At 35.8% G+C, this 230686-nt stretch carries 240 protein-coding genes, 2 pseudogenes, 1 riboswitch and 2 other annotated features (1 of these 245 cut by a window edge); of the genes and pseudogenes, 47 read left to right on the forward strand and 195 right to left on the reverse strand.

Translation table 11 applies throughout. The features are described from left to right. Positions 1–165: 165 nt before the first annotated feature. Positions 166–528 (reverse strand): group I truncated hemoglobin, encoded by a 363-nt coding sequence (locus tag GKP30_RS00005; protein ID WP_216827336.1) that lies wholly within the window; start codon positions 526–528, stop codon positions 166–168. A 189-nt stretch (positions 529–717) separates the two neighbouring features. On the opposite strand from GKP30_RS00005, the gene GKP30_RS00010 reads away from it, so the two are divergent. After that, complete coding sequence (locus tag GKP30_RS00010) at positions 718–1362, forward strand: SDR family oxidoreductase (protein WP_216827337.1); 645 nt, start codon at positions 718–720, stop codon at positions 1360–1362. Between the two features lie 78 nt (positions 1363–1440). Here the strand turns inward: GKP30_RS00010 and GKP30_RS00015 are convergent, their stop codons facing one another. The 12 genes from GKP30_RS00015 to GKP30_RS00070 form a co-directional block, all read right to left on the reverse strand. Then, the gene (locus GKP30_RS00015; protein ID WP_216827338.1) at positions 1441–1953 is read right to left on the reverse strand and encodes a hypothetical protein; all 513 of its coding nucleotides are present in this window, start codon (positions 1951–1953) and stop codon (positions 1441–1443) included. A gap of 178 nt (positions 1954–2131) precedes the next feature. Then, entirely contained in the window at positions 2132–2746 is a 615-nt protein-coding gene (gene lepB, locus GKP30_RS00020) for a signal peptidase I (protein ID WP_236034833.1), read from the reverse strand. A gap of 220 nt (positions 2747–2966) precedes the next feature. Next, positions 2967–3332 carry a hypothetical protein gene (locus tag GKP30_RS00025; protein ID WP_216827339.1) on the reverse strand — a complete coding sequence of 122 codons (366 nt, stop codon included), beginning with the start codon at positions 3330–3332 and terminating at the stop codon, positions 2967–2969. A gap of 142 nt (positions 3333–3474) precedes the next feature. Continuing rightward, on the reverse strand, positions 3475–4044 hold the full coding sequence (locus GKP30_RS00030; protein WP_216827340.1) for a hypothetical protein: 570 nt from the start codon (positions 4042–4044) through the stop codon (positions 3475–3477). 114 nt (positions 4045–4158) lie between these two features. Further along, positions 4159–4806: a hypothetical protein gene (locus GKP30_RS00035; RefSeq protein ID WP_216827341.1), complete on the reverse strand. Its 648-nt coding sequence runs from the start codon at positions 4804–4806 to the stop codon at positions 4159–4161. 90 nt (positions 4807–4896) lie between these two features. After that, the gene (locus GKP30_RS00040) at positions 4897–5670 is read right to left on the reverse strand and encodes an alpha/beta fold hydrolase (protein WP_216827342.1); all 774 of its coding nucleotides are present in this window, start codon (positions 5668–5670) and stop codon (positions 4897–4899) included. A gap of 74 nt (positions 5671–5744) precedes the next feature. Further along, on the reverse strand, positions 5745–6044 hold the full coding sequence (locus GKP30_RS00045; RefSeq protein WP_216827343.1) for a DUF2283 domain-containing protein: 300 nt from the start codon (positions 6042–6044) through the stop codon (positions 5745–5747). Between the two features lie 145 nt (positions 6045–6189). Then, positions 6190–6405, reverse strand: coding sequence for a DUF6366 family protein (locus tag GKP30_RS00050; protein WP_216827344.1), 216 nt, complete (start codon positions 6403–6405; stop codon positions 6190–6192). 71 nt (positions 6406–6476) lie between these two features. Continuing rightward, a complete protein-coding gene (locus GKP30_RS00055; protein ID WP_216827345.1) occupies positions 6477–7037 on the reverse strand; it encodes a cysteine hydrolase family protein in 561 nt (186 codons plus the stop codon). A gap of 117 nt (positions 7038–7154) precedes the next feature. Beyond that, on the reverse strand, positions 7155–8033 hold the full coding sequence (locus tag GKP30_RS00060) for a GNAT family N-acetyltransferase (RefSeq protein WP_216827346.1): 879 nt from the start codon (positions 8031–8033) through the stop codon (positions 7155–7157). Between the two features lie 81 nt (positions 8034–8114). Beyond that, on the reverse strand, positions 8115–8657 hold the full coding sequence (locus tag GKP30_RS00065; protein WP_216827347.1) for a GNAT family N-acetyltransferase: 543 nt from the start codon (positions 8655–8657) through the stop codon (positions 8115–8117). Between the two features lie 24 nt (positions 8658–8681). Beyond that, positions 8682–9110, reverse strand: a complete 429-nt coding sequence (locus tag GKP30_RS00070) for a hypothetical protein (protein WP_216827348.1) — start codon at positions 9108–9110, stop codon at positions 8682–8684. 221 nt (positions 9111–9331) lie between these two features. Here GKP30_RS00070 and GKP30_RS00075 point away from each other — a divergent pair, with 221 nt between their 5' ends. Beyond that, positions 9332–10501 (forward strand): Ger(x)C family spore germination protein, encoded by a 1170-nt coding sequence (locus GKP30_RS00075; RefSeq protein WP_216827349.1) that lies wholly within the window; start codon positions 9332–9334, stop codon positions 10499–10501. A gap of 48 nt (positions 10502–10549) precedes the next feature. Here the strand turns inward: GKP30_RS00075 and GKP30_RS00080 are convergent, their stop codons facing one another. The 5 genes from GKP30_RS00080 to GKP30_RS00100 form a co-directional block, all read right to left on the reverse strand. After that, positions 10550–10930: a nuclear transport factor 2 family protein gene (locus GKP30_RS00080; protein WP_216828051.1), complete on the reverse strand. Its 381-nt coding sequence runs from the start codon at positions 10928–10930 to the stop codon at positions 10550–10552. Positions 10931–10961: 31 nt separating this feature from the next. Next, a complete protein-coding gene (locus GKP30_RS00085; protein ID WP_216827350.1) occupies positions 10962–11627 on the reverse strand; it encodes an HAD family hydrolase in 666 nt (221 codons plus the stop codon). A 19-nt stretch (positions 11628–11646) separates the two neighbouring features. Then, entirely contained in the window at positions 11647–12333 is a 687-nt protein-coding gene (locus tag GKP30_RS00090; RefSeq protein WP_216827351.1) for an HAD family hydrolase, read from the reverse strand. Positions 12334–12552: 219 nt separating this feature from the next. Further along, complete coding sequence (locus GKP30_RS00095; protein ID WP_216827352.1) at positions 12553–13044, reverse strand: OsmC family protein; 492 nt, start codon at positions 13042–13044, stop codon at positions 12553–12555. 75 nt (positions 13045–13119) lie between these two features. Next, positions 13120–13782 (reverse strand): Crp/Fnr family transcriptional regulator, encoded by a 663-nt coding sequence (locus tag GKP30_RS00100; RefSeq protein WP_216827353.1) that lies wholly within the window; start codon positions 13780–13782, stop codon positions 13120–13122. 113 nt (positions 13783–13895) lie between these two features. Here GKP30_RS00100 and GKP30_RS00105 point away from each other — a divergent pair, with 113 nt between their 5' ends. Next, positions 13896–14120: a sulfurtransferase TusA family protein gene (locus tag GKP30_RS00105; RefSeq protein ID WP_216827354.1), complete on the forward strand. Its 225-nt coding sequence runs from the start codon at positions 13896–13898 to the stop codon at positions 14118–14120. A gap of 325 nt (positions 14121–14445) precedes the next feature. Here the strand turns inward: GKP30_RS00105 and nagB are convergent, their stop codons facing one another. Together nagB and nagA are read right to left on the reverse strand one after the other, a co-directional pair. Next, a complete protein-coding gene (gene nagB, locus GKP30_RS00110; protein WP_216827355.1) occupies positions 14446–15168 on the reverse strand; it encodes a glucosamine-6-phosphate deaminase in 723 nt (240 codons plus the stop codon). Continuing rightward, on the reverse strand, positions 15169–16344 hold the full coding sequence (gene nagA / locus GKP30_RS00115) for an N-acetylglucosamine-6-phosphate deacetylase (protein ID WP_216827356.1): 1176 nt from the start codon (positions 16342–16344) through the stop codon (positions 15169–15171). 211 nt (positions 16345–16555) lie between these two features. On the opposite strand from nagA, the gene GKP30_RS00120 reads away from it, so the two are divergent. Further along, entirely contained in the window at positions 16556–16720 is a 165-nt protein-coding gene (locus GKP30_RS00120; RefSeq protein WP_216827357.1) for a hypothetical protein, read from the forward strand. A 94-nt stretch (positions 16721–16814) separates the two neighbouring features. Here the strand turns inward: GKP30_RS00120 and GKP30_RS00125 are convergent, their stop codons facing one another. From GKP30_RS00125 to GKP30_RS00135, 3 genes are all read right to left on the reverse strand, one after another. Beyond that, positions 16815–17555 (reverse strand): NERD domain-containing protein, encoded by a 741-nt coding sequence (locus GKP30_RS00125; protein ID WP_407928572.1) that lies wholly within the window; start codon positions 17553–17555, stop codon positions 16815–16817. Positions 17556–17833: 278 nt separating this feature from the next. Beyond that, complete coding sequence (locus GKP30_RS00130; protein WP_216827359.1) at positions 17834–18241, reverse strand: DoxX family protein; 408 nt, start codon at positions 18239–18241, stop codon at positions 17834–17836. A 40-nt stretch (positions 18242–18281) separates the two neighbouring features. Beyond that, on the reverse strand, positions 18282–19064 hold the full coding sequence (locus GKP30_RS00135) for a dioxygenase family protein (RefSeq protein ID WP_216827360.1): 783 nt from the start codon (positions 19062–19064) through the stop codon (positions 18282–18284). Between the two features lie 397 nt (positions 19065–19461). Here GKP30_RS00135 and GKP30_RS00140 point away from each other — a divergent pair, with 397 nt between their 5' ends. Next, positions 19462–20001 (forward strand): helix-turn-helix domain-containing protein, encoded by a 540-nt coding sequence (locus GKP30_RS00140; RefSeq protein ID WP_216827361.1) that lies wholly within the window; start codon positions 19462–19464, stop codon positions 19999–20001. A 167-nt stretch (positions 20002–20168) separates the two neighbouring features. On the opposite strand, the gene GKP30_RS00145 is transcribed toward GKP30_RS00140, so the two are convergent. The 19 genes from GKP30_RS00145 to GKP30_RS00235 form a co-directional block, all read right to left on the reverse strand. After that, positions 20169–20351 (reverse strand): PspC domain-containing protein, encoded by a 183-nt coding sequence (locus GKP30_RS00145; RefSeq protein WP_216827362.1) that lies wholly within the window; start codon positions 20349–20351, stop codon positions 20169–20171. 220 nt (positions 20352–20571) lie between these two features. Further along, positions 20572–20784, reverse strand: coding sequence for a DUF2651 family protein (locus tag GKP30_RS00150; protein ID WP_216827363.1), 213 nt, complete (start codon positions 20782–20784; stop codon positions 20572–20574). 99 nt (positions 20785–20883) lie between these two features. After that, complete coding sequence (locus GKP30_RS00155) at positions 20884–21633, reverse strand: SDR family NAD(P)-dependent oxidoreductase (protein WP_216827364.1); 750 nt, start codon at positions 21631–21633, stop codon at positions 20884–20886. Positions 21634–21919: 286 nt separating this feature from the next. Then, complete coding sequence (locus GKP30_RS00160) at positions 21920–23317, reverse strand: M20/M25/M40 family metallo-hydrolase (protein WP_216827365.1); 1398 nt, start codon at positions 23315–23317, stop codon at positions 21920–21922. A gap of 329 nt (positions 23318–23646) precedes the next feature. Further along, entirely contained in the window at positions 23647–23952 is a 306-nt protein-coding gene (locus GKP30_RS00165; RefSeq protein WP_216827366.1) for a hypothetical protein, read from the reverse strand. Positions 23953–23974: 22 nt separating this feature from the next. Further along, entirely contained in the window at positions 23975–24439 is a 465-nt protein-coding gene (locus tag GKP30_RS00170; protein WP_216827367.1) for an NUDIX hydrolase, read from the reverse strand. Between the two features lie 102 nt (positions 24440–24541). Continuing rightward, complete coding sequence (locus tag GKP30_RS00175; protein ID WP_216827368.1) at positions 24542–25576, reverse strand: hypothetical protein; 1035 nt, start codon at positions 25574–25576, stop codon at positions 24542–24544. Next, the gene (locus GKP30_RS00180) at positions 25573–26088 is read right to left on the reverse strand and encodes an RNA polymerase sigma factor (RefSeq protein WP_236034834.1); all 516 of its coding nucleotides are present in this window, start codon (positions 26086–26088) and stop codon (positions 25573–25575) included. Before GKP30_RS00180 ends, GKP30_RS00175 begins: the two co-directional genes overlap by 4 nt. Before the next feature lie 221 nt (positions 26089–26309). Continuing rightward, positions 26310–27221, reverse strand: a complete 912-nt coding sequence (locus GKP30_RS00185) for a cupin domain-containing protein (protein WP_216827369.1) — start codon at positions 27219–27221, stop codon at positions 26310–26312. A 235-nt stretch (positions 27222–27456) separates the two neighbouring features. Continuing rightward, positions 27457–28146 carry an OmpA family protein gene (locus GKP30_RS00190; protein WP_216827370.1) on the reverse strand — a complete coding sequence of 230 codons (690 nt, stop codon included), beginning with the start codon at positions 28144–28146 and terminating at the stop codon, positions 27457–27459. A 14-nt stretch (positions 28147–28160) separates the two neighbouring features. Next, positions 28161–28820 carry a hypothetical protein gene (locus GKP30_RS00195; protein ID WP_216827371.1) on the reverse strand — a complete coding sequence of 220 codons (660 nt, stop codon included), beginning with the start codon at positions 28818–28820 and terminating at the stop codon, positions 28161–28163. A 264-nt stretch (positions 28821–29084) separates the two neighbouring features. Further along, complete coding sequence (locus GKP30_RS00200) at positions 29085–29387, reverse strand: anti-sigma factor family protein (RefSeq protein WP_216827372.1); 303 nt, start codon at positions 29385–29387, stop codon at positions 29085–29087. After that, entirely contained in the window at positions 29377–29901 is a 525-nt protein-coding gene (locus tag GKP30_RS00205) for an RNA polymerase sigma factor (RefSeq protein WP_216827373.1), read from the reverse strand. Before GKP30_RS00205 ends, GKP30_RS00200 begins: the two co-directional genes overlap by 11 nt. Beyond that, positions 29902–30168, reverse strand: a complete 267-nt coding sequence (locus GKP30_RS00210; RefSeq protein WP_216827374.1) for a zf-HC2 domain-containing protein — start codon at positions 30166–30168, stop codon at positions 29902–29904. It abuts the gene before it with no gap. Beyond that, positions 30161–32095 carry a hypothetical protein gene (locus tag GKP30_RS00215; protein WP_216827375.1) on the reverse strand — a complete coding sequence of 645 codons (1935 nt, stop codon included), beginning with the start codon at positions 32093–32095 and terminating at the stop codon, positions 30161–30163. The genes GKP30_RS00210 and GKP30_RS00215 overlap by 8 nt, the downstream gene beginning before the upstream one ends. Before the next feature lie 227 nt (positions 32096–32322). Then, on the reverse strand, positions 32323–33048 hold the full coding sequence (locus GKP30_RS00220; RefSeq protein WP_216827376.1) for a DUF421 domain-containing protein: 726 nt from the start codon (positions 33046–33048) through the stop codon (positions 32323–32325). Positions 33049–33608: 560 nt separating this feature from the next. Next, the gene (locus tag GKP30_RS00225) at positions 33609–34154 is read right to left on the reverse strand and encodes a DUF3231 family protein (RefSeq protein WP_216827377.1); all 546 of its coding nucleotides are present in this window, start codon (positions 34152–34154) and stop codon (positions 33609–33611) included. Positions 34155–34473: 319 nt separating this feature from the next. After that, positions 34474–35163: an SDR family oxidoreductase gene (locus tag GKP30_RS00230; protein ID WP_216827378.1), complete on the reverse strand. Its 690-nt coding sequence runs from the start codon at positions 35161–35163 to the stop codon at positions 34474–34476. 251 nt (positions 35164–35414) lie between these two features. Next, positions 35415–35597, reverse strand: a complete 183-nt coding sequence (locus GKP30_RS00235) for a DUF4177 domain-containing protein (RefSeq protein ID WP_216827379.1) — start codon at positions 35595–35597, stop codon at positions 35415–35417. A gap of 746 nt (positions 35598–36343) precedes the next feature. Between GKP30_RS00235 and GKP30_RS00240 the strand changes: the two genes are divergently transcribed. Next, a complete protein-coding gene (locus tag GKP30_RS00240) occupies positions 36344–37798 on the forward strand; it encodes a serine hydrolase domain-containing protein (RefSeq protein ID WP_216827380.1) in 1455 nt (484 codons plus the stop codon). 37 nt (positions 37799–37835) lie between these two features. On the opposite strand, the gene GKP30_RS00245 is transcribed toward GKP30_RS00240, so the two are convergent. The 5 genes from GKP30_RS00245 to GKP30_RS00265 form a co-directional block, all read right to left on the reverse strand. Continuing rightward, positions 37836–38060: a spore coat protein gene (locus GKP30_RS00245; protein WP_328703111.1), complete on the reverse strand. Its 225-nt coding sequence runs from the start codon at positions 38058–38060 to the stop codon at positions 37836–37838. A 203-nt stretch (positions 38061–38263) separates the two neighbouring features. Then, a complete protein-coding gene (locus GKP30_RS00250) occupies positions 38264–38707 on the reverse strand; it encodes a VOC family protein (RefSeq protein ID WP_216827382.1) in 444 nt (147 codons plus the stop codon). Between the two features lie 334 nt (positions 38708–39041). After that, complete coding sequence (locus tag GKP30_RS00255) at positions 39042–40910, reverse strand: LTA synthase family protein (RefSeq protein ID WP_216827383.1); 1869 nt, start codon at positions 40908–40910, stop codon at positions 39042–39044. A 286-nt stretch (positions 40911–41196) separates the two neighbouring features. Further along, positions 41197–41859, reverse strand: a complete 663-nt coding sequence (locus tag GKP30_RS00260) for an oxidoreductase (RefSeq protein WP_216827384.1) — start codon at positions 41857–41859, stop codon at positions 41197–41199. A 311-nt stretch (positions 41860–42170) separates the two neighbouring features. Beyond that, complete coding sequence (locus GKP30_RS00265) at positions 42171–42656, reverse strand: GNAT family N-acetyltransferase (RefSeq protein ID WP_216827385.1); 486 nt, start codon at positions 42654–42656, stop codon at positions 42171–42173. 49 nt (positions 42657–42705) lie between these two features. Then, positions 42706–42922 (reverse strand) — a binding site (T-box leader). Between the two features lie 466 nt (positions 42923–43388). On the opposite strand from GKP30_RS00265, the gene GKP30_RS00270 reads away from it, so the two are divergent. Next, positions 43389–44513, forward strand: coding sequence for an NADH:flavin oxidoreductase (locus tag GKP30_RS00270; RefSeq protein WP_268884640.1), 1125 nt, complete (start codon positions 43389–43391; stop codon positions 44511–44513). Between the two features lie 306 nt (positions 44514–44819). On the opposite strand, the gene GKP30_RS00275 is transcribed toward GKP30_RS00270, so the two are convergent. Then, positions 44820–45392 (reverse strand): HMG-box domain-containing protein, encoded by a 573-nt coding sequence (locus GKP30_RS00275; protein WP_216827386.1) that lies wholly within the window; start codon positions 45390–45392, stop codon positions 44820–44822. A 118-nt stretch (positions 45393–45510) separates the two neighbouring features. After that, complete coding sequence (locus GKP30_RS00280) at positions 45511–46047, reverse strand: hypothetical protein (RefSeq protein ID WP_216827387.1); 537 nt, start codon at positions 46045–46047, stop codon at positions 45511–45513. Between the two features lie 754 nt (positions 46048–46801). Between GKP30_RS00280 and GKP30_RS00285 the strand changes: the two genes are divergently transcribed. After that, complete coding sequence (locus GKP30_RS00285; RefSeq protein WP_216827388.1) at positions 46802–48187, forward strand: LVIVD repeat-containing protein; 1386 nt, start codon at positions 46802–46804, stop codon at positions 48185–48187. Between the two features lie 175 nt (positions 48188–48362). Here GKP30_RS00285 and GKP30_RS00290 read toward each other — a convergent pair whose 3' ends face one another. From GKP30_RS00290 to GKP30_RS00385, 20 genes are all read right to left on the reverse strand, one after another. Further along, complete coding sequence (locus GKP30_RS00290; RefSeq protein ID WP_216827389.1) at positions 48363–49133, reverse strand: DUF975 family protein; 771 nt, start codon at positions 49131–49133, stop codon at positions 48363–48365. A gap of 204 nt (positions 49134–49337) precedes the next feature. Beyond that, positions 49338–49520: a hypothetical protein gene (locus GKP30_RS00295; RefSeq protein WP_216827390.1), complete on the reverse strand. Its 183-nt coding sequence runs from the start codon at positions 49518–49520 to the stop codon at positions 49338–49340. A gap of 128 nt (positions 49521–49648) precedes the next feature. Continuing rightward, complete coding sequence (locus GKP30_RS00300; protein WP_216827391.1) at positions 49649–50227, reverse strand: maltose acetyltransferase domain-containing protein; 579 nt, start codon at positions 50225–50227, stop codon at positions 49649–49651. A 63-nt stretch (positions 50228–50290) separates the two neighbouring features. Beyond that, positions 50291–51736, reverse strand: coding sequence for a hypothetical protein (locus GKP30_RS00305; protein WP_216827392.1), 1446 nt, complete (start codon positions 51734–51736; stop codon positions 50291–50293). Further along, complete coding sequence (locus GKP30_RS00310) at positions 51733–52287, reverse strand: RNA polymerase sigma factor (RefSeq protein ID WP_216827393.1); 555 nt, start codon at positions 52285–52287, stop codon at positions 51733–51735. The genes GKP30_RS00305 and GKP30_RS00310 overlap by 4 nt, the downstream gene beginning before the upstream one ends. 210 nt (positions 52288–52497) lie before the next feature. Continuing rightward, positions 52498–53784 carry a hypothetical protein gene (locus GKP30_RS00315; RefSeq protein WP_216827394.1) on the reverse strand — a complete coding sequence of 429 codons (1287 nt, stop codon included), beginning with the start codon at positions 53782–53784 and terminating at the stop codon, positions 52498–52500. A gap of 147 nt (positions 53785–53931) precedes the next feature. Next, positions 53932–55134 carry a phosphoglycerate dehydrogenase gene (locus GKP30_RS00320; protein WP_216827395.1) on the reverse strand — a complete coding sequence of 401 codons (1203 nt, stop codon included), beginning with the start codon at positions 55132–55134 and terminating at the stop codon, positions 53932–53934. A 175-nt stretch (positions 55135–55309) separates the two neighbouring features. Next, positions 55310–55388, reverse strand: a riboswitch (ZMP/ZTP riboswitch). Positions 55389–55643: 255 nt separating this feature from the next. Then, positions 55644–55859: a DUF1540 domain-containing protein gene (locus GKP30_RS00325; protein ID WP_216827396.1), complete on the reverse strand. Its 216-nt coding sequence runs from the start codon at positions 55857–55859 to the stop codon at positions 55644–55646. A gap of 212 nt (positions 55860–56071) precedes the next feature. Next, positions 56072–57217, reverse strand: coding sequence for a hypothetical protein (locus GKP30_RS00330; RefSeq protein WP_216827397.1), 1146 nt, complete (start codon positions 57215–57217; stop codon positions 56072–56074). 314 nt (positions 57218–57531) lie between these two features. Then, positions 57532–59007, reverse strand: a complete 1476-nt coding sequence (locus GKP30_RS00335; protein ID WP_216827398.1) for an aldehyde dehydrogenase — start codon at positions 59005–59007, stop codon at positions 57532–57534. Between the two features lie 5 nt (positions 59008–59012). Further along, positions 59013–59219 carry a 4-oxalocrotonate tautomerase gene (locus tag GKP30_RS00340; RefSeq protein WP_216827399.1) on the reverse strand — a complete coding sequence of 69 codons (207 nt, stop codon included), beginning with the start codon at positions 59217–59219 and terminating at the stop codon, positions 59013–59015. Between the two features lie 27 nt (positions 59220–59246). Beyond that, the gene (locus tag GKP30_RS00345) at positions 59247–60038 is read right to left on the reverse strand and encodes a 2-keto-4-pentenoate hydratase (protein WP_216827400.1); all 792 of its coding nucleotides are present in this window, start codon (positions 60036–60038) and stop codon (positions 59247–59249) included. Positions 60039–60061: 23 nt separating this feature from the next. Then, complete coding sequence (dmpG, locus tag GKP30_RS00350) at positions 60062–61078, reverse strand: 4-hydroxy-2-oxovalerate aldolase (RefSeq protein ID WP_216827401.1); 1017 nt, start codon at positions 61076–61078, stop codon at positions 60062–60064. 69 nt (positions 61079–61147) lie between these two features. Continuing rightward, positions 61148–62035: an acetaldehyde dehydrogenase (acetylating) gene (locus GKP30_RS00355; RefSeq protein ID WP_216827402.1), complete on the reverse strand. Its 888-nt coding sequence runs from the start codon at positions 62033–62035 to the stop codon at positions 61148–61150. Next, on the reverse strand, positions 62022–62825 hold the full coding sequence (locus tag GKP30_RS00360) for a 2-keto-4-pentenoate hydratase (RefSeq protein ID WP_216827403.1): 804 nt from the start codon (positions 62823–62825) through the stop codon (positions 62022–62024). Before GKP30_RS00360 ends, GKP30_RS00355 begins: the two co-directional genes overlap by 14 nt. Positions 62826–62855: 30 nt before the next feature. Continuing rightward, positions 62856–63332, reverse strand: coding sequence for a flavin reductase family protein (locus GKP30_RS00365; RefSeq protein WP_216827404.1), 477 nt, complete (start codon positions 63330–63332; stop codon positions 62856–62858). 108 nt (positions 63333–63440) lie between these two features. Then, positions 63441–63974 (reverse strand): FAD synthetase family protein, encoded by a 534-nt coding sequence (locus GKP30_RS00370; protein ID WP_216828054.1) that lies wholly within the window; start codon positions 63972–63974, stop codon positions 63441–63443. Between the two features lie 110 nt (positions 63975–64084). Beyond that, positions 64085–65044: a catechol 2,3-dioxygenase gene (locus GKP30_RS00375; RefSeq protein WP_216827405.1), complete on the reverse strand. Its 960-nt coding sequence runs from the start codon at positions 65042–65044 to the stop codon at positions 64085–64087. Positions 65045–65137: 93 nt separating this feature from the next. Beyond that, positions 65138–66694, reverse strand: a complete 1557-nt coding sequence (locus tag GKP30_RS00380; protein ID WP_216827406.1) for a 4-hydroxyphenylacetate 3-hydroxylase N-terminal domain-containing protein — start codon at positions 66692–66694, stop codon at positions 65138–65140. A gap of 465 nt (positions 66695–67159) precedes the next feature. Then, positions 67160–68953: a XylR N-terminal domain-containing protein gene (locus GKP30_RS00385; RefSeq protein ID WP_216827407.1), complete on the reverse strand. Its 1794-nt coding sequence runs from the start codon at positions 68951–68953 to the stop codon at positions 67160–67162. A 335-nt stretch (positions 68954–69288) separates the two neighbouring features. Between GKP30_RS00385 and GKP30_RS00390 the strand changes: the two genes are divergently transcribed. Then, on the forward strand, positions 69289–70365 hold the full coding sequence (locus GKP30_RS00390; protein WP_216827408.1) for a Gfo/Idh/MocA family protein: 1077 nt from the start codon (positions 69289–69291) through the stop codon (positions 70363–70365). A gap of 297 nt (positions 70366–70662) precedes the next feature. Here the strand turns inward: GKP30_RS00390 and GKP30_RS00395 are convergent, their stop codons facing one another. The 5 genes from GKP30_RS00395 to GKP30_RS00415 form a co-directional block, all read right to left on the reverse strand. Then, a complete protein-coding gene (locus GKP30_RS00395; protein WP_216827409.1) occupies positions 70663–70866 on the reverse strand; it encodes a cold-shock protein in 204 nt (67 codons plus the stop codon). A gap of 167 nt (positions 70867–71033) precedes the next feature. Then, on the reverse strand, positions 71034–71846 hold the full coding sequence (locus tag GKP30_RS00400; RefSeq protein ID WP_216827410.1) for a protein phosphatase 2C domain-containing protein: 813 nt from the start codon (positions 71844–71846) through the stop codon (positions 71034–71036). Beyond that, positions 71839–72294, reverse strand: a complete 456-nt coding sequence (locus tag GKP30_RS00405) for an HIT family protein (RefSeq protein WP_216827411.1) — start codon at positions 72292–72294, stop codon at positions 71839–71841. The genes GKP30_RS00400 and GKP30_RS00405 overlap by 8 nt, the downstream gene beginning before the upstream one ends. Before the next feature lie 46 nt (positions 72295–72340). Next, positions 72341–72566, reverse strand: a binding site (T-box leader). Positions 72567–72769: 203 nt separating this feature from the next. Beyond that, entirely contained in the window at positions 72770–74188 is a 1419-nt protein-coding gene (locus GKP30_RS00410) for a Na+/H+ antiporter NhaC family protein (RefSeq protein ID WP_216827412.1), read from the reverse strand. Positions 74189–74728: 540 nt separating this feature from the next. Beyond that, positions 74729–74911: a response regulator gene (locus tag GKP30_RS00415; RefSeq protein WP_268884642.1), complete on the reverse strand. Its 183-nt coding sequence runs from the start codon at positions 74909–74911 to the stop codon at positions 74729–74731. 566 nt (positions 74912–75477) lie between these two features. Here GKP30_RS00415 and GKP30_RS00420 point away from each other — a divergent pair. After that, positions 75478–76023: a helix-turn-helix domain-containing protein gene (locus tag GKP30_RS00420; RefSeq protein ID WP_216827414.1), complete on the forward strand. Its 546-nt coding sequence runs from the start codon at positions 75478–75480 to the stop codon at positions 76021–76023. 225 nt (positions 76024–76248) lie between these two features. Here GKP30_RS00420 and cuyA read toward each other — a convergent pair whose 3' ends face one another. The 4 genes from cuyA to GKP30_RS00440 form a co-directional block, all read right to left on the reverse strand. Continuing rightward, positions 76249–77253 carry a D-cysteate sulfo-lyase gene (cuyA, locus tag GKP30_RS00425; protein WP_216828055.1) on the reverse strand — a complete coding sequence of 335 codons (1005 nt, stop codon included), beginning with the start codon at positions 77251–77253 and terminating at the stop codon, positions 76249–76251. A gap of 200 nt (positions 77254–77453) precedes the next feature. Beyond that, on the reverse strand, positions 77454–77939 hold the full coding sequence (locus GKP30_RS00430; RefSeq protein WP_216827415.1) for a hypothetical protein: 486 nt from the start codon (positions 77937–77939) through the stop codon (positions 77454–77456). A gap of 511 nt (positions 77940–78450) precedes the next feature. After that, positions 78451–78879 (reverse strand): hypothetical protein, encoded by a 429-nt coding sequence (locus tag GKP30_RS00435; protein WP_216827416.1) that lies wholly within the window; start codon positions 78877–78879, stop codon positions 78451–78453. 138 nt (positions 78880–79017) lie between these two features. After that, positions 79018–79434, reverse strand: coding sequence for a hypothetical protein (locus tag GKP30_RS00440; protein WP_216827417.1), 417 nt, complete (start codon positions 79432–79434; stop codon positions 79018–79020). Between the two features lie 330 nt (positions 79435–79764). On the opposite strand from GKP30_RS00440, the gene GKP30_RS00445 reads away from it, so the two are divergent. Further along, entirely contained in the window at positions 79765–80085 is a 321-nt protein-coding gene (locus GKP30_RS00445) for a DUF3592 domain-containing protein (RefSeq protein WP_456237149.1), read from the forward strand. 70 nt (positions 80086–80155) lie between these two features. On the opposite strand, the gene GKP30_RS00450 is transcribed toward GKP30_RS00445, so the two are convergent. After that, the gene (locus tag GKP30_RS00450; RefSeq protein WP_216827418.1) at positions 80156–80527 is read right to left on the reverse strand and encodes a hypothetical protein; all 372 of its coding nucleotides are present in this window, start codon (positions 80525–80527) and stop codon (positions 80156–80158) included. A gap of 227 nt (positions 80528–80754) precedes the next feature. On the opposite strand from GKP30_RS00450, the gene GKP30_RS00455 reads away from it, so the two are divergent. After that, a complete protein-coding gene (locus GKP30_RS00455; RefSeq protein ID WP_216827419.1) occupies positions 80755–81060 on the forward strand; it encodes a DUF3784 domain-containing protein in 306 nt (101 codons plus the stop codon). A 120-nt stretch (positions 81061–81180) separates the two neighbouring features. Then, positions 81181–81459: a PAS domain-containing protein gene (locus GKP30_RS00460; protein ID WP_216827420.1), complete on the forward strand. Its 279-nt coding sequence runs from the start codon at positions 81181–81183 to the stop codon at positions 81457–81459. A 223-nt stretch (positions 81460–81682) separates the two neighbouring features. On the opposite strand, the gene GKP30_RS00465 is transcribed toward GKP30_RS00460, so the two are convergent. The 7 genes from GKP30_RS00465 to GKP30_RS00495 form a co-directional block, all read right to left on the reverse strand. Then, positions 81683–82177 (reverse strand): fasciclin domain-containing protein, encoded by a 495-nt coding sequence (locus GKP30_RS00465; protein ID WP_216827421.1) that lies wholly within the window; start codon positions 82175–82177, stop codon positions 81683–81685. Between the two features lie 346 nt (positions 82178–82523). Continuing rightward, entirely contained in the window at positions 82524–83924 is a 1401-nt protein-coding gene (locus GKP30_RS00470; protein ID WP_216827422.1) for an SLC13 family permease, read from the reverse strand. A 287-nt stretch (positions 83925–84211) separates the two neighbouring features. Next, entirely contained in the window at positions 84212–85120 is a 909-nt protein-coding gene (locus GKP30_RS00475) for a DMT family transporter (RefSeq protein WP_216827423.1), read from the reverse strand. 114 nt (positions 85121–85234) lie between these two features. Next, positions 85235–85435: a hypothetical protein gene (locus GKP30_RS00480; protein WP_216827424.1), complete on the reverse strand. Its 201-nt coding sequence runs from the start codon at positions 85433–85435 to the stop codon at positions 85235–85237. Between the two features lie 101 nt (positions 85436–85536). Beyond that, positions 85537–86445 carry a cation diffusion facilitator family transporter gene (locus GKP30_RS00485; protein ID WP_216827425.1) on the reverse strand — a complete coding sequence of 303 codons (909 nt, stop codon included), beginning with the start codon at positions 86443–86445 and terminating at the stop codon, positions 85537–85539. Between the two features lie 13 nt (positions 86446–86458). Beyond that, the gene (locus GKP30_RS00490) at positions 86459–87055 is read right to left on the reverse strand and encodes a TetR family transcriptional regulator (protein WP_216827426.1); all 597 of its coding nucleotides are present in this window, start codon (positions 87053–87055) and stop codon (positions 86459–86461) included. Between the two features lie 328 nt (positions 87056–87383). Beyond that, on the reverse strand, positions 87384–88076 hold the full coding sequence (locus GKP30_RS00495) for a peroxiredoxin (protein WP_216828057.1): 693 nt from the start codon (positions 88074–88076) through the stop codon (positions 87384–87386). A gap of 298 nt (positions 88077–88374) precedes the next feature. Here GKP30_RS00495 and trhA point away from each other — a divergent pair, with 298 nt between their 5' ends. Then, complete coding sequence (trhA, locus tag GKP30_RS00500) at positions 88375–89013, forward strand: PAQR family membrane homeostasis protein TrhA (protein WP_216827427.1); 639 nt, start codon at positions 88375–88377, stop codon at positions 89011–89013. A gap of 197 nt (positions 89014–89210) precedes the next feature. Here the strand turns inward: trhA and GKP30_RS00505 are convergent, their stop codons facing one another. From GKP30_RS00505 to GKP30_RS00580, 17 genes are all read right to left on the reverse strand, one after another. Next, on the reverse strand, positions 89211–89552 hold the full coding sequence (locus GKP30_RS00505; RefSeq protein ID WP_216827428.1) for a hypothetical protein: 342 nt from the start codon (positions 89550–89552) through the stop codon (positions 89211–89213). A 359-nt stretch (positions 89553–89911) separates the two neighbouring features. Continuing rightward, positions 89912–90547 carry an FMN-dependent NADH-azoreductase gene (locus tag GKP30_RS00510; protein WP_216827429.1) on the reverse strand — a complete coding sequence of 212 codons (636 nt, stop codon included), beginning with the start codon at positions 90545–90547 and terminating at the stop codon, positions 89912–89914. A gap of 152 nt (positions 90548–90699) precedes the next feature. Continuing rightward, a complete protein-coding gene (locus GKP30_RS00515) occupies positions 90700–90846 on the reverse strand; it encodes a hypothetical protein (protein ID WP_216827430.1) in 147 nt (48 codons plus the stop codon). A 121-nt stretch (positions 90847–90967) separates the two neighbouring features. Continuing rightward, the gene (locus tag GKP30_RS00520; protein ID WP_216827431.1) at positions 90968–91342 is read right to left on the reverse strand and encodes a hypothetical protein; all 375 of its coding nucleotides are present in this window, start codon (positions 91340–91342) and stop codon (positions 90968–90970) included. Positions 91343–91425: 83 nt separating this feature from the next. Beyond that, entirely contained in the window at positions 91426–92103 is a 678-nt protein-coding gene (locus GKP30_RS00525) for a hypothetical protein (RefSeq protein WP_216827432.1), read from the reverse strand. A 168-nt stretch (positions 92104–92271) separates the two neighbouring features. Further along, positions 92272–92397, reverse strand: a complete 126-nt coding sequence (locus tag GKP30_RS23665; RefSeq protein ID WP_268884643.1) for a hypothetical protein — start codon at positions 92395–92397, stop codon at positions 92272–92274. A gap of 80 nt (positions 92398–92477) precedes the next feature. Beyond that, the gene (locus GKP30_RS00530) at positions 92478–92948 is read right to left on the reverse strand and encodes a CBO0543 family protein (RefSeq protein WP_216827433.1); all 471 of its coding nucleotides are present in this window, start codon (positions 92946–92948) and stop codon (positions 92478–92480) included. A gap of 36 nt (positions 92949–92984) precedes the next feature. After that, positions 92985–93476, reverse strand: a complete 492-nt coding sequence (locus tag GKP30_RS00535) for a MarR family transcriptional regulator (RefSeq protein WP_216827434.1) — start codon at positions 93474–93476, stop codon at positions 92985–92987. A 239-nt stretch (positions 93477–93715) separates the two neighbouring features. Further along, a complete protein-coding gene (locus tag GKP30_RS00540; protein WP_216827435.1) occupies positions 93716–93874 on the reverse strand; it encodes a Ger(x)C family spore germination C-terminal domain-containing protein in 159 nt (52 codons plus the stop codon). A gap of 246 nt (positions 93875–94120) precedes the next feature. After that, the gene (locus GKP30_RS23670; RefSeq protein ID WP_216828058.1) at positions 94121–94576 is read right to left on the reverse strand and encodes a spore germination protein; all 456 of its coding nucleotides are present in this window, start codon (positions 94574–94576) and stop codon (positions 94121–94123) included. 16 nt (positions 94577–94592) lie between these two features. Next, positions 94593–94823: a spore germination protein gene (locus GKP30_RS23675; RefSeq protein ID WP_216827436.1), complete on the reverse strand. Its 231-nt coding sequence runs from the start codon at positions 94821–94823 to the stop codon at positions 94593–94595. Further along, complete coding sequence (locus GKP30_RS00555; protein ID WP_216827437.1) at positions 94824–95126, reverse strand: hypothetical protein; 303 nt, start codon at positions 95124–95126, stop codon at positions 94824–94826. Positions 95127–95409: 283 nt separating this feature from the next. After that, positions 95410–95829: a DUF1801 domain-containing protein gene (locus tag GKP30_RS00560; protein ID WP_216827438.1), complete on the reverse strand. Its 420-nt coding sequence runs from the start codon at positions 95827–95829 to the stop codon at positions 95410–95412. 474 nt (positions 95830–96303) lie between these two features. Next, complete coding sequence (locus GKP30_RS00565; protein ID WP_216827439.1) at positions 96304–97491, reverse strand: ATP-binding protein; 1188 nt, start codon at positions 97489–97491, stop codon at positions 96304–96306. A 453-nt stretch (positions 97492–97944) separates the two neighbouring features. Next, a complete protein-coding gene (locus tag GKP30_RS00570; protein WP_216827440.1) occupies positions 97945–99159 on the reverse strand; it encodes a M50 family metallopeptidase in 1215 nt (404 codons plus the stop codon). Between the two features lie 273 nt (positions 99160–99432). Then, the gene (locus tag GKP30_RS00575; RefSeq protein ID WP_328703098.1) at positions 99433–100446 is read right to left on the reverse strand and encodes an alpha/beta fold hydrolase; all 1014 of its coding nucleotides are present in this window, start codon (positions 100444–100446) and stop codon (positions 99433–99435) included. Continuing rightward, on the reverse strand, positions 100443–100922 hold the full coding sequence (locus tag GKP30_RS00580) for a hypothetical protein (RefSeq protein ID WP_216827441.1): 480 nt from the start codon (positions 100920–100922) through the stop codon (positions 100443–100445). Before GKP30_RS00580 ends, GKP30_RS00575 begins: the two co-directional genes overlap by 4 nt. Before the next feature lie 249 nt (positions 100923–101171). Between GKP30_RS00580 and GKP30_RS00585 the strand changes: the two genes are divergently transcribed. Next, positions 101172–102524 carry a cytochrome P450 gene (locus GKP30_RS00585; protein ID WP_216827442.1) on the forward strand — a complete coding sequence of 451 codons (1353 nt, stop codon included), beginning with the start codon at positions 101172–101174 and terminating at the stop codon, positions 102522–102524. A 210-nt stretch (positions 102525–102734) separates the two neighbouring features. Here the strand turns inward: GKP30_RS00585 and GKP30_RS23855 are convergent, their stop codons facing one another. Together GKP30_RS23855 and GKP30_RS00595 are read right to left on the reverse strand one after the other, a co-directional pair. Next, the gene (locus tag GKP30_RS23855; RefSeq protein WP_328703099.1) at positions 102735–103847 is read right to left on the reverse strand and encodes an NAD-dependent deacylase; all 1113 of its coding nucleotides are present in this window, start codon (positions 103845–103847) and stop codon (positions 102735–102737) included. A gap of 45 nt (positions 103848–103892) precedes the next feature. Further along, the gene (locus tag GKP30_RS00595) at positions 103893–104552 is read right to left on the reverse strand and encodes a hypothetical protein (RefSeq protein WP_216827443.1); all 660 of its coding nucleotides are present in this window, start codon (positions 104550–104552) and stop codon (positions 103893–103895) included. 423 nt (positions 104553–104975) lie between these two features. Between GKP30_RS00595 and GKP30_RS00600 the strand changes: the two genes are divergently transcribed. The 3 genes from GKP30_RS00600 to GKP30_RS00610 all read left to right on the forward strand — a co-directional run bounded on the left by GKP30_RS00600 (position 104976) and on the right by GKP30_RS00610 (position 108970). Next, positions 104976–105296 carry a hypothetical protein gene (locus tag GKP30_RS00600; RefSeq protein ID WP_216827444.1) on the forward strand — a complete coding sequence of 107 codons (321 nt, stop codon included), beginning with the start codon at positions 104976–104978 and terminating at the stop codon, positions 105294–105296. 219 nt (positions 105297–105515) lie between these two features. Continuing rightward, on the forward strand, positions 105516–106766 hold the full coding sequence (locus tag GKP30_RS00605; RefSeq protein ID WP_216827445.1) for an erythromycin esterase family protein: 1251 nt from the start codon (positions 105516–105518) through the stop codon (positions 106764–106766). A 515-nt stretch (positions 106767–107281) separates the two neighbouring features. Then, the gene (locus GKP30_RS00610; protein ID WP_216827446.1) at positions 107282–108970 is read left to right on the forward strand and encodes a formate--tetrahydrofolate ligase; all 1689 of its coding nucleotides are present in this window, start codon (positions 107282–107284) and stop codon (positions 108968–108970) included. A gap of 253 nt (positions 108971–109223) precedes the next feature. Here GKP30_RS00610 and GKP30_RS00615 read toward each other — a convergent pair whose 3' ends face one another. The 12 genes from GKP30_RS00615 to GKP30_RS00670 form a co-directional block, all read right to left on the reverse strand. After that, positions 109224–109721 carry a nucleoside deaminase gene (locus tag GKP30_RS00615; RefSeq protein ID WP_216827447.1) on the reverse strand — a complete coding sequence of 166 codons (498 nt, stop codon included), beginning with the start codon at positions 109719–109721 and terminating at the stop codon, positions 109224–109226. Positions 109722–109998: 277 nt separating this feature from the next. Further along, positions 109999–110394, reverse strand: coding sequence for a rhodanese-like domain-containing protein (locus GKP30_RS00620; protein WP_216827448.1), 396 nt, complete (start codon positions 110392–110394; stop codon positions 109999–110001). Positions 110395–110471: 77 nt separating this feature from the next. Beyond that, positions 110472–112421 (reverse strand): IucA/IucC family protein, encoded by a 1950-nt coding sequence (locus GKP30_RS00625; RefSeq protein ID WP_216827449.1) that lies wholly within the window; start codon positions 112419–112421, stop codon positions 110472–110474. Between the two features lie 173 nt (positions 112422–112594). After that, positions 112595–113386 (reverse strand): IucA/IucC family C-terminal-domain containing protein, encoded by a 792-nt coding sequence (locus GKP30_RS00630; RefSeq protein ID WP_216827450.1) that lies wholly within the window; start codon positions 113384–113386, stop codon positions 112595–112597. A 474-nt stretch (positions 113387–113860) separates the two neighbouring features. After that, the gene (locus tag GKP30_RS00635) at positions 113861–114202 is read right to left on the reverse strand and encodes a hypothetical protein (protein WP_216827451.1); all 342 of its coding nucleotides are present in this window, start codon (positions 114200–114202) and stop codon (positions 113861–113863) included. Between the two features lie 117 nt (positions 114203–114319). Then, positions 114320–114919, reverse strand: coding sequence for a class I SAM-dependent methyltransferase (locus GKP30_RS00640; RefSeq protein WP_216827452.1), 600 nt, complete (start codon positions 114917–114919; stop codon positions 114320–114322). 268 nt (positions 114920–115187) lie between these two features. Continuing rightward, positions 115188–115934, reverse strand: a complete 747-nt coding sequence (locus tag GKP30_RS00645) for a class I SAM-dependent methyltransferase (protein ID WP_216827453.1) — start codon at positions 115932–115934, stop codon at positions 115188–115190. Positions 115935–116097: 163 nt separating this feature from the next. Then, entirely contained in the window at positions 116098–116904 is an 807-nt protein-coding gene (locus GKP30_RS00650; protein WP_216827454.1) for an SMI1/KNR4 family protein, read from the reverse strand. Between the two features lie 64 nt (positions 116905–116968). Beyond that, the gene (locus tag GKP30_RS00655) at positions 116969–117763 is read right to left on the reverse strand and encodes an HAD family hydrolase (protein ID WP_216827455.1); all 795 of its coding nucleotides are present in this window, start codon (positions 117761–117763) and stop codon (positions 116969–116971) included. Between the two features lie 349 nt (positions 117764–118112). Continuing rightward, a complete protein-coding gene (locus GKP30_RS00660) occupies positions 118113–119084 on the reverse strand; it encodes an aldo/keto reductase (protein ID WP_216827456.1) in 972 nt (323 codons plus the stop codon). A 116-nt stretch (positions 119085–119200) separates the two neighbouring features. After that, on the reverse strand, positions 119201–119764 hold the full coding sequence (locus tag GKP30_RS00665; protein WP_216827457.1) for a hypothetical protein: 564 nt from the start codon (positions 119762–119764) through the stop codon (positions 119201–119203). Positions 119765–120176: 412 nt separating this feature from the next. After that, positions 120177–120413 (reverse strand): DUF3953 domain-containing protein, encoded by a 237-nt coding sequence (locus tag GKP30_RS00670; protein ID WP_216827458.1) that lies wholly within the window; start codon positions 120411–120413, stop codon positions 120177–120179. A 435-nt stretch (positions 120414–120848) separates the two neighbouring features. Here GKP30_RS00670 and GKP30_RS00675 point away from each other — a divergent pair, with 435 nt between their 5' ends. Further along, positions 120849–122090 (forward strand): S8 family serine peptidase, encoded by a 1242-nt coding sequence (locus GKP30_RS00675; RefSeq protein ID WP_216827459.1) that lies wholly within the window; start codon positions 120849–120851, stop codon positions 122088–122090. Between the two features lie 160 nt (positions 122091–122250). On the opposite strand, the gene GKP30_RS00680 is transcribed toward GKP30_RS00675, so the two are convergent. Continuing rightward, positions 122251–122745, reverse strand: coding sequence for a COG2426 family protein (locus tag GKP30_RS00680; RefSeq protein WP_328703100.1), 495 nt, complete (start codon positions 122743–122745; stop codon positions 122251–122253). A 284-nt stretch (positions 122746–123029) separates the two neighbouring features. Here GKP30_RS00680 and GKP30_RS00685 point away from each other — a divergent pair, with 284 nt between their 5' ends. Both GKP30_RS00685 and GKP30_RS00690 read left to right on the forward strand, forming a co-directional pair. After that, a complete protein-coding gene (locus tag GKP30_RS00685) occupies positions 123030–123569 on the forward strand; it encodes an RNA polymerase sigma factor (RefSeq protein ID WP_216827460.1) in 540 nt (179 codons plus the stop codon). Then, complete coding sequence (locus GKP30_RS00690) at positions 123545–124849, forward strand: DUF4179 domain-containing protein (protein ID WP_216827461.1); 1305 nt, start codon at positions 123545–123547, stop codon at positions 124847–124849. The genes GKP30_RS00685 and GKP30_RS00690 overlap by 25 nt, the downstream gene beginning before the upstream one ends. Before the next feature lie 90 nt (positions 124850–124939). On the opposite strand, the gene GKP30_RS00695 is transcribed toward GKP30_RS00690, so the two are convergent. The 5 genes from GKP30_RS00695 to GKP30_RS00715 form a co-directional block, all read right to left on the reverse strand. Continuing rightward, complete coding sequence (locus tag GKP30_RS00695; RefSeq protein ID WP_216827462.1) at positions 124940–126889, reverse strand: FtsX-like permease family protein; 1950 nt, start codon at positions 126887–126889, stop codon at positions 124940–124942. Beyond that, positions 126886–127644, reverse strand: coding sequence for an ABC transporter ATP-binding protein (locus GKP30_RS00700; RefSeq protein WP_216827463.1), 759 nt, complete (start codon positions 127642–127644; stop codon positions 126886–126888). Before GKP30_RS00700 ends, GKP30_RS00695 begins: the two co-directional genes overlap by 4 nt. Before the next feature lie 92 nt (positions 127645–127736). Beyond that, positions 127737–128765, reverse strand: a complete 1029-nt coding sequence (locus GKP30_RS00705) for a sensor histidine kinase (RefSeq protein WP_216827464.1) — start codon at positions 128763–128765, stop codon at positions 127737–127739. After that, complete coding sequence (locus GKP30_RS00710) at positions 128762–129436, reverse strand: response regulator transcription factor (protein WP_216827465.1); 675 nt, start codon at positions 129434–129436, stop codon at positions 128762–128764. The genes GKP30_RS00705 and GKP30_RS00710 overlap by 4 nt, the downstream gene beginning before the upstream one ends. Positions 129437–129730: 294 nt before the next feature. Then, a complete protein-coding gene (locus tag GKP30_RS00715) occupies positions 129731–129886 on the reverse strand; it encodes a hypothetical protein (protein ID WP_216827466.1) in 156 nt (51 codons plus the stop codon). A 281-nt stretch (positions 129887–130167) separates the two neighbouring features. Here GKP30_RS00715 and GKP30_RS00720 point away from each other — a divergent pair, with 281 nt between their 5' ends. Beyond that, positions 130168–130395 (forward strand): hypothetical protein, encoded by a 228-nt coding sequence (locus tag GKP30_RS00720; protein ID WP_216827467.1) that lies wholly within the window; start codon positions 130168–130170, stop codon positions 130393–130395. Positions 130396–130415: 20 nt separating this feature from the next. On the opposite strand, the gene GKP30_RS00725 is transcribed toward GKP30_RS00720, so the two are convergent. Further along, a complete protein-coding gene (locus GKP30_RS00725) occupies positions 130416–130778 on the reverse strand; it encodes an HIT family protein (RefSeq protein ID WP_216827468.1) in 363 nt (120 codons plus the stop codon). 172 nt (positions 130779–130950) lie between these two features. Here GKP30_RS00725 and GKP30_RS00730 point away from each other — a divergent pair, with 172 nt between their 5' ends. Together GKP30_RS00730 and GKP30_RS00735 are read left to right on the forward strand one after the other, a co-directional pair. Next, a complete protein-coding gene (locus tag GKP30_RS00730) occupies positions 130951–131394 on the forward strand; it encodes a DUF2512 family protein (protein WP_216827469.1) in 444 nt (147 codons plus the stop codon). A 290-nt stretch (positions 131395–131684) separates the two neighbouring features. After that, a complete protein-coding gene (locus GKP30_RS00735; protein ID WP_216827470.1) occupies positions 131685–132155 on the forward strand; it encodes an immunoglobulin-like domain-containing protein in 471 nt (156 codons plus the stop codon). 78 nt (positions 132156–132233) lie between these two features. Here GKP30_RS00735 and GKP30_RS00740 read toward each other — a convergent pair whose 3' ends face one another. Both GKP30_RS00740 and GKP30_RS00745 read right to left on the reverse strand, forming a co-directional pair. Further along, positions 132234–133625, reverse strand: coding sequence for a protoporphyrinogen oxidase (locus GKP30_RS00740; RefSeq protein WP_216828062.1), 1392 nt, complete (start codon positions 133623–133625; stop codon positions 132234–132236). Between the two features lie 504 nt (positions 133626–134129). Further along, positions 134130–134504: a hypothetical protein gene (locus GKP30_RS00745; protein ID WP_216827471.1), complete on the reverse strand. Its 375-nt coding sequence runs from the start codon at positions 134502–134504 to the stop codon at positions 134130–134132. A gap of 335 nt (positions 134505–134839) precedes the next feature. Between GKP30_RS00745 and GKP30_RS00750 the strand changes: the two genes are divergently transcribed. After that, on the forward strand, positions 134840–135403 hold the full coding sequence (locus tag GKP30_RS00750) for a DUF7010 family protein (protein WP_216827472.1): 564 nt from the start codon (positions 134840–134842) through the stop codon (positions 135401–135403). 76 nt (positions 135404–135479) lie between these two features. On the opposite strand, the gene GKP30_RS00755 is transcribed toward GKP30_RS00750, so the two are convergent. Beyond that, entirely contained in the window at positions 135480–136043 is a 564-nt protein-coding gene (locus GKP30_RS00755) for a hypothetical protein (RefSeq protein ID WP_216827473.1), read from the reverse strand. 4 nt (positions 136044–136047) lie between these two features. After that, positions 136048–136371, reverse strand: a complete 324-nt coding sequence (locus GKP30_RS00760) for an RNA polymerase sigma factor (protein WP_216827474.1) — start codon at positions 136369–136371, stop codon at positions 136048–136050. 311 nt (positions 136372–136682) lie between these two features. Between GKP30_RS00760 and GKP30_RS00765 the strand changes: the two genes are divergently transcribed. From GKP30_RS00765 to GKP30_RS00775, 3 genes are all read left to right on the forward strand, one after another. Further along, positions 136683–137378, forward strand: a complete 696-nt coding sequence (locus GKP30_RS00765) for a response regulator transcription factor (protein ID WP_216827475.1) — start codon at positions 136683–136685, stop codon at positions 137376–137378. After that, positions 137378–138853, forward strand: a complete 1476-nt coding sequence (locus tag GKP30_RS00770; RefSeq protein WP_216827476.1) for a HAMP domain-containing sensor histidine kinase — start codon at positions 137378–137380, stop codon at positions 138851–138853. Before GKP30_RS00765 ends, GKP30_RS00770 begins: the two co-directional genes overlap by 1 nt. Positions 138854–138931: 78 nt before the next feature. Further along, positions 138932–140080, forward strand: coding sequence for a hypothetical protein (locus GKP30_RS00775; RefSeq protein ID WP_216827477.1), 1149 nt, complete (start codon positions 138932–138934; stop codon positions 140078–140080). A 98-nt stretch (positions 140081–140178) separates the two neighbouring features. Here GKP30_RS00775 and GKP30_RS00780 read toward each other — a convergent pair whose 3' ends face one another. From GKP30_RS00780 to GKP30_RS00795, 4 genes are all read right to left on the reverse strand, one after another. Next, positions 140179–141888, reverse strand: a complete 1710-nt coding sequence (locus tag GKP30_RS00780) for a class I adenylate-forming enzyme family protein (protein WP_216827478.1) — start codon at positions 141886–141888, stop codon at positions 140179–140181. Continuing rightward, a complete protein-coding gene (locus tag GKP30_RS00785) occupies positions 141888–142778 on the reverse strand; it encodes a MaoC/PaaZ C-terminal domain-containing protein (protein ID WP_216827479.1) in 891 nt (296 codons plus the stop codon). Before GKP30_RS00785 ends, GKP30_RS00780 begins: the two co-directional genes overlap by 1 nt. 74 nt (positions 142779–142852) lie before the next feature. Then, entirely contained in the window at positions 142853–143443 is a 591-nt protein-coding gene (locus GKP30_RS00790) for a TetR/AcrR family transcriptional regulator (RefSeq protein ID WP_216827480.1), read from the reverse strand. 417 nt (positions 143444–143860) lie between these two features. Further along, positions 143861–145192 (reverse strand): sensor domain-containing diguanylate cyclase, encoded by a 1332-nt coding sequence (locus GKP30_RS00795; protein WP_216827481.1) that lies wholly within the window; start codon positions 145190–145192, stop codon positions 143861–143863. A gap of 479 nt (positions 145193–145671) precedes the next feature. Here GKP30_RS00795 and GKP30_RS00800 point away from each other — a divergent pair, with 479 nt between their 5' ends. Together GKP30_RS00800 and GKP30_RS00805 are read left to right on the forward strand one after the other, a co-directional pair. Then, entirely contained in the window at positions 145672–146517 is an 846-nt protein-coding gene (locus GKP30_RS00800) for a protein-glutamine gamma-glutamyltransferase (RefSeq protein ID WP_216827482.1), read from the forward strand. 274 nt (positions 146518–146791) lie between these two features. Next, positions 146792–146902, forward strand: a pseudogene (locus GKP30_RS00805) (YjcZ family sporulation protein); the annotation flags it as partial. 179 nt (positions 146903–147081) lie between these two features. Here the strand turns inward: GKP30_RS00805 and GKP30_RS00810 are convergent. The 3 genes from GKP30_RS00810 to GKP30_RS00820 all read right to left on the reverse strand — a co-directional run bounded on the left by GKP30_RS00810 (position 147082) and on the right by GKP30_RS00820 (position 150257). Next, on the reverse strand, positions 147082–148671 hold the full coding sequence (locus tag GKP30_RS00810) for a M3 family metallopeptidase (RefSeq protein ID WP_216827483.1): 1590 nt from the start codon (positions 148669–148671) through the stop codon (positions 147082–147084). A 302-nt stretch (positions 148672–148973) separates the two neighbouring features. Beyond that, the gene (locus GKP30_RS00815) at positions 148974–149357 is read right to left on the reverse strand and encodes a hypothetical protein (RefSeq protein ID WP_216827484.1); all 384 of its coding nucleotides are present in this window, start codon (positions 149355–149357) and stop codon (positions 148974–148976) included. Positions 149358–149408: 51 nt separating this feature from the next. Next, positions 149409–150257: a hypothetical protein gene (locus GKP30_RS00820; protein ID WP_216827485.1), complete on the reverse strand. Its 849-nt coding sequence runs from the start codon at positions 150255–150257 to the stop codon at positions 149409–149411. Between the two features lie 266 nt (positions 150258–150523). On the opposite strand from GKP30_RS00820, the gene GKP30_RS00825 reads away from it, so the two are divergent. Continuing rightward, on the forward strand, positions 150524–151183 hold the full coding sequence (locus GKP30_RS00825) for a YpjP family protein (protein ID WP_216827486.1): 660 nt from the start codon (positions 150524–150526) through the stop codon (positions 151181–151183). A 228-nt stretch (positions 151184–151411) separates the two neighbouring features. On the opposite strand, the gene GKP30_RS00830 is transcribed toward GKP30_RS00825, so the two are convergent. The 26 genes from GKP30_RS00830 to GKP30_RS00955 form a co-directional block, all read right to left on the reverse strand. After that, the gene (locus GKP30_RS00830) at positions 151412–152341 is read right to left on the reverse strand and encodes a bile acid:sodium symporter family protein (protein ID WP_236034836.1); all 930 of its coding nucleotides are present in this window, start codon (positions 152339–152341) and stop codon (positions 151412–151414) included. 112 nt (positions 152342–152453) lie between these two features. Further along, a complete protein-coding gene (locus GKP30_RS00835; protein WP_216827487.1) occupies positions 152454–152771 on the reverse strand; it encodes a Zn-ribbon domain-containing OB-fold protein in 318 nt (105 codons plus the stop codon). Between the two features lie 3 nt (positions 152772–152774). Continuing rightward, entirely contained in the window at positions 152775–153911 is a 1137-nt protein-coding gene (locus GKP30_RS00840) for a thiolase domain-containing protein (protein WP_216827488.1), read from the reverse strand. Between the two features lie 5 nt (positions 153912–153916). After that, on the reverse strand, positions 153917–155398 hold the full coding sequence (locus GKP30_RS00845) for a class I adenylate-forming enzyme family protein (protein WP_216827489.1): 1482 nt from the start codon (positions 155396–155398) through the stop codon (positions 153917–153919). A gap of 18 nt (positions 155399–155416) precedes the next feature. Beyond that, positions 155417–155881, reverse strand: a complete 465-nt coding sequence (locus GKP30_RS00850; RefSeq protein ID WP_216827490.1) for a PPC domain-containing DNA-binding protein — start codon at positions 155879–155881, stop codon at positions 155417–155419. A gap of 73 nt (positions 155882–155954) precedes the next feature. Continuing rightward, positions 155955–156725: an SDR family NAD(P)-dependent oxidoreductase gene (locus tag GKP30_RS00855; RefSeq protein WP_328703101.1), complete on the reverse strand. Its 771-nt coding sequence runs from the start codon at positions 156723–156725 to the stop codon at positions 155955–155957. Between the two features lie 43 nt (positions 156726–156768). After that, a complete protein-coding gene (locus tag GKP30_RS00860) occupies positions 156769–158109 on the reverse strand; it encodes a TRAP transporter large permease (protein ID WP_216827492.1) in 1341 nt (446 codons plus the stop codon). Next, on the reverse strand, positions 158106–158597 hold the full coding sequence (locus GKP30_RS00865; RefSeq protein ID WP_216827493.1) for a TRAP transporter small permease: 492 nt from the start codon (positions 158595–158597) through the stop codon (positions 158106–158108). Before GKP30_RS00865 ends, GKP30_RS00860 begins: the two co-directional genes overlap by 4 nt. Before the next feature lie 252 nt (positions 158598–158849). After that, positions 158850–159887: a DctP family TRAP transporter solute-binding subunit gene (locus GKP30_RS00870; RefSeq protein ID WP_216827494.1), complete on the reverse strand. Its 1038-nt coding sequence runs from the start codon at positions 159885–159887 to the stop codon at positions 158850–158852. A gap of 27 nt (positions 159888–159914) precedes the next feature. After that, a complete protein-coding gene (locus tag GKP30_RS00875) occupies positions 159915–160697 on the reverse strand; it encodes an IclR family transcriptional regulator (protein ID WP_216827495.1) in 783 nt (260 codons plus the stop codon). Between the two features lie 524 nt (positions 160698–161221). Further along, positions 161222–162616: a dihydropyrimidinase gene (hydA, locus tag GKP30_RS00880; protein WP_216827496.1), complete on the reverse strand. Its 1395-nt coding sequence runs from the start codon at positions 162614–162616 to the stop codon at positions 161222–161224. A 16-nt stretch (positions 162617–162632) separates the two neighbouring features. Beyond that, complete coding sequence (locus tag GKP30_RS00885) at positions 162633–163868, reverse strand: M20 family metallo-hydrolase (RefSeq protein ID WP_216827497.1); 1236 nt, start codon at positions 163866–163868, stop codon at positions 162633–162635. A gap of 105 nt (positions 163869–163973) precedes the next feature. Beyond that, positions 163974–164708 carry an aspartate/glutamate racemase family protein gene (locus GKP30_RS00890; RefSeq protein WP_216827498.1) on the reverse strand — a complete coding sequence of 245 codons (735 nt, stop codon included), beginning with the start codon at positions 164706–164708 and terminating at the stop codon, positions 163974–163976. Beyond that, positions 164708–166132: a cytosine permease gene (locus tag GKP30_RS00895; protein WP_216827499.1), complete on the reverse strand. Its 1425-nt coding sequence runs from the start codon at positions 166130–166132 to the stop codon at positions 164708–164710. Before GKP30_RS00895 ends, GKP30_RS00890 begins: the two co-directional genes overlap by 1 nt. A gap of 14 nt (positions 166133–166146) precedes the next feature. Next, positions 166147–167397, reverse strand: a complete 1251-nt coding sequence (locus GKP30_RS00900) for a M20 family metallo-hydrolase (RefSeq protein WP_216827500.1) — start codon at positions 167395–167397, stop codon at positions 166147–166149. A 68-nt stretch (positions 167398–167465) separates the two neighbouring features. Continuing rightward, positions 167466–169229, reverse strand: coding sequence for a hydantoinase B/oxoprolinase family protein (locus GKP30_RS00905; protein WP_216827501.1), 1764 nt, complete (start codon positions 169227–169229; stop codon positions 167466–167468). Next, a complete protein-coding gene (locus tag GKP30_RS00910) occupies positions 169229–171307 on the reverse strand; it encodes a hydantoinase/oxoprolinase family protein (RefSeq protein WP_216827502.1) in 2079 nt (692 codons plus the stop codon). Before GKP30_RS00910 ends, GKP30_RS00905 begins: the two co-directional genes overlap by 1 nt. Before the next feature lie 328 nt (positions 171308–171635). Beyond that, a complete protein-coding gene (locus GKP30_RS00915; RefSeq protein WP_216827503.1) occupies positions 171636–173336 on the reverse strand; it encodes a sigma 54-interacting transcriptional regulator in 1701 nt (566 codons plus the stop codon). 126 nt (positions 173337–173462) lie between these two features. Then, entirely contained in the window at positions 173463–174062 is a 600-nt protein-coding gene (locus GKP30_RS00920; protein WP_216827504.1) for an MSMEG_1061 family FMN-dependent PPOX-type flavoprotein, read from the reverse strand. A gap of 208 nt (positions 174063–174270) precedes the next feature. Then, complete coding sequence (locus GKP30_RS23945; protein WP_216827505.1) at positions 174271–174561, reverse strand: TIGR04104 family putative zinc finger protein; 291 nt, start codon at positions 174559–174561, stop codon at positions 174271–174273. Positions 174562–174638: 77 nt separating this feature from the next. Continuing rightward, a complete protein-coding gene (locus GKP30_RS00930; RefSeq protein ID WP_216827506.1) occupies positions 174639–175265 on the reverse strand; it encodes an NUDIX hydrolase in 627 nt (208 codons plus the stop codon). A 244-nt stretch (positions 175266–175509) separates the two neighbouring features. Next, positions 175510–176808 (reverse strand): voltage-gated chloride channel family protein, encoded by a 1299-nt coding sequence (locus GKP30_RS00935; protein ID WP_216827507.1) that lies wholly within the window; start codon positions 176806–176808, stop codon positions 175510–175512. Between the two features lie 288 nt (positions 176809–177096). Beyond that, positions 177097–179970, reverse strand: coding sequence for an EAL domain-containing protein (locus GKP30_RS00940; RefSeq protein ID WP_216827508.1), 2874 nt, complete (start codon positions 179968–179970; stop codon positions 177097–177099). A 305-nt stretch (positions 179971–180275) separates the two neighbouring features. Further along, the gene (locus tag GKP30_RS00945) at positions 180276–181274 is read right to left on the reverse strand and encodes an LLM class flavin-dependent oxidoreductase (protein WP_216827509.1); all 999 of its coding nucleotides are present in this window, start codon (positions 181272–181274) and stop codon (positions 180276–180278) included. After that, positions 181271–182140, reverse strand: coding sequence for a nitroreductase family protein (locus tag GKP30_RS00950; protein WP_216827510.1), 870 nt, complete (start codon positions 182138–182140; stop codon positions 181271–181273). Before GKP30_RS00950 ends, GKP30_RS00945 begins: the two co-directional genes overlap by 4 nt. Before the next feature lie 12 nt (positions 182141–182152). Beyond that, positions 182153–183253: a CapA family protein gene (locus GKP30_RS00955; RefSeq protein WP_328703102.1), complete on the reverse strand. Its 1101-nt coding sequence runs from the start codon at positions 183251–183253 to the stop codon at positions 182153–182155. Between the two features lie 429 nt (positions 183254–183682). Here GKP30_RS00955 and GKP30_RS00960 point away from each other — a divergent pair, with 429 nt between their 5' ends. Next, complete coding sequence (locus GKP30_RS00960; RefSeq protein WP_216827511.1) at positions 183683–183862, forward strand: H-type small acid-soluble spore protein; 180 nt, start codon at positions 183683–183685, stop codon at positions 183860–183862. An 86-nt stretch (positions 183863–183948) separates the two neighbouring features. On the opposite strand, the gene GKP30_RS00965 is transcribed toward GKP30_RS00960, so the two are convergent. Continuing rightward, positions 183949–184155: a hypothetical protein gene (locus GKP30_RS00965; protein ID WP_216827512.1), complete on the reverse strand. Its 207-nt coding sequence runs from the start codon at positions 184153–184155 to the stop codon at positions 183949–183951. A 361-nt stretch (positions 184156–184516) separates the two neighbouring features. Between GKP30_RS00965 and GKP30_RS00970 the strand changes: the two genes are divergently transcribed. Then, positions 184517–184915 (forward strand): hypothetical protein, encoded by a 399-nt coding sequence (locus GKP30_RS00970; RefSeq protein ID WP_216827513.1) that lies wholly within the window; start codon positions 184517–184519, stop codon positions 184913–184915. Between the two features lie 89 nt (positions 184916–185004). Here GKP30_RS00970 and GKP30_RS00975 read toward each other — a convergent pair whose 3' ends face one another. From GKP30_RS00975 to GKP30_RS01000, 6 genes are all read right to left on the reverse strand, one after another. Beyond that, on the reverse strand, positions 185005–185550 hold the full coding sequence (locus GKP30_RS00975; protein ID WP_216827514.1) for a hypothetical protein: 546 nt from the start codon (positions 185548–185550) through the stop codon (positions 185005–185007). Positions 185551–185781: 231 nt separating this feature from the next. After that, positions 185782–186234, reverse strand: a complete 453-nt coding sequence (locus GKP30_RS00980; protein ID WP_216827515.1) for a BsuPI-related putative proteinase inhibitor — start codon at positions 186232–186234, stop codon at positions 185782–185784. Between the two features lie 192 nt (positions 186235–186426). After that, positions 186427–187338 carry an SDR family oxidoreductase gene (locus tag GKP30_RS00985; RefSeq protein ID WP_216827516.1) on the reverse strand — a complete coding sequence of 304 codons (912 nt, stop codon included), beginning with the start codon at positions 187336–187338 and terminating at the stop codon, positions 186427–186429. Between the two features lie 210 nt (positions 187339–187548). Further along, positions 187549–187707 carry a YycC family protein gene (locus tag GKP30_RS00990; protein ID WP_216828066.1) on the reverse strand — a complete coding sequence of 53 codons (159 nt, stop codon included), beginning with the start codon at positions 187705–187707 and terminating at the stop codon, positions 187549–187551. Between the two features lie 131 nt (positions 187708–187838). Next, positions 187839–188321 carry a PaaI family thioesterase gene (locus GKP30_RS00995; protein ID WP_216827517.1) on the reverse strand — a complete coding sequence of 161 codons (483 nt, stop codon included), beginning with the start codon at positions 188319–188321 and terminating at the stop codon, positions 187839–187841. A gap of 50 nt (positions 188322–188371) precedes the next feature. After that, a complete protein-coding gene (locus GKP30_RS01000) occupies positions 188372–189277 on the reverse strand; it encodes a LysR family transcriptional regulator (protein WP_216827518.1) in 906 nt (301 codons plus the stop codon). Positions 189278–189463: 186 nt separating this feature from the next. Between GKP30_RS01000 and gdhA the strand changes: the two genes are divergently transcribed. Next, positions 189464–190846 (forward strand): NADP-specific glutamate dehydrogenase, encoded by a 1383-nt coding sequence (gene gdhA, locus GKP30_RS01005; RefSeq protein ID WP_216827519.1) that lies wholly within the window; start codon positions 189464–189466, stop codon positions 190844–190846. Between the two features lie 64 nt (positions 190847–190910). Here gdhA and GKP30_RS01010 read toward each other — a convergent pair. Both GKP30_RS01010 and GKP30_RS01015 read right to left on the reverse strand, forming a co-directional pair. Then, positions 190911–192055, reverse strand: a pseudogene (locus GKP30_RS01010) (IS3 family transposase). Between the two features lie 202 nt (positions 192056–192257). Next, a complete protein-coding gene (locus GKP30_RS01015; RefSeq protein ID WP_216827520.1) occupies positions 192258–192476 on the reverse strand; it encodes a hypothetical protein in 219 nt (72 codons plus the stop codon). 241 nt (positions 192477–192717) lie between these two features. Between GKP30_RS01015 and GKP30_RS01020 the strand changes: the two genes are divergently transcribed. Next, positions 192718–192861: a YjcZ family sporulation protein gene (locus GKP30_RS01020; RefSeq protein WP_216827521.1), complete on the forward strand. Its 144-nt coding sequence runs from the start codon at positions 192718–192720 to the stop codon at positions 192859–192861. A gap of 272 nt (positions 192862–193133) precedes the next feature. Beyond that, a complete protein-coding gene (locus tag GKP30_RS01025; RefSeq protein WP_216827522.1) occupies positions 193134–194333 on the forward strand; it encodes a two-component system sensor histidine kinase NtrB in 1200 nt (399 codons plus the stop codon). Between the two features lie 77 nt (positions 194334–194410). Here the strand turns inward: GKP30_RS01025 and gltD are convergent, their stop codons facing one another. Then, the gene (gltD, locus tag GKP30_RS01030) at positions 194411–195889 is read right to left on the reverse strand and encodes a glutamate synthase small subunit (protein WP_216827523.1); all 1479 of its coding nucleotides are present in this window, start codon (positions 195887–195889) and stop codon (positions 194411–194413) included. A 15-nt stretch (positions 195890–195904) separates the two neighbouring features. Next, a complete protein-coding gene (gene gltB, locus GKP30_RS01035; protein ID WP_216827524.1) occupies positions 195905–200467 on the reverse strand; it encodes a glutamate synthase large subunit in 4563 nt (1520 codons plus the stop codon). A gap of 135 nt (positions 200468–200602) precedes the next feature. Between gltB and GKP30_RS01040 the strand changes: the two genes are divergently transcribed. Beyond that, on the forward strand, positions 200603–201505 hold the full coding sequence (locus GKP30_RS01040) for a LysR family transcriptional regulator (protein ID WP_216827525.1): 903 nt from the start codon (positions 200603–200605) through the stop codon (positions 201503–201505). An 89-nt stretch (positions 201506–201594) separates the two neighbouring features. Here GKP30_RS01040 and GKP30_RS01045 read toward each other — a convergent pair whose 3' ends face one another. The 10 genes from GKP30_RS01045 to GKP30_RS01090 all read right to left on the reverse strand — a co-directional run bounded on the left by GKP30_RS01045 (position 201595) and on the right by GKP30_RS01090 (position 208610). Next, entirely contained in the window at positions 201595–202149 is a 555-nt protein-coding gene (locus tag GKP30_RS01045; RefSeq protein ID WP_216827526.1) for a hypothetical protein, read from the reverse strand. 109 nt (positions 202150–202258) lie between these two features. Beyond that, on the reverse strand, positions 202259–202669 hold the full coding sequence (locus GKP30_RS01050) for an acyl-CoA thioesterase (RefSeq protein ID WP_216827527.1): 411 nt from the start codon (positions 202667–202669) through the stop codon (positions 202259–202261). A 129-nt stretch (positions 202670–202798) separates the two neighbouring features. Next, a complete protein-coding gene (rbsK, locus tag GKP30_RS01055) occupies positions 202799–203707 on the reverse strand; it encodes a ribokinase (protein WP_216827528.1) in 909 nt (302 codons plus the stop codon). Between the two features lie 51 nt (positions 203708–203758). After that, positions 203759–204319, reverse strand: a complete 561-nt coding sequence (locus GKP30_RS01060; RefSeq protein WP_216827529.1) for an aspartyl-tRNA synthetase — start codon at positions 204317–204319, stop codon at positions 203759–203761. Positions 204320–204539: 220 nt separating this feature from the next. Then, entirely contained in the window at positions 204540–204788 is a 249-nt protein-coding gene (locus GKP30_RS01065) for a hypothetical protein (protein WP_216827530.1), read from the reverse strand. Positions 204789–205185: 397 nt separating this feature from the next. After that, complete coding sequence (crcB, locus tag GKP30_RS01070; protein ID WP_216827531.1) at positions 205186–205572, reverse strand: fluoride efflux transporter CrcB; 387 nt, start codon at positions 205570–205572, stop codon at positions 205186–205188. Next, positions 205569–205973, reverse strand: a complete 405-nt coding sequence (locus GKP30_RS01075) for a fluoride efflux transporter FluC (protein ID WP_216827532.1) — start codon at positions 205971–205973, stop codon at positions 205569–205571. The genes crcB and GKP30_RS01075 overlap by 4 nt, the downstream gene beginning before the upstream one ends. A gap of 195 nt (positions 205974–206168) precedes the next feature. Beyond that, entirely contained in the window at positions 206169–206615 is a 447-nt protein-coding gene (locus tag GKP30_RS01080; protein ID WP_216827533.1) for a GNAT family N-acetyltransferase, read from the reverse strand. A gap of 263 nt (positions 206616–206878) precedes the next feature. Beyond that, a complete protein-coding gene (locus GKP30_RS01085) occupies positions 206879–207373 on the reverse strand; it encodes a GyrI-like domain-containing protein (RefSeq protein WP_328703103.1) in 495 nt (164 codons plus the stop codon). A gap of 286 nt (positions 207374–207659) precedes the next feature. Next, positions 207660–208610: an SDR family NAD(P)-dependent oxidoreductase gene (locus tag GKP30_RS01090; protein WP_216827535.1), complete on the reverse strand. Its 951-nt coding sequence runs from the start codon at positions 208608–208610 to the stop codon at positions 207660–207662. A gap of 352 nt (positions 208611–208962) precedes the next feature. Between GKP30_RS01090 and GKP30_RS01100 the strand changes: the two genes are divergently transcribed. Both GKP30_RS01100 and GKP30_RS01105 read left to right on the forward strand, forming a co-directional pair. Then, the gene (locus tag GKP30_RS01100; RefSeq protein WP_216827537.1) at positions 208963–209421 is read left to right on the forward strand and encodes a YtxH domain-containing protein; all 459 of its coding nucleotides are present in this window, start codon (positions 208963–208965) and stop codon (positions 209419–209421) included. A 254-nt stretch (positions 209422–209675) separates the two neighbouring features. Further along, entirely contained in the window at positions 209676–211241 is a 1566-nt protein-coding gene (locus GKP30_RS01105) for a catalase (RefSeq protein ID WP_216827538.1), read from the forward strand. 145 nt (positions 211242–211386) lie between these two features. On the opposite strand, the gene GKP30_RS01110 is transcribed toward GKP30_RS01105, so the two are convergent. Continuing rightward, a complete protein-coding gene (locus tag GKP30_RS01110) occupies positions 211387–212148 on the reverse strand; it encodes a carbon-nitrogen hydrolase family protein (protein WP_216827539.1) in 762 nt (253 codons plus the stop codon). Between the two features lie 116 nt (positions 212149–212264). Next, a complete protein-coding gene (locus GKP30_RS01115) occupies positions 212265–212900 on the reverse strand; it encodes a hypothetical protein (protein ID WP_216827540.1) in 636 nt (211 codons plus the stop codon). 318 nt (positions 212901–213218) lie between these two features. Between GKP30_RS01115 and hpaB the strand changes: the two genes are divergently transcribed. Beyond that, a complete protein-coding gene (gene hpaB / locus GKP30_RS01120; RefSeq protein ID WP_216827541.1) occupies positions 213219–214661 on the forward strand; it encodes a 4-hydroxyphenylacetate 3-monooxygenase, oxygenase component in 1443 nt (480 codons plus the stop codon). A 110-nt stretch (positions 214662–214771) separates the two neighbouring features. On the opposite strand, the gene GKP30_RS01125 is transcribed toward hpaB, so the two are convergent. Then, the gene (locus tag GKP30_RS01125; RefSeq protein ID WP_216827542.1) at positions 214772–214993 is read right to left on the reverse strand and encodes a hypothetical protein; all 222 of its coding nucleotides are present in this window, start codon (positions 214991–214993) and stop codon (positions 214772–214774) included. Positions 214994–215126: 133 nt separating this feature from the next. Beyond that, positions 215127–215624, reverse strand: a complete 498-nt coding sequence (locus GKP30_RS01130) for a tetratricopeptide repeat protein (protein ID WP_216827543.1) — start codon at positions 215622–215624, stop codon at positions 215127–215129. Positions 215625–215849: 225 nt separating this feature from the next. Between GKP30_RS01130 and GKP30_RS01135 the strand changes: the two genes are divergently transcribed. Next, positions 215850–216548: a DUF1287 domain-containing protein gene (locus tag GKP30_RS01135; protein ID WP_216827544.1), complete on the forward strand. Its 699-nt coding sequence runs from the start codon at positions 215850–215852 to the stop codon at positions 216546–216548. Positions 216549–216602: 54 nt separating this feature from the next. On the opposite strand, the gene GKP30_RS01140 is transcribed toward GKP30_RS01135, so the two are convergent. The 3 genes from GKP30_RS01140 to GKP30_RS01150 form a co-directional block, all read right to left on the reverse strand. Then, positions 216603–217370, reverse strand: a complete 768-nt coding sequence (locus tag GKP30_RS01140; RefSeq protein WP_216827545.1) for an AAA family ATPase — start codon at positions 217368–217370, stop codon at positions 216603–216605. Between the two features lie 151 nt (positions 217371–217521). After that, entirely contained in the window at positions 217522–218310 is a 789-nt protein-coding gene (locus GKP30_RS01145) for a CPBP family intramembrane glutamic endopeptidase (protein ID WP_216827546.1), read from the reverse strand. Positions 218311–218347: 37 nt separating this feature from the next. Beyond that, positions 218348–218800: a hypothetical protein gene (locus tag GKP30_RS01150; protein ID WP_216827547.1), complete on the reverse strand. Its 453-nt coding sequence runs from the start codon at positions 218798–218800 to the stop codon at positions 218348–218350. Positions 218801–219141: 341 nt separating this feature from the next. Between GKP30_RS01150 and modA the strand changes: the two genes are divergently transcribed. From modA to GKP30_RS01165, 3 genes are read left to right on the forward strand one after another with little or no spacing between them, the layout of a single operon-like run. Next, positions 219142–219921 carry a molybdate ABC transporter substrate-binding protein gene (modA, locus tag GKP30_RS01155; protein ID WP_216827548.1) on the forward strand — a complete coding sequence of 260 codons (780 nt, stop codon included), beginning with the start codon at positions 219142–219144 and terminating at the stop codon, positions 219919–219921. Between the two features lie 13 nt (positions 219922–219934). Next, positions 219935–220606 carry a molybdate ABC transporter permease subunit gene (modB, locus tag GKP30_RS01160; protein WP_216827549.1) on the forward strand — a complete coding sequence of 224 codons (672 nt, stop codon included), beginning with the start codon at positions 219935–219937 and terminating at the stop codon, positions 220604–220606. Positions 220607–220613: 7 nt separating this feature from the next. Then, entirely contained in the window at positions 220614–221666 is a 1053-nt protein-coding gene (locus tag GKP30_RS01165; protein WP_216827550.1) for a sulfate/molybdate ABC transporter ATP-binding protein, read from the forward strand. 57 nt (positions 221667–221723) lie between these two features. On the opposite strand, the gene GKP30_RS01170 is transcribed toward GKP30_RS01165, so the two are convergent. The 6 genes from GKP30_RS01170 to GKP30_RS23680 all read right to left on the reverse strand — a co-directional run bounded on the left by GKP30_RS01170 (position 221724) and on the right by GKP30_RS23680 (position 228885). Continuing rightward, positions 221724–223400 (reverse strand): glycerol-3-phosphate dehydrogenase/oxidase, encoded by a 1677-nt coding sequence (locus GKP30_RS01170; protein ID WP_328703104.1) that lies wholly within the window; start codon positions 223398–223400, stop codon positions 221724–221726. Between the two features lie 172 nt (positions 223401–223572). Beyond that, the gene (gene glpK, locus GKP30_RS01175) at positions 223573–225066 is read right to left on the reverse strand and encodes a glycerol kinase GlpK (protein WP_216827552.1); all 1494 of its coding nucleotides are present in this window, start codon (positions 225064–225066) and stop codon (positions 223573–223575) included. Positions 225067–225126: 60 nt separating this feature from the next. Next, positions 225127–225936, reverse strand: a complete 810-nt coding sequence (locus GKP30_RS01180; RefSeq protein ID WP_236034864.1) for an MIP/aquaporin family protein — start codon at positions 225934–225936, stop codon at positions 225127–225129. A 268-nt stretch (positions 225937–226204) separates the two neighbouring features. Further along, positions 226205–228085 (reverse strand): molecular chaperone HtpG, encoded by a 1881-nt coding sequence (gene htpG, locus GKP30_RS01185; protein WP_216827554.1) that lies wholly within the window; start codon positions 228083–228085, stop codon positions 226205–226207. A gap of 193 nt (positions 228086–228278) precedes the next feature. Then, the gene (locus GKP30_RS01190) at positions 228279–228707 is read right to left on the reverse strand and encodes a PH domain-containing protein (protein WP_216827555.1); all 429 of its coding nucleotides are present in this window, start codon (positions 228705–228707) and stop codon (positions 228279–228281) included. A gap of 52 nt (positions 228708–228759) precedes the next feature. Continuing rightward, positions 228760–228885, reverse strand: a complete 126-nt coding sequence (locus GKP30_RS23680) for a hypothetical protein (protein WP_268884645.1) — start codon at positions 228883–228885, stop codon at positions 228760–228762. Between the two features lie 104 nt (positions 228886–228989). Between GKP30_RS23680 and GKP30_RS01195 the strand changes: the two genes are divergently transcribed. The 3 genes from GKP30_RS01195 to GKP30_RS01205 form a co-directional block, all read left to right on the forward strand. Beyond that, on the forward strand, positions 228990–229202 hold the full coding sequence (locus GKP30_RS01195; RefSeq protein ID WP_216827556.1) for a hypothetical protein: 213 nt from the start codon (positions 228990–228992) through the stop codon (positions 229200–229202). Between the two features lie 13 nt (positions 229203–229215). After that, positions 229216–230346, forward strand: coding sequence for a GerAB/ArcD/ProY family transporter (locus GKP30_RS01200; RefSeq protein ID WP_216827557.1), 1131 nt, complete (start codon positions 229216–229218; stop codon positions 230344–230346). A 90-nt stretch (positions 230347–230436) separates the two neighbouring features. After that, positions 230437–230686, forward strand: partial view of a Ger(x)C family spore germination protein gene (locus tag GKP30_RS01205; RefSeq protein ID WP_216827558.1) — the start only. The gene runs 974 nt beyond the window's last position; 250 of the gene's 1224 nt are visible here — the first part of the coding sequence; the start codon lies at positions 230437–230439; the stop codon falls past the right edge of the window.

The following is a 230686-nucleotide window of genomic DNA, read 5'->3' on the forward strand; positions in this document are numbered from 1 at the left end:
CTATTTCCACTAATAATACATATGGAAAAAAGTTTCATATATTCAAAATACATACTATCGTGCAACGCCAATGGGTCAGACCCCACACCCCATATAAAAATATAGAAAAACAGCACGTTGTGAAAATCAATCAAAAACGTGCTGTTTATTAATAGCTTAAAATATTTACTTATACATTATATCGTCTCTCAGTGAAGCCACTTTACTTAAAGCCTCATCAATATCAGCCTCACTTACTCCAAAGTGTGCTAAGGCATCATGAAGATGTTTTGCAATGGCATTAAAATGCTCAGGTTGTATGTTCATTCCCTCATGAGCTTTTGCCATTGATTGACCAGAATATGTATTAGGACCTCCAAGGGCATAACTAATAAATTTTGTCTGGTGAAGGCGTTGCTTTTCCATATCAGTATCTTTGAAAAAGTGATTAACCGTATCGTCTTTAAGAACCAATTCATTGTAAAAATAATCTACTACTTTTGCGATGGTATCTTCGCCACCAACTTTTTCATATAATGTTTGTCCCAATTATTTACACCTCTTTTTTAGTTTTTTCATAATTATTGTTTTCAGATTGGTTAATTTTTAACCATAAAGAAGAAGGGGGTCTGTCCCCCATCGCATTAATGCGATGGGGGACAGACCCCAAAACCAAAAACATGGTAGAATAAACCAATAGCGCTTTATAATAAAAGATGTTTAGGAGGGATTGATCTTATGAAAGTGTTTGTCGTTGGATCAAATGGACAAATTGGAAAACATCTTATACATTTTTTAAGTGAAAGTAACGAACATACTGTCAAAGCGATGGTTCGCAAGGAAGAACAAGCAGCAGCTTTTGAAAAACAGGGTGTGGAAACAGCACTGACAGATTTAGAAGGTAGTGTAGATGAAATTGCCAAAGCAGCCAAAGGTTGTGACGCCATCGTTTTTACCGCGGGATCTGGAGGACACACAGGTGCAGAAAAAACGCTTTTAGTTGACCTTGATGGAGCTGCAAAAACGATAGAAGCCGCTGAAAAAATAGGAATTAAAAGGTTTATTATGGTTAGTGCCTTGCAGGCTCACAGAAGAGAAAACTGGAATGAAAAGATAAAACCTTACTATGTCGCCAAGCATTATGCAGACAAAATTCTTGAACAAAGTACTTTAGCGCACACCATCATCCGACCCGGTCTCCTTTTAAATGAACCAGCAATAGGAAAAGTCTCTGCTGCGGAGAATTTAGAACGAGGATCTATCACTCGCGAAGACGTAGCCCATACCATTATGGTAGCTTTACATGAGGATCATACAATTAATCGCTCATTTGATCTCGTGACTGGTGAAGATTTAATTGTTGATGCGTTAAGAAAGATCTAACCATTACATTTAAAGCCTACATGTTCAAAAACATTGTAGGCTTTTGTTCGCTCCTTACTTTCTATTCCAATATGAAGACTAATAGGATTGTAATGACTCATGTGAGTTTGTTCGCATATTACTAGTGGGTTGTCGTCTAATTTTCTCAACCAAATACTGTACAAGATATAATAAATAGGCTTTGTAATGGATATACATAAAGAACTGAAATTGATTTAACCGGTTGAGACGTACAATTTTTAACTTCTTAAAGACATCCATCATAACAAAGGCAAAAATCCCATCTGCAATACCATTTAGGAGCACAAACTTTTTGAAGTTTCCATACGAATATTTTAGGATCCACATACAAAGCGGCATATAAGGTCCCACACTAAAAGGAAGTTCATCCCTTAAAAATGACTTTTTCTTTTCGTAAAATTTCCACCACTTCCGCTTGTTCCCATACATATGATTGATGACCTCAAAAATAACAATAAATACACCAGCTATCGAATATCGCTTAAAACTACGTTTACCAATGAAAATTAACGATAACCACGGTATCATTACCAACCCTAAATTAAATAAAAAATGTCTTCTTGTGATCATAAGTCACCTCACCTCATTTTTACTTTTTTTTAAATTGTCCATTATCACAAAAAAAAACCGCCACTGTTAGCAAAAGGGCAGATTTGAGGGGGAAAATATGAAATTTTACTTACCCCATTAATTGTTCTTGTTGCTCAACCCTCGCCCCTTTATTTCAAGATATAATTCACTCTTTATCTTAAAAGTTAGTCATGTTATCAAATGGATAATATCTAAATAAAACTTTTCCTAGTACATTTTCAATTGGAATAGGGCCTATATCTCTACTGTCATGACTACCATTTCTATTATCGCCCATTACGAAAACATGGTTTTCTGGCACAACAATTGTTTCAAATGGAAACTGCATCCCATCTTTTAAGTAGTCCTCATCTAATTCCTTTCCGTTACGATGGACTTTACCATCTATATACTCTAATAAATCACCTGGTTCTCCGATAATTCTTTTAATCCAATAATTTGTTTCATTATAATTCCTGTTCAAAACCTTACTGACAATGGGACTCTCTAATAAGTTGTCCTTCATAGTCCTCTCTTTGCTTATACGACTATCAATAATCACTATATCGTTATACTTTGGCTCTCCACCCAAAGTGTAGCTACTTTTTGACACTATAACACGGTCTCCACTATCTCTGTCTTTGAATGGGTCTTTTCCATCTAACGTTGGTTCCATGGAACTACCCATTACCGAAAAAGGTTGAATAACAAATGCGCTTATAATAATTGATAACGTTATTGTAAACAAAAGAATTTTACTCCAATTAACAACCTCTGAAACTAATCTAATCAACTCTTTCACTCCTATTAAAATAATTTTCAAATGTTTTGAAATTTTTCCCCTGAATAAACATTTTAAAAATTATATTTATTACTAATTTCCCCTCATCTATACTGTTTCTATTAGTTTAACACAATTTCCCAATAAAGATGAACATAAATAAAGGGCTGCATCAACTACAGCCCTTTATTTTACTAATGCAACCATTTATTCAATAATCAAAACTATATAATTAACCTTCATATTTTTCTTGCCAACCTTCTAACCACTTCTGATAATCTCCCTGTATCTCTTCTGGTGTTTTCCCATCTAACGAAGGCGGTGCTCCACCTACATCGTTGTCTTTTGAAATTGGATAAGAACTGCCTCCAATTACTTCTCCTTCAAATAACCAAACAGTTACGATTGTTTTTCCGATATCAAATTGTTCATCTAAAGGTTGATTCTTAATAATGAAGGTCACAGTATCAATTCGTTTATTAAAGTATTCATCTGGCTCATTATATTGAACGGCCCAAACTTGTTCGTTAAAAAACTTCAGTAAGTCAAACTTTGAAAAACTCTTGCCAGCCGTCTCTTTCGTGTGAAATAACCTCAAATCCTTCATTACTTAAATAGTTCTTTGCAATTGTTGCATTTTCACTTAATTCATTGCAGCCCACTAAGAAAAAGAATGAAAATAAAGACAAAACCAAATAGGGGTCTGATCCCCACTTTGTTAACGCATAACGCAATGGGGGTCAGACCCCATAAGAACGATAGAGATTAAACAAACCTTTATGCTTCATCTTGAGTTTTTCATTATCTTTATATTTCAACATAGTCTCATAATAGGTGCAGGCAGCTTTCAGAAGTGCTACGGTAAATGCATCTTTAGGTAAGCTAAATTCTTTAATTAGACTATTAGACAGTTCTGGAGCTCCTTTGTCTTCTCGAACAAATGAGAGTTGTAAAACTAAACGTGTTTCATCATATGTTTGTAATGTAATCATTTTATAGTAGAAGTCAAAATATTCTATTGCTCTCCCTTCTTTTAGATAAGCAGTTAATAACGTAATATAGGTTTCCCATAATTCATTTAGGTTGCCAAATTCGTTTTCACCTATGATTTCTTGCTCATTTAATGTTATTCTAATAAATCCTTTTGGAGAGAAATCTAAATTATCGTTCAAGTATCTCAATGCTACCTTAATTTCCTTTTCTTTTTCCATGTCCTCAAAATCTATATATTGTTTTTCAAAATCTGTTTCACTTAATTTTTCATTAAACCATATGTTGTTTTTACTAATAAAGGTACGAATTTCAATCATTCCATCGCCTCTTTTTTATTGGCTTTTTTTCTGAACTTCAATAAGCAATAGGAGCTGCCTTGACGACAACTCCTGCAATTAAACTCAAACTCCCTTTACATGAACGATCTTACTTCACTTTTTTATGAATAATGCTTTTAAAATAGTTTTTACTACCGAATCAGATTCTTTATGTATGCTGACTTTATCTAAAAATGGAAAATCGTTAGGACTAACGGACAATCTCGCAATTGGTTTCACTTTATCTTCATAAACCCATTCGTCTCCAATCCCGCCTTGTTTAAATAGAGACTTTGGGAAAAAGTAGATGGTTCCATCTCTCCACTGGTCTGGTTCATCATTATTATTGATCGAAAAGTAATAATAACGTTTTTTTCCTTTATTCGTAGTAACCGATAAGCAAAGGTTTCTAATCGAACCAACATGCCTACTCCTATTTAAAACTGCAAAAAATAAAGACCATACTCCGTCGGATGAAGCGAACACTGCTTTAATCGGCTTACCATTAAAGAGTGAACTATTTTGGGGCTCAAATTCAGTGATCGAGGGATTATTAGATCCGTGTACTAAGACATTTTTATTTTCAATTACATAATTTAAAAACAAATATAATGGGTATTTACTGTTATATGAAATTAGACTACCATCACCTGTTGATAAATACCTCGTGGAAATTTCTTCAAACTCAGTTATCGCTTGCTCTGGCAATTTCAACTCATCTATTTTTAATAATTGGGATTTATCTAGAATGAATTTTTTCATTAGATTTATCATTCTTTTTCTTATAATCTATGACACCTCCTGAAGCAAAAAAATCGCTTCTTTAATGATGGCACTTATTTGGATAACTCATCACAATTTTTTGAGCCAGTCCCTTATAAGGAACTGCACGGTTACTCTTTTTTCAATCTGCAGTAAGTGACCTGAATGGAGAATAGCAAATGTTGAATTTGGAAGCTTATCGTAAAGCCTGTAATAGTCCTTGTAACCACAGATTGAATCTAACTTCCCAGCAATTAGTAGAGATTTTCCAATGTATGGTTTAGCTAAAGGATCTGCATTAAAAAAGTAGCCAGAGTCTCTCCAGTTTGATGCTAGAAACGCCCGATCCGCAAGAAGGCGGCCTGGTTGAATTTCATCTAAGAATAATTGAAGATTTTCAGCAGATTGATAAACCATTAAAGTTTCAAAAGCGTTCCGAATCTCGAAATCTACTTTAGTTAAAGCGGTCTCATCGCGATCATATACCGTTTTTCTTGGGACAGTTCTCTCTTTCTGGTGGATAACTGGAGCCAATAAACATAGTCCTTCGAGTTTATCGCTAATAAAACCTTGAGCGATATAGCCCCCAAAGGAATGCCCTATTATTGATAACGTTTGATTTCCGAGGAATTTAGAGATAAAAGCGGAAAGTAATAGTCGGATTCCTTCAGTTGATTCGATGTCTTTACAAATGCTTTGCCCATGCCATGGAAGGTCCACATAAACACGCTGAAATCCTTGCTTTTCTTTAAAGACAGGTTCTAGCCATTTCTTCATTGACCTATGGTCGGTTCCCATCGCATGAAGTATTAGAATGGGGTGCCCGCTTCCTTCAATTTCGTAATATAAACAGTTATGATCCATGCAATATCTCACTAAGATTCCAACTTTCTTCACTCTATAAGATAATTTGTTTACGTTTTGTAAAGAAAAAAGTTTCAAAGTCCAATCGAAATCAATAGAAATATCAACAATATGTAATAAACTTCTCCGTTCTCGTTTGTTTTCGTTATGAACTGCTTTTCCTCACACCTTAAAGAACTTAGTTTTATTGCAGAGGTACCACCTAACTCTATTCCGACAATCGGGACTTCACTTCCTAAGTCTAAGTTCAAATCTGGATTTACTGGTAATTCCTCTGTATATGTCACTTCAAACTTAAAAGGCTCGCTTAAATATATATAACCCATGCCAGCAACCTTATCGTATGTAATTTGTTCAATAAAATCTTCAGCCAATTAAAGACAGACCCTTCACTTTTTCTGGTGCAACACAGCTATCTATTATTATTAAAGAATTATTAAAGGTTTATTGATTGAATTCCTCTTTAAATTCCGCCTTTGCTCAATGAAAAAGAGAGAATTCAGTTAAAACGATTGCACATTAGTTCAAGAAAAAGGATGCTAGTATAAAACCTATTATGATTACAAGAATAAGTATCCCTGTTCCTTTCCAACCTAAACTGCCAACTAAATCAACAAGACCTCCACTGTTTGCTCTATTATAAGCATCACCCATATTACCAGTTGCATTTCTTCTTAATTCCTCTTGTCTTAATCTTTCTCTTAGCCTCTCTGAAGTTTCCTTCTCTTCACTCACTTAAAAACCTTCACTTTTTCGATTTTATTTGCACTTACCAACTCGCCTTACGCACTACCCTCCACTTTAGTTCAATCAGCTTTAGTGATTTTCTCTATTAGTTGTTCTGTTGAAAGAATTGTAGCAAATTCATCATGTAAGGTTGCTAGTGATATTTCATGTACAGTTTCAGCGTCATAGAATTTATTATTGTGACCAATCATCCCAAACGCAGCTGTTGCATCAGAAATTAAGTATGTATCGAAACCTAAATTACCGCTCATTCTTGTAGTAGTCGATATACAATGAGGTGTAGTCAGTCCAGTAATTACAACTGTTGTTATTTTCTTTCCCTTCAAAAACTCCTCTAAATTCGTATCAATAAAACTACTATTTACTTTCTTTGTTATAATGCATTCTCCATCTATTGGCTTTACTATTTCTTTTATGGCAAACCCCTTATTATTAGGGTGCAATACTGAAGAAGGTGTGTCCGACGTATGTTTTATATATATAACCTGCCAATTTTTTTCTCTCCATACTTTTAAGATCTTACTAATATTCTCTTCTGCGTTAGGATTATTACGTACTCCCCATTTCTTATCATCAAATGCTTTTTGAACATCTACTATAATTAAAGCCTTTTTCACCATATAAAATAAGACCTCCAGGAAATATAATTCTTACAATCTAAAAATTGAACATTCCTATTGAAAGTTATGACCAGAGATACCTAATCTCTAACAAAAAATGCACATTTATAATACCCTTTAACAAAGCTGCTTAGTAAAAAAACATAGATCATGGCTATGTAGAAATCCAACTTTCTTATATAAATGAATAGCGTTTTTATTACTCAAATTAACACATAGAGTAATAGACTCAATACTCTCATAAGTAAATATCCATTTAAGGGCCACATTTAATAATTGACACCCTATTCCTTTTCCCCGTTCACTTTCTTTTACGGCAAAAAATTCAATACTTGCTTCCCCATAAGTAGGTTCTACTTCAACATAAATATAGCCGCATAATTGATGGTTAGTCTCGATAATAAAAGCTTTACGATCTTCATTAAGTCGGTCTAAAATTTGTTGACCACTGTAATATGTATTAGGAAAAGCTGTATCATGTATATCAACCATTTCAGCAATATATTCTTCTGTTAACTCGACAAGAGGAACCTCTTCTAGATCTTCTTGTCTGTTTCGGTCAAACGTCAATATCGTTTGGTCACTATGTTTAACAAACGAAAGCTTATTAGCGAGCTCAAGGACGTTTTTATTTTGTTTATTGGGAAACATATGGATTGAATTTATTTCATTTGGAAGTAATTCCAACATTTTTTCCCACATACTATTAACAACGTCCCATTTATTCTCCTTAATAAATGGTCCCCATATTTCAGCACTTTTGCTCTCAAGGTCCGCATCAAATCCTAATACACCGATCAAGTTACCATCCTCAAGAAGAGTTAAAAAGCTGTTATTGTATGTGATATCTGTTATGTCTTCTTTTAATGAATGAGCGATTTCAGAGCTATCTTTACCACAATATCCAATATGAGCTTCTTCTCCTTGATTGAACTCTGAAATGAAATTAGCGACCATTTCGACCTCGTCTTTTCTCATCAATTTTATAATTGCCACTTTAATCTCCTCATATCCATTAATCTTTTCGTTGAATAACTCTTGGTAGCAACATCCAATATCTAAAAATCTAAAATACTACTACTGCTGAATAATCCCATAATAAACTAAATCTTCATAACGATTTTCTTTTTTTACATGATCAATCAATACGCCTTCTTTTTTCATCCCTAATTTTTGTAAAACTCTTCCTGAAGCTGGATTGGATTGAAAGTAACGAGCAAATACTTTATGGTATTGTTTTTCTTCAAATGCAAATTGCAATATTGCCTGGGCTGCCTCTGTCGCATATCCATTTCCCCAATATTCTTCACCAATCCAATAGGCGATTTCACCATGATTAAACTTTTGGTTATTAGATAACGCCATCGCCCCATATAATTCTCCATTTTCTTTATCTGTGATAGCAAATTCATAGGATTTATTTGCAGTGAAATGATCAAGATGATGTTCAATCCAAGCTAAAGCATCCTCTATAGTGTATGGGTACGGTAAGTACAATGTATTTTTATAAATATTATAATTATTACATAGTTTAGTAACCGCTGCTGCATCAGATTTTTGAAAAAGTCTAAGTACGAGCCTATTAGTTGTAATTGTTTTATTTTGAGTATCATAGATCATAAAATATCCTCCAACCTATATTTTTTAATTAGTATCAGGAAGCATCCGTAAAAATTCAGCAGCCTCGTACATATCAGTAGTAGCTAATACAATTCCCGTATTATCAAGGATAATACAAGTAGGAAATTCATTAATGTTTAAAAAGTCAATTTGCTCCTGATTTTCGCTAGCATTTCGTACACCAAACAGATCTGTCTTTAGATCTGCATTTAATATTGGCATCATCTTCTCGTATATCTCGTATTGCATTTGTAAATACTCATCCACTTCCTCTAACCAAGACGGATCTGGAACTTCATGATGAGGAAAATCAAAAAATACAAACATATGATATTGATCTTCTTCAGTTGGCTTTAATTGAGTGATTGTATCTATTTTTTTAGCTTCATATTTTCCAAATGAACAACCAATTAACAATAATGAAAATAGTATGGATACAGTAAATATTCTCAATGGATTTATCTCCCTACTTCGTGCTTTGAGACTTATAGTTTATAAAATATTTTAACATTATTTTCCTCTCTTTTGTTAATAAAGTATCCTCCCTGTTTAATTCATATGAAAAACTGGAAATTTGCTGGATATTTAATGCAAGGATGTGGGAAAATATGTTTTATATTAATGGGAATTTAAAGTAACTTAAATATTGAATTGAACATAAGGATGAGCTATCTATGAAAAAAGCTCTTATCAGCTTATTAATCTGCAGTTTACTCACTGGTTGTTGGAGTTCTAAAGAACTTGGAGAATCTTCATTTGTTGCAGCAGTAGCGATCGAAAAAGAAGGACATCTATTTACACCGAAGCTTCAATTCCTCCAACCTGTCAAATTGGAACAAGGGGCAACCGACGCCCATATGATGATTGCTTCGGAAGGTCTAACACACTTTGAAGCAGGACGGGTAGCGATTAAAGGGCTGCATCGAAGACTTTTCTTTTCACATGCCCGGACTTTTATCGTAAGTACTGATATTGCCAAAGAAGGCATATTTCCTTCGCTCGATATTGTATTTCGAGATCAAATGTTCCGCCTGACTAGTCATTTATTTATTGCTGACCAACCTTCAACTTTACTTGCCTTACCTGCCCCATTAGATCCGTTGTCAGGGATAAGCCTAGCTAAGGGAATAGAAGCCGCTGAAGACAGTCATCAAAGAGCTATAACACCTACATTAAAAGAGTTTATGGAAATGAGTTATGAACCTGGCCGCTGTGCTTATGTTATCCGATTAAAGAAACATTCTGATGAAGATCAAAAAGAACCACATGTTGATTTAGATGGAACTGCAATTATCAAAGAAGGAGTCTATGTTAAGGATATCAATGATATGTTAGCAGATGCCCTTCGTATATATCGAAATGAAGCAGGAAATGACACTTTTACATTTCAGGTTCCAGACCAAGAGGAATGGTTTGCATTAGAGCGTTTACGAGCAAAAGCTTCGGTTCAGCCAAAGATACAAGATAATCGGTTAGTTGTAGATATTTCCGTAAGTACATACGCCAACATCAATGAATGGCACTCAACTACTGATTTGGATGAACGTATGTTTGATAAAATACAAAAAGGGTACGCTGATGAGGTTAAAGCTAGAATGGAGAAGTTACTGGTAAAAATGAAGGAAGAGCCTGTCACCGATATACTCGGGATTGGTACAGAAGTTCGCCGCAGACTTCCTGTATATTGGGAAAAAGTTCAAAACGATTGGGATCAAGCTTTTAAAGAAGCAAAAGTAAATATTAAAGTAGAAACAAATATTGAAAACTATAACTTAATTGAAAACACAGTCATAGAACCAAACCAAGGTCTGTCTGAACGATTTCAATTTCCATGGGTTAAATAATGGAGGTGATTTGTTCTTCCCGTTCTTTGGGTTATTGCCTGTAAACTTTTAAGTGATATCTTTAATCGCATCACTTAATTGCATTGGTGTTATCGTACCTTGATGAAAATATAATTGCCATCTACCATCAATCCTTTTCCAAATCGAACTACGAAGTGTATTTCGATTTCTCGTGATATCAGCTATATAATAGGTAGATAAAACTATATCAGATGATAATGGATAAATTTCATAATTATGTAATGACATTTCCGTTAATACAACTCCAGATTCAATGCATTCTTTTTTATTTGAAAAATAACCTGAACTACCTATTTCAAAGAAATCATCTGCAAGTAGTTGATCTAGTTCCTCACGACTTTTACGAACGTCAAGTGCTGTGTGCCGTTCTTCTAACTTCTGCAAATGTTTTTTTAAATCTAAATCCATAATTTTAACCTCCACATTTAATATCTTTTTGTTAGTTGCTTGTTTGTTTAATTATTAATGGGACCTCTGCTAAATCCTCAACTATGTAATCTGCATCAACATGCTTCCATTGAATGTCTTTTTTCCAGATGGCCTTAAACCCAGCACTTTGAGCTGCTTTCACGTCATTTACTGGATGGTCCCCCACAAAAATGCTTTCATAAGGTGATACATCAAGTTTCTTTACGGCTCTATCAAATATTTCTCGTTCTGGTTTTTTAATACCTTCCCATTCTGATACTAGGATAACATCAAAATAATTTTTAATGCCTAAAGCCTCTATATTATCCATTTGGAAACGTCCATAACCATTTGTTATTATCCCTAAAAGAAAATTACTACTCTTTAATTCTTCCAACATTTGTATGAGATTAGTAAAAGGTACACAGCTGTGCTTAAACTCGCCGATGTAATCTTGAAGCAGTTCTTCCCAGCTTAGTCTAGCAATATTAAATTCATCAACTAACTGTTGATATACTTTGTCTTTCCAAACATACCCTCTCTTGTCCAACTCTATAAATCGTGTCACATACTTATCTTTAGGGATATGTCCTAACTTTTTATTTAGCCTATCGTATTGCCTATTTATAAAAATTTTTACTGACTCATCTCGATTTAATAAAGTGCCATCTAAGTCAAATATCGCTGCTTTAATCACTTTAACCCAGCTCTCTTCTCTATTCGCTTTTAGTAGAAAGGATGCAATTCGTGACGCCCATTAGAATGTCTTTTAGACCCTTAACACTGCTAACTATATATGTAGGATTGGCATCATTTATTTCTGTAACTGAACCGTATCCATAAGTAACTCCAATAGAGTTAATTCCAGTATTATTAGCTCCAATAATATCGTGCTTTCTGTCCCCGATCATAATAAATTCATTAAGTTCATACTCATTATACTTTTCTAATATGTATTGAATAATTTCAGTTTTTGAAGCCCGTGTTCCATCAAGATTACTTCCTACAATAAGTTCAAAATACTGATCAATATTAAAAAACTTTAATATTTGCTCGGCGAAAACAGTTGGTTTTGAAGTGGCAACAACTAAGATCAGCCCTTTTTCTTTTATAGTTTTTAACAGCGAAGAAATATTCGGATATAATTCATTTTCATACATTCCCTTTTCCTTAAATCTCTCTCTATATAAATCTATTGCTATATTTATTTGGTTATCATCAAAATTATAATATTCAGCAAATGAAACTTGTAATGGTGGCCCAATAAAACATTCAAGATTATTAATATTGGGTTCATCAATTCCCATTCTCTTTAATGCATATTGAACAGATTTAGTGATCCCTTCTTTTGGGTCTGATAGTGTTCCGTCTAAATCAAATAAAATCACTTTATATTTCTCCATCTTTAGCTCCCTTTCATAATAGGTTAAAACCTTACTTGACTAAAAATTTCATTTAATCTTCTGCTTCGTTCGCTAAACCATGGTCTATTTCTATTTATAGTTTAACACCATTTAATTGGTATAAAAAACAATCTACCTTACCACAGCTTTACAAGAAAAAAATACACCACCTTGTAAGTGATGTATTAAGTAAGTAAGATCTATTAATTTTTTATTGATTTAAACCACTTTTACATTAATTTCGGTACTTAAGCTAGCAAGAACTGGTGATTTAACTAACGCAACTTTCGCAATTTCCTCTACTTTTTCTATAGGTGCAGATGTTTCTGCCTTTAATGAAATCACTGGATTTATAATCCCACCGTCACCTTCTTCAAGACCTAAAAATACAGCTGCATTCAAACCTGCTTCAATATCAACCGTTACAGCTTCTATCGTGATTCCATTCTGACTTGCTAGCACCTCAAATGTAATAGCGAAACAGCTTGCTGCTGATCCAATTAACATTTCAACTGGATTTGGCCCTTCATCTGTTCCACCTAATGTTTCAGGTTCATCCATTACGATATTTTCAAAGTCTCGAATTTTTACTAGATTTTTTACACCATTTTCCCATTTAACCTGTGCTGCCCAGTTTCTCATTTTTAGGGTCGGGTCATTTTGAATCGCTTCTACTGTTTGTTCTAATGCTTTTACATTAATTCCATTCATTTTTTATTCCCTCCAAGTATTATGATTTACACCAATATAATACCCCGAGGGGTTAGTCTTTGTATGTAAGGATCCTTACATTTCTACCGATTTTTTTGAAATCCACAGTCTACTGTTTTCATTACGTATCACTTCATTTTGAGACAGCTTATTAATTAAAAAGGTAACGGTTTCTCTTGTTGAGGCAATCATTCCAGCGATATCCTTATGAGTAATAAAGGGTGGTAAAGGTAGCCATCCATCTACTTCATTTTCTGGGTCCATTAATTTTTTAAATAAGTTGATGAGTCTTTCTTCGACCTTTTCATAGGCAACTTGCTCTAAGATATACACAACATCTCTTAAGCGATTTGAAAAATGATGTAACAAAGCTAATGCTAAATTAGGTGTTTGGATAACCTCTTCTCTAATTTCTTTTATTGGTATCTTAACTACCGTAACTTCTGTTAATGCTATCGAATAAGCATCACTTTCTTTATCCATAAAAGCACTCGATAAATCTATAAAATCACCTGTACTAAGAAGGCCCAACACACACTCTTTCCCATCAGGATGCACATGAAAAACACGAGCATTTCCATCCACAATTAAATATATTTCGTCTGTTAATTTACCTGGATAAGTAATTTGTTCACCTTTTTTAAAATGATACGGTTTATTATTCTTCCATTCTTCAACACGGGCTTTATTAAATAAATGAATGACACCCGAAGGATAAAGCTGATTCGTTTCTACCATATTGAACACCTCTGACTTAAAATACGTATGTGATGTAAGCATCCTTACATCACATACCCTATAGCCTACATTATAATATAAGGGAATTAACTTTCGAAGGAGGAACATATATCATGGAAAATAATATATTAGATATTAAGGGCTTTTCTTGTACAATGCTTATTGTTAAAACAAAGAAGGCAATGGATAAATTAAATTCAGGAGACGTTTTAGAAATTCATTCGACTGATAAAGGGTCTGTCAATGATCTCAAAGGCTGGGCAGCCGCGACTGGTAACGAATTTGTAGGTTATAAAGAAGAAGATAATTCATTAAAATTCTGGATTAAAAAAGGATAATAGTAATTACTTAGTCCTTAGACTCTGGAAAAGATAGCTATTCTCTAATCTATCGTAAGGGTTATTCTTCACATCTATATTAGAAGCGAATGCGATGCTTGAACATCAAGCATCGTATCTGTTAGATCAGTATATATTTCTAACTTGATTGCTTATAAAAACCAGTTGCTTTTCCTTGGAAACTTCTACGAATACAATACTGGTAAGCTTTAAACACGTTTAATTAACATCTATCATTTTAAAGGCTACCTGTAATTTGTTTTACTAATTTATGCTGTGATCGATTAAATTTCAAACATTTAAATATGCCATTTTGCACATATCCTTATAGCTGTAATGCTGCTTCATCCGCAATAATCGTGACGTCATGATGGCGTTTCAGCACTGATGCTGGAAAGTCTTCGGACACTTCCCCATTCAACAGTCTGTGCAATGCTTTGGCTTTTTGTTCTCCAGACACTAATAAAATAATTTGTTTACTTTGTAAAATAGTCTCGATCCCCATTGTAATCGCTTGAGTAGGCACTTCTTTTATACTTTCAAAAAAGCGAGCGTTCGCCTCACGAGTTGAACGTTCCAAATCAACTACATGTGTTCTCGTGGAAAATGAGGTGCCTGGTTCATTAAAACCGATATGTCCATTATGACCTAGCCCTAAAATTTGTAAATCAATATGGCAAGCGTCTGCAATCAATTGCTCATAGCGTTGACATTCCTGCTCTAAATGACTTGCCATCCCATTTGGAATATGATTTTGTCCTTTTGTAAAATTCACCTGACTGAACAAATGATGATTCATATAATATCGATAACTTTTCGTATCATTTTCGCTTAAACCAACATACTCATCCAAATTAAACGTTTTTACATGTGAAAAGGAGACTACTTTCTGGTTGTATTTATCAATCATCATCTCATATAAACGTTCAGGCGTTGATCCAGTTGCAAGTCCAAGAACAGGAGAAGACAATGAATTCACTTTATTTATAATTAGTTCACATGCATGTTTGCTCAGTTCTTCGTGGTTTTTCATAACTACCAATTTCATTCATCTAACCTCCTTGTACACTATTTGTCCTTGACAGATCGTATAATGAATATTTAAATCATCATCTACTAATAAAATGTCTGCATCCTTACCTATATTTAAGCTTCCCTTGCGATTATCAAGGTTTAGTTGTTTAGCAGGATTGTAACTTGCCATTTTTATTAAGTCCTCGATCGCCGCACCTGTCATTTGACGAATATTTTTAATTGCATCAATCATTTTTAACACACTGCCAGCTAATGTTCCATCTGCTAATTTAGCTCTATTTTTATTAACCGTGACTCTTTGTCCACCTAAATCATATTGGCCTGGTTCAAGACCTTTTGCCCTGATAGCATCTGTAATCAGTATTAATCTGTCTGGTCCGATATTTTGATAAATGACTTTAATCATCTCTGGAGAAACATGAATTCCATCGGCAATTAATTCACTTCGTAACTCCTGCAGTAAAAATGCCGCACCAACTAGTCCAATATCTCGATGATGAAGTCCAGTCATCGCATTACATAGATGAGTCACTTGATTTACGCCAGCCTCGACGGCTTTTTTCATTATATTGAACCCTGCGTTTGTATGCCCTGCGGATATTTTTATTCCTTGATTAGATATAGTTTTTATAAAGATATGATCCTCGTCCTTCTCTGGTGCAAGCGTGATCGTTTTAATCTTATTTCCCGAAATGGATTGCCACTTGTTAAATAAATCTATTGACGGAGAAATTACAAACTCTTTTGGTTGAGCTCCTGCTTTACTTTTTTCAATAAAAGGCCCTTCTAAATGTACTCCTAGTAATTCAGCACTGTTCGGTCTATTATTATAAACTGCAATATTCGCTAAAGCTTTTTCAATGTTCTCTGGTGATTGTGTTATCGTTGTCGCCAAGAAGCTGGTTGTACCTTCTTCTGGTAATTTTTTTGCTATTTTCTCAAGTGAATCTTGTGTAGCATCCATCACATCGGCTCCGTGGGTTCCATGAATATGTCCGTCTATGAACCCTGGAATGGCTTGTAAACCGTTTCCATTTAATGTAAGTTCCTTTGGAATTTCCTCTTGAAGCTTGTTTCCTTTCTCAATCGCTTCAATTGTTTTTCCTTTTACGAGCAAACAGCCCTTTTCTATAACACCTGTTTCTGTATATAGTCGAACATTTTTGATGAGAAGGGTATGATCATTCAAGTCCTTCACTCCTTAATTGTTTTCTACTATTACCTTATAACATTTATTATCATTTCATTAAACAATAAAGACATTTAACAATTTCGTTATAGTAAGCAAGTAATTTTATAGTGTATATTTCTTACAAAAGAAAAAAAAGGCCTAACTCTAACCTTTGAATAGTTGTTAAGCCATCGTGGTAATAATAGTAAAAAACAAAAGGAGGAATACAGTGTTATATCCAACTTTTTTCTGCAGGGAATGCGGTAGAGACTTAACTGAAACGATCGAGAATACCAACCATAACGAGGATACTTGTGAAAGTTGTAAAGCGACTGAACACCCAGATCAATTCAAAGGGATAATGGGTCAGTCTGATTTATGGGGACGCGAATAATGCGTCTTTTTTATCGCTCTAACTCTAATAAAACTTGGAACTTACCTATCACTACAAACTATTTCTTACTGCATTAAGATGTGCTTTAGTTAACCTAAGCACTTGCCGTAAATCTGCACTTCGGAAAACTGCTACAACCTTTAAATGAACCTGCTTTCCCCATTCTTTCTACTAATGCACTCCCGCATTTAGGACAGATGTTATTTTGCACTTGGTGTTGAATTGTTTTTTGAGTGTCTTTAATCATTTTCACATGTTCCTTCTTTAACGCTCTGTCTTTATTGTTATTAAGTGCATTGAGTTGGTTTGTAATTTGTTGTTTTTGATAGTTTGAGAGGGTTTCTTCGTCGTACTTCCTAATTGTTTTTAGTAAATTGACGCTATAGACGACATCAGATGTAACGTTTACCTTTAAGGTAGCGTTAACCGAGAATACAACAATCGGTATGTAAGTAAGTTGACCAAAGTTGATCAGTGCATTTTCGAGTGCTTTAATATGACCGTAATTTTGCCGAAGTGGATTATAAAAGCGCTCCTTTCTTTTATAGATCACTTGTGTCCAATACTGGCTCTTTTCATCACCAAAAATCCAGCCTTTATAATTTTTCGTTTCAATGACAAATATCCCATAGTTTGAAACTATGACATGGTCTATCTGTGATGTTTTCCCTGCCACATTAAGGACGACATCATTGATCACCGTATATTTGTCTCGGTCCAATTGCGATAGAAAAGTAGCTATCGTCCTTTCGCCAAGGTATCCTTTAATTTGTGGTTTAAAGATAGCGTATAAAATGATTGCAAGGATTAGTACAGGAGCAAAAAATAATTCCAATTTCATCAACCCTTCATATTATTAAAATATAATCTAGTAAATTTAGATTAGTATAATTATACTAGTAATTAACTGTAATAAAAAGGTACTCTATGAAATATTATCCTTGTTTTCTCTCTCTGGATGGTTAATTAAGGAAAAAATAAAAACACCCCGTTATTCGATTTAGTGAACTTGTGAGCCCACATAACGAAACAGAGGTGTATCCTAAAATTTTGCTAAATGAGTAAGTTAAAATGATTTCTAACTTTTTATTTCCTTCCTGTTACCTATGGTGATTATGCAACCTTCTTACCTTCACCTCGACCATCGAATAATAATTGGTCCATTGAGTATAACTTACTTCCATTCAATGATAGATGAGCTGCAATGGCAAGTAGGACGAGATCATACGCATAACCATCGAGAAAACCAGCTGCTAGTTTTACTTTTATAATGGCGCCAAGCATGATTAATACGAAAATGGCTCCTACCAGACGCGTTCCTAATCCTAATATTAACGCAATTCCACCTGCAAATTCTGAGATTGCTACCACATAAGCAAGGAATCCTGGTAATCCAATACTATCAAACCACACTGCGGTATTTGCTATGCCACCTTGAATTTTTCCTGCACCATGGGCTAAAAAGACCACCCCTAAAATTACACGCAATATGAGTCCACCAATTTCCTGTTTATTTATCATATAAAGTCCTCCATATAAACTTATAATTTATATAGCACGATTACCCGAATTGCCATACACTGTGACTAAGATTTCCGTATCGATAACTTCGGTGTAATAAGCTCGCGGTTTGTTGTGAGTCAGCTGCACCCATCGCGTAAAAGATTGGGATGAAGTGTTCATTACCATAGGTCGGTACGGCCAGTTCGGCACCAGGTGCTACCGTTTCGTAGTCAAAGAGCGATTTTAGGTCCCATTTTTTCAAGTTATCTTCTAACCACTGGTCAAAACGAAGGGCCCATTCATCAGCTTCCCCATTATCTTTTCCGAAGTTTACTGCTCGTAAATTATGCACTGTTCCTCCGCTAGCGATAATTAACACGTCCTTCTCCCTAAGGCTAGCCAATGCTTTACCTACCTGATACTGTTCTTCAGGTGATAACTTTGGGTTTACTGACATTGAAATGACAGGGACATCTGCATTTGGGTACAGCAGCCTCAATACCACCCAAGCTCCATGATCTAATCCCCGATTAGTATCAACCTGAAAGGAAATTCCTTGTTTCTCAAACAACTCCTGTATATCTTTTGCTAATTCTGCATTACCCTTTGCTGGATATTGAATCCGATATATCTCTTCTGAAAATCCTCCAAAATCATAAATCGTACTATACGTATTAACATTACCCACCATTTGAACATTGGACTCCCAGTGTGCGGAAAATAATACAATCGCTGTTGGCCTTGGCAATGCGTCTCCTAACTCCTTTAAAAATTTCGTATATTCATTATTCTCAATCGCTAATAATGGTGCTCCGTGCGCAACAAATAAAGATGGTAACATAATTTTTTCCCCTTTCACTATTAACTATTAATATTTAATAGAATTTAGACTTGCTGATGCAATCTTTTAAATTTTTACTTGCCCCTTTAAACCCACCAAAGCTAAAGTAAACAAATAGAGATAAAATATTCATATAAGAAAACTTTTAGATAAAATAAAAAGCTCTTTTCTAAAAGAGTGTTGCTTTTAGCTATTGGACCGTAAACCAAGCGAAAGCTTGGTTCTTCACGCTTTCGTTTGTCAGAACAGCCAAATAAAAAGACCCGCTGATCATTTACAGTTTCCTAATATGGAAATTATTTATTTATAAGATAACAAGTTATTGTGTAGAATGTCAAACATAAATTTGCTAAGATAGAACTATATTTCCTATTTGAAAACTTTAGAGGTGAATAGATTGGATATAGGAACCAAAATTCGAGCGATACGAAATAGAAAAAAAATAACAATTGCACAAATGTGTGAAGGTACAGGGCTTTCAAAAGGTTTTATTAGTAATGTAGAAAATAACAATACATCACCATCCATCAATACATTATCAACGATAGCCGATTTTCTTAATGTTCCGTTACCTTATTTATTATTAGAAAAAAAGCAACATATGAAAGTAGTTAAAAAGGCAGAAAGGACGTACTCTACATACAATGACTTGAATATTCAGCATTTAACAAATAAAGGTGGCTTAAGAATGATGCTTGTAGAACTACCTCCTGGAACATCTATAGGTGAAGCGAATGCACATGAAGGAGAAGAATGTCATCTAGTATTGGAAGGAAAAGTACTCGCCGAACAAGGGGAAGACTCTATGGTCATTGAAGAAGGAGATACTTTCAGCTGGAACGCTAGTGTACCACATTTTGTTAAAAATGTGGGTGACGGAAAGGCAGTTATATTAATTGCAATCTATTCTGATACCGCCCTCAATGATCTATTGTAAATACCTACTATTACACATTTTGCAACTAACAAAGGCTCAATATAAAAAGAGCGCCAAATTTGTAAGGTTTGGCGCTCTTTTTTGTGCACTTTTGATGTCATTTTTAAATCTTACCCGGCTCTCCGTCCATTTACAACTTAATCAAGTTAAAATTTGTGTAAGTGATTTTAATATAATGTTGACTTATCGTCTGGTAAATAAGCTGCAAGAAATACATAAATAAGAAGATTAGCTGGGAGAAAAATAAAGATGAGTCTTATTGCAAAAGGTGATATCCCAAAATACTCTGCAATTCCACCACATACACCGAACAATACATTTTCTCTTGATGACTTTGTTAACCGACTCATTGCTGACCTCCTTAAAGACATTTAGAAAGACCTCTGTCACAAGAACATACTATCCTTACTTTGGAACGACAAAATTCGATATTAATCTGCTATCAAATTAATAGCACCCATTAGCAGTTTGATAGCAAAATGAAAAAGAAGTAAAATACTCTCTAACATTGTCACTTAATGTTTCATTGAGTATCTAATTGTTGACTGTAGGACATTACAGAACAATAAGTTACTTTTTCTTAAGGAATTGTATTCCTAAGCTAACAACCAAAACGATAACCGTATAAACAACTACCCAATTTATCAATGGAATATTCATAAAAATCATTAGTCCAAAGGAAATAACGAGAGTAACTAAAGGTGGTAAAAACCACTTTTTGAATAAGAATAATCCAATTATCGAAGTAACCAAAACAATCAAATGAAAGGTTAATGCATACATCTTTATTCCTCCTTAGTTAAAGGCAAAGCAAGTACAATTCCTAGTAAACAAGCAGACAACTTTTGTTGTCTGCTCGTTGTTCAGCCATATTGAAGTTATTTATTGAGCCGTATAACCGCCATCAACCATTAAGTTTTCACCTGTAATAAAGCTAGCATCATCTGACGCTAAAAATACAACAGCTTTAGCGATTTCTTCTGGTTTTCCTAATCTTCCTAGAGGATGGAGTGAGATTAAATGTTTTTTCATAGCGTCATCTACTTGATTTAACATCGGTGTATCAATATACCCTGGGCAGACTGAATTTACGCGAATATTGTTCTTTGCGTATTCAACAGCTAATCCTCTTGTTAAATTAACAACCCCACCTTTAGCTGCATTATAAGCAGCTGTTGAAGCCTGACCAACGTGACCAAGGATTGAAGCAGTATTGATAATACTTCCTCCGCCACCGTTTTCCTTCATCGCTCGGATTGCATGCTTAGCTGACAAGAACACACCATCTAAATTAATGGAAATTGTACGGTTCCAATCTTCCATTGACAGTTCATGAGATTTTCCCATGGAGCCAATTCCCGCATTACAGAACATAATATCTAATTTACCGAATTCATCGACTGCTCGTTTTACTACGGCTGCTACATGATCTTCATTGGTAACATCGACATGGTGATAAACGACTTTAGTTTCATCGTTAGTAAGTTCTTTTGCAAGTGTATTTCCTAATTCATCATTGATATCAGCAATCACTACAGAAGCTCCTTCGTTGACCATTTCTCTAACTGTATATTCGCCAATTCCACTTGAGCCACCTGTTACTATTGCCACTTTTCCAGTTAATCTGTTCATATCAATTTCCCCTCCTGAAATAAAGCTGTGCATCGTGTTTTTGTTAGTACTTTATCATTATAGTAAACCAAAATTTAGTTTTATGCCCTAATTATTGAAAACCTTTTCAAATTGTTAATATTTGCAATGTTTTTCCTCAAAATTCTTTTCATAAACTATAGTTTAAAGCGGTATTTTATATGTATAAGAAGACCAACCATTTTAATAGCTAATTTCTAAATACAGAAAGGTGGACAAAGTACCTTGTACTATGTTCCACCTTATCTACTAAATATTTTTTTAATACCTACTTATTTTTCTTTTCTAGTGCTGGAACTTCTTTTCTGACAACATCAAATAATCCTGAACCGATAATATCAAGGGCGGACTGCATTCGCTCAGTTGAGATATTATCAGCAATCGTGTCTTGCGGTGTGTGGTACACTTTTTCAATGTGGTATATAAGAGGGTCCCAGCTATCAATTCCCATCCAGATAAATAATGCTGCTGGAATACCTGCATTGTGGAATGGAACATGGTCACTTGATCCAAATCTACCTGGTAATATATCTGAGTTTCCTAGACGTGCCCCTGCTGCAACAGTAGAATCGGTAACCGTGTTTCTGCTACCATCAACCGTCATTGCGTAAAGATTTTCTGCTTTTTCATAACTCGTTGCTACCATATCAGGTACAAACACTGCTTCAATTTGATCCCTTTCTTCTTGAGAAAGTTGATTTACATAGTGTCTAGATCCAAGTAATCCACGCTCTTCAGATCCAAAAGCAATAAAGCGAACATCCTTATCTGTATTATAACCTTGATACACACGAGCTAGTTCTAGCATCAACCCTACACCTGAAGCATTATCATTTGCACCAGGTGCGCCTACAACACTATCGTGGTGAGCCCCTAAAATAACCGTCTTACCGTCATTGTTTCTATTTTTGGCTTTTTTTGTTGCAATAACATTTACGGATTGTAGGTTTGAATGGTGTTTGGCTGTTAAACTTACTTCTACGGGGCCGTTTGCTAATTTTTCTTTTAGCCATTCACCGTGGATATATGATGCACCGTATACTGGAACATCAACTGGTGTAGTTAAATTAGGATTGAACGTTTGTCCAAAGTTTCCGCGACTTCCAACCAAACTCTGAAGAATTACACCAACTGCTCCCTCTGCAACAGCATCATTAACTTGAGTTCTGTAGTCAGCTACCGTTGATGCTCTAGGTAATAATGCAATCTTTCCGTCTACATTTGAGAAGTCATTGTTTTCGACAGAAACAACTTCTGCAGTAACTGCTTCATCACTGATTTTTCCATTTGGGGCAGCCGCCAATTCCCATACTGTTCCATTATCAAATGAAACATTTGCAATAAACTGATCCCCTACTGGAAAATACTGATAGTCAACGTCGTAGCCAAAACTCTTAAACTCCTTTGCAATATAGTCAGCAGCTATATGTTCAGCCTCTAAACCACCTGGACGTGTTCCAATTTCCTCTGATAAGTAACGAACATGTTCAATAGCACGTTCCGCATTTACTCTAGCAACTACTTTTTGGTCTTGTGAATACCCCGATTTACCATTTGCCAAAACGTTTTCAAACCCTGCCGCATACCCTAATGACCCAAATGCAATGGAAACTGCCAACGTCGTACTTACAATACGTTTAACCAATTTTTTGTTTTTTACAACCATCTCAAGATCCCTCTCTTCACAAATAATAAAAATAATAAAATCTATTATTTCTCTATAAAACTACCATTCACCCCTTATGTATAAACTCACTCCTATTTTTTATATTACTAGAATTAATTTGGAAAATAAAGTTATTTATTTACAAATATTTCTACATAATTCTACTATCAGTTGAATGGAAAATTTCAGGGGAACAAACTTAGCAGCGTAAAAAGATGAGGAGTGGCTAGCCACTCCTCATCTTTTTACAAATAATAATAGATTAGTGCTAAGAAAGGGGGTGTAACTGAAGTTTAAATGTAGATAGTTCTAAGAACCAATACCCTGTATTAACCTTCGCCGTAAAACTCAACAACGTAAAAAAAGCCAAACTTTTTAACAAGATAATTTCTAAGCTCTCCTTGTGTAGCTTTTTCGATTGGCGGCTTCGTTAACGTGTATGCTCTAGCATTCATTTCATCATACTTTTCCTTATCGACTGTGTTATGATACTCATCATCAATAATTTCAGTAGTGAGGGCTGAGATTGGGTAACCTGTAACAAATACATACGTTCTTAAAGCTAAATTCGGAGTAGAATGTAATAAATAGATGAATGATATTATTACCATTCCGATTACGATCTTTTTTCTCATACTCATTCTCCTTAATGTTCTCTCACTTAAAATTCATCAGTTGTTGATTGAAAATCGTAATTGGGTGTAACTCCTTTTGTAGTAGATTGTGAGCGATTTGTTTTATTACTTTTGGTTCCCTTAATGCTTCTTCATGAAAGTTGCCAAGATCATTCACCTTAATCCATTGACTACCTGTGATCTCATCTTCTTCTAGTTCAAGAGAGCCACCTGTAATTTCTCCAGTAAAGTGAACTAAACAGACTTGATGGTTTGTAGCACTGATAAAATAATAAACACCTGTTGAAGCAGTCAAATTGACTTCAAAACCTGTTTCTTCTTTAACTTCCCTTCGTGCAGCATCCAGAGCATCCTCACCATTTTCAATACGCCCACCAGGAAAGTTCCATTTGCCAACAGCAGTCGGTTTATTTTCTTTAATAAGTAAAACTTCGTCATCTCTAAAGATGGTTACACTAACAGCTAAAACCTTTTCATTTTGCGACATCGATTTGCCCCTTAAATCTTTCATATAAAAATTTTAATCGAGATGTTATAGAAACTTAATACGATTAGTGGTGGCCTGCGTTTACTTAATTACTTAGACCAGTTAGTCAGCTTCTTTAATTTTTGATACCATTTCTTCTAATTCATCTTTGTTCAGTCCAACGTCTATGATGAGGTCATTAATTCTCATCGGCTCTCTAATTATTGGGGAGGAAATTAATTCTCCATCCACATAAAAATGAGTTTCTTCACCGAGGTGTGCTTTTGTAAAACGATAGACAAAATCTTTTTCGATAAAACGAACAGCCAGCGCATAGCGATCATTATCAGTTGGTACAACCTCAATTGACTCTATTTTAATATCATTTATATCAGCAATTAGTTTTCCGTCCTCACTACGAATTTCAAGGATCGCCGCTTCTTTCTTAGTTTCATCTTTGTATTCAAAATCAGATTTATCATTTTCAATAAGATTTTGCTCCCTGTCCTTTTCGTTTTCAACGATACGAGAAACCATAACGTAGAAATCTTCGTTTCCTTCGCTTTTGAAAAAATCAGGTATCTCTCCGTTCGCATACCGGTTCCAAATATATATAGTTCCGTTGTTATCTACTCTTAGGGTCGTATATATATTTTCAATCGAGTCATGAACAATCCCTAGTAAGTAACTGTTCGGTTCCCCAACCCCTATGTCGACCTGATTTTGATCACTCGGCACTACTTTCATTTCTTTTAAATCATTAATTAATCGGATCATGTCATCTTCATCAAAATAAAGGCTAAAACCTCCCACCCACGCATCAGGATGTTGATACCAATTAAACACAGTAAATTCTGCATCCTCAAGATCATTTATTTCACTAAAAATAAGGGGATCCTTTGAAGGTAAGGCTTGATTTGTATCCTGATTAAAGATTTTATTGAATGTAGGAACGAAAAGTATAAGCAAAAGTACGGCAACGGCCGCAAATGAGACATAGTATGCATACGGTTTGTTTTTGACAGGTTTCTTCTCTCGTTCATCAAGCTTTTCATTCATTTCGGTGTAAATAAGCTGCTGTTCTTTTTCAGAAAGATTCAGCTTTTTTTCTAACCCATCAAATCCCTTGTCCCACTCGTTCTCGTCGGAATGTTTCATCGTACATAACCCTCCTTTTCCAGTTGTTCTCTTAGACCTTTTAGGCCTCTCAATAAAGTGCTTTTTACTTTACTTTCGGGCCATTGCAAAACGCTGGCGGTTTCCTGTATAGAAAAGCCTTTTATTTTTCTTAAGATAATGACATCGCGATAGGATCTTTTCAAATGGCTTAATGCACGGTACAACTCTTGTTCTGCTTCATTTAACGTTACAATTTTTTCTGGTGATGCTTCATCTATCGTTATGTATGGGTTCTTATCAAATAAGTACGCAATCGGTTTGTCTTTTCGTATAAAATCGATCGTTATATTTCTGGCAATTCGGAACAGCCACCCCTTTGCGCTTCCCCCTTGAAACGAAGAATATTTATCAAAAGCTTGCAAAAATGTATCTTGCATAAAGTCCTTGGCTCGTTCATGATCACCGATCATGAATAACACATATTGATATATATCATTGTTGTAAGCAAGGTACCATTCATTCACTTGTTGTCTTATTTTTACATTCTCCAAAACTCCCTTTCCTTTCTAAGAGAAAATAACCTACACTCTATCAACGGATAACTTATAAAAAAGTTGCATTTTTTTGAAAAAAAGTTAAAAAAGCAAAAAACTTTGAAGTGTAGTTAGGATAAAATAAACCCAGCGCTCGAATTAGCGCTGGGAATAATGCTCACAGGAAATGCATGGGCTCCGTAACTTACAATACTTTGAACTACTCTTCATCTGATGTATTAATGATGATGATGTTCCTCAGCTGCCATCGCAATCTCTTTCGTTTCATGAACCGTGCCAAATGGATGCTGTGGCGGTGCATAAATCGAGTAAAGTTTTAGTGGAACATCCCCTGTATTTGTTAAATTATGCCATTTTCCTGCAGGTACAAAGATCGCATAGTCGGCAAATGCTCTTTGCTCAAAGTTTAAATTAAATTGGCTGTCACCCATTTGAACAAGCCCTTCACCTTGTTCAATTCGGATGAATTGGTCTAGGTCTGGATGCCTCTCTAACCCGATATCTTCCCCGACCGCAATGCTCATTAACGTAAGCTGCAGGTGCTTTCCAGTCCATAAAGCGGTACGGAACGTATTGTTTTGTGTTGTCACTTCTTCAATATCCACTACAAATGGTTGTGAACCGTAGTCTTTCAATTGACTTAGACTAGAACTAAAGCGTGAAACATTTTCACTAGTACATGCCTGCAAAAACGATTGACGAACTAGTGGGTGTTGTGTAAGTAAACTACTATTTTGGTATTCTTGATATCCGTCGACCTCTGCTGCATAAGCCTTTTGTAAACCTTCTCTATAGCTATTGAATGTCATTTTTTCAATTTGGTACACAGGCTGTGTTCCTGTAAGGTTCGTATAGATATTCGAGAACTGATTTAAATGACTTTTCTTTACTTCTAGAGCATGGAGCATCTCGTTTTTAAGTTCTTGATTTGGAGCCTCATGCGCTAATCGACTATAAAGGTCAATGGCAGAAGCTTCTCGTTTAATTCCAGAAAGAATGGCCTCAACGACTTGTTGATCATTTGCTTGATTGTTTGCTTGACCATTTCGAGACATATATCCTGCGTGATAACTTGGAGTACCAACATTAACGTAATAAGGATATGGATACATTTGCGGAACATAATACATGTTTTTCAATCCCTTCACAGTTTCTAACATCATCATATGTCTATGTTCAAAGAAGGTACTTCGTTCCACGTAATCCTTTTTATAAAATTACGGCTATTTTATTCAAGAACTATAGTTTGTGGAAAAATAGTTTCTTAAGCTACTATTACTACTACCTATAAAAATAAGGAGTTGTTCCTAAATAGAGAAACAACTCCTTGCATCATTTCATGCAATAAAAGTTAACCTTACCGATTTATTCCCGAAATAATCCTTGGACTGTAATTTCGACGCGACGGTTTTTCTGTCTTCCTTCTTCGTAATCAGAACCGTCAGGACGCGTATTACTGACCACTGGCTTTTCTTCACCAAAGCCTTCAGCAACGAAACGTGACTCGTCTAGGCCTTTATTAACAAATGCCTGTAAAACCGATTGGGCTCTTTGTTCAGATAATTGCTTGTTAAACGATGCTTCTCCAATGTGATCGGTATGACCGGCAATGTGCACTTCACCTTCTGAAGCTTCTATTACTTGTATCAGTTGTTCAATAACTTCATTCGCCTCATCTCGAAGTTGATGTGAACCAAAATCAAAGAGGATATTATCAGGCAACGTTAATGTGGTTAACTGGTCTTCAACGATTGCTTCAAATTCCGTCAATGTATCTAAAATTTCTTTTTCAACTTGTGATAGTTGAATTTCTCTTACAATGACTCTGCTCCTTGGCACTTGAGAAACATAGACTTTTGAATGTACGTTAGGTTCTGTGCTGTCTATTGAAGTGAAATCTTCTAGTGAATGAGTAGTGGTCTCTGCCTGTTCATCCTGAATGCTGGCGTTGACTGGCTCATCTTCTGAATGAACTGTTTGGTCATTGGAGCAGGAAATCATGAGTAAAATTAAAAGAAACAACCCTAAAATATGATAATTCGTTATTGTTTTCATAAATTTAACCACCTCTAGTCTTGGAGGTTATTATATTCGAAGGTAAAAGATGGAAAATCGGTCGAGTCTCTATCCTCATAACCATTTGGATTAATGATTAGTTTAAGAGATGTCGCTTGCTCTTTAATTCTGCCACCAAAAATAAGTGAGCCTGATAATCGTTCTCCAATTTTTATTTCTAAATTATAATTGTCTTCAGGCGGCAAGAAAGGATAGGTTACTCCTGTGTCATCTTGTAAAACTAGAGCATTCTTTCCTCCCCATGACAGGTAAACATTATTATTTGCCCCGTTAATAGCTTGTATATCAATTGTTATGAATTCTTCTCCCAAATGAATGCTTTCTATTGTCAAGACCGTACCGTTATTATGTATAAATTGTTCATCGATCTCAATCGTTCTAGGTAGTTCTGATTTTACAGGATCTACTTTTTCTTCAATTTCTATGTCTTCATTATGAGACTCTTCATTCGTAGGTTCTACATTACTAGGTTCTTCATCAGAAATGACCTCTTGTTCAACCGATGTCTCATTCTCAGTTGCCGTAACTTCTTCTTGTGGGGATGAATTGCTGCAAGCTGAAAGGAATGCTATGGATGCTAAACAGACAACCATGTTTTTTTGAAATCTCTTGCTTAGTACCTTTTTACCTACTCTTGATGATTTTTTCTTCACGTTATTTGCTCCTTTTTCTTTACATTACAATACGTTAGTTTTACATCACTTTTCCCTATTTTTGATAATTTCACCATAAAATTATAGTGTTAAAGTCTAACAGATAAAAGGGTAAAAAGGTATAGTGCTTTACACATGTTAACTCTTTAACAGTGCTATAAAAAAAGGATCACTAGGTCTTTTATCTAGTGAACTCTTCTTTTTTTTAATACTATTAATATTCTTGAAGGTTCCGCTATTTTAAACTCCTTAACCTTGCCACAACTAACTCATGTTTAAAATTAACATAATAACTACTACAATTGCATAAACAACGAAGAACCATCCAGCCCCTTTTAAAATAAGGCGGCCGTAATACTTTTTCCAAAACTCATTAGATCTAGTATGGGTCTCGGTCGTCACTGGTTGAGCCATCGCTTTTACATCAATCGGTGATTTCATTAGTTCATATAACTCACGGCATTCAGAACAGCTACCTAGGTGTTCCCTTACTACTTTATTAGTTTCTGGGCAGCAGTCACCTTCTACATAAAGTGGCAATAGATCTCTAATTAAGCTACACTTCATTTATATCATCCTTTGGTCTACATAAGTGCTTACGAAGCTCCAGCTTTGCACGGTGTATGTTTGTTTTTACCTTTGAAAGCTTCCATCCAACAATTTCTGCAATTTCATCATATGACAGTTCCTGGTATTCTCGTAAAATCAACACAGTCTGATAATCTTCTTTTAAAGAATAGATGGCTGATAATAGTTGCGCTTGCTCTGCTTTTGCGGTAACGACATCTTCTGGATTTTTGTATGTTTTTTGTTCTAAAGAGAATGTTTCCTCAATGGGATGCTGGCTATATTTTGTTTCACGTCGATACCAGTTTATGAAGGTATGATGCGCTATGGTGTACAGCCAAGTTCGTACACTTGATTTTTCTTTAAAAGAAGCTAACCCATTAAATGCTTTTAAAAAAGTATCTTGAGCAAGATCTTGGGCTAACTCTTTTTGTCTCGTACGTTGATATAGGTAACGAAAGATTTCTTCGTAATAAAGAGCATATAAGTCCTCTAATGTTCTCCAGTCACTCATTTACCACAAGTACCAAATGGACATCCAAATGGCGAGAAGGAGGAAAAGGCTGTATAGCAGCATCGTCATTACGCGAATTCCCCAAATTTTCTCGCTGTCCTCTTGAAGGACTGGACTTCCTTCGTTTTCCTTTCCTATTTTTTGACGACAATCGGCACAGACTGCCTTGTGCTCCATCATCCATTGTTTCGTTTCATCCTCCACTTCCTCTTCGATATACAAATCATACAAATCTTGAAATATAGCACACGCATCCTTTTTATTCATAAAGAGAGACCCACTCTTTCGTTTCAATATCTACTAAGTAGAGACGATGCTCTGCTTTTTTATACGGCTGGATCACTAGTAACCAAGCCACTCTTATTTGATCATTTTCATCAATAACATGGGTTAATCTTGCTCTTGTTGCATAAGGTGTATAATCGATAGAAGTTGCAACAGCGTCATAAGCTTGTTGTCTAGAGGCCACTTTAACACTCGTATTCGGTTGGTTAAAATAATCGATGTTCTTGGAATAAGTAAAAAGAGGTTCACCATCTGTATAGCCAAATTGATGAACAAAAGCAAGTTTCATACCCTCTTGTTCTTGTTCTCTCCATTCCCAAAAATTCGAGATGGGCTCTCGCTTCCAGTCATCGATTTGAACTTCCTTCCAAGCTAAGACTTTATATTCGAGTTCATTAAAGTCGATGTTTTCGTAGTCAGCTAAGTCTCCACCAAAATACAAAATTTCTCCCGTACGACCATCCAGTTGAATCGTATGGTGATTAATAGTCGAAATGTTAATATCGATCGTTCGGTTACTATATCCATACACTACATTATCGACTACGTATTGAGGTATCTCTTCACCTAACAGTTCGTACCATTCTTGTAAAACTAACTCAACTTCCGCAGACGTTATTAATACATCTTTTAACGTTTCAACGGGATATAAGTTTAAACGTTCATGAAATTGTACGAGAGATTCCTTTTCCCACGTAAAAGTAGTTGTCATCCAAACATCCAAGATGGACCCATCATCATACTTGGGAACCATTTCCACATGAACACGGTTTTCTTCTTCTGTAACAGTGGTGTGAATTTGATCATCATCTAGCAATGTTCTCCCCATTCGTTCTAGCAGTTGTTTGGAGCGAACAACATACTCTTGGGCAGAAAGCATCTCGCCATCAGGTTCGGTGTGACGATGAACATTCATGACCTCTCCTGACACCCCGTCAATATCAACAAGATAGTTTTTTGACCTTAACCAATAACGATTATGAAAATCTTGGGTTTCAGGTTGACGAAATGAAAATTGCTCTTCATTCGTAATTTTCATCGCTAACGCCTTCGCTTCTTCGATTTGAATTAAATTAGTAGTTTCAAAATATCGTAACCTTAATTCCGCATCGGTCGAAGCAAGCGCCACATCTGCCGCATTATAAAGTGGGTTACTTAAGACAAGGAACAAAATAGCCATCGTCACTATAAAGGGCTGTTTCAACCTTTCAAGTACCTGTAACGAACTTCTATTTATAAGATGATATGTCATTAATAGTCCTAAGAAAATTATAAGATTGGATACTTCCATCATATCTATAAAACCAAACAAGTAAAACATTAACGAGCAGGTAGCGACAATTGCATAAAAGGGAATTAGTGTTTTCCAGCGAAACTCCCAATAATTAAGAAAAAATAAATATAGGCTTGCAACAATAATTGATAGGATGATAGTAAATCCAACTATATCAATAAGAACTACTTCTCCTTTGATAGCATAAACGAAAAAGCTAGTTAAGAGCTGCAATGGAGGTAGCGTCAGAACGGCGATATCAAAGGTGTAAAAAACGCCCTTGTTCATCTTTTGCTTCAGTGTAATCATATAATAAAACCCGACAACTATAATGTAACCGAAAAATAAAAAGTGTAGAAACTGCCGTAAAGATGGCTGCCGATCGTAAAAAACAGTCGTAATTTCCGTTATACTAACTTGATGAAGCATTTCGATTGATAATCCGATTAGTAAAACAAAGCGCACAATAAACCCTACGTAGATTGCTGCCTTTTCACCATTCCATTTTCCTAGAAAAAACGTCACTATACCATAAACGGCTAATGCTGTTAGCGTCCATTGGATGATAAATTTGCTAAAATGACTTAATAGAAAATAATTTTCAATATGCAAAACAAACCTGCTAATGATCTCCATTACTAAACACCTTCTTTAATTTTCTATGAGCTCACACTGTATAGACAATCGAAAAGGAGTAAAGTTTCAAAACGTGGAGATATTTTTTAAAAATCTCCAAAATAAAAAGCAAATTAAATTCGTTAAAACACAAAAAAACTTGCCTTGACAAAAAAAGAAAGTCAAAACAAGTGCTTAATTCGAGTATAAGAGAATGACAACGCTTATCATCTTAATACCTATAACAATTACGTTTCAATATCAACAAGGGAATGAATTTTATCATTATATAAGTCAAAATATAGCTGATTATTCGTACCACGTACACAATAAGAAACTTCTTCTAACTTTAATCCACGATTAGCTAATTCTGTATTCAACCACTCCATAGTCAGAAGGTTTTGAGTGAAGTTTTTTTCAATAATTTGACCATCCATGATCAGTTCTATCGGGAAAAAAGCTTGATTTGGAGTAAATATCCCGATATCTTTTTTGACTGTATTACGGTAAGGAAGCTTTTTGAGTACTGAAATATGCCCATCCGTTTCCATTATCGCATACTCTACTTCATCGATATCAAATACATCCTTTTCTCTTAAAGCTTGATTTAGAGAATCCATCGTAAATTTTAATTTCTTTAAATTTTGTTCAAGAATTTTTCCATCTTGAATAACAACTGTTGGTTCACCTGAAAGTAATGCTCGTATATTTCTATTTTTTAATGAAATAAAAGTCGAAAGATAAAGTATTCCAGAAAAAGTAACCAGGGCAACAATAATATATTTTGTACTAAAAGAAGTGTTAAATGTTAAATTCCCTGCAACAGCACCTAACACAATAGTTGCGATAAAATCATGGTATGTCATTTGACTTATCGTCTGTTTTCCAAGTAAATGAGCTATTGATATTAGTAAGATAAATGCTAAAAAACAGCGAAAAATAATATCAATCGATTGAGTCAGAAAATCAAGCATAATACAGACCCCTTGCAGTTAATAAGCTTTAGTTTAATGCAATCTAGAAAAATTATTCCTTTATTTCATGAACGACCTTTAATAAAATTTCTTAATCGTTTAAGGATTACGATCATTCTAAAATAGAGTGTCATCTATACCAGTGAGTAATACTTTTAAAAAACATTAATATAGAGATGGTGATGCTGAAGTCCGTTCTCATCAACTTATTGTTATGTATTAATAAATCATTGCATTGAAAAAAGCTTAGAGTTTTTCCCTAAGCACTAATTATTTATTGACTATAATTACTCAAAATCTATACGGTTGGCTTGAGCTTAACTAGTTATAGTTATTTACCTTAAATAATTTAAGGCCAGCTTTGACTTACTTCTCTATTGGTGTTCCATGAATATAACCAGGGGCAGGAGCTAGTTCTGGCGCTTGACCTGAAGCGTTTACATCTTTAAAACCCAACTACGCAAGCCTAGTTTAAATCCAAATTATGTAATTCAAAATAGAATAGCCAATGTTTCAGTAAACTAACTACGAATTTAAGGCTAATCAACCCGTTAGTCTGGCTAGTTTCTAGCACCTGGAGGATGATATGCTGGCGGTAGTTTCGCCCAACCTCTTTTTCTCATTTTAGTTTTTAGCGTCGCACCAAATATTACTGCTTCATTAAAAAATTGTACCCACATAGCCCCAACATCTGTTCGAACACATTCTGCTGCCCCTAAAGACGATTTTGTAGTCATGGCAAGAACTTTCATCGCTAATCCATTGGTAATCTCTTCATCCGTCAACTTAACGCCTGGAGGTATATCCTTTTGATCACTATAAGGCTTTGGTTCTGATACAGGCGGTAAAGTGACTCCTTCTTTTCTCATGAATTGTTCTATTTGGTTAGCTTGACGTGAGCACATTTTTACAGCGTCATTAAGGATCCCCTTTAATTCATCGTCATTTGTAGTATTTAATCCCGCTTCTTCAAAAGCAATTGATTCTTTAACAATTCCATAATAGAGCCAACAGTAAGAAGCTTCAATTATATTTAGTTGTAACTTTGGTTCATCATCAACTATTGTGTTGAATGCACTACTTAACATTTCAAATATATTAGGCATGTATTAATCCTCCTTAAGCTTTTTGTTAATTTACCCAATATTATCTTGTTAATTACTCGTTTCCAGGAAAATGACAATTTCTCTTGGTCGAAATTGCACAATTTTCCTTTAAGAACAAAGGCTGTTAAAGTTGGGTGTGCATTATGGGCTCATTATAGTAAAAATGTAATGAAATTTTGTGATAACATGCATCTTCCCGGCTACCCACAACAACGGATATCAACAATTTTCATTAACACAGCCTTGAACAAAAAAGTAGACTACTCACTTAATCCCTACCACTCATTTTGGTAAAATTAAAATCATTGAGTCACTATAATCATGGTCTAATGATCACGTCAATTTCCCCAGCATCTTTCCCTACTTTTATTACAGATACGACTTGTTCAGCTACCGTTTCCACCGTTAAGCCCGATGTCTTTTTCGCAGCCGAAACACCTCCGAAATCAGTTTGAACAAGACCTGGAGATACGGATGTTACACGAATACCATATTTCTTTCCTTCTTTATTCATTGTGTGAGAAAGTCCCAACAGTCCCCATTTACTTGCGCAGTAGGCAGACGCCTTCTCTGTCGTATTGTAGGCAAGGTCTGAAGCAATATTAACAATTTGGCCACCTTGTCCATTCATCATTCTCTTATAGACAGCTTGGCTACATAGGAACGCACCCTTTAAGTTCGTATTTATTTGGCTATCCCAATCTTCCTCGGTCATTTCTTCCAATGGCTTCCACACACCTACACCTGCGTTATTGACTAACGTATCAATTCTCCCGTACTTTGCAAAGATAGCATCAATGACATTTGAGACTTGTTCACCCGATGTAATGTCGCATTGATAAGCATCTACTTCTCCACTGTCCCCTATTGTTTCATGAAGAGCAGTAATAGAATTTTGATTTTTCGCTAAAACGATAGTTTTTGCTCCTTCATTTACTAGAAGCTTCACGATGCCTGCTCCAATTCCTCTCGTCCCGCCTGTTACAATAATAATTTGATTTTCTAACATATTTGCTCTCCTTTACTATCTTGGTTATTTGGATCTTTTTACATTTAAGTTGGTTACTTAATGCTAATACGTTTCCGACAAGAAAAAAAACTATCCTAAACCCTGTCTTTTTCACCTATTTCTTCTTACTTTTGGAAATAGTAGTGCGCTTTCCTCTCATTTCAGCTTATATATACCTATTCCTGGAAAAATTAGCGTACTTTCTTCTCTTCCTCACCTGTTCCTTCCTACTATTGAAAATAAATTTTACCTTACCTTTTTATTTCACGCTTGAAATAAAAAGTAGTACCACTGACACCCGCTAATTCCCAGCCTTCTTTTCCAAGAGCGTTTAACTTTTGGACTTTTAGTTCATTCAGAGTATTTTGGTCTGATGTGAAGACATTCTTCACTTGGATGCGTATGTCTTCGATTTTATATTCATATTGTTTCATTTCATACTCCTCCTCCGTTTTTAAAATACTAGGGTTAAGTACTTGATATTCCAACCTATTATTCTATTTACGAAATAGATGAAGATAAGTTCCATCATAGTCAACATTTTAGTGCCTGCTCCTTCTATTTTTCTAACAGCAAGGGAACTATTCCTGCTCTTTAGTTACCTCTCCCTTGTTCTTAATTAAAGACCTAATGGGAACAATTCAGCTTCTATAGCGCCTGCTCCCTGTACTTTTAAACTTGTACTGATACTCAAAGATACTGATATATGATCCAATTTTACCGTTAGATAGTTTAACATCCATACGCTTGTCTTTCTTCATGAATATCTTGTTAGTATGGGAGGTGAGTAGGTATGTCAAAAAAGAGAAATGATGAAAAAAAATGCTGTTCTTGCTGTTGCTCCCCTCGGATATTTCTTCCAAAATTCCTTCGGCGTCGTCGACGTAGAAAAATAATACTTCCTACTTTTGGTCCTAGATTAGGTTACTGTTCCTGTGAAATCGTTTGTGATGAGGAAGGTAATTGTTACATCACAAATTGTCAGTGCAACTAATTAATATCCCCTTGAGCGTGACTAATACACGCATAAGGGGATATTCGTTTATTCAGGTCAGTCTTCTAAACTTCCATTATTCATAAAGAATACATAATAAAAAGTTAAAGGAATATATGACCAATATTATAATAAAGTGAGGAGTATTATGTAATTGTTTGTAAAAACGAGAAGGGATCTGTCTTTATGAAAAATAATATATTAACGAAGGTTTTATGCGGATTACTAATTTTAAGCTTCCTACCTTTCTATTCTTATACTGCCAAAGCTGCCTCTAGCAAACAATTCATCGAGGAGCAGTTGGACGAATACATTCAGGAGACAGTCAACATATTGGCTATTCCTGGAATGTCCATTGCTATTTCTCATAGAGGTGATGTGATTTATAGTAGGGTATTTGGTGAGGATATAGATACAAACACACGTTTTTATATTGGATCTACCACTAAGACTTTTACTGCTTTAGCTATAATGCAGCTCGTTGAAAAAGGAAGGATTGATCTTGATCAAAGTGTTTCTGCGTATTTAGAAGAATTTACTGTATCCGATAAAATTACCGTCCGACAGCTTCTGCATCATGTTAGTGGAATGACTGAATTTGATTACATGGGAAATCTTTCGCCACAATCACAATTTCCAGACTTGATCGAAGACATGAATACAATGTCGTTAACCTACGAGCCTGGAGAGCTATTCTCTTATTTCAATCCAAATTATAGCTTGCTAGGTGCTATTGTTGAAAGAGTTAGTGGGCAAAGCTATACCGAATATATAATGGAGCATATCATTCATCCACTTAATCTAGACCACACATCTGTAACTGGAGAGGTTGATACACCAGGTCATCTGTCTTTTTTTGGTTTCTCTATTAAGCGAACAGAGCCTCATCTCAAATACGATCTTCCTGCAGGTTTTATTACCTCAACCTCTGAAGATTTAGTGCGTTTTCTTGAAGCTCTAAGGATGAAAAAGCCCGCTGTAGGAGTTTCTCCAGGAGGAATTGAGCAAATGATGTTTAGCGGTTCCTTCTATGGAATGGGCCTTATGAAAAATGATATTTCTGGGCGCCCTGCTATTCACCATGGCGGAGCATTGCCAGGGTACACATCCAATGCGATTATGCTAGTTGAAGATGAATATAGCATCGCGTTTTTAATAAATAAAAATCATCTGGTAAACGGATTTGTGTTTTACCCTGATTTAACTAATGGAATCGTCTCAATTTTAACGGACCAAGAACCTGCTTCTAGAGTTGATTATTATTGGATGTATCGCTTACTTATTATTTTATTTGCAGCAACTATTATATATAATTTAATCCGTATTTCAAAAATGATTTTCCGCCCTAAACAAAAAACAATAAGACAGAGAATTACGGCAGGTCTCGTTAATTTAGTCATTCCAATAGCCATTCTTGTATTCATTCCTATTTTAGTACCTATTGTTTTACAAAGAGGAATGACGTGGGAGCTTGCCTTTTTATTATTACCAGATATGCTTATTTGGCTGTTTTTAGCGATTGCATTCCACTTTATCAAATCAATCATTCACTTTAGTCAGCTCTTTAAGCACTATTTTAACGTAAGAAAAACTAACATAATTCACTCTAACAAATTGAACAAGAGGAACACTTCGATTTGATGTGCTCCTCTTGTTTTTTGGTGTGAATTTATTAGTACTAACAGCAATAATATGGGTACGGATACGGTGGATACGGGTAAGGAGGATACGGATAACCAAATCCAGGAGCCAATAATGCACCTGCTGCCAAACCTGTTAAGAACGGAAAACCAAACCCAAAACCACCGAAGCCAAAACCTGGACGTCCTATACCAAATCCAGGACCAAACCCAAAGCCTGGGCGCCCTATGCCAAATCCAGGACCAAACCCAAAGCCTCCTATAAACCTTTGATCTGTCGGGTTATAACTAACATTATTAGAATGCACGTTCATCTCTCCCCATTACATTTTATAGACGTTTATATTAGAGAATATGCTTTGAGGATAAAAGTTCTTGGGTATTCGTCCTGCTTTTAAAAAAATACTATCTGTGGTGCCAGGCACCTTTATCATGGTAAAGAAATAAAGGTGCCTGGCACCTTTATTTATTCGTCTTCTATAACTAACATATTAGACTCGTCAAATTCCCACAAATCGCCATAAGCTACTTCCCAATAATAACCATCTAAATCTGTGAAGTAACCACTATAGCCTCCCCAATCTGTTTCTTGAGGTTGTTTTTCTATAGTTGCACCTGCTGATTCTGCCATTTTTATGAATTCATCTACTTCGTTTATAGATTTTGCATTGTAAGCTAAGGTGATTCCTGGGAAACCACTTGCTATTTTAGGCGGGGATGCTTCGTTAATATCCTTCGCCAGTTCGTCAACTGGATAAAGAGCAATTCTCGTACCTTCATTTCTGAAGAAGATAATGTCTGGATTAGTCTCTGAACCTCTTATAGACGTGTCAAACCCAAGCTTTTTATAAAACCGATGAGACTTTACAATGTCCTTTGTACCTAGTGTGATAATATTTAATCTGTTCATTTATTTACCCTCTCCAATACGGTTCTTCCTTTTGCATTTCATATATAAGTGTAAAGTAACCACTCTGTAGTTTTAAGTAAATCAAATTCAGATTAACTTTTTCTTCATTTGGCCCCCACGAAGAAACATAACCATCGACAAACCTAGATTAGCAAATACTTCAATTGGAATTTTATGCCTCCTGCTCAATCTACCTAATTGTAGCATAGAACCCAAATTTTGTTACTTTATCAAAGTAAAAATGCGATTACTCAATTGAGTAATCGCACAGTTCTTAATTAGGTAAACTTTATTGTTTTGAGGTCTTGTCCATGAACAGAAACTTTTATCGCTTTTAATCCTTACTATTAATATCAAAACGCAGTAAATCTCCATTGATCACCTTGTCTGAATACTGTAGTTCTAATTTTGCCTTTTCAATGTATGGCTCACAAAATCTAGTTGGAATTTCTATACCTGAACTTTTCCGATAACATTTGTCGCTTGTATAGACATGGCTATCTGTGATGAAACTCCCATCACGAAGAACGACAAACGAATCGCGTTCTGGTGAAAAAAGATCAGTTCCAAATTGAATATCTTTTGTATCCTTAATCCCAAGCAAATGCATAATCGTTGGCTTTAAATCAATTTGTCCACCTACTGTTTGAAGTACCTGATTGTTTTGATGACCAGGAATATGCACATAAAGCGGTACTCGTTGTAATTGAACATGATCAAATGGTGTGATCTCTTCTTTTTCTAGGAATATAGCCATAGCTTTATTATGCAATTCTGAAATACCATAATGATCTCCATATAATATAAAGATTGAGTCTTTATAGAGCCCCTCTTCTTTCAACTGATTAAAAAATGTTTCTACTGCATAATCCATATATCTAACAGTAGTTACATATCGATTTAAGGTCCCGCTATTTGTCTCAAGTTCATCAATAAATCGATCTTCCTCAGAAAGTTCAAATGGAAAATGATTTGTTATTGTAATGAATTTTGTATAATAAGGTTCTGGCTGTGACTTTAAGTGATCGATCGATTGCAAAAAGAATTCAGCGTCTTTTAAACCCCAACCAATAGAATTGTCTTCATTGACATCATAAGAAGCAATATCAAAGAATTCGTTATAACCTAATGACGGATACATTATGTCTCGGTTCCAAAAGCTCTTATTATTGGCATGCATGACAGATGTATAATAGCCTTCGTTAGAAAGAATTTCTGGTAATGCATTAAATTCATTTCCTGAATTCATAAAAAATACTGCTCCACCATCTTTACCATATAACGAATTGTTTATAAGAAACTCTGAATCTGATGTTTTCCCTTGGGACGTTTGGTGATAAAAATTATCAAAATAATAACTTTCATCTATTAATCTATTTAGAAAAGGTGTAATTTCTTCTCCATTTACCTTTTTATTTATGACAAAACTTTGAAGTGATTCTAATGAAATCAAAATAACATTTTTATCCTTCGCTAGTCCAAGTAAACTTTCTTCTGGCCCCACATATTTAGACATAGTATAATGCTTTATTTCATTTATATCCGAACCACTAGCAAAAACACGTTGTGTATTAGCCATTGACTGAATATAAGCATCGTAAATATGATAATTAAAAGTTCCAATGTATTTCACTAACATTTCTCGATCAAACGCACGTGTTAGTAACTGTGGACGCTCTATTTGAGCAATTAATAGATTTGTTACAAAAAATATTACAGATAAGCCAAAAATAAATGATTTTTCAAACTTGATATATGATAGATTAGGTATTCTGTTTTTAAAATAATAAACAACTAGAATAACTATATCTAGGAGTATTAAAATATCAATGAAACTTATTAATTCGAACACACTACCATTTAATTCTTTAGCTTGACTTGTTTGAAATAGTACTGGCCAAGTTAAAAAGTCTGAGAAAAAACGATAATAAACGAGATTTGCATAAAGGATAGAAGTTGCTAGTAAACTTAAAATAATAACCAATATGTTTTTAAGACGATCTTTAAAAAACAAACTACAGCCCAGAATAAGAACTGCTGAACTGAGTGGATTGATAAACAACAAAAATTCCTGTAATAGGTTGTCAGAGGAAATTTTAAATCCCAGTTTATAGACGAGATACGTTTTCATCCATAGTAAAAAAACCGCCAACCACATGAATTTAAATCTATTAATTAGTAATTGTAGTTTTGCGTAATTCATACTCTTTTATCCTTTCAATGTAAATATATAAATTAGAACACCAAAACAAAAGAAACCTTAACCTGATAACAGGTAAAGGTTACAGTAATACGACCTTTACTAAAGGCAGTGTCTTGCTAAAACCAGTTCAAGTTGCCAACACAGCCAGAAGTATGTACAACCGTAAATGACGACTATGCTGTAAAAGGCTACTCCCCTTAGGGAGAACTATTAAATTCATAGATTTAATAATATACAGGAAAGAAATTCATGTCAATTTTATTTTGAATATAAAATAAATCCACCGTCATCTCACCATATCTACCATTTGAGCTGTCGAATACGTATGTATACCCTTCTGCTCACTATCAGCAACCTTAACCATAGCTGCAGCAACCGTCTTTGCTTCTATTCCGAGTCGACTTCCTGATTTATTACCAGAAATTCTGGTTAAAGTGCGAACTACTTTAATTCCGATGTTCTCTAACAAGCGGAATTCTTTACGATCTCCCAATAAGAGAGAAGGCTGAAAAATCGATAATGCTTCAAACGGTATCGCTTTTAGCTTTTCTTCAAGTTCCCCTTTTATTTTAGGGTAAAATAAAAGGGAATTTTTGTTAGCATTCATTGAGCTGACAATTAAATAATGCTTCGCTCCTTTTTCTTTGGCTTTTACTGCTAAATTCACTGTGTAATCTACATCGATCCGATACATGGCTTCTTTCGTCTTTGCCTTCTTAATCGTTGTTCCTAATGCACAAAATACATCATCCACTGCAAAATAATTCTCTACTTCTTCAAGCTTTTCGAAATCACATATTACTTCTATAAGTTTAGGATGGTCAATGCCAAGAGGCCTTCTTGCTAATGCATATACCTTTTTATAATAAGAACTTTCAAGAAGTAAATGAAGTACCTCATTTCCTACTAAGCCAGTTGCTCCTGCTATTAAAGCTGTCTTTTTATTCATATCATCTATCATCCTCTTTCCCAATTTTAAAACAAGAAACCATCCCCATTGTAATCTACTTCTGACGATTTAGAAATCAAAGCTAACTGATCTAACGGTTGAAAGAGAGTTGTGACTATTAGTTCCGATAACTTCCTATTTGTTTTGTTGATTAATATAGCAGTTCTTTACGTGACTAACAATTAACCTTGCTTGACCTACGAAACGAACCTCAAAATCCACACACTATTCATATTTATTTGGAATCTCCAACATACATTCTAACAAGCTCCTTACTTACCTCTACACTTAAATAATCAGTAATTAGAATTTTAAAGGTTTAAAACTAAACGTTTTGTCTTTAATGTATGTCCGTATACTTCATCGTCATATTCTTCGACCAACTGAAAGCCTTTTGCTTTATAAAACGTTTCACCAACATCATTTCCAGCTTCTACTTCTACATAGATTTTAGGTACATTTTTTAGTTCGTCTATTCCTCTTATAAGAAGATTGCTCCCAATTCCTTTGCCTTGTGCATAAGGGTAAATATAAATAGCACCCAAGTTGGCATACGTATTTTTAATAAAAAAGTTTGCAAAACCGATAACGTTATTGTCTACCGATGCAACTAAAAAAAGTGATTTAATAATTCTCATTTCTAAATTTTCATGAGAGTAAGCACTCGCTATAAACTGATCTTGGACATCTCTAGGTATAAGACCCTCATACGTATGATGCCATGTTTCTTTTGCTATTTTTTGTAATTCTATTATGTCTTCTGACGTTGCCTTCCTAATAACTGTTTCATTCCCCATTAAATGCCCTCCTATTTTCTTAGTAAAAAATAAAAATCCCGCCTCTAAAAAAAGAGACGAGATTGTTATATACCCGCGGTGCCACTCTGTTTGACCTACGTTTGGTCCACTCCAATTGTTAACGAGGTGTCCCCCCGATGAGCTCTACTGTTATTTCAAGCCCATTTCTTAGAAGTGCGGTTCATTACGAGATTTTTCACAGGCTCGCACCATCCCTGTGTCGCTAAAAAAATCAACATAACTACTCTCTTCATCATCGAATGCGTTTATACTTTTACCATATTTTAGAACAGTTTTCAGGCAACTTCAATTATTTTTTAAACACGGATTGTTGTAGCATCTCGATAATTAGGCACTGTAATTTTATGTCAAATGAGTATCAGTGTGGCCCATTTCATTAAATTCCTCTTTTATGCGTGTCGATTAACCTTTCTAATGACCAGCAGCTTACACTATGTGTCGTACTTTAAAACTTAACTTAATTTAAAAATGGTCAACCGTAATATTTTCTTCTGGGGTAAACCTTATAATAGAACGACCGTGTTTGTTGAGGAGCTTTTTTAATAGTATTTCCTACTTTTTTTGAAGTAACTAGCATTAATGTTAGGCAATTGCCTCTCATTATAAAGTGAATTTTTGAAAAATTGAGTCTTTTTCGTTTATATTTATTTAGTAGAATTGTAGAATAAAGGAAGCACGATAAAACAACTGAATGGAAGGAAGTGCTCTGCCTTGGATCAAAAGTACGTAGGTCATACTTTGTTTGATTCTTTACCGTTTGGAAAGGAAATGTTAGCAAGTCGTTTAGTAATGGCACCAATGACAAGAATTTTTTCGCCAGGAGGAGTCCCAGGGGAAGATGTTGCTCAATATTATCGCAAGCGTGCGGAGAATGGAATTGGACTCATCATAACAGAAGGAACAGCGATCAACCACCCAGCAGCTGTACATAGCCCTGACATTCCCCGTTTTTATGGTGAGGACTCATTAAATGGCTGGTCAAATGTAGTTCGTGAAGTCCACGAAGCTGGTGGAAAAATTATTCCGCAATTATGGCATGTAGGGGCAGCAAGAAAAGCAGGTAGTGAACCAAATATTGATGCACCACCTGTCAGTCCGTCTGGCTTTACTTTAAGAGGCCAAAGGAATGAGAAAATAAAGGCTTTAACGAAAGAAGAAGTAGCTGAAATGATTGATATCTACGCTGAAGCTGCATCAAATGCTAAACGCATTGGCTTTGACGGAATTGAATTGCATGGAGCGCATGGATACTTAATTGATCAATTTTTTTGGGAAGTAACGAACAAGCGTGATGATGAATATGGTGGGGATCTAGGGGAGCGAACAAAATTTGCTACAGATATCGTTCGTGCTTGTCGGAAAGCAGTAGGGCCAGATTTTCCAATTGTCTTTCGGTTTTCCCAATGGAAAGGAACGGATTATGAAGCGAAGTTAGCTCATAATTCTAATGACCTTGCACAATTACTGAACCCTTTAGTTGAAGCTGGCGTAGATATTTTCCACTGCTCTACAAGACGAATATGGGAACCTGAATTTAAAGATGAAGATCCATCATTAAACTTAGCTGGCTGGACTAAACGAATTACTAAAAAACCAACGATTGCAGTCGGTTCTGTCGGTATTAACCGCGCATATTTGAGCAACCAGGATAATGCGGATGTAACCATTCAAGACAATCTAAAAACTGTCGATGAAAAAATCATAGCTGGTGAATTTGACTATGTAGCCGTCGGCCGTGCACTACTAGCAGATTCAGAATGGGCGGTAAAACTCAAAAATGGTAAACTAGATCAAGTGACGCATTATACTAAGGAATCCGAGAAAAATTTAGTTTAATACGTGTAGAAACGTTACATTTTTTTCAGTTTTAAAGTAGACAGTAATCTTTGTATATATAGGTGCTATATTTCCTTCCTAGAAAATAGATACTGTCTACAAGCTTTTTTATATCAGTCAACGGCTAAAGTTATTTTTTGACTAACTAATTAATCACTGAAAAAATAACAACTATTCACAATCTTTTCTCTTAAAGTTCTCCTCGTACTCTTCTAATACTAACTTTTGTACTTCTTCAAATTACCACCGCTTCTGCTAATCACATCTAATTCTTCAATTCCTTCATTTTATGTAAGATAAATCTACTTAAAACGCATCTTTATATATTTGGTAACTGTCTTTATTTAAATGAGTCCAAATAATTTTATTTACTTCATCTATCGTTAAGTTCGGGTTTTCCTGTTTAGTTTGCTCGGAGTACAATCCCTGTTTTGCCGACTCTAAATAACCCCTTATTGTTCTTAACAGTGTGATGTCGCGTTCCTCAAGAACACCGTTCTCTCCCATTGGGGGAAGTTCAACTGTAATCGTACCAGTCATATTGATTCCATATAGAAAATAAGTAGCTTCGAGAAAAAAGTTGGACCTATATAAATCGTTGTTCATAAAACTGTTACCATGACTAATGATTGCATCAGCTCTTAATAGTTCTTTTTCTAGTTTACGAACTTTTCCTTCCAAATTCTTTGATGTGTATTCATTTTCAAGTAAATGATCAATGGCGAAAATGGAATTATCTATAGCGAAATAAAAGTGATTAACAAATGTTTTCCACTGCTGGTCGTTTTCTTTTACTCCCACGTAATATTGATAAGATAAAATTAATAAAGTTAACACTAATAGAGCAATAATGCCTCCCGTAATCTTTTGAAATCTCATATAACACATCCTTCATCATTGTGAATTTCAGTAAAAAAATTAACGTCTTTCCGAAAGAAGTCCCCCTCTTCAAGCGTAGCTAAGTGATGAGTAGTTCACATTTAAAATCCACTACTCCCTAGTGTTCACTTAAAATGCTTTCTAGTTTCTTTTCTAAATGGTTAAAGGCTTTTGTTATATCTATAATCCCCTGCTCTGTTGTAACATTTTCATATTCACTTAATGCTTCAAGTTCAAATAAGGAACGCTTTAAAATATTTGTTACTTCATGTTTCTTTTGTTTGTAATCTACTTTTTCAAGTTTAGTATTAGTTGGCCTTAATGACTGTAAAAAATGAGTAGCTACTTTGTCACCATATAAGTTGCTGGATAAGTAATTAAGTGTTCCAACTAAATGATTTATATTTGATAATGTATTATTTAGAGCTTGAAAATATAATTCTACTTCTTCTTCTGAAAACTCTTCATTATACAATTCCATTGTTTCAGTTATAAGATATAGATTACTTAAATATTGATGAAATTCTCCGTAGAAAACTAACTCATTTAAGTTAAGATAGCTATTTTTTTCCTTAGCGCTTTCATTTAGATAAAAAAGTAAAATAGAAATAATTGCAATCAACAGAACAATAAATAATTTGAGTTTCTTAGACATTGATCCATTCCCTCTACCTAGTTTTAATGAGACTGTTGTCCTTCAATTAATTTTATCTTAATCTCTCAACCTCTTCTGTAAGCTCGCGAATTCTGTCTTCTAACTTATGTACTTTCCTTACTAAATAGTAAATGACTGGCACTAAGGCTAAAGCCCATATCATAATGATCCCTCTCTTTAATTGTTTATTTTGTTTTTGCTCCTAAACATAAAAATTACAAAAAGTTACAATTTAATCTCATATTACCATGATAGACACTTGTACACTATATATTTCTCATATCCCAATTTACTTTTACTAGAATTTCTTATCCATATTCAGTTTATATATCGTTCTATCAAAGTTGATGTTGATTGGGCCAAATCAACATCACCACTAACAGAGCAATAAAAAATGATAAACTTTACACACAGGTAAAAAGACCCCATTACAACTTAAGGTAATTTAAGTAGATATAAAGACTCAATAATATACAGAAATAACTTAATTCAATTAAACTGATTGGAATAGTTGGAGCGGTTTAACGGACATCTTGACTATAAAATCGATCATTTCCGATTGTTATTATACATTAAGGTATTTTCCTAAATAAATAGTTGTATAGAAAAAAGGTAGTATTTAACTATAAAGAAAATATATTCTATTCTGAATTTTTAATATATTATATTGGTAGTGTTTCGTAATACGAAGTTAATATTACAATAGGGCCCTATTTCAAGGAACACAACTAAAATTATTTATAGGAGGTCTTTTATGAAAAGAGCTTTACGAGTTTTATCTATTGCAACATTATCAACGGTTCTGGTCGCTTCGCCTATCCTAGCGTGTGATCTTGAGGGCTTAGGAAAAGATGAATATGAGGAGCTAAATGGTGCCTACCGTACTGGGGATAGTGGTATTAATGAAATACCTGTCATGGAAGGAAGTAAAAATATTAAATACTTAAGCGAAGTTGCTGCTGTTCCGTTAGCTCCTTCCGATAGTGGTTTACCAGTTACAGGTGGTGATGTTTATGCCTATAAAGGGTATGCCTATATGGGGACACATCGTTTAGGTTCAGGGTCGAATGAAGGAGTACGTGTTTTTGATATGAAGGATCCAGCGAACCCTGTTGAAGTTGCAAAATTCGCGGACAACCTTCCTGGTACATGGCAGGAAAAGGTCATTGTTAAATCTGTAAACACACCTCACTTCAAAGGAGATTTAGCTGTTGTTAGTGTACAAAGATTTAGTGGGGCTGCAGAAAAAGTCGGGACTGTAATTTATGATGTAACTGACCCAAGAAATCCAAAAGAACTCGGTTTCTGGGAAACTCCTGAAAGCCATTTAAACGGCGGAGGAACACATGAATTATATTTAACGACACAAGGAAATCGAGCATTATTGTTAGCTGCCAACTCTGGTTCTTTTAGACGTTCTGGTGGAGCCATTCATGACTTTGTAATTGTTGATGTTAGTAACCCTGCCGAACCGAAAGAAATCCATCAATTTGACCCGAAAACAATTATTCCAGATATGGAGGATTATCGTTGGACGGATGAACATGGTCAGCTGCGTGGGGCTAATGCTCATAGTGTTATTGCTGACGTAACTGGGAGAACAGCTTATGTTTCGTTCTGGGATTTAGGAACAGTGATGCTTGACATAAGTACACCAGAAGAGCCTAAGTTCTTAGGTCGTACGTCTTTTGAAAAAGAGGTTCAAGGTGCTGCCCACACTGCTGCACTAGCAAAAGGTGGAACTGTATTAGTTGAAACAAGAGAAGTCTTTAATCCAACTCGTCACGGATATGAACCAGGATTCGGTTATGTACGTATCTATGATATTAAAGATAAGTCAAATCCTAAATTATTAAGTACGTTCCAAACGGACAATTCTAAAAATAAAAGAGAAGGTTATCCTGGTTTCACTGTTCATGATCCAAAGGTTCAAGGCAATACACTTTATTTATCACACTATTTTGATGGTGTACGTATAGTCGATATTACAGATCCTAGTAATCCAGTAGAAACTGGAGCATATGTACCAGTTAAAGCAAACATTTGGGGTGTATTCGTTGACCGTAATTACGTACTAGCATCTGATATGGAAACAGGACTAAAAGTGTTACAAAAAACAGGAAATGGAAAGAAAAAATAAATCCTTAATGTCTATGTTCGACACATAGGAAAAAGCGACATAATCAAGGCATAGAGAAAATGCTCTATGCCTTGATTGTTGGTATCAACTTAGTCCCTTCACCGCTAATGAAGAGTCTAGAATACATCTACCCGTAACTAAAAGTACGAATCTCACTCCATAATTAAAAAAGATCTTAAGACTCAAAGTAACCCTGCCATTGCTTCTGTCTTTCTTTCCTCTTAAGCATTTGAAAATACTCAAATCTTGAAACCTCAAAAAATGCTAAACTAGCAAGTAAACCGACGACTAAAGCGATCAAGCCTAAGAAGAACCAGAGGACAAAGCTCACATAAAGTCCAATGAGTGACCATCTATTGCCATTCATCATCTTAAAACTACGAATAACACACTTGATTACATTGGTTTTGGGGTCTTCATATAAAATATACATTGCCTGTGATAAACCTAAGAAAACCCACAATAGTGCGATAGGGATCAAAAGTACAAAAAAGAATTTCATAATATCATCAGTTTGGAACCCTTCCAACATGACATACAGAAGATTTAATAATGTAATTACTGAAGTTAGCCAGAAGAAAAAAATCACTAAACTACTGATTGCATTTATGATAAAGCCTTTATATAACAGACTCGGATTTTTAAAGCTATAAATGAAAGCTGAAAAGAATTTTTTTCCACTATTGAACTTTATATGGGAAATTAAATCTACTATCGCAAAAAACAAAATGCTATTAAAAAAAGCTGCGGCTATAATCACTAGAATATTTTCCGAACTCGCCAAAACGAGTGGCGTCATACTAACCCCATCACTACTAATATTCCAAGAGGAGCGCGATGTCCCTAAAAAAACCTTTATCATATAACAAACGAAAATAATTCCAATGACCTTAAACCAATTTCCTTTTAGGACCTCTAATGCTGATTGTTTAACTGACCAAACCATTATTTCCCCCTTAAAATCACTTACGAAATTAAAACTCTATAAAATAAAACAATATAGTTATCTGTTCGCTTTAAAGTTTCAAAAATAATGTTTCTACCATAACAATAAAACAACCATTATTGCAATTCATATATATATAATCAACCATCAAAATCAAAAACGATGCCTAATTCATAAGCACCGTTTTATGATATTTAACAATTTTCAAAGCAAGAAATGGGCAAGGAAGAAAAAACTAATAACGACCATACCAATGGCTATTAGTAACTTTTGAAAGTCGTTGACCGTACTAATATCCTTATTATTTTCCTTATTCCAATCAATCCATTTTTGGGGAATGAATAATGCTAGAATTTGTTCCATTTGTTTTCCAAAAGTGTTTTTCAATTAAATCACCTCTAAAAGGAATTTCCCATATTTACCATTCTAACATTTATCTATCCTGCTGTGTTTTTTTATTCTTTTAAGCACTCCACCTTAAATGAGCTACGTCGATATAACATACGTAACTAAATTTAATCTTTTTTTATCCATTCATTCATTTGTTTAATGACTTTAGCTGGGTTTCCACCTACCACCATATTATCTGGTACGTCTTTTGTTACTACCGCACCAGATGCAACCACTACGTTATTACCTATTGTTACCCCAGGATTGATGATCACTCTTCCGCCAATCCAAACATTATCACCAATTGTAACTGGTTCCCCATACTCTGCACCAGAAATTCTCTCACTCGTATTTAATGGATGTGTCGCCGTGTAAATATGGACTCCAGGAGCAATCAAGCAGTTGTCCCCTATGCGTATTTCACAGACATCCAAAAATACACAGTCAAAGTTAGCGAAAAAGTTCTCACCTACGCGAATATTGTAGCCATAGTCACAACGAAATGTAGGTTCTATATATAAATTTTCCCCTGTAGAACCAAATAGTTGTTTTAGTATTTCTGTTCTTTTAATATCTTCTGTTTCACTTGACTCATTAAATAATCTAGTAAGTCTTCGTGCATCCATTCTTTCTTTAACTAATACTGGATCAGTTGCATTATAAAGTTCACCAGCTAACATTTTCTGTTTTTCAGTTTTATTCATCTATAGCCTCCAGCGATCATAAACTAATTTTAAAGTATATTTAATTTATACTATCTAAACCTGTCAATGCTTTTCAAGGAATTCGACAAACATACCTAACCTTTGAGTATAAACCCCACCATTGTAATCCTCTCGATCTGCGTGTTTATGTTTATAATACCAGTCACCTGCTACTTCAAAAAGTTGAAAATGACCATCGATAAAATCTCCTTCCATGCCACTGTAATAGGCATAATGATAAGGTGTTCCTCCACCTAGATCTTCATGATAATTAAGATCAATATCGAATGCTTCAAACATGACCTCTTTTCCTTGCTTTAACGGAAATCCTTCTTTTAGCTTACCGAAAGAATAAAAGCTGTTTTTCGAAACACCTGGTTCGGTAAAGCGCCATTCAGTAAAATATTGATGCTCAATTTCTTTAACATCTGTGTTACGAGGAAGGTAGCTTGTCATTCCTAGTTCAGGAATATCATACAGTTCAACCTCTACCTCCTCAATCCCCATCGCTCCTACTTGCAGGATGACCCTTTTATCCATTGGTCTGTTGTATTGAGGATGAAGATCTCCCTCTGATCCATATACATGTGGTGAAACAACCATCATATGGGTAAAAAAGATCCAAGGTAAATTCCTGATAGATATATCATCGATATCCAATTCGACCGTGTAAATCATCGCACGTCCAAATAATTCGGAAACATACAGTTCCATAAACCGTCCCGTATCTTCATTAAAAAATGCTGATATCCTTGCCTCATCCACTTCAAAAGGAAACACATTTTTATGAGGAAATGAAATTTGATGTGTTCTTCTAATTTCGTCAACTAATACATCTGGCGGAATGATAACTTCCTCGGCTCCAGAAAACTCTGAAGTCAGTTCACGAATTTTTTCTTGAATAAGCTCCTCATCCAAATCTCCGCTAAAAAGTAAGAGATTCATACGCTCTGATTCATTGCCACTCATGTAAATCGAGTGAACAGCATCACCCTTATTTTCTTCTACAGACCAATTATTAGGAAGACGAACATAAAAAGTATCGTTGTATAGACTAAAAGTACCCAGCGGATTTAGATCATCATAATCAAATGACGGTCGATCCAACACACTTTCCAATGAAAAATCTTGTTTTTCTGAATACTGAAGGTTATTTTCTTCGTTAGGTGGTACATCCTCAATACTAATTTCTTTTTCACCTGGTAAATTACTATCTTCTCCTCCACCAATCACTACACTTCCATCCCTTATGGGTGCCTCGTCTTCAAATAATGAACTGTTTAATATTAATAGACTAACAATTCCTGCCGCAGCAACAGTAGCAGATATTCCGATAATATTTTCGCGACGCTTGTGTCGCTTTAATTTCTGTGGTGAGTGAATACCCTCTTTTAAACCATCTTGAAATGCTTGCAAGCTTTTTGCACGCGCTTCCTTAGAAGCTTTTATTGTTTCCTTTTGTTTCAGTATGTATCGAAGCTCATCGTCATTCTGTTTACGGTTATTCATCTGCTACTCACCTCCAACTTAATTTGTGCTGACAAAGCATTTCTTGCCCGGTGTTGTAAGGATTTTACTGCGAGTGTTGTTTTCCCCATAATTTCTGCTGTTTCTTTAATTGAAAAATCCTCGATAAACCTTAGGTGCAAAACCGTTTGATAGTGACTCGGTAGTTTATCAATAGATTGAAGCACTTCATCAATATGTATATTCCGTATAAAAATGTTCTCAGCAGATTCATCCTTTCCAACGAGGTCCTCAAGCAGTTGGCTTTCTATTGCGATCGAATTACGCTCTTTTTTTTTCTTACGATAATAATCAATCACAACATTTCGAGCGATTTTAAAAATCCAGGTTTTGAACGAAGATTTGCCTTCAAACCGATCGAGTTGTCTCGCAGCTTTAAAAAAGACATCCTGCAGCAACTCCTCTGTATCGTGATAGCTATTCGTCTGTATGTATATATAATGGAAAATCCGATCGACATAGCGATCGTGTAGCTCCTGAATAGCTTGTTGATCACCTGTAAGAATCTCACGTATGAGTTCGTGATCGTTCATGTCTCATCCCCCTATTCGTCTGTTGTAAGTATAGACGATTAAGATTATAAAAGGATGCTTTAAAGCTTAATTAATTTTTAAAATTCTGAAGCACAAGAAAAGAGCTTGAACCCTAATAAGGTGCAAGCTCTTAAATGGTTGATCCCGAACCACTTCGAATACTTTAAATATACATAACCCTACCTCAATTACCGACATGCTTCAAAATTTTTAGTAGACTATGTCTTTATATTCATCTTCAATAACTTGTAGCCCTAGTGTAAAATGATCAAATAAAATTTCTTTAACTAGCGTTACATGATCTTTATTACAATGAATGACGAGGACAACCTCACCGCCTTCTCCCTTTTTCTTTTTTGCTTTGAACTGTTTTTTTCTAATAAATAAATCGAGTAAAAAACCAGCTCCACAGCCAACAAATAGACCAATTAACCCCCATAAAATAGGACCGCCTGAAAGTACAAAACCATATATAACTCCAAATAATGAAAAAACTGTTCCTATGGAAAAGGTCATATCTAAAAGAGAAAAACCTGAACCACGAATGATTTCACTATTCTTCTTTTGCTTTATCTTTTCTGTTAGAGGGACCGTAAAAATATTTTCTTTACTGATTCCATGCTTTTCAAGTTCTTTAATTGCCAATTCTAAATAGACTGTATGATCAAAAGATGCAACAACGTTCATTTCCCCACTTCTTTCTGAGAATAAACTTATTTTCTCTTTAAAAGATATATTTTGATATTCGTTCATCAAAAAATTACTTTGTTGCTTCACCATTAATTTGTTATAGCTTTCACATTGTAAATACGATGCGTAAGCTGCATAGCCATAGATAGACGGTAAAAATAATATCCATTGCGGATGAAGAATATTTGACGCTGAATGGAATTCTCCTATAAATGTATGATGGATGGCTGGTAAAAAATTTGCAAAATATAAAACTATAAGAAACCAAATGAGTATATAAAAACCTGATGGCAATCTATTGATGTAAAGATGTCCTAAACCAGGCGTAATAAACGACCAGAAAAGCGCTAACCAAGGCTTTCGTTTATCAAGGTAATTATTTTCAATACCAGTAATTGTTATTGGATTTATTTCATCGAAGGCTTGTGGCGTTTGGTCCGCTAAAATTGCATATTTATTCAAATCAATTGTAACTCTTCTGCTATCCCAAATAGCATACATATAAACAGGAATGTACAGCAAAACCCATTTTACATCAACCACTTGAACGGCGTCCTCGAATCTCCCTGTAAATGTGTATACTATTGCAGTATTAATATTAGCGTTAACATTCACAGCGAATTCCCAAATGATCAGGATAAAACCTTTTAAATATCTACATAGCATTACATGTCCAAATCCAGGTAAAGCTGCAGACCACCACATGATAACTGTAGGGTTCCTAATTTCTACAATGTTGTAATTATAAGGTGTCACAACTCCTTTTTGATAACGGACTTTCTTTCGAGTTAAATTTGTACCTAACATTTCATCTCCAATTTATGTGTTTTTTTATAGTATTTAGAAAAACTTATTAACTATACATTACCCCTAACAAATATTTACTGTTAACACAAAAAAACACCAACCTCGTTTCTTAGGTTGGTGTTTAAGCTTTAGTACTATTTTATTTTCTTAGATAATTCGAATAGTTACCATTCCCGCAATTTGTTTTAGTTGCTCTTGAATAGCAGGGATTGTATCACCATTTACTTCACTATCGATATCAACCATTGTGTACGCATATTCTCCACGGCTTCTATTTACCATGTCTGCGATGTTCAAGTTATAGTTTGAGATCGCAGTCGTAATTTGACCTACCATATTTGGTACGTTCTTGTGGAATGCTGCAACACGTTTCTTACCAGTATATGGAAGCGAAGCGTTTGGTAAGTTTACAGAGTTTTTGATGTTTCCTGTTTCTAAAAATTCTTTTACTTGGCGAGAAGCCATAACCGCACAGTTTTCTTCAGATTCTTGTGTAGATGCACCTAGATGAGGAATAGGTACAGTGTTTTTCATTTTTAACACATTTTCATTCGGGAAGTCTGTAATGTACTTTCCTACTTTTCCACTTTCAAGAGCCTCTGCCATATCCGCTTCATTTACAAGCTCACCACGTGAGAAGTTTAAAATATGCACACCATCTTTCATGATTGCAAACGTCTCTTTATTAAACATTCCTCTTGTATCATCAGTTAATGGAACGTGTACTGTGATGTAGTCAGAATAAGCATACACTTCTTCAATTGACATGGCACGTTGTACGTTACGAGATAAGCTCCATGCTGTATCCACAGAAATGAACGGGTCATAACCAATTACATCCATATCTAAATCAAGAGCGTCATTTGCAACAAGTGCACCAATTGCACCTAGTCCGATAACGCCTAATGTTTTACCTTTAATTTCTTTACCTACAAATTGCTTCTTACCAGCTTCAACAAGCTTTGGAATTTGATCGCCTTGACCGTCAAGTGCTTTCGTCCAAACAACACCTGCAAAAAGATTACGAGAAGAAGCCATTAATGAAGTAAGAACCATCTCTTTTACAGCATTCGCATTAGCACCTGGCGTGTTAAATACAGCAATACCTCTTTCTGTACATTTCTCAACTGGGATGTTATTCACACCTGCACCAGCACGAGCGATTGCTTTTAAATTATCTCCAAGCTCCATTGCATGCATATTAAAACTACGAACGACAATCGCATCAGGATTTTCACTATCGTTGTCGATCGTAAAATTCTCCTGATCAAATACTTTCAAACCGCGTTCTGCGATATTATTTAACGTCTTAATTGTTTTAACCTTATCCTTTAGAATAGTTGTGCTCATGTGCGTCTCTCTCCCCTAATTTTTTATGTGTTTTGAAAATCTTAATGTATTAGTGTAGTTGAAATCAAGTGTTTTTTCTTCATTTTCTAAAAAATCTGAAATCAAAGAGTGTTAACCGCTTGAATATCCCCTCCTAATAAACAGAAAGAGGTAAAGGAATTATTTTACATTCCCTTACCTCTGCCCAGGCGAACGGCTTCGACACTATGTGCTCCCTCACGGTACTCCGTGTTTCGCCAGTTACACATAGCCTTTAAATTTGATTTCATTTTATCAGACTCTTCAATAACCTTCAACACCCTTTTTATATGTAAGCGTTTTTATTTCAAAAAAATTTTTTTCAGCTTAACACGATGTTATATTTACTGAAGTTGGGATTGAGTTATCATCCTAAAAATGGTTTTTTTTTTTCAATTATCTTGTTAAAACTTACTATCTAAATTCATGAGAAAATTAAAAATAAAATAACGTACAAATATATGAACAGCATTTGTACGTTTTGAATTCAATTATTTCTTGTATTTTGGCTTAAACGTTTTACAACAGGTTTCTGCCGAATGCGAAACTTCATCTTGATGATTCTTTTCATTTAATTCAGAAGCCATTTCTGTATCATATCTCGCATGATTGTCGAGCTCGACCATAATTTTTTCTGCAGTACAAATATTACCTTCCCCGTAATACGTACAATTAGATATCGCACAAGACACTTCTACTTTAGGCATGTAAAGAACCCCCTAATTTTTCATTCTGTCTTTCATAGACTATTTTCTGCAATCGTCTTTTTTTTACTCGTCAAAGACATAATAATTAAATTGTGGGGGAGAATGAAATAAGATTAAATTTTTCATGCATAACGTGTAGCTTATTAAATAAACCAGCCATATAAAAAATGGAAGGATTTATGTACTAAATACATTGTCCCTTCCACAAGTCATTATTCCATGGGCTCGAAACTCCAACAGAGTATTTTAATTTGATGATCGTTATGCTGTACCAAATCTTCAAATTTTTCTTTCATCCGGTATACTTTACCTGTTCCAATCACAAAATCTCCTTTTCCTAAGTTCCACTTTTGATTCATCACTTCAAAGTATTCATGAGGAATTTCGATTGGCATGCATCCTACACCGTCATCAATCATTAACGAAACAAAGTGACCCTCTTGTTCTGTGTCAGTATGCCAATTTTTTGAATCAACAATTTCACTAATTTTACCGCCAACTGTTACAGTCTCTCCGTGTGCATAATTCAGAATAATATCCTCACTGAAAGCACTTATTCGTTGTTTTAGAACGTTATACACATCAACATTGGAAAACGTAATAAAGTTACCTTTGTTCTTGACTTTGGTTATACTCGTTCCAATGAATTTAAAGATAACTTGTTGACGATCTTCCCTTAACCTAGGAATATGCAAAATGTGTAAGGTAGCATTTATGGAAATAACATCCCCCAGTTTGTAGTTCCGTTTTAATCGAAGAGCAGGACCAGCTGTTAATTCAACTGAATTTGTCTTACTATAACCATCATCTAAATAGACAATGAGACTTGGCTGACTATAAAAATAATGATCGTCGCTAAGCTCGACAATTTTTGTTATTCGGCCTCCAACGACAACCCTACTGTTATTTTCAAACTGAGCGATCACATCGTGAAATGGGGGGATGATTTCTCGTTTCCCCTCGTAAATATTAAGGTGGGTTGGATATTGACCAAATTCATCACTAAACTGCTTTATTTTCTGGCAAATAACTTTCACACCATTTGAATAATTAGTTTCTGGATCCTCTACTAGAATACCTTCTGCTAAAATAATTACACCACTTTTGTATGGTTTAACACTAGCTTTTATAATTTCTGATGGCACTTCAAGTTTAATTGTACCTTGGTTTTTTAAGTAAATGACTACAGTGTCTGAGTCACTATTGTCAATAAAGACTATAACGCCTCCTACTTTAACCTTTTTATCGATATATGGTTCTTTATCTATTTCGGTTATCGCTTCATAATCAAAAAAATCAAAATGGTGAAAATCAGCCCATTCATTGATTAAAGTAGATAACACTGACCCCTTTTCCAATGAAATCAACCCCTTCTTTGCAAGCTCCTTTAGGTTTGTCTATTTATGATATCTGTAAAACTTTAACCTCTGTATGGTTTTTACAGTTTTTCCACCTCTATTATCTATATTTTATGTGGAAGAATAGACTTCATGCTAGAACTACTACATTATAGTCTAGTATGTTTTTCTGGAAGTGTAAGCTAGACAAAAGATGGATTTCATTAATATTACTTATAGTAATAATTTCCATATTTTTAAAGAATAGTTGCTTTTGTACTACATTATGAATAAAAACACCAACAAAAAGTTGGTGCTTCTAGTTAGAACGATGTTTATTTTAGGGCAATACATATATTTTTGGCTTCCGTAAAAAATTCAAGACTATGATGTCCACCTTCTCTACCAATTCCACTCTTTTTAAAACCGCCGAATGGAGCACGAAGGTCACGGATAAACCAGCAATTCACCCAGATCGTACCTGCACGAACGTGATGAGAAATACGGTGCGCACGCTGTAAGTTGTCTGTCCAAACAACACCGTTTAAACCGTAATCAGTGTTGTTTGCAATCTCTAATGCTTCTTCTTCAGTTTCGAATGGGATTATTGTGACGACTGGCCCAAATATTTCTTCTTGGCATATACGAGCGTTGGGATTTTCTTGAATGTAAATCGTCGGCTCTAAATAATAGCCATTTTCTAAATGACTTGGGAGTACTGGACGCTTTCCACCGTAAACTAACGTAGCATTTTCCTGTTTAGCAATTTCTAAATAACTAGTAACTTTATTGTAGTGTTCTTCACTGACAACTGGCCCCATATTCGTTGTTCGGTCTTGTGGGTCACCAACTTTAAGTTCGGAAGCAGCTTTTTTAAAGCGCTCAACAAACTCATCCATAATCGACCGTTGTACTAAAATTCGTGAGCCTGCTAAACATACCTGCCCTGAATTTAGAAAAGCTGCTTGAATGGAAACAGGAATTGTTTTATCTAGATTGGCATCTTCAAAAACGATGTTGGCAGCTTTGCCCCCTAATTCAAACGCTACTCGCTTTAAAGTATCGGCACCATTTTTCATAATCGCTTTTCCAGTAGTTGTTTCTCCTGTAAATGAGATTAAATCGACCTCTGGATGAGTAGTCAAGTACTCTCCTGTAGAGTTCGAACCAAACCCTTGGATGACATTAACAACACCGTCAGGAATGCCTGCTTCCTTCGCAATTTCTCCAAGAAGAGAAACGGTTAACGGCGTAATTTCAGCTGGTTTAATGACAGCCGTATTACCTGCTGCAAGACACGGTCCTAGCTTCCATGTTGTGAGCATAAATGGTAAATTCCAAGGGGTAATTAGTCCAGCTACCCCAACGGGCTCATAGCGGGTGTAATTTAAATATTCATCCCCCATTGGATAGACTTCCCCACCTTGCTTTTCCATAAAATCGGCAAAAAAGGTTAAGTTATGTGCTGCTCTCGGAATTTCTTTTTCAAGTGCAACAGGATATGGTTTTCCAACATCCATCGCTTCAAGGCGAGCCAGTTCTTCTTTTCGTTCTAAAATGATTTCACCCATGCGCCGTATTTTCGCACAACGTTCGGCCAAAGGCATTGTTCGCCAAGGACCATCCTCAAATGCTCTTCTAGCAGCACGACAAGCAGCGTCAACATCCTCATATGAAGCCTCATGAACCCGTGCGATAACTTGCTGTGTAGCGGGATTTTTCACTTCGTAAGTAGAATTGGTACTTGATTGGATGTACTCTCCATCAATATATAACTTGACTTCTTTTATGTCAGTTTGGACTTCTTGCATATTACTCACCCCTTCGTTACATTTTGTTTGCGTTTTGCTACCGATTCTCCAGCTATTCCCCAATGATTACTTGGCATTTCTTGAATGAGCACACGTACATTTTCAAGCGGAGCCTCTAACACGTCTGCGACTAAATGACTAACTTCTTTAATTAATCGTTCTTTCTTTTCTGGTGTCCGCCCTTCAAGAATGTTGATTTGAATAAATGGCATCGTAAAACCCCTTTCTCCTCGAATCATTTAGTTTGTAAAGCTCGCTTCTACTGAACCGATTCGGTCAAAACTTACCGAAAAATGATCTCCACTTTCGATCGAGAAGGCTTCTGACAGTGCCCCGCTTAAGACAACTTCACCTGGTTTTATACTTTGACCTTTTTTCACCAAACGATTAACCATCCAAGCGACTGCTCTTGCGGGATGTCCCATTACAGATGCTCCTGCACTTGTGGTTACAATCTCGCCATTCTTTTTAAACACCATTCCCATTAATCGAATATCAATATCACTAACTGGGGTTAATCTATCTGAAATTAAGTATCGTGAGGAGGAAGAATTATCTGCAACAACGTCTGGGAGTGTAAATTTAAAATTACGGTAGCGACTATCAATAATCTCCATTGCTGGTGCAATATATGCTGTTGCTGCTAAAATATCAGTTACCGTTACGATCGGGCCCTTTACTTCTTTATTAAAGATAAAAGCGATTTCAGGTTCGATTTTAGGATGGATAAGAGGCTCTAGCGAAATTTTTTCGCCTTCAAACAATTGCATATTGTCTAGTAGAACACCGTATGTCGGTTCATGAACGCCCATCATTTCTTGTTTCGCTCGACTTGTTAAGCCTAATTTTCTTCCAGTGACCTTAGCATTTCCTTCCTTACATTTTGTTTCTATTAATCTTTCTTGAACTTCATACGCTAATTCCATATCAAGCTCTGGAAATTCATCGACGAATTTATTTACTTCCAGCCGTTCTCTTTCAGCATTTATTAATTCGCGGACGATATGATCAATAATGTCTGTTTTTATCATAGCTTCATCCACCTTTCTGATTTTTAAATCGAAAGCTGCTTTTTTTCGGCGATTTGTCTCGCCACATCATAGATAAGATCTTCTTGCCCACCAATTGCTTTCATTCGACCAAGTTCAATTAAAATGTCACGCTCATCGACATTGAACTTTTCAGCTGCATCTTGCGTGAATAATAAAAAGCTGGAATATACCCCTGAATACCCCATTATTAAGCTAGAACCAGTAATTTCCTGTGGTCGTGGCATAAACTTAGCGACAACATCGTTTGCAACATCCATAATTGAAAATAACCGTATGCCCGTGTTATACCCCATCCGATCGAATACCGCTGCCATTACTTCGGTCTGTGTGTTTCCACTTCCAGCCCCTAGACAACGTAAGCTTCCATCTATATAGGTTGCCCCTGCTTCAACCGCTGCCATGGTATTCGCCATTGCTAATGACAGATTATTATGACCGTGGAAACCAATCTCACACGACAAATGTTCCTTTAAAGTTCGGATTCTTTGTTTAACTTCGTGAGGTAAAAAAGCTCCCGCTGAATCAGTCATATAGACAATTTCAGCACCGTAGCTTTCAAACAGCTTTGCCTGTTCTACCAATTTTTCAATTGGAGCCATATGAGCCATCATTAGGAAACCGACTGTCTTCAATCCTAGATTTCTACCTAACTCGATATGTTGTTTCGCTACATCAGCCTCTGTTACGTGTGTCGCGACCCGAACCATTTGTGCTCCTGCCTTTTTTGCCTCTTCAAGATCTTCTTTAATACCAATTCCAGGAAGCAATAAAACTGATACCTTCGCGTGACTACATTCCTCAGTAGCTGCCTCGATCAGTTTTAATTCATTAACTTTTGAAAAACCATATTGTAAAGAAGAACCGCCCAAACCATCACCGTGAGAAACCTCTAAGTACTCGACACCTGCTAGGTCTAACCCTTTGGCTACTTGTCGAACTTGTTCTTCAGTAAAAGCATGCCTCATCGAATGACTTCCGTCTCGTAAGGTCACATCTAGAATTTGTAGATCGCGTTTCATGACTTCACTCCTCGCTATACAAATTTTTTTCGTAGATAAACTGGTTAACTCTATTTTGTTAGTTTCACTTTAGAGGGAAGGATAACTCGATTGTTTTTGTTGCTTGGCTATCTCATTGCCAACTCTTGCTGCTGCAGCTGTCATAATGTCTAAATTTCCAGAGTAAGGAGGGAAGAAATCTCCTGCCCCTTCAACTTCGATAAAAACAGATACTTTGTTGCCATCAAAAACGGGTTTTCCACGCATTCGATAGCCTGGTACGTACTCCTGGACATTTTGAACCATTTTTTCTATCGATAAGGTAATTTCTTTTTCTTTTCCTAGCTCATCTACTAGAACATGGATTGTATCCCTCATAATAATTGGTGGTTCGGCAGGGTTTAATATAATTATCGCTTTTCCCTTTTTCGCCCCGCCGATTTTTTCAATCGCACGAGAAGTTGTTCTCGTAAACTCGTCTATGTTTGCTCTCGTTCCAGGTCCAGCACTTTTACTTGCTACTGTCGCGACAATTTCTGCATACTCAACTGAACACACTTCGTTAATCGCATAAATGATTGGGATTGTTGCCTGACCTCCACATGTAACCATATTCACATTTTCAGCTTCTATATGCTCACCTAAATTTACTGATGGTACTACAAAAGGCCCAATAGCAGCAGGTGTTAAATCGATGACTCTTTTTCCTAAAGAAATAAGTCGCTGACTATGATGTAGGTGAGCTTTCGCAGTTGTAGCATCAAAGACAATATCGAAGAGATCTTGTAACTCTAGTAACCCTTCAATTCCTCGATCGGTAATTTCATAGCCCCTTTGTTTTGCACGTAACAATCCTTCTGAGTGAGGGTCAATTCCGACCATGATTGCCATTTCTAAATGATCACTTCTCTCGACTTTATACATTAAGTCAGTTCCAATATTTCCCGAACCAATAATCGCCACTTTACTTTTTCTCACGATTAATCCTCCCCTTGTATTGAAATGAGGCGGAGACTGTCCCTAGATGAGCAAATTCTGCTGTGAATGTATCACCATCTTCAATAGGAACCGCTTTGGATAGTGCACCTGATAAAATGATTTCCCCTGCTTTTAGCGAAATTCCATAGTTTGCTAGAGCGTTTACTAACCAAGCTACCGAACGGACTGGATTCCCCATTACAGCCGCACCTGCAGCGGAATCTAAGTATTTACCATTCTGATAGACGACCATGCCAATATGTTGAAGATCTACTTCTTCAAGATGAGTCGGTTTTCCACCAATCACAACTCTAGAAGAGGATCCGTTATCAGCAACTGTATCTTCAAAGCGAATGTTCCAGTCTTGAATTCTACTATCAATCACTTCAAAGGCTGGTGCGATATATTCGGTTGCATTAATAACATCAGTTGGAGTGATGCCTGGTCCGATCAAATCTTTTTTTAAAACAAACGCAATTTCAAATTCTAATTTCGGTTGAATGAGGTCGTCTAAAGATACCGTGTCCCCATCGACATACACCATATCATCAAGTAGATGTCCGTAATCAGGTTCATTAACATTGAACATCTCCTGCATCACTTTACTTGTTAATCCAATTTTTTTCCCAATGATAACAGCGCCATTTTTCACTTTTTCTTCAATTTGCTGTTGTTGAATGTAATAAGCCTCTTCAACCGATATATCTGGGAATATCTCCGTTATCGGTTCAATTGGTACTCTCGTTTTTTCCGCTTCTAGTAAACGACTTGCTATATCTTGTATATTCAAAGTTTCACCAACTTTCTATTAATATGGTCCTTATAATATTTTCTCTTCTACGAGTAATTGACGGTATTTCCCACCAAAATATAAGAGAGGTTCACCATCTTCTACCTGGATATCCGTCACTTTCCCAATAAAAAGGGTGTGATCTCCTTCGATATGCTCGGCAATCACTTCACACGTAACTTGCACGAGCGCTCCATTTAATACTGGTAAATCACTTAATCGGTCGAAAGCTACTTCTTTTTTCTCTTTGATCTGTCCAGCAAATATCATCGATAATTCTTGTTGATCAGCGGCTAAAATATTCACTGCATACTTTTGACTCTTTCTTATTCTTTCTAGCATTTGTGCTCGTTCATCTATTGAAATAACGACAAGCTTTGGGTCTAACGATACCGACATAAAGGCGTTCGCGGTCATCCCATGTACTTCGCCATCTACATCTGTTGTAATAATTGTGACTCCTGTCGCAAATTTCCCCATCGCATTTCGAAATTGCTTTGCTTCCATGATCCGTTCCCCCTATTGTTCGCCGCATTTGGCGACACTATGATTTTAGGTAAGACATAGCTTAATAAAAGAGTTAATTACGAATAGTCCAGTTGATAGCATGGTAGACTAGCCATTTAGAAGTGCTTCAACTTCTTCATTTTCCCCGTTTAATAGCATTTCACGTATTCGTGTAGAAGAAATAACTCTGCCTTTTTCACAGCAAATTTTTTCAATGACCTTTACTTGAAATACTCTCTTTAGATCTTCTATTCCGCCGTTGCGACCCTTTCCAAATCGAAAATCGTCTCCAACAATTATTTCTTTCGGATTTAGTGCAAAAAGTTCATTAATGAATTGATCGACACTTCGGTTCAAATAGTGGTAATCAAAACGGGCAACAACAACATGGTCGACGCCGAGTAAACTTATCTTTTCGATTTTTTCTTTTATTGAAGTGAGTTGTTTTGTGTTATTAAAATAAACCCGTGGCGGTGGGTCAAACGTATAAACAACACTAGGAATTTTTAGGAGTAAGCTTTTTTCAATCATTTTACGAATAACCGCTTGATGCCCGAGGTGGACGCCATCAAAGGCACCAATCGCGACAATAGATGCATTTAATGAAAGTGTTTCAGCTTGATGGATGTGCACAATTTTCACCCACTTTCCATGTAGCTTTTGAATTTTCATCTTTCATGTTTTTAAACCAGGTGGAGGTGTTTCTCCACCTGATTTTCCTAGTATTTTTCCATCTACAACGGCTAGTTATGTTAACCTTTAACAGGCGCCTTATGTGGTGTACCATAAAGAAAATATTCTTCAGGCAGCTGTGAACCATACCAAATAATGCCCTTCTCAAGCTCTTCTTCTTTCCATGTAATTGGTTTCCAATCAGGGTCAAAAATAAGGTAACCTGCATCCCCAAATAACTCGACACGATTTCCTCCTGGCTCGAATACATACATAAAGTACGCTTGACTAACTCCATGTTTTCCAGGACCTGCCTCAATTTGGATATCGTTTTCAACCAGTAAATCGGCTACATCCATTAAGTGTTGCGGATAACCGTACCAGTATGCAATGTGGTGGAACCGTCCTTTTTGTCCAGACTGATCACCCATTAGTGCGACTTCATGAACGAGAGGACTTACACTCATCCATGCACCGATTTCTGTACCGTCGTTCATGACAATGTTTTCACGAAGCTTAAATCCTAACTGATCGGCCATGAATTGCTTATTTTTTGTAACATCACTGCACATCAAATTAATATGGTCTAGACGACGAGCTGGAATACCAACATTTGGTCTTTTTTGTGGGCGACTCTTTAGCATTGTCTTCTGGTCCTCTGGAGCTTGATAGTAATCTACATCCCATAAAATTTCCATATTATGTCCGTCTGGCGTTTGGAACTTATACGCTTGACCATGGCCGATGTCTCCTTCAATCCAACCTTTCCCATAGCCGCTTTTTTCTAATGCTTGAACTCTTTGATAAAGAGCTGCTTCTGAACTTGCTCTCCAAGCAGAATGGGCCATCCCTGCTTCCTTAGCTTCCGTAATTTTTAACGTGTGATGGTAAAAGTCTTCATAAGCTCTAAGATAGACAGACTGACCTTCTCTTGTCGTTTCTTGTAAACCGAGAAACTGCGTAAAAAACTTCAATGTTTCTTCAGGCTTTGGCGTATATAATTCCACATGAGCTAATTGCGCAACATCAAAATTTGACATAATAAAACCTCCTGGAATTTTAATAATTTTTTTGGTATTTTTTACCCTTATACTGAAAATTTAAAATTTTCACCGAGGCAACGAAAAACTTTCTTATAACATTTTAAAGTTCGTGCTTTTAATAAAGCTCACATCATCAGGGTTGATCCATGTCGAATTCGTCCATCCGTTTAAGTCGTAGTCGTTCATACACTGTTCGGCAAATGCTTCAAACTCCGCAGCCTTCCCTGATCCTTGAGCAGCAAACAACGTCTCAAATCGAATCGCTTCATTGTTGCCAGCATAATTTCTTTCATATAACTCATGTCTACCACCATACTCTGTTCCAATTGCATCCCATAACAATTTGACAATTTTAATCTTTTCAAGAGCATCAATTCCATGAGAGCCTCGATAGAACTTATCAATAATAGGTCTTAATTCTTCATTTTTAAAATCTAGTGCACTTGAAGGTTGAACAATTAAGTTCCCCCCACAAACCTGCTCGATGATGCCTTTAATTCGTGGCCAGGCTTCGGTCATAAATACACGGTAAGCCATTCCACCTTCTAGTCTTGGTAATACGGTTCCATTAGGTCCTGGTTCTGGGTTTAGAGCCATGGCATCCGTTAATGACCAGAATAGATTTCTCCAAGCGATAATTTCACCAACATTTGCTTGGACGCCTCTAAAAGCATCCGTTCCAGCTGTTTTTACAGCTTTCAACATAATTCCTGAAATTAAGTCTAGCTTCACTGAAAGTCTCGTTGCCCCGTGAAAAGTAAATCGGTTTACAAATCCACTTACGTTGAAAAACTGATTTACTTTTTCAATATTTTTATAGATTAGGACATTCTCCCATGGAATTAGGACATTCTCAAAGACTAGTACGGCATCATTTTCATCGAAGCGGCTACTAAGTGGATAATCAAAAGGCGTACCCATCACAGCAGCATTCATTTCATAAGAGCTTCGACTAATTAACTTCACACCTGGTGAATTCATCGCGGCAATAAACACGACTGCAAACTCCTCTTTTTGTATTGGAACTCCATAGTGGCCTACAAAGTTAAAGTGAGTAAGTGCTGAACTCGTCGCTACCATTTTTGAACCACTTACGATAATACCTTGATCTGTTTCTTTCTCGACCCGGATAAACACGTCACCCGCTTCATGTACAGGTTTATTTCGATCAATCGGCGGATTTATGATCGCATGGTTGAAAAACCAGTTACGCTCCTGTGCTTCCTTATACCAAAACTTAGCATTGTCTTCATAAGGTGCATAAAAGTCTACGTGCGATCCTAATGTTCCAAGAAAAGAAGCCTTGTAATCTGGTGTTCGCCCCATTTGGCCGTACGTTAACTTCGCCCACTCTGCAATTGCATCACGATCTTCAATTAAGTCTTGAGGGCTCTTCGGTGCACGGAAAAATTTATGTGTGTAGGAACCTGTTCCTGTATCCGTCTTCGTAGTTAAAGTATCTTTTGTTTGCTCATCATGAAGTGCGTCATACAATCTAGCAATCGATCTTGCGGCATTTCGAAATGCTGGATGTGTCGTCACATCGTTGACCTTTTCGCCATGAAGCCAAATCTCTCTACCATCTCGAATACTTTCTAAGTACTCTTCGCCTGTCAACGGCCTTCTCAATTTCTGTTCTACTGCCAAACCAATTACCTCCCTTAGGATTACAAGTATATGGAACTTATTGTTAAAGCGCTTACATTTATGCGGTGTCTCGTTCCTTGTTATCAATAATACATTTTTGATTGAATATTTGTAATTATCTAAAAATATGGAGTTTTACACTTTTACTATCAAAACTAGAAAGTCCTTGTAGGTGGAGTTGACTATGGGAGGCATTTCATTCATTTTTGTATGAAATGTTCTATTGATCATTCGGTTACCGATTTCGTTCACTCTTTTTCCAATTTTACCTCTAGCAGGTATGCTACACTTCTTTTATTCCTGCTTCCTCCTAATTTTTTCTCTGTTGGGCACGGTCCCTCTCCTTTTGTCACCAGACTTACTCTTCTAAGAAACACTCCATAAAAAAGACTGTTGAGTATATACTCTCAACAGTCCCTGGTAGGTCGCTTCAGACCTAGTTTTATATAATTGGATTTCATGTACTTATGACTTTAACGTTTCAATTGTATAATAGGTTTGGATGGCAATTTGTCCATGAAAGCACCCTTGACCTGTTTTAAAATCAATTTCGCATAACGACTTTATTTTATCCAAGCGATAGCGTAACCCTGGTATAGATAAATTCAGCTCGCTTGCTGTTTGATTTAAGTTTCCATTGTTATCTAAATAACTCTTTAACGTCTGAATTAAATTTGCTTCATTATTCTCATCGTATTGCATTAATTTCCCCAATGTCTTTTTGCAAAAATTTAATAATTCCTTAGGCTCCATGCTATTTAGAAACAGCATGATTGGATCTAATTGTTCATAGACAGCTACTTTATTTTTAGTTGGATAGGCTAGACTTAAAAAATTACTTATACGAAAAGCATCTTTATAACTCTCACCAATTTCATTTATCGAATCTGAAACTCTACCAGCCCCAACATAAAAGGTTGTATGGTTTATATTTCGTTGTAGCAAATCTTCGATATCAAGTAAAAACTTGGTACATACTAATTCATTCTCTATCGTTTCGTTCGCAATCATTACTACGTATTCTTTCTTCATAAATATTTCATTAGAAGGGTAGGTTTTCGTTAAAATACTTCTAATATCTTCGTTGTTGCACTCTGGCACACTCCTTATGACAATGACTCTATTTTTAGTTTCAAAGTTAAAATCAAATAAATGGTTAGCATTTTGTAAAATTTGCTCCGTATCGTATTTATTATCAAGGAGTTCTTCAAAAAAGTTAACTTTTTTTCGCCACAACGATTTAGCTATATAACGTTGTGTATAAAGATGAATTGATAAGACAGACAAGGCACTTTCAATCATCATTCTTTCTTCTTTTGAAATCTCGTTAGAACTAACAACTAGCATTCTAGCAAGACATAAATTATTTGACATAATGTTAAATACATAAATAGTATCATGTATCGAAAGTCTTTCTTGCCTTTTGAAATTCTGATAATTCTGAAAATCAGTCTCTTGAATAAATAAAGACTCTAGAGGCCTATTTAATCCTTCTCTATCGATAATTACACTTTTACCTATTGCCTTCGAAATGACTTCAACTAAATAGGCAAGATCTTTTCCTTCTAATAACAAGCTTGTTAAATGTTTATTAAATTCTTCAGAACGGATAATTGCATGGTTTAACGTTTTAACTTCATTGTACATTTTATCTAATTCAGTAACGAGAGAATCCTCTTCATAATAACGCAATATTTCAAGATATTGTGGTTCACATCGGTCTACACTTTGAGCAACAAAATAACAATGATCATCTCCCCTACCTACACAGCTCGTCTCATAAATGACCACCTTCATACCTGTTACCCTTTCAAGGAAACCTGTAGCGTATCCTACCAACATCCAACAAACCGTTTCATCACTATACCCAAAATGGCGAATATGCTCTTCTGCTTCAAATGAATAACGCCAGTAACCAGACATGTAAAATTTGTCTTCACTAAATTCCAATTCATCTGGCTCTACAGTAACAACACCTTCTAATGTATGAATGGCTGGTCCTGCAAGAATAAGCTCCTTTTTCGACTTCCACGTATACATCTTCTCAATCGAATCTGCATCATTGTACCCACTAGTCCATCCATATCGAAGCAAAAAGCCCTTAGCACGTTCAATACCTAAAGTAGCAACCAAATCCCTCCGCAAAAACCCAAGCGCCTCGACTGACATCAATGCCATTCTTTTCTCATTCAATTTGATGGTACCCATTCTTGGATTAACATCAATAGAATTTTGAAATAGTAGATGGTGTGCTTTCATTTCCAGTGCCAACATCTCCCTTATAGTAATTTTTTATGGAGTAAAGTAATGACTTATGTACTAATAAATTATAAATTTGTAAGCGTTTACATTATTTCCTCTATAATAACAAATCTAATAGTGTTTTCACACCACCAAAAGATATAGTTCTTTAAAGAATTACTTTATCTTTTGTATAGTATAAATAGAGCCGTTCTAAAACTAGATAGTAAAAGCTTTTTGATAATGTTCCTTCTTCCCATAGAAAACAGTATTTTAATTCTTTTTGAACCTCTAATTTATATAACCATAACCATTTATGCTATTCTAAAGCTATCGACAACAAGGAGGTTTTTATGGGACATCATAAAATACGAGTGGGTATTATTGGAACAGGGTTTGGATCTAAAGTTCATGCACCGATTATGAAAAATCACCCTGATTTTGAGGTTGTAGCAATATCGAGTGTACATCGAGGGAGTTTAGAAGACGTCGAGAAAGAAACAGGAATCACCGCTGTTTATAGCAATTGGAAGAAAATGCTTGAACAAGAGTCGTTAGACCTTCTCTCGATCGCATCTGCCCCTTACTTACATCATGAGATGGCGGTAGAAGGGCTAAAGCGCAAACTACATATTTACTGCGAAAAACCAATGGCATTTGATGCAAGGCAATCGCAGGAAATGCTCGAAGCTAAAAGTAAAGCTGGATTATTTGGATTTATTAATTTTGAGTTTCGTTTTTTACCTGCGAGACAAAAAGTAAAAGAAATTTTATCTAGTGGACAACTAGGAGAGATTTTACATATTCAATATAAATGTACGTTCAATGGGTATCAATCACTCTCAAAGAATAAAAGAGGCTGGCTCGGACAGCAACAGTTCGGCGGTGGGATGCTAGGAGCGATCGGTTCTCATATGTTTGATTCCCTATTGTGGTGGACAGGTCATAAGGTAAGAGATATCTATGGTCAGCTTCCTATTCATATACCTTCTGTAACTTCAGATGGTGAAACCGAAGTGCGTACAGCTGAAGATGCCTTCCAAACAACAGGTACATTTGACACAGGTGCGACTTTTTCAGTGGAGTTAACATCTGCAGCTCATCATAAAGCGAATCAGTGGCGCTTAGAAGTGTTCGGTACGAATGGAACACTTATTATGACTGATGACCAGTATGTTGAAGTTGGAATTGGCGATAGTCAGCTAACCCCTGTTGAACTTTCTGCTAAAATTCAAGAGCCAATAAACCTTTCAGCTCGAGCTTTATCGTACTACCAAGCGTTCTATCCGATGTTAGATGCCGTTTCTCAAACCATAAAGGATAATACACCACATCCACATGTTCCAACATTTGAACATGGCCATGAAGTTCAAATAATTCTCGATGCCATCCGCTTGTCTGCAAGGGAAGGGCGAAAGGTGGTTTTATAATAAATGCAGTGGTTTTGCTCTTTAGCATAAGTTGTTTCAAATTTCATTAGGTATTCTAAGAATAGTATGTTATGCTTTGTCTACCATTTAATTCTTGTACCATCTTGTATTAAAGGCTGACTAAAACAAAGTGTCCTAACCAACCTTCATCTACCGTAAAAATTTCGAGTGACATTCGAATTTATTATCAGATTAAGGGGTCAGGCACCAACTAGTCAGCCTTTTTATTATTTTGATTTAATATTTTTCTCCAAAAATAAAAAGGCCTCTAAAATAGAGACCTTTTATTACTTACTATTAGTAAGATTTGTTTACGTTAGTAGCTTGAAGACCGCGTTGACCTTGCTCTGTGTCAAAAGTAACTTTTTGGCCTTCTTCTAAAGATTTAAAACCTTCGCCTTGGATAGCCGAGAAATGTACGAATACGTCTTCTCCACCTTCGATTTCGATAAATCCGAATCCTTTTTCTGCGTTAAACCATTTTACTGTACCTTGTTGCATGTTGGTTCCTCCTGTGTGGATATCATTCCACTTTTTATTACTATCATTGCTCAAATAGATATCAAAGGCGAAAAAGTTACAATTTAGTCTTTGTTTACCGACCGAACAAAAATAATTCTTATTTAGAGTAACAGAAAAAAATTGGAAAAGCAAATACTATTTTTCTGTCACTTACTTGGTCGACATCCATCTCCCTCAATATCAACCAACCAAGATAAGATCGTCGTACTGTCACGGACATTATTTTCTTTAATATCATTTAACAATTTCAACACACCTTTATCATTAGTTGATACTTCAAAATGTTTAAAGATCTCAATTGGATTACTATAATTTGTATTTGGACATTCAACAAGTCCATCAGTCGTTAAAAATAAATGATTTTTACCTTGTCGCAGTTCTTTTGTTCCCATACTGTAACACGGTACTTCCAGGTCAAATGTATTAGTTCTGCCTATCCATTCGTAAAAACTTCGGTGATTTTGTTGATATTCGTTTAGTGAGGCTAGTTCAGGATGAGCATGATAAAGAATACAGTCGCCTACCGAGAACCACCATAGAAACTTTCCTTTTCTTACAACACATAGAAAAGCTGTTTCACCTTGAATACATTGGCAAGCCTTTCTAAAACGTTGGCTTTCAAAAGTGGTCAAAAGCAACTTTGATATGCTTTTAAAAGCTAGTTTTGGCTGAAGTCTTATTCTCGTTTTTATTTCCGCCGAAAGTGATACAATAGTATCTATTACTAATTCAGCACTTTCTGACGTATTGTGTGCGTCTAGCAATACCATAAATTCTACGTCTAACTCTTTATTAACCCAAACGATGCACCCATCCTCATTTTTATATGCTCCAGCATTTGAATTACCACCAAATCGTCCTACAACAACATCATGAATGTGGTAAACGTTAATTTCATCGACATAGTCTTTTTGACTTCCTACCCAGTAATAGTCCGTTACATCAATGGCTTTACTCATACGGACTGTCCTTCAAGAATTGTTTTATTCTTCGACAGACTTGAATTACTTCATCATTACTCCCCATTCTAGCATTAGGTGCATCGTACACTGCAAAGGGTCCCCAATATTGTTCAGGTGTATTTGGATAACGGGCAATTAAATGCATGTGAAGGTGCGGTACAGCATTGCCAGAAACTAAAGCATATACATGTTCAGCTCCCTCTGTTGCTTTTAGTGCTTGACTTACTCTTGCCATAATTACCCCAAACGCCTTCGCTTCTTCAGGGATCATTTCAGCTAAAGTTGGTGCATGTCTTTTCAAATCGATGATTATATGCCCTAGATAATTAGGCTTTCCACCGTTATCAATGTGTCCTACGTAAACAAAATCGTCTTCGTAAATAACTTCTCCATCCGTTTCTACAGTACCTTTATGTTTATTACAAATGAAACAATCAGCACTCATTAAAACTCCCCCATTTACTTAGAAATAAAAAAAACCCATCATCTCATAAAGAGACGACAGGATAATCCCAACGCGGTACCACTCTTCTTGGTTTGTGAATATCAAACACAAACAAACCCTCTTAACTACTAGATGACGGCAGTAAACCGTTTAAGCCTACATATCAGCTTAACCACTCCTAGGCGAGTTGGGGAAATTATTGACTGCCTTTCAGCAAATGACAGCTCTCTGGACAATAATTATTCCTTACTACTCCTATTCATTGTGTTGTGTTAATATTTGGAAAAGTTTTACTTATAATATAATTTTCTGTAAGATTTAGTCAACCATTTTCCAAAAAAAATTTCCATTTAAATTTAATCCTTAAGAAAAAGCAAGCACTCGCTTGATTATCGTTCCAATAACATAGAGTAACCTTCTTTGAAAAAGGAGAAGCCTTTCATAAAACATCACACCACGGGTACTTTCCCATATCCTAATACAAAAATGTTACTACAGAATAAAGCACAACTGTTATAGCGGCTGCAATCAATGCTGGTTTTAACTTATATTTCGCATATTCGATAACGGAAAGGTTCAATATTTTCGCGATTGTATTGGTATCATCACTAAGAGGTGAAGCAAATGCTCCGAAAGCTCCACTTGCAAATACTGCACCAACGACTAATGGTAGGGGCACATCTCCTACACTTGCCAGGGATATACCAAGAGGCATTAATATCCCCCATGTCCCCCAAGCTGAACCGATAAAATAAGAAACTGCTGCACCAAACACAAAGATAAGTGGAGCAATGAACACCTGCGGGATCCACCCAGAGTGAGCTGTTATAAAGCTTGAAAACCCTAAGTCATCCGTAATTGATGATAGCCCCCAAACAACTGACAATAATAGAATGACCGACATTAATTCATTGCCACCCTCCATAAAACCTGCAATCAGCCTGTCCAATTTAAATCGCTGAAGTAAATAAAAGCCAATAGACACTAATACGGTAATAAGAAGTGCAATGACCATTGCATCAAGCACTTCTGCTTTAATAAATGCTTCAAAAAAATCGTAGCCTTTCTGATGGCCATCCCACCAAGTTAAAAATAACGTAAAGCTAATGACCATAATCAAGGGGAGTAACAGATTAAATGGTTTAATTGGTAACTCATTAGCAACTGCTGGGTGGCAATCATGCCAATCACTATTATCATCATCTGCTGCCTTTTCATCGATTTGTGTTGGTGCATTTGATTTCTTTTTGGAATGATGGAAAAAGCTTAAATAAATCCCTAAAATAATTGTCACGATCGAAAAAAAGTTGAACGGAATACTTTGTATAAAGAGCGAGTACGGATCTACGGCTATCTCCTGACTTTCGGTAGCAATCTGAATAATGGAGACCATATAACCTACAAACGCGGTAGCGACAGGAATTAACACAATAACAGGCGTAGCAGTAGTCTCGATTACAAAACCGAGCTCTGCTGTCGTCATTTTAATCTTTTTAAGTAATGCTCTCATAATGGGCGCTATGGTAACAAAACGAAAGGTAGGCGCAGCAAACGTTCCGATCGTTGATACATAGGTTAAAAGGAGTGCCTGTTTTCGTGTTTGTATTTTTTCAGCTGCTTTCTCGACGAAACCGCGAATGCCGCCCGTCATTTTGATCATCCCAACAAGGCCTGAAAATGCATAAAGAAAAACAATGATCTTAATATTATTCGGATCAATTAGGGCTTGTACGACATAGGTAAACAAAGTTTGGATTCCGCCAATTATGGTCGGTTCCATCAAATAAGACCCCACTAATAATCCTAGAAAAAGTGCTGGAAGTACTTGTTTTGTATAAATTGCTACTGGGATTACAACTAAAAACGGAATAATTGAATACCAGGTTGTTTCCATTCTCAATCACCTTCTCCCAATTAATTTAGTGAAAAATACTAAAGATGGTTTCGTCTATCCTATCTTTTGATTGAGATGGAATATTATACTTACAAGTCGAGGCTTACTACCTGGATTGATCTATTTTGATTGGAATGATCTTTTTGAACAATGTACTTTATAGGATGGATGACGTTTGGATTCAGCGTGTAAATTAAAATTTCCCACGTACTTAATTATAAATGTGCTTCAAGTCTGCTCAACTTTAAGAAATCGATCATATTCAATGAAAAAACCTTCCTCATTATGTTGGGAAGGTTCATTGTTCCTATAAATATGGCGCAACTTTCGGTTTATCGGCGTAACAAGCTGCGTAATACTATGTACTTCAAAATGTTTTATCCCTATTAATATTAATGTCCATACAAAATGACTAGTCTATATAATTCCTCAATACTGCTAATAACTCCTGTTTACGAATAGGCTTCGAGATATGCTCATCACAACCGCTTTTTAGCGTTTTCAGACGATCTTCTTTTAGCGCATAAGCTGTAAGTGCTATTATTGGAGTGCGGGCAAGTTGATTTTAAGCTCATACCTTCTTAATCTCTTGGTCGCCTCATATCCGTTCATAACTGGCATTTGAATGTCCATCAATACAACAGAGTAGTGATCCTTGTCTTCTTCACGGTGATAGGGCTTCATAAACATATCGATTGCTTCCTTACCGTTGTTAGCGGCCATAGTATAAAAGTAACACTTTTCTGGAGTAAAAATAATCAGTAGATTCCCTGATATTGCTTATTATGTCAAGAAAATCATATTGTAATATGTATGAAGGAATTAAATGAAGAAATTCGAGTATAAACAGGTACTTATTTTACACGCAGTGGAAAAAGCTAGATCAAACATTGTATGAGACATATAGGTGAAGGTAGTAGTTTCCTAGTTTGGCTTGACACTACCTAGTAGAAAAATAGGATGAATTATGTTTATTTATCTGTGAGATTGTACTTCATGTACTTTTACTAGCTTGATGTCACCGTAAAAGGTTGAATGGTCTTTTCTAATTTCAATATTGCCGTTTCCATAATCATGTAGAACATCATAAATCTTATTTTTATACCTTATCGCCTCGCTCTATTGTTTTACTTATAATTCTAGGGTAAATATAATAATATTGTACTTAACTTTGCTTCAATAGTAAGTGGCTATTAGCCACCTCTTCTTTTTATAAGTATTACTTTTCTTATATAATAATTATATTTAAATCCCCCAATTGCTACTTAAGTATAGAAAGGATTTTTCAATTGAGAAACTGGTTAAGAGAAATACGAAAAGAAAAAGGGTTAACACAAGATGAGGTTGCAACAAAGGCTTTTATCAATCGTGCTTTTTATACACAGATTGAAAATGGGAGCCGCAACCCAAGCTTTGAAGTGGCTAAAAATATAGCAAATACCCTAGGGATAAACCCCTCTGCTTTTTTTACTAGAGAGTTTAGTGAACCTTTTCAATTAGCCCTTAAAAACTCTCCAATGATTATTGCTCATTGTGATTTGGAATTAAGATATACTTGGATCTATAACCCTCATCCCGATTTTGATACAGATAGCACCATAGGAAAGAGAGATGACGAGATTGCTATAAATGATGGGACATTAAAATTAATGGAGCTTAAGCAAGAAGTCATAAGGAATGGTAGGAAAGTCAAGAAAAAGATATGTTTCCCCCTATCCACTGGTGATCATTATTATTATGTATATGGAGAGCCACTATTTGATAGTAACGGAGAAATCACTGGGGCCGTTACAGCTTCAATGGATATAACTGATTTAGTTGAAGATGAAAAATAAATACTTAGTGATAGAAAAATTTTTTACTAAATCTTTTAATAGTAGACTACTAACATATTAAATATTATTATCCTCTTTTGAGTTACTCATCCAATACATAATAAAAAACTAGCCTATAGTATAGAGGGGCAATCCCTCTTGTTCCTAAGCTAGTTTTTTAGTGTTTTTATAGTAAGTTCGTGGTATTTATAAAATCTTATAAACTTAGGATAAGAAAAGTTCTTGTTAGATTTTCTGTTGAAAAATCGGGGCATATGCATAAACTGCAGGTTTTCCTCCCGAGTGTAAAAATAAAATATTATCGGAAGATTTAAAATAACCTTGCTGTGTTAGGCTAATTAAACCGTCCATTGCCTTCCCAGTATATACGGGATCAAGTAAAATCGCTTCTGTTCTCGCTAGTAGCTTTACCGCCTCAAGCATTCCTTCGGTTGGAACTGCATACGCAGGTCCGACATATTCATCAAAACATGTGATTTTTTCTCTTGAAATGCCTTCATCTACTTTGAGATAAGCTAAGGTTTCTTTCGTTAGCTGATAAACCTTTTCTTCTTGCTCGTTTTTCCCTCGACTCACATTGATACCAATAACCTTTGTCTCACTTTGTAGGCCTGTATATCCGCTAACTAGTCCAGCATGCATGCCCCCACTTCCACTTGCACAAATGACATAATCAAACTGTAAACCTAAATCATCCGATTGTTTATGTATTTCTTCTGCACATGCCACATAGCCAGTAACTCCTATAACATTTGATCCGCCGACAGGGATAACATATGGTGATCCACCGTTATCCTTTACTTCCTTTGCAAGCTGTTCCATAACTTCATACACGTCAGTTCCATTGGGGATTATTTTAATCGATTCTGTACCTAACAATTGATATAGTAAAAAGTTCCCATTCGTCTTCAAGTCAAAGGCATCTTCTTTATTTTCCTCTAAAACTAAAATGCACTTTATATTTTCTTTAACACACGCAGCTAGGGTAAGACGACAGTGATTAGATTGAATTCCTCCGGCCGTGATAATTGTATCTGCACCTTTTGCCAGGGCATCAGCGATTAGAAACTCTAACTTCCTCGTTTTATTTCCGCCTTCAGTTAGTCCTAATAAATCGTCTCTTTTTATGTAAATGTTTGGTCCATTCAGTACCTTAGAAAAATGACTTGCATTTTCAATCGGTGTATCCGCATCTGTATAACGCTTCCTTGGATAGTGAGCTATATTCATCATCGGTATCTCTCCCTTATTATTATGGATGGATTTCTATCCCTTGTTGAGTATATTTTACATGAGTTATTACAAGTGTGTTAACCTTTAAGTGTTTACTATAGCAGTGATAGAAATCTATATTTATGTAATATTTGTATTTAACTTACATTAAAAAGGCCCCGATGCGTTGTAGCAGGGACCTTACCACTAAAGTTCCATTAAACCCCAACGCCAATCCACAGTACTTCGTTCCTTACCTCAAAATGCTTCAAATTACCAAACTGAATCATTTTTGCTTTTTCAATATAATTAAAATCCAGATGAATAATTCCCTTATGATAGCTAATAAATGGCGGTTTATTAAGGAGTTTCTTTGTGATCCAATTTTGATTAAGCGGTTTCATATCGACGATCTCTAAGGATAGATTACGGTCACTTGCAACTAACGGTCTTAGGTCGATTTGAAAATTAATAGTTATAGTTAGTTTCTTTGTAGCCCCACTAATTACAATTTTATCTTCAATTAGTTGTACAGTAAGATCCGAAATCCCTTTAAATTTTTTCTTATTTATGATCCATTGTAAGGTGCTTTCGGTAATCTGAATAGTAATCTGATTTTCTTTCAGTTCTTTTTTTGGTTTTTCTCGGTAACTGGTGTTACTTTTTGAAACTCTTATTCTTTCGTTACTAATATACTTTTCCAAGTTATTTCCCTCCCCGTTAGTATTGGGAATCCCTAGTGTTGGTGAGGTACTTTAGTGAAAAGTCATGATTATTTGAAGTCTTTTGTTAAGTATGTTCCAAGCAAGTTTTAGGGCTTTAAATAAAATGACCTGTCCTAACAAATATTTTTCCGTCACTTACCTTTATTCATGTTTAACTTGTATTATGACATGGGGTAGATGAGGGAGTCACAGTCTATTTTATATAGTGGAAATACTATGCTTGCCCTTTTGAATAATTCATTAATTTTCCCCGAAGATGGTGAAAATGGGTACATTTGCAACTTTTATCCACCAACTTCTTCCTTTTGTTGGGATCATCGGATCACTTCTTGCTTTTTTTGACTCACTTCTTCCTGTTACTGGAAAGGTTGGCTCCTTTCTCGCTTTTTCTCACTCACCTTTTCCTGTTACTGGAAATATCGCTTCTCTCCTTTTCTCTCCTAAATTCATCATTCCTTATCGTTCTTTCACAATACTAGATTGGTTCATACTACTCACTGTGTTTAGGTTTAACTCCACTTTCTTCAACAGGCTCTCCCGATAACATCCACATTCCAACCTGTTCAATTGTCTTATTTTCAAAAGTATACTCATATACGATATCAGGCTCGGAAACAAAAATCACATGCAGAAAGACCACTTTTGTCATTCTATGTTCATCGGTATCTGTAATACCCCAAGCATCACCTGGATAAGTCTCTTCCAAGTGTTTTTCTAACTGTTCGACAGCCTTTTCCGTTTGATGTTCAACAATAAACGGTCTAGCCGTGTAAAATGAAACGCCTGCTATTAAAATAACTGCTGATAAAATCCAAACCATCTTCTTCACTTTTTTAGGAAATAGCAAGGCTATTATAGCGATTACTATAATGACACTGAAAACAATGGATAACTCAATAAATGTCGTTGGATGCATCAACAGCTTCTCCTTAGCTACGTTACTAATCTACTTTTCTCTATTTTCACATGTACTCCTTTAATTTCTAAATGAGGCTTCTTCACACCTTAAGTATCCTCATTTGATTACATTTCACTTAGGTATAGTCCTTATATAGAGCTACTCCCCATCATAACTATCGTCGATCACTGTACTGTCGCAACATAGGGAAGGGTTATATTTCACTTCTATAAACACCTCATCTTCAAGGTTGCCTTTCTTAAAGTTAGCTTTAATCAAACTAGACTCTCCGTCATTCTTTAAATATCTTTGAAAAGTTACAAATACGTCATTATACCCCTTCGCATAAAAGTATTTATATCCTGGGATTGTCCTGTTACTATGTATCTTTACCTCACTTTGGTCTTTTACTTCTATTAGCCACTTATTAATTTCATCTTTATTTTCATGATGTATCGTGTCATGTGAATAGGATATGAGGAAAGGCTCTTCATTAAGTGTTGTATCACTTTGACAGCCAACGATAACGTTAAAAAATAGTACAGAACTCAATATAAAATAAATTCTATGATACATGGTCTAGTACTCCTTCAATAAGCTATTTCTTTAGAACTTTTAATGCCACATTTTAAACGACTTATATCCGTCATTTTCTATGTTTACTTTACCATGATATTCCAAATAAAAGTTCTTTTTTTATTGGTGCTGTCGAAAACAATCATTATAAAAATCAATTGTTTGCATAAGCTTTCTCTGTATAAATTATTCTAGAAATACATTATAATTATTTAATAATAGTAAACTACTAAATATGCGAGGTGTTGACATATCGAACCAACTGCACTTGTTATAGGAATATCATTTTTACTTTATGGGGTCTTTACCCTTATCAAAACAGATAGAACAATGAAACATTCAAAGGTAACAAAAGGTAAGATTATTGAATTAAGTAGAGAGCCCGTTGCAAGGACAATCGGATATTTTCCGGTTATTGAATACTTTGATGAACTTGAACAAGAATTAAAAACCTTTAAATCCCTAATGGGGTATGACAAAAATAAATTTCAAATAGGCGAGACCGTTGAAGTTAGATACTACATAAAAAATAATAAAAAAGAATTAATGATTAATAACTGGTCTTCAGTATGGGGTAAAGGCGTATTTGCAACTGTATTTGGATTTATTTTTTTCCTAGCAGGACTTAGTGGTCCCATTATCCTCTTTTGATATACCGTAGCTTGGAGGAGGTGTTAGAATGATAGACCCCTTCTCCTATTAAACCCTACTTTACTTTTCATTATTTTTCCCAGATCAATCTTAAGTCTTCTTTATCTTTTCCTTGAATTAATATGCTGTGGATGTCTTTGGTCGGTTTCCTTATGATGATTGAAAAATCACCAACGGGGTTAATTGGACTTACAATACTATACCTTAAGCGTATATAGAGTTTATCATTGTTAATCTCATAACTGTAATTACTAAACCCTGCAGCACTACTCACTGTAAATCCTTTTAAAATTATGCTGTCCTCTAATACATTTATTTCTTGAATGCCAATTGCTTCTGATGTAACGTATTCTCCTACAATGAAATAGTAGAAGGTAATTCCTACACCTATAGCCAATATAATTATAAGAACACTTAGAAAAACTTTTATAGATTTCGCCATTTACATACCCTCTTCAGTACAATTTTGTATACAATTAAATTATTAAGTTATTATTTTACTTCCAACGCCTTATTCCCTTTTTTAAAGTGTGTCTAAATCATGCCACTTTTTTGGGGCTGTGCACTCGGTGAATTTTTCAAAAATTTCCTAGGCAAGCGCAGAAAGCGACAATATTCATTTTTTCTGTCGAAGGTAGTTCAAAATAATGAGCTAGAGGAGCGGAAAACATGGTTCATTTCATTACAGTAGCACTATTTATTTTATTAGGATATTTAATTAAATATAGACAATGGAGTTGGTTAATAGCGGGGTATAATACTTCTTCTAAAGAAGAAAAGGCAAAATATGATAAAGCTACATTATGTAATGGGGTTGGAAATCTATTGTTCGTTCTTAGCGGCATCATTTTCATTACTGGAATAGGAGAACTTCTAAATATTTCTTGGATCACGAAATACGGCTGGCTTCCTGCAATTATGATAATATTATGGTTTTTGATTTATGCAAACACAGGTAATCGCTATAAAAAATAAGTCAGACCTTTTTAACCTTTTTGTCTGATGTTAGAGTATTTATGTTGACACCTGCTAGCGCATAGGTATTTAAATAAAACTAAAAAAAGGGCTAAGAAACTAGGATAATACGATAAATTATTGTTTACAGACTCTAAAGTCAATAAATTAAATCATATTAATCAACTAATTCTAGACTTTGTTGCAGAGGGCATTTACGGAATTGACCTTAATGCTAATGTAATCTTCTGGAATAAAGCTGCTGAACAGCTAACAGGGTATGCAATATCCGACTTTAAAGATCAAAATCTACACGAATTAATTCATCACACTAATCAAAAAGGAGAGCACGTCCCTATTTGCGATTGTCCTGTTTATCATGCTCTTAATAATGGAGAAAGTTTATTTTGTAGAGGATGATATCTTTTGGCATAAAAAATGTTTTAAAAGAGTTGTTTTTCGAAAACTATGCTGCTATTGGTTCGTTAACCAGGCTTTCGCTTGATTATAGGTCTTTTTTACGGTCTTATAACTAATCCCTAATAGCGTTGAGCAACAATTTCTGAGAAAAGATAATACAAAAAAGACTGAATCCCATAAACCAATCTGGAATTCAGCCTTTTCTCTTTTGTTTTCAGTTACCTTATGGTACTAATACTGCATCAATTACATGGATAACACCATTTGATGCTTCAATGTCTGCTTTGATGACATTTGCTTTATTCACTCGAGTAGGATTAAGTGAAATCGTCACTTCTTTTTCAGCTAACGTTTTTACCTTCATACCGTCTTTAAGGTCACCAGACATTACTTTACCTGGTACAACGTGATACAGTAAGATCTCTGATAAGTCTTTTCGCGCCAATAATTCCTCTGCAGTTACACCTAATTCTTTTAGAAGTTTTTCAAACGCTTCATCTGTAGGAGCAAATACAGTAAACGGTCCTTTACCCTTTAATGTCTCAACTAGACCTGCTTTTTCTAGAGCAGCAGCTAATGTGTTAAAATCGCCAGCTTGTACTGCTGTATCCACAATATCCTTTTTAGCTCCAGGATTTTCTGCTGCCAATACTCCAGTTGAGAACGACATAAGTAATGCGAATATTAACATAATTAAAGCCAATCTTTTCTTCTTCATTAACCAAACCTCCAATATTTTTTCTAGTTTGCTTGCAAGTAACCCAATAATTTATTTAAAATACCCATGTCTCATCACTCTTTTTGAAGCTACACCCCCGATATGTAAACTCTAAAATGTATTATTCGTTTGTTTGGTGTTTTTATCCATAAAATATGTATTTTTCTGTCTAGTCACAAAAGTAGCCCGATTAACGAGATTAAGTTTTTTTAACAAAGCTTTTGTTTGCATACTCACGCAATTTCCAAAAAGCAACACTCACAGCAAAAACACAAAAAACGCTTGCCATTTAAAGATTAACAAGCGTTTAAGGAGATTTTCATTTCACGAAACCAATGGCATGAAACTATAAAACACCAATCAATTGCCAATAAGGTAACGTAACAAAGATTGCAACTATAACAGCGACAATATAACAAATACCAGCGACAAAAATATGTTTGCTCATCCAACCTTTGTTCTCGATCACACTTTCAGCCATTGCCATCCACGGTTGCTGATACGAAAGCAAAAAGAAGTTGATCCCAGCCAGGTATACGAATGAAGAGACTAACGGATGAATACCATATTGATTAAATAATGGCAACAAAACCCCTACTGTCAGGGCAATTGTAGAAAATCCCCAAGGTACATCGATTAATCGGATCAGGAAAAATACTAACGTTGCAACTAATAGAAAAATTAATGGGGAGTCTGCTAAGCTTAGTAGAGCAGGATATAACATTGGAGCTACCCAACTATCTATATTAGCTGCCATGAAGATGGTCGACAAACTAATCGTTACACCATAAAAGACAATGACATCCCAATTTGCCCCCGTACCAATTTCTTTTGGTTCCACTATTCTAAACATTAATAAAGAAAATAGAGCTAGCAAAGCAACAGCAGGAGCAGGGATTGAGTGTAATTTCTCCGTCGTGAACATTATAAGGGTTCCCAACAAAATACAAGCTGTCACGATTTCCTGACGACTTACGGGGCCTAATGCTTTGTATTCGTTTTTAAATGTATCTTTGGAGATACCTAATTCAACTTTAGGTTTCATAAATAGATAGACTAATATAACAAATACAAACGTGATAATCATCCAAGGTAACGCTAAAATCTGAAAATACGTTTCAAAAGTAACTAAATGTTTAAGTTCAGCTGGAAGAAATCCAAGTATTAATGGACCTGAAAGAGAGCCCGTAAGCCATCCGGTACCAGGGAACAAGCACATTGCCCAGCATATCAATGAAATAAATGCCGAACCTCTAGAACGATATTCTAGTTTACAGGCTTCGATAACCCCTAATGCAATCGGCATCATAATCGCAATCCTTACAGTTATCGAAGGAGTAAGCGCGGATAAAGCAATTCCGATAATTAGCCAGCTCAAGGCCATGGTCATCCAGCTAGGTTTAAAACTTTTTAATACAAGATAGGCTATCCTCTTACCAAGACCTGTCTTTTGTAACGCAAACCCGAAGTATAACGCTGGTATTAAAATCCAGACCGATGAACTTATAAATCCAGAGACTACTACATCATATTGCAGTCCGAAAATAAGACCGCCAGCCACTAAGACAGTGCTTCCAGCCATAAACGGCACTCCACCAGGTTTAAATATCCATAATCCCATCGTGATGATAACCGTTCCTATTATGTAATGACCAAGGGGTTCAAGGTTATGAAAAGGTTGTATTAAGCCAACGACTATGCCAATTATTGCAAATAGGACTGCCCCACTTATATCTTTATACTTCATCATTTATCATCCCTTTCTAAACAATCATTATTGCTCTTCTCGGAAAAGAAATTGTGGTGATATTTTAACTGTTTAATAAAATTTTAAATGTAAGTTTAGTATATTATAGTTTTTGATATGGAAGACCAAAATTCCTGCTTCCATGTGTTTAACACATCAACATGAATAGACCCTTGCGCATTTTCTCAACCCTCAACGTTAACAGAGCAACAAAAAAGCATCCCCTCATTTACCGAAGGAATGCCCTTATTGTTTAATAGAAACTTTTTATATCGTTAACAATTAAACTAAGCCATTATATTTTTCTCTTTTTCTTGTGCTTCTTTTACGTTCACTCGAGTAATGTTGTTTTGTTGTAATATAAATAAGAATACTCCTACTAATACAATTACGCCGCCAATAAGCTGCATAATCATAACTTGTTCACCTATTAGGAGGACCGCTAAAAAAGTTGCACCCACTGGTTCACCTAATATGCTCATTGAGATCGTTGTCGTGTTCACATAATTTAATAAAAAGTTAAAAATCACATGAGCAATTGTTGGTACGATCGCTAGTAATAGAAAAATCCCCCATTCACGTGCTCCGTATCCAATCATAGGAACCCCTATAAAAAGATTGAAAACAGTTAATGCAACACCTGCAAATAAGAATACACAAAAGCTATAGATCCAATGAGATATACTCTTTACTTTACTTTGACCAACTAATAAATAAGCAACAACAGCAATTACGCTTAAAAAAGATAGTAAATTACCGATTACAGCTGTGGGACTTTCACGGCCAAAATCGCCCCAGCCAACCATCACGACTCCGAAAACTGAAATCCCTATCGGTACTAAGAGTGACAAACTAGCTCTCTCTTTGTAAAATAAAAAACCACCTATTAAAGCAATAATTGGTTGTAAAGAAAGAATAATCGTTGAGCTAGCCACTGTTGTCAGTTTTAAAGACCCAAACCAAAGCGCAAAATGTATTCCCAAAAAAGTACCAGCAATTGATAAAAAGAGCCAGTCACTGTTAGAAAGCTTTAGGAATTGCTCTCTTTTCACCCAGACAATCGGTAATAACAAAAAACAAGCTAAATACATACGATACATGCTTAAAATTGTAGCTGGTGCCTCGGACCACTTTACGAAAATAGCAGCAAAAGATATAGCGATGATGGCAATAGTTAATAGTAATCCAACAGGCATAAAAATTTTTCCTCCTAATGCTTTGTCAAACCCTCTTACGGCTTTTAACAGGCCAAAACCAACAATGTTATTTAAAAGCGCTTAAATTAATTGAAACCTAATAATACTTTAACATCAAACCGTATACTTTACCGCTATAATTTTTATTTTTGAAATAACTAGTAGGTTGCTTTTTGCTTTTTCTAACCTGTTTCTTCCTGTTACTGGCAATACCAAGTTACTTATCTCTGTTTCTAACCTACTTCTTCCTGTTACTGGAAATTCTAATTCACTTCTCCCTACCCAGCGGCTTTCTATTCCTAGTAATGTCGTCATACCTAAAACGGAGCGCCTCTACTCATGTAGAAACACTCCGTTTTGTTTTGGGTTATTTAATAGAGAATTTTTCTTTATTGCTCGACATGTGAATATTATCATTAATTTACCCATTTTCTGTCATTCGTAAATGAGACGGTAAGCCATTTTTTATAGCTTAGATCCTTAGTTTGTTTATTAATTTCTTCTCGAATTAAATCTTGATCTGCTACTGTTTTTACTTTTGAGTTATCATTTAGGATAAAGTCAACTTCAATAAATAGTTTACTACCTACCTTTGACATTCGTAAAATGGAGTCCTCGATATGATAGTTAGTTTGTATCGAATCTATTACTGATTTAAATTTCTTTTGTATAAGTTGATCTGGTGCCATTTCAAGTACTTCTTTTAACGCTTTAAAGATTTCTACGACAGGAACCTTAAGGAAGTAGCCTGCAGAAAGGAGAACCAATAGCGGATCTATATAAGGAGTTAAAAACGTGAAGCGAGTATAAGACAGAAGTGCTGCGATCAAAAAACCAACTAGAACAGCAGCACTTAGTACCATATCCATTCTCCATTGGTTGGCTTCAGCTTGAATTAAACCAGATCCTTGCTTCTGTTTCTTTAAGTAAACGAAAACTCTCCAACACGCTACAGTGGATAAAATGGAGTATACTAGTGCAGAACCGACATTTGTTTCACGGCCACCTGATAGTATTGCATCTAACGCTGAAATTACTGCTGTAACACAAAGTAACAAAATAACCGCATATTTAATAATAATGACAATAGGTTCGAGCATTTCCTTACCGAATGGAAATTTTTTCGTATCACGCTTATGAATAAATTGTGCTGCAAACAAGGACATCAGTGATAACATCACACTTATTAATGAATATAATCCATCAAACATGACCATTTGCGAGGAAATTAAATACCCCCAAATGACACCTGTCACAGCAAACATTACCGCACCATAAACTGAAATCTTCAACAACTTCTTTTCCAATGCATAAGAATTATGCATATTAACACCTCGTCTAGGCTTTTCTTAATGATTGACAGTCAGTCAGTGCGCTTTTTATAAACATTAAAACATGTTTTTTACTATTTTCTGTATTTACATCGATTTGGTTCGTTAAATAATATGTTTCAGCTGAGTTTTCAATTAAATTAATAATCATTTTAGCTAATGAAGCTAACTCAATATTTGTATAGATTAAACCACTTTCATTAGCATGATGAAGCCTTTGCTCAAGCCAGTTATAATAAGGCTGATAAATTTCTTCCCACCGTTCAAACGAATGGTAATAAGCCAGCCCTGAATAGCAGAACAAGATTAGCTCACGGTATTCCTTCGTTATATCAAATGTAACTTCAACGATCATTTCAAGTGTATTAAAAATCGTTTCCTCTGATTTAAAATTTTGTTTTATTTTTAAGAATAGAGCGTTTAAAATTTTCTCGGCAATTGCTGGAACAACTGCATTTTTTGAGTCAAAATATAAGTAAAAAGTACCTTGAGCTACTCCAGCTTCCTTTACAATTTGTGAAACAGAAGCCTTTTCAAACCCTTTTTCTTTCATAACAGTAATTGCAGCATTTACTAACAATTGATACTTGTTATCTCTTATCATTATCAATCCTCCAGAAATCATCACTGACTGACTGTCATTCATTATTATATCACAAATTACATATATTGGCTACTTTGTCCATTTTTCATGAAATCAAAGCCTGCCATTTAATACTTTTTAAACGATAATGTTGATATAAGTTTTTTTGGGCTCATCGTGTGAAATGTAAATTACACATGCCTGCCTTTCAGTTCCTTCATTTTTTATGTAAACATAACAAAAACCCTCTTAAACAGGATTAGAAGGTTTTTGAGTTAAAGTAGTGATTTGTAAAAATAGCTAAAGCGCTAATTTTCACTCCCTAAACTATTGTGAACACACTTTTTCCTTAGTCAGTTTCTTTTCGGTTAGGTAAATCTTTATAACAGAACCACCAATCTAAGCATTCTATTTCTTGTGCTTGAGCGGCCTCTAGTCTTTCTCTAGCTTTCATCACCGTATTTGCAGGTGGTATAATCACTTGATCACCGATTATTTCGTTATTTGGCCAGTTTGCTGGCATAGCAACACGGTTAGCGTCGGCTGTTTGTAGTCCTTTAAGTGCACGAAGTAATTCACTTGTATTCCGCCCTAACTCATCTGGATAAGTAAGTATTAAGCGAATAAAACCATTTGGGTCAACAAAAAACACCGATCGGACCGTGCGTTTATAACCTTCGCGCGGAAGCATACCTAGACGACGAGAGTTATTTCCTAGTTCATCAGCAATAATTGGAAATGTGATACTAACACCTAATCGATTTTGTACCCATTCAATCCATTTCATATGGGCAAATACAGTATCAATTGAGAGCCCAATGAGTTCACAATTCAGTTGTTGAAATGCCTCTTGATTTTTAGCAAACGAGACAAACTCGGTTGTACATACGGGAGTAAAATCACCTGGATGACTAAATAACATAAACCATCTCCCTTCATAATCGTCAGGAAGAACTCTATTCCCAAGTGTCGTATGAACCTCTAGCCGTGGCAGGCGATCACCAATAAATGGCGGAAATACACTGTAACCCTGATTTTCCATCAACAATTTCCTCCTTGATTATAATCGCCCTTATGTATATTCGCCTAAATTCGTCCGAGTGAAATTGAACATTTGGAATGTCTTATACTTGAGTTACTCTAGCTTGACACTGTGTTAGCTAATCGGTTATAAATTAGTTAGAGTTTTTTGGTTTTTTGGGTAATTTTTAACTACAAGGTTAACAGATTTAAAGTTTAACAGAAATATAATTTACAATGCATATTGAAAGCAGTCCTTATTATATAGTGTTAAAATAGAACTCTAAGTTAAGAAAAGAATGACTAGAAAGGATATCTCTATGTCTAATACTCATGTTTTCTCTAAAGGTGAGGAAATTGCTAATGCGATTATTCACGGCATCGGTGCTCTTTTAAGTATTGCCGCACTAGTTCTCTTAATTGTCTTTTCATCACTATACGGAACGGCATGGCACGTTGTTAGCTTTACATTATTTGGTTCAACTATGGTCTTATTGTATACGTCGTCTACTCTCGTACACAGCTTTCCGCCTGGTAAAGCAAAGGATGTTTTTGAGATCTTAGATCATTCGTCAATTTATTTCTTTATCGCTGGAACGTATACACCATTCTTATTCATTGCTGTAAAGGGTGCTTTAGGCTGGACTCTTTTTGGGATTGTATGGGGTCTAGCTATTGCTGGAACTGTATTCAAATCCTTTTTTGTTAAACGTTTCTTGCATACGTCAACCGTGTTATATGTCTTATTAGGATGGATGATCGTTTTTGCTTGGGGAACTTTAGTACAGAATGTTTCTTCAGAAGGTATCGCTATGCTTGTCATTGGTGGGGTTTTATATTCGGTGGGGGCTATCTTTTATGTATGGAGAGGTTTTTATTATCACCATGCGGTTTGGCACGTTTTTGTAGTCGCAGGTTCAATTATGCACTTCTTCTCCGTCCTTACTTTACTGCCTTAGACCGATACTAAGAGAAAAATAATAAACACTCTATTCCCCCAGTGGTAGAGTGTTTTTTTTTATTAAAATACTTTTACTCTTTACTATTTGACTATAGACCAATACTCGTTAATAAACACTCCTACTATAAAAAGAGCTTCTGACACAAGAATAACATAAGCTCACTTTATTATTAATCAAGGTCCTTATTTGTATATCTAGCCTTTTTCGTCTATTTGTTTTATAAATAAATACCATTTGGAGAAAAAAGAGCTTATGAGTGGGTAGAAGGGAATGAAAAGTTTAGCTCCTTTTACGGGTGATCCACATAAAAGACGGACTTCTTCACCAACCTCTAGGTCTAGTTCAAGTTTTTTACTTGTCACCCAATCTATTTTTATCCAAATTTCATGATGCCCTGCCTCAACAACTAAATCGACCTCTTCCCCATTTTTTATATCTTTAACATAGACATCATCTATATAAACTTGAAATTTTCTTAGACTATTAACATATTGAGAGGTTCTTTTAAGGTGAATTATACATTCATTAGAATTCATCTTTCCGTTCTCCTTTTAAGTTTCATCTGAATCGATTTTAACATATAAACAGGAAAAAATTGGTGAATTTTTTAAGTCCATTTATAACTATAATTTCTTAGTCATTTTTCTTACTTTACACTTAAATCGACTAATTTCCTTCTAAAAAAATTAAAATCTATGCATTACTACCAGAGGTAATAAAAGGGCACGTCACAAAGTGAAAATTAAGCCAAAGCATTTGCCCAAACTACAAAAAGCCAACCTAGTGGTTGACTTTTAAATTCAAGCTTTATTAAAGATTGTTGATTAAAATTTATGTTGGGTAATTTTTTCAAAGGAGAAGCCCAAAATTAACAATTTCTTGAACAGCGCTAATGTTAAAATGTATGGGCAAAATCTTTCGCTCGGGCAATGGCATTTTCTTTAATTTCTTGTGCTTTATCAGGCATTGCATTATGTCCTTCTACGAATAGCCCCTCAAAGGATGGAACTCCAAAGAATTGCATCATAATGTCTAAATAACGATGTCCCATCTCCATAGCAGCTGCTGGACCTTCCGAATAAACACCACCGCGTGCTTGGATATGCAATGCTTTTTTATCGGTTAGTAGACCGACTGGACCTTGTTCAGTATATTTAAATGTTTTTCCAGCAACAGCTACTGAATCCATATAGGCTTTCATCACTGGAGGAAATGAGAAATTCCATAATGGTGTGACAAATATGTATTTGTCAGCAGAAATAAATTGTTCACAAAGCTCTGAAAGTCTTCCTACTTTCCCTTTCTCTTCTGAAGAAAGCTCGTCAAAGCTCTGGCCTGAACGAAGTTTCCCCCAACCACTAAAGACATCAACATCAATATGAGGAATTTCCTCCTTATAAAGGTCTACATTTACAATTTCATGATCTGGATTAACTTCTCTATATGTATCTAAAAATGCTTTCCCTACTGCCATACTATAGGACTGTGTGTCGTCATGCGGATGAGCTGTAATGTACAATACTTTTGTCATACTTATTTGTTCCTTTCTGTCGCTTTAATTTATCTATATAAGTTTTTGCATAACAACTAAAATTTATGTGAGTTATCTGGTTTTGGTTAGCATTTTATCAATGGTTTTAGCAAGTAAAAAAGGCCACCTTAAAAAAGGCAACCTTCCTATCATTATTCGCTTTCAGCACTTGTAAAAGGATTTCCACTAATACTTGCTCTCATCTCATCTGTTACTTTAAATGGTTCATTATTCATATTTTCATTTGAACTCACATTATTGTGAAAACTACCGTCATAATGAATTGGTTTGCTTTCCATATGTAATCCACCTCCGTACCATTAGTTTATACAACTATTTTACTAATTATTTTCGACTATTAATACCCATTTTTAAAAATATTTTAGTAAAATATAATTACATTTCCAGGAATGTAATATTTTAATTTTGAACTTCCTTTGGCACTGTCCAGAGAAAATAATGTTTTGTATACATTCTCGTCGTAACCACAGCACTCAATCCATCTTTTTCGCAAAAAAATCCAGAGCCCATTTGTTCTTTAAATTGCCAATCTTTTTCTGCCATAAACTCCTGGAAAATCTCTTGAGAAAAAGCGCTTGTCTTCGAAACGTATATTTTATTTTCGCTCGTTTCAATCACTTGTTCAAAAATTTGGTTCGAAAGTTCTAGCTTCATAACTGAATACAGAGTGAGGAACGGTCGATCCTCTTGGAATAAAGCACTTCCAAATCTTAATCCTAAAAAACCTAATAATAAAAGTAATATTAAAACCATACTAAATACGACCCGCTTCAACTGTTACCTCCTTTTAACGATTAGCACATTCAATATTTGGTGGCCTAGTTGTATTGACTGTTCTTTTGTGCCACCAACGATTTTCAATCTAAGGGAGCTGTTAAATTTTGGAACTCTTCTTTATACATCCCATCTAATTTCCAACCATCGTTAAAGCGAACATAAGTGAAACTTCTCTTCCACGTTTCAATATCAGTTTCATAGATAACTTGTACGGTGCTCCTCCAAGGTAATGAAGTTACTCTTACTTCTCCTCCTTTGACTTCTTCTAAAATTGGCAAGATACTTAATAACGTTTCTGGTGAGGAAGTATGGTATATTAAGTAAATTTCTGGTTCATCACTTTCGGCTAATTCGTTCATGATTTGGTTATGTAAGTCGGTAACCTTCTGATTACTTTCAACCATTCCCCAGCCAATACCGATAAGGCTTAACACTGAAATTACTATAGAAACAATAAGTTGTCTTCTTTTTAAACCCAATGTAAAAGATTTAGAAAGCCCATCCGTTTTTCCCTCTGAAATCACCAAGAATACAAATACACTAATTGGATAAATAAATATCAACTGAAAAGACAAAACTATCCAAAATGTATCCCCGTTATTAAGCATGTGTTGGACGAATATTAAGTTCGCAAACCAAAACGGGAACGCTAGTCTCTTTATCTTCTGGTCGTAAGCTAAATTATTAAATTTAAAAAATAAGAGTAATAATGGCAGAGACACTAACAATGCCAGTGAAATATCACTAAAAACGATCACCTTTTCAACACCTCTCGAAGAAATCAATAAATCAAAACTACTCAATAATTCACATAACTTTATGTATGACTATAAATTATTCTTCTCGTAAAGTAATAATTCCTTTTGACATTTAGCTTAGAATCGAAAAATGGATCCCTTCTCGTCAGAAGGCGACCCATTTCCTCTTTACTTTTGTTTGCTTTTCTTTTTTTCGCCTTGCTTACTTTCTGTGAATTCTACTCCAAATTCAGCATCACTTGCATTATTAGTAATTTCTGATTGATTTTTAATTTGTTTTCGTTTTTTTGCCATTCGTTTCTCACCTTCTTACTACTAATTGTTTTATTTTTTTATAATTTATTTTTTCACAAGAAGGAAATTATATAATCTCATTACATATATTCTTTTTTAAAAAACCAACGGTAAAATAGCCTTGAAGAAAAATCCGTGAGTGCTAGTGTAATAAAACTCCAGTACCACTTCCAATTTACATATTTAATAAGCTTTGTATATCTCTCGAGTAATACTTCAACGACAGTTATCCAACCTGCATTAAGAATAATATAAAGAAATTGGATTGCTTTACTACTTTTCTCTGGATATTTTACATTTAAAATTGAACAAAAAGCAGGATAAATAAAATATTCAAAGGAAAAGCTCGATTTGTTTGTTTTCCTAAAAAACCTGACAGGATATTTAATTAATCCCTTTTCAACAACGAGTAAACCGAACAACCAGGTAACCATTTGTTTATATAAAAACGCTAGTATTGCCCTCCTAATTTGTTGTTTAGGGATATTAATAATTAGTAGTACAATCGTTATAATCCATGCAGAAATTAATATTTTTTTATCTTTTGACATAAAACCACCTCGTATGTATTAAACAATTATGTTTTACTATGCATAATCATAGTTATCCATTTGTTTACTAATTACACTTTTCCTAAAGTCCTTCCCTTTGTGTACATCTAAAATGCTTTTACCACATTCCAAAAAGGATAGTATCTCATCTTCCGATAAATGGTTCATGTTAAAGGGAAATTCTTTCATTCCCTTAGCGGTATTAAATAATTTCTTAAATAATTCTTCTCCCTTAGCAGTCATTGATACAATCTTATACCTTGCTTGTTTGGGATTTGTTTTCGCATTAGTATAGCCACTGGTTTCCAACCGCTTAAGTAATCTTGTCACCGTAGACGTATGCCAGCACCCTAGCTCACCAATTTTTGTGGGAGTTAATTCATTATCATTAACCGAAAGCAAAAATAAAATATGCTGTTGAGCAGGTGTAATATTATATTCCTTTCCTATTTCGGACCATTTGTTTTCCATACAAAAGTATAATCCCCTTATCATCAAAAGCATTTCTTGTCTTAATAAGAAATTCATTTGTTCACTCCTTACTTGTATCTACAATTGCATCTACAAGTAATAGATTGTTCAAATAGAGATAATATATGCCTATAGAACCTATTTGCACTTAGAAATAGAGTATTTCTCCTTTTATTGTAAATTCTGTTTTCGTAAATTTTGTTGCTATTGGACCGTTTTAAGCTTCACGCTAAAGCGTGAAGCTTAAAACGGTCCAATATAAAAGCAACAATTCTTTGAGGAAAAAGATCCTTGTATTAATTAAGAATACCGTGCCTCATGACTTCAACTGTAACGTTTGGATTAATTTTGATGTTTGGGTAGACTTCTGCCCAATTATACTGCTCCCATTTTTCTAAATGAAAGGCCATCAGTCTTCTGCCAATTCCAAACCCATCACAATTGGCTGCTTGCATTTTTTTACCACGTCATTGGCTTATAGTGTCAAATCTTTAGAGAGTTTATTATTAATTTTGATATTTTCGCTCCTTGATTGTAAATTATCTTCGGGATATTCATAAATAACAATCTTGAGAGTCAAATCTATAACCACTTGTGGAAAGTCGTTTTCATCAAAACTTATCTGTAAATTTCTATTTATTTTCCTTACGATAAACGAAACATAATTAGCAGTATTATAAGGAATGTCTTCTACTGCTTCCTTAAAAAATTAATACTAATGCTTTTGGTAGTACTTCTGAATGAAAAGAAACGATTGCTACATATATCGCAGGAAGAAAGACCGCAATAAACAAGCTTAACATTCTTAACATACGATAAAACGTTCCCATTAACCATCTACTGCTGTAATCATCAGGTGATTGAAAAAAAGCAAAAAATGTAATTGGGACAACAATGGCTCCAGGTTCACCTTCGAGTAAAATCGCGATCCTGCCCTCTAACAGATTCCCCACTATCCGATCTGGTCTCTCAGAAGTTAAAATTTGTGGGAATGGGAAGTAAGGTGACTCTTCAATAAATTCCTCGATATTGCCTAAATTTAAGATTTGATCAGCAGTAATGGTTTTCAACCTGTTTTCAACTTTAGATAACATTTCATGATCCACTAAATGGTTTAAAAATACAATAGCACTTTGAGTATTCGACTCTTTCCCAATGGAAAATACCTAACCCCTAATTTCCGGTTTTGATTCTGTTTCTAATAATACTTAAATTTGTATTAAGGCTTTCAACGAAGCCATCATGTGAACCTCGAATAACTTTCTCATTTTTCGGTTCATCTGGACTCCGTGAATGATCAAGCTTCATTTCCTCGAATACAATCACCGTTGAAAAGCCTTCGATTGATAAGATGCAAGCTCCATCTAATATTAGATTAATCGCGACGTTGAGGTCGGTTTCCATTCAATACTCTTGATTCGTAGCTTTTATTTCATCGTTACTATATTCCATAAACCGGTGCAAAGTATTTTGAAAAAGTTCGTTATTAATTAATGGTGCCAAATACATAATGACTCCTCTTTGATTTTCAATAACAACTACTTTTGCTCTAAGATCCTCTGTACCACTAAATGCCTCTTTAATATATTGATAATTTTTTGGGGGACTTTGAAAAATGCTTATGGAAGGTAGATTACTTTCTTCTTTATGTATTATTGAACTTTTTTCTTTCTTCACTTTTCCGTATAACCTTCTAATTATTCGCATTTTAAATACTCCTAGCAAACGATAATAACTATATCTTGTCTCTTTTTATGAAAAAAATGTAAGTATATTTACTTACTTATAAATCAATAGTTATATTGCAGAAATCTTATAAAAATCTAGATGGTAAATTTAATTAAAGTTGTTATAGGGGCTTGATTGGAGACAAGAAGTTCGTTTCGAAGATAAACAATCTTACGTTAAATAAAAAGACAAGGCTAGGTTAGTAGACAATTCTAGCTTTGTCTTATGAAAACTCCATGAAATAACATGAGGATTATCTAAATTAATTTTGATAGGTTTCTTGCAAAAATTTTACCGATTTTTTAATTAACTGTTTCAAAACATCAATATTAATATCTGCAACTTTGTTAATATACACACACGCTTTACCTGACGTGTGTTTTCCAAAATCCTTCAAAAAATGATCTCTTTCGGTATAACCAGTTGCAAAATATAAACTTATCTTTGCTTTTCGAGGTGAAAACCCAACGAGTGGGGCATCGCCTTCGTGACCAGATGCATATTTATAATGGTAGGAACCGAACCCAATAATACTCGTTCCCCACATTTTCGCTTTATAGCCTGTTGTTTCAGAAAAAATTTCTAATAATTTATATGCATCTTCCCTTTTTTGGGGGTTTTCAACTTTTTCAATAAATTCGATAACATCGCTGTCGTTTTCTTTTGTTTTTAATTCGTACATGAATTTAAATTCTCCTTAAGATTAAAGTAGGTACAGTTGACCCGTTAAAAATTAATTAACCAATGAAAAAAACTTCATGAAAAAACGGCAAGCAATAATAACACTACATAATAGGCTGTCGGAATGATCGTAATACACAAACCGACTACCCTTGTTCTATCTATGAATTGCAAAACAAATCCAATTATCCAAATTATAAATAACATCATATAGTACCATCTGTAAGTGGGTGTGTCCGTTTCCGCTAAACCTGGACTGCTCATCCATAAGGAAAAGAGTAGGATGAATAAACCCGATAGTATAATATAGAGATACTTTATTATTTTTACTTTTATTTTTATTTCCCCCTCATACTTATTATTATCTCTTATATTTTACTATTAGATTCCAATTGATTGACCAAAACATTTCAATAAAAATAAAAAACATTACTTTAATTGAGTAATGTTTTTGGTTTATGTACCTTCCTTATCTTTAATCTTTAGGAATTGCAACTGTCTTTGGCAATTGGACCGTAAAAGTCGTTCCTTCGTGTAATATACTCTTAACATCTACTTTTCCATTATGGTTTTCAATAATCGTATACGTCACCATTAAACCAATGCCAGTACCCGTTTCTTTCGTAGTAAAAAACGGTTCTCCTAAACGATTTAACTGCTCCACTGTCATTCCACACCCTTCGTCTTGTATAGATACGAAGACGGTGTCATTTTTAGTTTCTAATTTCAGCGTGATCGTTCCTCCGTTAGGCATAACTTCAATGGCATTTTTTATCAAATTAATAAACACTTGTTTTAATTGGTTGTTCACCCCAGGTACGATCGTTACTTCATTTCCCATCTTGGTGATGATTGTAATGGACTGTTTAAACGCCTCTGTATCTAAAAGAGCAACTACATCCTTTAAAATATCATTTAAATTCACATCACAAAAGTCTGAATTGGCTGGTTTAGCAAGTGATAAAAATTCACTAGAAATTAAATCAATACGCTCTAGCTCGTCTTCCATTACATGGAGAAATGTTTCATTTGGGATTGTACCTGAACGAAATAACTGCACAAATCCCTTTAATGAAGTTAACGGATTTCTTATCTCATGTGCAATTCCAGCTGCAAGCTGTCCGACTACATTCATTTTTTCTGCTTGTACTAGCATTTGCTCAGCTTTTTTTCTAACAGAAATATCTCGGCAAACGGAAAGAACGTATTTTTCACCTTCAACATCAAGAGTATGAGTTTTTATCTCTACAGGTATGTGTTGTCCATTTTTACAGACGTGTACCGTTTCAAATGTAAGCGTTTCATTTAAATATATATTTTGAATAATTTGTAAAAGCTCCTCCTTTTCATGAAAATCAATATCCAAAGGAGACATTTTTAACATCTCCTCATGTGTATAACCTAATCTACTATAAGCGATATTGTTTACTTTTATAAAGTTACCTGGCATTCCATCTCTATACACTTTAGTATAATAGACTGCATCTGAAATGTTATGGAACAACCGTTCGAATTCCTTTTCACTATCATTAATAGTTTTTGTCATTTGCTTATATGCGTTTAATTCTATCTTTAAATGATCGATTTCTTCATTTAATCGATCGATTTCACTTTGCTGTGACTTTTCTAGGTCCTTTTTTGTCTGTAAGCTCTCTTTATTCAAGGTCTCACCCCAATTCCTTAATCACGTACAAATATTTAGTGAGAAGATTTAACATTATTATAGAAATACTACGATAATACAATTTTAACATTTAATAGGTGTCAATATAATAAAAATACTATGATAATTCAATTTTAACAATAGTTGCTAATATAAAAAAATAGTTGTTTTCGTAAACTTTGTTGCTATTGGACTGCTCTTCAATAGATGTTGGCTCTAATGTACAAAATCATTTGCTCATTACAGAAAACAGCATCCCTTGTAATAGAGATGCTGTTGTATATGAGTAATTCTCTTTAGTAAGGCATGATAATGTTATTACAATTGAAGCTATTTTCTAGGGTCTAGGCATTTACTAACATCATCTCTTATTCCAAATCATCGGTGTACCTCTCTCTTTTACCAATCACTGAACAAAGTAGGTCACTATTGATTACAATCCCTTTTCAACTGCTACAAATTGTTTTTTTCAGCTATGTTCTCTTTTACTTCCAATTGATTTAATTTCAGTTCGTCAACGAAATATCCTTCAAAGTTTTTCCATATGTCGTGAGCTGGCGATATACAAATATTGTCTTTATTTTGAAGAAATTCACTGTGGTCCGCAAAACCAAATGCATGGTCTGCTTGCTTTAATAAGTATTTCCTCATTGGCGTATTTGGCTTAAGTTGCTCCTTAAGTTCTTTATAAAGAGTTAACGCTTTTTGCTTCGTTTCCTCCTTTGTGTACATATATCTTAAAATATGAAAGTAAATGGTCAAGCCCAAGTCAGAAGACTTTAACTGTGCAAACCTCTCTTCTTCTAAAAGGAGAGAGTCAACGTAATCGGCAACAACTTTAGGCATTTCCTCGTATCTCCCTGTTAAATACTCAATAATGAAATGATCGACTAGAGCGAGCGTATAGATATGGTAGTTCTTTTCCTGTAACTTTTTCTCCAGCTCTTCTACTAGAACACCTCTTAAGTAGTTGTTCTCGGCTCGGACACGTTCATGTTCTGAAGAAAATAGTGCACTTTGATAAAGCTGCATCGCAACGAAAAAGCGATCATTTTTTGCTAGTTTGTAAGCTGGGAAATCACCAACCGCGACATCATTCTTTAAAAAACTAGTTCCCAATAAAAAGAAAGTAATAATCGTTAAGGACACCATCATTGTAAATGCGATTGATTGTAACACTTCATTAGAACTTGTAGACAAAATAATAGTAGCAAGTAATGTTACTCCTGCCCACAAAATAATTGAAGAGATTGGACCTGCAAGGATCGCTTTAGCGTATGCTTGCTGGGTTTGTTCTAAGTGTAATTTATCCTTTATCGCTCGAATGTCGGGAATAGCGACTCCGCCAATAGCTGTTAGCTTATTCGGTCGAAAACTTACTTTCCAGCCGTCTTTTCCTTTCATAAAATGCAAAAACATGACAATAACAGCACGCATCTTTACACCATTTTTCGTAAAACTGTATGCATGGCCAAATTCATGAAAAGCTACTGCAAAAAAATAGATAAACAGAGCAATTATTATATTTATATAAAAGGGGAGTGCAACCCATTCAGCTGGGAACTTGATACTAGAAAAGCCATATGCAATCGCTCCTCCTGAAATGGCACCAATTAACATATAAACTACTAAAATGGCGAACTTTTTAATCATTTGTTTTTTCATCATCTTTTCCTCACTGTATTAGTTTTTATTAACCTATGTACTTTAACCAACCATGCATGCCCTTTCTGAACATCTGTTAAATATATACGAACCAAAACGGTATTAGTTTCATTCAATGTGTATGATTTTATATAAAACATGTTCACGATCGCTTTTGTGGAGTTTCGTAAATATAGATCCGCAAGTATTCTCTTATTCTCAAAAAAATCAGGCCTCAAAGCTTAGTTTGAGCCCCTAATTGAAGTATTCCTTTGCATCAAGTGTTGTTAGTTAAAGTCAATGCGATCTCTCAGCCAACCATTCCTTCACGACGTTAGGAATTTTTCCAGTCATCGCAAGCGAAACATGTCCCCCTTTTATCCGAGCGAATAATTTATCCTCACTTGATAATAAATCCATAATCGTTTGAGTATATTCCTCTGGAACGATTTCGTCATGAATCATAGAAATAATTAAGATGTTTGATCTAATATTTGCTAAGTTCACTTTTTTGCCTTTTATAATTAGTTCACCTTCAACTAGCTTATTCTTTAAAACTAAATCGTTGAGTAATTGTTTTAGAGTTGCACCAGGAAATGGAATTTGATCTTCAACCCATCTATACAAAAGTTCTGTTTTTAAATCGTTCTTTTTACTTTGTGAATTTTTTAAAAAGGAACTTACAGTAAACGGTGTTGTAGCAAACTTTAGTGAAGACTCCATTACTTTTGCAGGGATAATACCATATTCGTCAATTATTTCATTTAAATTGAAGCCATTATTTGTTAAGGCTTTCCTCCACTCTTTTGTAAGATTAATATCTTTGAAATCAATCGGTGGAGCAAACAAAACGACATTTCTGATTGGTGTTTTTGCAATTGCCGAATAAATTGCCGTTAACGTTCCCCCTAAACAGTACCCTATTAAACTAACTTCATCTGAATAAGAATGACGCAGTGTTCGTTTAACCGCCTTATCCATGTACTTTAAAATATAATCATCTAATGTTAAATCCTTATCTTCTAATCCAGGGATACCAAAGTCTAGTAAATAAACATCATATCCTTCCTTTAGGAAAGCTTCAATCATACTCATTCCTGGGTAGAGGTCCAAAATATACGATTTATTGACCAATGAATAGATCAGCAACAACGGTGTTTCATATTTTTTATCCTTTGCTGAGTAATACCATAACGAGGCTTTATTTAATTTCCAGACGAGTTTCCTAGGTGTTTGTCCAACTTTAAGATCTAAAGCATCAGAATTGGTAAACTTTCGTTTCTCACGAGCTCTAAAACGGATATTTTTCACTTTTTCCTCCTCCGATCCAACAAACGTTCTAGTAGTTGTTTAGTTAGTAGTGAGTTATCAGTTGAAGTTTTGTGCATGTTACTCAATATTCTTTTTAATTCATCCTTTTTAATTTTATCTTCCTCTCTGCTTCGTTCTACAACTTTTTTTGAGTCAGTTGTTTGCCGTTCTTTTTCTTTAGTTAGCAGTTTTTCTTCTAGGGATTCGATCTTTTCCTCTAGTTGTTTAACTAATTGAGCAACATTAGCTACATCGGTTTTCGTTGGTATATTTAATTGAGTAGAAATTACGTCAGCATATTCTCGAGCTAATTTTATGAATTGATAGTGTTGTTTAGAGCCTAACTTAATAAGGTCTATTACTTGTGGGTCTTTTAACAATTTATGAATAACGTTATTAATGGTTTCTTCTGATTTTAGTGCTAATGGTTTTATAACCTCTAAATAATTTACTTCAGGTGTTTTCTTCTTAACCAAAGTCATCACTTCCTTTTTTCTAATGAAAAATAGGTACATAAATAAATTATTCATGTAATATGTGAATGGTTATCTATATTGCCTAAATTTGACTATTTTTAGGCATTTTAATAGTCTAAGAAAATATTTTTTGGAGATTGAAGGGTTATTCTTACAATTAGTCGCTACATGTAGTCAATCACATAAGCGTATCTACTTTACCTACATATATTAATCAAGCAGACTATTAATAGTGAGGTATCAAACGACATGGAAAAATTTAAAAAATGGAGTCAGATAAATGGACCACAAGGAAAGTGGTTAACTGGAAACCTTCATACGTTTGCACAAGACCCACTACATTTTTTAACAAAACTAAAAGCGGACTACGGTGATGTTGCAAAATTTCGGTTAGGACCCACCCAAAAAGTTTACCATGTTTCAAAAGCCGATTTAATTAAGGAAATCCTAGTTACTAAGCAAAGTAAATTTATTAAATCTAAAGATTTGAAAGTCCTTAAAGATGTTGTTGGAGAAGGTTTGCTAACCAGTGAAAAAGACTACCATCTAAAGCAAAGAAGGCTAATACAACCAGCTTTTAAAAAATCACATATAAACAACTACGCTCAAGAGATGATTGATGTAACAACTAATTATATAAAAGATTGGGAGCATGGTCTTGAATATCAAATGTCAAATGAGATGATGAATATCACACTAGGGATCATTACAAAAACCATGTTTAGTATGAATTTCGAGGAAGGTTCTAAGGTAATTGGCGAACCAATTGAAACTTATATGAAAATAGCAGTTAAAAGAATGCGATCCATCCTACCTATGCCACTTTGGTTACCAACAAAGAACAACAAGCACTATAAAAAATCAATCGCTACACTCAAGCAAGCACTAACAAATATTATTGAAATAAGAAGAAAAACCGACGACAAATATGAAGACCTACTTGGGATATTAATGAGAGCTCGGTCTGAAGAAGATGGGTTAGGAATGTCAGATCAACAACTAATGGATGAACTAATGACTATCTTCCTAGCAGGACATGAGACAACAGCCAATACACTAACGTGGACTATGTATTTACTTTCTAACAATCCACACGTTATGAACAAATTAAATGCAGAGATTAAGGAAATAATTGGGGATCGAAAAGTGGAACCACATCATTATACGCAGCTTACTTATACTCAAAATGTTTTTTGGGAGTCACTAAGACTATTTCCACCAGCTTATGTTATAGGAAGGCAAGTAGATGAAGATGTAGAGATAGGTGATTATTTCTTTAAAAAAGGTGAAATGATACTGATCAGTCCCTATGTGATGCACCGAGATCCGCTTTACTTCGATGAACCTGATTTGTTTTTACCAGAAAGGTTTGAAACGGGTCTTTTGAAGACACTTCCGCAATTTGCCTTCTTCCCATTTGGTGGAGGCCCAAGAGTTTGCATTGGAAATCATTTTGCAGTAATGGAAGCTGTGCTTATTTTAGCTTGTATTTACCAACGCTACCAAGTAACTCTAGCACCTGTTCATCACAAAGTAAAACCTCAACCTCTCATTACACTTAGGCCTAAACATGGTGTTAAAATGATTGTTTCAAAACGATAATACGAAGAGGAAAAGCTAATGATCACCTGTAATTACATCAGTTTCTCCAAGTAGAATATTAAGTACTAACATCGAAATATGTATACTATTCACTAGTTATAAAAGATGATGTAGAAACATGCTATCAACTGCTAATATTCTGCTAGCATGTTTCTATCAATATAAAAAAATGTCCCTCTTAATCTTCAACAACGAATGGAACTCTTGTCTTTACCGAATTAATTGGTCAACTGAACTTAATGTTTCTTTAGCACTACCTTCAATTGTTAAGTCAAAAAATGAATGTAAATCATTTACTTCTTTATTTATATAGATCGTCTTTCCGTTCGTCATTTGTGGTAATTGGCTAACAGGGTACACCTTTAGGCTCGTTCCGATTACAATAACAAGATTAGCTCGTTGCATATGATTAAGAGCATTATTCCACGCCTGTTCAGGTAGCATTTCACCAAAAAGAACGACATTTGGACGCAGTTTCCCATTGCAAAGGCTACAGCTCTCTTTATTAATAAATTGATCTAGACTTGCCTCGCTGCCACATTGATGACAGCGAAATGTACGAATAGAGCCGTGCAATTGATCGACTTGGGAGCTAGAGGCCATTGTATGGAATCCATCCACATTTTGTGTAGCTATTTCATGAACAAGTCCTTTTTTCTCCCATTTCCCTAGGATATGGTGACCTTCGTGTGGCTTGCACCCTCCTAGCGTCTTGAGTCTGACAGTATAAAACTCATGAAACAAATCATAATTCTCTTCTAGTGCTTCTACTGTCGCAACGGTTAGTGGATCAATGTTCTTCCACCAACCAGATTTTGAACGAAAATCAGGAATTCCACTTTCTACACTCATTCCAGCTCCAGTCAAAACGACCGTATGTATAGAGGCATACAGTGCTTCATAAAGTTCAAAGATTTCATCCGTAATCGTTGGAAAACAAGCTTTAGCCCATCTTTTAAGTTTGTATTTTGATAACGATCTCTTTGAAACAATATCCCAAATTCTTTTATTGAAAAAAGGATGTACATTCTTTGGTGACAACTGTTCTAGTGGGAATTCTTCTATCATTGTTATTGCGTCTTCCCAATTAGTCCCTTCCATTGTTTGTTTAATTGAGGGCTTAACCTTAATTACCTTTTTAATTTGCCTAGTTCCTCTATCTTCTATATTCTGGTCATTATCCATTTCCTTGAATGAGAAAACTTCATTTGTCCTTTTCTTAAAAACCCACTCGGTATTACCTATGTTTTTGCCTAATATGGTGACACTTCCTCCTTCACCACCTAATATAAGAATGGGTTGCCATGATTCCTGAATATCCATCCTTGCACCTCTTTCATTAAGTAAAAACAATTATAATTGAGTATTTTAAAACCTTAAATATTCTATATATGTAATTACACCAGTTTCATCGACTGAATAATTCATATCCATTTGTTCTAGAGCAGTCCTTAATATTATTTGTCCTTTCGTATAACTAAAGTTGATTTCATCTACAATCATGTTAATCTGGTCATAATTAAAGTTATTTGTTTGCGCGCTTGTTTTTAGTATATATAGTAAAGTTAATGTATGTTGACACCTATACGTGAACTCTTGATCATAATACTCCAAAACTGCTGGTTTCTTTATCTTCAAGCTTTGTTCATAGGCTGACTTTAGATCATTTTCATATTGATTAACTTTTAGGAGAAAATCATTCATTGAGGTTGTTTTTGGTGGAATGTTATTCATAACATCATTTAAAGCAATATGAAATTGCGTCTCATATTTGAAGGACTTTTCAAGATAATTAATCACTCCTCTATGTTTCCCAGCTGTAAAATAATTATCGGTTGTGCTTAAAATTCCATAAATCGGGTACAGTAGAAGAATGAATAATAAGAAAGAACTTACTCCAACTGTTTTTCTAGTAATAAAATTTCTTTTTCTTACCGTACTATAAATCTCATCCTCGGGGTAATAACCCTCTCTTTTTAGTTGTTCCATTTGTGCCCTAAAATTCTTTTGTGTCTTATTTAGTTTCATTTATAAGTTTCTCCTGACAATAACGTCTTAAACAACTTAGTGTATTTTCCTAAAAGCCCTTCTTTCCGCATATTCCAAGCACTTTGGACATACGTTTGCATGCTGTCCCTTAATTTCATATTTAGTAAAATAGCCTTGTTTTGACTTACAAAAGTGACATTGCTTCGTAAATCTTAGACTGAATTTTGGAGCGGTTTTTTTATAGTCATTTTTAGCCTTATCAGAAGATAAATCCTTGACAAATAATGATTTCAACCAGTGTCCCAAAAAACTCCTCCTTTCTTTTAACTGCGCTTAAAAGGATTGATTAATAGATTTTCAAACAAGAAAAAATTTACATAAGATGATATAATAACCTAAAACTAGTAAAATAATACCATATAAATCTATTAAATCAAACATTATTTAGGTAAGGAGACCCTAATGGATATAGTTGTTATTTTAATCTTTATTGCTATTTTCTCTTACATTCCCGTTCATTTAGCACGAAAAAAACGGAAGCGTTTTAGATTAATTAATTCTAGTAAGCAATCGTTTCAACAGCCTTCAAAGTTAAAAAAGAAAATTAATAAAGAGCTACAAGATATGGCAGTAGACCAAGAACATTATTTATTTTTAATTGGGCTTGTTGAAGGTCGCATATCTGAACAGAAATTCGATAAGTGGGTAAATTCTAGAAAGCACGAGGACCCAGAAGTATTTAAGAAATTATTGAAGAGACCGTATAAAACGAGAAACTTATAGTTTTGTTTTGTTTTCAAATATGATCACAACCCTGTTGTACTAACTAATAACTTTGATCTTACCTTTTTCACATATCGGTGACTAAATTGATTGTTTTAATTTTTCGTCTCGTGGTGACTATTCTCCCTGGTTTATACCCGCATTCTCCCAATTCCCCCCTCCAGTAACTGGAATTACTTGTTCCTTTCTCGCTCATACTAAACTCGAGGTGAAAAACAATTGATTAAAACAAACCTATTAACTGACCACATCAAAAAACATGCGGTCCCATTTTCTAATACGAATGAACTAAACCCATTAATTCAAAAAGCTAGCCATGCTAAGTACGTCTTGCTCGGTGAAGCGAGCCATGGGACGAGTGAGTTTTATACGATTCGATCAGACATTACCAAGCAACTCATTCAAGAACATCAATTTGATTTTATAGCCGTCGAGGGAGATTGGCCCGCATGTTATGAAGTAAATCGTTATATCAAAGGAATGGCACCAGAGTACTCAAGTGCTGAAGATGTACTGAAAAAATCGTTCAATCGTTGGCCTAGTTGGATGTGGGCTAATCGAGAAATAGTCGATCTCATCGAATGGCTTCACAAATACAACCAAACAGAAGCAGAGCGAAAAATTGGTTTCTATGGAATAGACGTCTATAGTTTATGGGAATCGATGGAAGCGATCGTCCATTACTTGGAAAGTATTAAATCCCCTGACTTAGAAAAGGCGTTACAAGCAATTGAGTGCTTCGAACCTTATCATCGGAAACCAGAAAAGTACGGTATTTCAGCTGCATTTTATGGAGAAGACTGCATGAATGAGGTGATGGAACTGTTATCTACTATAAAGGAAAACAAAAAAGCATACGATCAAGATCCTGAAGCTAATTTGAATATGAATATTAATGCGATCGCCACTATGAACGCTGAACATTATTATCACACGATGGTCACAAACGATAATGAGTCGTGGAATATCCGTGATCGTCATATGGTTGAAGCACTTCAACATATCAGTAAGTTTTATGGGACTTCTTCCAAAGGGATTGTATGGGAACATAACACCCATATTGGTGATGCGCGTGCTAAAGATATGGCCCGTGAAGGAATGATAAATGTCGGTCAATTAACTCGTGAAACTTACGGAGAAAACAATGTTTACGCTATTGGTTTTGGAACATACGAAGGAACGGTTATCGCTGGGACGAGTTGGGGTGCATCAGCTGAAATCATGTCAGTACCTAAAGGTGCTAGAGGAAGTTGGGAAGAAGCTATTCATAATGCAGGGGCATACAATCAGTACTTAATGTTTACTGAAGAAAACAAAGTACTTTTCTCAAGTGTCATTGGGCACCGCGCGATTGGCGTCGTTTATCATCCAGAATTGGAACATCGCGGTAACTATGTACCCTCCCGCCTATCAGAACGATATGATGCTTTTATCCATATCGATAAAACATCAGCTCTTTCACCACTTTAACGGGAAGCTCACAATTTTTTCAAACACTTAAATCAGACCCTTCACACGTACCAAACGCCTATTATTAAAATTTCTGAAAAAATTCCTTTACTTTAGTCATAAAACTAAACCTACTAACATATATATTAGTAAAGGTTTAATCTGGCCTCGTTAAACCTAATCGGATAACGACTCCTTCATGTTATTCCTCCTAAGAGAGGCCACTATCATTTCTCCTCAAACTCCACTCCACCAGTGGGGTTTTACTTTTAGTTTCACTTTTCCGATGAAAACAGTGTGGCAATAACTATCCTTTACCTACATATATAAATACTTCTTTATTTTATTAAAATAATAAATTGTAAGCTATCACCATTTTAACGCTTTAAAGTAATCTTTTGAATTATAGGCAAATTCCGAAGCTTTTCTATGATTTCCTTTGATTTTTATACCTATTTTGCTATATTTAAGTAGGGACTCGAATATAATTTCCAAGAATATAACAATCTTATGTACGAGTGGAGAAGGGATGAACAATGAAAACAAATAAACCGTTGAAATCAGATATTGAAATTGCTCAGGCTGCAACCTTAAAGCCCATTCAAGAATTTAAAAAAAGTCTCAACATATTAGATGAAGAATTAGAGTTACATGGTCACTATAAAGCAAAAATTTCACTAGACTTAATGAAACGAATGACTAATCATCCTGATGGCAAGGTTGTATTAGTAACTGCAATTAACCCTACTCCTGCTGGGGAAGGTAAATCTACGGTAACTGTTGGTTTAGGACAAGCGCTAAACAAGCTAGGTAAAAAAGCAATGATTGCTTTACGCGAACCTTCACTTGGACCCACTATGGGGATAAAAGGTGGAGCTGCAGGTGGTGGCTACTCGCAAGTATTGCCAATGGAAGAAATTAATCTGCATTTTACAGGTGATATTCATGCCATTACCACAGCTAACAATGCATTAGCAGCATTTTTAGATAACCATATTCATCAAGGAAACGAACTGCGAATCGACACAAGACGAATTGTTTGGAAGCGTGTCGTAGACTTAAATGATCGTGCCTTACGACAAGTTGTTGTCGGTTTAGGTGGTCCCATTCAAGGTGTCCCTCGCGAAGATGGCTTTGATATTACAGTCGCTTCAGAAATTATGGCTGTATTTTGTTTAGCAACAGATTTAAAAGACTTAAAACGACGCTTAGCAAAAATTGTTGTCGCTTATAATGTAGATCAAGAGCCATTAACAGTTGCTGACCTTGGAGTAGAAGGTGCACTTACCCTCTTATTGAAGGATGCGATTAAACCAAACCTTGTTCAAACGATCGAACATACCCCTGCTTTAATTCATGGTGGTCCATTCGCAAATATTGCTCATGGCTGTAATAGTGTAATCGCAACAAAAATGGCACAAAAGCTGAGCGATATCGTTGTCACTGAAGCTGGTTTCGGTGCTGATTTAGGGGCAGAAAAGTTTTTAAATATTAAGGCACGCTTTACCAATATTCAACCAGAAGCTGTTGTGATCGTAGCAACGATACGTGCATTGAAAATGCATGGCGGCGTATCAAAACAAGAATTACATATGGAAAAGGTCGATGCATTACGTGATGGATTAAGTAACTTACAAAAACATATTGAAACGATCCAAGCCTTTAACTTACCTTTCGTTGTTGCCATTAACCGATTTACATCCGATACAGACCAAGAAGTCGAAACATTGAAATCTTTTTGTGAAAGCGAAGGATATGCTGTAGCTCTTACTGAAGTTTGGGAAAAAGGTGGAGAAGGCGGAATTGACTTAGCTCACCAAGTCTTAAGTGCTATTGATAAAAATGATCATTCGTACGCACCTTTATATGATGTCAATGACTCAATTCCAAATAAGATCTTGAAAATTGCACAAACCGTCTATGGAGCAAAAGCGGTTGAGTTTTCAGATAAAGCGAAAAAACAAATTGCCCAATATGAAGCTCTAGGCTGGGATAACTTGCCAATTTGTATGGCGAAGTCACCTGTATCATTATCCGATGATCCAACGAAACTAGGTAGACCAACCGATTTTACGATCACCATCCGTGAATTTAAACCATCAATTGGCGCTGGCTTTCTCGTTGCCCTTTCAGGAAATGTCATGACCATGCCTGGCCTTCCAAAAGAACCAGCTGCGTTAAAGATGGATGTCGATGAAGACGGTCGTGCTTTAGGACTTTTCTAGATCATACTAAACCGTGTGGGAGCTTCCCACGCGGTTTTCGTTGTAAGTTCATTGGTCAATCGACAGTTTTGAAAATTTAGAGCACCCACAGGCTCTTATTTACTGAAATTCAGGCGAAAAACGTGGCTTAATAGTAAAATAGAGGCCTTTCAATCCCCTAAACTCACTTTTCATCCCTGGCACTTTGTTAACCAGATAACCGCAACTTACTCACGATCACTAGACTACTTAAATTAACCTAATCGCGAAACCATCATGGCAATGGCTCTGCCTCTAAACCGTTGATCATAATCGTAGCCATATGTGGATTATAGCTTCTCAAAATTTGCGCCGATTGATCTGACAGCACACCACCTTGATAATTTTGCAATCGTTTATTTATGAATGAGTTCGAATTTATAAAATGCTTCATTTCTAAGCTCTTATCTTCTAAGCCAAAAACAATGTTTCTAATGTTTGCCGTGATTATTGTTGATAAACACATCATACAAGGCTCAACGGTCGTGTATAAGATACAGTTCAAAGCATTTTGTTTTAAGAAAGCTTTGCAGTTATTCAATGCATTGATTTCTGCATGCGCTAAATCATTTCCTTGTGTGAACGTCCGGTTAGAACCTCGTGATATAACCATATCATTATGAACAATGATAGAACCTATTGGTGTATCCCCACGTTTACCAGCTTCTTGGGCCTCCTTTAAAGCCTCTTGCATATATAAGTAATGGTTGATTTCATTAAAATTGACGATCACATTTTTACCTCCTCCATTTTTTTCATGGATATCGTTGAGTAGCTTTCTACTCATATTTCATCGTTTTTGGAAAGATAAGTAACTCTTTTAATAATAGCAACACAGGTTTTTTAAAGTCATAAAAGCTGCAACCACTACAATAGCATTTTTATTTTCCTACTGTAGTGCCGTTTTCATGCCAGGTTGAGAAAAAACAGGCAAAAAAATGACGATCATACCTTAACTGGTTGATCGCCATTTCTCCTTGGATAGAAAATACAGCTCATAAATTATATTATTAAGCGTTCTCCACTTCAAACCCAGCATTTTTCCAAGCGGTTGTACCACCTTCTATGTAGGCTACATCATCAAAGCCCATTTGCTTTAATAGATACGCGCCAAGAGCAGCTTGCCCTCCAGCACCGCAAGTGACAATCACCGGACGACTTCGATCCGCCAATTCTGGTGCTCTTAGGTGTTCTGGTAATTCAAGATCTGCACGAATCGGTAACATTCCTAATGAAATGTTCATACTGCTCGGAATTAAGCCACATGCACCTGCATCTGTAGCATCTTGTACATCAATCACAAGTGTATTTGGGTTTTGATTCATTTTTTCACGTGCGTCAGCTGAAGAAATTCCAGGTACATTTTCTTTAGCTGTCCCTACCATTTGTTTGAACGTTAGTGCCATGAATATCCCTCCTTTTTTAACAACATCATTATTGACGTACCGAACACTTTCTATTCAGCACTTTTCATTCCTTTTGTTTAATCTATAGTTCTATACAACGGATTAGGAACCCCAATATACGCATAATCAGTTACATCATCTTTTAACCGCATAATCGTCAATGCTTTTGTTTCAACTGTTCGGGCAAGCAACGCCGCTCGATCCATTTCTACGTCTTCTCGTAATGTTTCATCCTGATTAAGCTGGGTGAAGATGTTGAGGCACTCTTCTCTTACAAGATCCCAAAGCTCATGCTCATCAATCAGATACTCTCTTGCTAGGTGAGCGGTAAGTTCACCGATGTGACTTTGAAATACAGTATGGATAACCTTATTTTGCATTTCAACGAAATCGTCACCAATCGTAACGGAATTAGGATAAAACGTACCAGATACCCCTTGTTGATCTAATCTTTTTTTATAAACCCTTACCCCGCCTAAATCTCGAATTAACGCTCTGACAGGCTCATCATTTTTAATAACGATCAATGAGTTTTGTAAATGTCCTTCTAGGCCAATACCATATCGGGTCATCAACGGAATAATCCCTGAAAGAACGACATTAATATATTTTTTAAAAAACGATCTTACATTCTCTGGTAAGGAATAAGACGGATGGCGTATGTGGTAATGATCTACCGCTTCATACACAACTAGACGGTTTGAAACAGGAGACGGGCTAAAAAGTCCACAGGCGACCAGTACAGTTTCATCTTCATTGACAAGCGACTCTGGATTTGGGCGAATAAGCAGCGATAGATTTTTATTTCGATGATACGATTGGGTGTCATTTTTGATTGTTGAGTTAAAACGAATTCCAAAGTCTTCTCCTGCAACCCCAAATTTTCCGTTGAAGTATCCTTCTCTTTCTAAAACTGTTTTTATAATTCCTGTTAATTCTGGACCATTATGGACAGAGTTTGGAGAGATTGTTCGAACAGCACTAGTCACTTGTACGTTGATCGGTAGTTTAAGGTGGTATTTTTTATCGACAGAAACCGGTGCAACCGTTCGGACCGACAACGTCGGCTTTGTTGGCAGGCTATAATTGTCAATAAAAAAGATATCACCCTTTTCTAATTCACTAGCATATAATTCAGGTATCGTTTGATTTTTCTGCCACGGATGAACGGGTAAAACCACAAATTCATCAGGGTTTACTCCTTTGTCTAAACAACCATTGATAAAACAGTCATAGAGCTCGGGGTATTCATTGGACCAGAATTCGTTCATTTGTTGGGGTTCGAACTGCGGGTTTACATAAGTGACATCTTTATGAAGCGCCACTAAAGACAGTTCGACTACGTGATCAAACTCCGCGGAGTACTGCATAACCTCTTCGATCGTTAACCCAATTTTGGATTTGGTACAAGGATGCAGCTGGTGACCTGTTACACACGATTGTTCAAAAAACAAGGACCGATCAAAAGTCGGATCTTTATCCGCTAAGCCATTTACAAGCTCTAACGTCGTTTGCCAGTTGTTTTTCTGACCAATTCCTCTTAACTCTTCATACCTCGTTTCCTGAAATAACAAGCCTAATCCCATATTGGCCACACTATCAGCTAGCTCTGACTGAAATCCCTCTAAATTGGAATACGTGATGTTTTGTTCTTCCATATATTCTTTCAATAGTTCCACTAAAAAGATGGGGTGTAAAACTTCAGTAACAGTTAGCTCATGATCAATAAGTGTTACATTCGATTTAAGCTTATACCGATCATAACTATATTTTTCAGCGATTGGAATGATGATCTTCCCTTTTTGAAAGGAAAGTTCAATTTGCTGTGATTGTAAAAGCTGTGCTTCTTTTTGCTGTTTTTGAATAAACCCTTCTCTTAAAAGAGCATTAATCATTCTCTCCATGATCATAAACCGAGCTTTAGGTACGATGGTTAAATATGTATTCACAAGCTTTGGATATGTTGTTGCAATGAAATCATGGATTTTCATTTCTTTTTTTTCTAAATTTAATTTAGTAAGTAACATCTATCCACTCCCGCTCTACTTTTTAGGATTGCCAATAACACAACAACGATAAGCCGCTGTTGTGTTATTTATTCATATTCATATTAATATTTATGTTTATGCTAACAGTCCCTAGCACTGTTTAATGAAAGAATTCGAGTTTAATGAGCAAAATCCTTTTTTAGTGAGGAAATTTAGGCAAGATTATTACAAGCTTGGTAACTTCCTCTTCGTGGACAGCCTTTGCACATCTTCCCTTCTTCAGAAAGGGCGTAATAGAGACAGCACGTTTTTCGAATTCGAACAGCTTGTCCCCCAAGGCTTGTCATATCACAATAGAAACCAGTGATTGGATGACTTTTGTAGTCTTTAAAAATCGAATGTTCTGTTGCATAGAGGAAATAATCGAAATCAAGTTGTATCGTATCCCTTAATGCTGGGACAAGATCGTCCCGTTTAAGTAACGTCTCGAAAATCCAAAATAAATAAGTCGACGTGTTTTCCCATAAAATGGGCTTTGGAACTTTACATAGCTCTGAAATATTGTCCCATAAAGGACTTAAGTGATCAACAAATATCTCTTTAATTAATTGATCCCTGCAGGCTTTACGGTCCTCTTTTGTCTCCGGTATGTAAGCCGTTTGATCGGCAAAGAAAAGACGAGGTAACCATTTATCTTGAGAGGTAGATGATAAAATTGACATATTTTCAGCTGACATATCTAATTTTTTATTAAACATTAAAAACGAATAAAACGCAGAAGCAATAATAAGGTAACTGTACCGTTTGGAAAAAGCGGAACCCGTAACCATCAAATCTGGTGCTTCCAACTCTTCCTGTACTTCTTCTAAAAAAGAAAGAAGTTTTTCCTGATCAAACAAATCGATGACATCAATGTTTAACATTGGAGGGCTTTCTCTTTTAAAACAAACCCGGTAATTTGCCAACTTTTGCTGTTCTTCTAATGACATCAGTTGTGTACACATACGAACCTCCAAAACTTTAAGCTTTAAGTCGTTTTCACACGCAACTTTAGCTACAAAAGTGTTGTTCACCTTTTTTATCCATTCCGTTTATTATAGTACAATCGTATCTGTAATGATAATCATTGTCAATTATTATATTATATTTTAATTTGGAGAATTTAAAATATAGATTACGTACATTTTCATAAAGCCAAAATGATGAAAGAGAATTCTTACCTTAGTAGAATAATTTAATGAGAGTTTAGACATAACAAAAGACGGCGAAACCATTCCTAGCTTTCGTCGTCTTTCTATTCCAGATTTAGTTAATATTTAGCCTATAAAGAAGGGATGAATACCTATAGTAAAGGTAGTATAGCTTATATCTTTATCATGATGTCTCTCCGTTTTGGTGAACTCATACCTCTTGTAGTTTATCCATTTCCCCCTTATAACAAATAAATAATCGTCATATTTGCTGAACAATCTAATTTTTCACCTTAATGTATCATCATCGCCAAGGTGGCTAATCTGTATTAAAACCGAAGCCTTCTCTACTTCTTTCAAATAACTAGAAAAGTACGTTTTATCTACTTCGATTAAATTCCAAACCATTGGTTCCTCTACGATAATCTTTATTTCACTCTCTTCGATCTCTGGGTTAACCGCTATAATCCACGTTTCCTTATAATCTTCTGAGTATCCTTTTTCAATAACAGAAATATAAGAAGAAGTGGACGTCATTGTTTTCTCTGCTGAACAACCGACCGTAAAAACGGTAACAATGAAAACTATAATTGCAAATGAACGAAAGTAGTATGTGACACTTCTAATCATGAAACCCTCCTCTCTAAAAAGTTAGACGCCTTTATAGAAAGGAGGGTTTCATTTCAATAGGAAATTAATTTTTGGTAGAGCGAAAGTTAAGTATAGTTTATTTCAGAATACAGATAGTTACTCTGGTTTTTGTCCGACAAATTGAATGACATGAGACAACCCATTGTGTAACTTCCCTTCGTTACGTACAACCTCTCCCATAAAAAAGTGCACAATACGCCAATCTGAAAAAGTGTCTAAAAACTCATCTGGTTTATAAAGAAGATCAACGTTTTGCGGACCACCACTTTTATATGGTATTTGATAGTGAGAATATACCTCGGTAATAAAATAGCCTCCTGATTTAACAGACTCTTTCACACCAAGAAGTGTTTTCTTTCGTAGCTCTACAGGAAAATGACCAAAAATACAGACAATCTCATCCCATTGATTAGGTTGCCACTTGGCATCATTTAAGTCAACGAGTTTCGTTTCCACTGACACTTCTTTAGATTGGGCCAGTTTTCTCGTTTTCAGTAAACCTGTTTCAGCATAATCCCAAGCCATGACGTTCAATCCTTGTTCAGCTAAAAAGACCGCATTTCTCCCTTCTCCTTCTGCAATCGCCAAAGCTCGACCTGAAAGGTTTAACCTTTTCTGAACACCCACTAAAAATTCATTGGGCTCTCTCCCATAAACATATTCTTCATTACTAAAACGTGAATTCCAGTCGCTCATACTTAGTACTCCTCTCAACCATTTTTATTAATAAAGGGTATTCCATTATTTTGAATTGATCAAATAACTTTGTTCACTGGTTAAAAACAGCGTTATGTACTTCCCTTTCATTTCTATTCATACAACCTATTTTATACCACGGCAGGTATAATTTCAATTCAACTGTTTAAAGGATTATTGTCATAGACTTCCCTCAAATGATTGATTTTTTATGATTAAATGTAAAAAAGGACTGATTGTCTTCAGCCCTTTTCGTCGTTGGTCTACATTATTTCTTTTTCATTCCATAAAACACATAGCTGTAATCATCAGAATATTTATAGTACAATTCGATTTCTTCGCGAAGCATTTGTACTACCTTTAAAGCATCCTCGTTTTGTTGGTATTTTTCTAACATTTTATCTAGGTTTGCTTCAAGTGGAACGTAATATTGATCCGTCCAATCTTCTTTAGGTAGCACAAAAGAAAATTGATAGCAATAATTGTTTTCCTCGATATGCTTGATTTTATTTACAATCTTATCCATCTCTTGATACGCTGTCTCCCAAAACGTTTTACACTCTAAGGAAGGTTTATTATTTAGCCAAGAGATTTCACTACAAACAAGATACCCACCTGATTTTAGGTATTTTTTCCAGTTTCTTAATCCATTCTGAAATCCAGCTATATAGATCGTGCCTTCTGCCCAAATGAGATCGAAGTTTTCTAGAGGAAATTCTAGCTCAAACATCGATACATTCCTTACCGTGACTCGATTTTCAAGACGACCTTTATCCACTTTTCTCTTTAACACATTTAAAAATCCTTCATTCGTATCGATCGCTATTATATGAGCTGATGGGAACATTTCCGCCAAAATCATCGTGTGACTTCCTGTACCGCATCCAATATCTAAAATGCTTAGATTGTCTTTTACAGGTAGGTCTAGCATAGAAATCGCTTTTTTAGTTGATATCTCGCTACCTGGCGCTAACCTAACTAAATTTTCAAAAGCCTCAAAAAAGTATTTACTCATTTTCGAAAACACGCTCCTCTATATTTTTATTTTATATAGAAAAGGTGCCTACCAGCTCTAAACAGAAGTTATTCAAACAAAAACCTCCTAAGTAAGATACTTCCATTTTAATAAGGTAGTAAAGTACCGTCAACTAGTAGTTAACAATATTTAGCCTAAATATTTATTGAAGCATATCTGCGTAAACCGCTAAGTCCTTATCATCACGAAGGATCGTGAGAACTTGTTGGATGTAACCTGAAGAGAATAATCGTTTTTCGGTAAAGTGCACTGCATAAAGTGCAGCAATTTCCTTAATTTGTTCATTGCTGTGTTCAAGTAATTGTAAAATCATGCATTCAATTATTGTTCCGTATTCTAATTTTTTCAATTCCTTCTTTTTAAGAGCATAAAGAAAATTGAATGTCAGGACAATTTCCTCATGATTATTAGAGGACAAAGCTTTAACTACTTCATCTTTCGTCCACAATCCACGTTTTTCTTCAGTATTATCTTCCTCATTTTCTTGGTGACTATCTTCGTACAAGGTTAGCCCGTCTAAAAATTCTTCAAACGAGTTTGCAAGCTTAATCACCTTGTTTTCCTCGCTCTCACACTCTATATAAATAATCGGTGGATTTTCTATAGTATTTCGATAATCGAAAGCAACCCACGAATCGCCCTCTCCTGATAGAATAACAATCTTCTTAGGCAGCCCCCATTCCTCGATCAAATAATTACTGTCTAGTATACTATCCTTTTTTCCAATACCTAATAGATGGTCTACTTGAATATGGCCTTTCCCCCAAATAGTTGGTTCGTTCGTAGGGTATGTATTGTATTTAATATATCCGCCGTTTTGTTGATTTAAAAGTTCGATATAGGAGTTTGGTAATTTTACTTTTAAACTTTCTTCTGTTTGTGTTAATAGAATTTGTGTTAAAGGGTCTAACCTATAAAAATGATTATCTTTCTGCCAAATATTTTTCATCTGTGCCTCCTTATATAGTAGAAAAGTACGATCGGTGGTTCCTTCCTCTTACTCTACTAATTATTTAATGACTTACTTGCATACGATTACTATACTTCTCCAAAACGATAGCCACACCATCATTATCATTCGTTTCCGTTATGTTATCGGCAATCTCCTTTAGTTCTTTGATCGCATTTCCCATCGCAATCGAATATCCGCATGCTTGAAATAATCCTAGGTCATTAAAATCATCACCAAAGCACATCGCGTCATGAAATGTTAATTGTAGTTGATCTAGAATATATTCGACTGCAGACTCTTTAGAAGATTTTTGAGACATAATTTGAATGAGCTCGCCGTGATCGGTAATGAGAATATTTAGCTCTTTTCCAAACTTATTTAGCAATTGTTCCGATTGGGAAAAATTCGTTAATAGTACCTTTGTACAATCATAGCCTATCAATTCCTCGTAACTTATAATTGTTGGGTTTTGTTCTACTTTCATCATATCTGTATAATCTAAAGATTTACTACTATACCATTTATCTTTTACTTCAATACTAATATTCGCCGCATTATCTAAGAAAAGACAGAAATCTATGAGTTCTTTCGTCTTTTTCTTTGGTATTGAAAAATGTATTTGTTTGTTCGTTTGACTACAATGAAATAATGCTCCGTTGTAATAGACCATTGTTCCAATTGATGCTAAATTTAACTCTTTGAAGTTAGTGCAGCGTGGCGGTCGTGCTGTAGCAAATATGAGGTGGATCCCATTCGCTTTTAACCCCTTTAGTACTTCAATGCTCTTCATTGAAATCGTTTTAGATGAATTTAAAAGAGTACCATCTAAATCTATAATAATTACTTTTGGTTTCACTTATCATGTTCTCCTCTCAACAACGATTAAGTTTATTTCAACTAAGGAGTAAAATTACTAATATCGTACCATATTTTGTAATATTAGCGGTGTTTTTGTAAGATATTGCGTATATACGTTTCTTAACTAGAGACTGGGAAACAACCTTAAAAAGTTATTTAGAAAAATCTATGTTTAGTTTTAAAACTAGTTCATCACTTTAGCTTATTTCGCAGTTCTTTTATCTGCTGGTTTGGATTTATCATTAGTTTAATTTTGTCATTTTTTCGTAGTCGTTACAAAAAAGCTAATACAGCAACAATCTCGAAAAATAAACCATCAGGAAGATAGGTTCCTAATGGTTTATGGATTAATTTATTTCTTCTGTACGATCGGTTGCTGGTGGTGGCGTGATGGATAAATTTGAAATCTCATCACGCCACTCGTTCGTCATATTCACATCTAAAGCAGCTAGTGAATATTCAAGCTGTTCTACATTTCTGGCCCCAATAATTGGTGCTGTTACGGCTGGATGTGCCATTACCCATGAAACCGCTAAAGTAGCAGGATGAACGCCATGTTTATTTGCATATGCAGTAAACCGTTCAGCCACTTCAAAGTTCATTTGATCACTATAACGTTTCGTATACATTTCTTGTTCGACCAATCTTCCTTCTTGCGGCTTACTATTTACTCCGTACTTCCCCGTTAACAATCCTCCACCAAGTGGACTGTATGTGATTACGCCTAATTGCTCGGATTGAGCAAGTGGAAGAATTTCGACTTCAGATTGACGTTTAACGAGATTATACATCGGCTGGATTAACTCGAATCGAGCCAATCGTTCTTTTGCAGAAATGCCTAATGCTTTTGCAATTTGCCACGCTGCCCAGTTACTAACTGCAGGATAAAGAATTTTTCCTTGCGCTTGAAGATCGTCTAGTGCACGAAGTGTTTCTTCCATTGGTGTATCATCATCAAACTTGTGTACAAAGTAGAAATCTAACCGATCCGTTTTTAACCGTCTTAACGTATTTTCCACTTCTAGCATTATATGACGGCGTGACAGCCCTCTGGAGTTTACATCATCCCCAGTTGGAAAGTACACTTTGGAAGTGAGTACAATTTCATCCCGACAATCTGCTATACATTCTCCAAGAATTTCTTCGGCGACACCATTACTGTACATATTTGCGCAGTCATAAAAATTAATACCTGCCTCCCGAGTGCGTTTAAACATTGCTTTTGACATTTCTCTATCAGCATTTCCCCCAAATGACATCGTGCCAAAGCACAACTTTGAAACTTTTATTCCAGTTTTTCCAACGGTACGGTACTCCATGATAAGCCCCCCAGTTTTTAAATAAGAATGCTCTATAATTAAGCCCAAAAAATGACTATGTAATAGAAACTAAGTATCCACTAAATTATTTTTAAGTATTTTTGCTTATGAAAAGTTTAATCGATATCCTGTAACAATAATTCCAACTCATATCTCAGTTGACTTCTTGTTTCTAAATCGTTGTCAACAATCACTTCCTCGACTGGAAATGGTTCTTTAGAAACGATCGAGTGCTTTAACCTTAAAAATGTACTTAGGGTAAAATCACAATCATCCCAATCTGTTCGATAACCAACAATTCCTTGTCTCTTAACTAATAAATCGACTTCTCTAATAACGCATTTTAAGAAATCATCATACAAACATTCTGTATTTATCCAGATCTCTGGTTTATTTTTCATACTCAAATCATCAAAGTACTCTGCTTTTAGGGACAATACACGTTCCTTTTTTAGCTCAAAAGTCCAAACCACTCCATCAGGTTCACCGTCCCATTGACAACTACTAACCTTTTTTAATTCCAAGCTAGGGACACAATCAGGGTTAATTTGCATCAATGCGACTAAAAAATCATCTAAACAATTTGTAACATAACTAGCGGTAAACTCAAGCTTTTGTCTGTTTATTTCTAGATTACAAGTCGCCCAACCAGTCCCACTTAAAACATATTTAAACTCCATGTTTACCATCCTTTTTCTATTCTTTAAGCAATTTTAATAGGTTACATAATATCTTTTTGAAACAGGAAGACCTAAATATTTATATTTTACAGTTATCATTTCGAGCGGTACCTCATAAAACTCTACTTTTATTCCGTAACACTTGGTATTAAAAACCACTTCTTTTTCAATAAATCACCTTTATGCAAGACTATAAAATAATTCTAATTACCTTAATATTTCGACTTCACATTCATTTGTTCCTTTTTATTAAAATGGTTGAAATCGTCACAACAACTACAAACCCGATGTAATCATTTGAACCCTTGCCAAACAAACGCTTTATATAGAACGCTGGTAAAGAAGTTGTTTTATTTTTGCTATCAGTTAAAGAACACAAAAAAGAGTTGCTTGACTACAACTCCCATGTGCATTAATACTGTACGAAACCTTGAATAGATACAAAAAATACAAATAAAGATACACCGATGCTCATATATCCCCAGAAGGCTTTTTTATCTTTTTGTAATTCAATTAGGCCTGTCATTAAGATCGCTGCTGATAAAAACAGCATTAAAAAAGGCGATGATGCATGATTACCCGTTACCATACTAAATATTGCTAACCCGATTACAATAATAGAAAATAATATTCTTAGCTTTCTAAGCATACTCCCCCTCCAATCATTACCAACAATATATTCTTTAATCATACTACTTAAAAACTATGTTTTGAAGAAAAAGGAACTTTTTTAATAGATATATGAAAGACAATCTTATTACAGACTATATTTCAAACTAGCTTTTATTATTGATAAAAGGTTAACCCTTTTTCTTGTTAACCTTTTTCTGGGTGGATCATTTTCAATTTCCTTACAAACATTTTGCATAAGGCATATATCCTACTGCACTTTATGGCTATTACTTATATTTATAGGTAAGATGATTTAGCTTCATATTTTGAAATACTTAATATTTACTAGTATATTAATATACTTTTTCCTCATTTTTCAAAAAACAACAAACATTGAAAGGGAATTTATTTCGAAACACGAATATACCCTCTTGAAGTTATTTAAAAAATTGTAAATTTACGGAGGGAATCTATGAAGAAGTGGTTAGCAGGGTTATCATTAGCAGGGTTACTAGCATTTGGGGGATCTGGGGCATTGGCAGAAGAAAAAACGGACTATATCATCACGTTTTCTAGTCAAACCATTCCTCAAAGTCTCATTACAGATATGAAAGGCTTAGGAGCAGAGATTATTCAAGAAGTACCACAAATCGGGGTGGTTAGTGTCAGTTCATCAAATCCCCGCTTTAAAGATTGGGCCGAGAGTCAATCTGGCATAGCGGCTGTTTCAGAGGATGTTGAAATTCGTTCTCCTGAAACAGAATTTCAGTTTGCTTACCGATTGGACGAAGGCTTGCGTGTGGATACTAGTGGCGCAGATCTTTATGAACAGTATCAATGGGATATTAAACGAGTTACAAAAGACGGTAATTCTTGGGAAATCCAAGCAGGAAATCATGATGTTGTAGTAGCTATCATTGACAGTGGTGTTGATACTACACATCCAGATTTACAAAGAAACCTTTTATATGCAAAATCATTTGTTCCAGGCACGGCTGATGACTCTTTTAGAGGAGATCACGGTACACATGTTGCAGGTACGATTGCCGCTAATGGAAGAGTTATGGGTGTAGGTCCTGAATTAGGAATTGCGTCTTACCGTGTTTCAGGATGGACAAGTATTTTAGCAGGAATTACAGCAGCTGCTGATGATGGGGTCGATGTAGCGAACTTAAGCTTAGGTACTTACAGTTTTATGAACGATGAACAACAAAGAACGCTCCATTTAACAGCATCTCGTGCTGTAAGATATGCACAAAGTAAGGATATGTTTATTGTTGGTGCAAACGGAAACAACGCAATTGATTTAGGCAAGAAAATGAATACTGTCCCTGGAGAAGGAGCACAGTGGTCAGGTCCATTACATGATACATTCTCTGATATCCCTTGGGTCATCAGTGTTTCCTCTTCTACTATTACCGATGAGCTTGCTTTTTACTCTAACTATGGAAATGTAGATCTTGCAGGTCCTGGTGGAGATCGTGAAAATCCTACATTATCTACGGTTGAAGGTGGATATGGCTCTATGATCGGTACAAGTATGGCTGCTCCAAAGGTAGCTGCTGCAATCGGACTCGTTAAAGCGCAAAACCCTGATATGAAACCTGCGCAAATTAGAGCATTACTTCAGCAAACTGCTGATGGTGGTACAGGTACTAGCCGTCAACATTTTGGTCATGGTATTGTGAATGTTTATAATGCGTTACAAAGATAAATAAGGAAAGAGGCTGCGTGATCTACGATTTGATCGTGATAATGCAGCCTTTTTTATTGCTTCTATGATTTAATTTTCGTTACTGGCACTAACTTCTGTTACTAAACCAAAAAGATTATTAGGGGTTGGATCAAGTTTGCAATGTCCTAGAAGATTTTACTTAATACAATGGATATGTAATTATCCCCATAATTACCGCAGATACCAAAACTCCAAAACTAATTGATAGAAAGGCGACTCGAAATGGAATGAAAAACAAGATTGCTGCTAAACATGCACTATACGCCCCAGTCGTTGGGAAAGGAACCGCTGTAAATAACACTAACCCAAAGGCTCCGTATTTTTCTAATTTACGACTTTTACTCATCGTCCTCTGGTATAACCAATGATAGAAACGATCGTAGAAGTTGAACCTGACTAACCACTTACTTATCGGTCGGAACAGTAATAAAATCGGTGCTATCGGAAGAAGATTTCCTAATATACTGTATACGAGCGCTGATTGAAATGATAAGTCTAAAAATGCTCCTGCTGGCAACCCACCCCGTAATTCAATAATCGGCAATGCTGAAATAATAACGATAATAGCTTCTGGTGGTAAGAAACTTAAATGTTCAATGAGTCCCTCTTGTATCGTTTTCTTAAAACTATCCACTAAAACAAATTCCTCCATAATTGGCAAAATTTTTACTCTCATTCATCTTATCATATCTATGTTTTCAATTGTCTAAAACCCAGCTTACTAATCTAATCTATCTAATTATATATTACAATATTTCCCTATTCTTCCTGCCAATCTTGTATAATAGCAAGATGGCTAACGATTACATTACGTTATTACATAAATATCTATTTTTTAAAGAAAAACATTATTTTGTTGAAACTTCCTCCCTCACTTATGTATCTAACAAATAGAGCCTCACGAAAGGAGCACGATTCGTGGATCAAATTAAGATCGTCAAAAAAGCAAAAAAAGGCGATGTTGACTCATTCGAGCAACTTATCCTTATTCATAAATTAACAATGTATCGTGTTGCAAAAACGATACTTTCACGAGATGAAGATTGCGCAGATGCGATGCAAGAAGCAATATTAAAAGCTTTCCAAAGCATCCATACTTTGCGTGAACCTGCTTTCTTTAAATCATGGTTGATCCGCATTTTAATGAATGAATGTCATCAACTGCACAGACAAAGAAGAAACCTTACTTCCTATGACCGTTTGGTTGAGCCCTTTTCCGATGATAAAGGTTACGAAAAGATTGAAATTCAGGAAATACTCGACACTCTTCCAAGTGAGCAGAGACAACTTTTAAAGCTGTTTCATATTGAAGATCTTTCGATTCAAGAAATTTCACAAATCTATGAAACACCAGAAAATACGATCAAAACAAAATTACGAAGAGCGAGGGAAAAAATCCGTCAACACCTATTAAAACATGAGGAGGGTTTAACATGGAAAAATGGGAACAACAACTAAAAAACGACGTTAATACCTCCCTGCCAACCGAATTGGAACAAAGAATTTCAAAAACCCTGCAACAACTACCGCGAAAAAAACGACGTTCGAAATTCATTTACGGTTTATCTGCAGCGGCTCTAGCCTTGATTGTGACAACGAGCTTACCATTTATATCCCCAACGATTGCCGAGACCATGAAAAATCTCCCTGTAGTTGGCTCTGCCTTCGAATTTGTCGGTAATATTGGCATGAAAAAAGGCGCCGACGATGGATTAGCCACTTCTCTAGGAGAGCAAATAGAATTTGATGGTCATCTTGTTACATTTACAGAAACACTTTATGATGGCGGAGAAATTCACCTCGGCTATATCATCGAAATGATTGATCCCACACAACCACCTAATTTTTTAGGTAATTTTTTTGAGTTATTTATTAATGGAAAACCAGCTGGAAGCTACGGTATGGGGGGAAATGAGGAAGAAGTAAAAGAAGGAATGTATATTGGAGCTATTAGTATTCGACTTAGAGAAGATGTCCCAGACTCCTTTTTACTTGGATTACGTCCGAATGAAAGCCGTTCATGGTTTGTACAACTACCTGTAGAGAAGCAGGGAGATCAAAAATCATTTCTTGTCAATCAAAAAAGAGAAACGAACGAATTAGCAATTGTATATGATAAAGTTACATTTTTCCCTACTTCTACAGAATTGACTTTGCGGTTAATTATGGACGAAGAGGCATTCTTCAATGATCACTTTATGTTGCTAGATTATCTTGTAACAGATGATCAAGGTCGTGTACTGCAACCATTTAGTGGCGGTGGAGGCGGCAATGGACCAGAAAATGGTAAAGTCACTCATACATTTGAACAGTATTTTGAACCACTTGATACTGTACCAAGCTCGATTACTATTCGTCCATACCTTGGTGACTTTAAAGATACAGCACCTAACATAATTAGAAAAAAATGGATAAACGATGAACTTACACTTTCCCAAGGGGAAATGGGTGAAATCACTTTCTTAGATGTAATAAAAAGCGATGATGTCTTTACACTATCTTACGAGGTGAGCGGAATTGATGCCTATCGTCAAGCCAATGCCTTCTGGCTAGAAGATGGGGACGGAAATCGTTACCATAGTCTAAAGCCCGCACTTCGAGTAGACGGGACGAACCATCAATATCAATCTTCCTTTGAAACGACGTTACCTATAGAGGAGTTATACATTACGACAATTAAAATGAATGCTCCTAACTTCTTGGAAGAGTTAGAAATAATAATAGATTTAGACAGATAACTATTTAAAAGAATTAGAGGAGCAGGTGTTAAACCTCCTTCCTCTATTTTTTTATTTCATAACTGGAGTAACATCTGATTCTATAACTTCCTACCTGACAATACGTGAATACTGTGCTTTTGTAATGTAATAGAAAATTCCATATACAATTGCATAAACGACATACATAATTGCTGAAAAGCCTAACACAGTTAGATATGAATTGTTGTCAGTGATCATATGTGTGAAAACAATTGTATCGGCAGCTTTCATTGCAAAGACACTGTGGAGGATTCCGATGAGTAACGGAATAAGGAATACTGGTAGCAAGCGTTTCGTAATGACCTTCTTTTCAACTTGCGCATTCATTCCAATTTTTCGTAAGATTTTGTATTGATGTTTTTCTTCTTCTGCAGCCATAACTTGTTTAAAATATAACAAACTTGCCGTCATTAAAATAAAAACTCCACTCATAAAAAATCCAATAAAACAAACAAGTCCAAACACTTCCATCGTTTCACTGTAATGGTTAAACGCAGTTCGGTAACCTCCTACGTTCCCAGCTAAAACAGAGCTTAAATCTTTATTAAGAGCGCCAGACGTCAAAGCATTTGTAAAATTAAACACATGAGCGATGTTGTCCGTTAAGTGAATATCTCCTGTTTGGCGTAATAGTTGAAAATCTTCATCATGTAAAATGAGGTTATGCAAACCCCCAAACGTTCCCAGTCCCGTAGCAAGTGCTTCTGTAATTTTCAACGTGTGTTCGGAAAAGTGGAGCTCATGCCCTAGGATGGCCTGCTCCATATCACTTAATAAAGAGGGATGAGTATAGGTTACTGTTCCTTGATTTATGTTTAATGGTTGTAGCCTTGTTTTAGACAATGAAATGAGTTGATTAAACTCTGTCTCACTGTATACTCTAAAATAATTATCCTCACTGGTTATATACGTTCTACTGTCATCGAAAACATTCTGCATTTTCGGTGCTGTTTGAAACATTTTAACTGAATAAGCGTCCATAACCCTTGTGTTGTGTTCATTAAAACTCGCGTATACTTGTTCGAGTACCCCTTCTTCTCCTCCATAATAGTACATTTCATATCCGATGATTTCATACGTATTTTCTTCTATATTACTATATAGGGTATATCCTGTAGCAATCGCTGTTGTTGCAACAGCTGAAAGGACCGCGATGGTTGCCATCAATGAAGAAATCGTTGTCATTTGGTGAGAAAAAGACGATGTAGCAATCAAGCGATCGCCTTTGTAATACAAACCTTTATCTCTTTTAAGGAGATTTAAGAGCTTTGGCAGACCACCCCAGAAAAAGAGATACGTACCCACAACAACTAATGTTATGATAAGAAATGCATAAGTGACCACTTTGTTTGCATCGTTTATAGCAGCCAAATAATAACCTATTCCAACGACCAGAAATGAGAAAGTTAACAGGCCATAAGAGCCTTTGGCAACACCTTCTGATTTTTTTTCAGCTTTAAATAAATCAACTAATTCAAACTGATGAATAACACGAAAGCCTGACAAACCCATTATTGAAAAAATGACGAGAAAAACTCCGATCGTTATGAAAATAGACATAGGATCGATAGCAAAAGAAATATGTCCAGTATAGGAAGCTAGCGATAAATCTAGTAACACCATCGCAATCAACTTTGAGAAGAAAATTCCTGTACCGATCCCGATAACCAACGTCACTATACCAACCATCATCGTTTCTATAAACAGCAATTTACCAATTTTTACGTCTGTCATCCCAAACAATGAATAGGTTGAAATCTCTTTTTTTCTCGCTTTAATAAAACTAGTATTTGAGCTAATGAGAAAGAATAATACGAACACCATGATAATGACTCCAAAGCTTAACAGCAGTGCTTGGTACCTGTCACTATACGTAAATGCATTTCTTACAGATTCATTGTAAATAAGTGCAATGAACGTATACGCTGTAAACACACTAAAGCTTAATGAAAAAAAGTACATCAAATATTTCTTTGAATTTAATTTAATATTCCGAAGAGCTAGCAAGTATAGACTCATGTTCGCTCTCCTCCAAGCACACTCATGACGTCAATTATTGTATCAAAAAACTGTTTTTTATTATCACCAGCATATAATTCGTTATATATTTTACCGTCACGGATAAACATAATTTTTTGGCAATAGCTAGCAGCAAATACGTCATGAGTAACCATCAGTATCGTTACCTCGTACTCTTTATTAATATAGGTTAATAGCTTAAGGAGATCCTTACTAGATTTTGAATCTAAATTCCCAGTCGGTTCATCAGCGAGGATCAGCTTGGGCTTAGTTATCAAAGCACGACAAGCAGCTGCCCGTTGTTGTTCACCCCCTGAAACTTCATAAGGGTATTTATTAATCACTTCCGTTATCCCTAGATCTGTAATTAATGGACGCAGTTCTTGTTCGACCTCTTCAACAGAAGCTCCCTGTAAAGCTAGCGGTAAAATAATGTTCTCTTTTAACGTCATCGTTTCTAGTAAATTATAATCTTGAAAAATAAAGCCGATATTTTCAATTCGATGCGCCGCAAGCTCTTTTTTACTTAGCCCCGCAATATCTTTTTCATTCATTATAAAGCGACCAGATGTTGGCTTATCAAGGCTTCCAAGAATATTAAGCAATGTTGTTTTTCCAGAACCAGACGCCCCCATCACACCAATGAATTCACCCTGCTTCACTTCAAAGCTAATATCACGTAAAGCTTGATATTGATTGGCACTGTTGGTTGATCCATAGATCTTACTAATATTTTCAACTTGTATCATGTTCATAACAGACACCCCCGAGATATTATTTATACATTCACTTTATCTCAGATACGGAATAACAAAAATCGAATGACCTTACAGTTTCTCTGTCCATCTTACATTTTTGTCACATCATGAATCGTGTCAGTATCATGAAAGGTTAAATGAAACATGGCATACTCGTTATAAACGGATTCCGCCGTAAACTGATGACCGAGCAGATCGCTTACCTTTTTCGATAAATACAATCCATAGCCTGTGGCCTTTAAACCCGTTCGTTGATCTGATGCTGTATAGCCTTTCTTAAAGACTTGTCCAATGTCTCTTGAATGAATTCCTTTTCCACTGTTTCTTATAGAAATCGTTGTTTCATTTTCCGCCTTAATCGTTGTAATGGAAATCGTCCCTTTATGTGGCGTGTATTTGACGGCATTCGAAATCATTTGCGACAGAATATACCCGCTCCATTTTTCATCTGTTAAAACCGAATGATCTTCCCCTTCGATCGATATATGTATTCGTTTGTAACTAAAAAGATTAGAGTATCCTTTTAATGCACGAACAATCAGCTGTTTTGTATTCACTGGTGCAATCTTGTAGTCATCGTAAAATCGATTGGTTTTCATCTCATAAAACACCCGCTGAACAGACTCTTCAATTGAGAATAACTCATAATATAAACGCTCAAATACATGAGCTGGAATTTGATGTTCTTCTTCTTCAAGGATTAGTTGAACAGCAGCTAGCGGCACCTTCACATCATGTAGCCATTTTGTTATAAATTCTAGCTCTTGGGACGATTGTGTTTGAACTTCAGCTTTATATTTTTCAAAACCTATGACTATTTGTTGGATTTGGTCTGCCAGCAGCCAGTCCGTTGGATAGGAAAAGTCTTCAACTTCTTTTGAGGAAGCGTTTAACTCAGTAAATTGTCTTAAGTTTTTTACGCGGGATCGCAGAACAAAATAATCGATACTAATGTAAATCAAAAAAAGTATCCCGCAGCCTGCAGCCATATAATTGCCATTCGCATTACTTAGTTGCAGACGATGATCGAAATGATACACGGAAGCAGCAAAAGCAGACGCCAAAAAGATAAATAAAAGAGTGATCCAACGTTCTTTTAAGTAGCTTAAAAAACTCATAATAATTGATATCCTTCACCTATAATGGTCTTAATATAGTTAGGGAGATCTATCTTTTCTAATTTTTTTCTTAGACGATTTACATTAACAGTTAACGTGTTATCGTCTACAAAACTTTCATCATCCCATAGTGCTTTCATGAGCCTTGAACGGGAGACTACATTTCCTTGGTGTTGAACAAGTACAGTTAAAATCTTTGATTCATTTCGAGTCAGCTCTACTTCTTTTTCACCACATAGGACTAGATGCCGTTCAAGATGTAAAATTAAATCTTTATATTGTATGACATTTAACGATTGATCACTATAAGAATACGCCCGACGCAGGGTCGCTTGAACTTTTGCTATGAGTAAGTCAATGGAAAAGGGCTTTTCAATATAATCATCCCCTCCTTGGGACATCGCTCGGATCTTATCCGCATCTGAGTCTCTCGATGATAGAAATACAATAGGAACATTCGAGGCCTCTCTTATTTTTGCACACCAGTAAAACCCGTCATAATAAGGTAAATTAATGTCCATCAATACGAGATGGGATTTAAATGAAGTATAAATAGAAAAGACATCAGTGAAGTCTGTTACACGCTCTGGTAAATAACCCCATTTACATAAGTTTTCCTCAATAATAGCAGAGATCGTTTCATCGTCTTCAACAATAAGTATTTTATACATTTCTATTTCTCCTCGAAAATTGTTTTATAAAAGTAGTATCACTCACTAATATTAAATTACATGTAGCGCGGTCATTCGTATCATATTTTACCATAATTAGGATGACTGTGATTAAAAAGAAGGCGTGGATTAATTTGTGTAAAAGATGGAGTTCTTAGCTATTCATCATACTAGTAAAAAACGCCCCTGTCTTGACAACAGGAACGAATATCGTTCAGTAACTACTTATTTCACCAATCACTCAATCTAGCAATAATCCGATGAAGTGAACATGGTTTGGCCAAATGGTTATACTTAGTTTCTTCCTCTCCTACTCATGTAAAATGCTTCGTTGACTTTCGAACGACTATTCGCCTTAAATTCTTCTAATCGCTTCTGTGTGATCTTGTATTTTCTTTCTTGTTTCTTTCGGACTTTTTTTATTAGTTTTTTGATAAACTTCCTCTCCATAACAACCTCTTCCTTTCTTTTTAGATTAAAAGCAGATGTATGTTTAGGATATTCTAGAAGTAAGTTGTACTGTGACGGGTTTATGAGAAAAATTGTGCATATATCTATGGAGATTAGGGAATATTCGTTCTGTTCTAACACAGATATTTGTAAGGGTACTTTATACAGTGCAAGTACATAATAAACTTATTGAAACACTTTTAAACTTATAAGTGACTTTAATCCTTAGTTAAATAACTCATCGCTGCTTAAAAAACCGAAAAACCAAGGAGCTGATCTAAATGCCATTATCAAAAAAAAGGCTTTGCTATTTAGTTTCCGTCTTTCCATTTGTCGGCTTAGTATTCTTTGCCTTTTGGATCAGTGATCCCGACAAAGAAAAAAGAAGAATCGCATTCACCTCACTCCTTATTTCGTTCATGTCATTTATTATCATTTTTATCGTCTTAGGTATCGTTTCTGTTTATACACCAGGTACGGAGCCACAAAATTATTCATATATCCTTTAACAAAACTTATTATTAAAAACCTAATACAACCGTTTCTCTGGTATAACTCCCCTTACTCCACCTCTTGGGTTCTCGATATCTCCTTTGTAGCGTGGGATCAGATGAACATGTACATGGAAGATGGTTTGTCCACTCATTTCACCACAATTAATACCGATGTTATAACCGTCTGGGTGAAATTTCTCATCGAGTAACGATTTTCCTTCTTCTAAAAGTTCATTTATAGCCGCCCTCTCTTCAAGTGTAGTTTCAAAAAAATCACTAACATGTCGTTTCGGGATTATGAGTAAATGCCCCTTATTAACGGGGTACTTATCAAAAATGGCAAAAGCAAACTCATTAGATAAAACAATACTTTCAGGGTGACAAAATGGACATTGCATGGGGGGACCTCCAGTAAGAATATATGGTTATTTTAGTTTTTGTACGTGCGACCAAATCGCTGCTAGTTTACATAATAAAATTATCGTTACTTTTATATGCGATTGTATAGCACTAAAACATCATGGGCATAGTACAAGAAACAAGTCATCAAATAGAAAGGATTTTTATGCGATGAAACACGTCCGTCCCTTATTAATTAAGTTTGTAGTTACCTCGCTATTATTATTTTTCGTATTAACATTAGGTGTAAGTGTTCCAATCGGCTATGTCATAATCATTTCGATCGCCTATACGTTATTTTCTTATTATGCCATTGATTTACTTGCACTACCGAGAATTAATAACATTTTAACATGTGTTATTGATACAACGGTTGCTTTTATTATTATATTTTTAGTCACTTGGACGATATCACCTGTTCCTTTGTTAGGAGCATCAATCATTTCAGCTATTGGAATTGGCGCTGGAGAATGGTTCTTTCATAAATACTTGGGTATGTATATTTTTATCGGAGAACTTGAAGATACAGCAGTGATTCCAACCCATACGAATTTGCAAACCGAAATAGCTGAAGAAGAAGATATTCATAGCCTTAAAGACAAAGATTACGAATAAAAAGTCATGAAGAAGCTAGTGGTTTCTCATTTACTCCACTGGCCTCTTTTTTTATTCACTCCTTCTAAAAAATTGTTGCTTATAGCTATTGGACCAGTTTTTTTACAACTTCCCCCACAATCTTTTACCTTTTATCTCTAGTAATTCTTTCTTACAGATTGTATAATAAACCTTTCGTTTTCGTAAGAGATTCGTGTCATCGAACATTACTTTATGATAATAACCCCAAGCATGGTTTATTATATCAACGGCATGGCTGAATACAGTTCCAAATAGCTGGAGGAAAGAATATGAGGATAAAAATAATGCAAATATTGTCGCTCGTACTACTCTTAATACTGGTTGGGTGTCATACTCAACCTACCTCACTCGTAGAAGAAAGTGAGTACGAAGCTAATATATTCAATATAATTGAAGATAAAGAGCTTTCCATCGAAATGAACGGTTTGGTGAATAAAAACAAAAATCAAGTCATTTTAGAAATAAAAAATCTTGGAACCATTCCTATAGGATTTGGTGAATATTATCAGATTGAGAAACATCAAGGAGAGGCTTGGTACCGAGTTCCTTTTGTAGAAAATATCGCATTTGTTGATATCGGCTATTTGATAGATCCTGGTAAGACTGAAAAAATGATCATCTCTCTGAAAGATTTAAAACATGCTTTAACTGAAGGGGAATATCGAATTATTAAAGAGTTTTGGACAGAGGAAGGTATTCCTTATTCACTTGCGTACGAATTTACGATAGGCCAAGAATAACTATGCTTATAATTCACATAATGAAAAGGTGCCCTAGCAAAAAGTTGGGCACCTTTTATATCTAGCGCTATTCATATTTTAAATGGTTACTCTACTTACGATTTCTTCTGCAGTATCTTGACCGTTCTTAATACAAGCACCTATACCGACTCCGTAATATGAACATCCAGCTAAAATCACATTTGGATATAAATCGGACATATTTTCAGTTAAGGAATTTACAGCTTGACTATGGTTTAAATGATAATTTGGCATTAAATCATCCCAATTTGTCACTTGAACGGTTTTCGGTTTTCCATGAAGTCCTAGACTTTTATGAATATCCTGTAAAGCAGCTTCCACTAGTTCCTCTTCATCCATCTTTTTTAATGAAGAATACACTTCACTTGAACTTTTATAAAAAAGACGAACTAATAAATTATGATTAGCTGATGTATGCTCCCATTTACGGCTCGTCCATGTACAGGCATTGCAGTTCAAATTGCTGTTTTCTGAAACGATAAACCCAGTTCCATCAGCAGGTAACTCTTCGTCTGGTATATCAAACCCAAGATAAATACTAATAAGCGATGAATTTTTAAAATCGTTGAAGTCACGATCTAACTGTTCGTTATTTAGCAAATGCTGTGTTACATCGTGTGGTGTGGATAAGACAACATAATCCGCTTCCAATGGGTCATGATTAGAAAAAGTCAATTGATATTTTTCATCTACTTTACGAACTGAAGTCGTTTGAACGCCTTTTAAAATTGTACATTCCTTCAATTTTTCTTCAATTTTGTTTATTATCGTTGAAAGACCTGCATTAAATGAAATAAATTTTTTATCCGATGCCCCTTGGAATTGCTTTTTGTTTTCTTCTAATCCTTTGATAATACTACCGAACTTATTTTTATAATCAAGCAAATAAGGCAGCGTTGAAGCTAGAGTTAGTTCGTAAATATTACCTGAATAAACTCCTGATAAAACAGGGGCAATTTGCTTCTCAACTAACTCTTTTCCTAAAAAGTATTCTAAAAATGAACCAATTGAGCTTTCTTTGGTAAACGTTTCATTTTTTGTTTCTAAATCTTTTAAAGCAGCCTGTTTACCCTCTTCTGATACTAAACTACTGTTATATAGCGATTCCACACTTGTCGGAATTCCAAAGATTGTATCCGCAGGAATCGGATGTAGTTCGTCATTGGTATAAATGTAAGATATACCCGTTGCATTATAAACGAGTTGCTCCTCAAGTTGTAAATCTTGAACAAGTGGCATAACGCTTTCGTGTCTGGCAACCATGGAATCGGCTCCAGCTTCTATAATGAATTCTTCATCATGAACGGTTTTAATTTTTCCACCTAATTGTTCATCTTTTTCTACAAGAATTAAGTTTATATCTAAATCTTTCTGTTTCTTTAGCTTTTGCAAATAATGCATTGTCGTTAGACCTGTAATTCCTCCACCAATAACTACAACTGTTTTCAGCGTACTCACTCCTAGATCCAAGTTTCAATTATGTATTATAATTATTTCTTTGTTACTTAAAGCAATATTATCCTTTAGTCCTTCATAATTTTAACATAATTTTCATTGGGATCATTGGTGTCCATCAAATTGTCATTTTTCTCATTGAGGTAAAGTTCATGATGGGATGTAATAGAATATTGGATGAATGAGATACAACTTAGATAAGGATGTAGGAATCGAACAAGAATGGACATTTAATTAGTAGGTGAATATCTTATAGGGACCAATGGTTGAGCGTTTTACTAAATAGGAGATTAAAATCTATTGGGGGAGTCTCGCCCGATTGGTGGCAGCGGTGAAGGTTAATTAATCAGTGTAACACCCATTTTCCAGCGAAAATCCAGTTAATCGGAACAGCGCGGATTTTATCATGGCACTACAGTTTTATGGGGAAATGGCAATTATCAACTTCAGCAAGAGTTTTATCGGCGTAACTTCAATTATATTTGGGGTTCCGCCGTACTATTGTTGTGACAGACGTTCGATTTCCGACTCTACTTTAAAGACACGTTTATTTAGTGCCTGTATCTCTGAGTCACGTACATCCATCTTGTGGTTCATTTGCTTTAATAGAGCAACAACATCTTCTGTCTGGTCTTTCTCAATTCGTGCCAAAGTAGTGTCTATTCGATCAAACCTCTTATCCACTTGTTCAAATGTCTTATTTACTTGTTCAAATCTCTTATCTACTTGGTCAAACCTCTTATCCATATGCTCAAACCTGGTTTCTATTTGCTCAAATCTTATATCCATATGCTCAAGTCTGGTATTAGTGGATGTTTTGAACTCTACTAAATACCTCAATATTTCGTCCAGCTTGTTATTTATTTCACTCATCGTGTTCACCTCCTTTTTATTTTTTCTAGTCTTTATTATATCATGACGTATTGCGAAATGGTTTGTTACGTAACTATCTTAACAAAAGATTAAACTTGTCTTTTTATATTTTACTTGGGGCTCTTTTCTCAAAGCGCGTTTGGACACTTATTGGGTATACGTTATTACAGTTACTTATTTTTTCAGCATGATGCAATATGTGAAACTTTACATATTTTTATTTTTTTACAGTGGTATATATTCGCTGATAGCATCCTAAATATCACTATAGACAAAAAAGGTGTGATTATGTTGTACAAATATAATACAAATCTTCAAAGGAATGAGGGATGCGAATGAAGTCACTTGAACAGCTTCAAAGGGAATTATCGATTTCAACTGCAAAAGGTACACCTATGCTGTATGCTGGAATTTTATTTTGGTTTTTTGCAGGGCTTTCCTATTTTTTTATCCCTGAAGATGTTAGGTATTGGGTGTATATTTATGGAGTTGGAATCATCTTTCCATTAGGGATACTCATTTCGAAAATCCTAAAAAGAGATATGTTTGTTCACGACAATCCTCTATCTTCGCTAGCTGGGTTATTAGGTGCAATGCAAATTTTATTTATTCCCGTTGTTCTGATCTTTATTGCGAAAAATCCAGCAATCATCCCTTATGTGTTAGCTGTTTTAACAGGCGCTCACTTTTTACCTTTTTCCTGGGTTTATCAAACAAAATGGTATCTCATTCACTCCTTTGCGGTTATTGGTATTGCCCTCATCTCTTTTTATATTCCGAATGGACTGATGGTGTTTCTTCCGTTCGCATTAGTGATTGAGTATTCCATTATTACTTACCTTTTATCGTTAGAGGTTAAACGGTTTAAGGATGTGCAAGATACAACGCTACGTATCTGATAGGTACTGAAACCCTGTTAGGCATGGAGAGCAGTCCTCCATGCCTAATTTTATGCTTATAAAAATGTATCTGTGTTTAATATAATAAACTTTCTGCAATTCGAATGATTTCTGATTTCTCTACAGGATTATCTTCACCTGCTGTAATCGTGTAAGCAGTTCTAATCCCATTTTCCATTTTTACCGTAATAACGCTTCTTGAACTGTCTTCGATGTAAAAGGCTTCCGTATCACCATTTAACATAATTTTGTCCACGTATGCGTCATTTGAAACAAAATGTTTTAATCCTTTAAAAAACTTAACTTCATAGTGTAACGTATCAGTACCATTCGAAAGCGTTACTTGAAAATCCGACGGTTTATCCATATATTGATCTTCGATTTGACCTGTTTTAAACAATACTTTTTGTTGTGTATGTTCACCCTCATTAATAAAAGATTGTAATGTTGCATCCCAATTATCTGTAAATGTTAGCATGCTAAAGGTTCCTTCAGAAAATGTGTATTGATTTTCATATGTTCTAGGAATATTAATATGTCCAGGAAAGTTATATTTGTTTAGAGTAGCTACGAAATGATCATAATTGTTAAATGTTTTTTGTTTTACAACCTCAATCATCTCTTGATTTGGGTTGAGCATTGGATCATATTGGTGTTGTTGTTTCGGTAGGGAGTAAATGAATTAACTTTGAAAACATTTGCGATTTACGCTTTTTATTTATGCAATGATGATAAGCGATTTTGTATAGCCAAGCAGAAAACGAGCTACCGTATTCATAAGTATGGAGGTTTTGATAGCTTTTAAAAAACACATCTTGCGTTGCATCTTCTGCATCTTGTTTATTTCGTAAAAATCGATAGCAGTAACTAAAGATTTGCTTTTGATATCTTTGAATAATCTCTTCATATAGATTAGTTTCTTTATAATACACGATATTAAAAACAATTTCATCAATTGGAGTCTCCATAATTTACACCTCATTTACTTGCCATGTACATGGTCAAGCAGTTGTTAATCATGATTAAAAAAACTACGTAGCCCCCTTTCTTCGCTTTCAATATGTATAACAATCGAGACATTTAAAAAGGGACATTTTTTCAAATTATCTTCTACTAATTAGACGCCTATTTTAATGAGACGTTTCAATAAACAAACTGGGTCAACATATCATAAAAAAAATTGAGACTTTGTTAGCCATATAAAAAAGTTTATATTTTGGCAACAACTTGGTAGTACAATAGAGTGTGGACGACCGATCTCTAAGAAGGAGTAACGCTTATGACAGAAACAAAGAGAATTCTTGTAATTGAAGACGATGAATCGATTTCAGATATTATTTCTTACTCGCTACGGAAAGAAGGCTTTTTCGTACAGTGTGCGTTTACTGGCAAAGATGCGTATAGCTTGATGGAGAATATGCAACCGAACTTAATCTTGTTGGATGTTATGCTTCCAGACACTAATGGCTTTGATATCTGTAAAAAAACAGTTCAGGACTTCCCTCATATTCCGATTATTATGCTGACGGCTCGGAATGACATTATCGATAAAATCTTAGGTCTAGAGCTTGGTGCAGATGATTATATTACAAAACCATTTGACATACGCGAGCTGCTAACCCGTGTAAAAGTTGCGCTGCGACGGGTTCATAGTCTAACAACTACTGAAACATTTATTAAAATTAATGAGTACATAAAAATTGACTCTTCCTCACGTACCGTCTACAAAGGAAACGAAGAGGTGAAGATTAAACCAAAGGAATATGAACTTCTTCTCCTTTTGGCTGAGCATAAAAACCGTGTCTTTTCACGAGAAGAAATATTGAATTATGTTTGGGATATAAACTATGACGGTGACTTCAGGACCGTTGATGTCCATGTACAAAGACTTCGAAAAAAACTAGATATCGAATCTCTTTCGTCGATCATTGAAACGGTATTTGGGATTGGCTATAAAATGAAAGGGTTGCAATAATGAACAGGAAATGGAATATTCAAAGAAAGTTTTCCGTCGGATTTTTATTAATTTTTTCTATCTCACTTCTACTACTTAATATTTTTATTAGTAATATGCTAAACAAAAACAGTGAAAACATCATCCGAGCGGAAATGGAAAACATGCAACAGTATTCAAGGGAATATATCAAGCAGCATCTATTATTAAAGAATTTATCAGGAGATGTATTTGCGGATTCAGGAAATATACTGGTACAAGAGTTAAGTGAAAATCTCCGGACTAATGTTACTCTTTACGATCAAGAGGGTATTTTTCTATATGAAACGATTGGTGGTAAGGAATATACTATCGTTAATTCAAAACCTAGTAAGCTACTAGAAGAAAGCAGCGATCATGACTTAGCATTGGCACTAGACAATAAAGCCGCTTATACCATCAATAAAATGGGAAACGATTGGATTGTCAACTTCTCCTACCCTTTATATATTAACGGCGAACATTACGGAATTATTCGTTTAACTAAAGATTATTCTACTTTATTTCTTTCCAATCAAAAAGTTCTAACGAGCCTTACCCTCTTTACTCTGGTGCTCTTTATAGTGATCTTTCTGTTTTCATACATACTGTCACGAAAAATCACGAAACCACTCTCGAAAGTAACCGAAGCGTTCTCCGAAGTGGCTCAAGGTCAGTTCAATACAAAGCTACAAATTAACACGGGAGATGAAATCGAAGAGCTAAATGATCGCTTTCATGAGATGAAGGATCAAATTAAAGAACAAATTGCTGTCATTACTGCGGAAAAAGAGAAGGTCGAGAAACTAGAAAAAACGAGACGTGAGTTTTTTAACAATGTAACACACGAATTAAAAACACCTTTAACAACGATATCTGGCTACTCACAGATATTATCAGATGAAGATTTTAACGATCCTACCTTCTTAAAAAAAGCTGCCGAGCGAATCAAAAAAGAAAGTGACCGACTCCATCAAATGGTCGTTGAAGTAATTGAATTATCAAAGCAAACCGTCTATGAAATGAAGATGTTAGATGTCGCTCAAATCACGAAGCAACTATGTGAAGATATGCAAATGAAGGCTACTAAGTACAATATGACAATTACTTGCAAGAGTAAACAGCCTGTTTTCGTTAAAGGTGTAGAAAACCGATTTTTAGAGGTCATTATTAATCTACTAGATAATGCTATTAAATATGGTGAAAATCATTCTACGATTATAGTAAACTCTTTTCAAAAATCAACGGATGCGTTCATTCAAGTATCCAACACTTGTGAAAGTTTTAATTCTTCTATTTTAGATAATGCTTTTGATCCGTTTTACCGTGGTAGTAAGACAACGAAAGAAGAAAAAGGTAGTTCTGGCCTAGGATTATATATCTGTAAGCAAATCATTGAAGAGCATGGTGGAAGCATTTCGATAGAAGAACAAAACGGTGTCATTACATTTACCATCTCCCTCCCACTTTGGCAATAACTTGGCAATATATTCACTAATTTTGGCAATATCCTTTTTGTACAATCAGTTTGTAAAACAAAAGAGGAGGTAATTGAAATGAAACTAGTCAACGGAATTTTAGGTGTAACAATAGCCGTATCAGTACTAACAGGGTGCAACACACAAGGTAATGTTCAAGGGGAAGGTAAAACAGTTATAGTCAGTGAAGATGTCATACTTGAAAGTATCATTTCTGATGCTAAGGTTGCTGTTTCACAACCAGAACAAATCGCATTAAAAGAGGAGGTTACGTACGGAGAATTATTGAAAATTGAAAGTGAAAAACTTTACTTCACAAGGGAAAATTCACTTTACTCTACTAGCTTAGACCATGGAAAATCTACTTTAATTGAACATATTGCTGCCAGACATCTGTCTAGAAATGGTGAAAAAGCATTGAGTGTGGAAAATAATCATGTTTATGTATTCACACTTGAAACTGGAGAAAAGAAAAAATTAGCTGAATTAGAAGAAAATCATGGTGATGTTGGGTTTGCGGATCCAGAAGGTAAATATATTTTTTTCTATGAATTTTCAGAATCAAATTTAGTATTAATCAACACAGCTACTAATGAAAAAACACTATATAACTTTAATGAACTATTTGATAGCCCAAAGAATTTTTCTTTTCCAGGTGGAATGATCCATCATAACGCTGTCTACCTAGCAACTCATATCCAAGATGAAGGTACTGCATTATATAAACTATCTGATGATCACAAAGTTGAAAAAATGATTACCCTTAAGAGTATAAATGACAATATATTCGATTTTGAATTTATCCATGACGACTTGCTCGTTTTTAATGGGGTCTATGATGAAGAACCAGGTATATTCTTTTTTGATTTGAAAAAAGGAGAAGTAAACAAGGTCGTTTCAGGCGGTACTAGTTCTGAAGGAACTTGGGTCCCATCTTACAGCATTTCTCCAGATGGAACGAAGATGCTTTTCAATACAATTCTTCATAAAGGAAATCAGTTTCTAGATAATGTCTTTATTGCCTCAATCGATAACAATCAATTATCAAAGAGTATTCAGATCATTCAAAACGGAGATCTTCCAGCTGTTATTAAAATTCTAGCTCACTGGAACGAAGACTCTACAGCGTTTTATATTCCACGTTCAGACAGTAATGAAAGAAGCTACAGTGACTTGAAAATTAACTACATTTCCGTTTACGAGTTAGATAAGATTAAAACAGAATAATATTGACAAAGGAAGAACGAGCATTAGAGATTTCTACGCTCGTTCTTTAAGTTTTTAATTAAAAATCTATTTAAGGCTAGAAAACAAATATATTTACGTTAACCAGTTCGATCCCATTTTCCTTCTTTCCTTAATCCATCCACTATCTCTATGGCGACTTCTCTTAGTTTGACCTTGTCTACTTTTGCCACCCTAGTAAGAGGAAATTCTTCATCGGACGGCCAAATTTTAATATATTGTGGTCGCTTATAAGAAGCAATTTCTTTGCAAAATTCTTGGAGTTCTTGTTCTGTTACGGTCTCTCCTATTTTTGGTTTTACAAAAGCAAAAATCCCTTCATCAAACAATTCATGTGGCACACCAACAACTTCAGTTACAGCAACTTTCGGATGACTGCTAATGAAATTTTGTACCTCATCAGGAAAAACATTATATCCTTTTTGTTTAATGACAAACTTTCTTCGTCCTTTTAAAAACAAAGCACGATAATCTCCCTTATCCTCAAAATAGCCGAGATCTCCCGTATAAAGAATTCCTTCTTTCGATACCGCTTTTGCAGTTTCTTCTGGTTGATTATAGTAGCCTGGGAATACAATTGGCGGATGATAACATATTTCACCGACTTCCCCGTCCCTCACTTCATCCCCAGCCGTACCATCTTCCTTCATTGGATGCCGTATTGAAACTTCAGCCAGGTCTGGGAAACTTCGGCCAACTTGACCTGCCATTTCCTCAATCGATATTCCTTCAGGTGTAAATGTGGCAAAACCAGCATTTTCAGTCATTCCGAGACCACAACCAAATTTAGGCGCCATTTGTGAAAGCCTTTTCAAAAATTTAGTATCCACAGCTGATCCCGCATAAATGGCAAATTCTAGGCTATTAAAATCATATTGATCGTAATTAGGCAAATCCCAAATCATTCGATACTGTGTTGGGATCATCCCTATTGCAGTTGCTTTGTATTTATCAATAGCTTCCGCTGTTAATTTCGGGTCAAATATGCGCAACATTAAGGCGGTTCCACCTAGATAAAACGTTGTCATAGGCCCTTCTGTCGTACCTCCAACATGACTTGGGGGTAAATTTACGACGAATTTAAAGTGTTTATCACTATTTTTAGCATTCATTCCTCTAGCTAGTACTTCATTTTGAACGATGATATTTTCGTGAGTGAGTAAGGCAGGTTTTGGTGCGCCAGTAGTTCCTGTAGTGTAAATAATCATAGTTGGGGTTTTGGAGTCTATTTGTTTGTATGCTTCTTTTAATTTATTGTTGAAAAGATCTTTTATCTTTAGAGAAATTAGTTTTTTCTTGTCCATCAATTCTGTAATCGAAATAGCTCCAGCTAAAATGTCACCAGGCTTCGGATCAGGGGTAAATTGAACAAAATGTTCAACATAAGGACACCCTCTTTGAACAGCTTCCCCTACTTCGCGAAAGTCACGATTGGGTGTATTTCCTAAAAAGAAAAAGGCTTTCGGTTTTATCTTTTCTAAGTCTCTAACAACTTCTTGGTTTTGTAAACGAGGATCTAAAGGAGCAATAATAGCACCTATCTTAAAACAACCATACATGAGGGCCAAATGTTCAGGAAACGTAACTAACATCGTTGCAACTCGGTCACCTTTTTTAATACCCATATCAAGTAGTCGTAGCGCGAAAAAATCAATCAACGTAGAAAACTTTTTATACGTAACGGACTTCCCATCCTCAACCTGAACCATTGCGGCTACATCTGGCTTTTCTACAGCCCATTTTTCAATATAAGAATTTAGTAGAGGAAGCTTCCAATCAGTTGTACTCATTAACATCCAACCTTTCCATTATTTTGAAACACGACAACACCATCACTTATTGCGGCATTTCCTGCTTCATTTAACACTCGGAAAAAAACTTTACGTTCTGTTTGGCTTTCGATGGTATTCACGGTTTGAACCGTAATTGTTTGATTTGGAAAAACCATATCTGAAAATCTCCCAGATATGCTCTTCACCTTTCGCGGGTCCTTTTCCGATTCTTTATTTACAATTTCTGTTATTGCCATTCCTAATGTTGCTGTCCCTTGAACTAAGATATTTGGAAGCCCGACTCTTTTAGCAAACTTAGGTGATGTATGAATATCAAAGACTATGTTATTACAGCCGTCATAGATGAATGGCTGCTCTGCAGTTATGTTAATTTTACGTTCCCATTGAATATCTTCCTCTTCTAATCTATTGAAATTAGGGAGGTTTTCCTTACCGCTTCCACTATCCACACACACTACGCCTCTTAGCAATCCGCCAATCCACTCTGTTTGTATATGTTCCTTATTTTTATCACTAATCGTAAATTTACTTACTAGAAGTGTTCCTGCCTTGTGTGGAAGAACAGCGGTAACTTCACCATCAATTGTTACTTCTTCGTCAGGAGAAATCAGTCTAGTAAATTCAATATGTTCAAAGTAATGAACGATATTTTCGAATAATTGAGGCTGATATGGCATCTCTGCATACTTATGAATTTTTGAGATGATTGGCCATGAAAGGACTACCGCAAACATAGGATGGGCAACATTTTGTTCACTAATTAAATCATTCATATATAAATGATTCGTATCACCAATTGACGCTCCATAATTTGATGTTTGTCTCCAAGTGACATGTGTAGTTACTTCTTTAAACTTTAACCCTACGATATCTGATTTAATTTTCATATATTTCCCTCGCTATCATGTTTCTTTTATCATGTATCCAAAAATGATTTCCATATCAAGGTTAATAATTATGATTATTCCCTTAGTTCTCGCAGGTGTTGTTGAATTAAATGCTTTGCTGTTGCTGGATTAAAAAAATCAAGTAAATAAAACGTACTAAGATGAATCAATACACCTACTAAGTTCCACCCAAACTGGTTCGAATCAACGTTTTGATTAATATCCCCCTTTCTTTTTCCTTCTTCAACAATAGATGTTATGAAATGAGCGTATTGTCGGTACGTGTGATCTAATACAGCTTTTATTTCAGGATCATCGAATTCAGATATCGCCTGGTAGTATATTTTCAACTCCTTCCTGTATGTAGCCATCGATTTGAGGTAGTTTTCCATTAATTCTTCGATTTTCTCTGGTGTACTATGTGCGTAATTCTCTACACTTTTTTCAAGTCGTTCGATAGTTTTTTCTCCGATAACAGACAATGTTGCAAGAAATAGATTTTTCTTTGAAGCAAAGTGCCGATAAACCATTGGCTCTGTCACTTCAGCAAGACCTGCTATTTCTGGGACTTTTGCTTGGCGGTAATTCGATTTTGAAAATTCCTCAATCGCTGCTCTTAAGATCATTTTTTTACGCTCTTTAGCTGAGATTCTCTTTGTTGCCATTACAAACACTGTCCTTTCATGTTGTTAAGTAAGTTAGTTATAACTAACTTATTATAAAATACAGAATATTTCAATAAATACTTTGTATTTCTGTTGAATTTTTTTATGATTTCTTATTAATAGGCTGTTTTCGTAAACTTTGTTGCTATTGGACCGTTTTTTGAACATAAATTAGCCCTAATGGACAAAAGCTTCACGCTAAAGCGTGAAAAACCAAGCTTTTGCTTGGTTAACGGTCCAATAGCTTAGAGACTAAAAAAGTCCCCTATAGTTAGGGGACTCTTAAAGGTCATCATCGAGCATAATTATAAAGATAGTCTTCACAGATAAACGTGTAATAGATTATGAATAATTGGTTGTATACTTACCTTTCCTGGACACCAATGAAATAAAGTGAGTTATTACCCTTTGCCTACTTTATGGTTTTATAGTTTGAACCTGGTTTCTCCCAGCTTCCTTTGCCTCGTATAATGCTCTATCAGCGGCTTTAATTAAAAGTTTAGGGTCGCTAGCCATAGGTGGAATTATAGTAGCAGTTCCAATACTAATTGTTAAAAATTTGCTAATTAATGAACCTGAATGAGGTATTTTTAATGCTTCAATTGTTAATCTAATATTTTCAGCAACATGCTTTCCACCCATTTCATCAGTATCGGGTAAAATCACACTAAACTCTTCGCCTCCATAACGACAAACCACATCAATCGGACGCTTTAAAACATCTTTTATTGCTTTAGCAACATGTTTTAAGGCGTCATCGCCCTTTTGATGCCCATATGTGTCATTATAAGGTTTAAAATAATCAATATCGATCATGAGAAGAGTGATTGGACTAGAATATCGAATGGCACGTTTCCATTCTTTTATTAATCTTTCATCAAAATATCGTCGATTCCCTATTGCTGTTAATCCATCTTTAGTAGATAAATTTTGAAGTTTTTCATTTACTTCTTGCAGTTTTTGTTCCTCAATTTTTCTCTTTGTTATATCTCGGGACATAACAATAAGCTGGGGATCTTCAGGTTCTCTTCTGGGTAAAGATCTAACAGTCGATTCAAACCAAATATATTTTCCGTCCTTTCGTTGGATCCGATAAGTTGAAACACCAGCTCCTGTAATCATCATTAGCTCATGATTTTGTCTAACAATCTTATGATCCTCGGGATGGATAAAAACATATCCAGACTTCCCAATCAGTTCTTGATCATCATATTGTAGCATCTCTTTGACAGCAGCAGACACAAACAAATACTCACCAGCTGCATTATGAATCGTGATCATATCTCTAGAGTATTCGGTTATAATTTGAAACAACTCTTCTACTTCCTTTAGCTTTTTCTCTACTAATTTTCGCTCGGTGATATTACGCGATATAACGATTAAATGTGGTTCACCTAGTTCTACTAATTCACCTGCTACCTTTCCAGATAAACTTTTAATAGAGGATTCAAACCAAATGTACTCCCCGTCTTTTCGTCGAATACGATACGTAGAAACAACGTAGCCAGTTTTTAGTAACATCTCATGGTTATGGCGAGCTGTCTCATGATCCTCTACGTGTATAAATAAATAACTATCTTTGCCAACTAATTCTTCACTTTTATATTGTAGTATTTCTTCTCCTGCAGGCGAAACATAAAGATACCTACCCTTTAAATCATGGACAGTGATCATATCACTTGAATATTCTGCAATTAGTTGAAAGAGGTCGTCACCTTTACTTATATTTGCTAAGATTTCATTACTCAACTTTTTCTCCCCTTCTAGTTCTTACTCCCTAAAAAAATACCAACAAACCGTTGGCATAAGTATTTTTTCTCTCTATAACTTTAAAAATTTAAAAATTTAGTATTAAATTCACACTTCATAGAAAATTAATTACAATTGCATCGCAAGTTATGACTTTATATCTAGTTTCATTATACTATAATATACTAACATTGATAATTTCTCCGTTCTGTTTTCTTACTTTAAAAATTTCATTAAGCTCTGTTAAAGTTTCGTGTTGAATTTATTCTCATCATGATAAATAAGGCTGGTTCGTAAACTATGTTGCTATGCTTCACATTAAAACGTGAAGAGCAAAAAATAATTAACAAAACTTGTAATAAACTAAAAATAAGCATAAGCAGATTCTCACAACCGTAAATATGTTCTGTAATGTTACCCCCTCCTCAATAATAAACTTAAATAACTTTTAAAAATTTTTAAGCATAGGATGGGACGCTATGATACAAATTTCAGGAATGCCCTTTCAACCAAGTGGCACGATGAATACTGGAAGTATTGAAAGAATTATTATTCAGCAAATGCTTAACGATCCAGTCTTATATTCATATCCTTCCAATAATGCATTTTTGTTTGAAGTCAGGTCTAGGAAAAACATTATAGAAAGCGCAAACGAAATGAATGAAAGCGAAGTAAAGTTTACAACTTTTAGATACGCTCGCTGTAATCCTGCATATTGGAATCTCACGGGAGCAGGCGGATTTCTGCTGAAGCCTAACGTGAGTCCATCGGAAGCTATTCAAGACATTTATCGCAACAGTTCACTATATGCAACTGAATGCGCAACAGCTTGCGTAATTATTCTATATCATGCGATTTTAAAAAGTATCGGTAGGCCTGTTTTTAATTCCTTATTTTACAACCTCTATTTGTACAGTTGGCATACAGACCCTGACCTTGGGCTATATACCTTTAATGGTAGTCATTTTTTACCTGGTGATATAGTTTATTTTAATAATCCAGACTTTAATGTTCAAACCCCGTGGTTTAGAGGGTTAAATGCTGTTGTTATGAGCGATGGAAGATTTTTCGGGCATGGATTTGGGATTATGACTGCTGATGAAATCCTAGAATTTTTGAATACACAGAGACAACCTGGGAGTAATCAATTAGCTTATTTAACAAGTTTAATCACAAGACCATCCTTTAACACTTTATCAAATTATGTAACGTTACAAAGAGAGCGCATTACTCATAAAAAGACACCGCATGTAATACACCACAATAAAAATCGTCTATCATTCGTTCAGCATCAAGATTATTTAAATAATACGTATAATAATTAACTAATAGTAAACTGTGGTTTTTAATACGATCATGACATATACCCATTTTTCATGTAGACAGGTTCCACTTTCAAATAGGTGAGTATAATGTTAGTGACAAATAACTAACACGAAAGGAAGTTTTCAAATGTACGCTAACGTAAATGCAGCACCTTTTATGGGAGCTCATGCTAATGTAGCACCCTCTATGATGGATAATGTAGCACCTTCAATGATGGATAATATACCACCTGTTATGGGAGCTTATGATCAACCACATCATACTGCCCCTTTTTATGGATATGGACATTGTCCTCCAACACGTGGGTACGATAACTTTGTATTAATTGTTGTATTGTTTATTTTATTAATCATCGTAGGTGCATACGGCTTCACAAAATGCTAATATAGTATGCTGTACCACAGCCTAGAGATGAATACTTGATTGAAGACAAGGACATAGCTTAATATGTCCTTGTCTTTCCGTCAAAACATGTAGAAATAGTCTATACACTGCTTTCACTTTCATAACATAAATGAAGAAAATCCAGGGTAAATGGTTCGCCCCTGGATTTTGCTTTATTACTATTCATTTTTGTTTAGTTTGCAATACGCATCTACAAAAAATTGCGGGTTAAGCGGTTGTCCAGTTACCTTTTCAATCTTTTCATTCCAGTGATATTTCGAACCTGGTTTGAAGAACTCTTCTCTTAGGAAATTACCAACTGTTGTTGTGAAAAACTGCTCTGATAAATTTGTATTAATATGTTGATGCAGTTGAGCAGAAGTCAGCTCCCCTAGTAGGTAATTTTGATAATAAACAGGTGCCAAAGTGAAGTGAATTTTTGCAGCCCAGTCAGGAGCATTACGTCCTTCTGGTGCATTTACTAATTGGATTTCACTTACGAGCTTCCACCATAATGCATTTAAATCTTGGTCTGGATTTTCGTACAGCTCTTTTTCAAAAAATACAAAAGTAATGATCCAGCGAGCTGAAATTAACATTTTAAGCTGTTCGAATTTTTCAAGTGAAGGTGCAATTGTATTTAGTTTATCATCCTCTACCTTTAAAAATGTAGCTAACCACTCACGATTTTGAGTCATTTTTCCAAATAACATCGCGATCGCTTCTGTAGTTAACGTATGGGCAGGCGCTCTTAACACATACGGTAAATCGAGATCTAGGTATTTGAAATATGCCGCATGTCCGAATTCGTGTAACATCGTACCCATCCAATAGGAATTTGGTTGATTATTACATAGCACACGTGTATCACCTTCACGATCCATATCCATACAAAAAGCAGTTGGGTTTTTCCCAGGACGAGGATTTAAATCACTTTTCGCGTATAAGTCCTCAATCGGGATATTCATCTCAGCAAAAGTGTCTGCCGTTAGTTTTTCAAGATCTTCATTTTTAAAATATGGGTCTAAATTTGTCTCATTAGAAGCCGGGGCCTCTTGGAAAAATGGATCGACATAATGCCATGGCCTAAGTTCTGATACTTCTATACCGAACTTACTAGCTAATTGTTGATCCAACTCATCTTTTAACCGACGATAAGTACTATCAGATAAATCAACTAGCTTTTGAAATATAGCAAAAATTTCATCACGATCTAATTCTTGATTTTCAAACGACATTTCATGGTAATTGTTATACCCTACAGCTCTAGCTGCTTCATTTCGCTTCTTGACTAATGTTAACAGTTTCTCTTCGACAACTTGACCAACTTCTTTTGATGCTTTCCATGCGTCTTCACGTTCTTTTAAATCTTCACTATTAAGTAAAATATTACGTACATCATTAGCAGATAACTTCTTTCCATTTACTTCAGGTTCGTATGTATTGAACATATGATTTAATTCTGCAGATAGTTGCGATAATTCCTTTAAACTCTCGATAGGCAGTTGATTTTCTCTAAACTGGCTGCGTAGAGCTTCGAGCTGTCTTTTTTCAATAGCTGTTAGTTCAGTTTGTTTTAAATAATTTTGAACAGCTTCGAACAATTCGCTGTTTGAAAAGTACGTACGAAACTCCGTTTGAGCTTCTCCTACTTTTTCTGCCCATTCTTTTTCACCTGTTGTTTGCGCCATCCAACTAGCATTTGTAATGTTACGATAAAGTATTTCAACCATCATATTTTGTTGTTGTAGAAATTGTTTTACTGTCATGGGATATCCTCCATCTATAAGATATGAGCGCTTTATATAAGCCCTTAAATTAATATTATAATAAAATACCATTGAAGTGCTAACGCTTTCACTTTTAAGCTTTATAATCTTTGCTAGTAAAAAAACTCCATATGCTTTTTTCTTGCCAATAATAATTAATCCTATCTGAAAAGTTCCTGTATGGAATTTAAACTAATGGACATCTGGATCTGTAGAACAGAACAACTTTTTATCCTTTTCGTCTCAAGTACGTCCCGTTGCCTCTTCTTAACAACCTGTATTATCTTACTCTAGAAACCTTTTTATATTCCGCTATTTTCTATTAATTGATAAACTTCATGAGCTGACCGTTCTGATAGGGAATAATTCGTATGTGTTTCAGTTGTATTCATGATTGTGCCTGAACTTTCATTTATCCAAAGAAAATAAGATTCCTCATTCCATTCTAATTTGTATTGTGGATCTGCCATATCTACAACTCCTGGTTGTTTAACTGCTTGGATAAATGCTTTTTGAATGATCTCGATTTCGTTTGTCGCCGTTATAATAACACTAGAATCCTCAACTATCTCCGTAAAGTTATCCATTTTAAATACTGTTATCGCTTCAATCTTTTCATTCGAACAGCATACCAACAGTAATACTATCATTAAGCCATACAATCTATTACATGTTAACTTGACCAACAAAAAAACTCCCCAATCTCGTACTTTGGTTTTCTCTTCTTTTCCACTACATTACCATTGTCGTTCATCAATAACCCCATCTAAAAGATCAAAAATTTGTTTTTCCGTGCTTCCGTCAGCGTATGTTACTTCGATTTCAACATAAATCATATTTTCTTCCTCTACCCGAACTATCCATACCTTCTCTCCGTGCAGTTCATGATGCATGTAGTCCAACTCTATTCCGTCATCATAAATTTCATTAATAAAATCAACAACTTTTTGTGAGCCGTCATTAAAATGAATATTAGCTGTTGCCTTTTCGATTTTATAAAATTCAAATATGACTTCTCCCTGCTCAATTAATGCTTCAAAAATAGTACTTTTCCCACCTGTTTCAGTTGAAAAGCTGATCAATAATTCACGGGACCCATATAGTTCAGTTGGGATGAATTCAGTTTCTGAACTTCTGTTCATAGTACCTTCTGCAGATATCTTATACATGTAGGTTTCATCTGGATCTATTTGAATAGGTGCTTCATATGTCGTCCCCGAAAGCTCTATTGCTTTAACCTCAACCCATTCTCCATCCTCCTCTTTCTTGTATGAGAATACGACTTCAGTCTCACTTTCTAATTCTCTAAACGTCCATTGTGCCTGTAAGTGAAATTCTCCCAGACTAGAAGCTTCAACATTTGGGAGGAAGTTGATATCAGCAACCCACTTTTCACCCTCTTTTAATTCATATAAATCTTGTTGAATGTTAGACAACCTGTCATACATAAAACTCTCCGTAGAAGAGTGACTCTCCCTTAAAATATTTATCTCTTGTTCTAGTTGATTCATTTTAAAAATACTATAAATATTGAATACTAGACTTACTATTACAACAGCCAAGATTATTTTAAGTGGATTTCTCATTGTTTCCTCCATGTCTTAATAATAGTTACTTACTATAAGAATAGCTTGACTTCTCTGATAATATTATTTCATCCTTATATTACCATGCCTTAACTGTTGGGTGGAAAATAATTCTTTTTCATTATGATCTCCCTTCTACTCAATATAGTAAAATTTATTAAGATTTAGTAACATTTCGAAAAAATCATATCTACTTCTAGTAATCTATCTTAAATCGTGAGAAAATAGAGATAATTATCTAGTAAAAGTTTGCTGGAGGAAAAGATATGAAACATTGGTTACGGAAATCGTTTTTTGTTGCTATTACCATCTTAACGCTAGGGACGGTTACTCCACCTCCCCATCTGTATTCTAATGAACCTGAAGCAAAATCTCCTTCTGATTTAGAAATCAGTCAAAAAGATAAGTCATCTGAAGAGGTTCATATTATTACCCAACTGGAGGAAGAACTATCTTCTGGCACTAGCGAGTTGTTGTTGCCTTGGGACGAAGTTGCAGAGGGAACTAACAGCGATGAGCTCTTATCAAAGTGGGTAGATTACACAGTTCATCATGCTGATTTACAAGCGATGAATAAATTTGGTACAAAAATTAAATCAAAAATAGAAGAAGACTACCGGGAGTTGATCCTTCCGAAGCTTGAAGAAACAATCACTAGCATTAGTATAAACTCTGATGAAGAGCTTCTTAGAAATTTATCAATAACTAATGATCCAGCAGATGGTCAAGGTGAAAAGATCTTCCATGTATATGACACGAGGAGTGGAGAAGATTTATATAGGTTCCATGTACGTCGGGATCAACCTCCAAAGCAAGGATATTGGTTTAATTTCCATTACCATACAGCTGCAGACAACTTTGAAACACATCATGAATTAGGTACAATCTTTTGGGATAAAAACACGCCACCAAATTGGATGTCTTAACGGAACGCTCCTTGTTGTTAGCTAAGCTGATGGGCTCAGCCTTCATAAAAAAACTTAAAAATAGAATACGATAAATTGAACCGCTTCCTATGATTAATATGGGAAGCGGTTTTTAATAGATAATAAAAAACTATAATTGTTAGTCTACTGTTAATAACACTTTTTCGAGAAACTAGTTTACATAATAATAATATTGTAGCCTTATCTTACCTACTGAATTTTTTATATTTAATTCGCCTGTTTAATCCATTCAGTACTCGATGTTTGTTTAGACAAGTAGTTAGCTAAAAATGATCCTAGAGAAAGATTAATCACCATATTAATGATTGCTGGAATTGCGGCGATTTCACTTATAAACTCAATGGCTAAAATAGCAGCTAATGCCGTATTACATAATCCAACATGAAAGACAATCGCCTTGATATCTTCCTTTTCAACCCGTAACCACTTTAATTTTAAAGTAAAATATGCAATAACCATCGGCAATGTTACTTGAAAGAATGCGACTATTGTTATCATCGGAATGAGTATGAGTTCAGAAGCAATCGCTCCTTTTGCATTACCAATAATCGTGTGAATAATTAATAATAAGGTAATCGATGATCCCAGTTTCGTATAACTTACTGATTTTTCTACTAATTGCGGAAGCTTCTTTTGCATTAAGAGCCCTAGTGTAATAGGTAAGATAACGATGAGAATAAAAGACTGTAATAAATTGAAAAATGAAATCCTAACAGTATCGCCGTCAACGCCAAGTAGTGCCAGAGGAGTTACTATTGGACTAATCATTATATCTAAAAAAGATGCCGCAATAACTAATGAAGTATTACCACCTGCTATAAATGTATACAGTGTAGCAGCTGTAGCATTGGGGACAGTCCCAGATAAAATGATACCCGCTGCAATTTCAGGTCGAGATGAAAAAAACAAATGGGCTAGTACGACAGAGACAATGACTGTAATCGTCCACTTTAGGAATGTTGCAATTCCTAAAACATTATACTTCGACCGCATCTTCTTTATTGCCTCAACATTCATCGATAGTCCCGTAAAGAAAATCACTAATCCAAGTAACAAACTCGGTACCCAGTTTGCAACCTGTAAATGAAACGGCAAAAAGTACGTGATAAACGCTACGATAATAATTAATAATGGCAAATTACCAGAAATAAACGAATGGATATGTTTAATAATTTCACACCCTTAATGAAGGAGTGCCAGGCACCTTTCCTACGATAAAGTGTTAAAGGTGCCTGGCACCTCTTTTGATTTATGCAGTTGTAGCTTTAAAGAAGTAGGCTCGGTCTTTGATTTCCTCTAATTCGACAGGTGTATTAATTTCAACCTGGTTACCATTAAACCTGCCTGTTACTCTTAAGCCTTGATCTAAATGAACTAGAATGATGTAGTACGGTGTTTGGTCTGCAAATTGTTTCGGAGCGGCATGAATTTTAGTGTAAGAGTAAATCTTTCCCTTACTATCAATTTCCGTTAACTCTAGCTCATCGGAATAACATGATGTACAGTGGTATTTGCTCGTATATAAGATCGATTGACAATGTTTACATCTCTTCACTGGAAGCTTCATTTATTACACCCCTTTTTTGCTAAATATATGAACTAGAGAATACGCACCTGTTCCGCCTAGATTTTGTGCTAAACCGGTCCGTGCTCCATCTACTTGGTTACATGCTCTTCCATTTAGTTGGTCAACAATTTGGACAATTTGAGCAATCCCAGTTGCACCAATCGGATGACCTTTTGATAATAAGCCACCGCTCGTATTTACTGGTACTTTCCCCCCGTGTTCAGTTAATCCTTGCTCAAGTGCCTCCCATCCCTTACCTTTTTCAAAGAAGCCTAGTTCTTCGATGGCGATAATCTCTGTCATTGAGAAACAATCGTGTAGTTCAACGACATCAATATCATCTGGCCCAAGTCCTGCCGCTTCATACGCGCGCCTCGCTGCTTCGTTAGTCGCGGAAATATGTAGAAGTTCATCGACTTCCTGCATAAGTGGTGTTCCCGATGCCTGGCCTGAAGAGACAATTCGAACTCCGTCATCTCCTTTTTGAATGACAACAGCAGCCGCCCCATCTGAAATAGGTGAGCAATCAAATAGACCTAAAGGATCGGTGATAGGCTTTGCATTCATAATTTCTTCTAAAGTTGTTTCTTTTTTAAATTGTGCAATAGGATTAGCGATCGCATAATTACGGTTTTTTAGTGCAACCATGGCAAGATGCTTTCTTTCCATCCCATATTCATACATATAGCGATGAGCTAAAACGCCAAAGAAACCAGGAAAAGTAAGACCTGATGCCCCTTCATTAGACTCGCTATCCATCGCATAATTGATCGCTTTCGTTACCGTTTCTGTATCCATTGCCGTCATTTTCTCAACACCAGCAACTAAAACTGTATCATATTCTCCAGCCTTAACGAGTTGATACGCCTGGCGGAACGCAATTCCCCCTGAAGCACACGCTCCTTCTGTTTTTACAGCAGGAATGCTACCTAATCCAAGTTCATTTGTGATAATCGAACCTAAAATTTCTTGACTTGCCAGTGGACCTGACGAAAAATTCCCGACAAACACCGCATCAATTTTAGGTTTCCCAGCTTCTACGATTGCCTCACGACAAGCTTTTACAACCATTGATTTGATCGATTCATCTTTTCTTCCAAATGTCGTTATACCTCTTCCAATAACTGATACCGTCGACATTGCCTTCACCCCTGTATTTGATATTGATCGCGCAATGTTTTTCTTAATATTTTTCCATAGCTATTTTTCGGTAGATCTTTTACGATTTCAATTCGACGTGGCTTTTTATAGCTTGCTAAATTATTTTTACAAAGCTCAACCAATTGTTCCTCACTTACTTTATTCGCATCATCGCTTAACACGATATGAGCATAAATACTCTCGCCCCACTTTTCATCAGGCACCCCAAACACGCAAGTTTCTTTTACATTAGGATGCTGATTCAGCACTTCCTCTACTTCCCGTGGATACACATTTAACCCGCCTGTAATGATCATATCTTTTGCTCGATCGACTAATCTCAGGTAACCTTTTTCATCTATCCAACCTAAGTCACCAGTATATAACCATCCATCCTTCAATGTTTCTTTTGTAGCTTTTTCATTATTCCAATATCCTTTCATAACGAGTGAGCCTTTACACGTTACTTCACCAATCTCACCGCAGGGTACTTCCTCGCCTTTTTCATCGACAATTCGCACTTCAACAAATGGTCCAATTGCTCCACAAGAATCAGGTTTACTCGCAAGCTCTTCTTTTGGCATCATCGTAATCGTCATTGGCGCCTCTACTTGGCCATACGTTTCAGCAAGCTTTGGGCCTAATAATGATAAAGCTTTATTTAACTTTTCTACGGCTATCGGTGCACCTGCCATATTGATCGACTTAATATAGCGTAATTTATGTGGTTCAAAGTTTTCCTCATGAATCATTAAGTTGACCAATGTCGGTACTAAAAAGATGATAGAGATCTTTTCTTTTTCTAAATCATCTATGAATTCTTTTGGATCAAATTTATTAAAAATGACTTGTTTTAAACCGAAAAATAAAGCACATTGCGATAGAAAATTACTGCCGTGGGTTAATGGAGCAACATGACCAATGATATCACCATATGTAATTTCACAAACCATATTTAAAGAAAGAGCACTAGAGATAATGTTTCGATGTGTCAGCATTCCACCCTTTGGTTTACCTGTTGTTCCAGACGTATACATTAAAGCAAATAAATCATCTTCTTCTACTTCAATGTCTGGAAACTCATCTTTATGTTCTAAAATAAAATCTTCGTATTCTTGATCTACATCTAATTTCTTTATAGGTACAGTAACACTTGCTAGTAGGTTCGCTTCTCCTATTAAAAAGGTGGAGCCAGAACTTTCGATAATATAATCAAACTCTTTTGGATGTAGGCGATAATTGACAGGAACTTTAATTAAACCAGTTAGTGCAATTGCAAGGTCAAGTTCGACATGTTCACGTCTATTAGACATAAGGATTGCCACTCGATCACCTTTTGTTAATCCTTCATTCAATAACGCGTGTGCTAGTTTACAAACATTTGATTTTAATTGGCCGTACGTTATCGTGCCTCTAGAGTCTTTAACAGCTGTTTTTTCACTGTATTGACTGAATGTTTTCTTTGCGAGCGCTCCCAATGTTTCCATAGCTTTTCCTCCCTCCCATTACTTACGGTAATTAATAACCTTGAACGTTAATTCTTCATCATACTCACGGACAGCTTTAATTTCATTTCCACAAGTAATTGTAAATTCAATTGTTATTAGTGTAGGGTTAACGCCTCTTATGAAATGACCACCACTAATCTTGCCTGTTTCTTCGGTCACTAAACCGTGTAGATGAAGATCCAGTTCACCCTTCTCGTCTTCACAAATAAACCCTGTACAGTGGATGAGTTCGACTGGGTTTTTGATCGTAATTTGTTTCCCGTAGCCTGTAGGATAATTGTTTTTCGTTTCGAAAAGAACGTATCCAACTTCTTGCAGTGATCCAATACACGTAACCATCCCAGAGGTAACCTGGTGTTTCTTACACTCCTCTAGAATTCCTTCAATCAAGTCCGTGCCTGCTGTTAAAGATCCAAAAATCATTTTACCTTCCGTAGAGTAGGAATGATTTTTACGCCCCATTCTTTCACCTCTCTAGTAAATTCATTTTCTTACAGAGGTGCCAGACCGATGCGGTGCCTGGCACCAATAATTACTAACCGATAGCGGAGCCACCGCATACTTTTAAGACGTGCCCTGTCACGTAGTCGGCTCCTGGTGAAGCTAAGTATACAACGGCTTCAGCGATGTCTTCTGGTACTCCCATTTTTTGGATCGGTTGATCGAGCTTATAATTCATTCCTTTAGTAATTGCTGTTTCAATTGGTCCTGGCGCAATGCTATTACAACAGATACCGTACTCCCCAACCTCCTTAGCAACCCATTTTGTTAGTGCGATAACACCACCTTTAGAAGCTGCATACGCTGGGCCTGAACGTCCACTTTCACCATTTTCTCCTTTAGCTCCAGACATAGGTCCCCCCATGATTCCTGATATCGAGCTAATGTTGATGATTTTTCCTGAACCTTGTTTTTTCATATGAGGATAAATCGCTGCTTGCATAAATAAGAAAGTGCCTCGTAAGTTTGTATCAATATCTCTAAACCACATTTCATCAGTCATATGTTCAAGATCGAGTCTTGAACACGTTCCTGCATTATTTACTACAACATCAAGGTGACCAAAATGTTCCACCGTTTCGTTGACTACACCTTCAACAAGTGACCGTTCTTTAATATCAATATTATGGATAAATACTTCTACTTCTGGGTTTAATTCATTTATCTCTTGCTTTGTCGTCTCACAATCTAGTAGATCAACTAAGACAATATGTGACCCTTCTCTTGCAAGAGCCAGTGCTGAAGCAGCTCCAATACCTCTTGAAGCTCCTGTTATAATGGAGACTTTATTTTCTAACCTCTTCACTCTAAAAACTCCCTTCAGCATTTGTGATTATTTTTTTCGTACTCTACATATCTAGTAGGTCTGGTAGCCAGTTGGATAGTGCTGGGATGTACGTAATAAGTAACAAGACTATAATGGATGCAATCAAAAACGGTATCGTTCCTCTCGTTATATCCTTCAACGGTATCCTTGCTATTCCACTGGCGACATACAAATTCAAACCAACTGGTGGGGTAAATAACCCAATCGCTAGGTTTACCGTCATGAACACACCAAATGTTGTTGGATCAACACCAATGTGAAGCATAATTGGTAATAAAATCGGAACGAGTAAGTAAAACGCAGAAATCGCATCAATAAATGCACCAATAATAAGTAAAATGACTGTAACCATCAAAAGAATTAAAATCTTATTTTCTGTTACTGCTAACATCGCTTCTGAAATCGTCTGCGCGATCCGCTTCGTTGTAATAATGTATGAAAATAATGATGCTGCACCTACGATTAACATGACGACTGCTGTTTGCACAGACGCATCAATAAAAATCTTTGGAAGATGTTTTGGTTTTAAATCTCGGTAAATAAACAGGCCAACAATTAGGGCGTAGAAAACAGCTACAGCAGCAGCTTCTGTTGGCGTAAAAATCCCCCCATAAATACCACCTAAAATGATGATCGGTATTAAAAGACCCCAAATCGCACTATAAAAAGCAGAAGCAATTTCTTTACCTGAGCTTTTCTTTTTCCCTATATTAACTGTGGCTGCAATTTCTGAATCGATGCTTTTAAGATCCTGTGTTACATTTGTTTTCTTTACAAACATTGCGGCAATAACTAAAGCAACACCGAGAAGTAGACCAGGAATAATACCAGCTATAAATAAACGACTAATTGTAATCGGAACAAGGTCGTTTGCAACAACTGCAAAAACGATAAAAGCAATACTAGGAGGAATGATAATCCCGATAGAACCAGAACTAGCAATTAGTCCTGCTGCAATATTTTTAGGGTAGCCATTTTTTACCAAAGCAGGAATTAAGATAGCACCAATTGCCGCCACAGTTGCTGGTCCAGACCCTGAAATCGCCGCAAAGAAAAGTGCAGTAATAACAGTAACTAAAACGATTCCATTCTTTCTGTGACCGACACAAACATTGGCAAAATCTATTAAACGCTTTGAAATCCCTGCATATTCCATAATGACACCAGCTAAAATGAAAAACGGGATCGCTAATAATGTAAAGGAGGAAATCGTCGCGTACATAATACTTGGTACTAAACCTAATGAAGCAAAACCATTATCCAAAAATAAAATGGTTATCGAAGCTAATCCTAGCGAGATCGCCACTGGAACATTAAGGAACACAAGAATGAAAAATAACCCAAATAATAATAATGCCGTCATGGTGTTGTATCCCCCTCTCTGTTCACTGGACCCTTTTTAATTGATAGAATAGTAGCTTCAATAATACGAATAATACATAGTAAGGCGCCAAGTGGCATCATCGCTGTGAACATCCATTGTGGCCATCCTAATGCAGGGGTCATACGATTTCTTTCAATCTGTGACAGCATCATATCAAAACCGTAATAAGCGACAGCACTAAAGAACAAGATCATGAGTAATGAAACGATCATCGTCATCAATACCCTAACTAGTCCTTGTACACTATCAAAAAATAAACTAAACCCTAAATGAGCACCCCGCTTTACCCCTATAGAAGCACCAACAAAGGTCAGAAGCACAAATAAATTAACTGTGATCTCTTCTGTGAATGAAATGGATGAATTAAGAAAATATCGTGATAGTACATTAGCAAATGTGATGATCGACATCGTACCTAAAGCAAAAACAACCAATGCATACTCTACAAAGGTAAGGATCCGGCTCATTTGTGTACACTCCCTTCAGAATTTATCTTTATAATGTTTAGTGATTTATTTTTACTATCAAACAATAAATGAACAATCTACTTTAATCCTTCAATAACGCCCCATTATTTACTAGATTGTAAAAAAAGGGGACCCATATAGCCCCTGGACCCCTAACATACGACCGCCAGCGCACTAACCACTCCAGTGCACACTTTATCGTGTTAAAGGTGCCTGGCACCTCCAATGAGTCACCCTTACCTTAGTTTTTTATTAACGGAATGAATTTAATAGGTCTGTTCCCCAAACGCTTTCGTATTTCTCATAAACTGGCTCTACTGCTTGGCGGAACGCTTCTAATTCTGCATCTGTCGGCTCATAGAATTCCATTCCAGCTTCTTTTAATTCTGCAATTTGCTCTGCTTCTTTTTCACGTGCAAGCTGGATTTGATATGCATTTGCATCAACAGCTGCAGCTCTTAAAACCTCTTGATCTTCTTCACTCATAGAGTCGAATAATTTCTTATTAATCCCTAATACTAGAGGATCATAAGAGTAATTCCACATTGTAATATAATCTTGAACTTCTGCTAACTGTGCAGAGTGGATAACATCAATTGGGTTTTCTTGTCCATCAATTGTGCCTTGTTGTAAAGAAGTAAATACTTCAGAGAAAGTCATAGTTGTCGGGTCTGCACCTAGCTCTCTCCATAGATCCGTGTACATGCTAATTCCAGGAATTCTAACTCTCATATTCGCCAAATCCTCTGGTGATGTAACAGGTTGTTTGCTGTTCGTTACTTGACGGAAACCATTTTGACCGAAACCTAAAGTTTCTACACCGTTTTCACGGATAATATCCTTAATTGCTTCTCCACCTTCACCACCTAATGCCGCATCGACATCATCTAGATCAGCAAATAAAAACGGTGCACTCACTACTCCTAATCTTTCATCCATAATTGAATAAATAATAGTAGAGTGATAAGACATATCTGTTGTTCCGTTCATCACTTGCTCTACCCCAGCACCACTATCTCCACCAGATAGCTGTTCATTCGGGTAAACCGAGATTTGAATTCGGCCATCTGTTGCTTCTGCAACATCTTCAGCTAACTTTTCAGCAGCGATAAACCACGTAGACGAGTTACCAACTGTAACAGACATTTTTAAATCATAACTTTTTTTCTCTTCATCCTCATTAGCATTGGAATCCTGTGAGCTTTCTCCGCCTGTTTCATTACTTCCACCACAAGCAACTAATGCAACCGAAAGCGCTACCATTAAGAACATCATCAGTAACCTTTTCATTGCTCTTCCCCCTTTAATCATTCTTTTTTATTTTTGATCACCACTAATTGTAGTGTGATACCCTTGGTAACCAAGCTCTAAAGATAGTTCTTTTGAATACTCCTTTAATAGTTGAATCGTTTCTGATGTTTTTTTATCATCAAAACGTAACGAAAAACCAGCTACGCATAAAGCGCCAATTGTACTTCCACTCACCTCACGAATAGGACAAGCGAAACCTTTTAAACCTAATTCATACTCCTCGTGGTCAATCGCGTATTGTTGTTCTCTTATTTTATAAATCTCTTTTCTTAAATCATCTTTATTCGTAATCGTATTTTTCGTATATGGCTTAAGTACCGTTTGTTCTAAGTAAAGCTCTAATTCAAAATCAGAAAATTCTGACAAAAATAACTTTCCAGAGGCTACAGTATAAGGTGGTGACTGACTACCTGCCTCAACAACAATTCTAACCGTTTGCGAACTTTCTTCTTTTTGTAAATACGTTACTTGCTGGCCGTTGAAGGCTGCAATCAACACACTTTCTCCTATTTCATCAGCAAACGATTTCATTAAAGGCTTAGCAATTGTCAAAAAATGAAAATGCGTTTGTGCTTGCAGCCCGATCCTTATAAAGTGATGAGACAACCTCATTCGATGGTCTGAAAGCTTTTCTATGTAGTGAAGATCCTCTAAATTTTGTAAAAATCGATGTAATGTACTTCGATGAATTCCCAGTTTCTCACATAGTTCAGACGGAGTCATTGGTGACACACTAAGTGCTTCAATTATCTCAAATGTTTTTTGTAAACTTTTATTTTTATAATTCAAAGACTCACCTCTTTTCACATAGTGAAAAACTTGTTTCAATATGTAAAATATACCTTTGAATGATTATACATGTCAATATTTTTATAATATTTAAATTTATCAGATAATAATTTTGATTAATTATGTGAGTAAAGATAAATATTAACTAATAATAGCTTTCGCTCCTTTAATATACTAGTAAAGTTTAATCTTCACTAAACAAGATTCTATAATTATCAATTTCCTTTACATATATCAATAGGTTTTAGATAATTAGTCAAAAATGTATTTTTATTCATTAGTTTTTTAAAATACTATTCAGAGATAGTACTATTAGGTAGAAAATAGTTAAAAATAAGAAAGTAGTCACATATATAAAATTTTCATCGTTTTATTAACATTCTATTAAAACTGACTCGAAATATATAAAACAACCCGAAAAATAACACTATTATTAAGTGAGATTTTTCGGGTAACTTTTATTTAGATCAAGCGGTCTTATTTTGAAGATTTCACACCAAACCAACTTCTAACCTATATCATTTCTACTTTATCGTATCGTAACAATAGCCAAATGCATTTCTTCGAACAAATTGTCCATCGCCTAATTGGCCAATGAATTGCCCATTTTTTACTATCTGCTTTCCGCGTAAAAAGACGTCTGTTGGGGCTCCAGTCGTTTCAAAACCTTCAAACATATCGTAATCTAAGCCTTGGTGAGAGGTAGATTGAGAGATGGTTTGCTGTTTGCTAGGATCAAATAAAACAATATCTGCATCACTACCAACAGCTATCGTTCCTTTTGCAGGAAACAACCCCATCACTTTTGCAGGCGTTGTTGAAAGTTGGTCAACCATCTTATTTAAAGATAGCTTTCCTTCAAGAACACCATGTGTGTGGAGCAATGTTAAGCGGTGTTCGATTCCATTTCCGCCATTAGGAATTTTCCTAAAGTCGTCTTTGCCTAGCTCTTTTTGTCCATTAAAATTAAACGCACAATGGTCTGATCCTATTGCCTCTATCGTTCCGTCTTTTAATGCATTCCAAAGGGCATCAATGTGTCGCTGTTCTCTTAATGGCGGTGAACATACATACTTTCCGCCCTCGAAGTTTGGTTTTTTTAATTCATCTATCGTTAAAAGTAAATAATGTGGACAAGTTTCTGCATAAATTGGTAATCCCTTTGCTTTAGCTGCACGAATCACTTCAGCTGGCTCGTCTCCACTAACATGAACGATGAAAAGAGGCGCACCAACGATTTCTGCTATCGAAATCGCTCGGTAAGTCGCTTCCGTTTCCACTTCGATCGGTCGGCTCACTGCATGATAGAAAGGCTCAGTTTGGTTATTTTCAATACATTTTTCTTGAAGCAAACTTATCAAGTCACCGTTTTCACAGTGAACCATCACCAATGCCCCTTCGTCTTTGGCAGCTGCTAACGTTTTGTACATCGTTGCATCATCAATCATTAAATCGTTTTTATAAGCCATAAATACCTTTAGCGTGGGTATCCCTTCTTTAACAATTGTAGGAATTTCTTCAATGACATCATCTCTTAAATCGGTTACCCCAATATGAAAGCCATAATCGATGGCAGAAGACCCCTCAGCTCGTTGCTTCCAGCGATCAACCCCATCCATTAACGTTTTTCCCTTTGGTTGTAATGCAAAGTCGACGACAGTCGTAGTTCCACCAATAGCTGCTGCCACTGATTCTGTTTTCCAAGGGGCAGTTACCGTTCCCCCGAACGGACTTTCAATATGTGTATGTTCATCTATCATCCCAGGCAAAATTAATTTACCTGTCGCATCAACCACTTCAGCATCCACTTCTGATATGTTTCTTCCGATTTGGACTACTTTTCCACTCTCTATTAAAATATCAGCTTCATACGTATCTGAACTAGTAACGATTGTTCCGTTTTTAATTAATTTTTTCATTCCTATACCTCCAATGTTATTGACTAAGCTTTTCTATTGTACGAGCCAACACTTTAATGCCTGTGACAATTTCTGCTGTTGCCGTAAACTCTGTCGGTGCATGACTTATCCCATTTTGACTGGGAACAAAAATCATGTTTGCCGGAACTTGGCGTGACATGATGAGCGCATCATGATAAGCCCCGCTAGCCATTACTTTTGCTGAGCAGCCCACTTCATCGCAGCTCTCTTTAAGCAACTGAACAACTTCCTTATTCAACCGTGAAGGGACATCATCGCTTTTGATCGTGAATTGGTAGGATAATTCACGTTTGGCCATAATTGTGGTAACTCCTTTGGAAAGTTCGGAAATAATTCGTTTTTTCTTTTCTGCATCAATGTCTCTAATATCAATTGTCATCTCAATTCGCTCTGGGATGACATTACTGGCTCCTGGTGTAATCACGGCTTTTCCGACCGTACCTACACTCGTTTCACTTACATTATTTTTTGTGAGATGTTCTACTAATAGAACGACTTCAGCTGCTGCGGGCATCGGGTCTTTTCGGATTGACATTGGCGTGCTGCCCGCATGACGTTGTTCACCATAAATGATAAGCTGTATATCTGTTGGAGCAGCTATAACGTCAACAATACCAATCTCTTTATGCTCTGTTTCTAGTACAGCACCTTGTTCTACGTGTAGTTCAATGAAATTTTTAATTTTTTCGGGGGCAAGTTGTTCTGTTAATACCTTTTTGGGGTCACATCCATTTTGTACAAGTACTTCTTTTAAAGATAAGTGGTCTTTATCTATCCAGGCTTCAAGATCTTCCTCATTGATCATCCCTGTTAAGGCACGGCTACCTAGACAACCAACGCCAAATCTTGTTGGTTCCTCTGACGCAAAAATGACGAGGACGATATCATGTTTTGGTTTATAGTTTTCTAGCTGTAAAAGTCGAATTGCTTCAAGAGCGCCAAAAACTCCAACAACCCCATCATACTTTCCGCCATGTGTTGGGGCATCTAAATGTGACCCCGTCCACACTTGAGAAAGATCTCGGTCTACACCTTCCCACGTACCAAAAATATTTCCGATTTCATCTTCTGCTATTTTTAATCCGAGCTCATGCATTTGATTTTTTATATATTCTTTTGCGAGTGTATCATGTTCGGTATATACGACACGCGTGACGCCATGTGTAGGCGTTTCAGTAAATTGAGCTAATTTCTCTATATGATCTTCAATTCTCTGTTCAAGACTTTTCAAATAGGTTTCCTCCTTTCAAGGTAAAAGAGTGGACTAGGTCCACCCTTTATTATTTAATTTTATTATTTGTAATATTATGAATATAATTGATACACCTTCTCAAATCTATTTGCTGCCAAACTGGTTTAGTAGTCCTATATACGGCTTTTTCTCTGGTGATTTATACGTCTTTAACTTACTTGTCGTTTTTCCAAGGTCGACAATTGCTTCAGCAAATTTTACTCCAGCGACAACTCCATCGATTACAGGGACGCCTAGCTCTTGCTCTAATTGATTAGCAAACTCCGCCATACCAGCACAGCCGAGTAATATTGCTTCTGCATCATCTTCGGCAACAGCTCTTTTTCCTTCTTGCCTAAGCATTTCGATTCCTCTCTCGGGGTCTCGTTCAAAATCTAGTACACACATTGGAGTCGTGCGAATTTGAACGACACGATGTTCCATTCCGTAACCTGCAACTAGTTCTTCTAACATCGTTTTTATTCGTGGTAGGACCGTTACAACTGAAAATCTCGCGGCTAACATTGAAGCCATATACATTGACGCTTCAGCAATTCCGATTACAGGCGCATTCGTCACCTCACGAGCAGCTTGAAGGCCAGGATCACCGTAGCAGGCAATAACGTAGGCATCAACACCTTCACTTTCACCTTTTATGACTTCTTCTAACACGCCTGGAATACTCAAATACTCATCGTAAAACGATTCAATTGATGCTGGCCCCATTTGTGGACTAACCGCAATAATTTCGGTATCATCTCTTTTTACGCTTAATGCTGCGCTTTCAAATCCCTTTGTCATTTCCCATGTCGTATTCGGATTAATTACTTTTATTTTCATTAAATGACCTCCTTGTCTTTTGACTGCTCATCGAGAAGATGTTTCACTTCAATTTTTCCAAAGATTTCAGGTTGATAGTATTTTTTAGCAATCCAATATTTCATAAGTGGGTAGTAGAGAATGTTTGAGATTACAAAAGCTGTAATAAACCCTACATCTGGGAAGAAAAATACCGACAAACCTGCTGGGACATAGGCGATAAGTGCTGCTGGATTAATATTATTCCAGTAACGATATTGTCCTCCAGATTTATACAGTTCTTCAATATTTAATTGACGTTTTCGTAATAGGTAATAATCACAGAACATAATACCAGCGATTGGGGAAAGTAATGACGATATAATGATTAAAATGGTTGGCATAAAATCTGCGAATGCCCATGGTTGCATAAGTAAACCGATAATACCTGCGATAATTGCACCGTGTGCGAATTTAATCTTTTTCGGGAAGTAATTTACGATAATATAGCCTGGTGGTAATAGGTTTGCACTAATATTTGTAGACCATTGCGCTAAAATAACGAATGCTAGACAGACAATTAAGATAAACGGGTGCCCTTCTCCAAGTACTACCGTCATCATTTCGATTGGATTCCAGTTTCCTGTCGCTACCCCACTCGTCATTCCAATAATTGTGAATAGTATCATCGAGCTTAGTAGACCAGCTGAATGGGCAATCGCACTTCCTTTATTCGCCTGCATCCAAGTCCCTTTTTTGTCAGACGGTTTTACTTTTAAAAATCTCGTAAAGTCCGATGCGTTGAGAGCCATTGTAATATAAAGACCCATAAATACGACGACACCGTAACCTAACGAAAGACCTCCGTCACCGCTAAGAGCAAATAATGAGCCAAGCGTAATATCAAACTTTGCCATTATTAAATATTGAAGATAAATTCCAATGATTAAAATACTTGGAGCTGCAAGCATTTCAAACTTTTTAATTGCGTTAATCCCAAAGGCTGTATTTATGATTTGAACGGCACCAAATAAAATAATGAGCAATGTGATATTTGAGTATCCAAGGAGTATTTTCATAATTTCATTGAGTGCAAAGGCGCCCATCCATGTTTGAAAACCGAACCAGAATATCGCAGGGATCGCACGAACTGTGGCTGGGATGTGTGTTCCTAAATAACCGAAACATGCTCTAATGTATACCGCATACGGAATTCCATATTTAATTCCGAAGTCTCCAAGTAATGTGAGGAGGGCAACAACCACAAGATTCCCTAATAGAGCGGCAAGGACAATTTGGGTAGGAGACAAGGAAGGAAAAAGTTGGGCCGCAGTAATAAAGGTAACAAGTTGAACAGCAATACCAACCCAAAGGAGGAAAAATCCAAATGTGCCGATATTTCGTTCTGAATCGAGAGTCGGGATAATATCTTTTCCTGTTAAACTAAGACCTTTATTTTCCTTCATTTAAAAAACTCCCTTCAGCTTTTCATATAGTTTAATGTTGTTTCAAGTAACAGTGACGTTCCTACTTCGATATCTTCTATACTTGCCCATTCGTTTGGGTTATGGCTAATGCCATTTTTACAGCGGACAAATAGTAAGCCAATATCGGTAATTTCACTCATTATCATTGCATCGTGTCCAGCCCCACTGATCATCATTGGTGGTGCTTCTAATCCAAGGGTATCACCTACTTTTCTCATCGTTTCGATAATATGAACTGCACATTGAATTGGATCTTGTATGAGATGTTCGGTTATGTCATAGGTTAGCCTCCTTTTCTCACATATTTGGTTTACTGCTTTTTTTACATCTCGCAGCGCATCATTTCTTCTTTTTAAATCTATATCTCGTAAATCAAGAGTGAACTCTACATATTCCGGGATTACATTTGTTCCATTTGGAAAAGCTTCAATCTTCCCTACGGTTGCAACAGTGGCAGCGGAAGGATCCTTTGTCGCAATCGTTTCAATCGCTTGAATAACTTCTGCAGCCCCTCCCATCGGATCATTTCGTAATGACATTGGCACAGTTCCTGCGTGCCCCGATTGTCCTTGGATCTTAACAGAGAGCCAGCTTGGACCTGCAATGCCTGTCACAATACCAATAGGCTTATCTACCAATTCTAAATATGGTCCTTGCTCGATATGCATTTCTAAAAATACTTTTACTTGGTCAGGAGTGCGCTTTACCGTTGCTAATAGATTCGGGTTTAACTTGACATTTTTAAGCGCTTCAGCCCGAGTAATTCCTTTTTCATCTTTGGCTTGTAAATCTTTTTCTGTAGCTGTTCCCACCATTGCTCGGCTACCAAATAAGCCACCCTGAAACCTCGTACCTTCTTCATCACTAAATGAAATGACTTCTAATGGATGGGGAAGCTGGAGGTTTTCTTCTTGAATAATGGTTGCAATTTCAATTCCACCGATAACCCCAATTGTCCCATCAAAATTACCACCGTTTGGTACCGTATCGATATGTGAGCCAATAATGACAGCAGGGGCCTTAGTGTCCGTTCCTTCTCTCCTGCCAATGACATTACCAGCGTGGTCGGTACGAACGGTTAACCCCGCCTCCACCATCCACCTCTTTATAAGCTGAAGTCCTTTCTGGTCTTCTAACGTTAATGCCTTCCGAGTCACACCTCCTTGCTCTGTCTTTCCTATTTGGGAAAGTTCTTCGATTCTACGTAACATTCGCTGTTGATTAACCTTCAATAACTGTCTCATACAAACTCCTTCCCCTACATCCCTTTAACGCACTGCTCCATCGATGGTGCCTGGCACCCCTGTTGTAGTTAGCTTCTTAGAGCTGTGGTTTTTTCTTGATCAATTGTTAGGTGCTCGGTAATGGCGACACCGTATTCTTTTTCAGCCATTTCAATGGTGATGAACTCATCAATGACATCGGCTAACACTTGCTCTGGTTCACGCTCGAATGGGTTACCGTAGCCTCCTCCACTCGGACCTGTTAGAAGTAAGGTATCACCTTTCTTCATCGTCGTATTCGGTACCATCGATGGAAGGTGTTTCTCCCGTTCGGTACCTGCATTTAATGTAACTGCACCAACGTAACCATCTTCCCCTCCAGCAAAGCCCCAAGGTGCATGCTTATGACCATCTGCCTCTAAAGACACACTACCATCCTCTAAGAATGTCATTTCTTTAATTGAGCCGATCCCCCCGCGCCACTGTCCAGCTGCACAAGCTTCATTCCGTAATTCATAACGAGTCACTCGAAGTGGATAATGTGACTCGATATCTTCAATTGGATTATTACGAGTATTTGCATAAAGCGTATCTACCGCATCCATTCCGTTCATCCCACTTCTACCTCCATAACTTCCTTCCATGATGTCCATGAACACCCAGTAATCCTCGTCTTTGAGTCCACTGTACGAGACAACTTTTAAATTCCCAACTCCTGCACTAATTTGATTCGGAACTACCTGCCCTAACGCTTTCATCAGCGTACTAGCAACGATATTTCCTGGACAAAACCTTGCAATTGTTGGTGCTGGGAAAATCGGATTACATATGGTTCCTTTTGGTGCTGTAATTGTAATTGGGCGAATTAACCCCGAGTTTTGCGGGATATGACCAAATGTATTCGAATCTAGTAATATAGAACGTAGCGTTAAATAAATTGCACAATCGACTGTACCTTCAAAAGGCATATTAATCGGACGGTCCACTTGTGGGGATGTTCCCGTTAAGTCGATGCTAATATCACTTCCGTCAATCGTAACGGTCACTGCAATCTTTAAATCTTTCTTGTGAACATCATCACTATCTAAATAGCCATCGACAAACCCTTCAGCGTAGTATGTGCCATTTGGCAGTTTCTCAATTTCATTTCTTAGCATCGTCTCTGAATATTTCATCAAGTCTTCACTAGCAGCTAGAACAGTAACTAAGCTATATTTCTCTATTAATTCAACATATCGATCCGCCCCAATTTTAGCTGCGGCAATCTGTGCTTCAATATCGCCAACAACCATATCTGAAGCACGAATATTATCTCGTAAAATGTTCCAAATAAAACGGTTCTTAACCCCCTTTTCATAAACCTTAATCGCCTTAAACTGTAGTCCTTCAGCATAAGCATCAACAGCGTCTACGATCCCGCAGCTCCCAGGTGTTAGAGCACCAATATCTAAGTGATGCGCTGTTGTAACTGAAAATCCAATGAGCTCATCCTGATAGAATACTGGAACACAAATACCGATATCTGGACCGTGAGAAGCACCATGGTACGTAGAGTTGTGCATAATCACATCGCCTGGGTAAAACTCTTCTCCGCGTTCTTCAAAAATTTTCAAAATTCCTCGAACATAACCAGGGATCGGACCAGATTGAAGCGGGGTACTTTGTGTTGACTCACATAGCTGTTGGATGTTCATATCTACTAATGCACATCCAAAATCTTCAGATTCACGAATAATACTGGAATATGACATTCTCGCAAGCTTGTGGCCCATTTCAATTGCTATATTTTCAAGTGCCCCACGAATTACTTGAGACGTAATTGGATCAATCTTTTGTTGTTTAATAGATTTCATTATTCGTTCCCCCCGATCTTAATCGTAATGTTCCCGTTCTTCTCTACGAATGCCGTACAGTTTGGTGGCATAATCGTCGTTGTATCTTTTTGGAAGATGATTGCTGGTCCCTCAAACGTTACTCCAGCTGGTAATTTTTCACGCTGATAAAAATCAGTTTCGAATTCTTTCAATTCGCCATTGAAACGGAAGACCGTTTTGCCTTTTTTAATAAGTGCTTCTTCAGCCGTTCCACCTACTGGTACAAGTGGTTTTTGAATCTTTGGCATAATCCCTTTTCCAGTAAGGCGTACATTAACAATTTCAATTGGTATTTCTTCAAAATGATGACCATACTCGGCTTGATGCAGCATGTGGAACTCTTTCCAAGAAGCCTGAATATTCTCTTCTGTGATTTCGCCGTCTGGTAATTGAACACGTAATTCATACCCTTGACCAACATAACGGCAATCCGCTGTACGTTTTAATTCAATGTTAGACACATCGATACCATCTTCGTTTAATTGAGAAGCAATCTGATGTCCTAATTGGTCTACATCAGTATTTAACTTTTCAAAATCTATTTCATGACTAAACATGAACTCCGTTTTAATAAGATCGTATTTTAAATCAGTTGTTAACAAGCCTGTTGCAGACGTAATTCCTGGATGCGGCGGAACAATTACTTCGGGAATATTTAAAATCTGCGCAATCTCTACAGCATGTAAGGGACCAGCACCACCAAAAGCAACTAATGAGAATTCACGAGGATCTTGCCCTTTTTGAATTGTTTTTTCACGAATTGCATTGGCCATATTATTGTTCACGATCGTTAAAATTCCTTCAGCTGTTTCAGTAGTAGATAACCCTAATTGTTCTGCTAGTTCCGAAATGACTTTATCAGCTTCTTGTGTGAAAATTCTCATCGAACCACCTAAGAAGTTACTCTCATCTAAACGTCCTAGAACAACATTGGCGTCTGTAACCGTTGGCTTTGTTCCACCATGTCCGTAACTAGCTGGTCCTGGTCTTGAACCTGCACTTCTCGGCCCAACTTTAAATGCACCACCTTCATCAATATGGGCAATGCTTCCGCCACCAGCTCCAATTGTATGAATATCGATCATCGGAACCATAACTGGGAACCCTGCAATCCAAGTGTCACGTGCTGATGACTCATCAATTCCTTGTTCAGTAATAATTCCGATATCCGCACTCGTTCCTCCAACATCAAATGTAATTAGCTTTTGTTTGTTTGAAAGCTCTCCTGACCACCAACCACCTAATACACCAGCAGCGGGACCAGACAAAAGTGTATTAACAGGCTTTTCTGATACGGTTTCTGCCGTCCCAACACCTCCGTTTGAACACATAATATGGAGATCCGCAAACAGTCCCGCTTGCTTAAGACCTGTTTTTAAATTAGCAATATAGTTTTTCACTTTCGGTCCTACAAAGCCATTAATTGAGGCCGTTGTAAATCGTTCAAACTCACGGAATTGTGGTGAAACATCAGCAGAAGTCGTTACAAATGCTTCAGGATACTCTTCCTCGATGATTTCTTTTACTCGCTGCTCGTGAACAGGGTTGATGTATGAAAATAAGAAAGAGACTACAATCGAATCAACACCTTCATTTTTGAGTTCCCTAACGGCTTCTCTCACTTCGGTTTCATCTAAAGCAACTAAAACATCACCTTTAGGAGGAGCTAATCGCTCTGTTACCACTTTACGATGTCGTCTCTCAATGAGCGGGCGATTTTGCCATGGAATTTCCTGCATAATTGAATAGTTCTGTGGGCGTTGATGTCTTCCGATGTGAAGAATATCTCTAAATCCTTTCGTTGTAATCATTCCAGTCTTGGCACCGTCGTACTCAAGGATTGCGTTTGTGGCAATAGTCGTTCCATGAAAAACATGATCTATTTCTTCTTTCGTAATTCTTTCTTTTTCACATAATTCTAGTATTCCTTGGACAACTCCACGAGATGGATCGTCTAATGTGGTGGGTACTTTATTAATCCAGGTCTTCCTCTCTTCTGTATCTGTGTACATAATATCTGTAAATGTTCCACCTACGTCTACACCAACTAGTTTCATTTCTACTACACCCCTCACGTATTATAAAAATATTTTGAATATACTAACTATTTTGCAAGTACTGTGCCAACTTTGACTATTAAACTTTTTTATTTCTAAGAAAACAAAGTGTGAAAGTAGGATAATATACTGCCCAATCAACTTATTTACGATTGTAGCGATATTTTGAAAAAGAAATAAAATGATAGATAGATAACCTCACATTCTATTTAAGACGTTAAAAAACCAATTGCAAAACTGCAATTGGTTTGGTTTTAAAAACTATTCAAGCCTAACTTCAAACTATTATATGACTAGTTTCACTCGCTTAATTGCAAAAATGCAATCACTATTGTAATTCTGCAATTTTAATGTTAAATTTTCTGACTTTTCTCGTTAGCGTAGACGGATCAACCCCAAGAATGTGGCTAGCTTCTTTTAACGTTAAACAGTCTTTTAATGTATTTTCAATCAATTCTTTTTCAAATAGATTAACAGCGTCCTTCAACGTTAGGTCAGGCTTAAATTCTTTTGAGTACTTATGGCGAATGATTTTTTCTGGTATGTGGTAGTGTGTAATTTCATCGCTAGGAACGGTAACAACTAACCGTTCAATTGTGTTTTGTAATTCTCTTACATTTCCTAGCCATGCATATTCCATTAATTGATCTTGTACACCCTCGCCGAAATATTTCCGTTTGGCGTATTTCTTATTGTATCGATTTAAGAAGTGTTCAGCTAAAAAAGGAATTTCATCTCTTCGTTCTCGTAAACTCGGGATATGAATAGGAATGATATTGAGACGATAATAAAGGTCACTACGAAATAACTTATTTTCAACCATTTCCTCTAAATCTCGATTCGTTGCAGCAACAAAACGTACATCAACATCAATCGGTGTAGTCGACCCGAGAGGAGTTACCTGCTTCTCTTGTAGCACTTGTAGTAACTTTACTTGAAGGTTCAACGGCATTTCGCCAATTTCATCTAAAAATAACGTTCCTTTATTGGCCGCGATGATCAGTCCTTGTTTTCCGTCCCTGTGTGCTCCAGTAAACGTACCTTTTGAATAACCAAACAGTTCAGATTCCATTAAAGTTTCTGGAATAGCACCACAATTCACTTTAATAAAAGGCCGATTCCTCCGACTACTTGTCTCATGAAGCGTTCGCGCCAATACTTCTTTTCCGACACCCGATTCCCCTAGTAAAAGCACCGTTGAGTCAACATCCGCCACACGACGTACTAAGTCATAGGTATCCTCCATCACCTTGGACTTAACTAGTGGTCTGTCTTTATTCTTATCTTTCTTCTCTAACTCTGTTTGATAATGTTCAACTAAAGATTTTGTCTCTTCTAATTTTTTCGTTAACTTATCCGTTTCCGTAATATCCTTTGAAATATTGATAACTTTTGTAAGAACCCCATCTTCATTAAAAATGGGATAACCAGAAACTAGTAATCTACGACCTGATTTCGTTGTTTGTATGATTGTAACACTTCTACCTTCTTCAATCACTTTACGGGTTGATGAATGGTCAATGATTTTTTGATTTACTAAAAAATCCATTGGCTTACCGATGAAGTCTTTTTGCGAGACACCCATAATCCGCTCACAAGCTTCATTTACTCGTAAAATATTCCCTTTACCGTCAGCAATCGTAACCAATTCACCGACTAAACTCATGACTAGGTCCAACTCCTGTTTTAATTCATTAATCTTATTCGTTTGGAACGCAAGGTGTTCAACTAAGGAAGTATCAAATAAAATACTAATTGCTTTTTTCTCACCATCAGTGTCAAGAATTCCTTGTTCAAAAAGAATGAGCGTTTCTTGTTTATCCTTTTTAACTATCGATAAAAATGGTTGGTTCGTTTTAATCGCCTTAATCGCATTACTGTTCGGGATTACACTCAAGACAGTCTTACTGATTAGGTTTTTAGTGTTTTGCGAAAGCATTGCCGAAGCTCTTTGATTAGCAAAAGTAATAAGACCTTGATTTGACGTTATAATTAAACCAAAGGGCATTTGATTGACCACTGTTTCCATCTACTCACCTCTACTAAAATCAAAAATGGTTTTTCTTTCAATTCGACAAATATCGCTCAACTCCTCTATTTTGGTGCCAGGCACCTTTAACACTTTAACAAATGAAAGGTGCCTGGCACCATTTATTTATATTTGTTTTAATTCTAGGCCATTAACCTTTAAATGACTTCGGTAAATATCCATCATCGTAGGGATGTTGTCTAAGTTAGGCCATGAACTGTAATCCCATATTCCTGATCTATGAAACGCTTTTGTACAATGGATAAAGCACTCTTCTACATCTACACCTATACCAAGTAAAGGCGGTTTATCTTGGTAACCTAAAATACTTAAAACATCTTTATCCTTTATTATTGTTGCTCGTCCATTAATTCTTAGGAGCTCCTTCATTCCTGGTATGACAAAGATTATACCTACATAGGGATTAGATAAGATATTCATGATCGAATCTACTCTTTTATTACCTGGTCGATCAGGTATAATTAACTGACTATCATTCAATACTTTAATTGCCCCTGCACTACCGCCTCTCGGTGATACATCACATCTACCATTTGAACTAGAAGTTGCCAAAAATAATAATGGTGACTTCGAGATAAACGTTCTGCATTGATCATCAATAACAGAAACGATCTTATTTTTGACGTACTGATTAGGAGTACCCACTATTTCTCTAAGCTCTTCTTCTGAAGTAACCGCATTCTCAGCAAAATTGATACTTTCCATATCTGTGCCCATCCCTTCTTTTACCTTATTAACTACCCTAACCTTTGACCAACATTTACTTAATTTAATATTATACTACTCATTTTCTACCGTCATGAATAATAAAAGCCGTCTTCATTTTTAGGAGAAGCGGCAGATAATAGGAGTTTATACTCCCTTTTAATGTAAGGCTATCTCGGATAACTGGCTATAATAGCTTCCTTTAACTCTATAGCTCTGATCTCATCTCAAATTTCACAACAAATGGCGAAAGTAAAAAACCTACACAAGCAATAACAAAACCAGTTATTAATGTTAAAAACACATTTGTAAAAGGTGTTAAAAAGAAACCATAGATTAAAAAGGGAAAAGTAGTCATTAGATAAACTACAAATCTAGATTTAAAGCTAATTTGGTGTTTTGAACCGCATTTATTACATTCAGTTATGCCATACGACAAATTAGCCCTTAATATTTGACTCCACCTAAGACGAGCATTACAGTTTTTGCAGTCTGGCAAAAAATCACCCCCGACTAAGTTTTTTTATTAACCTCCTTACTATTACTTCATTTTCATAGGAAATCATGTCTTAAAATCTAGTACCCTAGCTTTTCTTTAATTTTATAAATAACCGTTTGATAGAACTCTATTGAATGAGGAACAAATTGGTCAATTCCTACTTGCTGATCGAGTGTGAATTTGTTTCCATCTTCATTGACATGAAAGCCATTTACTTCAATCGTTTCCTTTTCACCGAACCATAATCCAATAAAATCTTTGAGTTCCGCCTTAAATATTCCCGAAACTTCTTCTAATTGAAGGGTAAATTCATCAAAGCCTTTGTCACTTATATGTAGGAAAACATTTGCTAATTCCTTATCTATGAAATTTTCTTTAGTTACACAGTAATCGATTATGCCTAAAGATATTAACTCTTCAAACATTACATCAATTCCTAATTCTTCTTTTATCTCTCTAACGCCATCTTCAATAGACTCATCAGCAAGTATATGTCCTGCAGCAGTGATATCTAATAAATTTGGGTAATCCTTTTTGTCCTTACTGCGTAACTGTAAGTAAATATAATCTTTACCTTTTTCTTTGCTTACAATCCAACAGTGAAACACTTCATGCCAATATCCTTTTTTATGCACTTCTTCTCGGCTTGCGACACCAATTGTTTTTTTCTCCTCATTAAAGATCGTAATTTGTTCAGATTCCATCTGTTCCTCCAGAAAATTGTTATTTTTCTAATTTCTATAAAACCTAGTATGTATTTATATGCCCTGTAAAACCTTGGTAGTTTTAGCTTACCACAAAAACCCATATATTATTGAACAAAGCTTATCCAATTAGGCTCGAACAACAAAAAACGGATACCAACGATAACGTCGATATCCGTATGCTAACCACTTTGAATTAGAATTTAGAAAAGCCTCATGCTAGTCTGCTTTCGAAAGAGTAAACTTATAGTTTACCTTTACTTTTTTGCTCAACACTTTCAATAGTTTCTCCGTTAGGTATCATAAATAATCTGCTTTTTGGCTCATATATGGATTGTGAAGGCCAAAGACCGTGGTGTCCTGATACAATGTAGCTAATTAGACAAGCTACAAAGAAATACTCTATTCCTTTTCCACCAAACATTTCTAAACTTAACAGAAAAGCAGCAATGGGAACATTAGCACCACCGCTAAATGTAGCAATCATTCCTAGGGCCGCTATAAACGACAGCGGTAAATCCATAAACTGATATAGCGTATTCCCTAACGTTGCGCCCATAAAAAACAACGGTATCGCTTCTCCCCCTACAAATCCCATCCCCATCGTAACCGCTGTAAATACAAGTTTAGCAATAAATGCATAAGGTGGAACCTCTTCTGAAAAAGATTGTTCAAGCATATCTAATCCACGCCCGTTGAAGTCTTGTGAACCGACGATCAAAGACAAAATGACAATAATAACTCCCCCAACAAAAGCTCTCTTCATATGATTTTTATGAAAGATGCGCTCGGAAACTCGTTGTATGCCATGACGCATTTGGCAATAGAGTACACTTAGAAGGCTGAATACGATTGCAAGAAAAATAACTTTAGCAAATGAAGCCACCGATAGTTCAGGTACATTTTGAATAATGAATGTCTCATGTTTTACATTCCAACCAAACTCGGTTATATAATGTCCAACAAAACTAGCTGTGAGACACGGTACAAACGATTCGTACTTCATCTTTCCTAATGCAACCATTTCCATCCCAAAAACAGCCCCAGTTATTGGAGTACCAAACGCAGCACCGAACCCAGCGCTTATCCCACTCATTAAAAGGATTTTCGTATCAATTAAGTTTACTTTAAAATATTGATTAACCGCCTCAGCAACACTCCCGCCCATTTGAATGGCTGCACCTTCTCTTCCAGTCGAACCACCAAATAACACGGTAATAAATGTCCCTATATAAACGATAGGACCCATTCTCTTTAAAACTCTAGCGATACCATGAACACCTTCAATTACAAGATTATTGCCTTTCGCTGCATCATTCCCCGATTCCTTTCCAAAATTCATATACATATAGCCGATAATTAACCCAGCAAAGGGGAGAAAGTAAATGAGCCAGGCATTTTCTTTTCGTGTATCACCTACAAACTCATTTGTCATTAAAAGTAACGCGGTTGTCGTTCCAATAATGACACCGATAACACCGCCCCAGAATATCCACTTGAGCAGTGTCATGATAAATGTTTTATATTTTAATGTTGCATACATTTCATTTTCCTCATTTCACGCCTAGTTACTTCTATTTTTTACTAACTTAATCAATTCATGTATTTAAGGTAAACCATTTACATTATCATCTAGACGAATTTAGAGCAAAGCTTGGAAAAAGTACGAAGGATGATCCCCCTTATCCATTTTTGGAGGACTCGAACTATTACCCATACGAAAAATACGAAAGCAACCTCTTTAATAAAAATTCATAATAGGCGTCCAGACATTAAAAATAATGATAAAAACAAAAAAGAGCGTGAATATGAATAATTCACGCCCTTCCTTTTATTGGTTATCCTTTATAAATTCGACAAACTCATCTGCTGTTAATGGTTTAGCTATGTGGTATCCTTGGACTTCGTCACATTCCAACATCTTCAGTAGTTCAATATGACTACTTGTCTCGACTCCTTCAGCAATAACCTTTAAGTTCAACCCATGGCCAATATCGATCATTGATTTTGTTAGTTTTTGATCATTTTGACTTTGTATGATATCTTTTATAAATGCACGATCTACTTTCAATACATCAATCGGGAATAACTTCAAATAACTTAAAGAGGAATAACCTGTCCCAAAGTCATCGATAGAAACCTTAATATTACGCTTTTTTATCTCTTCTAAAACTGGTTTTACAACTGTTGGGTTCTGGAACACGCTTTCCGTCAATTCAATTTCTAAATATTTAGCGTCTAAATCGGTTTCAGTCAGAATTTGGTCGATCGTGGATAGTAAATAATCTTTATTACTAAATTGTCGAGCAGATATATTGACTGAAACGACTAAAGGGTCAAAACCTTGTATTTGTAACATTTTATTTTGATTACAAGCTTCCCCCAAGACCCATTCCCCAAGCTTATAAATCAACCCAGTTTTTTCAGCGAGAGGAATAAATTTTATTGGCGGAACTATCCCTAATTCTGGATGTCTCCAACGAATTAGAGCTTCCATCCCCGTAATTTCTCCTGTTTTTAAATTAAGCTTCGGTTGATAGGTCAAGAAAAGTTCATTTTTTTCTATAGCTACTCTTAAGTTATTTTCAATTACATATTCTTCTTCGAAGTTTCTGTTCATTTTATGTTGATAATAAACAAGCTTTTCATCGTTACTTTCCTTCGCCTGAAACATTGCCGCTTCGGCATGTTGCATTAAGGTTATATAATCTGTCCCGTCTTTAGGGTATTGACTGACACCAATAGCTGCTTCTAGATAAAACGTATAACCATCGATCTCAAAAGGTTTATGAAATTGTGCCTGAATGTTGTCTATTTTCGATTGAATTTCTTCTTTACCTGCAATATGTGGTAAATAGATAGTAAACTTATCGCCATATTGTCTTGATACAATTCCTTCGCCTTTCACTGTTTCATATAGACGTTTCGCAAGTTCAATCAAAGTGTTGTCACCCAAAGTAAACCCTCTTGCATGATTAATATTTTTAAATCTAGCAACATCTAAACGAAGAATGGTAGCTTTCTTCATTATTGTTTTAAGGTCTTCACTAACAATCGAATGCAACTTGTTGTAGTTGGGTAAATTCGTTAACTGGTCATAGAATGCAAGGGAATATATTTTTTCATCTGCTTTCTTTTGTTCAGTAATATCTGTTTGCAACCCTAGGTAATTGACTACTTTTCCGTTCTCAAACACTGGTGCTATACTTAAATAATTCCAAAATGTTGTACCATCTTTCCGATAGTTCAATATTTCAAGTGAGAATGCTTCTTGATTTTTTATTCCTTCTCTAATTCTTTGTTTCGCTTCTAGCGATGTTTTTTCTCCTTGTAAAGGGCTCGTCTTACGCCCAATTACTTCTTCAGCTTTATAGCCCGTTAGTTTCTCAAAGCCTGCATTTACAAAGGTGATTGGATTATTTTTTTTAAGTGGATCGGTAATTATTACACCGATTTCTAGTTTATTAATTGCAGTGGCTAGCTGGTTATTTTTCTTAAGTGAATTCTGTAAATCCTCTTGAATACGAAGGTTTTCTTCAAGGTTCATTTCGAAACTACTAGCAAGTTGATTAAACGAATCGCCAATATACTTTAACTCATCCTTCGAATCGACCTTAATTCTTGCACCGAAATCTCCTTTGGTCCACTTGGATGTCCCTTTTTGTAAGGAATGAAGGGTTTGAATAACTGAAATATAAGCACCGCCGAATAAAAGATAGATAAAGAGAATGGAAGCGATAAACAATAATCCTAGTAATAACTGTAGTTTTTTGTAAGAATGGTTTACATCTATTAAGTGATCAAGTAAGAGCGCATTACCTTTATCATATAGTGTAAAACCGCTATTTATTGCGGAAGTTGCTTGAGAGAAAACAATTTCTGGATTACTAGTTTGATACTCATTACTTAGCAGTAAATCAAGGAAAGCTGAAGTTTGTTTACTAAATTGCTGCTTTTCCTCAAATAAATGCTGGTCTCCAGTAAAGTCTTCTATGTAATGTGTTGTCATATTGAAGTTATCAATAAATAATTGAACACCACCAATCATTCTCATAAGATCTTGCTGTTGTTTTTCAGATATTTCATCTTGTAAGGTCAACCTAGATGAAAAAGCTCTTAATTGTCCCATTCTCTCTGTGCCGATTAGTAAGTCCTCATTAATTGTATTACTAAGACGATTCATGTTAGGTTCTGGGTTTAGGTATATATGAGCCTCATTGACGATGTTGGAAATAAGTAATAAAATTTCCGAATTCAGTTGATTATGGCCGTAAAAGCTATTTAATGTATTTTTTTCGTTTTTAACATTTTCCCATTGCGTTTTAATGGAGTTCCATTTTTCTTTTTCTATAAACCCATACCAGTCATTTTCAATTTGTCTATCGATGTCTTTTATTTTTGTTTGTACTAACTTTTGTTTTTCTTTTACTTTTTCGTCAAACTCGTCATACCCTCTTAATAAAGATTGATTTAAACCTCGATAATACTGGGTATGTCTCAATAATTCAGTAAAGTGTTGTAATGAAATTAAAGCATGTTGCTCTGTATCATTTTGTTTTATTTTTCCCTTTATATCCGTAAACAAAATAAACATGATAATAATCATCGGTAAAAAGAAAGCAATAAAGAACAATATAAACTTTTTCGAGTAGGATATACGTCCCATTGCTTTAACAATCCAATTAGGTACAAGTTTCCAAATCATAGATTAAGTAGCACATACTTAATAGTACGTGCTAAACCCTCCCTTGATGGTTGGTATTTAAAACAATTATTTTTTTATATTGTTAAAGGGTATTGTTGATTTAGGTGATTAACAACAATGCATTAAAAAAAGGAACCCAAAAAAGGTTCACCTTTAAGACCAGTATATGACACACGCTACATTTGGACATTTCGTTCAATCTATTCTAAAGGTGTTTCTTTAGTCCTATTAACTTAATTATTACATTACCATAATAATTTTTTTATTAATAGCTTGAAATTTTCCAAAGTGAAAAAATTAATGCCTTATATCATACATTCCTTTGCAATTAATTCATAGGAATGAATTCGCTCTTTGTAGGAATGTGTAATCGTCACTAGCATCATTTCATCCGCTTCATATATTGATTGTAGCTCGAGCAACTGTTGCTTAACTTCTTGTGGATTACCAATAATTAGCTTACTTTTCATCTTTTCTATACTCGTTTTTTCAACGTCGGTTAGCTCGTATTGTTCGGCTTCTTCAACTGAAGGAACCCCATGCCGCCCCTCACCTTTTGCAAGCTGTATTTTCCAAAGTAGTTGACTTAACGCGATTTGCTCTGCTTTCTCAGTTGTTTCTGCACAAATTACAGAAACTGCAACAATAGATTTAGGTTTAGATGATACCTTGCTCGGCTCAAAGTTTTCCATATACGATTTCACGATATCAGGTCCATCTTTGTCGCTCATAAAGTGTCCAAATGCATAGGCTAAGCCCTTTTGCGCAGCAAGGTACGCACTTTTACAACTAGTCCCTAGTATCCACGGTTGTGGAGCAATAGCTGGTATAGGTGATGCCGTAATGTTTGCATACATATGGTCATTTGGAAAAGTACCTTGTAAAAACTGAAGCAATTCTTTAATGGAATTTGGAAAATTATATACTTCTTTCAAAAAATTATTAGATAGTGCCATCGTAACTTCAGCCGAACCTCCTGGTGCTCTACCTATCCCTAAATCAATTCTTTCAGGGAATAATGTTGCTAGCATATTAAAGACTTCAGCTACTTTATATGGTTTATAGTGAGGGAGCAAAACGGCCCCAGCACCAATCCGTATCTTCTCTGTATTTGCCCCTATATAAGCTAACATTACTTCAGGAGCTGAACATGATAGGCCTGAAAAATCATGATGTTCAGCAATCCAGTATCGTATAAATCCTAATTTTTCTCCAACTTGAGCTAGTTCCAAGGACGCTTGAAGAGCTTCCCTTGGAGTTTTCCCTGAAGACATTGGCGCTTGATCTAGTATACTTAATTTCATATTTCTTTACTTCTCCAACTAACTATATATTCAAAGTTTTCATTTGGAAGGTTCAACATTGGTTCTTCGACTGCCCATTCACCTTGTAATGCTAATTCCTTACAAGCTAATTCAAACTGACACATCGCAATACCCATATCTAATAACTGCATATCATACCCTAGCTTAGTACTGTAATTAGGTGTGTGTTCAATGTAAAAATGACAAATATCCTGATTGTCAGATAAAACTAATCTCCACGGTTGTTTATTGGATGCAGAAGGACCCAGACGAACCATTTCAATTGGTGTTTCCAGAAATCCAGCTTGACCTTTTGTTAACGCCTTTTCAAACGAAGTATCAAAAAAAAGGCGATCCCATGGCTTTTTATTATCTGCTTTGACAACAAAGCGTAACACTTTATCAAACATTCGCTGTTTGTCTTTCTCATAACCAATGGGAGTCACACAAGGAATAAACTCTCCTTTAGAAATCGCTATTTCTTTTTCGAATGAATGACGATGAAATGTTCCTCCCATCCAACACGTACCGAGTTCCATTTCCGTCAAATATAATACTAAACGATGAAATGTATAGCCAAAATCAACAAGTGCATATTTATTGTTTTCAGAAACTCCTACTAAATAAGCGCTTGGGTTTTTAATAAATCCATAGGTTCCTAATTTAATCCCTTTGTCTGTTACATTGTTTGTCACATGAACCATTTGGATTTTTCCTCTTTTTCCAAACGGACCTAATAGATTGGCTACATTTGTAAGGTAATCATTAATTTTATTCGCATGGGCTTCTCTGATGTTTTGAGAATCGTATGTTCTTACCGACTGTCGCTTTCTCATTGTTTCTATTACTGATTTTTCAAAACTCATTGTCGCCTCCTACTAGTTTTCTGACTTGATTTCCCCGTCCTCAATGACAACATCATATGAAATTTCTTCTAAATAATGATAGATTCGCTTGCGGTATTCGTCACCTTTATCAACAATTACATCGTTATCTATATAGTACGGATTAAACTTCATTTTCACTTGTTCATCTTCAATAATAATACTTAATAAGCCTGTTTCTGCTGTTGGTCCTGAAATATAGTCTGGAAATAAAAAATTCCCCAAAGAGTAAGCGATTGGTTTCCCATCATAAAATTCAAAGCCTTGCAAAACATGTGGATGGGCTCCAATCACAGCATCAGCACCAGCATCAATCATCTTTCGTGCATAATCACGTTGGTAATTTTCTGGTCGGTTCGCACGTTCAATTCCCCAATGCATATAAACTAAAACATAATCAGTATTAGCCTTTTCCTTTTCAATAATTTCTATTACTCTTTCTTCCTGATAACCGCTCGCAATTCCAGGCTTCGTATCCGTTGCATACCATGATACATCAGGTAAAACCCTTGAAAAGGCTAAAAACGTAATTTTTTGATCGTTCAAAACGACCGTATGTGAAGAATAGGCTTCTTCACTATTTTTTCCTGCTCCAACGAAATCAATTCCGTATTCTCGTAGGTATTTGATCGTATCTAATAGACCTTCTTCACGATAATCCATCGTATGATTATTCGCTAAAGAAACGAGGTCAAACCCCGCATTCACTAATCCCTCTAGTTTTTTAGGGTTTGCTTTAAAATTAAATTGTTTACCAAATGAGTTATTAGTTGTTGTAACGGCAGTTTCTAAATTTGCAACTGCGTAATCCGCCTTATGAATAACTTCTTTTACAAACTGGAAAGGGTAGTCAACCCCTTTTGTATTGATAGTATTTTTTAACGACATGTCCATCATTACATCACCGACGAAGATGATTTCAATTGGCTCTAGATCTTTTTTTAAAAACGCAGGTACCACCTCTTCATCTAAGGGCTTCTCTAGTAATACCTCATCCGCCTTCAATATTAAATTTTTAGCCGATTTTTCAACCGTTGTTGCTTCACTACACCCTACTAAAAATAATACTAGAATAAGACTAAGTATTTTCTTCACCCAAATTTCTCCTCTTTTATCTAATAATCTATCTATTACTTTCATCATATCACTACACTTCTTAACAAGAAATGTAAAATTTTATGTATTTCTTAGATTGTTTATTTTTCTATAACCATTGAAAACAAAAAGATGTTTAGTATTTTATACGCATGACTTTTATCTCTAATTTTAAGTTTAATAAAACTTCCATATATCTATTATACTAGTTAAGATTATGATTGTACTCTAGATGAAAACACTTTCAACAAAAGTCAAATGGGGCTCAGGCTCAAGTATAAAATTGTTTGGATCGTCAATAAATAAAAAATCGTGTGTTTCTTAATCGTTGTTTTCTTTTTGGGACATTTTTCAAATTTTAGTATAGGATAATCATTTTCTACAAATAGTAGTAAAGATTATTTTTAGCAAAAAATAGGAGGTGCCTCAATGGACGCGCAACGTGCACAAGAAATTTCTTCGTCACAAAACATGAAAGCAGTCACTTATAACGGTCAACAAGTATATATTGAACACGTCGATCAAGACAATGAAATGGCAACCATTCACCCAATGGATGACCCAAATCAAAAAATGAGTGTTTCTGTAAGAAATTTATCAGAGCAATAATTCATCGAGACATCACTAAAAACAGCTTGGGAAGCGGTAAACTTTCAAGCTGTTTTTTTATCGAACAATATTATTTTCGTTTTGTGCTACTCACAAGAAAACGAATAACTTAAATTTAAAAACGACGTTTCAATGGTAGCTCCACCATCAATTTCCAAGCATCTAGTCGTTAATTGACTAATTTCTTTTGTATGAAAGTATGATTGCGAACCAATTAAAAATACAATTACCACAACAGATAATACCCCAATTATTGAGAGTTGTTGTTTCATTGTTAAATTTTTGAGCTTCATTTAGTAACTCCTTTCAAATTTGCCCTATGTATATTGTAATGGAGAAATTCTCCAAACAAAAGGTTTAAATATATCACCATTCTTTTTTGGTAGCGGGAAGAGTGACTTAGATAGGAATCGTGTTGCAACATCTCAGCTCCAGTTTATGTATAAAACCCGTTTTAATCGATAGTTTGCAACCATTCACTTCCAGCACAAGATCGCTTCATGGTGTGCGTCCTTTACAAACTACGTCCCATATTCTTTAAATATTCCCAATTTTTAACTCGTCTCTAGGTTTATGCCCTGTCACTAGATAAACGGTGTCATAGGCTATTATGTATTCTTTGACAAATAATACCTCTAGAGGAGTGCTGCCTTCATGAATTATTACCCATATTATACTGGAATTACCCAACACCCTACTACCTACTACGGACCTTATCAACAAAGCCAATACGTTTCACAAGTCCAACCTGAACAACAATCCATGATAAGACAACAACCAGAACTTCAAGACCTACAGCAGCAGGTGAATGAATTAACGCGACAAAACCAAGAACAGGCAACCGAACTCACTCGCCAAAACCAAGAAATAGGACGTATTAATAGTGAAATTAACCGAATTAACGAAGAGATCCGTCGTATTAATGGTGAAATTAGTCGACTTAATCGTAATGATGAACTTCATACGGATCGCTTAAATCGCTTAAATCGACGAGTTCGTACGATTGAGAGAAACTTAAATATACCCGTAACACCAACTAACGATGGATTTTAAACGTAAATGCAGCAGAGGCACTAACACCCCTGCTGCAATTTTCCTCCTTTAAATACTTGTTTCGTATATCTTTAGATCGATGATTGGTTTCAAGAAATTCTTTGTGATTGCTCCACTAACTCCTGCAATCGACTTTTACAAGATAATTCCTTTTCTTTATCCTTTTCGTTGATTGCTTCATGTAATTCCATTAATAAGTAATTGATTTCTAACTTGATCATATGTTCTTTTGTTTCATTTGTTATTGGTGGGGCTAGTTTCTTTTGTTCTTCCACTTTTCTTTGTGTTTGAATTAATTTTATATCTTGTTGCCTTTTTTCAAATCTACGTTCTTTTCTTTCAAAAACATTTTCAATGCCCATCATCTTTTTTCTTGCTTCAAATAATAGTTCATTAAATGCGATAGAAAAAGTTCTTTCGTTCGTTGTTAACTCATCAATGGTTAGTCTAAGTACACCGTCTTCTTCTTTAAATGGAAGATTATATTTCTTGTCGCCATGTATAATAAGCCTGTTATATCCATCATTCGTTACCCACTCATACCGATATGCTTGTTCTATTCTTTCTAAAAAAGATTGCACTAATTTTTTATCCATTTGAATTTGTATGTTTGTAAAGCGCCCAACAAAACTCATAAGATCACCTCTATGCCTTTTATGTGGTTTCCTTATTTGAAATACCATTCTAATAGTTGTAAAAAATGAAATTAGAGCTCAGTTTAATTTTCTTAATATTATAATAATTTATGAATGTGTACTTGTCCATATACTAAATTTTACTACTATGAAACTCTGCAAAAACCATTCTTCAACTTAACTAAAATCAAAAAGAGAGTCCTAACATTCAATTAGTCCTCTCAATCTTATTTATTTTATAGCAAACTCTTTGATTACTTTGTATTTAGAGCCATCCATCGGAGTCATCCATACCGATAAAGAGTATTCACCTAGTTTAAGGTCTAAGTCATTTAAATCGATTGTGTATTCTAGCTTTTCACCTTCATTTAACTCTTCCTCACCTAACGCTTGCAGAAATGTAGAAACGCTCGAAAAGAGGAATACTTCTTTTCCTGACTTGGTAGTTACGGAATAATCGATACGTTGTGAACTTGAAAACTCCATCGTAACAACCTCACCCGATTGATTCATAACTTCATAGTTAAACACCAGCGGGCTCTCTTCAACTAGACTGATCACCATATCACCGTCAATCATTTGATCTCCCCCACTATTCGAGTCCTGGCTTGCTTTTTCACTCCCTAAACCACATCCAGTTAACATCATTCCTATCGCTAGTAGAAAAACAAAGAATTTTTTCATTACGACATCCCCCTTTTTATTTATCTACTTTATATGACGTTATAGTATAGAAAAGGTTTCAAAAAAATTGTAAGCTTGTACCTTAAAATTGGATATATAAAAGTGTCAGGCATCCAACCACAAAGTATTATTGTTCTATAATAAAGAACTATAACATTTGATTAAGGAAGCACTGACACTTATAAGTTACATTTATGAACTAACCATCATTCCCCCATTAACATGCAGGACTTGACCTGTGACATACTTTGAATCGTCCGCAGCTAGATATACATAAGTTGGGGCTAACTCAAACGGTTGACCAGCTCGTTTTAATGGTACATCTGTACCAAATATTTTCACTTCTTCAGCTGGAAACGAAGATGGGATGAGCGGTGTCCAAATTGGACCTGGAGCAACAGCATTAACTCGGATCTTTAGCTCTGCGAGGTTTTGGGATAATGACCGTGTAAATGCAACTACCGCACCTTTTGATGAAGTATAATCAATTAATGTCTCATGCCCTTCATAAGGTACGACAGATGTTGTGTTAATAATACTATTCCCTTCTTTTAAATAAGGAAGAGCAAACTTTGTCATATAAAAAAACGAATGAATATTTGTCTTAAATGTTTCATCCCATTGTTCAATTGAAATATCAAGTAAACTTTTTTGAACATACTGAACTGCATGGTTATTCACTAAAATATCTATTGTGCCAAAGTTTTTTACTGTTTCATTTATAATATAATCGCAATGGGTTGGCTCTTTTAGATCAGCTATATAAAGCAAACATTGCTGACCAAGCTCTTCCACCCTTCTCTTTGTGCGAAATGCATCTTCATTTTCATATTCTTTAAAATATGGAAGGACGACATTTGCTCCTTCTTTTGCAAAAGCGATAGCAACTGCAGCGCCGATTCCACTATCTCCACCTGTAATAATAGCTACTTTATTTTTCAGCTTTTTGCTACCTTTATAGTTAGGATTTTCAATAATTGGCTTAGGTTCCATTAGTCGTTCAATCCCAGGATGAAAATCTTGTTCCTGAGGAGGAAACGATATTAGCTGTTCCTCACATTTTTCTTCGACTCCGAAATACGGATACTTAGGATATTCTTTCATCGTATCCCCCCTAATTTATGAATCCACTTAACTCGTTTACATATAGTAGGTTCTTACCTATGGACTCTATACAGTATTCATAGTTAAATTGTCCTGTGTATGATCAAATATTTCAGTTAGGAACTTGATTTTTTCTTTATTTAGTGGAGAATACATTAAAAAACACCTAAACCCATACCTAAAGGGCCCAAGTGTTTTCAGTAAAGCCATTTATTGTTTTTCTTCTTGTTCTTTCTTTTCTGCAGCTTCTGCCTCAGCCAATTTAGCTAGAAGAATATGTTGTGGCATGTGCATTATCTGTTCTAACGGCATATTTAAAGATTTCGCTAACTTTTGCGCTGTTTCTGCTGAAATTTGTAGTGGTCTCATCATGAATTCCTCCAGTATTACCCTTCATTTGTAATATCATTCAATTAATATGTTACTAGTATATCATCTATTTTACCTCTAACAAAACTGTTGAGAAATTATATTCGTTCTTGCTATTACTAATATAAATACTACTTTTTCGCCTGTACAACATAAAAAGTTCCTAACGCATGTGCTATCAGCGTTTCATTTTCATCTTCAATATTACATTGAGCAACTACGGTTGTTTTTCCCTTATGCAAGAAATTGGTTTTAGCATAGAGCTTTTCTCCAGTGCCATTTTTTATAAAATTCATTTTTAGTTCAAGGGTAAAAACTTTTTCACCTTCTTTTAAATGATTATTGATGATTTCTTTCCCGATGCAAATATCAGCAAATGTATACAGTGCTCCTCCCTGAGCAACGCCGAAATAATTTTCATTAAATTTTCCTAATCTAATAAAATCTCTACCTTTTTCATCTTGGTCTACCCCTATAAATCTCCCAAAGTAGTGAAGGTTATATTTCCCCTCCCCTTTTACCTTTGGACTTTTATACGCCATGATCACACGATGAATTTCTTCTAGTTCACTTGTAGAAAGTCCTTGTAATTCGTCAATGATCTTATCAAACAACGTTATCACCGACCTTTTCTGTATATTTTAATAACATATTGTTTAGACCGCTACTCCCTAAATTCATTCAATCTAGCAAAGAAATCCTGTAAAAATTCGTAAAATAGTTGCTCTGTTGGCAGTAATACTCGTTCTGTAGGGGTGATAACTCCTACTGTACGCGTAACGCTTGGTTCCATTAACGGTATTTTTACAGTCGATCGTGGCAAGCTGTCTACTAGTGTAACTTCAGGCATTAGAGTAACGCCAAGCCCTGCTGACACAAGTCCTTTCAAAGCATCGATATCGTCCCCTTCAAATGCGACATGAGGGTGGAATCCGAGCTCTGTACAAGCATTAACAACAATATTTCTAAAAACAAATCCTTCTGGTAATAATACAAAAGGATCATCTTTTAAATCTAATAATTTTATAGAAGAACGGTCAGATAGAGGATGATGCATTGGCAAAAGCGCTACAACATTTTCTGTGAATAATATTTTGCTCTTAACTTTCTTTTCTTGCATTGGTACGGGGCCTATCAATGCCATATTAAATTCGCCTTTAACAACCCCGTCAATCAAATCGCGATATAGTGCTTGCTTCAATTGGAATTTCGCCTCTGGATAATGTTTTCTAAAAGCATAGATTGCTGTGGGTAGTGTATATGCTGCTAGACTAATCGGGAAAGCGACTCGAATCGTCCCTTTTTCAGGGTCTAAATATTCAGCTACTTCTCTTGTAGCATCATCAATGACATTCATCGCATGTTTCATTCTTTCTAAAAACATTTTACCAATCGGTGTTAATTTTACACTTCGACCTTCTCTAATAAACAAATCGACACCAAGTTCATTTTCCAAATTAAAAATTTGGCGACTAACTGCAGACTGTGCTACATGTAAGGCATCTGCCGCTTCTGTAACGTGTTCTCTTTTGGCAACTTCCATAAAATATTTTATTTGTCTGATTTCCACCTTAGGACCCTCACTTTTTAATTAATCTCAAAAAAGCATGAACTATATCGATTTTTGATATTGTTTAGATTGTTTATTTAATTATAAAATAAAATACAGTAAAAAATCTAACAAACAATAGATTAGAAAAAAATATATAATTTCTAATCTGTGAATAAATAAATGTATTTTTGGGGGTAGGGGTATATGAAAACAATGGAGAAAATGAAACAATCGTACACAAATGAAGTTAAAGAATATGTAGATTCAGTATTCGAAACAGTTAAAAAACGAAATGCGAACGAAGATGAGTTTTTACAAGCTGTTAAAGAAGTATTTGACTCATTAATTCCTGTTTTAGCAAAGAATCCACAATACATTAAACAAGCAATCCTTGAAAGAATCGTTGAACCCGAAAGAATTATTTCTTTCCGAGTACCATGGGTTGATGACCAAGGGAATGTCCAAGTAAACCGTGGATTCCGTGTTCAATTTAGCAGTGCAATTGGTCCATATAAAGGTGGTCTAAGATTCCACCCATCAGTAAATGCTAGTATCATAAAATTCTTAGGATTCGAGCAAATCTTTAAAAACTCGTTAACTGGTCAACCGATCGGTGGCGGTAAAGGTGGATCTGACTTTGACCCTAAAGGAAAATCCGACGGTGAAATTATGCGCTTTACTCAAAGCTTCATGACAGAGCTTAGCCGTTATATCGGACCAGATATCGACGTACCTGCAGGTGATATCGGTGTTGGTGCACGAGAAATTGGTTATATGTTTGGTCAATACAAAAAAATGCGTGGCGGTTACGAAGCTGGAGTATTAACGGGTAAAGGTCTTGGTTACGGAGGTAGCTTAGCTCGTAAAGAAGCTACTGGATATGGAACAGTTTATTTTGTAGAAGAAATGTTAAAAGATAAAGGATTAAGCTTTAAAGACAGTGTAGTAACTGTTTCTGGTTCTGGAAACGTATCTATTTATGCAATGGAAAAAGCAATGCAATTAGGTGCAAAAGTTGTTGCATGTAGTGATTCTGGCGGATACATTTACGATAAGAACGGAATTAACCTTGATACAGTGAAACGCCTAAAAGAAGTTGAAAGTAAACGTATTAGCGAGTACGTGAAAGAGCATCCAGAAGCTCTTTATTTCGAAGGCTGTACAGACATTTGGTCTATTCCTTGTGATATTGCACTTCCTTGTGCAACACAAAATGAAATTGATGAAAAATCGGCAAAGCTTTTAGTATCTAATGGCGTTAAAGCAATCGGTGAAGGCGCTAACATGCCATCAACCTTAGAAGCAATTGAAGTATTCTTAGAAGAAGATGTATTATTTGGACCTGCAAAAGCAGCTAATGCTGGTGGTGTTTCAGTATCTGCACTAGAAATGTCTCAAAATAGTATGAGACTTTCTTGGACATTTGAAGAAGTAGATGCAAAGCTTCACGAAATTATGAAAAACATTTACCGCGAAAGCGTTAAGGCCGCAGAAGAATACGATGCTCCTGGTAACCTTGTTGTTGGAGCAAACATCGCTGGGTTTGTGAAAGTAGCAGATGCAATGATCGCTCAAGGTGTTATTTAATTTTAAAAAAAGGCTTATGGGATAAATAAAGTGTACCCTTTGTAAAGGACATTTTAAAAAAAGTCTAGGCAGCTTTAAGAAGATGACCTCTGTATTGAACAGGGGTCATCTTTTTAAAATTCCATTGATATCTATATTGATTGTAGTATGTTATATATTGCTTTATCTCTCTCTTTAATTCATCTAGGGTAGTACATTCTTTTATACAAGCTTCATCTTTAAAATGACCAAAGAATGATTCCTGTGGAGCGTTATCCCAACAGTTTCCTCTTCTTGACATAGATTGGCGTAGACCAAGTTTCTTTACCGCTTTTTGGCCTTTACCGTAAAATAAATAAGTGATATCAGTTAGAAGAACTTTACCTGGAATATATTGCCCAAATTCCCGATTTAGAATGTTCGGAACCACTCTATGTTCCTGTGTAGCTTTCATCATCCGCCTATATGGATTTGCCTTTCTAATAGGGCATATAATACCGTATTTCTTCATAATTCTTCGTATTTGCTTCAAATTATAGACAATACTAAATTGACCCGCCAAAGTCATTTTGATTTGACGTGCCCCTTTCTTACGACGTTTAAAATGGAAAGCTTTCAGGATAATCTCTTTTACCTTCTCATCCGTCGCTTCCTTTTTGTTTCTACGTTTTTGTGACTTTTCGGAGAAATAATTGTAGTAACCAGAACGTGATACACCAGCCACCTCACATAAATAACTCACCCTATTCTTAAGGTCAAACTTCTCTATAACTGAACGGATAAGGATAAACATTTGTTCCGGAGGTAGGGTTATTGGTTCCTCTTCAGCCCCCTTTCTGCAAATCGTATCTTTTTTAGAAGTTCATTTTCTGCCTTTAATAAATTATGTTGGGCTTCTAATCTTGCATATTTTTCTTCTAAAGTAAGCTCCTTATCAGTAGGTTTTCCTGAGTTACCCTTTCTTGTATCACGTAGTCCTGATATCCCATTTTCCCGATAAGCAGCACGCCATCTCTTACCTGAAAATTCAACTCGTTTTTTCCCAATAACATCTATATCAAATCCACATTCCTCAAATATTTCCCTTGGAAATTTACCATTTTCATTCTCAGCAATAAAAATATGTTTAAATTCTTCCGTATAGGTAATCCCCTTTGGACTAACTGATTTAACATAAGGGTTATTAGAAAGTGCTTTAATCTCTTTCTCTGTAAATATCTTTTTACTCATTCGCTTTTCCCCAATCCCCATTTTTCTTAATTATACAAAAAAGTACCCTATAGGTAGACTTTTTTTAAGTGTCTACTCTATAGGGTACATTTTATAAATCCCATAAGCCTTTTTTGCATCGCTGTCTAAGCATATTGTTGCGATCAACACTAAGCCTTAACGGGGTCTAATGTTTTGTCCCCCCCTAATCTGTAACTTTCAATTATAACTTTCCTTGGCGGATCCATTGCCAGATTTTATACGTACCAAATAGTGCAACAAAGAATACTCCGATAAGACCGATCACCCAAATCGTAAGCATATTCAATTGTTGTAAGTCGCCTGCGTTTAAAATAATAAAAATTAAAATACCAATAAACATTAGCCAAGTCATCACAATTGGAACAATGTTTATGACTCGTAAGAATTTCCCTTCCTTCATACAATTCCCGCTTTCTATTTCAAATCTCACTAGTAGTAAGTCAATGAGTTCTTTTTACGTTTTTTATCTTAACATACCTCACCTTTTTATCAACCTTTAAACCATGAGCCAATTTACACTACTCAAAATTACTTCGCTAACCAAATCATCCTAAACTTTTTTTATTATTACATACAGGCCTATTCACGCATTAAACTTCTTACATAGTATGTACTATCCGTGCAAGGAAGGTGGTGATCTTATGAGTTACTACGGTTACGGTTGTAATTACGGATATGGCCCAGTAGCTGGTGCTGGTTATGGTCCTGGTTATGGCTTCGCGTTAATTGTTGTGTTATTCATCCTACTTATTATTGTAGGAACTGCGTTTACGCACAAGTATTAATCTTAAGGTAAACTCTTTGTATAAAGAGCGTCGTATATTCGACGCTCTTTATGATTTTGTTTAGTGAAGTAATGCTCAGTACATCCCTTTTAGACTGGTACATTGCCAATTCCGATTAAAAACATTACTCTAATCACCCTTTAATGTGATGATTATTATGAATATTGATAGTATAATGTAACTATACACAATGAACGGGATATATTTAAACTTTTTCAGAAATATTCCCCCTTAATGTGACAAGTCAATAAAACAAGGAGCTCTTTAGGAAAATGTTAAGAAAAGGACTAGATAATTCTAACATCCAAAGAATACTTGAAGCCTTACCTTTTGGTGTGTTAATTGTCGATGCAAAAGGTAGTTTTATTTTTATTAATTCTACCGTTTACGAAATTTGGGGTTTAGATCCATCAGACTTGACCATCCACTCCGTTTATGGGGACTACGAAGGTTATTATAAAAATACAGGTCAAAAAATTTCTGGACAAGATTGGGCCATTATTCGAGCGATTGAAAAAGGAGAAACATCGTTTGGTGAAGTCATTGGCATCCAAACCTTTGATGGAAGAAATGCTACCATACTAAATTCAGCGATTCCCCTTTTCAATGATGACGGGTCAATTGCTGGTGCGGTACTAACAATCTCTGATATTACAGAGGCTAAACAGCTTGATATTGAATTAAACATACATAAAAGATATCTTTCTAAACTTGTAGAGAGCAAAACAAAAGAGCTCCAAGAGAAAAATGAAAAATTGAAGAAAGAGATTGTTGAAAATGAAAGACTGCAAAAAAAGAAACGACAAATGGATCAACTACATTTAGTTGGAGAGATGGCTGTAGGTTTCGGACACGAAATACGTAATCGTATGACTACAGTAAAAATGCTTTTACAACTCCTATATGAAACAGATTTACCAGATCCTGAAAAAAAGCAATTGATTTCAACCGCATTATCAGATGTTGAAAATGCAAATGATATTATTTCAGAATTTATTACACTTTCTCATAATAAAAAAGTTGAATTACATCCTAATAACCTTAATGAGATTGTGACTGAAGCATTAAAGCTTCTTCAATCGGAACAAGATATTAATATTGACCGTTTTAATATTGAATTTATAAATCCTTTACCCACTATTTATGCAGATAAGGAAGAAATTAAATTACTTATCATAAATCTAATGAAAAATGGCTTTGAAGCAATGGAAGATCATCAGGTTTTAACAGTTCAAACTCAAATAAAAGGAAATGACATTCTCTTAATAATCAAAGATGAAGGATCTGGTATTAATCAAACGATATTAGATAAAATTTCGACTCCTTTCTTCTCAACAAAAGATGATCATCTTGGACTTGGCTTATCCAAGTGTTATAGTATTGCCGCTAGAAATCATGCAACGATATCGATGGAAACTGGCCAAAAAGGAACAACTGTTTTGGTGGCGTTTACTACAGGCCCCAAAAAATAGTCTAGGTCCTTCATATTAAAAATTACATTACGACAAAAAACTAGGAACAATTCGTTTCCTAGTTTTTTAGTGGAAATTTATTTTGTTACGTATACTTTTAAATACTCATCAACTGCTGTTGCAACTTCTCGTCCTTCGTTGATCGCCCATACGATTAAACTTTGGCCTCTTCTTGCATCTCCAGCAGCGAACACGCCATCGACGTTTGTTTTATAATCTCCATAAGCCGCAGCAATTTTATTATTTCTCGTTTCAACACCGAATTGTGTGAGTAACGGTTGTTCAGTTCCTTCAAATCCAATCGCGATGAAAACGTGTTGCGCTGGCCAAATTTTTTCTGTACCTGCAATTTCTTTAAAGTAGAAGTTTCCATTATCATCTTTTAGTTTTTCCATTTGAATCGTGTGGAGTTCTTTCACATTCCCGTCTCCATCTGCAACGATCTTCTTCGTTTGGATTGAATACTGACGTGGGTCTCCTCCGAATTTTGCTGCAGCTTCTTCATATGCATATTCTAAAGTAAACACGTTTGGATACGCTGGCCACATATTATTTGATGTACGTTTTTCTGGTAATCTTGGATGTTTACCAAATTGGACTACACTGCGGCAATTTTGACGTAGTGCAGTAGCGACGCAGTCTGCTCCTGTATCACCGCCACCAATGACGATCACATCTTTATCTTTTGTATCGATAAACTTTCCGTCTGTAAAGTTTGAATCAAGTAAGCTCTTTGTTGTGTCTGTTAAGTAGTCCATTGCAAAGTGAATACCGTTTGCTTCTCGACCTTCAATCACGAGATCGCGCTGTTTTTGTGCTCCTGTACATAGGATAACAGCATCATATTGTGCTTGAAGCTCTTCTGCTGAAATATCTTTTCCAACTTCCGTATTTGTTATAAAATCGATGCCTTCCTGTGTGAGTAATTCAATACGACGCTCAACGATTTCTTTTTCAAGTTTCATGTTTGGAATACCATACATAAGTAATCCACCTGGACGATTAGCACGTTCATAAACCGTTACTGAATGCCCTTTTTGGTTTAGCATATCGGCACTTGCTAACCCTGCTGGACCTGAACCGACGATCGCAATCTTTTTACCAGTACGCTTTTTTGGAATACGCGGTGTGATCCAACCATTTTCAAAACCTTTGTCAATGATCGTACGCTCAATGTTTTTAATAGAAACCGCAGGATCTGAAATCGCAACCGTACAGGACCCTTCACAAGGAGCTGGACATACTCTTCCTGTGAATTCAGGGAAATTATTTGTCATCATTAAGCGGTCTAACGCTTCTTTCCATCTGCCGCGATACACTAAATCATTCCATTCGGGAATTAAGTTATGAATCGGGCAGCCTGTGGTTACCCCTTGTAAATCAGTTCCCATATGGCAGAAAGGAGTGCCGCAATCCATGCAGCGGGCTCCTTGCTGGCTTAACATTTCATCAGAAAAAATAGAGGAATACTCTTTCCAGTCACCTAATCGTGTCAGTGGATTTTTTTCTTTTGGTTTTTGACGCGGATAGTCTATAAATCCTGTAGCTTTTCCCATGTCTCCCTCTCCTTTCTACTGTCCTATTACTTCTAATTTTTTTTCAGTAGCTTTAACTTTTTTCTCTTGTGCCGCATTTGTTTGAAAAGCAGTCATTATCGCCTGGTCCTGTGTTAATCCTGCTTGTTTCTGCTCACGAATACTTTCCATCATTCGTTTATAATCTTTTGGAATGACTTTTACAAACCTTCCAACATATTGATCCCAACTGTTAAGCACTTCACTTGCTTTTTGACTTCCTGTATATCCTAAGTGTTTAGAAATCAACTCACGAACTTCATTTATGTCTTCATCGGTTACTAATGTTTCGAACTCAATCATTTCGTCATTACACAGCAACCTAAATTCTTCTACACTATCAGGTAAAACGTAAGCAATTCCACCTGACATACCTGCACCAAAGTTTTTACCCACTTCACCTAAAATAACAACGCGTCCACCAGTCATATATTCACAACCATGGTCACCGATACCTTCAACAACAACTTGTGCTCCGCTGTTACGAACTGCAAAACGTTCGCCAGCTTGACCGTTGATATAAGCTTCTCCACTCGTTGCACCAATGAAAGCAACATTACCTGCGATGACATTTTCTGAAGCATTGAATGTTGACTCTGTTGGTGCTTTTACTATGAGCTTCCCACCAGATAAACCTTTACCGATATAGTCATTTACATCACCAATTAAATGAAGCGTCATTCCACGAGGAACGAAGGCTCCGAAACTTTGACCAGCTGAACCAGTAAACCGTAGTGTAATTGTATCTTCAGCAAGACCTTCCTCACCAAAGCGCTGTGAAATTTCACTACCAACAATCGTACCAACTACTCGTTGTACGTTTGTAATTGGGAATGAAACATCTACTGGCTTTTTATTTTCTAACGCTGATTGAACTACAGGTAATATTTCTTGAATGTCTAACGATTGATCGATTTTATGATTTTGTGATCTTTGGCGTATACGAGATCCTTCTGCTTGGTATAGGAGCGTTGATAAATCAAGCTGCTTCGCTTTCCAATGAGACTTTGCACGCTCACTTACTTCAAGTACATCAGTACGGCCGACCATCTCATCCATCGATCTAAAACCGAGTTCAGCCATCAATTCCCGAACTTCTTCAGCAACAAAGCGCATATAGTTTACGATATGGTCTGGGTCACCTGTAAATTTGTCTCGAAGTTCTGGATTTTGTGTTGCCACACCGACTGGGCACGTATCTAAATGACACGCGCGCATCATGATACAACCTAAAACAACAAGTGGCGCTGTAGCAAAAGCAAATTCTTCTGCTCCAAGGATCGCTGCCATTACAACATCTTTCCCTGTCATTAGCTTCCCGTCAGTTTCTAGTACAACACGATCACGTAAACCGTTAAGCATTAATGTTTGATGTGCTTCTGCAAGTCCAAGCTCCCACGGTAAACCCGTATGCTTAATACTTGTTTTTGGAGAAGCCCCTGTTCCACCATCATATCCACTAATGACGATAACATCTGCTGCACCTTTAGCGACCCCAGCTGCAATTGTACCTACACCCGCTTTTGAGACGAGCTTAACGCTTATTCGTGCATGACGATTTGCATTTTTTAAATCATGAATTAACTGGGCTAAATCTTCAATCGAGTAAATGTCATGATGTGGTGGTGGTGAAATTAATCCAACACCTGGTGTTGATCCGCGGACTTCAGCTACCCAAGGGTATACTTTGTTTCCTGGAAGCTGACCACCTTCACCTGGTTTTGCTCCTTGTGCCATTTTAATTTGCAATTCATCTGCATTAACTAAGTAATGACTTTTTACACCGAAACGACCCGATGCAATTTGTTTAATCGCACTACGACGATTGTCACCATTTTCACTGATTGTGTAGCGGTTTGCATCCTCTCCACCTTCACCACTATTACTTTTTCCACCAATACGGTTCATAGCGATTGCCAATGTCTCATGTGCTTCTTTACTCAATGATCCAAAGGACATTGCTCCTGTTTTAAAACGGCGAACTATTGAATCTACTGATTCTACATCTCCTATCGGTAACGACTTACGTGATGGATCAAAAGTAAATAAGTTACGAAGGAAGCCTATTCTTTCTTCATTTGCCATTTTCGAATACTTTTTATATAAGCTATAATCACCTTTTCGGCATGCCCATTGAAGTGTATGGATCGTATGTGGATTAAACGCATGGAATTCTCCATCTTTTCGCCACTGGAAGTCACTACCTGACTCTAAAGATCTATCACTAAGTTCTTTGTACGCCTGTTCATGACGAACTACCGCTTCTTTTGCAATCGTTTCTAAATCGACTCCTCCGATTTGAGATGCTGTTCCTGTAAAATAACGTTTAATCACTTCAGCACCAATCCCAACCGCTTCAAAAACTTGAGCACCGCGGTAACTTTGTACAGTAGAGATCCCCATTTTTGACATGACTTTAACGACACCTTCTGTTACACCTTTCACGTACTTCTTCACAGCTTCCTCATAGCTAACTGCTAAACTACCATCAATCACAACTTGTTTATAAGTTTCGAATGTTAAGTAAGGATTTATCGCATCGATGCCATATCCGATTAATGCCGCAAAGTGATGAACCTCTCTCGCTTCACCTGTTTCTGCGATTAAACTCACTTTTGTACGTAATCCTTGACGTACAAGGTGGTGGTGTAGAGCACTCCCTGCAAGTAGTGTAGGGATAGCTACTTGAGCTTCGTTCATGTTCCTATCAGACAAGATTAATAGACTTACTCCATCCTGGATCGCTTGTTCAGCTTTAGCAAACAATTGCTCCAAGGCACTTTCTAAATTACTTGTGAAAACAGTATCTATCGTTGCACTTTGAAATTTCGGATTTTTATTTGCTTTTAACTGTGCTAATTGACCGTTCGTTAAAACAGGTGTTTCAAGTTGAATGCGATGGCAATTTTCTTCATTAGGATGAAGAATATTACCTTCTGCACCTAAATATGACACAGTCGCTGTTACAAGTTGTTCACGAATAGAATCAATAGGTGGGTTCGTAACTTGTGCAAACGTTTGTTTAAAATAATTAAACAGTGACTGCGGACGATCCGATAAGACAGCTAATGGACTATCATTTCCCATTGATCCAATCGGGTCTTTTCCTTCATTAATGATGGCGATTAAATATTTTTGTACATCTTCATACGTATAACCAAACGCTTTTTGACGTATAACCAAGTCCTGTACAGATTGGTCATTTTCTTTTATTTTCCCTTCTAACTTAACAAGTTGCTCATCTAGCCATTTTTGATATGGTTCTGCACTTGCCATTTCGGACTTAATTTCCTCGTCTGAAATAATACGCCCCTCTTCTAAATCAATTAGAAGCATTTTCCCTGGACTTAAACGATCTTTGTATTCAACATTTTCTGGCTCCACATCAATAACACCGACTTCTGATGAGAAGATGATATAGTCATCTTTAGTTACATAGTAACGAGCAGGTCGTAGACCATTTCGATCTAAAATTGCTCCAATTTGCTTACCATTTGTAAACGAAATCGCTGTAGGACCATCCCAAGGTTCCATTAAACAGCTATGGTACTCATAAAAAGCTTTCTTCTCTATCGACATATGCGGATTCTCTGTCCACGGCTCTGGAATTAACATCATCGCTGCATGTGCAGGTTTGCGTCCAGACAGTACAAGAAACTCTAATGCATTATCAAGAATAGAAGAGTCACTTCCATCTGTATCTAAGATCGGTAATACTTTTGGTAGATCATCACCAAACGCTTTAGAAATAAATTGTTGTTCACGAGCTTTCATCCAGTTTACATTACCTTGTAATGTATTAATCTCCCCGTTGTGGATTAAATATCTATTCGGATGTGCTCTCTCCCAACTAGGGAATGTGTTTGTACTAAAGCGAGAGTGAACTAAAGCGAATGCAGACGTAAACTCCTCATCTTGTAAATCCAAATAGAAAGCATCCACTTGTTCAGGAGTTAACAAGCCTTTGTATACGATCGTTTGACTTGAAAGGCTTGCAAAGTAAAAGCGTGTATCTTGTTCTTTAGCAAAGCATTCGGCTTGTTTTCGGATAATGTACAATTTTCGTTCAAATGCAATATCTTCTTTGAGACCCTCATTTGCGCCAATAAACACTTGGCGGATCGTCGGACAGGTTGCTTTCCCACCTTCACCAAGTTGTGTTGGATCGACAGGTACCGTTCTCCACCCTAACAATGTCTGTCCTTCTTCCCTGATCAATCCATTGATACGCTTTTCAATTTCAATCCGCTCAACATCATTATTAGAAAAGAAAATCATTCCTACACCATAACGACCTTTTTCAGGTAAATTCATTTCTGGACATACTTTTTTAAAATATTGATCTGGAACTTGAACCATTAACCCAGCTCCATCGCCTGTTAGCGGATCACTACCTTGGCCTCCACGGTGATCAAGTTGACAAAGCATTCCCAAACCTTTTTTTACAATATCATGTGTTGCTAATCCTTTAATATGAGCGTATAAACCAATTCCGCACGCATCATGCTCAAACTCTGGTCGATAAAGTCCTTGCGCTTTTGGCATATGATTGTATGTCATATATTCTCCCCCTTTTGTGTATTTCACGTTTGATTTCTTGTATAGTATTATTTTAGGTTTTCAAATCGATATAAACAATATATGATTTAGATAGAAACAATCTTGAATCAATATAGATAGGAGTGAAGGTTATCGATGGAGTTACGTCAATTGCGTTATTTTATCGAAGTGGCAGAACGTGAACACTTCACTGAAGCAGCAGAACATCTCCATGTCGCGCAATCTGCAATTAGTCTACAAATCTCAAAACTTGAAGCAGAATTAGGTGTTACATTGTTCGAACGTACCGGTCGGAACATAAAATTAACGCCAATTGGTAAGACGTTCTTAATTCATACAAAAAAAGCGATTAGAGCGATTGATTATGCGAAGGAAAAGATCGATGAACATCTGGATCCTGAAAAAGGAACGATTAAAATTGGTTATCCAACAAGTCTTGCTAATCATTTGTTACCAACTGTAATTTCAGCATTTAAGGCAAACTACCCTAATGTTGCTTATCATTTGCGGCAAGGTTCTTATGCACTATTACTAGATTCAGTTAAAAATGGAGACATTGATTTAGCTTTTCTTGGCCCCGTACCAAGTAATGATCCAGATCTTTTTACTGATATACTATTTTCTGAAGGAATTTCATTATTAGTTCCAGCCAATCATCCCCTAGCAGATAAAAAAAGTGCATCACTCAGTGACTTAAGAACGGATGACTTCGTCTTATTTCCTAAAGGCTATGTCTTACACGACATTGCGGTCGAAGCCTGTAAGAAAGCTGGATTTAAACCGAATATTACAGCCGAAGGTGAGGACATGGATGCGATCAAAGGACTCGTTTCTGCAGGAATTGGTGTCAGTCTTTTACCAGATGGAACTTTTTACGATCGCGAATCAAGATTAACAACCAAAATTTCTATTTCTTCTCCTGAAGTAAAGCGAACAGTCGGAATTATTACACCTAAAAACCGCGAGCTTGCCCCAACGGAAAAGGTATTTTACGAGTTTGTTAAAAAATTCTTTACCCGATTAGATAAATTCCAATAGTAGAATTACTATCTCAAAAAACGAGAAAGAGCCAGGCGGCCTCCAAACTATGTTGGAGAGCACCTGACTCTATTGAGGTAGTTTTTAATCTATTTATTTGGGTCATTATCTACTCGCTCTACTTTGTCGAGTTGTATCTTATACTTTATCTTTTCTTTCAGAACAAGTTCTTTATCTACATAGATACGGCAGTTGAGATTTTTCCACCCGCCAATTTTCACCTTTACCTTTGTAGTTTTACCGTAATCATCAATAGAACCATTCAACTGGTAGAACGACCACAACCAGTGATACCAGCGAGTTCTTTCATTTTGATCGACTAAGTTTTCGTTAATATATAACTCTTCTTTATTATATTCATTGTTTACTAAAATAGTATTGTTCCCATATTTCACATTGAACTGTTGCTTTAAATCGCTTTTAACCTTTTCCCATTCCTGGTCAACATCTTCATCTTTTTCAGGTCTATTTTTCCTTTTGACTTTACTAAACAACCATTCAAATAAATAGATAATGATGAATAAAGAAAGTAACATGATGAAGAAGTTATCAAATAAAGTACCCTTTGTTATCACAGCATAATAATAACCAAATAAATACATTATACCAATATAGATTACAAGCTTACATAATTTTAAAAACATTTTTTCGACTCCTAGTCATTAATAGGAAGGATTATCCAAAACTTCCATAATGATTATAACATAGCTTACCTTAAAAGATTCACTTACTTACTAAACTACTACTATAAGCTTAAGGAGAACAACAGCGACTATTGAAATTTAGCGTAAGTTCCCCTTCCCCTTTAAGCAACTTCCTTATTTCTTCAGGTACTCTTACTTTTTTTCTCGTTTGTCTATTAACTGTAGTGAGGACTATTTGCGAAGACGCAACCAGTGTCTGATGTTGATCCTGGACTTGTTGCTGCAACGTGAAGCTAGTATTACCGATCCGTTCAATTTGTGTATAAATGTTTATTTTGTCATGATTAAACACTTCTTTTTTAAAATCAGTACTCATATGGACCACTAGTGCCTCTACTCCAATTGAGATACAGTATTCATACCAATTATAACGTGCTTCATCTAAGTACCCCAGAAGTTCAACATTACTTAAATGACTATGCTTAGTCTCAACTACAATTTGTAATTCAGAATATGTCAATTTTATTCCTCCCCTTAATTAAAATCCAAACACTTCCATTGTTAATTAGTTTGATTTTACTATGTTTTCAATTTTTAAATAATAAGTAAACTGTGGTATTCTTAGTGATACTTCCTATATAATAGCCCACTATAACTCTTCAACTTCTTTCATCGTCGGCATCCCAGACTGCGCCCCCATTTTAGTCACCGCATGTGACGATACTTTTATAGCAAATTCAATAGCTTGGTGCAGTGGTTGTTTTGACGCTATCCCATATGCAAGTGCCCCATTAAATGCATCTCCGGCACCAGTCGTATCCACTACATCTACTTTTCTACTAGGTAGTTCAACCAGCTGTTCACCTTTTTTAAACATAACACCTTGTTCCCCTCGGGTGAGAATAACGTGTTGAATACCTTTTTGCTGAAGGGACTTGAAGGCTGCTTTATATTCATTTCCTGGTATGTATCCTGTAATCAATGAAAATTCTGTTTCATTCGGTGTAAAATACGTGATTTTTTTTAATATACTTTCTGGTAATTGTGTTGCTGGTGCTGGGTTTAATAAGACTGGAACATTATGTTGATAAGCAAGTGAAATAACTTCGTCAACAATTGATAAAGGAATTTCTAACTGAAGGACGACAATATCACTATTAACGATTAATTCCTTGTTCATTTCGATCCATCTCGACGTTAGCTCAAAATTAGCTCCTGGAACGACAATTATATGGTTATCATCAGATGAGACCGTAATTTGAGCTATACCTGTCGGTTTCTCCTTACTTGTGTCAATTCCAGTGATATCAATTCCTTCTTCTATCAGCTTCTTTTTTAATTCACCTCCGTTCGAATCGGCTCCGATGCAACCGACAAAAGACACTTCAGCTCCTAACCTTGCTGCGGCAACTGCTTGGTTTGCACCTTTTCCCCCTGGTGAATTTGTGTAGTTTAGTCCAAGTATCGTTTCCCCTGGAGACGGGAAACGAGAAGTTTCCGTAATTAAATCCATATTAATACTACCGACTACCGTAATTTTTGGTGGGGATTGACACATACTATCACCTACAATTCATCGATTTAGTAAGATTATTTTTATTTACATCTCTTAAAAATCAACACGTTCAATCAATTCTAAAGTGTCTCTATTTAAAAATTCTATTCGTCCATGATGTAGTGGTTCTTTGCTTTCAAAATACCATAGGTACAAATCTTCTAGCTCGTAAGCTTTTACTTTTTCAGGTGGTAGCATCGCAAAAGGTAAAATAACAGCATCCTTTTCATTCACTTCAATTCGGTAATCAGCATCATTATTTTTTATTAGACCATATACTAAGTAATCCCCATATCCTTGCAAACTGCCTGGAATATCATAAGTCGAACGATCACTCATCGGATCCCATGCCATCAATGGCTGTTTCCATCCAAAGAGTCCTTTATTCAACTTAGCTGCACCGAAAAATTGTTGATCTTTAATAAAAAAGAAAAGTGCTTCATTATTTAACTTATAAGCTGGTATTAAAACTAAATTCTTATCATTTGCAAACATTGCTTCGTGCGGTTCTGGGTACGACATAGATCTTTCACTGTTTATCCAAAAAGCGGAAAGCACTAAGGTAATTCCAAGTAAGATAAGGAGTGAAGTCTTATGGTTACTCCTCTTTTCCATACACAATCTCCCTCCAATAAATACCATAGTCTCACCTTATCATAAATTAAACCAATCCTAATATGGCTTTTTGAAAAAAATTACAAAACCTTCACGTGAGTTTACATAATAAATTACAAGTTAACAAAACAGACCAAATCCATATTAGAATTGGTCTGTTTCACTTTAATTGAGGTATGCATAATAATATTTCACTAAAAGATACTCAATTGCTTACGCTTTATTGAAACTTTTCTCTTTGTGACATTGCCTCCGCTTGCTTTTGCTGCACTTTCGCTTGCGCCGCTTGCACATCCATTTGCTCTTGTTTTACTTGTTCCTTTGCTTGGAATAACTGCATCTCCGCTTGCTGCAATTGCTGTTTTTCCATTAAAAGTTCTTGCTCGGCCATATTCATATCTGCTTGTGCCTGTTGAAGTTGCTGTTGGTTTTGCTGATTTTGATTTTGTTGGTTTTGTTGTTGATCCATAATAACCGTTCCTCCACATGATTTATTTAAGTAGATTTATCTCAATGTTTAGGTTACACAGAATTCCCATTTCTATGCTTCAAGGATGCACATTTGGACATACTATAGATAGACGCCTTCAGTGTCTCTCGTCCTAAATATTGCTCCTAAATAAGTTAGGATCATAAAACCACGAGTTTGGATCATAATTTTAAAATTTGGATCATAAAGACATTAGTTTGGATCATAAATAAAAATTCCCGCTCATAAAACCTTAAGCTTGGCTCATAAATGAAGTTTTCGTTCAACATTAGCTTAAGTTGAGATCACAAATGAGTATTTACCGCTCATTATAACCTTAGTTCGGGTATAAATCACAAAATTCTCTCGTAAAACGCGCTGTAATTATGATAATAATTTAAAAAATTTGCCCGACCCATAATCCAATAATAAAAGCAACAATACTTCCAACTATCGAAAGAATAAAGTAAACAACGGCTTTTTTCATATGTTTATTTCGTACAAGCTCAATTGTTTCCATACTGAATGTTGAAAATGTAGTGAATGCTCCGAAAAATCCGATCCCTAAAAAAAGAAACAATGGCTCCTCATAGGCTCCTGATAAAGGAATCGTTCCGTACGCCAGCGAAAAAAATAATCCTAAGCCCATTGAACCGAGTAAATTCACTGTAAGCATAGCAATTGGAATCGGCGGATGTGGTTTTCTTTTCATAATCGCTAAGCCTAGCAAGTAACGGGATACAGCGCCAATTGCTCCTCCCATTCCTAAAATAAGCACACTCATGTCGATTGCCCCTCTTTTTCTTCTTTTGTTTCACTCCACTTCGTTCCTAGCAGTAAGCCAACAAATGCGAAGGTTAAGCCTCCAACTAAAGATATAGCTAAATAAATTGACGACTCCAATAAGGACATTTGTTGATATAAAAATAAACTATCCGCTGCTAACGTTGACATCGTTGTAAATCCACCGCAAAAGCCTACTCCTAATCCTAACTTTACCCATTCTCGTGGTTTTTGATGGAGAAACCAACCTGTCAAAAGTCCAAGCAATAAACTTCCTACTACATTTTCAATCACAGTACCGATAGGATAACCTACAAATAATGTATAAACATTTAAGGTATACCTCAACATCGTACCAATTGCTCCACCAATCGCAATTCCAATTAAATTTTTATAATTCAATATGTAAGCTCCTCTCTGAAGGAGAATTATTTCTAAATTGAATATGTTGACCTAAATTATAATGAAGTAATTGCTCATGAGCAATTATTTGATACGTATTAACAGACCTTACTTATATCAATTACTAAAACAACTAAAAACGATACTCCTTAATTGAGTATCGCTAGTTTGTGCTATTTAAATTTTAGCTATTATTTATATCTGATTTGTTTTAATGTTCATGATTGATTGTAGTTCAGTAAACCCAAGTTTTTCATAAAGCTTTTTAGCAAAGTTTGTTGAATAAACGTTTAACCGTACTTCATCGTATCCTTTACGCTCTAATTCTTTTACAGTTTCATTAATAAGTTTTTTTCCAAAGCCTGCTCCTCTATATTCTGGTAGTATGTATAATTCATAAATAAAACCTGCCTTTTTTTCAGTGATGTAGTCGATGTTCTCACCAATAAGCGCCCAACCAGTTAATGATCCTTTTTCATTTCGTAGGACGACGTAATAAGCACCTGAACTGAGTAGACTCAACATCAAACTCTTCGCCTTCACCAAACTTATCGGACCAATTCCTTGCATTGCTTCATTAGCCGATTTAGCCGCTTTAGTTAAAATATACTCGATTTCTTCAGCAGTTGCCTTATCCAACATCACTTCACCACCCTATGGGTTTTACTTCTATCGTATTCGAAAGGGGGTTGGTCAAGAATAGTTTTTTATACTTAGAATTTATTACGAGAATACGATTATCAACAAAATTGTATTTACTTACATACGCCACCTAACAAAAAAACAGACCAAATAAACCAAAAGTTAGGTCAGTATCATTTTGACCTCGCTAGGTTTATTTAAGCCTATGTTAAAATTCATTGAAACGTTAGTGCAATTTTCATCCAGTGTGTTCAGTACTTCTATTACAACTGAATCGGCATCAGAACTTCTACTAATTCCTCATCTACCACTTCATTAATATAAAAGATTTCAACTGGACTGGCGTAATCGAAACTCTTTGATTTATAACCATTTTCACCCATCCAGTTAAAAAGCCTCGAATATGCCTCTCCTATCGTCTTATTTGAACAACTAATCTTGGCATAGTCCATTAACGGCAACTTAAACCCGATCATCCCATCTGGAATATCTTTGATCTCGGTTACCTCTGCACAAACAAAGTAAGTCGCAACAATTTCATTGCACATATATGGACTGATTAAAACGTTCTTATTTACTACATTACTAACCTCATCTACTCGACGATGGAAATCAATAGATGCCTTAATCGCTGCATCTGGAAAACCTTCTGGAAAATTTGCAGTTATACTCTGCCCTACTAATTGAAATTCTTTTTGGACTATTTCACACTCAAATGTAGCAATCGTCATTAATAAAACCTCCTCTATGAATATCATTTTTCAATTTGTACCTCTAGTTCGTAGAAATTGTCTGGCTATACTATAAACAATTTCAAGAAACTTACAGAAAAAAACAAACTAATGTTCGCATTTTATTCTTTTATACATTTTATACCAATTTAGTAGTTGGTTCAACCACTTTTTAAAATTAATATTGTTGCTATATGTGATATTGGGGGTAATGTATGAAATATAAATTTCAGTAATGAGCCCAAAACCAATAATCTTTATTGCGTTTAATATTTTCTAAAAATTTCAGTCAATATTATACTCCGCTATGTATCTACTCTGCTTTCAAACGAGTTAATTCCCTACAAAAGTTCCAAACCTTTTCCCAGTTGTCTCTATTTTCAGCATAGGCTGGATATAAGTTTGAACCAGTAAATTGCTTGATTTGCATTTTAATATTCGGGTTTGTAACAGTTGGTTCCATGATTTCATTTTTATCATTAATCAGTTTTCCTGTTGTCGTTTTAAATTGTTCGGTCATACAGATTTTAAAATAACATTCTGCAAATTTTTTAGGAGGCGGGAAAAATAAATTTTGAATTCTAGCAATCATCCTCCATGCAGGTGTAAATTTCATTAACGTTTCCTTGGACATTTTTGCTCCATTTATTTGGATTGCATTGACTTTAATCCCTTCACTCTTCAATTCTTCTGCTAGTTTAAACGTCAGTAATACCAACGCCATTTTGGAATCTCGGTACATGTTATATACACTAAATTTCTTGTCGTCTTTACGCTCGCCTCTTAAATTACTGACATCAATGTCTTTTTTCGGGTCGAAGTAATGCTTGACAATATTGCTAGAGGCGTGGAGAATTCTAGCATCGTCCGATTTTTTTAGATGATCAACCAACAACATCGTCATTAAATATGGTCCAATGGTATTTGTCGCAAAGGTTAGTTCAATGTGATCCGCACTAAGGCGATATTTTTCACCGTGATTGGCATAAGCTGCATTATGGATGAGCACGTCTAGTTTTTCATATTGTTCTTTAAATTGGCTACAAAACGTACGGATCGATTCAAAAGAACTAACATCTAGTTTTATTAGATCTACTCGTTCATTCTTCGTTGTGCGTTTAATCTCTTCCTGAACTCCTGTACTCAATTCCAAGTTTCGGCAAGCCATAATAACTGTACAGCCCTCTCTAGCAAACTTGAATGCTGCTGCTTTCCCTATTCCTGAATTAGCCCCCGTAATCAAGACGATTTTTTCACTATTCACATATAGCCCCCCATGTCTAAATGGCATTTATCAGAACAATTTTTAACTGCTACTAACTTACCATTCTTCTTTTTCTTCCACTTTATGCTCCTTAATCCCTTCTCGTTTCAATGATTTATAAATAGCTACCATCATTATAAACATAATAGGGTATACGGAAGAGCGATAATGACGGCTGTCGCTTGCAGTCCTTTGATTCCGCCACTCATTAAGAGAGAAGCTGCAATCGCTGAAACGAGCCCCCCCACGTCACCAGCTTATACTTACTTGGATTTAGACTCCCCTCTGATATGTTTAAACTTTCTCTAACTTGGTAACAGAACACTAGAAACTTAAAAAGGAGTTGGTAGTAATGAAACATCAAAAAAACTTTGCAATAGGTACTGTCGTTGGAGGAGTCGTTGGAGCAACAGCGGCATTGCTGACAGCTCCTAAATCAGGTGAAGAACTAAGAAAAGATATTCATAATGAACTAGCTGAAGGAAAAAACAAAACAGAAGAAGTGACAAACGAAATTAAAGAAAAAATGAGTGAACTCTCCGAAATTATTAATGATAGCTCATCAAACGTATCCCAAACCGTTAAACAAAAAAGTGAACAGGTGATAAATGAAGCCATGGAGTTATTAAAAAATACGGAATCACCAACTAAAATGAACATTGATCACTTAAAAGAAGTCGTTAGAGAAATCATGAAAAAAGAAATGAATGCAGGTAAAGATATAAAGAATATTGTAGAAGATGAGGTCAAAAGAATTGAACAGAAATTAGTGAAAGATGCACAAGAGTTAAAACACACTGTAAAAAAATAATTACACCAAAATAAAGGTTGAAATTGGTAACAATCACATAAAGCTTACACTGTTTAGTTCAGTGTAAGCTTCATTTTCTTATACTTGCACTACGCTTTAACACAGCTTCATGTTTCATTTAGCCTTTCTTTTCATACCTTAAAAAAGATTCTTACTATATTTTTTTGCAAGTTCTTACATGTTTTTTCAAAAAATTTGGCAACCTATTTTTGGTAAAGGAATTTTTTCCATTTTCCATTAAAGGAGGCCGTAACATGAACCATGAACAAAATGAAAACAACCAAGCGGATGATATGTTAACAAATAGACAAGGTCACCCCGTTACAAACAATCAGAGTGTACGAACGGTCGGAAACCGTGGACCGACGACACTTGAAAATTATGACTTCCTTGAGAAAATCAGTCACTTTGATCGTGAACGTATTCCAGAGCGTGTCGTACATGCTCGAGGTGCTGGTGCTCATGGCTATTTCGAGTCGTACGGAACGGTAAATGGTGAACCGATTTCAAAATACACACGTGCTAAAGTTTTTACAAATACAGACGTCCAAACACCAGTCTTCGTGCGATTTTCTACTGTTGTTCACGGTGGACATTCCCCTGAAACATTAAGAGATCCTCGTGGGTTCGCTGTTAAGTTTTACACAGAAGATGGAAACTGGGATTTAGTTGGTAACAATTTAAAGATTTTCTTTATTCGTGATCCGCTTAAATTCCCAGATATGGTTCACTCATTTAGGCCAGACCCTGTGACAAACGTTCATGACCCTGAAAGAATGTTTGATTTCTTATGTCAAACTCCAGAATCAATGCACATGATTACTTTCCTATTTTCACCGTGGGGCATTCCTGCCAATTACCGCAAAATGCAAGGCTCTGGTGTGCATGCTTACAAATGGGTCAACGAAGAAGGAAAAGCTGTGTTAGTCAAGTACCACTGGGAGCCTGTTCAGGGAATTAAAAACTTATCACAAAAAGAAGCTGATAAAATTCAAATGACTGATTTTAATCATGCGACTATGGATTTATATGAGGCAATTGAAAGCGGAGATTATCCAGAATGGGAGCTGTATGTTCAAATTATGGAAGACGGAGAGCATCCAGAGTTAGATTTTGACCCGCTTGATCCAACGAAGTTATGGTATAAAGAAGATTATCCGTGGCATAAAGTCGGTAAAATGGTATTAAATAAAAACCCTGAAAATTATTTTGCTGAAGTCGAACAAGTCGCTTTCGGTACAGGTGTACTCGTGGACGGGCTAGACTTTTCTGATGACAAGCTTCTTCAAGGGAGAACATTCTCCTACTCTGATACACAGCGTTATCGAGTTGGCTCAAACTATTTACAACTACCAATAAATAGACCGAAAAAACATGTGGCTTCAAACCAAGAAGGTGGGCAAATGGATTTCAGAACGGAATTCGGCAAGCACCAAAACCCACATGTGAATTATGAACCGTCACTTATTGGTGGTTTAAAAGAAGCACAAAATCCTGGGAAAGAACACGAGCCATATGTAGAAGGTAATGTAAAAAGAGAAAAAATTTCTCGTGAGAATAACTTTGGTCAAGCAGGTGAAACTTACCGGAGATTAAATGATTGGGAACGGGATGAATTAATCTCTAATTTAACTGGTGCACTTGCAACCTGTCGAAAAGAAATTCAAGATCGCATGGTAGACATGCTAAAGCAGTGTGACGAAGATTATGGGAAGCGAATTGCTGAAGGTCTTAAAAAAGCTGGTGAAAAACAAGATACAAAAGGCGAAGAAGCTGCTCACCAAGCAGAACATATGGGTCATACATCTGATCCATATTAAGTTGTTCCTTATTCAAAGAATAGTTAAAGCTGAACATTTTATTGTTCAGCTTTACTTATTGATTGATCACAGATAAGTTATAGTTTATCTGAATTTAGATTTAAATAATGAAAAAGGGTGTACACTTTCTCGAGTATGTACGAGACTAGTCCACATACTCAACTTCAAATTTTGAGGAGAGCGGCTCCATAGCATCTAAGTCCCATTCAAACGTAAGAATAGCCGATTTTTCAGACCGATGGGAGAGTATTCGTTTACCATTAATAATAACTGAACTTTCAGCTTTCCAAAATGAAACATCTTTATCCTCACCTGTCCGATTACAAACAATCAATGGTAACCCTGTATCAATCGATCTTTGTTCCCATTCTCCATTTGGCCCATGTAATCCAGGGCCCCAAGATGATGGCGCAACAATCATTTCGGCACCGTTCTCTTTTAATGTGTCAGCAATTCTTTTGGTATATGCATCGGCACATATTAAAATACCTACTTTAACATCTCCTAAATTAATCGGCTCTAGCTCATTTCCTGATGTAGACCACCTATCAATTCTTGCAAGCTTTTGTTGTTTTCCAACTAGTTCACCTACCTGGTTAATAACAAAAACCGAATTAAAAAGTTCATTATCTTTAGACCTTTCCGCACACCCTAGAAAAACAGTTGTATTTAATGTCTTTATTAATCCCATAAAATGATTCATCCATTCATCGGGTTGTTCCTTTATCCAATCTGTTCCTATCAGATGGTCGAACTGTAGCCCACTAACGACTAATTCAGGTGTAACAATCCAATCTGCGTTTTGAGCTGCCGCTTGTGATACTGCTTTTTCTACTAAGCTATGATTATTTGTAAGGTCGCCAGCAATCGGTAATAAGTGTAATAGCGCTACTTTAATTTTTTTCACTAAAATACTCCCCATTCCCACATTATCAAATCTATATATTTTAAATAATAGCATACTACTTTCCATTTAATTAAAAGTTTTCAAAAATTGAAGACCTCTCTTAAAAAGGTTGTAACTTATCGTCTAGTAATAACTTCAACAACTATATCTTCGGCTTTTTCCGTGTATAAATTAATACTATATCGTCCTTCTTCACCATAAAACTGAATCATTCCTTCATCATGTGGAGAAACTTGTTTTTCCCACATAATTTCACCCACGTGTTGAACGGTTAATAACAAGTCTCCTTCGCCGACATTCGTTCGATATGGTATTCCAACCATGCCTTCTTCAATAATTCTCACTTCATCAATTGAGTAGCTTCCTTTTAACGATCCAATTGAAACTAAGACATTCCCATTCACCTGTGTTTTACTAGCATTTATTGCTAAATTATCTGCCAACAATAACGTACTGCCAACAAAAATAATTGTAATTATAATAAATAAGCCTGCTAAGAGAAAAATACTACGTTTCCCTTTTTCTTTTAGTCTCATCATTATATTAGCGTTTAAACCGTAAACGATTCGAAAAAGAATAGGAAAGCCAATTGCTACTGCTAAAACAGACAACCATTGCCCACCGACCGTAGCTTGCATTATAAATAAGAAAAGTGCAATAACGTAAAACAAAATACCAGACCAATAACTAAACAGTAACACCTTACTCTTACTGTATGGTTTACCAAAAATCTTTTCAATCAATTGTTGCAAAAAATCATTCCTTCCTGGTAGCTAGAAAAGCTCAAAACGAACATAAAGTCCAATATTACCTCTAAGAAACTACTTATTATTTCATACTTTAGAAGTTTAACATTAAATAACATAAAGCGTAAATGAAGGTATTAATTCCTTTCAATAGAGCATTCTAGAACGCCTATTTTCTTTACAGAACAACTAATACAGCATTGTACTTCTACCCATTTCCCGACTTTTTCTAAAAAGCATAATTTACCAATCTAAGTAATACTGTAGTAAAGATGAAAAGAGATACGAAAAATACTTCAGCCAATTAGCGAGGTGAGTGAGCATTTGGGTGCGATTAACGGTAAGACCTATACTGATCGTATCGATCAACTGAAATCCGAAGTTTGGATTGACGGAGGTCGCGTTGAAGGTAAAATTTCTGAACACCCCGCATTTAGAGGAGTTATTGAAAGTCAGGCACATTTATATGATTTACAGCATAAAACTTCGATTAAAAAAATCATGACCTACACCTCCCCTATTACAGGGGAGAAAGTAGGAACTTCCTTTCTCATTCCGAAAACAAAAAGCGATTTAAAGAAGCGGCGACTTATGGCGCAAGAATGGGCTAGAACGAATGCAGGATTGATGGGAAGAAGTCCTGATTATATGAATACGGTTTTAACAGCTTTTGTAGCATCAACAGATATTCTAGAGGGAAATGAGAACTGTTTTCCAGAACACTTACTTTCTTTTTACGAACAAGCAAGAGAGAACGATTTTTCTTTCACCCATACATTTATAAATCCACAATTCAACCGAGCCCCACTTCATTTTCTCGATGAATTTCAACACCCTATTGCAGCAAAAGTGATTGAAAAAAATAGTGATGGTATTGTTATTAAAGGAGCGAAACTACTCGCTACACAAGGTGGCATCACAGACGAAATCATTGTCTATTCAACAGCTAATCCATTCGATAAGTCTTATGCTTATGCCTTCTCAATTCCAAGCAATACAAAAGGGTTAAAGTTTTTATGTCGTCAGTCATTCAGCTCTGACACAACGAGGTTTGATTATCCGTTAACCTCTCGCTTTGAAGAGAATGATTCAATCGTCGTCTTTGATAATGTAACCGTCCCCTGGGAACGTGTTTTTTATTACGATAATATCCAAGTTGCCAATTCTTTTACATCCAAAGGAGCATTTACTTCCCTTGCCTTACATCAGGTCGTTTCTCGTCAGGTAGTTAAGTTAGAATTTATATTAGGAGTAGCTCAATTGATCGTCGACACGATTAATACAGGTGAATACCAGCATGTTCAAGAAAAAGTTTCGGAAATTATCATTGGTCTAGAAACGATGAAAGCGTTCCTAATCGCTTCTGAAGCTGAAGCAACGAAGAATAGAAATGGAGTTTTGTTGCCTGCGATAAACCCTATTTACACAGGTATCAATACATTTCAGCGTCTATACCCAAGAGTAGTAGAAATCATTCAATTACTCGGGGCAAGCGGGATGATTAACATCCCTACAGAGAAAGATTTTGAAGCTAACATAAAGAACGATCTAAACTTATACCTTCAAGCAAAAACGAAAGATGCCAAAGCGCGAGTAAAGCTCTTTCGCCTTGCTTGGGATTTATGTATGAGTCCATTCGGAACGAGGCAAACATTGTATGAAAGGTTTTTCTTTGGCGACCCCGTCAGATTATCAAGTAGCTTATTTATTAATTACAATAAAAAACCATTGGTCGATCGAGTTGAGCGATTTTTAGAAGAATACTAGCTATTACTTTCTAAATAAAAGCGTTACTAAGTTTTATGTTGATTTTGAGCTCATTATGAAGTTACATTACACCGAAGAGCTCAAAATCAACAGTATCGGCTATAACACGACTATTCAATTTCTTTATTTAATATAAAAACCATTAGATAATAAAAGATTGCACTACCTACTGTGAAGAAACGAAATTCCCATAATTTTGCCCGAGAGTACTTTTCTACATAAAGATTGGCATCAATTATGGAAGCTAACAACATGCCACCAAAAATAAAAATTCCAATCAAGTATAGTAATTTTTTCACCTTCATAGGCTTTGCATATTTAATTTCACCCATGCCATATTCACTCCATTCTTGGAACTACCAGTTCATTAAGTGAAACAAAGCTTTAGTCTACCTTCAGCTATTTAATTCTATATTCCTCACATTGCTTATACTTAGGAGAGTTGCTTCTTAATACAATCACCTTTTACTTCCAAACCTCATCCAATTTATCCGAGTAAAAATGTATAGCTTTTTTGTATTTTAATATTTCCTCATCCTTGGTGGTCTCAAGTAAACTTTCCAAAAGTGTTTCCATAGCTATACTATGTTCCTTTAAATTATAGAGAGTCATCGAATAAAAAACTTTAAGTGCATAGTTGTTTGGAAAATGGTTAATCGCTTCCTTGAGTATTTGTTGAGACTTTTCGTATTCACCTAACGTTCGAAATGTACTGCCTAAACCTAAATACGCACCTTCCAACCACTCATCTGATAAGCCAAGCTCGATCGCTTTCTCATAAAAAGGGACTGCATGTGCTTCCTCCCCTAATACGTCATAACTCCATGCACATTGGTAATTGACAACTGGATCCTCTGGATATTCTGTAACTAATTGTAAAATTAATTGATTAGAAGACTTTAATTGCCCTTCCTTTCTCAATTCGATGGCTTTGTTCAATTGTCGAATTAGTTGATCATCCATTTTCACATGCTCCTTCCTTTACTACCCCAAAAAAAAATAAACAAAGAAAGATTTAATTAACCAACCATTTTCTTTTACGTAATTCTAGGTTCATAGGTTTCAAAAAATTAACACTTCTTTCTCAATTCTCTTCTTTCTTTTATAATGCATCTGTAATACAATATCCCCATCCAATATATGGTTTTTCTTACTTCTAATCTATTATTCAATAAGGTGTGTTTTAGGATGAAATATTTTAAAAGGCTCTTTCTGTCGATTTCTCTGCTCACAGTTGCGCTTCTATCATTTGTGTATTTTTTTAAAGGAGGGATTATTCTCGATTCGCTCGGAATACATTTAGAGAGGTTTTCTATACAATCTGTAAACGTTCCTGAAGAATATTCACCTGTAGACCGAAATAAAAATGGAATTCCAGACCCTTTAGATATCGTTTTAACTGCTAGAAAAGAAGTTGAACAGCGGACTCATTATAAGAGTACATACTATGCAGGCGGTTACCCACCTAATGATGAAGGGGTATGTACTGATGTCATTTGGCGTGGTTTACTAGGAGTAGATATTATCTTAAAAGACCTTATGGACGTTGATATTGCAAATAATGCTGATTTATACCCAAGAGTTGGCGGGAAACCTGACCCAAATATTGACTTTCGCCGCGTATCAAACCAAAATGTTTATTTTGAGCGTCACGCCGAGTCATTAACAACAGAACTAATTCCAGGTGATATTGAGAATTTAAAAGAATGGCAGCCTGGAGATATCGTTGTTTTCCTAGAAGGCTTCCACCATGTTGGTATTGTTTCGGATAAACGAGCAAAAGACGGCACACCCTATTTAATTCACAATAACCGTCCTTTTGCAGCTGAAGTGAAACTTACTTCATTCTCCACACCTATTGCTGCTCATTATCGTTGGAAGTATTAATGGTGATATAAAGTGCTAGGCAGTTTTTGTGGTTTATTTATTTCAGTTCCAGGTTTAACTATTGAAAAGATGGTGTAAGAACCGATCTTTATCGTCAAAAAATTGTTTTGTAATTTGATAATGATCGGTTTCTTCTAATACACTTTCCTTCATTCCAGCCTCTGTTAGTTGAATGATTTTCGCATGTGGGTATGCCATGATAATGGGAGAATGGGTAGAAATGATAAGCTGTGAACCTTGTTGGACGAGTTCGTGAATTCTTACCAACAATGACATTTGTCGTAAAGGTGACAATGCCGCCTCTGGCTCATCCAAAATATATAACCCACTCCCTTGAAATCGTTCCAAAAATGCAGCAAAAAACGACTCACCATGTGATTGTTCATGAAGTGACTTTCCACCGAATGATTGGATGATTTTCGAACCACCACCAGGCTCTTTATCTAGTTCTTCAATATTGGTAGCTACGTTATAAAATGTCTCTGCTCGAAAGAAAAAATAATCTTCAGGCTTATAAATTCCTTTAGCGATACGCAGAAACTGATGTAGCATTGAATGAGATTGATAGCTTGAAAAATTAAAGTTTTTCGATCCACCTTCTGGATTAAACCCTAAAGATATTGCAATTCCTTCAAGTAATGTAGACTTTCCCATCCCATTCTCTCCAACAATAAAAGTGACATTCGGATGAAATTCTAGTTCTTTAAAGTTTTGTATAACAGGTAAGCTAAATGGAAATTCACATGATGAAACAGGAGATATCTCATCTCGTTTTAATGTTAGACCCCTAATATATTTTGTTGACTCCGTTAATTTTTTCAAATATTATTTACCTCCTACCATGTTAATTTTGTACTTATATCGTACCAAAAAAAGAAGTTACGATGTCACAACTCCTTTTTAACAAACTATTTTTGATGTACCTACTATTCAACCTATTTCAAAGATACGTTTTACCATAACGCTGAGCCAATTAGTAAAACATTGGTATAAAAAGCAACTGCATTGAAATATGCGCAGTCATATGACTAAACATTGCGTATTCAATTCCTCTGCGCCAATATAAATAGCCAAATACGATCCCAAACAGCCCATTTAATAGTAATGAGCGGATTATTAAAATGGAACTTAACTCACCAAAAACAACTTGTGTTGTTGGAAAGTGACCAACTGCAAAAATAACAGCGGCAAAGACGATAGCAATCCAGTAAAAAGAAGTAGGAACTTCTGCTTTTCTCCTCGCGAAGAGTTTGTATAAGACCCATACGACTAGTGACATAAGAAAGAGTCTAATAAGAACTTCTTCTATTACACCGCCATATAAAACTCCTGCTATTAAGCCATTAAAAGAAAATGCAGGAGGATTTTCTGCAATCAGTGGAATATGATGTTGAAAATAAAAAAGATCTGCAGCGATGATCGTAAATCCACCGAGCATTCCTAATAAGATGGCGTACATTAGCCATCTCCCCGAAACCTTAATCTTTTGGTTTCTATCCACAAGGGCATCGAGAATCGGTAGCTTCAAATTTACTTTTCTAGCTAGAATAATCCCTAAAATACTTGCTACAAATGTAGCAATACCAAGCTGAACAGACGCTAGTGCGATAAGTGCTGTAAGCGGAATCGGGAGATCGTTCGGATCAAAGACATCGGGTGATAAGTAGACACTCATCGTTTCCATTTGATAAGGGACAATAAAAATACCAGCCACCATTCCAATTGCAGCTAATATGAGTGCAATATATAAATTTTTCTTCATTTGCTTCCCTACCTTTCTATAGAACATTAAGTTAATGCTATTCATTAATTTTTTGATTGAGAACTTTGTACCACTCTTGTGTTGTCGTTGAATCTTTAGAATTAATAAATATATAGTTCTCTGATGTTTTAATATAGATAAATGGCGGCTTGTTTAGATGAACATAAAGACGACCTCTTCCTAGATCTTCAAGCAAAAACTGTCCTTTTTTTCGGTTAAAAACCGAAGATCCCCCAACTTTACGATTGATTTTTGGAATTACTTGATGGAGTTCAACGGTCTCAATGTCAGCAATGGCCAGTTCTGTACCCATATGACCAGTTACGATAATATTATTTGCTTCAATCTCTAACTCATTGGCAGAATAAGTTAAAAAAACAACAACACCAATGACTATGAATGCAAAGATCGCCATTGCAATCGATATAAGTCTTAAGATTCTTTTAATATTATCCTTTGTCTCTAAATGATCCGATGCGTCCCTCGTCATAAACATTACCTCCCCATAGTTAGTAATTACCACTTAATTATACCTATATTTTGGTAAAAAAATATTATAATTTGGCTGTTTTCGTAAACTTTATTGCTATTGGAGCGCTTTCTTTGGAGTCCAATAGCTAAAACAACAATCCTTGACAAAATAGCTTAATAAAAAGTTGCGTTTGGATATGTATTCAAGAATTCATACGTATATCTAAAATTATGCTAATATATCCCCGTTCTAGAGGTTTTCATGTCTGTCTGTGATATATTTCATTGCGAAACAGGAGACTAATGATATACTCATATTTAGTTATTATTACTTTTTTATAGAAAGAAAGGGTAGACAAAATGAATGTTAAAATCCTTACTTTATTGACCGTTTTAGGATTGATTATTTTAATAAATACTGCTTGTGGAACAGTCAACAATTCACCAGAGGACAGCATAGAACTAAAAATAGCTGCCGCGTCAGGATTAACATTACCTTTTACTGAAATAGGTCAAGCGTTTGAGCAAGAAACAGGTGTTAAAGTAACATTTTCATTTGGTTCAACAGGTCAATTAGCGGATCAAATTTTAAATGGTGCTCCTTTCGATGTTTTCGCCGCTGCTGATATCAAATTTATAAATAATTTGGCGGAAAAGGAACTAATTGTTCCAAAATCTAAAAAAATTCACGCTTTAGGCCGTATCGGAATGGCAACTCTTCCGGATCAAGAAGTGATCGTAGAAACCCTTCATGATCTTTTAAAACCAGAAATTAAAAAAATCGCCATCGCTAACCCTGAACATGCTCCATATGGTCTAGCTGCGAAACAGTCACTTGAAAAAGCAGGTATATGGGAAGAATTACAAGGAAAAATGGTGTATGGTCGCAATATTTCAGATACATTAGCTTATATAGAAACTGGCAATGCGGAGGCAGGAATTATTGCTTTATCACTTTATAACGAAGATGCCGTCAATTTTCATATAATAGACGATACGATGCATGCTCCAGTTGAACAGTCAATTGCTGTAGTTCGTTCCACCAATCAAGTAGAACTAGCACATGAATTTATTGAATTTACTATGGGTCCAATCGGAAAACCAATTATGGAGAACTACGGTTTTATTGTGCCAGAGTGAGGAGAAGTAAGTTATGGGAGAAGTTAATTTATTTCCACTATTTCTTTCTTTGAGAGTTGCTACTACAGCAACTCTTTTAGCTCTTCTCATCGGCCTTCCTATCGCTTATTACCTTGCAAAATCAAAAGGAAAGCTTGCTGATCTCGTCGATACGGTCATTACACTCCCTGTTGTCTTACCGCCTACTGTTCTCGGCTACTATTTACTCGTACTACTAGGAAGACAAAGTCCAATCGGTCAGTTTGTCGAACAACATTTTAATATGACGATTGTCTTCACACCAACTGGTGCCGTCATTGCGGCACTCGTTGTTTCTATTCCTTTTTTAATTAAGTCAGCGAAAGCTTCGTTTGCAAGTGTAGACCAAAACATTGTGAATGCTGCAAAAGTATTAGGTCGATCTGATTTTAATATCTTCTTTACTGTTATTTTACCACTTGCGTGGAGAGGCATAGCTTCTGGACTTACACTTTCATTCGCGCGAGCATTAGGTGACTTCGGTGCTACATTGATGGTTGCAGGAAGCATACCGAATGAAACAATGACCATGCCAATCGCTATATATGATGCGCTTCTTGCTGGAAACCGAGATTTAGCGAATTTGCTAGTATTTATCATGACAGCAACGTCGATCTCCGTTTTATATATTATTAATCGTTTGGAAAAAAAAGTATTAAAGGGGTGAAGGAAAAATGTTAGATGTGACAATTCAAAAAAAACTGGATAACTTCGCCCTTGATATTTCGTTCGACGTAAAAAAAGGCATCACTGCATTATTAGGGCCTTCAGGCTGTGGAAAAAGTTTAACGTTACAATGCCTCGCAGGACTCCAAACTCCCGATGGCGGCAAGATCATATTAAAAGACAGAATTCTTTTTGATGCTATAAGTAAAAAAACAATCAAAACGAGACATCGTAACATCGGCTATGTCTTTCAAAACTATGCACTTTTCCCGCATTTAACGGTAAAAGAAAATCTAGCGTTTGGACTAAAAAAAACACACAAGAAAGCAGAAATTGAAGAGAAGGTCACGGAAATGATCTCGAAAATTCACTTAGAAGGGTATGAGCAACACTTTCCGAGGCAACTATCTGGTGGGCAGCAACAGCGGGTAGCCCTAGGAAGAACATTAATTACAAACCCTGATTTGCTATTGCTCGATGAACCATTTTCAGCTTTAGACCATCATGTAAAACATATGCTGGAGCAAGAATTGTTAACAATCATTCAAGAAAACTTTTCAGGTGCTGTGTTACTTGTCACACATAATATGGAAGAAGCCTACAGACTCGCGGACAAAATTCTACTTTTAAAACAAGGTGGCGTTATTCAATCAGGCGAAAAGGAAGATGTATTTCAACGTCCAAAATCGGTCGCTGCAGCGCAGATTATTGGCTGTAAAAATATCATTCCTATTCATTCGATCAATATAAAGAGTGAGCTACTTGAAGTAACCAGTCATGGTTCAAGCTTGACCGTAAAAGACAGTAAAACATTCGAAAATCAACCAACTCATATCGGAATTCACGCTGAAAACATAGAATTTGTCAATGCAGATGCCCCTCCTCTAAATACCTTTACCTATGAAATTATTGAAATGATAAGCGGCATTAATCAAACACTCATTACACTAAAAGTAGGTAGCCTGGAACTTAAAGCAGTCGTCCCAAATAATAAAAAACAAGAGATGCTAGCTACCACAAAAATATTCCTACCACCAGAAAATCTATTTCTTCTAAAATAAATTGGTGCCAGGCACCTTTAGTCGACTAAAGGTGCCTGGCACCATATTATACGTAATTTATATAGCTTTTTGTACTCCTTTTTCCCCATCCATAGGGTTTTGAGCATAATATATTTCAGACTCGAGATACGTTACATATTTCACCACTTGCTCATCTGTCCATTTAAATTCTTTTTTCATGTATGCAACAATCTCATTTTTCCATTGTTTTACCCAGTTAATATTAAAAAATAATGCGCCTGTTCTACGATTAAAGAAATCGATTGGTGTAGCTACCATTTCTTCTTCAATTCCATATTTGATTTGGGCAAAGACTGTAATCGGTAATCGATGGAGGTCAGCATCTTTTTTATTATTTCTAATAATCTCGTAAATTTTTACTACATTGGATCCGTATAAATGTACAAGCCGTTTTGCATCTTCCGCCGATAAACCGAGCTCCTCACCTTTTGTAATCATTTCACTAACATATGACTTAAACTGCGCAGATCCACCGACATCTCCACCTGAAAGCTTCGTACTTGCAGTCGTACAAGGTTGGGTGTTTCCTAAGTCTATTGCAACAATATCGACAATGCGTTCAGCCATTTTACGGTAACCAGTCAGCTTTCCTCCAGCAATTGAAATAAGACCTGTCTCGGAAAAGAAAATTTCATCCTTTCGAGAAATTTCAGATGCACTTTTTCCTTCTTCATGAATTAATGGACGCAAACCAGTCCAGCTTGACTCAATATCATCGACAGTCAAATTCACAGACGGGAACATATAATTACAAGCAGCAATAATATAATCACGATCTTCCTCTGTCATTCGCGGGTGAGCAATTTCTTCATTATAAAATGTATCAGTAGTCCCAATATATGTTTTCCCATCGCGAGGTATGGCGAAAACCATGCGCTTGTCATTTTCTGTATCAAAATATACCGCCTGCTTTAACGGAAACCGACCGCCATCAATTACGAGGTGAACTCCCTTCGTTAAATATAGATACTTACCTTTCTTTGAGTTATCTTTTACACGCAGTGTATCGACCCATGGACCAGCAGCGTTGACAATCTTTTTCGCATAAATACGATATAGTTTACTAGATAAGACATCACGAACTTTAACTCCAACTACTTTTCCATTTTCATAGATAAACTCTTCTGCTTTTGCATAATTTACTGCTTTGGTGCCACGGTGGACCGCTTCCTTTAATACTTCGAGAGTTAATCGCGCATCATCTGTACGATACTCCACGTAAATTCCGCCGCCTTTGAGTTTATCGCTACGTATTAATGGCTCTTTTTCTATGGTCGCCCTTTTAGATAACATTTTACGACGTTCGTCTTTTTTTACACCAGCTAGATAATCGTAGACCTTTAACCCAATTGATGTTGCTGTCTTTCCAAAAGTTCCTCCTTGGATCATTGGTAATAACATCCATTCTGGTGTTGTTACGTGAGGTGCATTTTCATAAACAATCGCCCGTTCTTTTCCAACTTCAGCAACGAGCTTAACTTCAAATTGTTTTAAATATCGCAATCCTCCATGAACTAGTTTAGTAGATCGGCTTGAAGTACCTGCTGCAAAATCTTGCATTTCAATTAATCCCGTTTTTAACCCCCGCACTTGTGCATCCAGGGCAATACCTGTTCCTGTAATACCGCCGCCAATTACCAATAAATCCAATGTATGTTTAGACATTTCCTCTAAATAGACTGAACGTTGTTTACTTGAAAAAGAATTTCCCATCATTGATCTCCCCTTTTATTTATCTTATGAGGGCATACAAAAAGAGACCACAACCTCTTAATTTTTACGCAAACACATAAAAATTGAGTGTTGTGGCCTCTCCTATTCTCCGACCTCGATATTAACTTATCATCATTATAATACTATTTAAAATGTTTTGCAAACATAATATTTACTTAAATGCCATTGTTGCATGAACTGCTTTTTTCCAGCCTGAATATAATTGCTCTCTACAATTATTATTCATTTCCACGTTAAATGTACGATCAATACACCACTGTTTCGCAATATCCTCCCGACTGTTCCAGAAACCTACGGCTAATCCCGCTAAGTAAGCAGCTCCTAGCGCTGTTGTTTCTTGAACAACTGGACGCTCTACTGGAACACCTAACATATCACTTTGAAATTGCATTAGAAATTCATTCGCCACAGCTCCACCATCAACACGTAATGTTTTTAGTGAAATTCCTGCATCTGCTTCCATCGCTGTTAAAACGTCCTTTGTTTGGTAAGCTAGTGACTCAAGTGTTGCACGAATAAAGTGCTCTTTTTCTGTCCCACGTGTAATTCCAAAAACCGCTCCACGAACATCACTATCCCAATACGGAGTTCCGAGCCCAACAAACGCTGGTACCACATACACTCCTTCAGTTGAGTCCACCTTCAATGCATAGCTTTCCGAGTCACTTGCTGACTTAATCATGCGGAGTCCATCACGTAACCATTGAATAGCAGACCCAGCGATAAAAATGCTTCCTTCTAATGCATATTCTACTTTTCCATCAATTCCCCATGCGATGGTTGTGAGCAACCCGTGTTCAGATTTTACCGCTTTTGCCCCTGTATTCATAAGCATAAAACAACCTGTACCATACGTATTTTTCGCCATTCCTTCTTCAAAGCACGCTTGTCCAAATAAAGCGGCTTGTTGGTCTCCAGCGGCACCCGCAATTGGTACTTGCTCTCCAAAGAAGTGATAGTCAACCGTCATTCCATACACTTCTGATGATGGTCTGACTTCAGGTAACATACACTTTGGAACCGATAACATTTCAAGCAGTTCATCGTCCCACTTTAACTCATGAATGTTAAACATCAACGTACGCGAAGCATTCGAATAATCTGTTATATGAGCTGTTCCACCGGAAAGCTTCCAAATGAGCCACGTGTCAATGGTTCCAAATAAAAGCTCACCATTCTCTGCCTTCTCTCGAACTCCTTCAACGTTATCTAAGATCCATTTTACTTTTGTACCCGAAAAATAAGCGTCGATTAATAAACCCGTTTTCTCTCGGACCATTTGCCCATGCCCTAGACTCTTTAATTCTTCACAAATATCAGCTGTTTGACGAGATTGCCAGACGATTGCATTGTAGACAGGTAGCCCCGTATTTTTATCCCAAACGACCGTTGTTTCACGTTGATTTGTAATTCCAATCCCTGCGATATCCTTCGCTTTAATATTGGTCTTTAATAATACACCAGAAATGACAGATAGTACTGACGCCCAAATTTCATTTGCATTATGTTCTACCCAGCCTGGCTTAGGAAAAATTTGCGTGAATTCCTTTTGCTCGACATCGACAATTTCTCCTTGTTGATTAAAAATAATTGCACGTGTACTTGTTGTTCCTTGATCTAATGAAAGTATATACTTCTTTTCCATCTCTTTAATCCCCCACAATGAGTTTTATATTATTAATACTATAAAATTTACTTGATATAACTAAGCTGTTGCTTTTTTATTTATCGGAAGAGCTTTTAATTGTTTTTGCTTCTCCATTTGTAATGTTAATAGAAGGACAGCAACAAATGCTGTACTAAAATACCATAATGCCGAATAGACAATTCCTTCAAATACAGCGGCGTAAAATAAGGCTCCAAGACCTCCACCAATAATGGGGCCAACCACTGGAATCCATGCATAACCCCAATCAGATGAACCTTTACCTGCAATCGGTAAAATAAAGTGGGCAATTCTCGGTCCTAGGTCACGAGCTGGATTAATCGCATAACCTGTCGTCCCACCTAAAGAAAGTCCAATAACGACAATTAGAAATCCGACAATTAATGGATTAAGTCCTTCTGTGAATTCATTGGCACCAATTGCCAATAATCCTAAGACTAACACAAAAGTACCTAGAACTTCACTAAAATAGTTAGATGGTGTATGAGAAATTGCAGGGCCTGTTGAGAAAACAGCTAATTTCGCTCCTTGATCTTTCGTTTCTTTCCAATGTGGATAGTAGTGCAGCCATACGAGTGTTGCGCCAATAAAAGCGCCTAAGATTTGAGCTGCAATGTATAGCGGTACATCATTCCAAGGAAATTCATCTACTAAAGCCATTCCAACGGTTACTGCTGGGTTGAGGTGAGCACCGCTGATCGCCCCAACAGCATAAACGGCCGTTGCTACGCCAAGTCCCCAAGCCATCGTAATAGCGATCCATCCACCATTTTCAGCTTTTGATCCTTTCAGAACACATCCAGCGACTACTCCTCCCCCAAAAATAATCAAAATCATCGTACCAATCATTTCACCAACAAACGGCAATTTCATTTCCTCCTTTTAATTCAGAAGACAAAAAAAGAGATCAGTAAATCAGTCATCATTAAAAAATGATAACTACTTTACTGATCTCCGTGTCTCCATCAGAAATATTAACTTGTAAACTATTAAAACAAAATCTGAAAACGCTGTCAATCTATTAACTCAAAAATGTTCAATAATAAAAAAACGGTGCCTGGCACCCCTTATAGGGTGCCAGGCACCGTTATCACTTTAAAGCAATAAAGCAACCCTACTATACCATAACCTTACAAATATCATTTGTAAATTCAACTGGGTCTTGAATTGGTAACCCTTCAATTAGAAGTGCTTGGTTATAGAGTAAGTTAGTAAACAATGTTAGCTTATCTTTATCTTGAACAAAAGCGTCTTTTAATGACTTGAATACGTCATGATTAATGTTGATTTCTAACACTTTATCTGCTTGGACATTTTGGTTATTTGGCATTGCTTTAAGAATTTTTTCCATTTCAATAGAAACTTCACCTTCTGTTGAAATGCAGACAGGGTGAGATTTCAAGCGCTTGGATGCGCGTACATCTTTTACTTTTCCTGATAAGATGTCTTTCATATAATCGAATAGTTCTTTATTCTCGCTTTGTTCTGTTTCAGTTTGATTTTCATTTTCTTCATCGATTCCTAAGTCACCACTTGAAACCGACTTGAACTCTTTTTCTTTATAAGACATTAACATTTTAATTGCAAACTCGTCGATCTCATCTGTAAAGTATAAAATTTCATAGCCTTTATCTAGTACAATTTCTGTTTGCGGAAGTTTCTCAATTCGATCGTGCGAGTCTCCAGAAGCATAGTAAATATACTTTTGATCTTCTGGCATACGTTCAACATATTCAGCTAATGTGACCAATTTCTTTTCTTTTGAAGAGTAGAACATAATTAAATCTTGCAAATCTTCCTTATGTTGACCAAAGTCACTATACACGCCATACTTCAACTGTCTACCAAATGTTTCGAAGAACTGCTCATATTTTTCACGTTCATCTTTTAATAAGCTTTGAAGCTGGCTCTTAATTTTGTTTTTAATATTTTTAGCGATGAGCTTAAGCTGACGGTCGTGCTGAAGAATTTCCCTTGAGATATTTAGAGAAAGGTCTTCTGAATCAACCATACCTTTTACAAAGCTAAAATAATCAGGTAGTAAGTCTGCACATTTATTCATAATTAATACTCCGCTTGAATATAGCTCGAATCCTTTTTCAAACTCTGGACTATAGAAGTCAAACGGCATTTTTTCTGGGATGAAAAGAATAGCATTGTAGCGTATTGCACCGTCAACACTAATGTGAATATGCTTTAAAGGCTTGTCAAATCCGTAATGCTTTTCTTGGTAGAAATTCTCGTAATCTTCATCAGTTAATTCGTTTTTATTTTTTCGCCAAATTGGCACCATACTGTTAATGGTTTGCTCTTCTTTGAATTCTTCAAATTCATTATTTTCGCTACCTTCTTTTGGTCTTTGACTCGTAACTTCCATCTTGATTGGATATCGAATAAAGTCAGAGTACTTTTTAATTATGCCTTTTAGACGATATTCTTCTAAATATTCATCATATGTTTCATCTTCTGTGTTTTCTTTAATTGTTAAAATAATTTCTGTTCCAATCGTATCTTTTTGTGCTTCTTCAATCGTATATCCATCAGCACCTTCTGACTCCCATTTGTACGCAACGTCACTTCCGAGAGCTCTTGTTGTTACTGTGACAACATCAGCTACCATGAATGCGGAATAGAAACCAACTCCAAATTGACCGATAATATCATGACCATCTTTCAGTTCGTTTTCATTTTTAAAAGCTAAAGATCCACTTTTCGCGATTGTTCCAAGGTTGTTTTCTAACTCCTCTTTCGTCATCCCGATTCCAGTGTCTGTGATTTTAAGCGTGCGGCTCTCTTTATCCGCCTCAATTTTTATGTAGTAGTTATCTTTCTCGAATTGTAAACTATCATCTGTTAGAGCTTTATAGTAAATTTTATCGATTGCATCACTAGAATTAGAAATAAGCTCTCTTAGAAAAATCTCTTTTTGAGAGTAGATTGAATTAATCATCATCTCTAACAGTCTTTTTGACTCTGCTTGAAACTGCTTCTTCGCCATGGAAACTTCCCCTTTCAATCACTATTCTTTTTTATAATTTCACCTTAATTCTAGCACTCTTCCCTTCAGAGTGCTAACCCAATAATTAAATAACACAAAAGCGAAGCTTTGTCAAGAACCGCAAATATACGGTGCCTGGCACCTTTAACACAGCAGAGTATAAAAGGTGCCTGGCACCGCTTGAATTCTTCCATTACCTCATCCCAATTATTTCTTTTACTTTTTCATCTAACTGAATGTTGGGGTTTTCTTTCAGTAGCTCAAGTATAAATTGACGTTCCTCAACAGGTGAAATGAGCGTAAAGTCATAGAATTTTCCATAAACAATTTCGAGCCTGTTGATAGACAAAGCCGGTGCTGAAAGTGGATTTTTTGTTTTATTAATTTTCGATATATCCGCGATATTAATCGTTTTATTGAAAGGACCATATTTGATTTTAAGTTGTTTATCTGTCAACAGGTAACCTGTCCCAAACCATAGCCATACCATAAAACCAGCTATCGGAATAGCTATGGCGAACGCAATCATTTCTCTACCTAAAATTGGCATCATCAACGAAAATAGGACTGTTGCCCATATAATAATGCCTAACCACAGATCTTTTTCTGATGGATAATGCATATAACACCGCCCCTCTTAATCTCAGTTAAATGATGACATGCCAATGCCCTGTTTACTTAAATGTATCGTAACCCTTCGTTTTCTTTTCCCACTCTTCATTAAATCTTTCTTTCTCTTCTTTACGTTTATACTCAAAAAAAGGTTTCACTCTTTGAAAAAAGCTTCTTAATGAACTCATTGGAATTCATTCCTACAAATTTTTATACATGCTCATAATTTCCGTAATTTGAGAAAAACTAAAGAAAAATTGTAAACAACACCATTTATTAGGGGTGGTCTTCAATGGAAAATTTTTTTGATAACGTCTTAGGTTTTCTGCCGCAACGCTCCATTGTTTGGACGGCTTTAGGATCAGCTCTAATCGTCATTGCTTTTCAAAAAGGTTCGCAAAAATTACAGGAATTTGTGAAGTTGCCATACATGGAAGAGGAAAATCAACAGAAACGCAAAGAGATTTTAGGACAATCTGGGAAAGATCAGCAATCGAAATCTTAAAGGAGTCAAAACAATGAGCAATAAAAAGGATTATGAAATTAGCCCAATTGAGATGGGGATTTCCTTAACCTCTTTAATTTTCGGAGTGGGCATCTTGACATTACCAAGAACTTTAGCAAATGAAGTAGGAACTACTGATGGCTGGATTTCGATCCTTTTAGCAGGATTTATTTCAATTGGGTTAATCTATTTATACACTCAATTACAAAAAAATTTTCCAAACCGAACATACCTTCAATTCTTAGCTGAAGGAAAAATAGGTAAATGGGTCGCCAAATTCATGGGCATTCTTTTTACTATTTATTTAGTTGTTTTAGTTAGTATTCAAGCGAGAATATTGGCGATGGCTGTTAAAATGTATTTGATTGACCAAACTCCATCAGAAGTCCTCGTCGCGATTATTCTCCTTCTCATAACCTATGCAGTATCAAAGGGCGTCCAGGGAATTATTCATATTCATTTGATGTTTACCCCGTTTATTTTTGTCGCATTATTTACTATCATGATATTCAATTTTAATGAAGCTCAATTTGATCGCTTACTTCCAGTTATGAGTGAGGGGATTAGTCCAGTTTTATATGGCGTTTTACCTCCTATGTTTTCGTTCGCTGGGGTCTTTCTTTTATTCTTTTTTATGGCCTATATGAAAGAGTCGGACTTACGTTCAGGAACGATTAGCCTATTTATGCTTGCAACGACTCTCATTTATGCTTTTCTAACCATTACCGCATACGGAGTATTCGGCCTAGAAATGACTATGGTGATTACGTTCCCGGCGGTTGAGTTAGCTAAGGAAATCGAATTAATCGGTGCCTTTATTGAACGATTTGAATCAATTTTTCTCACGATATATATCATGGCGATTTTTACATCGATGGCCAACATTCTTTTTGTCATCCATCAAATTTTTAAGGAACAATTTATTCAATCTCAGAAGATGCAAACTTATCTTCCAGCCATGCTCATCTTTTTAATTTTTTTAATTGCCTTTATTCCTAATTCATTCACTGAAATGCAAACCACTGGTAGATATGTAGGTCTATTAGGAGATGGATTAATAATAAGTACATTTATCATCGGCTTTTTAACGGTTTGGTTCCGAAACCGAAGTAAATCTTCTATTAAGAATAGTAGTTCAATGTAAAGTGGTTAAGCTACTCTTAGGGTTTAAAGGGGTACCTGCAACAATAGTTAAGAAAGTAACACGATTACGAAAAAACAAGGGGGATGTAGAATGAAAAAAATAATTTATTTTACCCTCCTCATCCTGCTCGTCCCTTTCCTCATCGGGTGCTGGGATCTTAATGAAATTGAAGAAATTGGATTTGTAGTCGCACTCGGATTCGATCCAACTGAAAATGAAGAAGAAAAGCTAAGGACGTATGAACGAGAAAGAAGACACCGTATTTCTCGAAATGCAGAACATCCCCAATTATTTGATGCGACCTTTAACGTTGCAATCCCGAGCAAAATCGAAGCACAAG

Origin of the sequence: Alkalihalobacterium elongatum, from assembly GCF_019024285.1 — a bacterium.
Taxonomy (GTDB): domain Bacteria; phylum Bacillota; class Bacilli; order Bacillales; family Bacillaceae_F; genus Alkalihalobacterium; species Alkalihalobacterium elongatum.

Coding starts and splice junctions, on each gene's coding strand:
- GKP30_RS00010 (WP_216827337.1), top strand. CDS start 718: ATGAAAGTGTTTGTCGTTGGATCAAATGGACAAATTGGAAAACATCTT.
- GKP30_RS00015 (WP_216827338.1), bottom strand. CDS start 1,953: ATGATCACAAGAAGACATTTTTTATTTAATTTAGGGTTGGTAATGATA.
- GKP30_RS00030 (WP_216827340.1), bottom strand. CDS start 4,044: ATGATTGAAATTCGTACCTTTATTAGTAAAAACAACATATGGTTTAAT.
- GKP30_RS00035 (WP_216827341.1), bottom strand. CDS start 4,806: ATGAAAAAATTCATTCTAGATAAATCCCAATTATTAAAAATAGATGAG.
- GKP30_RS00040 (WP_216827342.1), bottom strand. CDS start 5,670: ATGGATCATAACTGTTTATATTACGAAATTGAAGGAAGCGGGCACCCC.
- GKP30_RS00055 (WP_216827345.1), bottom strand. CDS start 7,037: ATGGTGAAAAAGGCTTTAATTATAGTAGATGTTCAAAAAGCATTTGAT.
- GKP30_RS00065 (WP_216827347.1), bottom strand. CDS start 8,657: ATGATCTATGATACTCAAAATAAAACAATTACAACTAATAGGCTCGTA.
- GKP30_RS00075 (WP_216827349.1), top strand. CDS start 9,332: ATGAAAAAAGCTCTTATCAGCTTATTAATCTGCAGTTTACTCACTGGT.
- GKP30_RS00080 (WP_216828051.1), bottom strand. CDS start 10,930: ATGGATTTAGATTTAAAAAAACATTTGCAGAAGTTAGAAGAACGGCAC.
- GKP30_RS00090 (WP_216827351.1), bottom strand. CDS start 12,333: ATGGAGAAATATAAAGTGATTTTATTTGATTTAGACGGAACACTATCA.
- GKP30_RS00095 (WP_216827352.1), bottom strand. CDS start 13,044: ATGAATGGAATTAATGTAAAAGCATTAGAACAAACAGTAGAAGCGATT.
- GKP30_RS00100 (WP_216827353.1), bottom strand. CDS start 13,782: ATGGTAGAAACGAATCAGCTTTATCCTTCGGGTGTCATTCATTTATTT.
- GKP30_RS00105 (WP_216827354.1), top strand. CDS start 13,896: ATGGAAAATAATATATTAGATATTAAGGGCTTTTCTTGTACAATGCTT.
- nagB (WP_216827355.1), bottom strand. CDS start 15,168: ATGAAATTGGTAGTTATGAAAAACCACGAAGAACTGAGCAAACATGCA.
- GKP30_RS00130 (WP_216827359.1), bottom strand. CDS start 18,241: ATGATAAATAAACAGGAAATTGGTGGACTCATATTGCGTGTAATTTTA.
- GKP30_RS00135 (WP_216827360.1), bottom strand. CDS start 19,064: ATGTTACCATCTTTATTTGTTGCGCACGGAGCACCATTATTAGCGATT.
- GKP30_RS00145 (WP_216827362.1), bottom strand. CDS start 20,351: ATGAGTCGGTTAACAAAGTCATCAAGAGAAAATGTATTGTTCGGTGTA.
- GKP30_RS00150 (WP_216827363.1), bottom strand. CDS start 20,784: ATGTATGCATTAACCTTTCATTTGATTGTTTTGGTTACTTCGATAATT.
- GKP30_RS00155 (WP_216827364.1), bottom strand. CDS start 21,633: ATGAACAGATTAACTGGAAAAGTGGCAATAGTAACAGGTGGCTCAAGT.
- GKP30_RS00160 (WP_216827365.1), bottom strand. CDS start 23,317: ATGGTTGTAAAAAACAAAAAATTGGTTAAACGTATTGTAAGTACGACG.
- GKP30_RS00165 (WP_216827366.1), bottom strand. CDS start 23,952: ATGAGAAAAAAGATCGTAATCGGAATGGTAATAATATCATTCATCTAT.
- GKP30_RS00170 (WP_216827367.1), bottom strand. CDS start 24,439: ATGTCGCAAAATGAAAAGGTTTTAGCTGTTAGTGTAACCATCTTTAGA.
- GKP30_RS00175 (WP_216827368.1), bottom strand. CDS start 25,576: ATGAAACATTCCGACGAGAACGAGTGGGACAAGGGATTTGATGGGTTA.
- GKP30_RS00185 (WP_216827369.1), bottom strand. CDS start 27,221: ATGTATTATGTTCCGCAAATGTATCCATATCCTTATTACGTTAATGTT.
- GKP30_RS00190 (WP_216827370.1), bottom strand. CDS start 28,146: ATGAAAACAATAACGAATTATCATATTTTAGGGTTGTTTCTTTTAATT.
- GKP30_RS00200 (WP_216827372.1), bottom strand. CDS start 29,387: ATGAAGTGTAGCTTAATTAGAGATCTATTGCCACTTTATGTAGAAGGT.
- GKP30_RS00205 (WP_216827373.1), bottom strand. CDS start 29,901: ATGAGTGACTGGAGAACATTAGAGGACTTATATGCTCTTTATTACGAA.
- GKP30_RS00210 (WP_216827374.1), bottom strand. CDS start 30,168: ATGAATAAAAAGGATGCGTGTGCTATATTTCAAGATTTGTATGATTTG.
- GKP30_RS00215 (WP_216827375.1), bottom strand. CDS start 32,095: ATGGAGATCATTAGCAGGTTTGTTTTGCATATTGAAAATTATTTTCTA.
- GKP30_RS00220 (WP_216827376.1), bottom strand. CDS start 33,048: ATGCTTGATTTTCTGACTCAATCGATTGATATTATTTTTCGCTGTTTT.
- GKP30_RS00225 (WP_216827377.1), bottom strand. CDS start 34,154: ATGCCTAATATATTTGAAATGTTAAGTAGTGCATTCAACACAATAGTT.
- GKP30_RS00230 (WP_216827378.1), bottom strand. CDS start 35,163: ATGTTAGAAAATCAAATTATTATTGTAACAGGCGGGACGAGAGGAATT.
- GKP30_RS00235 (WP_216827379.1), bottom strand. CDS start 35,597: ATGAAACAATATGAATATAAAATCGAAGACATACGCATCCAAGTGAAG.
- GKP30_RS00240 (WP_216827380.1), top strand. CDS start 36,344: ATGAAAAATAATATATTAACGAAGGTTTTATGCGGATTACTAATTTTA.
- GKP30_RS00250 (WP_216827382.1), bottom strand. CDS start 38,707: ATGAACAGATTAAATATTATCACACTAGGTACAAAGGACATTGTAAAG.
- GKP30_RS00255 (WP_216827383.1), bottom strand. CDS start 40,910: ATGAATTACGCAAAACTACAATTACTAATTAATAGATTTAAATTCATG.
- GKP30_RS00260 (WP_216827384.1), bottom strand. CDS start 41,859: ATGAATAAAAAGACAGCTTTAATAGCAGGAGCAACTGGCTTAGTAGGA.
- GKP30_RS00265 (WP_216827385.1), bottom strand. CDS start 42,656: ATGGGGAATGAAACAGTTATTAGGAAGGCAACGTCAGAAGACATAATA.
- GKP30_RS00275 (WP_216827386.1), bottom strand. CDS start 45,392: ATGAGATTTCAAAAGATTACGGGAGGCATTATTGCTCTATTAGTGTTA.
- GKP30_RS00280 (WP_216827387.1), bottom strand. CDS start 46,047: ATGTCTAAGAAACTCAAATTATTTATTGTTCTGTTGATTGCAATTATT.
- GKP30_RS00285 (WP_216827388.1), top strand. CDS start 46,802: ATGAAAAGAGCTTTACGAGTTTTATCTATTGCAACATTATCAACGGTT.
- GKP30_RS00290 (WP_216827389.1), bottom strand. CDS start 49,133: ATGGTTTGGTCAGTTAAACAATCAGCATTAGAGGTCCTAAAAGGAAAT.
- GKP30_RS00300 (WP_216827391.1), bottom strand. CDS start 50,227: ATGAATAAAACTGAAAAACAGAAAATGTTAGCTGGTGAACTTTATAAT.
- GKP30_RS00305 (WP_216827392.1), bottom strand. CDS start 51,736: ATGAATAACCGTAAACAGAATGACGATGAGCTTCGATACATACTGAAA.
- GKP30_RS00310 (WP_216827393.1), bottom strand. CDS start 52,287: ATGAACGATCACGAACTCATACGTGAGATTCTTACAGGTGATCAACAA.
- GKP30_RS00315 (WP_216827394.1), bottom strand. CDS start 53,784: ATGTTAGGTACAAATTTAACTCGAAAGAAAGTCCGTTATCAAAAAGGA.
- GKP30_RS00320 (WP_216827395.1), bottom strand. CDS start 55,134: ATGAGCACAACTATTCTAAAGGATAAGGTTAAAACAATTAAGACGTTA.
- GKP30_RS00325 (WP_216827396.1), bottom strand. CDS start 55,859: ATGCCTAAAGTAGAAGTGTCTTGTGCGATATCTAATTGTACGTATTAC.
- GKP30_RS00335 (WP_216827398.1), bottom strand. CDS start 59,007: ATGCAAGAAGTCCAAACTGACATAAAAGAAGTCAAGTTATATATTGAT.
- GKP30_RS00340 (WP_216827399.1), bottom strand. CDS start 59,219: ATGCCATTTATTCAAATCAACATTCTTGAAGGGCGGACACCAGAAAAG.
- GKP30_RS00345 (WP_216827400.1), bottom strand. CDS start 60,038: ATGATAAAAACAGACATTATTGATCATATCGTCCGCGAATTAATAAAT.
- dmpG (WP_216827401.1), bottom strand. CDS start 61,078: ATGAAACGCGATCTACAAATTCTAGATGTGACCTTACGAGACGGAAGT.
- GKP30_RS00365 (WP_216827404.1), bottom strand. CDS start 63,332: ATGGAAGCAAAGCAATTTCGAAATGCGATGGGGAAATTTGCGACAGGA.
- GKP30_RS00375 (WP_216827405.1), bottom strand. CDS start 65,044: ATGTCAAATTTTGATGTTGCGCAATTAGCTCATGTGGAATTATATACG.
- GKP30_RS00385 (WP_216827407.1), bottom strand. CDS start 68,953: ATGAAAGCACACCATCTACTATTTCAAAATTCTATTGATGTTAATCCA.
- GKP30_RS00390 (WP_216827408.1), top strand. CDS start 69,289: ATGGGACATCATAAAATACGAGTGGGTATTATTGGAACAGGGTTTGGA.
- GKP30_RS00395 (WP_216827409.1), bottom strand. CDS start 70,866: ATGCAACAAGGTACAGTAAAATGGTTTAACGCAGAAAAAGGATTCGGA.
- GKP30_RS00400 (WP_216827410.1), bottom strand. CDS start 71,846: ATGAGTAAAGCCATTGATGTAACGGACTATTACTGGGTAGGAAGTCAA.
- GKP30_RS00405 (WP_216827411.1), bottom strand. CDS start 72,294: ATGAGTGCTGATTGTTTCATTTGTAATAAACATAAAGGTACTGTAGAA.
- GKP30_RS00410 (WP_216827412.1), bottom strand. CDS start 74,188: ATGGAAACAACCTGGTATTCAATTATTCCGTTTTTAGTTGTAATCCCA.
- GKP30_RS00415 (WP_268884642.1), bottom strand. CDS start 74,911: ATGGCCGCTAACAACGGTAAGGAAGCAATCGATATGTTTATGAAGCCC.
- cuyA (WP_216828055.1), bottom strand. CDS start 77,253: ATGAATATAGCTCACTATCCAAGGAAGCGTTATACAGATGCGGATACA.
- GKP30_RS00440 (WP_216827417.1), bottom strand. CDS start 79,434: ATGTATCATAGAATTTATTTTATATTGAGTTCTGTACTATTTTTTAAC.
- GKP30_RS00445 (WP_456237149.1), top strand. CDS start 79,765: ATGAAACATTCAAAGGTAACAAAAGGTAAGATTATTGAATTAAGTAGA.
- GKP30_RS00450 (WP_216827418.1), bottom strand. CDS start 80,527: ATGGCGAAATCTATAAAAGTTTTTCTAAGTGTTCTTATAATTATATTG.
- GKP30_RS00455 (WP_216827419.1), top strand. CDS start 80,755: ATGGTTCATTTCATTACAGTAGCACTATTTATTTTATTAGGATATTTA.
- GKP30_RS00465 (WP_216827421.1), bottom strand. CDS start 82,177: ATGAAGAAGAAAAGATTGGCTTTAATTATGTTAATATTCGCATTACTT.
- GKP30_RS00470 (WP_216827422.1), bottom strand. CDS start 83,924: ATGAAGTATAAAGATATAAGTGGGGCAGTCCTATTTGCAATAATTGGC.
- GKP30_RS00475 (WP_216827423.1), bottom strand. CDS start 85,120: ATGCCTGTTGGATTACTATTAACTATTGCCATCATCGCTATATCTTTT.
- GKP30_RS00480 (WP_216827424.1), bottom strand. CDS start 85,435: ATGACGACATTACTAGGAATAGAAAGCCGCTGGGTAGGGAGAAGTGAA.
- GKP30_RS00485 (WP_216827425.1), bottom strand. CDS start 86,445: ATGCATAATTCTTATGCATTGGAAAAGAAGTTGTTGAAGATTTCAGTT.
- GKP30_RS00490 (WP_216827426.1), bottom strand. CDS start 87,055: ATGATAAGAGATAACAAGTATCAATTGTTAGTAAATGCTGCAATTACT.
- GKP30_RS00495 (WP_216828057.1), bottom strand. CDS start 88,076: ATGGAAAATCAGGGTTACAGTGTATTTCCGCCATTTATTGGTGATCGC.
- trhA (WP_216827427.1), top strand. CDS start 88,375: ATGTCTAATACTCATGTTTTCTCTAAAGGTGAGGAAATTGCTAATGCG.
- GKP30_RS00505 (WP_216827428.1), bottom strand. CDS start 89,552: ATGAATTCTAATGAATGTATAATTCACCTTAAAAGAACCTCTCAATAT.
- GKP30_RS00510 (WP_216827429.1), bottom strand. CDS start 90,547: ATGACAAAAGTATTGTACATTACAGCTCATCCGCATGACGACACACAG.
- GKP30_RS00515 (WP_216827430.1), bottom strand. CDS start 90,846: ATGGAAAGCAAACCAATTCATTATGACGGTAGTTTTCACAATAATGTG.
- GKP30_RS23665 (WP_268884643.1), bottom strand. CDS start 92,397: ATGGCAAAAAAACGAAAACAAATTAAAAATCAATCAGAAATTACTAAT.
- GKP30_RS00530 (WP_216827433.1), bottom strand. CDS start 92,948: ATGTCAAAAGATAAAAAAATATTAATTTCTGCATGGATTATAACGATT.
- GKP30_RS00535 (WP_216827434.1), bottom strand. CDS start 93,476: ATGAATTTCTTATTAAGACAAGAAATGCTTTTGATGATAAGGGGATTA.
- GKP30_RS00540 (WP_216827435.1), bottom strand. CDS start 93,874: ATGCAAGCAGCCAATTGTGATGGGTTTGGAATTGGCAGAAGACTGATG.
- GKP30_RS23675 (WP_216827436.1), bottom strand. CDS start 94,823: ATGGAAACCGACCTCAACGTCGCGATTAATCTAATATTAGATGGAGCT.
- GKP30_RS00555 (WP_216827437.1), bottom strand. CDS start 95,126: ATGCGAATAATTAGAAGGTTATACGGAAAAGTGAAGAAAGAAAAAAGT.
- GKP30_RS00560 (WP_216827438.1), bottom strand. CDS start 95,829: ATGTACGAATTAAAAACAAAAGAAAACGACAGCGATGTTATCGAATTT.
- GKP30_RS00570 (WP_216827440.1), bottom strand. CDS start 99,159: ATGATGAAAAAACAAATGATTAAAAAGTTCGCCATTTTAGTAGTTTAT.
- GKP30_RS00585 (WP_216827442.1), top strand. CDS start 101,172: ATGGAAAAATTTAAAAAATGGAGTCAGATAAATGGACCACAAGGAAAG.
- GKP30_RS23855 (WP_328703099.1), bottom strand. CDS start 103,847: ATGGATATTCAGGAATCATGGCAACCCATTCTTATATTAGGTGGTGAA.
- GKP30_RS00595 (WP_216827443.1), bottom strand. CDS start 104,552: ATGAAACTAAATAAGACACAAAAGAATTTTAGGGCACAAATGGAACAA.
- GKP30_RS00600 (WP_216827444.1), top strand. CDS start 104,976: ATGGATATAGTTGTTATTTTAATCTTTATTGCTATTTTCTCTTACATT.
- GKP30_RS00610 (WP_216827446.1), top strand. CDS start 107,282: ATGAAAACAAATAAACCGTTGAAATCAGATATTGAAATTGCTCAGGCT.
- GKP30_RS00620 (WP_216827448.1), bottom strand. CDS start 110,394: ATGGCACTAACGTTCAAACAAATGGTAGGGACAGCTAAAGAAAATGTA.
- GKP30_RS00625 (WP_216827449.1), bottom strand. CDS start 112,421: ATGTTACTTACTAAATTAAATTTAGAAAAAAAAGAAATGAAAATCCAT.
- GKP30_RS00630 (WP_216827450.1), bottom strand. CDS start 113,386: ATGTGTACACAACTGATGTCATTAGAAGAACAGCAAAAGTTGGCAAAT.
- GKP30_RS00635 (WP_216827451.1), bottom strand. CDS start 114,202: ATGATTAGAAGTGTCACATACTACTTTCGTTCATTTGCAATTATAGTT.
- GKP30_RS00640 (WP_216827452.1), bottom strand. CDS start 114,919: ATGAGCGACTGGAATTCACGTTTTAGTAATGAAGAATATGTTTATGGG.
- GKP30_RS00645 (WP_216827453.1), bottom strand. CDS start 115,934: ATGAGTAAATACTTTTTTGAGGCTTTTGAAAATTTAGTTAGGTTAGCG.
- GKP30_RS00650 (WP_216827454.1), bottom strand. CDS start 116,904: ATGAAAAATATTTGGCAGAAAGATAATCATTTTTATAGGTTAGACCCT.
- GKP30_RS00660 (WP_216827456.1), bottom strand. CDS start 119,084: ATGGAGTACCGTACCGTTGGAAAAACTGGAATAAAAGTTTCAAAGTTG.
- GKP30_RS00665 (WP_216827457.1), bottom strand. CDS start 119,764: ATGGAGTTTAAATATGTTTTAAGTGGGACTGGTTGGGCGACTTGTAAT.
- GKP30_RS00670 (WP_216827458.1), bottom strand. CDS start 120,413: ATGCTTAGAAAGCTAAGAATATTATTTTCTATTATTGTAATCGGGTTA.
- GKP30_RS00675 (WP_216827459.1), top strand. CDS start 120,849: ATGAAGAAGTGGTTAGCAGGGTTATCATTAGCAGGGTTACTAGCATTT.
- GKP30_RS00690 (WP_216827461.1), top strand. CDS start 123,545: ATGGAAAAATGGGAACAACAACTAAAAAACGACGTTAATACCTCCCTG.
- GKP30_RS00695 (WP_216827462.1), bottom strand. CDS start 126,889: ATGAGTCTATACTTGCTAGCTCTTCGGAATATTAAATTAAATTCAAAG.
- GKP30_RS00700 (WP_216827463.1), bottom strand. CDS start 127,644: ATGAACATGATACAAGTTGAAAATATTAGTAAGATCTATGGATCAACC.
- GKP30_RS00705 (WP_216827464.1), bottom strand. CDS start 128,765: ATGAGTTTTTTAAGCTACTTAAAAGAACGTTGGATCACTCTTTTATTT.
- GKP30_RS00710 (WP_216827465.1), bottom strand. CDS start 129,436: ATGTATAAAATACTTATTGTTGAAGACGATGAAACGATCTCTGCTATT.
- GKP30_RS00715 (WP_216827466.1), bottom strand. CDS start 129,886: ATGGAGAGGAAGTTTATCAAAAAACTAATAAAAAAAGTCCGAAAGAAA.
- GKP30_RS00720 (WP_216827467.1), top strand. CDS start 130,168: ATGCCATTATCAAAAAAAAGGCTTTGCTATTTAGTTTCCGTCTTTCCA.
- GKP30_RS00725 (WP_216827468.1), bottom strand. CDS start 130,778: ATGCAATGTCCATTTTGTCACCCTGAAAGTATTGTTTTATCTAATGAG.
- GKP30_RS00730 (WP_216827469.1), top strand. CDS start 130,951: ATGAAACACGTCCGTCCCTTATTAATTAAGTTTGTAGTTACCTCGCTA.
- GKP30_RS00735 (WP_216827470.1), top strand. CDS start 131,685: ATGAGGATAAAAATAATGCAAATATTGTCGCTCGTACTACTCTTAATA.
- GKP30_RS00745 (WP_216827471.1), bottom strand. CDS start 134,504: ATGAGTGAAATAAATAACAAGCTGGACGAAATATTGAGGTATTTAGTA.
- GKP30_RS00750 (WP_216827472.1), top strand. CDS start 134,840: ATGAAGTCACTTGAACAGCTTCAAAGGGAATTATCGATTTCAACTGCA.
- GKP30_RS00755 (WP_216827473.1), bottom strand. CDS start 136,043: ATGCTCAACCCAAATCAAGAGATGATTGAGGTTGTAAAACAAAAAACA.
- GKP30_RS00760 (WP_216827474.1), bottom strand. CDS start 136,371: ATGGAGACTCCAATTGATGAAATTGTTTTTAATATCGTGTATTATAAA.
- GKP30_RS00765 (WP_216827475.1), top strand. CDS start 136,683: ATGACAGAAACAAAGAGAATTCTTGTAATTGAAGACGATGAATCGATT.
- GKP30_RS00770 (WP_216827476.1), top strand. CDS start 137,378: ATGAACAGGAAATGGAATATTCAAAGAAAGTTTTCCGTCGGATTTTTA.
- GKP30_RS00775 (WP_216827477.1), top strand. CDS start 138,932: ATGAAACTAGTCAACGGAATTTTAGGTGTAACAATAGCCGTATCAGTA.
- GKP30_RS00780 (WP_216827478.1), bottom strand. CDS start 141,888: ATGAGTACAACTGATTGGAAGCTTCCTCTACTAAATTCTTATATTGAA.
- GKP30_RS00785 (WP_216827479.1), bottom strand. CDS start 142,778: ATGAAAATTAAATCAGATATCGTAGGGTTAAAGTTTAAAGAAGTAACT.
- GKP30_RS00790 (WP_216827480.1), bottom strand. CDS start 143,443: ATGGCAACAAAGAGAATCTCAGCTAAAGAGCGTAAAAAAATGATCTTA.
- GKP30_RS00800 (WP_216827482.1), top strand. CDS start 145,672: ATGATACAAATTTCAGGAATGCCCTTTCAACCAAGTGGCACGATGAAT.
- GKP30_RS00810 (WP_216827483.1), bottom strand. CDS start 148,671: ATGACAGTAAAACAATTTCTACAACAACAAAATATGATGGTTGAAATA.
- GKP30_RS00820 (WP_216827485.1), bottom strand. CDS start 150,257: ATGAGAAATCCACTTAAAATAATCTTGGCTGTTGTAATAGTAAGTCTA.
- GKP30_RS00825 (WP_216827486.1), top strand. CDS start 150,524: ATGAAACATTGGTTACGGAAATCGTTTTTTGTTGCTATTACCATCTTA.
- GKP30_RS00835 (WP_216827487.1), bottom strand. CDS start 152,771: ATGAAGCTTCCAGTGAAGAGATGTAAACATTGTCAATCGATCTTATAT.
- GKP30_RS00840 (WP_216827488.1), bottom strand. CDS start 153,911: ATGTCGACGGTATCAGTTATTGGAAGAGGTATAACGACATTTGGAAGA.
- GKP30_RS00845 (WP_216827489.1), bottom strand. CDS start 155,398: ATGGAAACATTGGGAGCGCTCGCAAAGAAAACATTCAGTCAATACAGT.
- GKP30_RS00850 (WP_216827490.1), bottom strand. CDS start 155,881: ATGGGGCGTAAAAATCATTCCTACTCTACGGAAGGTAAAATGATTTTT.
- GKP30_RS00860 (WP_216827492.1), bottom strand. CDS start 158,109: ATGACGGCATTATTATTATTTGGGTTATTTTTCATTCTTGTGTTCCTT.
- GKP30_RS00865 (WP_216827493.1), bottom strand. CDS start 158,597: ATGAGCCGGATCCTTACCTTTGTAGAGTATGCATTGGTTGTTTTTGCT.
- GKP30_RS00870 (WP_216827494.1), bottom strand. CDS start 159,887: ATGAAAAGGTTACTGATGATGTTCTTAATGGTAGCGCTTTCGGTTGCA.
- hydA (WP_216827496.1), bottom strand. CDS start 162,616: ATGAAAAAATTAATTAAAAACGGAACAATCGTTACTAGTTCAGATACG.
- GKP30_RS00890 (WP_216827498.1), bottom strand. CDS start 164,708: ATGAAAATAAAAGTAATTAATCCGAATACGACATGGGAAATGACAAAG.
- GKP30_RS00895 (WP_216827499.1), bottom strand. CDS start 166,132: ATGAAGGAAAATAAAGGTCTTAGTTTAACAGGAAAAGATATTATCCCG.
- GKP30_RS00900 (WP_216827500.1), bottom strand. CDS start 167,397: ATGAGACAGTTATTGAAGGTTAATCAACAGCGAATGTTACGTAGAATC.
- GKP30_RS00905 (WP_216827501.1), bottom strand. CDS start 169,229: ATGAAATCTATTAAACAACAAAAGATTGATCCAATTACGTCTCAAGTA.
- GKP30_RS00910 (WP_216827502.1), bottom strand. CDS start 171,307: ATGAAACTAGTTGGTGTAGACGTAGGTGGAACATTTACAGATATTATG.
- GKP30_RS00915 (WP_216827503.1), bottom strand. CDS start 173,336: ATGGAAACAGTGGTCAATCAAATGCCCTTTGGTTTAATTATAACGTCA.
- GKP30_RS00920 (WP_216827504.1), bottom strand. CDS start 174,062: ATGGAAAGTATCAATTTTGCTGAGAATGCGGTTACTTCAGAAGAAGAG.
- GKP30_RS00930 (WP_216827506.1), bottom strand. CDS start 175,265: ATGGAATCTGAACAAATTACGATCTTTAATGAGGAGAAAAAAACAATT.
- GKP30_RS00935 (WP_216827507.1), bottom strand. CDS start 176,808: ATGTATGCAACATTAAAATATAAAACATTTATCATGACACTGCTCAAG.
- GKP30_RS00940 (WP_216827508.1), bottom strand. CDS start 179,970: ATGATTTGGAAACTTGTACCTAATTGGATTGTTAAAGCAATGGGACGT.
- GKP30_RS00945 (WP_216827509.1), bottom strand. CDS start 181,274: ATGAAATTAAGTATACTAGATCAAGCGCCAATGTCTTCAGGGAAAACT.
- GKP30_RS00950 (WP_216827510.1), bottom strand. CDS start 182,140: ATGAGTTTTGAAAAATCAGTAATAGAAACAATGAGAAAGCGACAGTCG.
- GKP30_RS00960 (WP_216827511.1), top strand. CDS start 183,683: ATGGACGCGCAACGTGCACAAGAAATTTCTTCGTCACAAAACATGAAA.
- GKP30_RS00965 (WP_216827512.1), bottom strand. CDS start 184,155: ATGAAGCTCAAAAATTTAACAATGAAACAACAACTCTCAATAATTGGG.
- GKP30_RS00970 (WP_216827513.1), top strand. CDS start 184,517: ATGAATTATTACCCATATTATACTGGAATTACCCAACACCCTACTACC.
- GKP30_RS00975 (WP_216827514.1), bottom strand. CDS start 185,550: ATGAGTTTTGTTGGGCGCTTTACAAACATACAAATTCAAATGGATAAA.
- GKP30_RS00980 (WP_216827515.1), bottom strand. CDS start 186,234: ATGAAAAAATTCTTTGTTTTTCTACTAGCGATAGGAATGATGTTAACT.
- GKP30_RS00985 (WP_216827516.1), bottom strand. CDS start 187,338: ATGAAAGAATATCCTAAGTATCCGTATTTCGGAGTCGAAGAAAAATGT.
- GKP30_RS00990 (WP_216828066.1), bottom strand. CDS start 187,707: ATGAGACCACTACAAATTTCAGCAGAAACAGCGCAAAAGTTAGCGAAA.
- gdhA (WP_216827519.1), top strand. CDS start 189,464: ATGAAAACAATGGAGAAAATGAAACAATCGTACACAAATGAAGTTAAA.
- GKP30_RS01015 (WP_216827520.1), bottom strand. CDS start 192,476: ATGAAGGAAGGGAAATTCTTACGAGTCATAAACATTGTTCCAATTGTG.
- GKP30_RS01020 (WP_216827521.1), top strand. CDS start 192,718: ATGAGTTACTACGGTTACGGTTGTAATTACGGATATGGCCCAGTAGCT.
- GKP30_RS01025 (WP_216827522.1), top strand. CDS start 193,134: ATGTTAAGAAAAGGACTAGATAATTCTAACATCCAAAGAATACTTGAA.
- gltD (WP_216827523.1), bottom strand. CDS start 195,889: ATGGGAAAAGCTACAGGATTTATAGACTATCCGCGTCAAAAACCAAAA.
- gltB (WP_216827524.1), bottom strand. CDS start 200,467: ATGACATACAATCATATGCCAAAAGCGCAAGGACTTTATCGACCAGAG.
- GKP30_RS01040 (WP_216827525.1), top strand. CDS start 200,603: ATGGAGTTACGTCAATTGCGTTATTTTATCGAAGTGGCAGAACGTGAA.
- GKP30_RS01045 (WP_216827526.1), bottom strand. CDS start 202,149: ATGTTTTTAAAATTATGTAAGCTTGTAATCTATATTGGTATAATGTAT.
- rbsK (WP_216827528.1), bottom strand. CDS start 203,707: ATGTGTCAATCCCCACCAAAAATTACGGTAGTCGGTAGTATTAATATG.
- GKP30_RS01060 (WP_216827529.1), bottom strand. CDS start 204,319: ATGGAAAAGAGGAGTAACCATAAGACTTCACTCCTTATCTTACTTGGA.
- GKP30_RS01065 (WP_216827530.1), bottom strand. CDS start 204,788: ATGGATCAACAACAAAACCAACAAAATCAAAATCAGCAAAACCAACAG.
- crcB (WP_216827531.1), bottom strand. CDS start 205,572: ATGAGTGTGCTTATTTTAGGAATGGGAGGAGCAATTGGCGCTGTATCC.
- GKP30_RS01080 (WP_216827533.1), bottom strand. CDS start 206,615: ATGTTGGATAAGGCAACTGCTGAAGAAATCGAGTATATTTTAACTAAA.
- GKP30_RS01085 (WP_328703103.1), bottom strand. CDS start 207,373: ATGATATTCATAGAGGAGGTTTTATTAATGACGATTGCTACATTTGAG.
- GKP30_RS01100 (WP_216827537.1), top strand. CDS start 208,963: ATGAAACATCAAAAAAACTTTGCAATAGGTACTGTCGTTGGAGGAGTC.
- GKP30_RS01105 (WP_216827538.1), top strand. CDS start 209,676: ATGAACCATGAACAAAATGAAAACAACCAAGCGGATGATATGTTAACA.
- GKP30_RS01125 (WP_216827542.1), bottom strand. CDS start 214,993: ATGGGTGAAATTAAATATGCAAAGCCTATGAAGGTGAAAAAATTACTA.
- GKP30_RS01130 (WP_216827543.1), bottom strand. CDS start 215,624: ATGGATGATCAACTAATTCGACAATTGAACAAAGCCATCGAATTGAGA.
- GKP30_RS01135 (WP_216827544.1), top strand. CDS start 215,850: ATGAAATATTTTAAAAGGCTCTTTCTGTCGATTTCTCTGCTCACAGTT.
- GKP30_RS01145 (WP_216827546.1), bottom strand. CDS start 218,310: ATGAAGAAAAATTTATATATTGCACTCATATTAGCTGCAATTGGAATG.
- GKP30_RS01150 (WP_216827547.1), bottom strand. CDS start 218,800: ATGACGAGGGACGCATCGGATCATTTAGAGACAAAGGATAATATTAAA.
- modA (WP_216827548.1), top strand. CDS start 219,142: ATGAATGTTAAAATCCTTACTTTATTGACCGTTTTAGGATTGATTATT.
- modB (WP_216827549.1), top strand. CDS start 219,935: ATGGGAGAAGTTAATTTATTTCCACTATTTCTTTCTTTGAGAGTTGCT.
- GKP30_RS01165 (WP_216827550.1), top strand. CDS start 220,614: ATGTTAGATGTGACAATTCAAAAAAAACTGGATAACTTCGCCCTTGAT.
- GKP30_RS01170 (WP_328703104.1), bottom strand. CDS start 223,400: ATGGGAAATTCTTTTTCAAGTAAACAACGTTCAGTCTATTTAGAGGAA.
- glpK (WP_216827552.1), bottom strand. CDS start 225,066: ATGGAAAAGAAGTATATACTTTCATTAGATCAAGGAACAACAAGTACA.
- GKP30_RS01180 (WP_236034864.1), bottom strand. CDS start 225,936: ATGATTGGTACGATGATTTTGATTATTTTTGGGGGAGGAGTAGTCGCT.
- htpG (WP_216827554.1), bottom strand. CDS start 228,085: ATGGCGAAGAAGCAGTTTCAAGCAGAGTCAAAAAGACTGTTAGAGATG.
- GKP30_RS01190 (WP_216827555.1), bottom strand. CDS start 228,707: ATGCATTATCCATCAGAAAAAGATCTGTGGTTAGGCATTATTATATGG.
- GKP30_RS23680 (WP_268884645.1), bottom strand. CDS start 228,885: ATGAGTTCATTAAGAAGCTTTTTTCAAAGAGTGAAACCTTTTTTTGAG.
- GKP30_RS01195 (WP_216827556.1), top strand. CDS start 228,990: ATGGAAAATTTTTTTGATAACGTCTTAGGTTTTCTGCCGCAACGCTCC.
- GKP30_RS01200 (WP_216827557.1), top strand. CDS start 229,216: ATGAGCAATAAAAAGGATTATGAAATTAGCCCAATTGAGATGGGGATT.